Annotated in this window: 162 protein-coding genes, 5 pseudogenes and 1 riboswitch (1 of these 168 cut by a window edge); of the genes and pseudogenes, 63 read left to right on the forward strand and 104 right to left on the reverse strand. The window is 46.3% G+C overall.

What is annotated here, in order from left to right; all coding sequences use genetic code 11:
* Together J2Z66_RS14955 and J2Z66_RS14960 are read right to left on the reverse strand one after the other, a co-directional pair.
* Positions 1-19: the 5' end (the start) of a sigma-70 family RNA polymerase sigma factor gene (locus J2Z66_RS14955; protein ID WP_209972249.1), read on the reverse strand. 557 nt of this gene lie to the left of the window's left edge; only the first 19 of its 576 coding nucleotides appear in the window; the start codon lies at positions 17-19; its stop codon lies beyond the left edge, outside the window.
* Between the two features lie 43 nt (positions 20-62).
* Positions 63-632 carry a hypothetical protein gene (locus tag J2Z66_RS14960; RefSeq protein WP_209972250.1) on the reverse strand — a complete coding sequence of 190 codons (570 nt, stop codon included), beginning with the start codon at positions 630-632 and terminating at the stop codon, positions 63-65.
* Positions 633-785: 153 nt separating this feature from the next.
* Between J2Z66_RS14960 and J2Z66_RS14965 the strand changes: the two genes are divergently transcribed.
* Positions 786-1,766: a DUF4261 domain-containing protein gene (locus J2Z66_RS14965; protein WP_209972251.1), complete on the forward strand. Its 981-nt coding sequence runs from the start codon at positions 786-788 to the stop codon at positions 1,764-1,766.
* A 152-nt stretch (positions 1,767-1,918) separates the two neighbouring features.
* On the opposite strand, the gene J2Z66_RS14970 is transcribed toward J2Z66_RS14965, so the two are convergent.
* The 5 genes from J2Z66_RS14970 to J2Z66_RS14990 form a co-directional block, all read right to left on the reverse strand.
* On the reverse strand, positions 1,919-4,573 hold the full coding sequence (locus tag J2Z66_RS14970) for a GH39 family glycosyl hydrolase (protein WP_209972252.1): 2,655 nt from the start codon (positions 4,571-4,573) through the stop codon (positions 1,919-1,921).
* 172 nt (positions 4,574-4,745) lie between these two features.
* Positions 4,746-6,602: a hypothetical protein gene (locus J2Z66_RS14975; protein WP_209972253.1), complete on the reverse strand. Its 1,857-nt coding sequence runs from the start codon at positions 6,600-6,602 to the stop codon at positions 4,746-4,748.
* A 29-nt stretch (positions 6,603-6,631) separates the two neighbouring features.
* Complete coding sequence (locus J2Z66_RS14980) at positions 6,632-8,395, reverse strand: extracellular solute-binding protein (RefSeq protein WP_209972254.1); 1,764 nt, start codon at positions 8,393-8,395, stop codon at positions 6,632-6,634.
* Positions 8,396-8,462: 67 nt separating this feature from the next.
* Positions 8,463-9,350, reverse strand: coding sequence for a carbohydrate ABC transporter permease (locus J2Z66_RS14985; RefSeq protein ID WP_245375564.1), 888 nt, complete (start codon positions 9,348-9,350; stop codon positions 8,463-8,465).
* 31 nt (positions 9,351-9,381) lie between these two features.
* Positions 9,382-10,332 (reverse strand): ABC transporter permease subunit, encoded by a 951-nt coding sequence (locus J2Z66_RS14990; protein WP_245375582.1) that lies wholly within the window; start codon positions 10,330-10,332, stop codon positions 9,382-9,384.
* A 223-nt stretch (positions 10,333-10,555) separates the two neighbouring features.
* Here J2Z66_RS14990 and J2Z66_RS14995 point away from each other — a divergent pair, with 223 nt between their 5' ends.
* Entirely contained in the window at positions 10,556-12,445 is a 1,890-nt protein-coding gene (locus J2Z66_RS14995) for a sensor histidine kinase (protein WP_209972255.1), read from the forward strand.
* Complete coding sequence (locus J2Z66_RS15000; RefSeq protein ID WP_209972256.1) at positions 12,423-14,033, forward strand: response regulator transcription factor; 1,611 nt, start codon at positions 12,423-12,425, stop codon at positions 14,031-14,033. The genes J2Z66_RS14995 and J2Z66_RS15000 overlap by 23 nt, the downstream gene beginning before the upstream one ends.
* 63 nt (positions 14,034-14,096) lie before the next feature.
* Here J2Z66_RS15000 and J2Z66_RS15005 read toward each other — a convergent pair whose 3' ends face one another.
* Positions 14,097-14,825 carry a MerR family DNA-binding transcriptional regulator gene (locus J2Z66_RS15005; RefSeq protein ID WP_209972257.1) on the reverse strand — a complete coding sequence of 243 codons (729 nt, stop codon included), beginning with the start codon at positions 14,823-14,825 and terminating at the stop codon, positions 14,097-14,099.
* Positions 14,826-14,986: 161 nt separating this feature from the next.
* Between J2Z66_RS15005 and J2Z66_RS15010 the strand changes: the two genes are divergently transcribed.
* The 6 genes from J2Z66_RS15010 to J2Z66_RS15035 all read left to right on the forward strand — a co-directional run bounded on the left by J2Z66_RS15010 (position 14,987) and on the right by J2Z66_RS15035 (position 18,627).
* Positions 14,987-16,126, forward strand: coding sequence for an alpha/beta hydrolase family protein (locus tag J2Z66_RS15010; protein WP_209972258.1), 1,140 nt, complete (start codon positions 14,987-14,989; stop codon positions 16,124-16,126).
* Positions 16,127-16,250: 124 nt separating this feature from the next.
* Complete coding sequence (locus tag J2Z66_RS15015; protein WP_209972259.1) at positions 16,251-17,216, forward strand: arsenic resistance protein; 966 nt, start codon at positions 16,251-16,253, stop codon at positions 17,214-17,216.
* A 284-nt stretch (positions 17,217-17,500) separates the two neighbouring features.
* The gene (locus tag J2Z66_RS15020; RefSeq protein ID WP_209972260.1) at positions 17,501-17,845 is read left to right on the forward strand and encodes a hypothetical protein; all 345 of its coding nucleotides are present in this window, start codon (positions 17,501-17,503) and stop codon (positions 17,843-17,845) included.
* 38 nt (positions 17,846-17,883) lie between these two features.
* Positions 17,884-18,084, forward strand: a complete 201-nt coding sequence (locus J2Z66_RS15025; RefSeq protein WP_209972261.1) for a hypothetical protein — start codon at positions 17,884-17,886, stop codon at positions 18,082-18,084.
* Positions 18,085-18,328: 244 nt separating this feature from the next.
* Positions 18,329-18,487 (forward strand): hypothetical protein, encoded by a 159-nt coding sequence (locus J2Z66_RS42640; RefSeq protein ID WP_245375565.1) that lies wholly within the window; start codon positions 18,329-18,331, stop codon positions 18,485-18,487.
* Entirely contained in the window at positions 18,484-18,627 is a 144-nt protein-coding gene (locus J2Z66_RS15035; RefSeq protein ID WP_209972262.1) for a type II toxin-antitoxin system PemK/MazF family toxin, read from the forward strand. Before J2Z66_RS42640 ends, J2Z66_RS15035 begins: the two co-directional genes overlap by 4 nt.
* Before the next feature lie 257 nt (positions 18,628-18,884).
* On the opposite strand, the gene J2Z66_RS15040 is transcribed toward J2Z66_RS15035, so the two are convergent.
* From J2Z66_RS15040 to J2Z66_RS15075, 8 genes are all read right to left on the reverse strand, one after another.
* Complete coding sequence (locus J2Z66_RS15040) at positions 18,885-19,799, reverse strand: phosphotransferase (protein WP_209972263.1); 915 nt, start codon at positions 19,797-19,799, stop codon at positions 18,885-18,887.
* Positions 19,800-20,360: 561 nt separating this feature from the next.
* Entirely contained in the window at positions 20,361-20,900 is a 540-nt protein-coding gene (locus J2Z66_RS15045; protein WP_209972264.1) for a hypothetical protein, read from the reverse strand.
* A 224-nt stretch (positions 20,901-21,124) separates the two neighbouring features.
* Positions 21,125-21,415, reverse strand: coding sequence for a type II toxin-antitoxin system HicB family antitoxin (locus tag J2Z66_RS15050; protein WP_209972265.1), 291 nt, complete (start codon positions 21,413-21,415; stop codon positions 21,125-21,127).
* Between the two features lie 185 nt (positions 21,416-21,600).
* Positions 21,601-22,443: a tyrosine-type recombinase/integrase gene (locus J2Z66_RS15055; protein WP_209972266.1), complete on the reverse strand. Its 843-nt coding sequence runs from the start codon at positions 22,441-22,443 to the stop codon at positions 21,601-21,603.
* A gap of 121 nt (positions 22,444-22,564) precedes the next feature.
* Entirely contained in the window at positions 22,565-22,912 is a 348-nt protein-coding gene (locus J2Z66_RS15060; RefSeq protein ID WP_209972267.1) for a hypothetical protein, read from the reverse strand.
* Positions 22,913-23,123: 211 nt separating this feature from the next.
* On the reverse strand, positions 23,124-24,161 hold the full coding sequence (gene purM / locus J2Z66_RS15065) for a phosphoribosylformylglycinamidine cyclo-ligase (protein WP_209972268.1): 1,038 nt from the start codon (positions 24,159-24,161) through the stop codon (positions 23,124-23,126).
* 234 nt (positions 24,162-24,395) lie between these two features.
* Positions 24,396-25,076 (reverse strand): hypothetical protein, encoded by a 681-nt coding sequence (locus tag J2Z66_RS15070; protein WP_209972269.1) that lies wholly within the window; start codon positions 25,074-25,076, stop codon positions 24,396-24,398.
* A 241-nt stretch (positions 25,077-25,317) separates the two neighbouring features.
* Positions 25,318-26,175: an alpha/beta fold hydrolase gene (locus tag J2Z66_RS15075; protein ID WP_209972270.1), complete on the reverse strand. Its 858-nt coding sequence runs from the start codon at positions 26,173-26,175 to the stop codon at positions 25,318-25,320.
* A gap of 160 nt (positions 26,176-26,335) precedes the next feature.
* Between J2Z66_RS15075 and J2Z66_RS15080 the strand changes: the two genes are divergently transcribed.
* The gene (locus tag J2Z66_RS15080; RefSeq protein ID WP_209972271.1) at positions 26,336-26,617 is read left to right on the forward strand and encodes a hypothetical protein; all 282 of its coding nucleotides are present in this window, start codon (positions 26,336-26,338) and stop codon (positions 26,615-26,617) included.
* Positions 26,602-26,862 carry a hypothetical protein gene (locus J2Z66_RS15085; protein WP_209972272.1) on the forward strand — a complete coding sequence of 87 codons (261 nt, stop codon included), beginning with the start codon at positions 26,602-26,604 and terminating at the stop codon, positions 26,860-26,862. The genes J2Z66_RS15080 and J2Z66_RS15085 overlap by 16 nt, the downstream gene beginning before the upstream one ends.
* 410 nt (positions 26,863-27,272) lie before the next feature.
* On the opposite strand, the gene J2Z66_RS15090 is transcribed toward J2Z66_RS15085, so the two are convergent.
* The 8 genes from J2Z66_RS15090 to J2Z66_RS15125 all read right to left on the reverse strand — a co-directional run bounded on the left by J2Z66_RS15090 (position 27,273) and on the right by J2Z66_RS15125 (position 36,282).
* On the reverse strand, positions 27,273-27,572 hold the full coding sequence (locus tag J2Z66_RS15090) for a hypothetical protein (protein ID WP_209972273.1): 300 nt from the start codon (positions 27,570-27,572) through the stop codon (positions 27,273-27,275).
* 495 nt (positions 27,573-28,067) lie between these two features.
* Positions 28,068-28,307, reverse strand: coding sequence for an SGNH/GDSL hydrolase family protein (locus tag J2Z66_RS15095; RefSeq protein ID WP_209972274.1), 240 nt, complete (start codon positions 28,305-28,307; stop codon positions 28,068-28,070).
* 22 nt (positions 28,308-28,329) lie between these two features.
* On the reverse strand, positions 28,330-29,385 hold the full coding sequence (locus J2Z66_RS15100) for a Gfo/Idh/MocA family protein (protein ID WP_312894569.1): 1,056 nt from the start codon (positions 29,383-29,385) through the stop codon (positions 28,330-28,332).
* A gap of 29 nt (positions 29,386-29,414) precedes the next feature.
* Positions 29,415-30,728 carry a Gfo/Idh/MocA family protein gene (locus J2Z66_RS15105; protein ID WP_209972276.1) on the reverse strand — a complete coding sequence of 438 codons (1,314 nt, stop codon included), beginning with the start codon at positions 30,726-30,728 and terminating at the stop codon, positions 29,415-29,417.
* 43 nt (positions 30,729-30,771) lie between these two features.
* Positions 30,772-31,701, reverse strand: coding sequence for a carbohydrate ABC transporter permease (locus tag J2Z66_RS15110; protein WP_209972277.1), 930 nt, complete (start codon positions 31,699-31,701; stop codon positions 30,772-30,774).
* 3 nt (positions 31,702-31,704) lie between these two features.
* Positions 31,705-32,562: an ABC transporter permease gene (locus J2Z66_RS15115; protein WP_209972393.1), complete on the reverse strand. Its 858-nt coding sequence runs from the start codon at positions 32,560-32,562 to the stop codon at positions 31,705-31,707.
* Between the two features lie 144 nt (positions 32,563-32,706).
* The gene (locus J2Z66_RS15120; RefSeq protein WP_209972278.1) at positions 32,707-34,365 is read right to left on the reverse strand and encodes an extracellular solute-binding protein; all 1,659 of its coding nucleotides are present in this window, start codon (positions 34,363-34,365) and stop codon (positions 32,707-32,709) included.
* A gap of 36 nt (positions 34,366-34,401) precedes the next feature.
* A complete protein-coding gene (locus J2Z66_RS15125; RefSeq protein ID WP_209972279.1) occupies positions 34,402-36,282 on the reverse strand; it encodes a right-handed parallel beta-helix repeat-containing protein in 1,881 nt (626 codons plus the stop codon).
* Positions 36,283-36,584: 302 nt separating this feature from the next.
* Here J2Z66_RS15125 and J2Z66_RS15130 point away from each other — a divergent pair, with 302 nt between their 5' ends.
* Positions 36,585-38,837, forward strand: a complete 2,253-nt coding sequence (locus tag J2Z66_RS15130; protein WP_209972280.1) for a helix-turn-helix domain-containing protein — start codon at positions 36,585-36,587, stop codon at positions 38,835-38,837.
* Positions 38,838-40,144: 1,307 nt separating this feature from the next.
* Positions 40,145-40,660 carry a hypothetical protein gene (locus J2Z66_RS15135; RefSeq protein WP_209972281.1) on the forward strand — a complete coding sequence of 172 codons (516 nt, stop codon included), beginning with the start codon at positions 40,145-40,147 and terminating at the stop codon, positions 40,658-40,660.
* Between the two features lie 3 nt (positions 40,661-40,663).
* On the opposite strand, the gene J2Z66_RS15140 is transcribed toward J2Z66_RS15135, so the two are convergent.
* A complete protein-coding gene (locus tag J2Z66_RS15140) occupies positions 40,664-41,821 on the reverse strand; it encodes an ATP-binding protein (RefSeq protein ID WP_209972282.1) in 1,158 nt (385 codons plus the stop codon).
* Between the two features lie 938 nt (positions 41,822-42,759).
* Complete coding sequence (locus J2Z66_RS15145) at positions 42,760-43,839, reverse strand: hypothetical protein (RefSeq protein WP_209972394.1); 1,080 nt, start codon at positions 43,837-43,839, stop codon at positions 42,760-42,762.
* A gap of 223 nt (positions 43,840-44,062) precedes the next feature.
* On the opposite strand from J2Z66_RS15145, the gene J2Z66_RS15150 reads away from it, so the two are divergent.
* Positions 44,063-44,446, forward strand: a complete 384-nt coding sequence (locus J2Z66_RS15150; protein ID WP_209972283.1) for a hypothetical protein — start codon at positions 44,063-44,065, stop codon at positions 44,444-44,446.
* 86 nt (positions 44,447-44,532) lie between these two features.
* On the opposite strand, the gene J2Z66_RS15155 is transcribed toward J2Z66_RS15150, so the two are convergent.
* On the reverse strand, positions 44,533-45,240 hold the full coding sequence (locus tag J2Z66_RS15155; protein WP_209972284.1) for a DNA alkylation repair protein: 708 nt from the start codon (positions 45,238-45,240) through the stop codon (positions 44,533-44,535).
* A gap of 176 nt (positions 45,241-45,416) precedes the next feature.
* Between J2Z66_RS15155 and J2Z66_RS15160 the strand changes: the two genes are divergently transcribed.
* Positions 45,417-46,592: an oxalate decarboxylase family bicupin gene (locus J2Z66_RS15160; protein ID WP_209972285.1), complete on the forward strand. Its 1,176-nt coding sequence runs from the start codon at positions 45,417-45,419 to the stop codon at positions 46,590-46,592.
* 12 nt (positions 46,593-46,604) lie between these two features.
* Here J2Z66_RS15160 and J2Z66_RS15165 read toward each other — a convergent pair whose 3' ends face one another.
* The 5 genes from J2Z66_RS15165 to J2Z66_RS15185 all read right to left on the reverse strand — a co-directional run bounded on the left by J2Z66_RS15165 (position 46,605) and on the right by J2Z66_RS15185 (position 51,491).
* Positions 46,605-47,216: a flavin reductase family protein gene (locus J2Z66_RS15165; RefSeq protein ID WP_209972286.1), complete on the reverse strand. Its 612-nt coding sequence runs from the start codon at positions 47,214-47,216 to the stop codon at positions 46,605-46,607.
* The gene (locus tag J2Z66_RS15170; protein WP_209972287.1) at positions 47,213-48,169 is read right to left on the reverse strand and encodes a ring-cleaving dioxygenase; all 957 of its coding nucleotides are present in this window, start codon (positions 48,167-48,169) and stop codon (positions 47,213-47,215) included. The genes J2Z66_RS15165 and J2Z66_RS15170 overlap by 4 nt, the downstream gene beginning before the upstream one ends.
* Positions 48,170-48,306: 137 nt before the next feature.
* Positions 48,307-48,765, reverse strand: coding sequence for a MarR family winged helix-turn-helix transcriptional regulator (locus J2Z66_RS15175; RefSeq protein ID WP_281068836.1), 459 nt, complete (start codon positions 48,763-48,765; stop codon positions 48,307-48,309).
* Between the two features lie 220 nt (positions 48,766-48,985).
* Positions 48,986-49,570, reverse strand: a complete 585-nt coding sequence (locus J2Z66_RS15180; RefSeq protein WP_209972396.1) for a TMEM175 family protein — start codon at positions 49,568-49,570, stop codon at positions 48,986-48,988.
* Positions 49,571-49,676: 106 nt separating this feature from the next.
* A complete protein-coding gene (locus J2Z66_RS15185) occupies positions 49,677-51,491 on the reverse strand; it encodes an FAD-dependent oxidoreductase (RefSeq protein ID WP_209972288.1) in 1,815 nt (604 codons plus the stop codon).
* Between the two features lie 128 nt (positions 51,492-51,619).
* Here J2Z66_RS15185 and J2Z66_RS43810 point away from each other — a divergent pair, with 128 nt between their 5' ends.
* Positions 51,620-52,414, forward strand: a complete 795-nt coding sequence (locus J2Z66_RS43810) for a helix-turn-helix domain-containing protein (protein ID WP_209972289.1) — start codon at positions 51,620-51,622, stop codon at positions 52,412-52,414.
* A gap of 71 nt (positions 52,415-52,485) precedes the next feature.
* Here the strand turns inward: J2Z66_RS43810 and J2Z66_RS15195 are convergent, their stop codons facing one another.
* From J2Z66_RS15195 to J2Z66_RS15205, 3 genes are all read right to left on the reverse strand, one after another.
* The gene (locus J2Z66_RS15195) at positions 52,486-53,517 is read right to left on the reverse strand and encodes an S-layer homology domain-containing protein (protein WP_209972290.1); all 1,032 of its coding nucleotides are present in this window, start codon (positions 53,515-53,517) and stop codon (positions 52,486-52,488) included.
* Between the two features lie 154 nt (positions 53,518-53,671).
* Entirely contained in the window at positions 53,672-56,692 is a 3,021-nt protein-coding gene (locus tag J2Z66_RS15200; RefSeq protein ID WP_209972291.1) for a DUF4838 domain-containing protein, read from the reverse strand.
* 46 nt (positions 56,693-56,738) lie between these two features.
* Complete coding sequence (locus J2Z66_RS15205) at positions 56,739-58,931, reverse strand: putative phage tail protein (protein WP_209972292.1); 2,193 nt, start codon at positions 58,929-58,931, stop codon at positions 56,739-56,741.
* Positions 58,932-59,282: 351 nt separating this feature from the next.
* On the opposite strand from J2Z66_RS15205, the gene J2Z66_RS15210 reads away from it, so the two are divergent.
* The 3 genes from J2Z66_RS15210 to J2Z66_RS15220 all read left to right on the forward strand — a co-directional run bounded on the left by J2Z66_RS15210 (position 59,283) and on the right by J2Z66_RS15220 (position 61,758).
* Positions 59,283-60,101 carry a helix-turn-helix domain-containing protein gene (locus tag J2Z66_RS15210; protein ID WP_209972293.1) on the forward strand — a complete coding sequence of 273 codons (819 nt, stop codon included), beginning with the start codon at positions 59,283-59,285 and terminating at the stop codon, positions 60,099-60,101.
* 152 nt (positions 60,102-60,253) lie between these two features.
* On the forward strand, positions 60,254-60,892 hold the full coding sequence (locus J2Z66_RS15215; RefSeq protein ID WP_209972294.1) for a 3'-5' exonuclease: 639 nt from the start codon (positions 60,254-60,256) through the stop codon (positions 60,890-60,892).
* A 146-nt stretch (positions 60,893-61,038) separates the two neighbouring features.
* Positions 61,039-61,758: a 3-ketoacyl-ACP reductase gene (locus tag J2Z66_RS15220; protein WP_209972295.1), complete on the forward strand. Its 720-nt coding sequence runs from the start codon at positions 61,039-61,041 to the stop codon at positions 61,756-61,758.
* Between the two features lie 88 nt (positions 61,759-61,846).
* Here J2Z66_RS15220 and J2Z66_RS15225 read toward each other — a convergent pair whose 3' ends face one another.
* Both J2Z66_RS15225 and motA read right to left on the reverse strand, forming a co-directional pair.
* Complete coding sequence (locus tag J2Z66_RS15225; RefSeq protein ID WP_209972296.1) at positions 61,847-62,641, reverse strand: flagellar motor protein MotB; 795 nt, start codon at positions 62,639-62,641, stop codon at positions 61,847-61,849.
* A complete protein-coding gene (gene motA, locus J2Z66_RS15230; RefSeq protein ID WP_209972297.1) occupies positions 62,631-63,425 on the reverse strand; it encodes a flagellar motor stator protein MotA in 795 nt (264 codons plus the stop codon). The genes J2Z66_RS15225 and motA overlap by 11 nt, the downstream gene beginning before the upstream one ends.
* A gap of 242 nt (positions 63,426-63,667) precedes the next feature.
* Here motA and J2Z66_RS15235 point away from each other — a divergent pair, with 242 nt between their 5' ends.
* Together J2Z66_RS15235 and J2Z66_RS15240 are read left to right on the forward strand one after the other, a co-directional pair.
* The gene (locus J2Z66_RS15235; RefSeq protein WP_209972298.1) at positions 63,668-64,189 is read left to right on the forward strand and encodes a hypothetical protein; all 522 of its coding nucleotides are present in this window, start codon (positions 63,668-63,670) and stop codon (positions 64,187-64,189) included.
* Positions 64,190-64,333: 144 nt separating this feature from the next.
* The gene (locus tag J2Z66_RS15240; RefSeq protein WP_209972299.1) at positions 64,334-65,236 is read left to right on the forward strand and encodes a manganese catalase family protein; all 903 of its coding nucleotides are present in this window, start codon (positions 64,334-64,336) and stop codon (positions 65,234-65,236) included.
* 506 nt (positions 65,237-65,742) lie between these two features.
* On the opposite strand, the gene J2Z66_RS15245 is transcribed toward J2Z66_RS15240, so the two are convergent.
* The 10 genes from J2Z66_RS15245 to greA all read right to left on the reverse strand — a co-directional run bounded on the left by J2Z66_RS15245 (position 65,743) and on the right by greA (position 76,692).
* Positions 65,743-66,057, reverse strand: a complete 315-nt coding sequence (locus J2Z66_RS15245) for a DMT family transporter (RefSeq protein WP_209972300.1) — start codon at positions 66,055-66,057, stop codon at positions 65,743-65,745.
* Positions 66,054-66,452, reverse strand: coding sequence for a DMT family transporter (locus J2Z66_RS15250; RefSeq protein ID WP_281068837.1), 399 nt, complete (start codon positions 66,450-66,452; stop codon positions 66,054-66,056). Before J2Z66_RS15250 ends, J2Z66_RS15245 begins: the two co-directional genes overlap by 4 nt.
* Before the next feature lie 86 nt (positions 66,453-66,538).
* Positions 66,539-66,639, reverse strand: a riboswitch (guanidine-I (ykkC/yxkD leader).
* A 65-nt stretch (positions 66,640-66,704) separates the two neighbouring features.
* On the reverse strand, positions 66,705-67,307 hold the full coding sequence (locus J2Z66_RS15255) for a class I SAM-dependent methyltransferase (RefSeq protein ID WP_209972301.1): 603 nt from the start codon (positions 67,305-67,307) through the stop codon (positions 66,705-66,707).
* 87 nt (positions 67,308-67,394) lie between these two features.
* The gene (locus J2Z66_RS15260) at positions 67,395-68,960 is read right to left on the reverse strand and encodes a histidine kinase N-terminal 7TM domain-containing diguanylate cyclase (RefSeq protein ID WP_209972302.1); all 1,566 of its coding nucleotides are present in this window, start codon (positions 68,958-68,960) and stop codon (positions 67,395-67,397) included.
* A 150-nt stretch (positions 68,961-69,110) separates the two neighbouring features.
* The gene (locus J2Z66_RS15265) at positions 69,111-69,485 is read right to left on the reverse strand and encodes a PilZ domain-containing protein (RefSeq protein WP_209972303.1); all 375 of its coding nucleotides are present in this window, start codon (positions 69,483-69,485) and stop codon (positions 69,111-69,113) included.
* Positions 69,486-69,620: 135 nt separating this feature from the next.
* Positions 69,621-71,069, reverse strand: a complete 1,449-nt coding sequence (locus tag J2Z66_RS15270; RefSeq protein ID WP_209972304.1) for a DEAD/DEAH box helicase — start codon at positions 71,067-71,069, stop codon at positions 69,621-69,623.
* 724 nt (positions 71,070-71,793) lie between these two features.
* Positions 71,794-72,348: a hypothetical protein gene (locus J2Z66_RS42650; RefSeq protein WP_245375567.1), complete on the reverse strand. Its 555-nt coding sequence runs from the start codon at positions 72,346-72,348 to the stop codon at positions 71,794-71,796.
* Positions 72,349-72,388: 40 nt separating this feature from the next.
* Complete coding sequence (locus J2Z66_RS15280) at positions 72,389-73,591, reverse strand: ParM/StbA family protein (protein WP_209972305.1); 1,203 nt, start codon at positions 73,589-73,591, stop codon at positions 72,389-72,391.
* A gap of 1,038 nt (positions 73,592-74,629) precedes the next feature.
* Complete coding sequence (locus tag J2Z66_RS15285) at positions 74,630-75,847, reverse strand: multidrug effflux MFS transporter (RefSeq protein WP_209972306.1); 1,218 nt, start codon at positions 75,845-75,847, stop codon at positions 74,630-74,632.
* A gap of 365 nt (positions 75,848-76,212) precedes the next feature.
* Positions 76,213-76,692: a transcription elongation factor GreA gene (gene greA, locus J2Z66_RS15290; RefSeq protein ID WP_209972307.1), complete on the reverse strand. Its 480-nt coding sequence runs from the start codon at positions 76,690-76,692 to the stop codon at positions 76,213-76,215.
* 291 nt (positions 76,693-76,983) lie between these two features.
* Between greA and J2Z66_RS15295 the strand changes: the two genes are divergently transcribed.
* Entirely contained in the window at positions 76,984-78,081 is a 1,098-nt protein-coding gene (locus J2Z66_RS15295) for a PRK06851 family protein (RefSeq protein WP_209972398.1), read from the forward strand.
* Between the two features lie 379 nt (positions 78,082-78,460).
* Here J2Z66_RS15295 and J2Z66_RS15300 read toward each other — a convergent pair whose 3' ends face one another.
* Complete coding sequence (locus J2Z66_RS15300) at positions 78,461-78,880, reverse strand: winged helix-turn-helix transcriptional regulator (protein ID WP_209972308.1); 420 nt, start codon at positions 78,878-78,880, stop codon at positions 78,461-78,463.
* Positions 78,881-79,169: 289 nt separating this feature from the next.
* Between J2Z66_RS15300 and J2Z66_RS15305 the strand changes: the two are divergent.
* A pseudogene (locus tag J2Z66_RS15305) lies at positions 79,170-80,472 on the forward strand (MFS transporter).
* Positions 80,473-80,485: 13 nt separating this feature from the next.
* Positions 80,486-81,334, forward strand: coding sequence for an aldo/keto reductase (locus J2Z66_RS15310; RefSeq protein ID WP_209972309.1), 849 nt, complete (start codon positions 80,486-80,488; stop codon positions 81,332-81,334).
* A gap of 771 nt (positions 81,335-82,105) precedes the next feature.
* Here the strand turns inward: J2Z66_RS15310 and rlmN are convergent.
* Entirely contained in the window at positions 82,106-83,200 is a 1,095-nt protein-coding gene (gene rlmN, locus J2Z66_RS15315) for a dual-specificity RNA methyltransferase RlmN (RefSeq protein ID WP_209972310.1), read from the reverse strand.
* 161 nt (positions 83,201-83,361) lie between these two features.
* Here rlmN and J2Z66_RS15320 point away from each other — a divergent pair, with 161 nt between their 5' ends.
* Positions 83,362-86,517 (forward strand): ATP-binding protein, encoded by a 3,156-nt coding sequence (locus J2Z66_RS15320; RefSeq protein WP_245375568.1) that lies wholly within the window; start codon positions 83,362-83,364, stop codon positions 86,515-86,517.
* Here J2Z66_RS15320 and J2Z66_RS15325 read toward each other — a convergent pair.
* Positions 86,498-87,013 carry an RDD family protein gene (locus J2Z66_RS15325; RefSeq protein ID WP_312894587.1) on the reverse strand — a complete coding sequence of 172 codons (516 nt, stop codon included), beginning with the start codon at positions 87,011-87,013 and terminating at the stop codon, positions 86,498-86,500. The two genes, J2Z66_RS15320 and J2Z66_RS15325, sit on opposite strands and share 20 nt — an antisense overlap.
* 586 nt (positions 87,014-87,599) lie before the next feature.
* On the opposite strand from J2Z66_RS15325, the pseudogene J2Z66_RS44075 reads away from it, so the two are divergent.
* Positions 87,600-89,424, forward strand: a pseudogene (locus tag J2Z66_RS44075) (sulfatase family protein).
* Between the two features lie 127 nt (positions 89,425-89,551).
* Here the strand turns inward: J2Z66_RS44075 and J2Z66_RS15335 are convergent.
* The 7 genes from J2Z66_RS15335 to J2Z66_RS15365 form a co-directional block, all read right to left on the reverse strand.
* Positions 89,552-90,718 carry a M20 family metallopeptidase gene (locus J2Z66_RS15335; protein WP_209972311.1) on the reverse strand — a complete coding sequence of 389 codons (1,167 nt, stop codon included), beginning with the start codon at positions 90,716-90,718 and terminating at the stop codon, positions 89,552-89,554.
* Between the two features lie 57 nt (positions 90,719-90,775).
* Complete coding sequence (locus J2Z66_RS15340; RefSeq protein ID WP_209972312.1) at positions 90,776-91,891, reverse strand: alanine racemase; 1,116 nt, start codon at positions 91,889-91,891, stop codon at positions 90,776-90,778.
* A 29-nt stretch (positions 91,892-91,920) separates the two neighbouring features.
* Positions 91,921-93,552, reverse strand: a complete 1,632-nt coding sequence (locus J2Z66_RS15345) for a response regulator transcription factor (RefSeq protein WP_209972313.1) — start codon at positions 93,550-93,552, stop codon at positions 91,921-91,923.
* On the reverse strand, positions 93,527-95,281 hold the full coding sequence (locus tag J2Z66_RS15350) for a sensor histidine kinase (RefSeq protein ID WP_209972314.1): 1,755 nt from the start codon (positions 95,279-95,281) through the stop codon (positions 93,527-93,529). The genes J2Z66_RS15345 and J2Z66_RS15350 overlap by 26 nt, the downstream gene beginning before the upstream one ends.
* 65 nt (positions 95,282-95,346) lie before the next feature.
* Entirely contained in the window at positions 95,347-96,165 is an 819-nt protein-coding gene (locus tag J2Z66_RS15355) for a carbohydrate ABC transporter permease (RefSeq protein ID WP_209972315.1), read from the reverse strand.
* On the reverse strand, positions 96,162-97,043 hold the full coding sequence (locus J2Z66_RS15360) for a carbohydrate ABC transporter permease (RefSeq protein ID WP_209972401.1): 882 nt from the start codon (positions 97,041-97,043) through the stop codon (positions 96,162-96,164). Before J2Z66_RS15360 ends, J2Z66_RS15355 begins: the two co-directional genes overlap by 4 nt.
* Positions 97,044-97,124: 81 nt before the next feature.
* On the reverse strand, positions 97,125-98,462 hold the full coding sequence (locus tag J2Z66_RS15365; RefSeq protein WP_209972316.1) for an ABC transporter substrate-binding protein: 1,338 nt from the start codon (positions 98,460-98,462) through the stop codon (positions 97,125-97,127).
* Between the two features lie 260 nt (positions 98,463-98,722).
* Here J2Z66_RS15365 and J2Z66_RS15370 point away from each other — a divergent pair, with 260 nt between their 5' ends.
* The 10 genes and pseudogenes from J2Z66_RS15370 to J2Z66_RS44355 form a co-directional block, all read left to right on the forward strand.
* Positions 98,723-100,474, forward strand: a complete 1,752-nt coding sequence (locus J2Z66_RS15370) for a GTP-binding protein (protein WP_245375571.1) — start codon at positions 98,723-98,725, stop codon at positions 100,472-100,474.
* A gap of 14 nt (positions 100,475-100,488) precedes the next feature.
* Positions 100,489-100,737 carry a hypothetical protein gene (locus tag J2Z66_RS42655; protein ID WP_245375586.1) on the forward strand — a complete coding sequence of 83 codons (249 nt, stop codon included), beginning with the start codon at positions 100,489-100,491 and terminating at the stop codon, positions 100,735-100,737.
* Positions 100,738-100,835: 98 nt separating this feature from the next.
* Entirely contained in the window at positions 100,836-101,534 is a 699-nt protein-coding gene (locus J2Z66_RS15375) for a class I SAM-dependent methyltransferase (protein ID WP_209972317.1), read from the forward strand.
* A 36-nt stretch (positions 101,535-101,570) separates the two neighbouring features.
* A complete protein-coding gene (locus J2Z66_RS15380; protein WP_209972318.1) occupies positions 101,571-101,882 on the forward strand; it encodes a putative quinol monooxygenase in 312 nt (103 codons plus the stop codon).
* A gap of 202 nt (positions 101,883-102,084) precedes the next feature.
* The gene (locus J2Z66_RS15385; RefSeq protein WP_245375572.1) at positions 102,085-105,069 is read left to right on the forward strand and encodes a hybrid sensor histidine kinase/response regulator; all 2,985 of its coding nucleotides are present in this window, start codon (positions 102,085-102,087) and stop codon (positions 105,067-105,069) included.
* A gap of 210 nt (positions 105,070-105,279) precedes the next feature.
* Positions 105,280-108,318, forward strand: a complete 3,039-nt coding sequence (locus J2Z66_RS15390) for a hybrid sensor histidine kinase/response regulator (RefSeq protein ID WP_245375573.1) — start codon at positions 105,280-105,282, stop codon at positions 108,316-108,318.
* A gap of 97 nt (positions 108,319-108,415) precedes the next feature.
* A complete protein-coding gene (locus J2Z66_RS15395) occupies positions 108,416-109,552 on the forward strand; it encodes a LytTR family transcriptional regulator DNA-binding domain-containing protein (RefSeq protein ID WP_209972319.1) in 1,137 nt (378 codons plus the stop codon).
* A gap of 172 nt (positions 109,553-109,724) precedes the next feature.
* On the forward strand, positions 109,725-110,573 hold the full coding sequence (locus tag J2Z66_RS15400) for an ABC transporter ATP-binding protein (protein ID WP_209972320.1): 849 nt from the start codon (positions 109,725-109,727) through the stop codon (positions 110,571-110,573).
* Positions 110,570-111,280: an ABC transporter permease gene (locus tag J2Z66_RS15405; protein WP_209972321.1), complete on the forward strand. Its 711-nt coding sequence runs from the start codon at positions 110,570-110,572 to the stop codon at positions 111,278-111,280. The genes J2Z66_RS15400 and J2Z66_RS15405 overlap by 4 nt, the downstream gene beginning before the upstream one ends.
* A gap of 251 nt (positions 111,281-111,531) precedes the next feature.
* Positions 111,532-111,636 (forward strand): annotated as a pseudogene (locus J2Z66_RS44355) (hypothetical protein); the annotation flags it as partial.
* A gap of 939 nt (positions 111,637-112,575) precedes the next feature.
* On the opposite strand, the gene J2Z66_RS15410 reads toward J2Z66_RS44355, so the two are convergent.
* Complete coding sequence (locus tag J2Z66_RS15410) at positions 112,576-113,943, reverse strand: fibronectin type III domain-containing protein (protein WP_209972322.1); 1,368 nt, start codon at positions 113,941-113,943, stop codon at positions 112,576-112,578.
* Positions 113,944-114,503: 560 nt separating this feature from the next.
* On the opposite strand from J2Z66_RS15410, the gene J2Z66_RS15415 reads away from it, so the two are divergent.
* The 3 genes from J2Z66_RS15415 (at position 114,504) to J2Z66_RS15425 (ending at position 117,302) form a co-directional block, all read left to right on the forward strand.
* Positions 114,504-115,556: an LLM class flavin-dependent oxidoreductase gene (locus J2Z66_RS15415; protein ID WP_376774411.1), complete on the forward strand. Its 1,053-nt coding sequence runs from the start codon at positions 114,504-114,506 to the stop codon at positions 115,554-115,556.
* A gap of 76 nt (positions 115,557-115,632) precedes the next feature.
* Entirely contained in the window at positions 115,633-116,304 is a 672-nt protein-coding gene (locus J2Z66_RS15420) for a response regulator transcription factor (protein WP_209972324.1), read from the forward strand.
* On the forward strand, positions 116,301-117,302 hold the full coding sequence (locus J2Z66_RS15425) for a sensor histidine kinase (RefSeq protein WP_209972325.1): 1,002 nt from the start codon (positions 116,301-116,303) through the stop codon (positions 117,300-117,302). Before J2Z66_RS15420 ends, J2Z66_RS15425 begins: the two co-directional genes overlap by 4 nt.
* Positions 117,303-117,384: 82 nt before the next feature.
* Here J2Z66_RS15425 and J2Z66_RS15430 read toward each other — a convergent pair whose 3' ends face one another.
* The 3 genes from J2Z66_RS15430 to J2Z66_RS15440 form a co-directional block, all read right to left on the reverse strand.
* Positions 117,385-119,349, reverse strand: a complete 1,965-nt coding sequence (locus tag J2Z66_RS15430) for an ABC transporter permease (protein ID WP_209972326.1) — start codon at positions 119,347-119,349, stop codon at positions 117,385-117,387.
* Positions 119,346-120,092: an ABC transporter ATP-binding protein gene (locus J2Z66_RS15435; protein WP_209972327.1), complete on the reverse strand. Its 747-nt coding sequence runs from the start codon at positions 120,090-120,092 to the stop codon at positions 119,346-119,348. The genes J2Z66_RS15430 and J2Z66_RS15435 overlap by 4 nt, the downstream gene beginning before the upstream one ends.
* Positions 120,093-120,356: 264 nt before the next feature.
* Positions 120,357-121,355, reverse strand: a complete 999-nt coding sequence (locus J2Z66_RS15440; protein WP_209972328.1) for a hypothetical protein — start codon at positions 121,353-121,355, stop codon at positions 120,357-120,359.
* A 244-nt stretch (positions 121,356-121,599) separates the two neighbouring features.
* Between J2Z66_RS15440 and J2Z66_RS15445 the strand changes: the two genes are divergently transcribed.
* Together J2Z66_RS15445 and J2Z66_RS15450 are read left to right on the forward strand one after the other, a co-directional pair.
* Positions 121,600-121,938 carry a DUF4234 domain-containing protein gene (locus J2Z66_RS15445; protein WP_209972329.1) on the forward strand — a complete coding sequence of 113 codons (339 nt, stop codon included), beginning with the start codon at positions 121,600-121,602 and terminating at the stop codon, positions 121,936-121,938.
* Positions 121,919-122,332 (forward strand): DUF2752 domain-containing protein, encoded by a 414-nt coding sequence (locus J2Z66_RS15450; RefSeq protein WP_209972330.1) that lies wholly within the window; start codon positions 121,919-121,921, stop codon positions 122,330-122,332. The genes J2Z66_RS15445 and J2Z66_RS15450 overlap by 20 nt, the downstream gene beginning before the upstream one ends.
* 87 nt (positions 122,333-122,419) lie before the next feature.
* Here the strand turns inward: J2Z66_RS15450 and J2Z66_RS15455 are convergent, their stop codons facing one another.
* From J2Z66_RS15455 to J2Z66_RS15465, 3 genes are read right to left on the reverse strand one after another with little or no spacing between them, the layout of a single operon-like run.
* Positions 122,420-124,408 carry a carbohydrate-binding domain-containing protein gene (locus tag J2Z66_RS15455; RefSeq protein WP_209972331.1) on the reverse strand — a complete coding sequence of 663 codons (1,989 nt, stop codon included), beginning with the start codon at positions 124,406-124,408 and terminating at the stop codon, positions 122,420-122,422.
* Positions 124,409-124,437: 29 nt separating this feature from the next.
* Entirely contained in the window at positions 124,438-125,118 is a 681-nt protein-coding gene (locus J2Z66_RS15460; protein ID WP_209972332.1) for a DUF4956 domain-containing protein, read from the reverse strand.
* Positions 125,115-125,855 (reverse strand): polyphosphate polymerase domain-containing protein, encoded by a 741-nt coding sequence (locus tag J2Z66_RS15465; protein ID WP_209972333.1) that lies wholly within the window; start codon positions 125,853-125,855, stop codon positions 125,115-125,117. Before J2Z66_RS15465 ends, J2Z66_RS15460 begins: the two co-directional genes overlap by 4 nt.
* A gap of 806 nt (positions 125,856-126,661) precedes the next feature.
* On the opposite strand from J2Z66_RS15465, the gene J2Z66_RS15470 reads away from it, so the two are divergent.
* The 3 genes from J2Z66_RS15470 (at position 126,662) to J2Z66_RS15480 (ending at position 129,117) form a co-directional block, all read left to right on the forward strand.
* A complete protein-coding gene (locus J2Z66_RS15470; RefSeq protein ID WP_209972334.1) occupies positions 126,662-127,339 on the forward strand; it encodes a response regulator transcription factor in 678 nt (225 codons plus the stop codon).
* Complete coding sequence (locus J2Z66_RS15475) at positions 127,339-128,679, forward strand: sensor histidine kinase (protein ID WP_209972335.1); 1,341 nt, start codon at positions 127,339-127,341, stop codon at positions 128,677-128,679. The genes J2Z66_RS15470 and J2Z66_RS15475 overlap by 1 nt, the downstream gene beginning before the upstream one ends.
* Positions 128,680-128,748: 69 nt before the next feature.
* Entirely contained in the window at positions 128,749-129,117 is a 369-nt protein-coding gene (locus J2Z66_RS15480) for a VOC family protein (RefSeq protein ID WP_209972336.1), read from the forward strand.
* Positions 129,118-129,123: 6 nt separating this feature from the next.
* Here J2Z66_RS15480 and J2Z66_RS15485 read toward each other — a convergent pair whose 3' ends face one another.
* The 5 genes from J2Z66_RS15485 to J2Z66_RS15505 all read right to left on the reverse strand — a co-directional run bounded on the left by J2Z66_RS15485 (position 129,124) and on the right by J2Z66_RS15505 (position 134,215).
* Entirely contained in the window at positions 129,124-129,978 is an 855-nt protein-coding gene (locus J2Z66_RS15485; RefSeq protein ID WP_209972337.1) for an SDR family NAD(P)-dependent oxidoreductase, read from the reverse strand.
* On the reverse strand, positions 129,971-130,381 hold the full coding sequence (locus tag J2Z66_RS15490; protein WP_209972338.1) for a MerR family transcriptional regulator: 411 nt from the start codon (positions 130,379-130,381) through the stop codon (positions 129,971-129,973). The genes J2Z66_RS15485 and J2Z66_RS15490 overlap by 8 nt, the downstream gene beginning before the upstream one ends.
* 793 nt (positions 130,382-131,174) lie before the next feature.
* Positions 131,175-132,086, reverse strand: a complete 912-nt coding sequence (locus tag J2Z66_RS15495) for a hypothetical protein (protein ID WP_209972339.1) — start codon at positions 132,084-132,086, stop codon at positions 131,175-131,177.
* Positions 132,087-132,167: 81 nt separating this feature from the next.
* Positions 132,168-133,565 (reverse strand): sensor histidine kinase, encoded by a 1,398-nt coding sequence (locus J2Z66_RS15500; protein WP_209972340.1) that lies wholly within the window; start codon positions 133,563-133,565, stop codon positions 132,168-132,170.
* Positions 133,562-134,215, reverse strand: a complete 654-nt coding sequence (locus J2Z66_RS15505) for a response regulator transcription factor (protein ID WP_209972341.1) — start codon at positions 134,213-134,215, stop codon at positions 133,562-133,564. Before J2Z66_RS15505 ends, J2Z66_RS15500 begins: the two co-directional genes overlap by 4 nt.
* 210 nt (positions 134,216-134,425) lie before the next feature.
* Between J2Z66_RS15505 and J2Z66_RS15510 the strand changes: the two genes are divergently transcribed.
* Positions 134,426-135,889 carry a stalk domain-containing protein gene (locus J2Z66_RS15510; RefSeq protein WP_209972342.1) on the forward strand — a complete coding sequence of 488 codons (1,464 nt, stop codon included), beginning with the start codon at positions 134,426-134,428 and terminating at the stop codon, positions 135,887-135,889.
* A gap of 514 nt (positions 135,890-136,403) precedes the next feature.
* Here the strand turns inward: J2Z66_RS15510 and J2Z66_RS15515 are convergent.
* From J2Z66_RS15515 to J2Z66_RS43825, 5 genes are all read right to left on the reverse strand, one after another.
* Positions 136,404-137,927 (reverse strand): M56 family metallopeptidase, encoded by a 1,524-nt coding sequence (locus J2Z66_RS15515; protein WP_209972343.1) that lies wholly within the window; start codon positions 137,925-137,927, stop codon positions 136,404-136,406.
* Positions 137,924-138,307 carry a BlaI/MecI/CopY family transcriptional regulator gene (locus J2Z66_RS15520; protein WP_209972344.1) on the reverse strand — a complete coding sequence of 128 codons (384 nt, stop codon included), beginning with the start codon at positions 138,305-138,307 and terminating at the stop codon, positions 137,924-137,926. Before J2Z66_RS15520 ends, J2Z66_RS15515 begins: the two co-directional genes overlap by 4 nt.
* A 271-nt stretch (positions 138,308-138,578) precedes the next feature.
* On the reverse strand, positions 138,579-146,867 hold the full coding sequence (locus J2Z66_RS15525) for a cadherin-like beta sandwich domain-containing protein (protein ID WP_209972345.1): 8,289 nt from the start codon (positions 146,865-146,867) through the stop codon (positions 138,579-138,581).
* Between the two features lie 47 nt (positions 146,868-146,914).
* Complete coding sequence (locus J2Z66_RS15530; RefSeq protein ID WP_209972346.1) at positions 146,915-147,439, reverse strand: phage tail protein; 525 nt, start codon at positions 147,437-147,439, stop codon at positions 146,915-146,917.
* Between the two features lie 11 nt (positions 147,440-147,450).
* A complete protein-coding gene (locus J2Z66_RS43825) occupies positions 147,451-148,458 on the reverse strand; it encodes a phage tail protein (RefSeq protein ID WP_312894581.1) in 1,008 nt (335 codons plus the stop codon).
* Between the two features lie 206 nt (positions 148,459-148,664).
* On the opposite strand from J2Z66_RS43825, the gene J2Z66_RS15540 reads away from it, so the two are divergent.
* Positions 148,665-150,317 (forward strand): PhoX family protein, encoded by a 1,653-nt coding sequence (locus tag J2Z66_RS15540; RefSeq protein ID WP_209972347.1) that lies wholly within the window; start codon positions 148,665-148,667, stop codon positions 150,315-150,317.
* A gap of 707 nt (positions 150,318-151,024) precedes the next feature.
* Here the strand turns inward: J2Z66_RS15540 and J2Z66_RS15545 are convergent.
* The 4 genes from J2Z66_RS15545 to J2Z66_RS15560 all read right to left on the reverse strand — a co-directional run bounded on the left by J2Z66_RS15545 (position 151,025) and on the right by J2Z66_RS15560 (position 154,400).
* The gene (locus tag J2Z66_RS15545; RefSeq protein WP_209972348.1) at positions 151,025-151,471 is read right to left on the reverse strand and encodes an oxidoreductase; all 447 of its coding nucleotides are present in this window, start codon (positions 151,469-151,471) and stop codon (positions 151,025-151,027) included.
* Positions 151,472-151,555: 84 nt separating this feature from the next.
* On the reverse strand, positions 151,556-152,149 hold the full coding sequence (locus tag J2Z66_RS15550) for a histidine phosphatase family protein (protein WP_209972349.1): 594 nt from the start codon (positions 152,147-152,149) through the stop codon (positions 151,556-151,558).
* 19 nt (positions 152,150-152,168) lie between these two features.
* Positions 152,169-152,618 (reverse strand): NUDIX hydrolase, encoded by a 450-nt coding sequence (locus J2Z66_RS15555; protein ID WP_209972405.1) that lies wholly within the window; start codon positions 152,616-152,618, stop codon positions 152,169-152,171.
* Positions 152,619-152,900: 282 nt separating this feature from the next.
* Positions 152,901-154,400 carry a DHA2 family efflux MFS transporter permease subunit gene (locus J2Z66_RS15560; RefSeq protein WP_209972350.1) on the reverse strand — a complete coding sequence of 500 codons (1,500 nt, stop codon included), beginning with the start codon at positions 154,398-154,400 and terminating at the stop codon, positions 152,901-152,903.
* Positions 154,401-154,631: 231 nt separating this feature from the next.
* Between J2Z66_RS15560 and J2Z66_RS15565 the strand changes: the two genes are divergently transcribed.
* On the forward strand, positions 154,632-155,243 hold the full coding sequence (locus J2Z66_RS15565; protein ID WP_209972351.1) for a TetR/AcrR family transcriptional regulator: 612 nt from the start codon (positions 154,632-154,634) through the stop codon (positions 155,241-155,243).
* A gap of 176 nt (positions 155,244-155,419) precedes the next feature.
* Here the strand turns inward: J2Z66_RS15565 and J2Z66_RS15570 are convergent, their stop codons facing one another.
* The 4 genes from J2Z66_RS15570 to J2Z66_RS15585 all read right to left on the reverse strand — a co-directional run bounded on the left by J2Z66_RS15570 (position 155,420) and on the right by J2Z66_RS15585 (position 167,139).
* On the reverse strand, positions 155,420-156,535 hold the full coding sequence (locus J2Z66_RS15570; RefSeq protein ID WP_209972352.1) for a response regulator: 1,116 nt from the start codon (positions 156,533-156,535) through the stop codon (positions 155,420-155,422).
* 189 nt (positions 156,536-156,724) lie between these two features.
* Positions 156,725-160,888, reverse strand: a complete 4,164-nt coding sequence (locus J2Z66_RS15575) for an RCC1 domain-containing protein (RefSeq protein WP_209972353.1) — start codon at positions 160,886-160,888, stop codon at positions 156,725-156,727.
* 380 nt (positions 160,889-161,268) lie between these two features.
* Positions 161,269-165,075 (reverse strand): S-layer homology domain-containing protein, encoded by a 3,807-nt coding sequence (locus tag J2Z66_RS15580; protein WP_209972354.1) that lies wholly within the window; start codon positions 165,073-165,075, stop codon positions 161,269-161,271.
* A 1,200-nt stretch (positions 165,076-166,275) separates the two neighbouring features.
* Positions 166,276-167,139, reverse strand: a complete 864-nt coding sequence (locus J2Z66_RS15585) for an AraC family transcriptional regulator (protein ID WP_245375576.1) — start codon at positions 167,137-167,139, stop codon at positions 166,276-166,278.
* 193 nt (positions 167,140-167,332) lie between these two features.
* Here J2Z66_RS15585 and J2Z66_RS15590 point away from each other — a divergent pair, with 193 nt between their 5' ends.
* The 7 genes from J2Z66_RS15590 to J2Z66_RS15620 are packed head-to-tail and all read left to right on the forward strand — an operon-like array spanning position 167,333 to position 173,919.
* The gene (locus tag J2Z66_RS15590; RefSeq protein ID WP_209972355.1) at positions 167,333-168,502 is read left to right on the forward strand and encodes an acyl-CoA dehydrogenase family protein; all 1,170 of its coding nucleotides are present in this window, start codon (positions 167,333-167,335) and stop codon (positions 168,500-168,502) included.
* Positions 168,503-168,549: 47 nt separating this feature from the next.
* The gene (locus tag J2Z66_RS15595; RefSeq protein ID WP_245375577.1) at positions 168,550-169,515 is read left to right on the forward strand and encodes a methionine ABC transporter ATP-binding protein; all 966 of its coding nucleotides are present in this window, start codon (positions 168,550-168,552) and stop codon (positions 169,513-169,515) included.
* 1 nt (position 169,516) lies between these two features.
* A complete protein-coding gene (locus J2Z66_RS15600; protein WP_209972357.1) occupies positions 169,517-170,179 on the forward strand; it encodes a methionine ABC transporter permease in 663 nt (220 codons plus the stop codon).
* Between the two features lie 26 nt (positions 170,180-170,205).
* Positions 170,206-171,045, forward strand: coding sequence for a MetQ/NlpA family ABC transporter substrate-binding protein (locus tag J2Z66_RS15605; protein ID WP_209972358.1), 840 nt, complete (start codon positions 170,206-170,208; stop codon positions 171,043-171,045).
* 45 nt (positions 171,046-171,090) lie between these two features.
* On the forward strand, positions 171,091-171,450 hold the full coding sequence (locus J2Z66_RS15610; RefSeq protein ID WP_209972359.1) for a tautomerase family protein: 360 nt from the start codon (positions 171,091-171,093) through the stop codon (positions 171,448-171,450).
* Positions 171,451-171,502: 52 nt separating this feature from the next.
* Positions 171,503-172,492 (forward strand): aldo/keto reductase, encoded by a 990-nt coding sequence (locus J2Z66_RS15615; protein ID WP_209972360.1) that lies wholly within the window; start codon positions 171,503-171,505, stop codon positions 172,490-172,492.
* Entirely contained in the window at positions 172,489-173,919 is a 1,431-nt protein-coding gene (locus J2Z66_RS15620; protein ID WP_209972361.1) for a Sapep family Mn(2+)-dependent dipeptidase, read from the forward strand. Before J2Z66_RS15615 ends, J2Z66_RS15620 begins: the two co-directional genes overlap by 4 nt.
* Before the next feature lie 99 nt (positions 173,920-174,018).
* Here the strand turns inward: J2Z66_RS15620 and J2Z66_RS15625 are convergent, their stop codons facing one another.
* The 3 genes from J2Z66_RS15625 to J2Z66_RS15635 all read right to left on the reverse strand — a co-directional run bounded on the left by J2Z66_RS15625 (position 174,019) and on the right by J2Z66_RS15635 (position 177,654).
* On the reverse strand, positions 174,019-175,956 hold the full coding sequence (locus J2Z66_RS15625) for an AraC family transcriptional regulator (protein ID WP_209972362.1): 1,938 nt from the start codon (positions 175,954-175,956) through the stop codon (positions 174,019-174,021).
* A gap of 76 nt (positions 175,957-176,032) precedes the next feature.
* Positions 176,033-176,959, reverse strand: a complete 927-nt coding sequence (locus J2Z66_RS15630; RefSeq protein ID WP_209972363.1) for a methyl-accepting chemotaxis protein — start codon at positions 176,957-176,959, stop codon at positions 176,033-176,035.
* Between the two features lie 101 nt (positions 176,960-177,060).
* On the reverse strand, positions 177,061-177,654 hold the full coding sequence (locus tag J2Z66_RS15635) for a YdeI/OmpD-associated family protein (RefSeq protein ID WP_209972364.1): 594 nt from the start codon (positions 177,652-177,654) through the stop codon (positions 177,061-177,063).
* A 378-nt stretch (positions 177,655-178,032) separates the two neighbouring features.
* On the opposite strand from J2Z66_RS15635, the gene J2Z66_RS15640 reads away from it, so the two are divergent.
* Complete coding sequence (locus J2Z66_RS15640) at positions 178,033-178,950, forward strand: PadR family transcriptional regulator (protein ID WP_209972365.1); 918 nt, start codon at positions 178,033-178,035, stop codon at positions 178,948-178,950.
* Between the two features lie 18 nt (positions 178,951-178,968).
* A complete protein-coding gene (locus J2Z66_RS15645) occupies positions 178,969-179,829 on the forward strand; it encodes an alpha/beta fold hydrolase (protein ID WP_209972366.1) in 861 nt (286 codons plus the stop codon).
* 283 nt (positions 179,830-180,112) lie between these two features.
* Here the strand turns inward: J2Z66_RS15645 and J2Z66_RS15650 are convergent, their stop codons facing one another.
* From J2Z66_RS15650 to J2Z66_RS15660, 3 genes are all read right to left on the reverse strand, one after another.
* Positions 180,113-180,565 carry a DUF2269 family protein gene (locus tag J2Z66_RS15650; protein WP_209972367.1) on the reverse strand — a complete coding sequence of 151 codons (453 nt, stop codon included), beginning with the start codon at positions 180,563-180,565 and terminating at the stop codon, positions 180,113-180,115.
* A gap of 174 nt (positions 180,566-180,739) precedes the next feature.
* Complete coding sequence (locus tag J2Z66_RS15655; protein WP_209972368.1) at positions 180,740-182,794, reverse strand: LuxR C-terminal-related transcriptional regulator; 2,055 nt, start codon at positions 182,792-182,794, stop codon at positions 180,740-180,742.
* Positions 182,795-182,980: 186 nt separating this feature from the next.
* Positions 182,981-184,537 carry a tetratricopeptide repeat protein gene (locus J2Z66_RS15660; RefSeq protein ID WP_209972369.1) on the reverse strand — a complete coding sequence of 519 codons (1,557 nt, stop codon included), beginning with the start codon at positions 184,535-184,537 and terminating at the stop codon, positions 182,981-182,983.
* Between the two features lie 334 nt (positions 184,538-184,871).
* On the opposite strand from J2Z66_RS15660, the gene J2Z66_RS15665 reads away from it, so the two are divergent.
* On the forward strand, positions 184,872-186,797 hold the full coding sequence (locus J2Z66_RS15665; protein ID WP_209972370.1) for an AraC family transcriptional regulator: 1,926 nt from the start codon (positions 184,872-184,874) through the stop codon (positions 186,795-186,797).
* 76 nt (positions 186,798-186,873) lie between these two features.
* On the opposite strand, the gene J2Z66_RS15670 is transcribed toward J2Z66_RS15665, so the two are convergent.
* The gene (locus tag J2Z66_RS15670; RefSeq protein WP_209972371.1) at positions 186,874-187,968 is read right to left on the reverse strand and encodes an ABC transporter substrate-binding protein; all 1,095 of its coding nucleotides are present in this window, start codon (positions 187,966-187,968) and stop codon (positions 186,874-186,876) included.
* A gap of 87 nt (positions 187,969-188,055) precedes the next feature.
* Positions 188,056-189,714: a helix-turn-helix domain-containing protein gene (locus tag J2Z66_RS15675; RefSeq protein ID WP_209972372.1), complete on the reverse strand. Its 1,659-nt coding sequence runs from the start codon at positions 189,712-189,714 to the stop codon at positions 188,056-188,058.
* 233 nt (positions 189,715-189,947) lie between these two features.
* On the opposite strand from J2Z66_RS15675, the gene J2Z66_RS15680 reads away from it, so the two are divergent.
* Together J2Z66_RS15680 and J2Z66_RS15685 are read left to right on the forward strand one after the other, a co-directional pair.
* Positions 189,948-191,681: a DUF2207 domain-containing protein gene (locus J2Z66_RS15680; RefSeq protein WP_209972373.1), complete on the forward strand. Its 1,734-nt coding sequence runs from the start codon at positions 189,948-189,950 to the stop codon at positions 191,679-191,681.
* Between the two features lie 38 nt (positions 191,682-191,719).
* Complete coding sequence (locus J2Z66_RS15685; RefSeq protein ID WP_209972374.1) at positions 191,720-192,268, forward strand: LemA family protein; 549 nt, start codon at positions 191,720-191,722, stop codon at positions 192,266-192,268.
* A 132-nt stretch (positions 192,269-192,400) separates the two neighbouring features.
* On the opposite strand, the gene J2Z66_RS15690 is transcribed toward J2Z66_RS15685, so the two are convergent.
* The 6 genes from J2Z66_RS15690 to J2Z66_RS15715 all read right to left on the reverse strand — a co-directional run bounded on the left by J2Z66_RS15690 (position 192,401) and on the right by J2Z66_RS15715 (position 211,161).
* Entirely contained in the window at positions 192,401-194,023 is a 1,623-nt protein-coding gene (locus tag J2Z66_RS15690) for a PfaD family polyunsaturated fatty acid/polyketide biosynthesis protein (RefSeq protein ID WP_245375578.1), read from the reverse strand.
* Positions 194,020-202,989, reverse strand: coding sequence for a beta-ketoacyl synthase N-terminal-like domain-containing protein (locus J2Z66_RS15695; protein WP_209972375.1), 8,970 nt, complete (start codon positions 202,987-202,989; stop codon positions 194,020-194,022). Before J2Z66_RS15695 ends, J2Z66_RS15690 begins: the two co-directional genes overlap by 4 nt.
* A gap of 27 nt (positions 202,990-203,016) precedes the next feature.
* Positions 203,017-205,257, reverse strand: a complete 2,241-nt coding sequence (locus tag J2Z66_RS15700; RefSeq protein ID WP_209972376.1) for an SDR family oxidoreductase — start codon at positions 205,255-205,257, stop codon at positions 203,017-203,019.
* 80 nt (positions 205,258-205,337) lie between these two features.
* Positions 205,338-209,525 carry a type I polyketide synthase gene (locus J2Z66_RS15705; protein WP_209972377.1) on the reverse strand — a complete coding sequence of 1,396 codons (4,188 nt, stop codon included), beginning with the start codon at positions 209,523-209,525 and terminating at the stop codon, positions 205,338-205,340.
* A 40-nt stretch (positions 209,526-209,565) separates the two neighbouring features.
* Positions 209,566-210,267, reverse strand: coding sequence for a 4'-phosphopantetheinyl transferase family protein (locus J2Z66_RS15710; protein WP_209972378.1), 702 nt, complete (start codon positions 210,265-210,267; stop codon positions 209,566-209,568).
* Positions 210,268-210,306: 39 nt separating this feature from the next.
* Positions 210,307-211,161 (reverse strand): patatin-like phospholipase family protein, encoded by an 855-nt coding sequence (locus J2Z66_RS15715; protein WP_245375590.1) that lies wholly within the window; start codon positions 211,159-211,161, stop codon positions 210,307-210,309.
* A gap of 307 nt (positions 211,162-211,468) precedes the next feature.
* Here J2Z66_RS15715 and J2Z66_RS44290 point away from each other — a divergent pair.
* The 4 genes and pseudogenes from J2Z66_RS44290 to J2Z66_RS15725 form a co-directional block, all read left to right on the forward strand.
* Positions 211,469-211,696: pseudogene (locus J2Z66_RS44290) on the forward strand (response regulator); the annotation flags it as partial.
* Positions 211,673-211,778 (forward strand): annotated as a pseudogene (locus J2Z66_RS44295) (DNA-binding response regulator); the annotation flags it as partial. The pseudogenes J2Z66_RS44290 and J2Z66_RS44295, both read left to right, overlap by 24 nt.
* Positions 211,779-211,822: 44 nt before the next feature.
* Entirely contained in the window at positions 211,823-212,104 is a 282-nt protein-coding gene (locus J2Z66_RS44300) for a winged helix-turn-helix domain-containing protein (RefSeq protein WP_446686402.1), read from the forward strand.
* Positions 212,101-213,513 carry a sensor histidine kinase gene (locus J2Z66_RS15725; protein WP_209972381.1) on the forward strand — a complete coding sequence of 471 codons (1,413 nt, stop codon included), beginning with the start codon at positions 212,101-212,103 and terminating at the stop codon, positions 213,511-213,513. Before J2Z66_RS44300 ends, J2Z66_RS15725 begins: the two co-directional genes overlap by 4 nt.
* A gap of 159 nt (positions 213,514-213,672) precedes the next feature.
* Here the strand turns inward: J2Z66_RS15725 and J2Z66_RS15730 are convergent, their stop codons facing one another.
* From J2Z66_RS15730 to J2Z66_RS15765, 8 genes are all read right to left on the reverse strand, one after another.
* Positions 213,673-213,861 carry a hypothetical protein gene (locus tag J2Z66_RS15730; protein ID WP_209972382.1) on the reverse strand — a complete coding sequence of 63 codons (189 nt, stop codon included), beginning with the start codon at positions 213,859-213,861 and terminating at the stop codon, positions 213,673-213,675.
* A gap of 370 nt (positions 213,862-214,231) precedes the next feature.
* A complete protein-coding gene (locus tag J2Z66_RS15735; protein ID WP_209972383.1) occupies positions 214,232-214,696 on the reverse strand; it encodes a DUF8821 family protein in 465 nt (154 codons plus the stop codon).
* Between the two features lie 257 nt (positions 214,697-214,953).
* Entirely contained in the window at positions 214,954-215,652 is a 699-nt protein-coding gene (locus tag J2Z66_RS15740; protein WP_209972384.1) for a transglutaminase-like domain-containing protein, read from the reverse strand.
* Between the two features lie 29 nt (positions 215,653-215,681).
* Complete coding sequence (locus J2Z66_RS15745) at positions 215,682-216,449, reverse strand: helix-turn-helix domain-containing protein (RefSeq protein ID WP_209972385.1); 768 nt, start codon at positions 216,447-216,449, stop codon at positions 215,682-215,684.
* 193 nt (positions 216,450-216,642) lie between these two features.
* On the reverse strand, positions 216,643-217,248 hold the full coding sequence (locus tag J2Z66_RS15750; RefSeq protein WP_209972386.1) for a 2-phosphoglycerate kinase: 606 nt from the start codon (positions 217,246-217,248) through the stop codon (positions 216,643-216,645).
* Positions 217,249-217,449: 201 nt separating this feature from the next.
* Entirely contained in the window at positions 217,450-218,397 is a 948-nt protein-coding gene (locus J2Z66_RS15755; RefSeq protein WP_376774412.1) for a carbohydrate ABC transporter permease, read from the reverse strand.
* Between the two features lie 73 nt (positions 218,398-218,470).
* Positions 218,471-219,328: a carbohydrate ABC transporter permease gene (locus J2Z66_RS15760; protein WP_209972409.1), complete on the reverse strand. Its 858-nt coding sequence runs from the start codon at positions 219,326-219,328 to the stop codon at positions 218,471-218,473.
* Between the two features lie 14 nt (positions 219,329-219,342).
* On the reverse strand, positions 219,343-220,086 hold a 744-nt coding region (locus tag J2Z66_RS15765), incomplete at its 5' end, for a DUF5696 domain-containing protein (RefSeq protein ID WP_245375579.1).

The raw sequence follows: 220,086 nt of genomic DNA on the forward strand, positions 1-220,086 counted from the left end.
GAATATCCGAATCTTTCAATAAAGACTACCTCCCCCCGACCTATATCAGATCTATTTGTATATCAACCTGCCATCTTTCTAAAAACTTCTAATTGACTGACCATAATACTCATTATTACATCTTTTTCGAACAAAAACTCGATCATGGTGTCGCCCTTCTTATCTATATATCCTATCATTTGAGAATTGGCCTGCTTCCTGCTATAAAATGCTTGTCCATACTTCGCCTTGGCTTCTTGGATGGAATCCCCTACTTTTATGCCCTTGGAGGTCGACATTTTTGATTCTATGTTAAAGCCATAGGTGACGACTACATGATCCATTAACGTAAAAAAACTGGTGTCTGCATAAACCCAATTTATTAAATTATCGATGATGGTTACCTTTTCCATGGGTTCCCCCTTGCTGTCAACTAACAATTGCTCAGCCGCCCCCAGTGATAACCCCCTTGACTCTCGCTCTGGTTCTGACTCTAACCCTGCCCCTGATTCCGCCCCTGACCTTGCCATCTCGCCACTCAAATCGGTGCTGGCCACTTTGTCCACATAGTCCAGAGGCGACGATTCCTGCTTCTGAACCCCACATGAGCACAATAAGAACAATAAACAAATCAATAAAATGCCTTTCTTCATCTTAGGCCACCCCTTTTATCTAAATTGTATAGAGTATATTGGCTCTGAGTTTGAAAAAGGTTCGAAAAATACCAGATAAATTTGTCTGGAATGAAACAAACCACTATACTTAAACAAACCAAATTGATTTACATAAAGGAGGCCATTGTTGTAATGAGCGGATCTACAGAAGAACTTGAGGATGAATTTGAAGATGAGCTGGAAGGTTCATTAGAGGAAGAGCAGGATGAATCCGGATTTGCCAGAACTTATACGGTGGAGCTGTTGTACAAGGAGAAGCCTGTCCTGGACAAAGATGTTTTGTATGCGAAAATGCAGGCGTACACAGGAGATGTCCAGAGGCCCGATGAAGATGATAAAGAGCAGACAGGTTCAGGGGCTGAAATGCCTGTATGGGAGGCAAACGATTCGGGAGCTGATAGCCAGCTGACATATATGTTCTTCCATATGAATCATATGGTTGAATATGCGGATGGCTCTGTGCCGGCTCAAACCTGCGTTTTTGCTGCGAATGAAATATCGGGCTCCTACATGTATGAGACCGCGCTTCAGCAGTCCTGGCATTGGCCTGAGGTTAGAGAAACGGTCGATGAATGCCGGCATTCGCTGTTATTAACTGACTTCTGCGCAGCAGGCCTTGACTACAAGGAGCGGCTGCAGCTATTTCAGAATGCGCTGCGTGCCCTGCTCGAAACGGCACCCTGCGACGCTATATATTGGAAAACGAGCGAAAAGTTCATACAGCCCCAAGCCTATACAGAAGCAGTAGCTGGAGGACAGCTTTTACATGGAGCCCTCAACATCCGTTTCTACAGTGTGGAAGGCACAGGCTCGGGAAGGCAAGAAGCATTAATGGACACCTGTGGTTTAGCGGCGCTGGGGATACCGGACGTGCAGTGTCACTTCTATGATCTTAGCCCGAACGAAGTGGCGGATAGCCTCAACGATTTGGCCTATTATTTGTTCGACAAAGGCAATGTTATTCAAGACGGAGAAACGGTCGGCATGACCGGGGATCAGCGGTGGCGCTGCGAGCATCAATTCGCCTTGGCCGTTCCCCAGCGTTATGTGATCGACCTTGATCCGGGTGAACCTTATTATGCGGGTAAACAGCATCATGATGAAGCTGAGTAAACATTTTAAAGGGGAACGGTTAACCCAAGCGTAGCTGACACCACCCGCGAATGGATATAAATGTAAGAACCCTCCAAGTTTGGAGAGTTCTTTTTTATGCTGTAGGAGATTAACCGCTTTCTCGATGCTCGGTATATGGTTGGGTATCCTTGCTAATTCGAAGCATAGAAAGCATAGGTGCCACCGCTACTTGTTAGTCCAACTGGGGCTGTGGCAGGAAGCGACGCCGGATACGAATAACTAATGTATTGAACAGGCGGTTTATACGTCAAAACACTTCCCATTTGACTTAAAATAAACACTAGCCAGTAGGGTGTGTTCTCCGTTAACGTTGTGGACGGAATCATTCCTTTGTTCCATCCGTTAGTCAACGTGACTTCTGGCGATTCTGAAAGCATCGTTCCCGGATTTCCGTTATTGTCGCTGTAAAGAGCCATTCTAACCTTGCCTACCGCACCTGAGGCTACGTACAAGTTCAGGTTGGTCGCGGTTACATTTTGGCCTGCAATAGCTTTCGTGGCTACAAAATTATTGCCTGCCGCCGTTTCCGTGCTGGCACCGGGTGCATCTAGACCCACATGAATGGGAGTTGGTAAAGTTGGTGAAGCCGAATTGGCATAAAACCTCACATCATCAACCATGTACCATGAGTTGGCTGGCGAGTCGGAGTAGAATCCGATCGTCGCTTGCCCATTGGTGACATTGATATTTTCAATGCTGATCTGTTTCCAAACAGAAGTTTTCGGTATAGTATACTTCAGGCTTGTTCCACCGTAATCTTTCGCTTCCATGTAAGCAGTTCTTAAATTTCCAAGATCGCTTTTCACCCATGCCTTTAGTGTATACAATCCATTTGGTAATCCTGAAAACGTTTGATAAGTATATACTTTGTAATCTGTTCCCTTCCAATGGCCTAATTTATAGGATCCCGTATGAGGTGCGCCTGAACCCGATACTCCCTCCGTATAGTCTGCATCCGCATCCGCCCCTGAAGTACTCCAGCCGACAGGTGAGGATACCGCCGCTCCGTCATCTTCGAATCCGGGATTCGTTATTAAGTTCGGTCCTGTTGCTCTTTTGGCATTAGAAATTTCGTAGAAAACGACTCCATGGTGCGCTATTTCGGGGTTTAGTGTTAATGAGTTACCTGTGACTGCTACCTCGGAAGTAGTTGATGACAACGTTGCCAAAGCTTTATACGCATTCTCCCGCGAATACCAGTAAGTTAAGTCAGCAGGATCTTTCAAAGCCTTGGGTACTTCCAACGAATATTTGGACCAATTTGGCGAATAGGAACTGTCCGTTAATCCCCTGTTGGTCTGATCTGTCCACCACTGCGGCCAGAAATTTCCGTGCGTATCATCCACAACCCATTGTTTTACAGTGACTGTGCTGCCGCTAGCAGGGATTATATTCGAGATGCTTATTGCCGGGGTTTCAGAAGTCGATGCATTAAAATTGCTGTTATAATTATAAACCATGAAATGCATAGTATCGGTCGAACTGTTATACCCGGCTATGCCATTTATCTCATTCCCGGAATTCCCAGGGGATCCGGATACGATTCCCTCCACTCTCTTGTCTCCAGCCATTTTATAAGCTAGGTTGGCAATGTGGGTGCCTACGGATGGTACGCCTCCCCAGAATATTTCAGTACTTAATCCCCAGGTAGAAAACCAGTCAATATTTGAATCATGCATGACTTTGAACAACCTGGCATCTGAGGATGCTTGGAAACTATGGGCAACAATGCGTGAATACAGCGCTTTATTGTCGAACCCGGAAAATATACGCCCCTCATCAATGCCATACTTCAGATTTGTCAAACCATTCGCATTGGCCCGGTTTCTCAAAGAGTTGATCGTATCCGCCAATGTTTTTCCTCCATAAAACACGCCTGGGCGCGAATCATAATAGGACGCCGTCAGATAATCAATTTGAGTTCCGTTTAATCCCGTTTTATAGTTGACTCCGTAAGTGCCTACTCCTGCTACATGATCAATAAATTCCTCTTCGTTCCAGTACCCCGCAGCAAACGCCAAGCTGTGCGCACCCACGATTACATCGGATGCCGCTGCCCCCGCTTGAACGTATGCAGCCTCTAGTGCCGCAACCGTGTAATCGTATAACTTAAAATAAGATATTTTTGTCGTATTGGCACTGATCTTATCATCGAACCAATCTTTGTTTTCGAACTCCGTCCCCACTCCCCACGACCACGACTTGACTTCATTCATACCAAATTCCGTTATGAGTTCATCCGCCAATGCTTTTATATAATTGTAATAAACATCATAATCATCGGGGAATTTTGTATTGTTAGCCATTCCGCCTATTGTGGGATTCGTTGAATACTTTACAGGTACATTACCTGTTTTAATTACAGGTTTTAATCCCTGATTCACTACATGATGAAGGGCTGTAATAAGCTTCGAAAAGTCATAGTCGGCCGGGTTGGTAGTATCGCTGGGATCAATAAACAGATCTCTCGGGTAAAAGCTGCTGCAACCCGGAAAGCCGTCATAGCATCCCCCGGTAGCAGCCATAAGCTGAACTTTTTCTACGAATGGGTAGTTCGTGGAAAAATAATTTGCTGGTTGGCCTGTTGCTTTATCCAGCCATTCATCATTATAACCCCACACATTTACGTCGGAAAATTTGTTTGATAGGGTCTGTCCATCTGACGAAAGATCAAACGAAACCGTTACATTACCTGCTGCATAAGCTTTATTCAAAGTTTCAGATGTGACAAGAGAAAAAAAACAAACCAATACTGAACAGAACAGCAAAATTAATTTTTTCTTCATCCTACTTCCTCCTCACATATTAAACAGGCTCTCGGCATTCGCCGAGGCAGATGTAGCAAGGGTTTCCCGATGCGGATCGCGGCTAGCAATCCGCGAAGCCGCATCGGCCCGGATGGAAGCTGAGTCCACAAATCTGGTTGTGGCGGCAAATCTTCCATCCCCTTTTAACCCTTCACCCGGATGTCAGTCTGCTTCCAAGTTTAGTTGAGTCGTCATCGTTCATCAGGTTGTCAAGTGTCAGGTTGATGACGTCCTCACGCCCCAAAAAGAAATCCAGCGCTTTGTCTGCAGTCGCGTGGATCCACAAGTTCAATGAAGCGCCCGGCCGGTGCAGATTCAGTTCCGACTGTACCCGCTCATATACTGCAGTGAACTCTTTCTCCCATTCCTGGACTCTTGCATCAGTTTCGGCATTTGTCAGGTCTTGCTCCAGAACTGCCAGCTGTTCCAGACACAACTGCATCCGGCAACGCAGTTCCAGCAGCAGCCAGCGCCAGCCGTCACGCGCCCACGGCTTCAGCCGGTCGCGGATGGCGGCGACGGATTCATCCAACTGCTGGGCCGATTTGCCTTGTCCGCTTCCGGTGAGGATATCCTCCATGTCGAATACGAGCTGCGCCGCTTCCTTTTCCACCTCGGCGCCGAAATAGAAGCGGCAATATTCTTCGACGATCTGTTCGATCTTTGCTTCGGAATGCCACATCATCTGCGCCCAGAGCACCTTGTTCAAATCCTCGTACCGGCCTTCCGAATAAGGAAAGGCGCCCGCAAGCCCGGAGCTGAGCTCGGCGTACTCGGCGGCGAACCTGCGGGGTGCCGGATTGCCACCCTTTCCGCCCCATGGAACGCTGTCAAACATGCTGATCTCCGGGAACAGCACTACCGGATGCCGGGCCGGCAGCACTCTGCCACCAAGTTTCCAGCGCCTTGCTTCTATCGCTCCGGCCATTACATACTTGAACCATGAAGCCTCCTGCTTGTCGTCCTCCGCCAGGTAAGCGAAAAAAGCATCATCTTCGCCCTTGCGATGGCCTTCGAACCACCAAGCGCTTACATTGACGTCGATACCGGGCACGGCCTCTTGCAGCGAATTCGCCAGTTCGCGATTCAGTTCCATGAAGGTACGCGGCCAAGGCAAACATTCCGGACAGTTGCAACCTCCTTGATCGTAAGGCCACAGCCAGAACGATTGGACTTCAGCAAGCTCGGAGAAATACATCCGCTTGTTGTGGAGCACCATCGCACGCCCCTCCGGTTTAGAGGGGCAAATATCCGTGTCGTAACCGCCGAATACGCGGTCGCGCGACCTGAGCGGATGGTAGTCAAGCTCATCAAACGCGTTGGTGCGCAGCATTGCACGTCCCTGACCAACCTGCCCCAGAAAGCCTTCGTTGGATACGGCGGTGCGCCCTGTTCTCATCCCTACCTCACGGGCATAGGATTCGAACGTCTTCAGCCTCTCCAGCATCGGTCTGCCTTCCTCCAGAGAGCGGTAATGGGAAATATCGAACCAGACCAGTAGTTCGTTGACCCCCCATAACGCCAGATCCTCGAGGTAAGCTTGCACTTCTGCCAATTCCGCGTGGCAATACCAATTGCCGAAGTGGGTGGCAAAATAAATGCCGCGTACAGGTTTCTCCGGGCGGGAGACAAGGTCGAGTGCCGGAAACCGCCTGCCTTCCTCGCCGTCCGCGGTGAAATTGATCAGCCGCAGCAGCTTGCCCAGCCCGTACAACACGCCGCGTTCACTTAATGCAGCCACATATACGGGCAAATCGCTGTCGCCACTTTGGATCACGTAACCTTCTTCGCCCAAATCATCGGGAATAACAAGACTCCCTCGCGCGCAAGCTTCGCGAATCGTCTCCGAACTTAACGGGGTACCCGCTTCAATTAGCCGCGTGTGCCGCTGACCCTCTGGGTCAACGTCCGCACGACTGCCGCGGTCGCGGGCGCGATCCTGAAACAATCGCGCCGCTTTCGCTTCCAATTTTCCTGCCAGTCGACCTAGCGATACGTGCCAACTCACTTAATCTTCTCCTTTCCTTCACTTCATTATTATTTCAACAATTCGTATATCGGTGCCATTTTGATGGAAGATTCATCTGCTTTGGCTTTCCAGTACTGGAAAATCTCATCCGTCTTGAATTGATCCAACCCTTTAATAAATTGCTCCTGAAGCTTGTTAAATTCATCATCGTCTTTCGCAGAAATGAGCTTAAATTCATTTTTGTAAATATAGGCTTGGAGATTGGTATCATAAGTCTTCAGATCATCCGGCAGTTCACCCAGGTTGAATAGCGAGTTTGCCTTATAAGCTTTCACGTTGGAGGTATAAAGATCAAATAGAGTCTCTTTTCCATAATGCTCCAGCATGTCCTTATGAACAGGCTTTAGCTTATTCGCTATCGACTTATCTGACCATTCATACAGGTTAACTGCCGTATTGGTATTAGGGTCAATTGTAGCGCTGGCAAAGCCAACAAAGTGATGGAACACACCTGCACCGGTTTCCTTTTTGAATTCGTCATCGCCGCCCCGTTGAAGAAACTCATCCGTTGGCGTCGGTTTGCCGTTTTCCATGGTCCAGTTTACACCTTCAGGTCCATTCCATACGAGCCTTGAACCCTCGTAAGAGGAGAGGAAATCCAGCAGTTCCAAGGCTCTTTCCGGGTATTTACAGTTTTTGGAGATTGCATACACTCTCTCGCCACCAGGCAGCATATTTATTAATATATACTTATCCGTATGAAGTGCCGGGACCCCGACCATGCCTTTTTCCGGCATTCCTGCTTCCTCAAATCCTCTATTCACTTGATCGATGTCCCAACCTAAAGGCGTATATAGGTATCTTCCGGCTTTCAACTTATCTTCATAGGTGTCAGCTTTTTGTGAGAAAGAATCCGGATCCAGAATCCCCATCCGATTGGCTTTGTTGTAAAATCTCAGACTGCGCCAGAACATGCCATTCTTGTCGGTAAGTTCATTATTGGGAGACATCGTATTGCTTAGGATATCTGCTAACGCAAGCTTATCCCCGCCCGAAATGCCTACTTGTCCTTCAGCAAATGCAAGCGGACCTGCAAGCGCCCCATCCCCCCAACCTTGCACGTCGGCAAACCATCCACCCAAGGCGTAAACCTTCTTGCCGTCCTTTGTAGTAGGCTCAGCGTTCTGCATTTGCTGAAGTACATTCAAGAGATCCTCATCATAGTTTTCCAGTTTCGGATAACCCAGTTTCTTATAAAGATCCCAGCGGATAAAATGTCCCATAAGCTGCTGCGTGCCGGCATCCCAGGTTCCGCGATTCATGCCGATGGTATAGAGCTTACCATCCGTACTGTATTGCCTATTCAGTTCGACCATCGCTTTACCGGAATTATCGGACAAGATGTTCTTTCCATACTTTTCAATTAAGTCATCGAGCTCCTGGATTTGGCCGGCTTTCACCATTTGAGGAATTTGCTTCACCGGATCCGTAACAAGGAAGATGTCCGGCAAATCGTTGCTGGCAATTAACGCGTTCAGTTTTTGGGGCCAGTCATCACCGCCACCTACCGAAGTAATATCCATCGTGATGCCCAGCTTGTCTTGAATATACTTGGCGACTGGGTCCTGGGCAATCCCGTTTGGCACACTGTTCAAGGTAAATGCGGCGATTTTCAATTTGACGGGCGGTTTGTTCTCAGCTTCTCCTTTCGTGGACTCGTTTGCGCCAGGTTCCGTGGACGACTTTACTTCGTCCGTCTTACCACCCGAGCATCCGGCCAGGGCGACAATCAAAATGATGGATACGATAATGAATAGCACTTTGTTCTTCAAGGCAAATCCCCCAATTCCTGATTTTTTTATAAAAACAGTCTTCGCAGACCATTCTTATCGAAATGAACTATCCCTTAACCGCACCCAACATGATCCCTTTGACAAAATACTTCTGCATCAGTGGATAAACGACAAGAATGGGCAGCACAGTGATCACCGTCATAGCATGCTTGATGGAGGTAGCTGTCACATGTGCGGAACTAGACATAGACGCAGCAGTAGTGGAACTTGCTGACGACTGCAGCATATTCGCCATGTTCGATTGAAGATTCCTATATAATAGAAGTTGAAGCGTATCCAAACGGCTGTCGCTCACCAAGTAAAAGTTGTCGGCCCAAGAGTTCCATTGGTTTACGGCCGTAAATACGGCAATACAGGCGACAATCGGCATAGACAGCGGAAAAATGATTTTGGTAAAAATCGTGAGGGTGCCGGCGCCATCCACCTCTGCCGATTCCTCCAGGGAGGTTGGCAGCGATTCTATGTATGTTTTAATCAAAATAATAAAGAATGCAGAAATCATGCTTGGCAATACGTAAAGCAGAAAGTTATTTTTCAGATGGAGCTCTTTCATGATCATGTACCAAGGAATCAATCCTGAATTGAAGAACATGGTGAAAATAAAAAATCGATAGATCCATTTGCGACAGGGCATATGCTTCTTGGTAACCAAGTATCCAACAAAAGTACAACTCATAACCGTCAGGACGGTTCCAACAATCGTTCGCGCAACGGAAATGAACACGCTATGGTAGAGATTCGGTATGTGTGACAATTGTTGATAAGCCGCCCAAGTGATGTTCTTTGGAATGAAGTACACCCCATTCGCGATATCTGCGGGATTGCTCAAGGAATTGATTATGATATAGTAGAACGGGTATATACAGGAAAACGAAAAGAGCAGCAATAATCCTGAATTAATCATTTGAAATAACGAATTTTTAATTTTCTCCAATGTAGAAACACCTTCTTCGCTTTGTTCATGTTTAAATAATGGTCTCTTTCCTCACGACTTTGGATAAAAGGTTGGCAAGCAGCAGCAGGGCAATACTTATAACCGATTTGAAGATTCCCATAGCCGTTGAAAAGGAATATTCTGCGTTGGCGATACCCATCCGATAAATATAAGTATCAAAAACTTCTAGCTTGCTGATATTCATCGGATTCTGAAACACGTAATACTGCTCGAAACCATTGCTGAGTATGTTGGAAATGGAGAGCAGCAGCAGGACAAAAAAAGTGGGGATAATGCCAGGGATTGTAATGTGCCATATTTTCTGAAACCTCCCTGCGCCATCCACCTTGGCTGCGTTATACAGTTCCTGGTCGATGCCCACAATTGCGGCAATATAAATAATAGCTCCCCAGCCCGTTCCTTTCCATAACCCAATCAGCAGTTGAATGTACCATGCATAGGTATCGCTAATTAATGGTTCCAATGGTTTTTGAATCAAGTGTGTATCCAGCAATACTTTGTTGATCAGTCCGTCTCCTGAAGAGAACAAAGCGAAAAACACCGCATAAACCAAGATCCAAGATATAAAATTGGGGATAGAAGCGACGGTTTGAATGAACCTCGATAAAATTGGAATCCGCATCTCTGTAAGCGCAATCGCAAAGATAACCGGAATCGGTGCGGTGGCAAGGCCAAGAAAGCTTAACGCCAACGTATTTTGAATGACTTGAACAAAATCATTGCCACCAGAGAAAATGATTTCGAAATATTTCCAGCCAACAAACGTCTGCTTATACAAAGGCACCCCTGGGATATAGTCAACAAACGCAAAGGACCATCCGAAAAGAGGCAGGTAATAAAACACAAAGGTAATGATAAGGAACGGCAAAATCAAGAGGAACAACTTGACTTTTGTCTTTGTTTTGCCTGTTAATCCCACTCCCCTGTTTGGCTCGATGTTCTTCATTGATTCATTTATCATTGTCACTCAATACCTCCGATACGTTGTAAGCGATTTCCCTATCCCTATTCGTATTATATAGTCAAATGACTACATTCAACCATTACAATGATTTTGGCTTATTTACAAAAATTATGGATATCCCTGTTTTTCATTCGTAACTAGTTATCCAACGTGTTCAAAAGCGAAATCGAATATGTTATAGTATGTCTAAATAAATATAGTCTGTTGAAATGGTGATTTTATGATTCGAGTATGGATTGCCAAGTATATAAAAAGTCGTTTCTTAAACAAGCTGCTGCTCCTGAACTCACTCATTATCATAAGCACTGTAAGTATTTTGGTCTTCTTCATCTTTTATTATATTTCGAACACCCTCAAGGAGCAGGCGATTAGCTACAATAGCCAAATCCTTCAATCGGTGAGCTCCTATTTCCTTGATCAAAATAAAACTTTCAAGAAAACGATGAATTACATATATTATGGTGATTTGTTGGAGAATAGCGGAGGGTACTCGGTCATTCAGGCATTCCAGGATGTGAACCAATACAGGCAATCCGATCCATCTGACAAATCTGCTATTTCTTCAGAAATCGTAGAAAAAACCGCCTACATCTATCATTTTATGACATCAAGGGCGTTGCCTAGCGATACGCATATGTCAGACATGCTATTAGTTAATCCATCTTTTGATCTCCAATTATCTACTGGCCGGAACGGGAGACTTACCCGATATGTACCCACGATCCGCGATTTTATTGACAATTCCAGATCAGATGCTCATATCAACTCCCAAAGAATTCACTATATTCCTTCTTTCAGCAAAACAACTGGGCGGGACCCTAAATTCATGTACGCCATATACGATTATCTCAGGGATCCGAACGATCCTTCCCTGTATGTAGGGTATATGTTGTCAACTTACGATGCTGACTCGGTCAAATCTGCCTACGAAAGATTTAATTTAAATTTGACAGGCATCATTCTAATTTTAACTAACGATGGAGACATTATATTTGATTCTTCAGGCCAATTTTATGGCAAGCCATTTCCTTATAAAGAAATCATAACTTCCCCAAATCGTTCCACAATAATCAATAACTCCATTGTCGATATTTATAGAGATGAAGACTATGGATTTGCCGTCATTGGAATCATTCCCAAATCGGATCTGTACAAGGGTATACATAAGTTCACCCAAGTAATTTTATCTACCACTTTTGCCTGTTTGATTGTCATCTTATTATTATCCTTTTTTGGAACTTCAATCTTTTCCAAACGCCTAGCTAATGTTTTGCATACCATCAAAGAAATTCAAAGAGGGAATCTTTCCGCCCGAGTCAACTTTAAGGATAGGAACGACGAAGTAGGGCTAATCTCATACAACTTGAACATTATGAGCGAGAAACTGGAGGATTACATCGGGCGGGAATTAGCTTTGGAATTGCGGCGTAAGGAAGCAGAGTTAAAACAAAAGACGGCTGAGCTCTATGCGCTGCAGTCTCAGATTAACCCTCATTTTCTTTATAACACTTTGGAAACGATAAGAATGACGGCCATCATCACTCAAGATCAAACCGTTAGCCAAATGATTAAAATTCTCGCCAAATTGATTCGCAGCAGCATTAAGGATGAGATGATGATTTCGATCGATGATGAATTGCGTTATTGCCGCTCTTTTCTTGAACTATATAGTTTACGGTTTGGGGAACTATTGGAAGTGATCATTGACATCGAAGACGAAATATTGCCATACGGAATCCCCAAACATTTGTTGCAACCTATCATTGAGAATACAATCTTCCATGGCATTAATTTAAACAAAAACGACAATGTGATTACGGTTAAAGGAAGCAAAGTGAATGATTACATCGTGTTGTCAGTTTCGGACAATGGCCATGGAATGGATGCCACGCGTTTAGCTTCCATTACCAATAAGTTGAAAAACCTGCATATGTACAGTCAAGAGAGTATTGGCCTTATGAATGTCGAATCCAGAACGAGGCTTATCTACGGGGATAATTGCGGTTTGCAAATTAAAAGTAGCCATCACATGGGAACCGAAGTCATTCTAACGATTCTCGCATTAACGAAGGAGGAGCTGTTTGAACATGTACAAGGTTTTGATCGTTGATGACGAGATGTTGATCCTTAAAGGTTTGCAGTATGTAATTAACTGGGAGGAGCATGGCGCTGAGATTGTTGCCAGTGCCAAAGACGGTATTGAAGCTATGGAAATCGTCGAACAAACCATGATCCACATTATGATTACCGATATCAAAATGCCAAATATGGATGGTTTGGAGCTGATCAGGACAATCCGAAGAAAAGGTCTGAATATCAAGATTGTCATATTAAGCAGCTACGACGACTTTGAATTTGTTAAAGAAGCATCAAAATTAGGCATTGAAAATTATTTGTTAAAACCTGTAGAAGAAGAAGAACTGTCAGATACAATCCTCCACTCCATCAAAAAAATCGATCAGGAGCTGCAGTTGGATATTCAGAACAGGCAAAATTACAATATTGTCAAAGAAAATATACTCAACCGATGGGTCACTCATTCCATTCGGAATGACGAGCTTGTAGACCGTGCTGGTTTTCTTCAGATTAAGCTTAATTATAACATGTACATGGCATGCATCATTAGTCGTTTAAGTCATTCAAAATTATCGATTCATGATGTGAAGCAAGATCATTCATCATTTTCCACACTTAATATTTGTCAAGAAATTCTGGGGCCTAGCGGGAATCCAATTCTCTTCAATAGTTTGAGCGGTGACCTTATTATAATATTTGCTTGGAATCATGGCCAAATCGATGAAGATCAAATTCATATGCTGTTGGAACTATGCATACAAAAAATCAATCAATTTTTGAAAATGGATGTTTGTATTGCTCTTGGCTCCATCGAGAAAGGATACCAATTACTCCACAAAAGCTACCAGCATGCCTATACACTTAAAGATTATCGTTTACTGCCACCTAATTCAGTTACTAATTATGAACAATTAAAGAAAAATATGGTGAAATTTAATGATGATTTTACCATTGATTATGAATCGTTAAAGAGTTTTATAATTTCCAATAACAAAACAGAGGCGTTCCTATGCATCGATTCCATCTTTGAGAGGCTTAAGCACAGGGCGGACGTCACCCCTGAATATGTCCTAGGTCTTACGATGGAAATATTGATCCATATATTTGGCACGCTCCAATTCCCTGGTACTCATGTGGATGAAATCCATCGTCGCACAGGTCATGCTCTATTCGATATTTTGCGCACGCATCAAAAAACCGATCTATCTGAATGGCTGAAACTGTTTATTGGTAATTACATGGACCATTTGGAAATGACATATGAAAACATTCACCCCACAATCAAAACCATTCTGGCATACATCGATGATCATTACGCTCAAGAAATGTCGCTCAAAACCCTCTCAGATACGTTTAACGTCAATGCCGCTTATCTGGGCCAATTGTTTAAAAAAACAACTGGAGATATGTTCTCCAATTACCTAAACCGTATAAGGGTCGAAAAATCCAAGGAATTGCTCGCTCAGACTACTTTGAAATCAAATCAAATTTCTACTATGATTGGTTTCACTAATGTCACCTATTTTTCGAATATTTTTAAAAAGCACGTAGGTGTTTATCCGATTGAATACAGAAAAGCCTTATCCAGGGTCACGAAACCCACATCTCAAACGCAGCATTAACCACTGTGGCAAAGGCATCGCTCCTCTTCGAGATAGAAGGGATTGATGCCTTTTTGTATAGCGCTAGATTTGATTATCAAACTGATTGGCTTCTACCTGAGTACATAACCGATAAAACGCAGCTATACCGCTTATCTGGGCTCTATTTACTTTATCCAGATGCTGCTTGATGTCGTTTGTTATCGTTATGATTTTATTTTTGTCATTATAATCAAATTCTTTCAATTCCTCTTTAACCCTATCAACAGAATAATGAAGGCGATTGTAATAAACAGAAGCTTTCAGTGCATGTATGGTCAAAACTTGTCGTATATGTTCTTCCGTGAATATGCGATAGTTATTTTCCGTAGAACGACCGGCAGATATGAGGCCAACCTTATCCCAGTAACGAATCGTTGTGATTGGAACACCTGTCTCCCTACTCACATCATTTATCGTCAGCAGCGCAGGATTTGTGCTAATTTTTGAATGTTTTTTATGAAACAGTTGCAGCATTTTTTCAGTGATTATTTTTTCCTGATGCAGGTTTGCTTGTGATTCATTAGCCATCCATAACGCAGAAGTTATTTTTTTCGCCAAGACTTCTTTCAACATTTTTGATATTCGTGTCAGACTGAAACCAGCCAGCATTTCTCTAATACAAATAAAATAAGCAATATGTTCCTCAGCAAACATCCTATATCCAGATGCAGAACGTGGCACAGGGGGTATCAGGCCAAGCTCTTCGTAATTTCTTAATGTGGTCGTACTGACACCCAGTTTGCGGGCAATATCAATGGGTCGTGCAGCCATTTAACTTCCTCCATAAATCGATTACAAAACATTATATCATTGGTTTAAACTTTTTTATATTAAAAACCTAAACAATAAGGATAAGTGCCCCACAAAGTTTCCTAGTTGCTTCAATGTTATACAATGTAGATATACAACTTTAAATTCTGAAAGGAGAACTCATGAAAATCAAAGAAAAACACAAACTCAGAAAACCTAGCGGACCTTACTTAGTAGGGTGTAAGCCATTCTCTTATGCATACGATCCGGATGAAAAAGACGATAAAAACCGCATTATCCCCGGCATATGCTTTTATCCCGCAAAAGGTACCGGCGAAGGAAACCTGAAAAAATATGTCAGCCAGACTATCCTCCAGGGAACCAGCGGTATTGAAACGAATTCATATATCAACGCTCCCATAGGGGATGGCAAGCACCCGCTTCTCCTTTTCAGCCATGGATTCAGCCTCTTTTGTGAAGCTAACACAGTTCAATGCGAGGAACTTGCGTCCCATGGTTATATTGTAATCAGCATAGGCCATCAGGGCGGAGGCTCGTATGAGCTGCCCAATGGTGAGATGATGATGCTTGATATGGAAAAAATGATGAAGGATTTTCAAGCAGACGCAATCGGCATGGGGATGTTCACCAAATACAGCGCATGGCTCGCCGAAGATGGCAAAGATGCAAGCAGCCAGGAGCATAGCGACTACTATAAAAAAATGATTGACAACCAGCCCGGATTCACAGCTCATAGTGAAATTTGGATAAAAGACAGCCTTGTGGCCCTCGACATCTTTCTGAATGAAGCCGAACAGGAAAGTTCTGCGCTGCATAACCATGTCGATAGGGAGAATATCGGTGCTTTCGGAATGTCCTACGGAGGTTCTACCGCATTGAGCCTGACACATGTATCCGACCTGATTAAGGCCAGCGCCAATCTTGATGGCTTCTTCTACAGCACCATCTGGCAGAAGCCAATCCATAAACCAATCATGCTCATGCAAAATGATGTGGGGCTTTTTCTAACCTTTCCTTATCTGAACGCCGAGAATGATGCCTACATAGCAACGTTCAAAAAAAGCACACATGCAAACTTTTCTGATTACAACGAAATCATGGCTGAAAACTACATCGCAAAAGGCGTAATAGAAGGTAAGGAAGTCGAGCAGGCCATGCTCGGAGAAATAGATCCCAACAAAATGGAAGACATCATGAATGCCCTTCTCCTTGATTTTTTTAATAAGTACCTGAAGGGCAAGGATTCTCAAATCATAGACACGGATAAGGTGCCTGATGAAGTGATTTTGCTCAAAAAATAGCCAGAATAGATTGGAATCAAACGAACCGGTCCAGCTTATATGGAATTAAGACGAATTGCCCTTTAACCCGCATCTATACGTTATAATTGTTGATATCAACATTTTAAAGGGGAACGTTAAAGCTATGATGGCAAGAGATACACTTGAGCAAAGACAAATCCCGATTTATGCGGGTACTCTTATCGTTGCTGCCGTTGTAGGTATCGTATGGCCAACGTTTTCTACATCACTGGGGCATATAACTTCATTGGTTATTGCCATCTTGCTCTTTAGCATGTTCACCCAAATCCCCTTTTTCCGTTTAAAAGAGACGTTATCCAATCAAAGATTCATTTATGCTTTGCTTGTAACCAATTATGCAGCAGTTCCTTTGCTAGTCTGGCTCCTAACGAGATTTCTGCCGGATCAGCCGCCTTTATTACTTGGTGTGATGCTTGTACTTTTAGCTCCGTGCATTGACTATGTCATCGTCTTTACCCACCTTGGCCGCGGCAATGAGAAGCTCATACTGATCTCAACACCACTTCTTTTTATTACTCAAATGCTATTTCTGCCTTTGTATCTATGGCTCTTTATCGGCAAACAGGCAGTTGAATTGATCCGCTTTGGGCCATTTATCGAAGCTTTCATCGGACTTATCCTGGTTCCTCTTCTGCTCGCTTTAGGCACGCAGGTGTGGGCGGCAAAAAGTAAGATCGGAGAGCGGATGCTGAATGGGTCGGCATGGCTTCCTGTTCCCTTTATGGCATTGACACTCTTTGTAATCGTGGCCTCCCAAGCCAATAGAATATACGAATATCAAGGGGTAATCGTACAAGCCATTCCTGTTTATGTCGCATTTATGGTGCTCATGCCATTTATCGCAAGCTTGCTTGCAAAATGGTCTCGTCTAGATGTTCCAGCGGGACGTGCGCTCGTCTTTAGCGGTGGAACACGCAATTCACTAGTCGTGCTGCCTTTTGCTTTCGCCTTGCCTGAACCGCTTAGTGGATTGGTTGCAGCTGTGATCGTCACCCAGACGATTGTGGAATTAGTAGGCGAGCTCATATATATTCGTGTGGTTCCGGGGTATGTTATTCGTGATCATTGAGAAGAACGTCTTTCTTCGGTGTCCTTTGAGGATCGTGTTCGCAACTTGGGAGCGTTACGGGAGGGAATGGCTGTGGGCTCCAGCCGCTGTTAAAGATTTGTTCCCTTGAATCGATGTGGGGGTAGGAACAAATCTTTAAATGCGGGCGCTAACGCTCTTCCTCCCACAACCATTCCCTCTCCTCAGCTACAATCCGCACGAATCACACTAACACCAAGCTAAAACGGACAGCCAGCAAGGTGTTTTCTATTGGTCAGAGGAGATTTCCTGGCGGCCAAAGGCTCATGGGACGAAGAGCTGAGCGTATCTGCCAGGAGATCCTTACGCAGTACCAACGCGCTAAAAAAGCGGAGTATGAGGAAATCGCCCTGACCCGTCTGATCGATCAAATTGTACTAAGGCGGAAAATCGGGACGCCGGACCACTTTCAATTCAAGTTTGAAATCCACTTTCCGAATTGGCTTGTGGAAGCTAACAGGGAAGGCAATCTATTCGACATTTCGTTAATCATGATGAACGATCTGAAATCGTATCTGGCACAAGGGCTTTATTGGTTAATCGCCTCCTATTCGGAGGAACCAGCGGTGACACTGGAATTAACGAAGCTGGCCGCCATTTCCACTTTTTAGATGACGACCGCGAACCAATCATGGCGGTTTATAAAATCGTGGAGAGAATCAAACAGGCTTGCGAGGAATTGCAGACCGTTGGATTTATCGACCATTATGAGTTTTCCGGCAAAAAGCAAGGTTTGCTTGGACGCTTTCTGACCGTGACCAAAAACCCTGTCTTCCTCAATGTAGTGCCAGAAGCCCGGAACCGGGAGCTGCCGCAGCCAGTTCAGTTAGACCTTTTTATGAGTGATTAGGATACCGAACGATCAAACCATAAATTTTTCTGGAATTTTCGGGTTTAATAGCCTGTAGCCTTCTGAAGCTCACCCCGAACCGGCTTGGCCAGGTCGGGGGAAAAAAGTCGAACAATACTCACAAAGCCGCATTCCCTGTCTGTGGATAGCTGCGGTTTTTAATGCCACGGCAACGGTATCAAAATATCGGCACACGTATATCATAAGGATAGTACATGTTGAATGGGTGGAAATTGTAATTATTGTGACACCAGATAATGTTTTATTGCTTTATCCTTTGAAAAAAACGCAGGAATCCAATGAAGAAATACGTGCTCATTTGAAGATGCTGCTTTACAAAGTGAAATCAGATTCACGTCATGAACAGATCGGCTTCGGCATCGAAGGAGACGAGTTGATTTGATAATTTCTACACGCGGCGAGTTGATATGGCTTGACTCTGACCCGCAAGCATGTCATGAACAGGTGGGGCGACGACCAGCAGTCGTCTTGTCCGAAGCAGAGTTAAGAATTATCAGTTCCCAAGTGGCTTTTCAATTTTAAAAATCGACAGATCCCATAAAATAAGTATCCTCCAACAAAAAAGACAGCGGCAGCCTTAGACGAGAAAATATAGTCTTAGACAACCGCTTTTTATTAAACTAACGTGTCCCGTTAGCTTAATGACTTACTCTGTTGTTGAAATTCGTGTTCCTTAACATAAAGCGGCATCAGAGAAGGCGAATCGTACCTTATCACGGCTTTTAAACGACAAAATGGTGCCGATAGCCATAGCCCATAGCCGCAACGAAATAATGAGCCTAATCCGACAGTGCCCGCATGATGTTGGATTTCGCCTCTGCCGCAATCGCTTCATTCCCGTCATCGACCGCTTGCATTAAGATCAGTACGGGGATGTATACCGCGATCAGCCGCGCCAGCAGCTTCGTTTCCTCGTCCGCTCCTCCGTACGTTTCGAAAAACACGCCGCGAGCGTAAGGTGGTAAAAAGCTGTAAGCAACGCTCAAATCGCAAGCCGGATGGCCTACGCTCAGATCGCCCCAATCAATGATGCCGGAAACGATCCCTTTCTCATTCACAAGCATATTTTTGAAATGAAGATCGCCATGTAGCATTGCATTCACCGCCTCGACACGGTCCGTTTGTAACCTGCTAATATACGCTTCGATCACACCGGACTCCTCCGGCGACAAGTGTTCAACCACCTTCGATAGAAAGCCCGCCAATTTCACTTTGCGCGATGCTATGTCCGTCAAGCTTCGATGATCTTGCTGAACTCCGCACTTCAGCGCCGCCTGCACCGGAAACTCATGCAATCTCCGCAAAAATTTCGCCAGCGTCTCTGCCGATAAAGCCCGGCGTTCTTCCGTCAAACCGATTGGGAAATCTCCTGGCACGTAGGCATAGCCAAGAAATGGTGCCGGGTATTCGTCACTTGCTTCGCCATAAAACAACGGTTTCGGATAGGGGATGGTCATATATGCCTCCAGCATCGGAAGCATCTTCCCTTCCAGACCAATAGAATTGACCGCAATCGTTCTTCTTGGAAACCGGAACACGCACTCGTTACCGATAAGAAATACGGTATTGTCCCAGCCCCAGCCCAATCGCTTCACTTGCTTCAATGATAGTTGCGGGAATTGGCTGTCGATCAGCGTCCGCGCCTGCTCTTCGTTAACTTCCCACTCCGCATCCCATACATTCGTTCCTCCCATGAATCGTAAACCTCCTCCACCGGTTACAATAGCGAAACATTCGGTTTGGCCTTTCTTTCATTTATGTCCCATTTGATTTGTAATCCTAGGTGCGATCTTCGCGGTAACAGCCCCAATAATTGAATAAAAGTATCCGTTAGTAGTTTAATCAACTTAGGTCACTTTCGTTTAATTTGATCCTGAAATCTTGCTTAGAATCATTCCGATGATTTCTTCTGTTCCTATATGATCAGTTTCTATATGTTCTTGAAATTTTTTTTCTTTAAATGCAGCTAAGCCTGCTTTTGTATGTTGCTGATACCACGCTCCAAATTTTTGCTCATCCGTGACCTCTAGTTAAGTGCAAGCGTACCAATTGCTTTCAGTGTTTTTCAGTTCAATGAATGGTTTGAATTCGGCTCGCATTTGATCACATATGTTGAGCAATTTTTACTTGAGTGGATTAACCCCTTCAGGAAGATCAGTAAATCGTCTATATTTTCCATACAGCGAAGCAGCTGTGCGAATGAAAAACTACACTCTTACTTTTATCTCATTTTATAGTATATTTTTTCGCATCAACTAAATATTCCCTTCCCAGTGATCCCCTGAACCAACAAATTTCCATTCTCCATCTTCTTTTTGGAAGATAAACAATTGATATTCTTCGTACTCTATCCCCTTTGTTCCTTTGGGATTAAACAATACTTGAACATACTCTAAAACAACATACTTCGTATCGTTATTCCTTGCTTGAGGCACATTGTCAAAATCCACTTTTTTTATTTGTGTTATTACTGTCTTGGAAAAAGTCGGGATTGAATAATCTTCAGCATCTTTGTTCAAAACTGGTAAATCACTAAAATCCCCCTCATATCCGGCTTTAATATATTTATTTATGACTTTTACGATAGCTTGTTCATCGCCAGTGTAATCATCAATATCTAAGTATGTTGGTTTCACGTTGATAAAATCGATCTCGTCACTCTCCTCAGATGGAAAAAGATTGGGTGTTTCCTTATTGATTAAACCAATTCCAGAATTATGATCAGGCTTTTCATTAGATGATTGGCATGCTACTAATACAAATACAATAATCATAAGTAATAATAAATATCTCATCATTTACCTCCAAACTAATAATGTCGGCATAAGAACAAGACTGACCCCAATAATAGAAATAGTGGCAGCAGCCATGTACGAGAAAATAAAGTCCTAGGACTGCCGCTGTTTTATTGAACTATAGTGTCCCATTAGCCATCCATGCAGCTCAAAATCAGCGCTGCACCACAGAGGATGAAAATTTTGGTGAAGTGAATTTTCATAGTAGTTGAATAACGAAAAAATCATTCATCTGTTAATCCCCTAATTTGAATTCTCACACGGGATGGGCGGCGCATAATCATATCGCCAGGCTCGGGTATAAATTCCTTGTTTTTAAGCCGTGATTCGAAATAATTTTTTTTGACAACTTCTATTTCTTTCAACATTTTGACCATTGTTGTGCCAAAAGCATGACACCCAGGAAGTTCTTCTACGAGACCAAAATATAAACCCGAATGATTATTGCTCTCAGGTATATATTCGGAAATAAAGTTGTAGCTCCTTGTCATGTAATATGCAATATCTTTACTCACACATCCACAGCCTTTAAGAGTTATTCTGTAACTGATTAACAAACAAATGTACTCCGTTAAATAATTCGTTTAGGGAGTTTCAATATCCTTCCAGTTTAACAAAGTGAAACCCTAAACACCACGTTAACCTGCCCTTTAGTTGAATAGCGGCGGATTTCTAAAGGTGAATCCACCGCTGTTCTATGCTAAAAAAATTGCCGATAAAGTTCTCTCCGGCGCTCGCCGCGGAGCTGAGCATAGATTTGCGTGGTTGATGCTTTTTCATGCCCCAGCATACCTTGGATGAAATCCAGTGGTGCACCATTATCAAGTAGTTGGCACGCATAGGTATGTCTAAAGCGATGAGGATATACATTTGCTTCGATTTCTCCCCGATCTGCAAGCCGTTTCAAAGCCCATCTGATCGTAGGAATAGCCTTTCGTTTAGTGGGATGTGTATCGGTTACGAATAAGGCTTTACAGGAGTCAGCACGGCAATCCAGGTACTTCTTTAACCATACTTTGCACTCCGTCGTAAAGTAAACTTCTCTCTGCTTTGAGCCCTTGCCATTAACTATTGCAGAGCGATTTTCCCAGTTGAGATCCTCGATGTTTATCTTCTCTACTTCACCAACTCGGCAGCCGGTACAGTAGAGAAACTCAAGCAGCGCTCGTTCCCTTAGTGACTGACAAGAGATCTTTAAGTGAATAACATCTTCCTCGATCAAAAACTTAGGAATACGCTTATCCAATTTTGGTTCTCTTAATTTTAGAGAGGGATTTGAATTTAGATACGTCTCTTCATAAGCGTAGCGAAAAAGGGAACGAACAAAACGAATTCGATGCCCTAGGCTGCTAGGCTTTAACCGATCTGCTTGTTTGGCCAAATACTCTTTCAGCATTGTTAACGTTATCTCTGATATTTCGAGATCGCCAAGTTCCAACATCAACATTTTGTGCTGGAGGACGTAAGGTTTTAATGTTTTCGGACTAAATCCTTGAATACGCTTATCAGCCTCGTACACTCGCCACAACTCACTCAAGTTCATAACAAAACCTCCCTTTAGAAGCTATTAATCTAGTTTGCTTCTAAGTAGAGGTTTTAATCTGCTTGTCTTTAGAACTAGCGTGTCCCGTTAGCTTAACTGACTACGCTGATAATGTATAATTTCACCATAAAAAATAGTAGCCCGAATGTTTCTTATTATTTGCTAAAGCCATAGCCAAAGGAATGGCAGCTAATATAATATATATTCCTATGAAAACAGGTCCTTTAATGATATTTTCTCTTTCAACAAGACCCATAGTTATTAAAATTATTCCTAATAAAAAATATGGTAAAGCTAATCCTTTTTGGAATGAGATAAGCTCATTCTCACTTATGATTTTTTTTGCGTTTTTACCAATTACAAATTTTAAATTTAATAAGTTGCAAATCCCAATAATGATCATTGCGATACCTAAAAATATTTGTGCATACATTTTCTTACCCCTTTCTTCAACTATTTGACTTCTCAAGATATGTTATCCCAACTTCCTTTCATATTAACATAATCACGATATGGGAACTCGTGAATATATAGAATAGGCTCTTTCACTAAACTGCCCGTTTAATCCCCCATAGTTGGCTAATGAAAAAAACGATTTAAAAAGAAAAGACTGCCTATTTTGATATTCGGCAGCCTAGGTGATTTTTGTTAAGTGTTCTGGGCTAAAGTAAAGTATTACTTCATTTCAATTTTTGTTGGAAGATAACTTCTTTGTTTCCATCAACAATTTCCCCAATTGTGTAACTTTTCAACCCGAATGCAGATACATGTTGAATCACTGCATCGACTGTTTTCGGATCAACAACCATAACTAGGCCCACACCCATATTGAACGTGCGCAGCATTTCACTTTCAGCAATGTTCCCGACATTTTGAAGCACTTGGAATACTGGCAGAACATCCACTCTAGATAAATCGATGATAGCATTTAACTCATTTGGAAGAACCCGATTCAAGTTCCCTTCAATTCCGCCCCCAGTAATATGTGCCATTCCGTGAAGTCCATCCCCTCCAAACAAATCCTTCAAAGGTTTGTAATAACATAAGTGAGGCTTCATAATTGCGTCTAAAAAGTTCTCATCGCCTACCCTAATGTTTAGAATTTCTGGATGTTTGTCCATAATGGCTCGAACGAGAGTATACCCATTCGTGTGGACTCCGTTAGAAGCAACAGCCACTATGATATCTCCCTTACGAATAGTAGAACCATCAATGATTTTCGATTTATCTACAATGCCAACTATGCTAGACGTGAGTATATATGAGCCTTTCTCCAGCACCCCTGGCTGTATTGATGTCTCTCCTCCAGTTAAAGCACAATCCTGTTCTTTGCAGGCCGCCGAAACGGCATCAACAATCTCGCTGATAATTTCCTTATCAATTGCTCCACAAATGATTGCATCCTGGACTGCCAAAGGCTTTGCACCCATCACTATTATGTCATTTATCAAATGATTAATCATATCATAGCAAACTGAACGAACCCGTCCATATTGAAAAGCAAGTTTTTGTTTGGAGCCAGGCTCCTCCGTTTTCATTACCATTACAGGATGCTCATATTCTGGAAATCTGAAGTCGTATAGGGACGCGAACGCACCTAAAGAGTTTAGTACGCGACTATCATTCGTCTTCAAGCTGTTGGCCATACTTTGCTTTACAGCATCCGTATCATCGATATTAATACCTGCACCTGCATAGGTTAGTTTGTCTCTCTCCACTTATTTGACGCCTCCACGTATACGTTTTCCAAACATTGTAACACACCTATTTCGATAATAAAATTCAGTACATATCATATCTCCCAGAATGATAAAGGGAGACGAAATATAAATTCACCAGCCAATAAAATACATTGCGATAAACTGCCCGTTAGCTTAATAAAAACAAGGAGCAACTGGCGTGGCAAACTGCTCCTTGTACCGTTCAACTAACGTTCTCCGATAGCTCAACGTTCAATCCTCTCTAAAAATAACCCATTTACCATGCTCTTTTACCATTGCGTAATTTGGGTCAGCCGTCGACCCGCCCTTATATAAAAAAATCACTTCCAATAAGTCTACTTCAGATTCTGGACCGAAATCGTTTTTGAAAGCCTTTGCTCTACTTTCAGGGTCATGTCGTATCCATAATATTTTTTCAATATTATCTCGGTTTTCGTATCGACTACTCAAAATTCCCTTTACGTCAATTGCTTTGAACTTTTCGATGTCATCTCTCTGCATTGCATCATACAGATTCAGGATTACTGATAGCATATCAACCGGTATGGAACTTTCAACAATTGGCGCTCTTTCACTACCATCCAAGAGTGCTTTATGCATTACTGAACGCAACCTTGTTAGTTCATCACCAAGATTTGTACTCACTAATTTGAGCTCAGATAATTGTTCATTCAAACCCTTCTTTTCCAACTCAAAGTCAGCCTTTAGTTTTAAGGCATCATTCTCTTTGGTGGCTATTTCATTCTTATATTTGAAGGCTAACTGTTCTTTTTCCTTTAACGCATTATTAGTTTCAACTACCTGCTTCCCCAACGATTTTATCTCTCTCTGTTGTAAAACAATTACACATATCAGAATTAAAACAAGTAAAGCGAAAACAACAAGTCTCTTATTTTTAAGTATAGATTTCACCCTCCCTTACAATACGTAGAAAGCTGTCACTCAAACTAGAAGCAGGCTCAATGAATTAGAACAGCCGCTAGTCATGAGGACATAAGGAATATATAAAATATACCCATTTTTTTCGACGTAATTACGTACAGATTTGTTGCGTTAAACTGCCCGTTAGCACAACAAAGCTGCCGATCAGTGCCAGCAGCCTTATTCCAATATTTTGTTTCGATATCGTATCCGTTAACGGAATAATCCCCCTCTAAATTCCAGTAACTTTTCGGGCTACAAAGTCATGTATTAGTTTCCCAAGAGTAGTGGGGTTATCAAGCCAAGGGTAATGTCCAGATTGGGAGATTAATCTAAACTCGCTATTCTTTAAGTTACTCGCAAGTTCCTTCACGTATTTATATGGTCGAGGGTCTACTTCACCATGAACTAAAAGCACAGGAGCAGTAATTGAGGAAATGACTTCATTTCTAAACTCATCACTTTCTAGGTACTCATTGCAGTCAACCTTTTGATTGACTTCATTGTTTACAAATTGACCATCCACTCGTGGAAGCATAGAAAAATTATTTTTGTTAAATAAATCTGCCCTCAAACTGAGTTCACGTATTCGGTTTCGGGTGTGTTCTCTTTCTATACCGCTCATTTGGTTCACGATTGAACGCAATTGAGTATACTCTTCTCTTTCATCAAAGCTCATATTTTCAAGTCGATTAATACGATAATCGATATGCCATGCGGGGTTTATTCCAGTTCCCGATATATAAATTAATGCTTTAACCTGACAATTATATCTGACAGTATAAGCTAGACCCACTGATGCCCCCCAAGAATGTCCGCACACAACCCATTTGTCTATACCTAAATGAAGCCTTAAATGTTCTAAATCATCAATAAAGGTTTCAACATCATAGGGTCCTTTTTTCTCAGACCTCCAACTCCCTCGCTGCTCATACCGTATAACTTTGTAACGATTATCTAACATATCGGCGATTGGCTCTAAATAGTCATATGCCCCTGGTCCTCCGTGTAAGAGAACCATAGGAATACCCTGCCCTTGAGTTATATGCCAGAGTGATACACCATTTATTTTTGAAACTATTCCATCCATTTAATTCCTCCCGATTTACGGTTATTATTACATATATTTCTCTCAGGATATTCAAAATCCTTTGAGTTATTCTGCCCGTTAGCTTAATAAAAACAAGGAACTGCTGCTGCAAGCAAACTGCTCCTTGTATCGTTCAACTAACGTTCCCCGTTAGCCATCCATGCAGTGCAAATCGTTTTACCCGAATGTTGCGGGCGCGTTTCGCTCACTGATTACACTTGAGGGCACGATGGCGCAATTGAATCCTTTGTTCAGCTTAATGGACGAATCCCGCCGCTTCGCCCAGGAGCACACGGCGGAGTTCCTTCCTGTCAGTGACTACACCGATCTGCGGAAAACGGCGACGATTGAATTGCTGAGCTCCTCGTTATTCGCAGGCTGCCGCGGCGACTCGACCATCTCGGGTCGATGCTGGAGAAGGGCGAGATGTCCGTTAAGGTAGGCTTTTTCTCTGACAAGGCCAACACCACACTCGTGACGAAATGGATTTCACAGACTTTGCTGGCTTTCGTCGGAACGGCGTTCGGAGGCATCTCCATCGGACTGCTTAGCTTAAGCGGCCATGACACTCGGGATGAGTTTAATATCGTGGCCGTTTTCGGATACGCCAGCATATTGATCAGCGCGATCCTGCTCATTCGAGTCGCAATCCCTGCTGTGCGGAATTTGAAGCAAGTCAAGGAGTAGCGAATATGATCCATGGGGAAGGCAGAGTGAAACTTGATATCCTCTATCCGCCCCTTCGGGAAACGTTCGAAATGGGATCGTGCACATTCCCATTTCCCGTTCTTCTCCGCCTTCTCCTGATCTTCTTCCGAAGCTGCTGCCCAGCAGGAATATAACGAGGTCATTAATAAATTCCCCATTTAATTACATTCAGTTTGCCCTTGGTGATAGCTACGCTGGTATCACCCCAATCTAGGGGTCCCGCCAACATTTTAACGAAAATATACGGGTTCCTCTCTTTTATTTTGACGGATGTTCCCTGATGCCATAATTTCTGTATCCACCCGTGGCCCCGCCCCCGGCTGCCGGCACACATTTGCGCCATTTTCACCCGAATTTGCGCCACATATGCTTGTTTTCGATATACTTGTTTACACCCTTGCGCACCCCGCCCCGGCCGACTTCCGCGCACTTCGTCGTGGCCTGCCGCTTCCCGCCACTCTACCTGACTTCTTTTCGTCTGATCGTCTGACCCGCCCCAGCTTTTCTTGTGATTTCCTGCTACGTCCCGCTTCCTTATATACTTCCCGCTCACGGCCTGATATCCAGTCCCGCTTCCGCTGCCTGCCGCTGACCGCGCATCCCGCTCCGATCTGCCGCGGCCGGTTATCCCTTCTACTTGGTGCGTTTCCTGCTACTTTTGTGTTGACTTCGACTGCTGGGTATGGCATTTCCCCTTTCCGACCCGGTTTTCGCGCAGTGCGCGCGGCGGCCCCCCCCGACGGACGAAACCTGCAGCTTGGTCCGGATCAAGTGGCAGGGAGGAGGTCTGCTGCTAGGGAGGGAAAACCCAAAAGAATAAACCCGGATATAGGAGCAGAGCTGCAGTTCTGCAACTAGATACGAATCTAGGTACAGAAAGCGTAGAAAAGCGGTCACAATGGGTAGATCCGAAAAATGTGATATTCCAGAATTAATTAGAAAACGGAGCACGCAAACCCCGCGCTGCTCCGTTTTTGTTGTTTCAAAATTCGTTAGAAATATCTCTGCATAACAACACAATAGGTGGTTTGTTGCAGAATTCGTTAGAATAAATTTTAGGGCGATATTTAATGAATATTCATTTACTGCATAAATATACAGCGAATCAGTGTAATAAAAACTTGGGTTACATGTTCGGCATAAATCCCGCTGTACTGGTCGGCAAAAATCATTAGCCCAGCCCTTTACGGGATAATGACCGCTTCCATAACGTGATCGTTCATCCCGAACGCAACGATGCAAATATCCGCCTTTCGTTCCAGTACCGTTTGCAGTCGCGCCAAGCCTTGCGCGGAGGTGTTCCCGGCTACGCCTTCATTATGAATCGCACATTCGAACCGCTGCCCGAGTCTCTGCAAATACGATTCGTCCTCCCCAACCCGAACACCCGCTGTGATACTGTCGCCAAAACCGACAATGACCATATGTCCCCCATGTCCTTCCATTTCAGCTTATCGTCGCGACTTCGTCCAAACCCAAACCGCGCAGGTCTGCAACCGTATTGTTACGTTCCGCTTCGTATAACCGCCATATGACGCGCAAGCTTTGCAGGCTTACTGGTCCGTCCACCAGCGGCCTTTTCCCGGTGCGGATGCAATCGAGGAAATGCAGAATTTCATAATGCGTGCTTTTCCCGCCTTGCGGTGCTTCCAACAACAGCTTGGTCCGCGAAGCGGTATCCAAATTCGCCTTCTCCTCCCGGATATTCGTATGCGCGTATAGCTTCCATTCCTTTAAATTCGCTTCCAGCATGCCTTCCGTGCAATGAACGTGAATGCTGTAGCCGAGCCGGGTGCCTCGCGCGCCCCATGTACCGAAATGATAGCCGACCGCGCCGCTTTCGAATTCAATGACAACATCGCTTGTTCCTTCTTTCTCCATCCATGGCGTGCCGAAATTCGTCCCCATGTGCGTTCCCCGCACCGGGCGCCCCAGGAACCAAAGCATCAGATCGACGTAATGGCAGCCATGGCTGAAAAACTGCCCGCCCCCGAGAGTTGCGGCGGAATGGGCCCAATGGCCGTCGTGATATTTCGTAAACTGTTCCGTCCATATCGACATATGGAACACATCGCCGTATTGTTTCGAATCGATGAGCTCCTTCAGCTTCACGATAATCGGCCAGAATCGAACCGGGTAAGCTGTCATGAGGATTAACCCGCGTCGATCCGCCATACGAATCAAATCGAGGCATTGCTCCTCGGTATTGCACATCGGCTTCTCCATAAGCACGTGTTTCCCTGCTTTCAAGCACGCCATGCCCACCTCGTAATGCAAATGGTGCGGAAGCACGATCAACACTGCATCGACATGCTCCAGCAATTCACGATAATGGGTAACGGCTGTCGTGATGCCGAGCAGGCTCGCCGCCGACTGTGCGCGTTCCGGCTCGATGTCGCATACCGCCGTCACCTCCGTATGATCGCCAAGCTCCTTGTAGCCGCTAAAATGTGCTGCCGCCATACCGCCGCAGCCGATGATGCCCATGCGAATTTTGGTCATGGTTCTCTACCCCTCTTTGCGTGTTTTCTTTACAAATCGATCCATTTTCCTTCCTCCAGCGCCAGATCGGCCGCGAAACCGATCCTGTGCCCATAGATCGAGTCGGCCAGAACCGTCGTCGACAGGGACGGCGTTTCCCCCCGAAGCACTTGCAGGAAATCTTCCACCAGCCGGTAATCGCCCCCGCCGTGCATGTCGCCGGATACTTTCAATTCGACCCGCTCTTCCGAATAGCCGGAGCGCGAACGAAGGTCCGGATGCCGAACGACGAAGAAGCCGTCTTCAAGCACCCCTTCGATTTCGCCTCTTGTCCCGATGAGCCGGATTGAGCGGCATGGCCTCGATGTGTTGCCCGCCATATTGAACGTTGCCGTCGAGCCGTCCGCAAATTCGACGAGCACGGACTGATGATCGACGACCGTATTGTCGCAGCGCCAGACGCAGCGCCCGAACGGATTGTCCGTAAGAAGCGACTCCGTCTTCTGCCCGATTGTCGGGGTCAGGCTTAGCGACTCGATGCCGTGCCATACGTAAGGACCCCAAAGTCCATGCTCGAGGTAATGCTTTCGCGCGGAGTACAGGCACGACGCTTCAATCGGACAATCGACAAGACAGCGCCGGCCCGCGCCCTCCGGCGCATTCTCCTCGCGGAAAAACATGCGGCCGCCGAAGCTGGCGACCCGCACGGGCGCACTGCCGCTTTTCATCCAGGCGAGCAGGTCCAAATCGTGGGAGCATTTCTGCATCAGCATGGTCGACCCGCCATTGTCCTTGCGATTCCACTTGCCGCGGACAAATACGGAGGCGATTTGATGGTAGCTGACATGCTCGGCAAGCTGCAAATTGAGAATGTCGCCGATCTCGCCGTCGGCTACCCTGCGTCGAATTTCCGCATAGAAAGGGGCATACCGCAAAACGTGGCAGATCATCACAGTGGCGCGGTGCGTCGTCGAAGCCTCAAGCAGTTGCAACACTTCCGCTTCCGTCGTGCCGATCGGCTTCTCTAGCAGCACATGATACCCCGCCTGCAGCAGCGGAATGGTCGTCGCGACGTGCAGATGGTCCATCGTCCCGTTGATCGCCGCATGGGCAATCCGTTCCCCGCTGCCGACCAGCGCTTCCACCGTGGGGTAGCACCGCTCCGGCGGTATGCCGTAGCGTGCTGCAGCCTCCCTTAGCCGTACTTCATCGGGGTCAACGACGCCTACGATGCGCAGCGCATCGGGGGCGATGTTCGCATAGGAGGCGTAAAGCATGCTTCGGTGCCCGGCGCCGACGATGACGGCGGTAATGGGCGAAGACAAATGTTCGGAGCGCGTATTGGCTTGCAAATCGTGCAGCATGATAGGAACCTCCAACCGGTAGGATTTTTTGACAATCGAGTGGTCAGCCTTTTACGCTGCCAAGCACGATGCCTTTAATGAAAAAGCGTTGCAAAAACGGATAAACGAGAATGATCGGAAGAGCCGCAAGAAAAATTTGTGCCGCCTTGACTGTCGGTCCGGACAGCTTCCGCATCATTTCGATCTCGGCGTCCGATAGCGCGCCAAAATCGTTCTGAATGATAATGGTCTGCAAATAGCTTTGCAGCGGGTAATTCTTCGGATCGTTCATATAAATTAACCCGTCGAACCACGTATTCCAGTGGCCGACCATCGTAAACAGCAGGATGGTAGCCAGCACCGGCTTGGAAAGCGGGATATACACGCTCCACAGCGTCCGCAGATACCCGGCGCCATCTATATAAGCGGCATCCTCCAGCTCCTTCGGCAAGCCGCGGAAAAAGTTGAGCAGCAGAATCACGCTGAACACGGGAACCGCATTCGGCAAAACTAGCGCCCAAATCGTATCCATCAGCCCGGTCTTCTGAACGGTCAAGTAGGTCGGGATCAATCCGCCGCCGAACAAGGCCGTGACGAAGAAGTACCACACATACACCGTACGGAACCGGAAGGCGGACGCTTCCTTGGCCAGCGGAAACGCGATCAATACGGCAAGCGACATGTTGATCGACGTGCCCAAGATCAGACGCTTCACCGAAACGAGAAACGAGTCGAGAAACGCCCGCTTTTGCATGACGAAGTCATAGGCCTGGGTCGTAAACTCGACGGGCCACAGCGTTACCCTGCCCGCCCCCACAGCCGTGCTGGAGCTGAAGGAAACGGCCAGCACGTGAATCAGCGGAGCCAGACACAGAAAAGCGAGCAGCGCCATAAAGAAGTAATTGAACACGACAAACAAACGTCTGCCTAAGGTTGGCGTATCCACCACGCGAACATCTCTCCCTTGGTTCTTAAGACATGGTAGCGCAACCATGCGCTAAAAAATGCGATAATTGGCGAATCGATAAGCCAGCATATAAGAGACCGCGATCAAGATCAGCGATACGAGCGCCTTCATCAGGCCGATTGCCGTAGCGAAGCTGTATTGCGCGTTGATCAGACCCATCCGGTATACCATCGTGTCGATAATGTCGCCGCTTTCATACACGATCGGGCTGTATAAATTGAATACTTGCTCGAATCCGGCGTTTAATATTTGACCCAGGCTGAGCGTCATCAACAGCACGACGATCGGGCGGATGCCCGGCAGCGTCACATGCCATGTCCGGCGCCAGTGCCCTGCGCCATCTATGACCGCGGACTCGTAAAGCGAAGGATCGATGCTGGAGATAGCCGCCAAATAGACGATCGTGCTGAAGCCGAATTCTTTCCACTCGTTGGAAATGACCAAAGTAAACGGAAACCATCGGTTATCCCCGAGGAAAAAGATCGGTTCCAGTCCGATAAACTCCAATGCCTGATTAACCAGTCCGGATGAAGGAGACAGCACGTCGATCAGAATACCTGCCAAAATCGTCCATGACAAAAAATGCGGCAAATAAATCAGAGTCTGCACCGTTCGCTTGAACGCCGTTCTCCCGATCTCGTTCAGTAGCAGCGCGATGCCGATCGGGACGACGAGGCCGGCAACGATCTTCATCACGGCGATCGTCAAGGTGTTCGCTACCACCTTCAACGTATCGGGCAATTGCAGCACAAATATAAAATTATCGAGGCCTACCCACGAAGAACCGGTAATGCCCCGGATCGGAACAAATTTCTGAAAAGCGATCGCCACGCCTACCATCGGAATGTAGTGGTAAATAAAGATCAGCGCGGCTCCGGGCAAGATCATCAAATGGAGCGGCAACTCCCTGCCGAAACGTTTCGTTTTCACCCATGCTGTCCTCCTTGCAGCACGCGGAAGGAGGGGCAAAGCATCCGCATTTGCCTCGCCCCCGTCTCTCCGCGTTTAGTTTTGCTTCAAACGTGGCGCGTCTCACTTCTGCTTGGCGTACCAGTCGTTGACTTCTTTCGTAATTTGATCGCCGCCGAGCTTCTTCCAATCGTCGACGAACTTGTCAAACTCCGAGATCGGCGCGTTGCCGGTAATGATTTTCATGAACGTCTCGCTTTTGATTTTGTCCAAATTTGCGCCTTTATCGGCCATCGTCTGGGTAGGCGATCCATAGAACTGATTGACAACAAAGCGGTTTTCCTTGATCACCTTGTCGATGATCGCCGCCGAGCCGTCCGGCCCGTTCTGCGCGTATTCGCCCCACAGCTTTTTGTCGCCGTTCTTGTACTGCATGATACGGTCATACACATTGCGCCGGTCCGGCGCGAGCTGGTCGGCGGATTTTTCGCCCTTAAGCACGGCGTTCGCCTGCCGGTAGTTCTCGATGTTGTTGTCGGACAAGTAGATGCGGATTGGCGCCATCGACCAAGTCGCTGACTTGTCTTCCTTGCTCGGGTTGACGAACTTATAGAACACGTCCTCCGACGTATTGTAATAGAACGTATTCAGCCAAAATTCGAGCATCTTGAAGAGCGCTTCAGGATGCTTCGTTCCTTTCTTCACCACCCAGTAATATTTGTAAATATTGAGCGGCAGCGTGTGCGATGCAGGTTTGCCGTCCACGGTAGGAATCGGGTAGGCCTGCCACTCTTGATTCGGCGTCAGCGTCGCAAGCGGCGAATTGGCCGAGCCGCGGCCGCCGATCATCATCCCGATTTTGCCTGCGCCGACGCTCTCGTTTACTTTGCTCGCGGGCTTAACCGGAAACTCCGGATCGACCTGCCCCGCCTTGAACATGGTTTGCAAGGCGGCAAGCGCATTTTTCATCTCCGGCTGCACGCTGCTGTACACGAGCTTGCCGCTGCTATCCTTCATCCAGATGTCCCAGTAAGCATGATACCCGTTGGTGATGCCGGCGATGGCGCTAAGCTCCTTATCCATCGCCAGACCGAACGTATCCTTCTGGCCGTTGCCGTCCGGATCCTGATTCGTGAAGGCATCCGCGATGCGCAGCAAATCGTCCATGCTCTTCGGGGCGGGTAGCTTCAGCTTTTCCATCCAATCTTTGCGTATCCATAGAATCGGTGCCGCTTCCTTGGCCGTTCCCGTATAGGGGATGGCCATCAGCTTGCCGTCCATCATAGCCGACTTGGTCACCTCGGGACCGGCGTCGGCTACGACCTTCTTCACGACGTTCGGCGCCGTATTCGCGTACACCTGAGTCAGATCCTCAAGCATGCCCGCATCGTACAACTGCTTGAACTGCTGTGGCGTCGCCGGGAAGAAGTCGGGAAGATCTCCGGACGAGATCATCAGATTCGTCTTCTTATCGTATTCCGTTTCCGGCACGGCCCATAGCGTTTTTACCTTGATGCCGAATGTTTGTTCGATATATCGCGACCACGGATTATTGTTGATGTCGTCGCCGTTAAAATATTTGACTGACGGCAAGCTGAATTGGACGGTGCTGAGCTCGATCGGCGGATCGAACTTGGCCGGCAAACCTGCCACCGAAGGCTTTGCGGAAGCCGCCGCCGTTGCCTGCGCTCCCGGTGCGTCCGTACCGCTCCTGCTGCAGCCCGCCGCGATCAGCGCTGTCAGCAGTGTCAAGCTGACAGCGATTGCAAATGTTCGTTTCATGGTTGTCTCCCCCTTTTGTATCATCACGCCCTCGCGTTAAACGACGACGACAAGCTGTTTCCAACCGGTATTGCCTGTTCCGTTGACCTTGATATACTTGTTGCCGGTCGAAGCGTCCGTATACTCCGATCCCGGCGGCGCCGACAAATTGCCCTCAGGATTGCCGTCATGCCGGATGCGGTAAAACCCGCTGGTCGCCTCCACATTCACCCCTTGCACCGTCGTCAGCGCGTAATCCTGCACGTTGCCGAATACCTGGACGTCGAGGATGCGAATGTTGGCCGGTTTCAAGCTCTGACTGTCGGGGAAAATCTCGATGCCGTAATCTTGTGTCTTCGTCGTCTGATCGTCGAAGACGCGGCCCCCCTGAATGGTAACCCGCTCCGCCCCGCGAATCACGACACCGCCGATCGTCAGAGCGGTCGCATTGTTGTAGACGTTCGGATTGATCACATCGACCGTCGATACAAGCCTGGCCCCGTTGTCGACAAAGATGCCGCTGCTGCCGTTTCCTTTGGATGTATGATCGACGATGCTGATCCGGCGTCCGGCGGAAATGTTCACTCCATGCAGTTTATTGCCGCTCGTATCGGCGCCGATGATTTGTACGTCGCGCGGGTATTGGCCGGCTACGTTGGTGCCCATCCAGATGCCATGCCCGCCGTTATCGTAAAATTGCCCGCCGATCACCTGAACGTTCGTTGCCGGCGTTCCTCCCGGCGAAGGGTAGCCGTCTGTTGTAATTTGCAGCCCTGCGCCCTGATTATTGTGCGAGATGCAGTTGACGAACGTAATCCGGTCGCAGCCCGATACGCCCATGCCTGGCTGGTAGCCGAGATGACCGGACACGTTGCGGGCTTCGCAGCCTTCGACACGAATATCGCGCGAGCCGTTGGCCATATAATAGCCGGGCTTGCTGACGCCGTCCACAACGCAATTGCGAATCACACCGCTCGTCCCTTGCGAAGTGGCGATGCCGTTCGTGATCCGTTGCCTGCTCGTGAGCAAGGCCGAATTTCCGACGACCCGGAGATTGTCGACCAGCAGATCGATGCAGTGATTGAAGGCGACGATGCCTGCATTGTTCGGCCCGTAGCCGTTCGGAGCCGTGAACGTCAGATCCTTGACCGTTACGTTGTATACCGCTTCCGGCTTCGTGGAGGGCGGCGTCGTTTTATTGACCAACAGCGCGATATAATCGAACTGCAGCGAGATGACCGAACCGGTCGTCCCCAAGATGACGATGTTGTCGACTTCCGGGCGGATCGCCTGGTTGACGAGGTACGTACCTTTCGGAATGTATACCCGTGTCGTCGCCACCGCCGCCGTCTTCACATATTCGATCGCAGCTTGTATCGAGCACCAGTCGATCTCGTTTGTTAGCGCATTGGCATGTCGATATACCGCTTGCGCCGACTCGAGCGTCGCGAACTGTTCCGACAGCGGATGCGACGCGCCGTCGCCGATCGCCCCGAACCACTTCACATCGACCACTTCGCCGACAACCCGCTTAAACCGCTTGCCCGCGGATGACACAAGCACGGTCCCCACATTATCGGTTGATGTCGCGTCTGCCGGATCGTAGTAGAACAGCCCTTCCTTCCCGCGGTCGATCACATAATAGAGGAAATGCTCGTCAGGATCGGTCATCGCCCTTAAGTCCGCTACGGAAACCGCCCAGCAATTCGGGTCTTGCAGATTGAGCGCCTGCGCCTTGTCTTTGGCGAAGGCGGCGCCGCTTCCGAGCAGCCCGGCGGAAGCGATGCCGACGCCCGCGACGCCCATGGCCGCCAGCAGCTTGCGCCTGCTAATAAGGTGGTTGTCCGCTTCGCGACTTTCGCGAAGTACCGCTTCGTTTCGCCCGTTCGCGTTACCGTCACGGGGCAGATCCGGATGTCCGGCATTCGTCTCTGTCATTGTTCATTACCTCCCTTGCTTCATAACTTCATAACCTTCCTGATCGCCAATCGCAAACGTTTGCACGATTACTATACAACAGCATGCATGCGCCGCACCATCCGTATATTCGCACAAAATATGCACAATCGCAGTATTGTTGCAGCGCGGTTGCGATAGAGCCCTCCCTTCGGCGGGCGACGCCCCTATTTCATGCACATTTGCGCATTGTATGCGATATGGAATATTTCTTCACGCCGCGCCGATGATGTATACTTATAGGAATCTTCCAACCAAACCACAATGCGGGGAGCGTTTAAGCCATGATCTTCCGCTTCATGCTGTACAAAAACTCCTTGTTCGTTAAGCTGCTATTCGGCTTCGGCGCGATCATAATCGTCTCGTTCGTATTCAACGCCTTGTCGTTTCGCTTCTTTACGAGCAGCATCCGTGATCAAATCATCACCTACAACACGTCAAGCTTGAGCAACACCGTAGGCGGCTTCGAAAATCAGTTGCGGTTGCTGGACAATGTGCTCGGCAGCATCTACTTTCAAAGCGATGTAGGCCTCCTCCGAAAAGATGCGGGCAGCCACAATTACCCGCTGATCAACGAATTGTCCGGCGAATTCCAGACGATCGTCCGAAATTATAATCTCTTTGCCGAGAACGTGTTCGTTTATTTTGACGATCAAGGCGTCATCATCGATAAAAGCAGCTCGCACACAGAACAAGAAATGTTCGGGCGCTATTACGTCAGCGATCGGTATCCGGCAAATTTCTGGAAACAGCAGTTCGATCGCGATTTCCACCTCAAATTGTTCCCGGCCGCCGCGTTTCGGACGACAAACCCGGACAACAGCGTATCTGAGGCCGGAACCCTTTTTCCCATAGTCATCAAAAGCAAGCTGTTCGCGGGGCATTACATAGCCGCATTTCTCGACGCGAAGGCGATTTTCAATCATCTACATCTTTCGGACAACGATCATTTTTCGATTGTGGATGATTCGGGAGAACCGTATTTCCGCTCCGGAGCCGCCCCGGACCCCCGTCTCGTCGATTCGTTGTCTGGCGCGGACCGGTACGTGCAGTTAGACCAGAACTATTACTTTATACAAAAGGGTCCGCTAACCGGTCTGACCTATGTCAGCATGATCCCGAATCAGCAGATCGCCGCCCAAATCTCGCGCATGAACGCGATCCTGATCGGCTTGATCGCGCTGTCCGTCTTTTTGAGCATCGTCTTGTCGATCATGCTCAGCGTCAGATTCAAGCACCCGATCCAAAAAATCGCCGAATCGTTGCGCAAAATGAGCGTGGACATCCAGCATAACAGCAACATTCGTGAATTCCAGCAGATCAGCGACAGCGTCAAAGGAATGATCGACACGATGCGCCGCAAAGATTCGCTGCTGCAAAAATACGCGTATGTCGACAGGGTGAAAGGGATCTACATCAACAACGACGAGGTCGGGCAACTGCTCAATACGGATCGGCCGTTTTATTTTGTCATGTTTCAAATTCGCGTTACGGATCGCTTCCATCAAACACCGATCATGGAGCGAAAGAAGTCGACCTTCTTGCTCGACTTCATCAATCTCGCGATCACTGGTTCGTTTCCCGAAGCGGTGTCCTTGCAGGTGGAAGCGGATTCAATCGTGACGATCGTCTTTACGGAGCATGAACAGACCGACCTTCTCACGGAACGATTGCTCTATTTAAAACATGTGTTTGACCGGGATAAGTCGTATTATTATGTGACCATCGCCGCCAATCCGCGCTTGCGTTATGCGGTCGATTTTACGGATGCGTACGTGGAAGCGGTCGAGATGGTGCGGAAGCGGAAGCTGAACGACGAAGTGCAGATCATCGCCGAACCGGAGAAGCTGCCGGACGTCCATCCCCTTACGCCGGCGGAAGAGCAGCATTTCCTCGAGAGCCTGCTCGCCGGGAACGACCGGAATATGATCCACGACATTCGCCGTTCGCTGAACCGGCTGGATCAGAAGGGCGCGACGGCGCTGCAATATCGCCAGTTTGCGCATACGATTGTGTCGAAGCTGCTGCTGACGCTCATGGCAAACAAGATCGATACCGGGAACCTGCAGCTGGAGCGCCCGCCTTTCGAGACGATCGACCGGTTCGTGTCCAAAGAGGAGTATGTAGCGTTCTTCGAGGAATTGACCAAACAAGCGGCGGAGCGGATCGAAGCGAAAAAATCGGAACGGGACCCCATCGTCGATTTTGTGCTCTCGTATATAAACGCCCATTATGGCGACGAGTTGTCCCTGGACTTGATCGCCGACAAGCTGAACATGTCGGCCGGGTATTTGAGAAACTACTTCAAGGAGAAAACCGGGCGAAATATTAGCGATTGCGTCAACGAAGTGCGGGTGATGGCGGCCAAGAAGCTGCTCGAGGGCACCGATATGAAGATTCACGAAGTCGCCGCCAATGTCGGATACCCGAACGCCAATTCGTTCATCCGTATGTTTCGCAGCGCGACCCATGTCACACCGGGAGAATATCGGAGGTTGCGGACAACTGCACTTCAGGAACGGGAGTCGAGGCAATGAGGCCGAACAGGCGCCGTCTGCCATTTGCTGCATTCAGCCGCCCGATCACCTGTTGCGTTGATTTGCTGCCGCTAATCTATGTAAATATCCCACTTCGGATTCATCATGATAAATGAACGGACGCTTCAACAACGGCTTCACCATATCCACTCCCGGTTAAAAAATCGAGGAAATAACTTTAAACTTGCTAAGAGAATTATACCGCCGTTATTTCTAATAGTTCACGTAATGTCTAGGCCCATGAAGACAGCTTCTCCAATAGTGATTGCATAAAACAAGCCGGATTTCCTTAGCGTACGGGATTTCCGGCTTGTTTGAATTATCGTACGTTTTCCGAATTCATTGGTTGGATACAGCGTTTTTACTAACCACCAACTACTGTGGTCATCAGAGATTCGTGAGATCGTCAGGATTGCTTTAGCTTAGAGTAAGAAAAATCGCTAAGCCGGTCACCTCCGAAGGCCTACCTTAACGATGTTTTTCATCGCTAAAAGCACCAGGTCGCCTCCACAACCTTACTTTAACGATAAAAAACATCATTAAAATCCCTTTTTACCACCACGAGAGGCCATTCGCCCTCTTTTAACGATGAAAATCATCGTTAACGTGACGGTTTGACATGAAACACTTACTTTAACGATGAAAAAGAGGCTGTCGATTAACTGTGTACAACTCAAAACGTTTACTGAAATCGATCAAAACTTGCCACTTAAACCTGTTTAAATCGACTTTTCGGGGTGAAAAGCGACGTTTTTCTCACAAAAAATTGATTTTTAGAGGTTCGTATTTTTAATCCACAGTTAATCGACAGCCTCAAAAACATCGTTAAGTGGAAGCACCCACACGTTTTCGGGGAAGGCGGGCTGCTAATATCACTATTACTATCGCTGTTACTAGCGCTGCTTATATCACTGTTGCTATCGCTCTTCCTCCCACCTCCCTCTCCTCTCAGCTTCAAAGTGCCAAACATGCCAGACTTAAGCGGGCTGCCAGCAGACATTGCTTTCCTGAGGGAAAGGGATAGTGATTGCAGAGGACTTCCTTGCAACTTCCTTTATTCAAGCAGGCATTACTATGCCGCTTTATCGTTGCAAAGCGATAAACTTATTTAACATATTTAGAAAAAAGCCGAGCTCCTTGAATAGGAGTTCGGCTTGCGTTTCATCTATACCATCAATGATAAATGTAAAAAAAAGTTTTTATATCCATTAATTTAAAACTATATTCATTTGAATTACGTCTATTAAGTATGTGCTTCTTCTTAAGACTCGATGGTGCAATAATTTCAGCGAAGGGAATGACGAATTTTGAAATGGTTAGCATGTTTAATTTTAGTTACAACACTGATCTCAAGCTGTAGCAGAGCTGAATTATCAAAGGAACAAACCATTGCACCCGATCATACACCTGGCTTTGTCACTCCAACAGTTCTCCAGACGGAATCTCAAAAAGATGTAATTGTTTATTTGGATGAAGGCAAATATCAAGATGAAGAAAAAGAAATTGTACAAGTTCTGAATCGATACCTGAAAATTTTTAGCGAAAACGATGCACAAGGATATATGGATCTTTATCTGTACCCAGAGAAAATGAAAGGTACGTTTGATTTAGGTAAAATCGTATTAGAAATCACAGATTTAGATTTTGATGTAAAACCGAACCCAAACCTTAAAGATACTGATAAAGAAGTCATTGTAGAGAAGCTTCAAAAAGTACCGGCTAATTCGTCAGAGATAACGAAGGACCGACAACTCTTTTCTTTTACAAACACAGATAAAGGATGGAAGTTAATAGGGATAAGCGACAATTGGAATGATTTATAATAACTAAAGAAACCCATGAATGTAAACCTTTAATTTGGGATAATGGCTTTCAAGACTCTCGACCCTGCCCTCTATTTGTACGACATCAAATCCAGGAACAAAAATTTCAGGATCTGGCATAAACGTTACACGAGTTCCAGTCTCCTCGGCAACACCAATGGTCTTTAATCCAGTCTGCGGAATGCCCCGCCTGAATTCCTGACGTTTAATGAAACCATCCCGGCGTATTTCTACCGTAATTGTATAGGATAAAGCATTTACCACTGCTATGCTGATCCCCTTTTCAGCCCCTGGGGCAATGAAGTTTGGTTGAGTATGCAGCCACTCCAAATCCGTAAGCATAGAGCGATGCTCCGGCCTGTCTTGCTGAGGGAAAGCTTGCACGGGAATTCCGCGGCCATTATCTGAAACCGTAACACTCCCATCCTCATGCAGAAAAATTCTTACCTCATCACAGTAACCAGCAAGATGTTCCATAATCGAATTCTCCACAACAGCCCACAGCAGAACCTGCGCATCAAAACCTTCCTTGGACGCCTCTCCCAAATAAGTACTTGCCTGAGTTCTCGCATCCGTCATGTCTAAATAATTGCTCGTGTCTATTAAATCCGATAGTGCCGCTAAAAGCAAAAGCACGGGCAATGTCCGGTGGGTTGGAATTTCATACCGCCCTCCTCTTTCTTCCTGCACCAAAAGGTCCGCTCCTAATAATGCCTTGATATGATGATACAGTTGCCCAGTTGTACCCATATGCAGTTGATCCACCAGTTCCGGTCCAGTCAAAGGCTTATGAAGAGCAGCCCGCAAAATATCCAGGCGTTGCTTGTGCCCCAAAGCAGAAAGCACCTTAGCTATCTTCTCCCCATTCAAATCAAGCAAAGCACCCACTTGTCTCTCTTGCGGCTCCCAACGCAGACCATTTCTGTCATTGTGGTAACGGCCTGAGTAATAAATCACACCTTTTTCGAGATCAGCTTCACCGTTCTGATTTCGTTTGCTGTCCCCACCATCTTCGAAAATATGGCCAACAACCTGCTTTTCCCTATTTGTGTCCCTGTCCTTATCCTTATCCCTATCCTCAACAAGTTGCTGTACAAGCTGTCTAAGCTCGGATAACTGAACATGCATCAGATCCATTTCTTGACCTAAATCACGATTCATAGTAGCCCTCCTCGAATTTACGTAATTACGTTATATTCTTATTCTATACCAATCCGATCCATTTGTGAACATTTTTTATGTAATTACGTAATATTTATTTTTCATCTTTTCGTAAAACGTATTTCTTGGATTAATTTCGGACTCAATGAAACAAATACCTTGTTTTTAGGAAACTTCTTAGCTGGCGCAGGCACCTTGGATGAAGATATGAGAAGGATTTGCTACTTTAACGATGTTTTTCATCGCTAAAAGCACGGGAGCCTTCCCCAACCTTACTTTAACAATGAAAAACATCGTTAAAATCCCCTTTTACCACCTAGAGAGCCCATCCGCACCCATTTAGCGATGAAAAACATCATTAAAGTGACAATTGACCTGGAAGCACTTACTTTAACGATGAAAAACATCGTTAAGTGAAGCACTAGCTCCATTTTTGGAGGGCGCGGGTTGCTGCAACTGCTGATAAAGCTACTACTATCGTTCTTCCTCCCACATTCCTTTCCCTCTCAGCTCCAAAGTGCGAACATGCCACACTCAAACGGACTGCCAGCAAAGGTTCCTTTCCTGAGAGAAAGGAATAGCGGCCATATGAAAAAACTGCGCTTCCTTTCTGATACCCTCGGAGAGCATATCCCCAAAAATTAATACTAAAAAAAACCATAAAAAAACGCTACAGCCAAGAAAAATCCTTGAGCCATAGCGCTTCAAGCAATCCCATTAGCCTTGCTGATTTGCATCCTTGCATCCTTGCTTCCTTGCTTCCTTGCTGTCTTGCTGTCTTGCTGTCTCACTGTCTCGCTGACTCACTGCCTTGTTGCCTCGCTATCTCGCTGTCTCACTACCTTGCTACTTTGCTACCTTACAATCCGCAGCTGTCTTTACTGAAAGACTTGAGTCTTTACCGTCTCGCTTCAGATTTTGCAGCAGAACTTAAGCCTTTACGGTCTGATCTTAGCCTTAAAAGTCTGAATAGAAGCAAGCTGTTTAGCAGTGAGCTGGCTAGTGTAGGCGTCCTTGACGTTTCTCTTGATCGTTTTTACGCGCCCTACGCCTCTTGGCTGTGCTACTCTCGTACCAAACTTTTTCATAAACCACTGAATGGGATAGGAGATAGAAAGACGTCCATCTGATGAACCTGCGAAGTTGACCGCCGCGGCGTAATTGTCCTGCTGCCTCAACCACACGGATCCGGAATCCCCGGCAAGTGAAACGGGACTAGTCCCCTTGATTACCGTTTGATTCAAAAATTGAACAGAGCCCAGATTTTCATAATCGACTTGAATGTCGGTATGGACCGAATCAACAACGCCGGATACCTGGCCTGTTGTTCGTCCTACCTTCTTGAAGCGATCTCCGATCCGATAAGAGGTGACATGCCCGGGAATGACGCCAACCGTAGCGTAACGGGGGTTTAACAAGGGCCTGCTTAAAGGAATGGCTAGCGCGGCGTCCACAAGATTATTCTGATTCTGGCTTAGCTTGGCAAAACGGTACAATCGTCCAACACGGTCTTTTCCCGTTTGGCCTTTATCGGCACCTCCAGGCTGTAAGGTCTCCGTATAAGCGATGGAATTACTGGGATTCAGCACATGATTGTTGCTAAATATATAGCGCTGCCTGGGATTAGGATAATTGGTAACAATCAGCCCTATTGTGCCTGAGCCACTAGTTGTGCCGGTACTATAGCCCGCTGGTATAGGACGAATTCTACTTTTATAATCTGCGTGAGAACGGAATTTCTTGGTTTTAACAATACGGATCGGTACGGTCACGGTCTTCTCTTGTGTCTTCCCTTGTGCCTTTCCTTTTTTCTTTCCTTTTGTAGTAATCGAATATTTAGAGGGAATTCCGCGGGCAGTTGCGGATATGCTGTCAGAGTAAATGATGACGGCTCCGCCTTTTTTAGGATTTTTCGGGTCGTGGTAGCCTACTCCAATGCCATGGATTCCCGTTTTCTTCAACATTTTGCGCGCGATCTTCTTCTTCATTGCATGAGCGGCTGAGAAGGTAGCCAATATCCATCACCTTTTTCTAATCAGATAATCCTATTGTATGAAAAGAATCTGAGATGTTTATGGGCGCTGCAAAAGAAAGTGAAAAAATGATTGCCAGCGATATACCGGCCTGCATTCCTCTTAACCCATTCTGCTAGAATTAGTGAAGCTATCCGAATCCTTTGAACTCCCTCAAGCATAAATTGGTAGGGTAAGTAAATCTATTAAGAAAAAGGCGGTTTTTCACATGTCCAAAGTAACATTATCTACTGGAGTCTTAACGCGGGAGCCCCTGACTATATCAGCTGTAATCCAACTTGCTAATGTAGATCATAAGCATTCGCATAAGGTTACTGTTGAAGTGTGGGATTGGTCCTCCTATTCCGAGCCCGTACAAATTCCTGTTCTGATAGGAGACAACCTCCCGGTTAACTTTCCTTATCGTATTGAAAAAGAGAACCTGGCAGTTATGTATGCCGAGTTGGATGAAGCGATTGATCTTTACGAAATCCGAATTATTCATTCCAACAGTAAAAAAGTCGTCATAAACTGCTTTGGAAGAAGTATTCCTCCGTACACCAGTCAGGCAGGAAATACAGTACTTCAGCAACAGCTGGTGAAAATCGATTAACCGACGAATGGCTGTATCGCCATAGAATGACGTAAAGACCCGGGGCACTTTGAACTAGTGACTCGGGCCTTTTCTATTCTGAAGCCTTAACAAATGCAGGTCTTTTTCTTTAAACCGATCCTGCCCATTGTCTTCACTTTATTCACGTACTCCGCAGCTAGCGGAACTTTACAAGCGGTTTGGCCCATGTTGACATGTACCTTGCCAATGCTTTCTGCTATTTGCATGGCTTCCTCATGTAAGGCCACTACGAATGTGCCGACGCAGATAACAAAATTGTTCATGGCATAGCGAACAAAGTTTCTTTCCTCATGTATCGTTTGCTCTACCTGCCTAAGAAGCCTTCTTATTTCGTCCATATCTAATTGTTCATCCGCTGTAATGGATACATAATTAGCATACGTATTCCATCCGCTCAAGGCAATGCATTCCTCCTTGGAAGCCATCCACTCTCTCGCTAGTTCGAGGGCAAAATTACTTTCAGCGGCAGCCCTAGCTACTGTGTACTCCGAGACCGCATGCCATTTCGATTGATTGGCCCAATCCCTTAGTTTTTCTTTCGTCATCATTTTCGGATTTATGCTCATTCCAGCCAAATACATGGCATCGTAGTTTCCAGTATCGTACAGGGCCAGCACTAGATCTTGATCTTTTTTTACATACTTAACAAGTTTCTTCATATCCCCTATTTTAACTCCAAACAAGGGCTCAGGAGCACCATGGCGGATAAACGTTTTTTTGGTCTGCTCCGACCCCATGGCCTCGAGTTTCCCCAGAACTTCCTCTACTGTCATGTCCTCACCTGCTTTCTGGACGTTTTCATTTATTTTACCATAAAGCTGGCGGTTCAGGGCTCTTTATACAAATGGCAATGCTTTCAAGCCTTCTATCATATCTAGAGACCTTCATTCATAAGCTACTTTGATGAGATCTACTGCAATAAAGACTTTTCCAAAAGGAGCAGGTTTCTATGACAAATCAACCCCAACAGCCACCCGGATATGGTTATGTGCCTCAGCCTATAAGAAAAGACGGGGCAGGAGCTACGGATTGCGGGCCACGGGATGTTATGAGGGATCTTGAGAATCCCGATATGCTGGTTCCTCCTGTCACAGATAGCGGCACCGTTCCGAACCTGAAATTCTCTTTCTCCGACACGCATATGCAGCTAAACCACGGCGGTTGGTCACGTGAGGTCACAGTAAGGGAACTGCCAATCGCAACCACATTATCCGGGGTTAATATGCGTCTGACCCCTGGCGGTGTTAGAGAAATGCACTGGCATAAGCAAGCAGAATGGGCTTTCGTGCTATTAGGACGGGCTCGCATTACCGCGGTCGATCAGAATGGGCGGAACTTTATTGCCGACATTGGTGTTGGCGATCTGTGGTATTTTCCGCCAGGCATCCCCCATTCCATTCAGGGATTGGAGGAAGGCTGTGAATTTCTGCTTGTCTTTGATGATGGCAGCTTCTCTGATATTGACACCTTTTCGATCACGGACTGGTTTGCCCATACACCAAAGGATGTACTGGCAGCCAATTTCGGCGTGTCCATAAATGCCTTCTCACACATACCGAAGGAGCAGCGGTACATCTTCCAGGCTAATGTCCCCGGTTCCCTCGACAGTCAAGCGGTTCAGTCTCCTTATGGAGCCGTTCCACTCAACATGATCCACCATCTGCTTGCTCAGGAGCCCATTAGGACGCCAGGCGGTAAGGTTCGAATCGTTGATTCCAGCAACTTCCCTATCTCAACGCAGATTGCAGCAGCACTGGTGGAGATTGAGCCGGGAGGCATGCGAGAGCTGCATTGGCATCCGAATAATGATGAATGGCAGTATTATATCTCAGGAACGGGGCGTATGACCGCTTTTGCCGCTCAGGGAACAGCACGCACCTTCAACTACAGAGCTGGAGATGTAGGATATGTGCCGTTCGCCTACGGGCATTACATTCAGAATACCGGCAATCAGACCTTATGCTTTCTGGAAATGTTCAAAAGCAATCGTTTTGCTGACGTTTCACTCAATCAATGGATGGCCCTGACTCCCCATCAGATGGTCCAGGATACCTTGCATGCCAGTCCGGAATTAATGAACGCTTTGCGAAAAGAGAAGTGGCCAGTCGTCAAATATGATCGATAAGCTAAGGCGCAATCAGTCGGGACGATCCATAGCAAACATAGCGCCAAGCTTCGCATAATAGCTGCCGGCAAGCCGGCTGACAGGCTTAAGTCCTTGCGGATCAATATGTCCGTTCTCATAGAGAGACTCATTTATATGGAAGCAAACGACACGTCCGATAAGCAAATCGCAGGCCGGTGACTCTATCGTTCCTCCCAGCGGGATCGCATGCTCCAGCACGCATTCCATCCGAATGTTAGCTTCTGCAATACCAGGCACAGCTATCTTCGTGCTTTCAACAGGGGTCAGTCCCGCAAAGGAAACCTCGCTCTCCTCCGGTGGTAGACTGGCCGCTGCCTGATTGATTTGTTCGATATAGGATTCATCCGATATATGAACCACGAAAGCTCCTGTGTCTACTGCATTCCTGGAAGTATCCTTGGGAAGTCCATTCTTTCTTTGTACAGATATAGATACCATAGGCGGATTAGCAGACACTATATTAAAATAGCTATAGGGGGCTGCATTCAACACCCCTTTCTGCGAAAGTGTGGTTACAAAAGCAACCGGTCTTGGAATGATGCTCCCTACCAAAAGCTTATAGTTCTCCCGTTCACTTTGACCGGCAGGATCAATGGATATCATTTAAATCCCTCCTCAATATCTAGTACACGAACCTGAATAGGATCTAAATTCGCTTCGATTTCGGCACGATTCGGCTCGAACCATTCCGGAAGCATCAATTTCTCACCGAGCTCTTCCGGCTGCTCATCACGTGCAAAGCCTGGAGGATCTGTCGCGATTTCGAACAGGATTCCACCTTCCTCGCGGAAGTAAATGGCGTTAAAATATTGACGATCGATAATCGGCGTCGGATGATAGCCATTTTCTGCAATATGGCTTCTCCACAAGGCATGCTCCTCATCATCTTTGACCCGCCATGCGATATGATGCACCGTTCCGGCACCACCAGTGCCAAATTCCATTGCTGCTACGCGAACATCGATGATATTGCCAAGGTCTCCTGTCGCTTTATACCGCGCATAGTCCCCTTCCTGCCCCAATTCCTCAAGGCCCATCACCTGCACCAGCAGATTTGCCGTTTTATCCGGAGCTGTGCTGTAGAGGACGGCACCCCCAAAACCTTTGATAGCCTTGTCTGCCGGAACGCCTCCGAATGACCAATGACTTTGAGGCCCTTCCTCACGCGCCACGATCTCAAGCCTTAATCCGTCCTTGTCGGAAAATTGCAGATAAGATTCGGAGAATCTCTCTGTTTGTGTAACCGGGATCTGGAAGCTTCTCAAGCGTTCCTCCCAGAATGGGAGCGTACCTGCGGGAACCACATAAGTGGTAATTCCGACCTGCCCGCCTCCAATGCGACCCTTACGCGAACCCGCCCATGGGAAAAAGGTAAGAATGGTTCCCGGACTTCCAAGCTCGTTGCCGAAGTAAAGATGATACACTTCCGGTGCGTCGAAGTTAATCGTTTTTTTGACCAGCCTAAGTCCCAGTACCCCCGCATAAAAATCGACCGTTTCCTGAGCATTCCTCACGAAAGCTGTAATATGGTGAATCCCCGCTGTTTGTTTGAACATGTCATCCAACTCCTTTACCTTAGTTATAAGTATTTGTCGATTATTTCAACATTATTAAGAGTCTTAATTTAAAGATATTAGATAAAAGAAAGCCTCAGCTTTATTGCTGCTTGCAACTTGAAGGTACTAGCTAGCAGCTACTTAAAGCTTCCCTGAGCGGACTTACCGAGCTTTTTAAGCAGCTTCGCTGCGACTACCTTCTCTTCCGAAGAAAGCCCGCTAACGGCCTGTTCGATGATCTCAGCATGTTTGGGAAACACGTCTTCTATAAATTGTGTACCCTCTTTGGTTATCTCCGCAAAAATGAGCCGCCTATCCATAGTCGATGCCTTTCGCTGCACTAATTTCTTCTGCTCCAGCTTATCGACGACATACGTAATGTTGCCGCTGCTCATCAGCACTTTCCCGCCAATTTGTTGGATTGGCTGCGCCCCTTTGTGATACAACAGCTCCAGCACCCCGAATTCGGTCCGGTTCAAGCCATACTTCCGGATATCCCGGTCTGCGTGTGCGTTAACCCACTGACTGGCTCTGGATAGTGCTATATAAAGGTCCAAGGAACCATCTTTCGTCTTCTCATTTGAATTCTCCATCATGTCATCCCCTTCCCCTCGATAATATCTTCATTTCCTATATGTTTGATTATTCATCGTGTTTATTATCTTAATATTAAGATACTTTAATTGCGGTTAAATGTCAACAGCTTTTTTTTGTCCCAAGAACCCAAACTCTTGCCGAACCTCCCAAAAGAGTAAATAAGCCCGTAGAAAAAAGCTCTTCGAAACCCGCCTGCATGCGAGAATCGAAGAGCATTTCTTAGTGGCCTTGGCCTCGCAGTGCTTGCTCGATTCGCTTATCTGGCAAGAACCAGATCATGGCAACAAGTACGAAAAAGAAGCCGGATATCCAAGGACTTATATAGGCGGTCAAGGCTGCGGTCAAGTAGAGCAAGGGGGATAATTTCCCCTTCCAATCTTTGCCCATCGTCAGAACAAATGAGGAATCGCTGGAATGCTGGCTAAGAATCGCACGCTGAATCAGCCAGTACGAGAGTGCCGCGAGTAGTAAAATAAAACCGTACAGTGCCGTTGGTGTGGCTGCAAAATGGCTTTCCCCCATCCAAGCTGTCGTGAACGGCACAAGGGATAACCAGAAGAGAAGCAGCAAGTTGAGCCACATCAACCGCCCGTTCATCGTTCGAACCATGTGCAGCAGATGATGATGATTGTTCCAGTAGATGCCGATATATACGAAACTGAAAATGTAGCTAAGAATCTTTGGGCCCAGTTCGACCAGCGCATGCCAGTTATGGCCTTCTGGCACTTTAAATTCCAACACCATGATCGTAATGATGATCGCCAGCACACCATCACTGAACGCTTCCATCCGATTCGCTTTCAGAGTGTTTCACCTTTTCCTCGCTTCGCGCTTTTTAATCTATTTTACACCAATAACTATGCATATAACCTTTCATCTTGTCAAGAAAATACCTTCACGGCATGCGGCGTTACTCGCAAACAATTTCAACTACTCGCGCATGGTCCAAACCGTTGGTAGAGATTACCTCCAGACGGAGCGTCTTCAGATTTTTCAACGTTACAGGCAGATGTATGATGCGTTGAAAATTATTTTGTATATGTGCGATTTCCGTCCTCCCTCGTTCGTCATGCCCAATCAGCTTAAACTCCTTCAGCGTTTCTGCCTGCGATCGTCCCCACTGCATCTGCTTCTGAAGCGCGTCCAAATGGCAAAGCATCAATATACGGTGAAGCCCGGTATCCAGAACGATCGTAATCCGGGAAACCGTAACCGGCTCCTCCCATTGAAGCTCCAGCCAAGGACTGCTGTCCCCCGGCTCCGACATCCAGCGATGCGTGCCAGCCGTCGTCAAGCCGGGACGTACCCCCTTCTCCCCATGGACTGAGCGAGTATGCCCATCCACAACATACCCGCATTTTCCTTGATTTTGCTCGGAAGAAGCGGAAATTAGGGCAAGCTTCGCGAGATTTCCTTCCAGCATAATGCCAGGCAAAAAAGCCCCCTGCCGAAGCAATTGCTGCTGAGCCTCCTTCACGATACCGTTCTCGCGCCACGCTTGTTCCAGCTGAAGCTGGTGCTTCACCGCCGTTGCCGCGAACGTTCCAAGCCCTTCTCCCATTACCGCGCATGTCGCCATTACTCTGGTGCTGGAGAAGGCGATATGAGTAGCCGATAAATTGCGCCCGGCGAACATCAGATTCGAAATGTTCCTGCTAATCATCGAGCGCAGTGGAATGCCGTAAAGATAAGGCGTAAACGGCTGATTGCACGGCTCCTCGTCTTTCGCATCGATGCCTTCGGGCGGATGGGTATCCATCGACCAGCCGCCGTAAGCGATAACATCATCGAAGTCGACAGCCTGCTGAATATCATTTTGGGTCAACATATGCTGGCCGATAAATCTTCTCGACTCTCTTTTACCCGGAAGAAAGCCAAACCAGTCCAGCGCCCAATTTTCGGAATCGGGGTGATTGCCGCTATTCTTGATGTGATCCCACACCCCAAGCATGATCGCAAGCAGTTCGTCGCGGATATACTCATTATCTTTGATCGTGTCCAGCGTTCCGCCGAATTCCACCCACCAATAGCCGAAATCCCATGCGTCGTGATTTCTAAACTGCAAATCTTCCTCCGTAAACTTGCGGGCCCACTCCGGCGGAGTAAAAGGCATCGGGCGTCCCATGCATTTCGACGTGAACAAAAGAGAAGAGCCGAGACGATAAGCATCCCTGTTCTGGCTTGCGCCGGTTTCGTTATATTCCTCAACCGCTTCCCGGCCGGTCGTAAAGGCTGCTCCCGCTTCATATCCCAGCCTGCCGTCGCCTGTACAATCGACGAATATGTCAGCCCGGATCGTAAAGCTTTCTTCCGTGCTTTCTCTCACCGCATAAGCGGATCGAATACGGGAGCCCTCCACATTGGCTTCGACAACCGTCGTGTTCAGCAGCATCATCAAATTCGGTTCGGCGCGGCATTTTTCATATAAGATCAAGTCCAGCATACTCGCGCTCCTCTGCGGATTTCTGACCGAGCATTCAAGCACAATTTCTTCGATAATGCCGCTTTCTCTGCGCTCCACCTCCAATTCCTTCCCGATGGTGGATGCGCCGGATATATTCATGCGAATCTCCGACGACGCATTTCCGCCAAGAACGGAACGGTCCTGGCATATAATTACCCGGGCTCCGTTGCGGGCCGCAGCTATTGCAGCCGCCACCCCCGTCATCCCTCCTCCGGCGATCATAATGTCCGTATCCAAAATTTTAGCATCGGTTTTTCCCATCTTTTTTGACTCCTTTGCCTTATATGATATCTTTAATTACATATTACGATCTTTCCTTCACACATTTGAATTCATAGAATTTCTTTTGCATATCCAAAATTTCAAAATCTTGAGCGAGGTGAAGCAAAGTGTCCGCAGGCTTGCCCGAAATTGTATATCATATGTACTGGATCAAAAAAGATAAATTTCTACTAGAGACGGATACTTATGTAACATGGATCCTGTTTGCTGTAGAGGAGGGAAGATTCGAGTACCAGATAGGAGAGGTTTATGGAGTGGCCGAGTTCGGAGACGTGGTCGTGTGCCCGCCCCAGGTTGCTTTTTATCGAAACGTGCTGGAGCCTTTAAGCTTCCACACCATTACGTTCACCTTCTCTGACGGTGACTCGCAGCAGCTTCAGCTCCTTCTGACGCATCGGAAAATACGGCTGCCGCAAATCCTGCGCTTGTCCGAAAACTACAGCTGCTTAAAACAGGCGGACCAGCAGTTGCCCTTCAGCTTTGATAATCAAAAGCTGAAGCAGCACTATTTGGTGGACTTATGGCTGATGATCGCACAGCAGGCGCTGGAATCTCCCGATGCTGGTCTTTCTGGGAAAGATGACGAAGTCATTCGCGATGTCGCAATCTACTTCAATACTCACGCGCATGAAGCGATCGAAATCCGGGATGTCGCTCATAGGTTCGGAATGACGCCTGTACAACTGATCCGAAGATTCAAAACCGCCTATAGCGTCAACCCTCTGCAATACTTAACGTCGATTCGGGTTAAACAAGCAAGCAGGCTGCTGCTAATAACGGATTGGACGCTCGATGTCATAGCTGGAAAATGCGGCTACGAGAACGGCTTTTATCTCAGCCGGGTGTTCCGCAAGGCGATGGGTGTAAGCCCGTCCGAATTCCGCAAGCAAAATAGGTATTAGCCGGTTTTGCTGTTACACGATCCAAAGAGGAGCATAGCGCAAACCTCCGCGCTCCTCTTTTTTTAGGTCCGTCAATAAAGCAGACTTAAAGATAATAGTAATCTTTTAATGACTACAGCTGCTTCCGCTCGGGTTGCCTGATCCTTAGGAACAAATTGATTCTTCCCTTTGCCATTAATGATGCCTAAACGAACTGCTGTTTGAATGTCATCTCTAGCCCACTCACTCGTAGCCTCTGAATCTGCAAATGCCGGCAAATTGCTTTCATCGTTTTTCCCTGTTTCAGAGCCCGACGCATAGTTACTCGCTCTCACGATCATCACAGCCATTTCTTCCCTTGTGATATTTTTTGCCGGAGCAAAGCTGGTTTCCGTCATGCCTTGGATAACGCCTGCTGCAAAAGCGCTATTTACAACATCCTTATACCAGGAATCAGCCGAAACGTCAGTGAAAGGATTTTGCTTCGTGCTCGTTTGGAATTTTAACGTTCTCGATATCATCGCGGCAAACTGCGCTCTTGTTACATGGGCTTCCGGTACAAAATGATCTTCGTCCATTCCTTCTATAATGCCTTTCGAAGCGAGCAGCTCTATATCGGCTTTGGCCCAATGCCCCTCCAGATCTACAAATCCCTTTTTCGCAGTATTCACGGAAACACTCTCTTTTAAGGAATAGGTTTGACCGGTCAAATTGTGATTCACCGTTTCCAAAGATGTCCATTTTACAATGGATGTCCCGTATTTCTTGGTCTTAAATATCAGTGTACCGATGAGGATATCCCCACTTTCTCCAGTCACATTGCCAATTTTGGTATGAGCGAGAATGATCTCATTGTCCTTAATAATAGGCGAAACGGAAAACCCCTCCAGATTAGACTTGGCTTCCACTAGCTCGAGCATACTAGGATCGAATGTAAGCCTCGCCTCATAAGCGTATAAATCGGTAATATTCTTACCGCTCATGGTTATAGTCATTTCACCTTCAACCTGGTTATTTGAAGTTAGAAGAAAAGATGGGGCAGTCTGCGCATATACGCTTGTCGGAAGTAGCAACCGCAAACAAAGCAGAGGAATTATGATAGAAACGATTGTTTTGCGATTCATAAGAACATCCTTTCCCTATGCTGATATTCCAAGGATAAGCGGCTACCGCTGTCTACGCTAGTGTTAACCATAGGTCTAGAGCCGCTTACGCGATATACTCCCTGGCGTCCAAAAAACAGGAAGGAGGATACCCCTTCCCGCATTACCCATTTCGCTACTCCACGATCTTTTTGGCAACCGCCGCGAGATCAAGGATATCGATTTTACCATCGCCATTAATATCCGCTTTCTTCACTCGCTCCCAATTCGGACTGCTGCTGTCTTTTCCATAATGCGCAGCCACGAACGACAAATCACCTATACTCACTTTGCCGTCTTGATTGATGTCCGTATGATTTCCGCCCGCACTTCCTGCCGTTACCTCAACGGTGACGGACGATATTGCCGTTTGAGATTCGTTTCCTTGATCATCCCCCAAAGAGGCACTCGTAATCGAAATCACGCCTGAAGCCGTTTGCAAAATATCTTTCGCTCTGAAGGTAAGCTCAATCACTTGCGCATTACCGGTAACAGCGTATTCCGGTCCTTGACTGACAACAATCAAACGAAGCTTGCCGGCGGGTTCCTTGACGGTCTCGACAATAGCAATCCCTTCGATTAGTGACCTTGCAGACACAAATTCCATGACGTCAGGATCATAGTCAAAGTTGACGTCTTGCGCATAAACAGCTCGACTAACATCGCTAAGTCCATAGTTAACCTTAAATTCCGTACCTGCAGGAATCGAGGTTACGTTAGCCGTTAATGTGCTTTTATCAATGGAAGTGCCAGGTTCTTCGTCGGGTTCGGAAGCAGTCGTCCAGAGAAAGGCAGGGCCTACAATACCGCCAGTTCCCAATTCATCTAAGTACTGATTGTTTATAGAGACGACAATATCGTTATGTTGTCCAAACTTGATTGCACTCGTAACGTCATATTCCCACGGTATGACCATTGCAATGCCTTTGGACTTTGGCTGAATTTCCTTCCCGTTGACCCAAACCCGCGGTTTTTCGTCAATGTCTCCGAACCAGAGTCTAATCGGCTTATCTTTATATTTATCCGCAACGTTAATTGCAGTACGGTACCAAACCTCACCCTTGTAGTAACGTAATCCTTGATTGGACCACGTATCGGAATATGTCTTCAGCTTCATCCACGATTGCGTGCCGACTCCCGGCTTCCATAATCCCAGCTTCTCGCCGTTTCCTCCCGGAATAAACATGGCCAACCATTCATCAGGGAGCTCAGCAATAATTTTGTTCCCGTTTGTAACCCGTTCGTATGCCTGCTCAATTTGGTACTTCCAAAATAGATCCAAGTATCCGCCCGCAAAAGGATGAATGATAACGGGGGAGTGAAACGCTGCCGCCTTTAAGAGCGCTTTGGCCTCGTCGTAATATTGTTTTGCCTTCACAAAATCAAATTTGAGGTAAGCATTATGCATATTCGTAAACGCTTTCCCAAAATCGAACGCGACGCGTACCATCCTCATCCTTTCGGCGTATACGGAATTCGCCGGCACCTTGCTCTCCGCTTCGACCAGTGTGTTCTCCAGAGCTGCCATAACCTCTGCAGTCAGTATTTTCGAGAAATCGAATACAGCCCCGGTGTAGTAATCTGCATGGATAAACGTATCTTCCAGCTTTCGAAAATGATTCCACATGGGCTCCGCCGCTGGTCCATAATATTTGGAAAAATAATCCGTTAACATCTCCTGAACGTCAAGCTCCGGATTCCAGCTTAATTTGGACATTAAATATAAGGACGGCCCGTGATAGGCCCAAGACGGCAGTGCTTCGAAAACAAGCTGATCCATCCCCTCTTTGCGAAAATGCTTTATCTCCTCTATGGTTCGATTGATCATCGAAAAAGGCATCCCCGGGTCAGCCAAATTATACATATAGCTGTAGAAGGATACATCTACCCCTAATTTTTTCCAGTCGCTGATGAGCTCTTTCAAATAAGTCCGCTCCCAAGACATGCCATTCTCCATTGAATGAATGCGCTCGACCGAAATCGGGGCAATAACAGGCAGCAGCTTAGGGTTGGGAATTTCGCGAACCGGTGCCCTCATGTAGCGAACGTAAGCCAAATAAGCTATGCCGACATCAGGATACTGGGGCTCAATTTGCTCTAAAACCATATTGTAAAATTTTACATAACGATCGGTTATGGAGTTGGAGCCCATAAGCGGATCGTAATCTACGGCGTCCCAGTCAGATGTACCAAAATCGTCACCGTCATTCGGTCCCATGTTTATATACTTGGCATTCGGATTTTGTTCCAGGTACTTCAATGCTTCATTAACTACACATGCAAGCACCTCCGGTTTCGTTACATCGAATTGGCTTGTTGGCTTTCCATTCACTTGAACAAACAAGTCCGGCCGTTCCTTCGATGTAATTTTGCAGAGGAGCCCGTGTTGGCTAAGACGAATTGTATTATTGCCGCGGTTATGCTGCAGCCACGGGGTTCCCTCAAGCTTATCCACGAAATCCATCTTGGTCTGGGCGAACAGATATTCCATCCCTCCGACAACTCGGGTCGTCATACCCGGATGCTGGATTGTATTCTGCTCCTTGACGCGAATCGTTTGCATAGAAGGAATTTCTGTTCCGATCTCCCCGGGAGCGAACCAACGAATGCCGATCTGCTCAAGCAGCTCATAGGCTGCAAACAACACGCCTCTGTCGGAAAGACCGACCAATTGAATACTATCGCCGCTAACCGACAGACGAAAGGAATCAGAATCAGTCCCACCCTGACGAATTTGATCCAGATCAGGATCAGGCGCAGCACTTCCTACAAAAATTTTCGCACCAGTGACAGCGCTTGCATTTGTCACAATAGATAGCTCCGTCCCTGATATCCGTTTCAAATAGCTTTGCAGCTCTTGTGCCGCCTGCTTCTCCAGATCCGTCGCGGTCGTCGTTAATACGATAGTTGCACGACTTTCTCCTTCCATAACAAGCTCCAGCTTGCCAGCATTAGTATCTTCAGCCGGCTCTTCGTGTGGCTCAAGGTATTCTCCCATAACGTTTGAAATACCCGCTTCTGGAGCATCCCCTTCAGCATCGCTCAGAGTCCCAGCTACCTCGGCATAAGCAAGAGGGGGAACAACTGACACGAACAAGGATAACAAAAGCAGCAGACAAACAAGGAACGATGCTTTACGAGAAAAATTTTTTTTCATTTCGATCCTCCTATTTTCCTATTAAATCGGAATATTCAAATTTCCATCATCTCTTTTGCACACGTACCGTTAGCGTGGCATTAGGCAAATCAATCGTACTGGACATCGGATTAACTACTTCAACCGTTACGGCGTTCAACGCGGATACTCTAGGGTGCAGCTCGATTCCCTGCGTATCAATATTTAACGTAGCCTCGACAAAATCCCCTAAGGTTGCGCCATTAACGGTAACTATCGGCGGTGCCGGGTCGCGACTACCAGTGGATAAAGATGGAGCATCGTAAGTCGTACTTGCGACAAGCACGGAACTTGTATCATACCGGCTAAGAATCCAATTCTTAGAAGCGCGGAAATACTCGGCAAAAACAAGGCTAGAACCGGAAAGGATTAAAGTCTGGGTTGCCGCTGCCGGATTGCCGATCGTTGTTCCCGTCCCCGCCGTAACCGTGATCGTGCGCGTACCTGTGCGCGGAAATACAAGGATCCTGCTAGATATCCCGGAAGTCATGAAATCATCGCGGATAAAGCTCAGCGTTACGGAAGTACCGGTAACGATAGTAATGGGAACCTCCGGCCCATAGACTGACGGATCAACTACAGGTATGTGCAGTTTCTTGTAAGCTGTAGCTACAGAGGAGGACTGGTAATCCAAATCAGCAGCTTCGACCGCTCCTTTACTCACATCAAAATCTATAGCATAACGACCCACGCACTGGCTTATTCTCTGATCGCAAGTCATCGGATCAAGATTACCGATTACGTAGTGACCAACAACGTTGTTATTGGAAACGGCTATCCTTCCTGCCTCGGCATATACCGTATCTATTGAACCGCCAAGGTGACCGGTATTGGGTCCGGTGCCTAGCTTAACGGTAATAAGATTAGACTCGCCACTGCACTTGCCTACCGATCCTGGATAGAGTTGAGCTACATAATAACCGACGGAGCACCCCAAAGTAGTAATAACCCCGACAGAGAACGGACCGGTAGTGCTTTTGGCAACCTTAAATCCTGAGCCAATACACCACATAGGGCTTTTAACCGATGCAAAATCATCATTCGTCACCCACAACTGCACCTTTACCGTTCCCGACCCTCTGTCTATAGCGGTAATCGTATAATCGTTTTTACCGATTACGAGACTATCGCCGACCTCCGCCTCGTCAGGAATATTCGTAACACCAGTAAACTCCGTGTATTGCACATGGGTGCCATATGGCCCAGTAAGCGTGTGACCGGTGTAAGTAAACACGACTCCAATTACCGGGGTAATCCCAAATCCGCAATAATACGTTTGAATCGACTCAACCTTAACGTGATAAGCCAGATCCGGAACCTCAATTCCCTGAACCTTTAAGAATTTAGCCTCCATACGGCCAAAAACGCTTCCGGATACGTTTGTAATTTTTGCTCCCTTACGGTTCGTTCTTTGAGCCAAGACTGATGAGCCCTTACCTGTCACTATAAAGCTGCCTATATGCGTGTTTGGAAAATTATCGATCTCCAGCATCCAATCGGCAGAAGCGTAGTTCGATTGCAGATTGAGTGTTCCTTGAATGGAAGAAGGCCTGTCAACCGCACCTCCCGCAAACACAATCTTGTCGGATACAATCATATCAATGTCCCAACTGATAGAACCCTTAACGTTTGATGCTCGAGCAGCAAACGCTTGGAGCCCTGCGGTTCGGTCAACGCCGTTCAAGCAACCGAACATGTAGGGAGTAAGCGTGCATGCTTTCCGAATATAACAGCCATTTCCAGAAGGGTTCGTTTCACCTGCACCAATCAAAAAATCCGCAAGAGTAGACGCCTCCCCCGTCCACGGCACTGTGCTGCTGATGATGTCTCCGCCATTATGGCTAGACTTAGGTTCGTCAGCTTTATAAAAGAAATCGCCACCGCCTGCGTTTGCACTGTCATAATAGCTCTTAACAGCATAAGTCAAGTCATCGCTTGCAGACTGATTTAATAAGTCAGCGATCGAGCCAACCGATACGATCGTGCAGCAGCTTCCTGAAGCACCATAGTCCGGGTTCCCATACACCGCTCCGTGCACCGAGTTTTCCGCTTTCCCTAATGCCACTGACGGTCCGGATAATACGCTTTGTGTAGCGATCGCAGTACCTGCCATACCTAATAAGGCCAGCAGCTTCCTCCTGCTAATCCTATTTTCCGGTTCCGCTTGCGCCCCTTCTTCTTCACGAGCCCCGACATTGCCATTCTTATTTTCCTCAAGCATACCGACTCCTCCTTGTACCGCTTCATTTGTTCACCGTCATCGATAATAATGTAAGCGATGCCAATAATAAAGGAATACTTCCATCACCACTCCGTTCCCCGCTTATTTATTAGGGGATCTAATGCTTGTACAGTTTACTTTTTCATGACCACATCCATTCACTCCCTTTCCCGATGCTAGCTCTAGCTGAGAAACTCCCCGAACTCGTTTCGTTTTGCGTGCATCTGCTTACTTTAAGAAGCGATGAAGCTTACAAGTCAAATTATAGGAAATAGCTCCACCTTTTGATATACACCATGTTACTATAGGCTTAGCACTTTATTTCATTTCATCGTTAAAGGAGTGTTAGTATTGAATCCCTATTCTGCTGATAGCGTGCTCCCTCATTATCTTCAATCGATGTATTGGACAAACAAGGACAATTTCTTGTTAAGTGTTGATATTTATTCGAACTGGATATTATTCGCTGTGGAGGAAGGAATTTTTGAGTTTGAGATTGGTGAAGCGAAGGGAATCGGAAGAGCGGGGGATTTGGTGTTAAGTCCGCCGTATATCCCTTTCCGACGGAAGATCATTCAGAATCTTACTTTCTTCTCGATTAACTTCCAATGGAAAAGCATGGCGGAGCAAAAGACCGTCGCGGATCCCCGGCTGCTATCTCAGATTCCCATCGGCAAAATATCCTTGCGAAACAATGAACGACTGATTTCCAACTATGACTATCTGAGAAAATTGCAAAACAACCATGATCCGACAAGCATTCATCGAAAAAATCATTTACTAAACGATATTTGGCTGCTTTATTGCTTGGAAGCGGATAATTTGAAGCAGCCGAAGTGGAGTCCCAATCCCTTGATGAGCATCGCCTTGAAGCAGATTAATGAAAAATGCTTCGAATATAGCTTCTGCATAAAGAATCTATCGGATGATTTGGGTCTAACTCCCGTTCAATTCACCCGAAAATTTAAAACGGCATGGGGAATGACACCTTCGGAATATGCCATGGAGTTGAAAATTGACAGGGCCAAACATCTGCTTGCTGAAAGCACGTTACCTCTCCAAAAGATCGCGGATCTGTGCGGATTCGAGAACGGGAATTATCTTAGCCGCATTTTTTCCAAAAAATTGAATATACAAACTACGGATTACCGCCGTTTGCATCATCGTTAAGAGAGTGAGGTATTGTTCTTGACATCCGACAACAGGAAATGGTCAAATTTGAATTGAAGCTACCACAAGCAGCATAATTGCGCAAAACAGGATTTTCACGCACTTATGTCGAAGATATAAGAATGTTAATACAAGGAGTGGGGGCTGTTCGCATGCTGCTGATCTTTCATGATCTGGAGACGAAGAAGGTTAATAATCGTAAGGATGCCGAGCTTATTCAAATAGGAGCTTTAAAAGTAAGATTTGAGAACCATACGTTTACAACGCTGGATAGCTATATGTCATTTGTCCGTCCGGGGACACCCCTCAATTTGGAGACAACCAAGTTCACAGGCATTACGCAGGAGCAGGTCCAGAATGCGGCGCGGTTCCCAGAAGTACAGCGTGATTTCTTAGCCTGGATCGGGGAAGAAGTTTACTACCTGTGCTCATGGTCGCTGAGCGATCGGGATATTTTCATTGATGAATGCAGAAGGCACGGGCTGGACACAGACTGGCTGAAAAACTACAACGATATCCAATACATGTACGGGCAGAAATTCAATCATAAGCGGCGCATGGGCTTGGCCAAAACCTTGGAAGCTCTGAATATTGCGCAATCCGAACAACTGCATGATGCTCTTTCGGATACCCGCTATACCTTCGAAATTTTGAAGTCGATGTATGAGCAGGATAATGATATTTTCTCTTTTGCACAAAATCAGCATTACGATTCCTATAAAATTGAAGTGGTTCATGAGGATAAAGGATTTTCGAACAATCCCTTCGCTAACCTGAAAGGGTTATTCTAACAAATTATTTTAAATCCAATATGCTAAAACTATTTCCTGGGCAATCATTCCCACCTCAAAGCTGCAGGTGAAATTGTGGCATACTTATAAGGCGTGCCCAAACACATATACCAGACATATAACAGATATAAGATAGGAGACAGCTCATGCAACTGCAGAAGAAGACCGCGTTAATTACTGGGGCTGGAAAAGGCATCGGGAAAGCCATCGTCATAGCATTAGCTAAGGAAGGGGTCAACCTTGGACTAATCGCCAGAACTAAAGCTGATTTAGAAGCTCTTCAGGCCAGTTTAAAGATTGCCTATCCCATAGAAGTCCACATCGCAACGGCGGATGTTTCGAAAAAAGCGGAGGTTGATTCAGCCGTATCCATGCTCAAAGAACAGCTTGGCTCGTTCGACATCCTGATTAATAATGCCGGGATCGGCCAATTTGGGACCTTAATGGAAATGGACCCGGAGCAGTGGGAGCACATTATTCAAGTTAACCTTATGGGAACCTACCATGTAACACGTGCTGTACTGCCGTTCATGCTGGAGCAAAACAGTGGAAGTATCATTAACGTTGCTTCTACTGCCGGAGAACGGGGATTCGCTACTGGTTCTGCTTATTGCTCTTCCAAATTTGCGGTTCTAGGTTTCACAGAATCCCTTATGCAGGAAGTTCGTAAATTCAACATCCGGGTTACGGCTCTTACACCAAGTACAGTCAATACAGAATTGGCACTTAACAACGGATTACCCATTGGGGATGAAGACCGCATGATGCAGCCTGAGGATGTAGCTGAGCTGGCTTTAGCAACCTTGAAGCTTCCACCGCGAGTATTTGTCAAAGCCGCTGGAATATGGACAACCAATCCTCAATAAAGCAGTCGTTTTGTTTAAACGGCCTGGATATGAAAATAGCCGCTTGCTTTGACACAAAGTCGAAGCAGCGGCTATTTTTATTTGCTATTTAGGGAATGAACGATTTCTCACCCGTAGACTTCACCTGACGGATAATATTCACCTCAACGCGGCGGTTTTTCGAACGTCCCTCTACAGTATCGTTCGTATCAATTGGCTGGTATTCCCCGTAGCCGATGGAGCGGTAATGGGACGGATCTATTTTATCATTATTAATTAATATTTTCATGAAATTCAACGAGCGTTTGGCGCTTAAGTCCCAGTTGCTTTGGAACTCCCTATTATTAATCGGGCGGTTATCCGTAAATCCTGCGACTTCTACGTTGTACTCCTTGTAGCCACTCAGCATCCCTGCTATGCTCTGCGCCAGCTTTTGTGACTCCTTGTTGATATCCGCTGAGCCCGGTTGGAACAAGGCGTTATCGCGGATCGTGATTTTCAGCATATCCTCTGTTAATTTGGTCTCTAGCTGAGTGCTCAGCTTATTATCCTTGATATATCCTTCAAGCTTTTGCTGAAGCTCCTTAAGGTCCTCCATTTCAACCTGGTGCTTCTGCTGCTCTTCCAGTGCTTTCTGATCCTGCTTTTTTACTACGTCTGCTTTCTTCTGGTCAATTTCCTGTAAATTTTCAATAGGACTGCTGGACACCTCGAATATATTGGTGCCTCCGCTTAAGGCCGAATTTAAGCCGCGCATGATTTGATCGTACTTTTTGGAATCGATCTGGCTTGAAGCGAACAAGATGATAAACAAAGCCAGCAAAAGTGTAAGTAAATCTGCGTAAGGAATGAGCCAGGTTTCATCGATATGCTCCTCGTGATGCTCACGTCTTTTATTTTTCAACGGCTTCACTTCCTCCTTCGTCGAGTAAGTGGCGCTCCTTAGCCGGTATGTACACAGAAAGCTTCTGCTTCATCGCAATGGTAGAAATACCTGACTGAATCGACAGCAGGCCCTCGATCATAATCAGCTTGATCTCAATTTCCTTCTTTGAAATTTGCTTCAGCTTGTTAGCAATCGGGTGCCAAAGCACATAACCTGAGAAAATACCCAGCAGCGTCGCAACAAAGGCCGCAGAAATCAGGTGACCGAGCTTCTCTACTTCGTTCAGGTTACTGAGCGCCGCGATTAGGCCTACTACGGCTCCAAGCACGCCTAAGGTCGGCGCATAAGTCCCTGCTTGCGTAAACAGGAGGGCTCCGTTACGATGACGCTCCTCTGTGGACGCGATCTCCTCCAGCAGCACATCCTTGATAAATTCGCTATCATTGCCATCAATAATCATCCGCATGCCATTACGCAGAAAAGGATCATCAATTTGTTCGACATGCCCCTCCAGCGCCAACAAGCCTTCACGACGCGTAATGGATACCCAGTCCATGAAAGTGTGGATCAGATCCTTTTTATCCGTTAGCTTTTGATCAGTAAATAAAATTTTGATAAGCTTTGGAAACTTCTTTATTTCCGACATCTGAAAACCAATAAATAAAGTTGCTGCCGTTCCTACGAAAATGATAAGAAGTGCCGCCGGATTTAGCAGCGCTACAACGCTAGCACCCTTAAGCACCATCCCGACCCCTACCGCAATAACTGCCAGCACAAGTCCGATAATTGTTGATTTTTCCATACTTGTTTAGTCACCCCACGTTGTTGTCAATTTAGCTTTTCTATGTATAATCCTACCTATTACTCATGTATTCCACAAAGATAGGTAGGACTCCTTTAAAAACAAATCTATATTTCTGCAAAATCACCCATAATTCGCCTTTAAAATCACTTTTTCGACAATATGCAAAGAAAGCCTCGTTAGTTGAAATCAAATGAGTTAATATGAGTATTCCAGAAAAAATTTTCTAAGGAGGTCACAACATGATAAGAACTATTTTTATTATTCTTTTCATTGCTCTTCTGACTTCGGCATGTTCAAAGGAAGATAAGCATCAAAGTAATTATGAAGGCCGCGGGGAGTCGTGGGATGTATCCGTAGAAAATTCAATTTTTGAGAAAAATGACGGCCAATACTTCAATATTACTTATTCCTATAAGGGACCGAATGATGAATTACGAAAAATATCACACCTAACATTTGCACAGGGCACTCTTTTAAATACACAAATCGTTAATGTTTTTGACTATTCCCACAAAGAAAAATTGATAGCAGAAGGGAAATATCAAGAGGAAGAAGTAAATCGTTTCGGTACTATTTTTGCTGATTTGAAGAATAAAAAAGAAAATTATTTTAAAATTGAGTACAGGTTCAATGTTACAGACAAGGACTCTGACTTTTTCAAGGCAATAGATAGTGATCGATTAAATGTACAAATAGAATGGGAAAACAATCATGGTAAACATCATGAAACTATAGAAATAAAAGGAAATGACACACAATAAACTTTTCAATGAGTGCTCTAACCATCTTTATACAAAAATTCAGATGTTTGTTTTTCAGTGGCGCAGGGTATTATATGAAATCGGTATAAAAAGGTAGTACCCCGGTAGCCCTATCTAATCAAATACTCTGGAGGTTGGTCATTTATGTTTAAACGGATGGATGAAATTGCGATTGAAATCCCCGATGTTGAGAAGCCGGACGCTAACGCTGCTGCTGCTATACAAGAGCTGTTAGGCGGGAAGTTCGGAGAAATGTCGACGTTAAACAATTACCTGTATCAATCTTTCAATTTCCGGTCAAAAGAAAAACTTAAGCCTTTTTACGATTTGGTGATGAGCATCACGGCCGAAGAGCTTGGCCACGTCGAGCTGGTATCTCATGCAATCAACAAATGTCTGCGAGGCTCAACGGAGTATAAAGAGCCGGATGAAACCCCGCTCGGCTCCGCCAAAGATGCACGCTTGTCCTATCATTTCCTGGCTGGGGCTCAAGGCGCCATGCCGTTCGACTCCATGGGCAATCCATGGACTGGAGCCAATGTATTCAACAGTGGCAACCTGGTGGAGGATTTGCTTCATAATTTCTTCCTCGAATGTGGCGCCAGAACACATAAAATGAAAGTGTACGAAATGACGGATCACCCGGCTGCACGCGCCGTTATAGGATTCCTCCTTGTTCGGGGCGGGGTTCACGTTGTTGCCTATGCTAAGGCATTAGAAATCGCTACAGGCGTTAATGTAACTAAATTAGTACCGATCCCTTCTTTAAGCAACAAGTCCTTTAACGAGGCCAGGAAATATGAGGAAAAAGGCGTGCACACGAAGCTGTATACGTGGAGTGATAGCGACTTCACCTCGATCGATCAGATCTGGAAGGGGACGCATCCTGAAGACGGCCTACCACTGGAAGTCATCCAAGGCGCACCAAAAGGTGTACCGATTCCTGAAGCCCCTGCTGTCGAAGAGGAATTCGCACCGGGAATCTCCGCTGAAGACTTTAAAGCAATTGCAAAACGGCTTAAAATGGCCGGCAATATTGCAAAATAGGCTTGAAAAACACCTAAACAAAAAACAAAAGGACCTAGCCTTGAGGCTAAGTTCTTTTTGTTTGGACTGAATGTCTGCCCACTCAGCAACCCTTCTGCTAAAATTTCACTTTTACGGACATGAGGTACGCTATTTTACCATTTATCTCTTTTTCCACGATAGTTACGAACATACGTTCCGCTATTCGTTTAAAATTCATGATTTCGGAGCGGTTTCAGCATCAATAAAGGCTCTCATGTCCGTTAGCACCTCAAAAGCCTCTAAATTGTTAGAATAGCGGATCTGAGGTCCGTAAGGCTCATGCCTTTGCATTTGCGGCGTGCAGCAAGTCAAAAAGCCTGCTGGGATTTTCAGATCCTGATAATTCATCTTTGCTTGGCATGTACCTGTAGCTGTTTCTGTAGCTATGTCTATAGCTATGTCTGTATCTATATACCTGTATCTATATACCCGTATCTATATACCTGTATCTATACCTGTATCTATACCTGCCGCTAAAGAACTGTCTAGGGAACTAGCTTTAATCCAACAGCAGCGCCAAGAACCATCGCAATAAAAAGAATTCTTTTCATATTTTTCGGTTCACCATATAACCACATGCCCAGAATGGCTCCACCTGATGCTCCAATCCCCGTCCAGACCGCATAAGCGGTACCCATGGGTAAGGTTTTCATTGCAATGGCGAGAAATAGAAAGCTTGCTCCGAACCCTGTAATCAGCAAAGCAAACGCGAGCCAGCTCCGGTCTCTGTGTAATTTATTTATCATAGCTACACCAAACATCTCAAATACACCCGCTAGTATAAGGAAAACCCAGTTCATACCATACCAGCTCCTTTCTCATCCTTTTCATCCGCCTCATTCTTCCCATTCTTCTCATTTGTCTCGTGCGTCTCATCCGTCTCATGCGTTACCATTTTGAGCCCAATCACTCCAGCCAATAAAATAGCAATCAGCACCATCTTCATGATTTTAAACGGCTCGCCAAAAAAGATAATTTCTGAAAGCACAGTGCCTGCAGTTCCCATCCCGACAAAAACAGCATACACCGTTCCAACGGAAAGATGCCGGCCGGCCATAATCATATAGTAAAAACTAATACAAATAGCAAGGATCGTACCGCTCCATTCCAGCCAGCCGCTTGCATGCTTCAGACCAATCACCCAGCCCACTTCAAATAATGCCGCTATAAAGACCTTGACCCAATGCATGTTCATTCTTCATCACGCTCCTGTTCCTCATCTTGTGTAGTATGTGCGGAAAAAAAACAAAAAACCCAAGAGAAGGCTGCATAAAGCAGCTATTCTCCCAGGTTTTTATCCTTCCGTGGCACAGCGTAAAGCTGTGAGTTTTCTCTCGGACCAGACCAGCCAGTGCAGCCGCGGAACCCTAGAAAACATATTTATTAAGTTGATTCCAATTATACACAACCTAATCATCTAGTCAAGAGTAGTAGGTTGCCATAATTTCTACTTTCTAACACACCATGTGGTCATACAGCGCTGGCCAGCTACTTGAACCGTCTTAATAGGCTCAAATAAGCTCCCCTTCAGCTCTTCCGTAATTCTCACTATCATGTCCTCGTCAACGAGAAAGCGGGTGCTCCCGTCTGGAAGCTGAAAACGCTGTTCACCCACTGGCTTTATCTTGGTTTCAATACCAATTGAGGAGGCAAGACGCATAAAAAGGTATCCGCCAGGCTTTAACACCCGCCATAGTTCTTGGAGCATTTGCATAAAATGCGCCTCATTTCTAGCAAAATGAAGGACTGCGCTGCTTATAACAAAATCAAAGCTTTCTGCAGCAAAGCTCATGTTCTCCACCGCTTCAACACGGGCGCGCTCGTTCGACCAGCCAGGTGCTAGCTTGGCAGCAAGCCTCTGAACAGCTTGAATCGCTTCCTCAGACCGGTCCACTGCATACACCTCATACCCGCCGCGCAGCAAATATATAAGATTTCGTCCAGCACCGCATCCGGCGTCAAGAATCTGCATATTTTTCGTAATACGTCCTTTTAACAGCTGATCAAATAAATAAATATCTATATCGCCAAGCTGCTCAAGAAGATCCATCCTACACCTCCTCCCTTAAAAGAGCCCCAGTGCCACTAATATTATTTATAAAATTTACAAAATAACTAATATTTCCCAAATAATCATTCAAACTTCCACAGTTGAAGGTCTTTTACCCAAAGTAGTCTTGTTTTTTCCGGATTCCTTGGATATATAAAGCGCCTCATCCGCTTTATGGTATAATTCCTCGAACATAACGCCAGCCTTGTCTGCATAAACGGCCCCAATACTCGCCGTGATGTAAATTTGCTTCCCTATATGAAGATCGATTTGATGTGAGGCTATTGCAATCCGGAATTTTTCTGCTTCTTCCAGAAGCTCACTTTCACTGAACCCAGCAAGACATACCGCAAATTCCTCTCCGCCCACTCTACCCACGATACCCTTGCCATAAAACAAGCGCTGCATTAACGCAGAGAAAGCAATAAGAGCTTGATCACCTGCCAGATGCCCATAAGTATCATTTATAGATTTAAAATCATCAATATCAACCAACAGCAGAGAAATCCCTACGCTCTCCTTTTCCAGCTGATCCTTGACCTTGCGGAGGAAATGCTTGCGATTACATACACCGGTTAAATCATCGATAGTTGCCTGATGAATCAATTCCCGCTCATAGCGCTTTTTGTCACTACGATCATTGAGTATGAGCAGCATGCCTGTAGGCTGTGCGTCTTTGACGCCAATTGGAATTAGTGATATCCCATACCAAACATCCTTCGCCTCTCCAATAGCGATCTCCAGGTGACTCTCTTGTTTGGTGCTATATGCACCCAACAGCTCAGGCTGGCTTGTTAAAAAGAGGCTAATGGGCTGACCAATCCACACTTGAGGACGTTTGCCCCTCATAACTGACAGCATGTGTTCAGCAGACTGATTCAAGTCTACAATCGCATCATACCGATCCATCAGTACAATTCCGTCTTTCATGCTTTCAAAAATTTTATCCTTGGCGATAGGCCAAATAGATGACAACTGACTGCGAAAAAGAGCAAAATAAACAATGACACCAGCCGGAAGGAACGATAGCGCTGTAAATCCAATGACCTGGGTCTTCAGGAGAGGGAACAATAGCAGCAGTAGAACCGGACTCACCAGACCTGCCAACAGCAGGAGATGCTGCTTGAAAGCATGCTTGGGTGTACGGTGCAGATTAGCTGCGAGAATGAAGAGGCCGTAGAGATAAAGCAATTGGTTGTAGCCTATCAACGCCTTGTTTAGCAAGGTTGGCTGAATCTTAACTCCACTTAATCCCTCCACAGTTTCCAATCCTATATCGCCGCGCATCAGATGATGAAACTGGTCTGTGTAAATTAGCAGTACATAAGCTATAAGTGGAATCGATAATAGTATACATGTTTTTTTCATTTCATTCGTCGATTTCCCGACATAATCTTTAGCAAATAGATAGAGAAGCAGCCCACAAGAAAAAAGCGGAATTTGCTGCACATTCCTCCACCACAATTTGGCTGTGAATGAATCGGCCGTCAGCTCGAAAACCGTTGTCAGGATCATTAAACTGTTCAGCAGCGATACGATCCACACGTACCGCCTGCCCGGCAGCTTCCGATATTTATAAGCAATAGCGCTCATATAAGCGCCACAAAAGAAACCCATTACCAAGTAATATTGATATCCTTGCATCCACTGCATGTGATATTTCCCCTAGTAGTCAATACGTACTTGTTTATTATATCCTACATCTTCCTATAATTACTATGAGGAGATTTTTGGGGTTTACAAGGTTTTTTAGAGGAGTTTCCTTTGGTTTCCCTTGATTTCCCTGCATAAATTATGTTTAAATTATGCTTCGCTAGAGCCCTGCTTCTGCATTTTGGAGTAGGCTTTTAATTCTTCCGTTATTAATTTCTGATAGGCTGGCTCGATTCTGATTCCGTATCGATGGGCGTGAGGTCTGGTATCCTGCCAAATTATCGTTCCGCGTAATTCCACATTTTGTGTCAACTTCAGGGTTAAAATAATTTTGCATTCGTTGTATTTCACTTTGAAATTCAGCTGTGACTCCAGCTTGCAGCCATTGGAGCTCAAATCCAAAATATATGCCTTCCCTTGATTAGAATCCAGTTGACAGTTATTGATCTCATACAATTGTATCGAACAAGGCATTTCTGGGGAAAAAGAATAACGCAAAGGTTCATTTCGTCTTGAATGGTTCATCGCACCAGCTGCCTCCGATTAATCCAAACATATTATGCTAAATTCAGCTATACAGTTCATAAAACGTATTTTCTATAATATTAAACTATTGAGCCCTATTTGTTTAGTGACTTTTAGTCCTATCTTCTAGAGATTTCATTGGATAAACGCCTGATGAACCTTTAGCAGCTTCCCTTTAACCGTTGTATTCTTCATAGCCTTGATCACAAGCGGACCCTTGCCATTCAAAATATCAACATAGGATACGTTATCCTGTATAGTAATAATGCCTATATCCTCCGCCGTTATTCCCTCGATCCTGGAGATTGTACCCACGAAGTCCAAAGCTCTAATCTTCTTTTTCTTACCGCCATTGAAATACAGCTTCATAATATCTTGATTTAACTGTTCATTCTTATCCTTCTTGATGGCTGGTTGAAAGTTAATCTTCTCATCAAAAGCCTCTTGTCTGACTGCAATTTCCTCTTCTGAGGGCGCTTTCCGCCTTGGAATTTCAAAGCCTATGTAGCTTTCAATTTCAATTAAGAACTTCTCTTCAAAAGGTGTCATGAACGTAATGGCTTTGCCTGTTTTACCTGCGCGGCCCGTTCTTCCTGTACGATGCACATAGCTTTCTTTTTCTAAGGGCAGGTCATAGTTGATCACGTGCGTGATATTTTCAATATCAATACCTCGCGCCGCTACATCGGTTGCTACCAAGTAACGAAATTCCCCCCTTTTAAATTCATTCATTACTGCAAAACGGTCCCCCTGCTCCATGCCCCCATGAATTTTGGCACACGGATATTCCAAAGATGCTAACTGCTCGGCTACCTGATCCACATGCTCCTGCGTCCGGCAAAAAATAATACAGCTATCCGGATTCTCAACAATCGTTACAGCCTTAAGCAGGGCAAATTTATCGGCATCTTTCACCTCAAACAGAGAATGCTCAATAGTAGCTGTCGTTACCCCAGCCGCTTTGATCTCAATATGAACGGGATCTTGCATATATTTATGGCATAGCTTCTCCACATCTTCCGGTAAAGTAGCCGAAAATAACATAGTCACCCGATCTTTAGGCAGCTCCTGAATGATCGCTTCTACTTGCTCGATAAACCCCATATTTAGCATCTCATCGGCTTCATCTATAACCAGATACTCCAGTCGGTCCAAAGCAAGCGTCCCTTTTTCAATATGATCCAGCACACGTCCCGGAGTTCCTACAACCACGTGGCTTTTTTGCTTTAATTCCGCTTTTTGCTTAGCAAAAGGCTGCTTCCCATACACGGCCGTCGCCTTAATGCGTTTAAAGCGGCCAATATTTGTGATATCCTCTCTCACTTGGGCAGCAAGCTCCCGGGTTGGTGTCAGTATTAGCGCTTGCGGCTTATTTTCCTTCCAGTCTATCAGGTCACAAATCGGGATGCCAAAGGCTGCTGTCTTGCCGCTTCCCGTTTGCGACTTCACGACCAAATCCTTCTTCGCAAGAGCAACGGGAATAACTTCGCTTTGAACCTCTGTTGGCTTCTCATAATTCAAGCTTTCCAACGCACGTACTATTTCTTCAGTTAAATTATAATCTTTAAAAAGCTGCTCACTCATATACTAACCTCTTCTTTTGTATGATTCGTCTCATGTTATAGATTTCCAGGATTCCATTTATCGTATACATGTAAGGATGGATGTATGGCAAGATGTATGGCTGGATATGTAGTGGATATATGAAAATATGAACGTCACCCTGTCCACAAGACCCAGGAAGGCTTATACTGGCCTGTAACGATTAACATAGCGATGTTTTTCATCGTTAAGTCAAGCATATATCGTCAATTAAGCACGATAACGATGTTTTTCATCACTAAGTAAGCCATACATTCACTTTTCAGCTGACTTCTGGTCTTTTAATGATGTTTTTCATCGCTAAAGTGGGGCACTCACTTTACAATGGGCTCGATAGCGATGAAAAACATCGTTATCGAGATGGAGAAATATGGAGAAGCACGGGGAGGGCATGGAGAGACATGGGGATCCCCTTTCTACTATGAAGCATCCACTTATATCCAACTTCAACATTTCATATCCAATAATACACTTTCATAAAGAGCATTCATTAAGAGCTGACAAAAGCCGACAACATATTTCGGCGGCCTGCTAAACTAAATTGCCTCTTTTGAATGGGCTCAAAAACAAGTAACACCAAGTATTATTCAATAATACTTGGTGTTACCATCGAAAGAAAATATTCCAAATATTTCAGTGGGATACTTACCATCACTTAGTGATGCTAAGGGTGACTAAGTATTGTCCAGACATACTTCGAGTCCTTTTATGTCCAAGAATCAATATCTTCGTCATCAATTTCTTCTTCGACCTCTTCTACAGTCCTTTTTGCCGTCCCTTGAACCAAATCCTGCGCAGGCTCTTGGGTAGGTTGGACAGTTTGGGATGCTTGAGCTGCTTGGGCAGTTTGACCAGGTTCTTTTGCAGGTTCCACCATCGCTTTTTCAATGGCTTCTTCCCTTGCTTCTTTTGAAGGCTCTTCTTTTGAATCGAGCTCTTGAGCTTGGCCAACTGCTGAGTTTACTGAGTCAGCTGCATTTGCTACATTTGATGGATCTACCGGCACGGGCTCTGGCAGCACGGCGGCGGTTGCAGCTATTTCATTGTTGGCATACAATCCCAAGGCTCCCGAAATATTTCTATCTGATGGAATAAATTGCTGTAAATTTCTTATCCCATTTTGTTGAATCTCGTTTTCGATAAGAAAGCGAATGGAATCCATTAAATTAGTCTGGCTGTTTAACCAATCCAAAATCGCCGCGGATTCAGTTTTTTTCGTCTTCAAACTGATATTGTCACCGGGAATTTTCAGTTTTTTCATCGGTTATCACCCACCCTTTGGCTGCCATCTTTCTGATCCATTATACAACAGCTGTCTTTTTCGCTTTATTTTTAAGCGCCTCATAAATTTTGCCGCGGACAAAAGCATCCATACCCTGAGCATTCATGGTTACCGCGTACTGAGCCGGGATGTACAAAAGCTTGATCTCACGCTCATCACTAAGCTCTTTAAGCATTGGATACAGAACGGAACGCATCAAAATACTGCCTCCACCATACACACAAATAATATCAATTTCATTTCTTGATTTCGTCAGCTGCTTGCGGATATTTTGAATGATTTGTTTAGCCTGAGCTTCCAGCGGTCTCTTTAACGTCTTTATGGCTCTTGCATAATATTTATGATTTGGATTCTTGAGAACATCGCTGAAAAATTGTCGCGGACTTTCTGCCAAATGGATCAGCTTATTAAACTCATCCAACGCTTCCTCGATCGCATAACCGGCTCCATGATGACTGCCCTGTACGAACTGGCGCAAAAATTTATTGCCCTCAGTGATCGGATACTCAGTAGAACCGTCGCCGATATCGGTATGCAGAATTTTCTTGTCCTTAAAATAGCTGCCGTTAAAGCCTTCCTTCAACCCGTAGGTTTGCACAAACTCCTCGAAAATATCGCCTTCTCTCCACTCGCCGCTCAAATCCTTCTGCAGTGCGAAGATAACAGGCGTTGCCTCCGGAATGACTTTGGTGAAATCAAAAGCAATCTTTACCGCTACGCGATGCTTGCCCAGATGCACAGTTACATTATGAGTCGCATCCATGTACCTTTTCTCAAATTTGGATGAAGATTCATCCGTATGCTGCGTAATAGGCAGCGCTGATACCATATCAACCTTGATCTCAATATCGGTAGGTATTTTCTTTTTTTCTTCAAAAGCCTTCTGTACAGCCACCGCTGCAATTTGGGCCAAAGTATTAACGATCGGCAAATCCATATCGCTTTTCTGATCAATTCCTACCTGTAAATTGTCGATCAGTTCGCCGCTTTCCAGAGCAAACTTCCCAATATAGTACATACCTGGCCGTGCAGAAGGCGAGTCAATCGTTACGACTAATTGATCTTGAAGGTTTTTGATAAAGCTTTCCGGTGGTTGCTCTTCGCTCCAAGGGAGCAGATCCACACCACAATTTACATTCGGCTGCTGTATAAGTCTTCCATCAACAATAATATCATGCTCACTGTTCCCATTATCATTTCCAACAAAAAAATGGTACTGCATCTTACACACCTCCAAATGATCTCGTTTTACACGAGTAATACTTAACACTACCAAAAAATATACTATTTAGTAATACGAAGAAACACTAGGTAATACCAAATAATACTTAAAAACATAATATAATACCCGAGGTAATTATCGCTCTGCCAACCTAGCACATTTCATTTTTCTCTTACTCTTATATTCTATTTTAATTCCCGATTTCCTGCCAAACTAAGTAATTTAAATCTAATATACACCCAGAAAGACACTAAAATTTTGCTTAAAAAGGCCCCATTCTATTGTAATTTTCCATATTTCCCTAAAATAAAGGACTACAAAATACTACTTTATATTACCAAACATTACTTTGCGCCACCAAAAGACATCTTGCGACAAATTTCCTCCAAGGAATTAAGAAAATGCCTTGCGGCGCCCTTTGAGGTGCGTGTTCGTGACTTGGGTGCGTTGCGGAGGGAATGGCTGTGGGCTCCAGCCGCTGTTAAAGAAAACGCCTTGCTGGCGTCCTTTGATGTGCATGTTCGTGACTTGGGTGGTTGCGGAGGGAATGGCTGTGGGCTCCAGCCGCTGTTAAAGATTTGTTCCCTTGAATGGTATACATGAGGACGTAGGAACAAATCTTTAAAGGCGGACGCTACCGCTCTTCCTCCCACAGCCATTCCCTCTCTTTAGCTACAATCACAAGAATCACACGAACACCAAAGCTCAAACGGACAGCCTTCAAGGGTTTCTCTCTTGGTTAGAAGAGATTTCCTAGCAGGCGCAGGCGCTGGATATGACGAGAGCACCCAGCCGAGAAGGATCTGCTGCTTTAACGATGTTTTTCATCGTTAAATGCATCAGGCCCTCCCACATCCTTGCTTTAACGATGAAAAACATCGTTAAAATCCCTTTTCCCCACCCTGAGAGGTCATCAGTCCTCTTTTAACGATGAAAAACATCGTTAAGTGAAGCACACGCTCAATTCTATAAAGCACTTTACTTTATTATATGTAAAAAAAAAGGACCGCAACTAGGCAGCCCTTCCAACATCCCTGCTCAGTCTAAAGCTTTTGGCTCTGTTCCGTCCCCACCCTTTTTCACCAGCAGGAAGTAAGCTAATAGTGCCGCGGTACTCGTTGACAGGATAATCACTCCCAGCGGAACAGCTGTGTGTTCACCCGCTATTCCGACAAGCGGAGAAACGACCGCCCCAAGCAGGAACGGGATGAGGCCAAGTAAAGCAGCCGCGCTGCCCGCCATATGACCCTGGCTCTCCATCGCAAGTGAGAATGCAGCCGTCGACGTAATACCGATTGAGGCAACAAAGAAGAACAGCGGAATTACCAGCGCATACAGCGGTCCATGAACGGTGGCAACTATCAGAACGGTCACACTTGCAAGTCCAGCCAGCCACAGGCCGATCAGCAGGAAGGCGCGTTCCGATACACGGTGCGACATCCGCCCGACCAGCTGGGAGCCGATTATCAGACTGATGCCGTTCGAGCCGAACAAAATAGCAAATACAGCAGGTGAAACGCCGTAAATATTTTGATAAATAAAGGGCGTCCCAGAGACATATGCGAAGACCCCTGCGATCATAATGCCCTGGGTCAGCATGTAACCCGCGAACTGCCGCTGCCGCAAAAGCGATACGAAACTTTTCAACTGCTGCTTAAAATTGCTCGGCATACGCCGCTCGACTGGCAAGGTTTCCTGCAGTCTCCACTTCGTCATCATCAGAAGGTAGATACCCAGCAGTCCAAGCGTGATAAATACACCAATCCATGAGGAGAAGGAAAGCACGCCGCTGCCTGCCACCGGCGCCACGAGAGGCCCCAGATTACCAACAAGCATGAGCAGCGAGAAAAATTTCGTCAGTTCCTGACCGCTGAACAGGTCACGCGCGATTGCACGGGAGATAACGATCCCCGCCGAAGCGGCAAAGCCCTGCACGAAGCGGAATACGATCAGAAGCTCAATATGTGAAGAGAATGCGCAGGCAAATGAAGCAGCCACATAAAAGATCATGGAAATGATCAACGGCCTGCGTCTCCCGTGTACGTCACTAAGCGACCCCATAACGAGCTGGCCGACACCAAGTCCCAAGAGGCAGGCTGTGAGGCTTAGCTGCACCAGTGAAGCTGTCGTATCGAACTGTTTCACAATCTCGGGGAACGCCGGTAAATACATATCAATCGTAAAAGGTCCTAATGTTGAAAAAAGACCCAGTAGCAAAGCCAATCTAAACACATTCTGCTTGTTCTTGGTGTTCATAATAAGTTAGTTCTCCTCCAATTCTACTATCCGTCTCCATGAATATAATCTCTCTTTATTGCTTTCGGGCTTGTACGAAGCTTCCGCAAACTACCTGTACGACTCGAAGCAAAATATTCTGTTTCCCATCCTATCACATATGGGAGTAAACTGTAACAGAAAATGTTTACTAGTTATCACCCACAGTTCCAAGCAAGTTAAAAAGGCCCGCACCAGTCCTCAAAAACGGACTAATCGGACCTCTTATATTTAATTTTTGTTAACATGGCTTGAATTAGAGAATTAAATAGTTGGATTACATAATTTTGATTAAATGGCGTGGATTACATAACTTAATTACATAACCTACATAGCTTAATCTCATACTACATAGCTTTAATTTCAAGCAGCTCATATTTAATGATTCCCATTGGTGCGTTTACGCTAATAATACTTCCTACTTTTTTGCCTAAAAGCTCTTTGCCTAATGGGCTCTCGTAGGATATTTTATTATCCTGAACATCTGCCTCGGCAGCGCCAACAATTTTATATTGGATTTTTTCAGAAAACTCAATATCATTCAGAATGACAACGGAGCCAATATTAACGATGGAAAGATTCAAATTTTCCGAATCGACAACCCGGGCTTTAGTAATCATTTTTTCCAGAATCATGATTCTGGTTTCCATGAAAGATTGGTCATTTTTGGCAGAATGGTATTCACTGTTTTCCTTCAAATCCCCATAACTAATAGCCAATTTAAGACGTTCGGCTAATTCTTTGCGTTTTACGGTTTTAAGATCCTTAAGCTCAGACTCCAGCTTGGCTAGTCCCTCTTTGGTTACAATTACTTCATCATTTGACATTTTTACAACTCCTATTTTACTTTCTTTATTCAATTCTAACCTATATCGGGCAAACATGCGACAAGCGAACCTTGAATTGGTCTTAGTATTTACTCCAAAAAGCACATTTAACGACTAGCAAAACTGGAATAAAAGGGGGCCAGCTTTACTTGTACTTGTCGCCGCGGCGCTAAAGTCTAGACGGATGATTCTGCTATCTCTAACCAAAATCCGGAAATCGGCTGCACCTTTTCTCGGGAGAACTAATACGATGAAGCATGCATGATATTAGCCTAGAGAGGTGTGACCATGATGACTGGGGATATCAAAAATTTTTATGCAGGCGGCAATACCGCTCGCGGCTTCAGCAGTTTGTTCGATTCTTCCTTGCAAGGTCTGGAACGGCTTTTTATTCTAAAAGGGGGGCCGGGTACAGGAAAGTCGGGAATTATTCGGGCCATCGGGAACCGCGTGGCGAGTGATGGACATGACATCTGGTTTATTCATTGCGCTTCGGACAATAAGTCGCTGGACGGATTGATCATTCCGGATTTGAAGGTAGGCATCGTGGATGGAACGGCTCCGCATGTCATAGAGCCCAAGCTGCCGGGTGCCGTCGAGCAATATGTGAATTTGGGAGAAGCCTGGAATGCGACCCAACTGAGAGGGCAAAAACCGGAAATAGAGCGGCTCAATGGTGAAATTTCTCAAGCGTATGAGCAGGCATATTCCGGCTTTGCAGAAGCACTTCGCATACATGACGGCTGGGAAGCCCTCTACATTGCAAACATGGATTTCCAAGCTGCTGATGAGCTGACCGATGAATACATTCAAATTCTCTACGGTATTAGAAATCAGCAAAAACAGAGCCGGGTTGACCATCGGTTTCTTGGAGCTGCCACCCCGCAAGGTGCTGTCGATCATGTCCCCAATCTGACCGAGGGCTTAAAAAGATATCTGATCAAAGGCAGACCAGGTTCCGGTAAATCCACCATGCTGAAAAAGCTGGCATCCGTAGCGATAGAACGCGGCTTCGATGTAGAGATCTACCATTGTGGCTTCGACCCAAACAGCCTGGACATGATCATAGTCAGGGAGTTAGGATTCGCTATCTTTGACAGCACTGCACCGCACGAGTACTTCCCTGATAGCCCCTCTGACGAAATTATAGATATGTATACACGCTGTATAAAGCCTGGAACGGATGAGGCCCACGCAGAGGTAATTACTGACCTCAAGCAGCAATACTCTGCAAAAATGCAGGAATCGATCCAGTTCCTGGCGCAAGCCAAAGCTTTGCATGATGCACTGGAACAAATCTACGTGCAGTCTATGGATTTCCGCATCGTAGATCGAATCAGGAATCAAATCCAGGAAGAAATCATAAGTATTGCTGCTTTTGTTGAGTGAGTGAGTAATTTCTGCGGGAGAACACAAATAAAGGCCATGATTCCTTAGAACAGGGAATTATGGCCTTTAATTCATTCATATATAGTTCAAAGTCAACATAAGTACTCGACGAAATACAGCGAGCGGCACAGACTTACTCTGGCCAGAGCCCTATGATGAAGTTGGCTGATAACATTGGCTGAGGTAGGTTATGGGCAGCGTGAAAGAACCAGTAGTGGACATGAGAGCCCTTATTTACTCAGAATAGGGCTAAAACACAAGAAAAAAACATAAATAAGCGCTCCTGTGTCCGTAAGTAGTCCAAATCATGTGATTTTACCACAAATAGCGTCCCTGATGTCCGTAAGCATTTCGATCCTAAAGCATTTCGCTATGATAATCACAGAAGCACTTCATGATCCTTGTTTCCGTTGCCAACTGCCTGCGTGTCTTTTCCCTTATTATTCAATATATTATCCTCCAACACGGCGAATTTATCGCCATATTCTTTGATAATATGGATCTCGCCCCAAGCGCATAGGGAGTCTAAAATCGATTTCAAGCTCCACCCATATTCACTGAGCTCGTACTCCACTTTTGGAGGAACCTGATTGTAGCTGATGCGGTTCACAATGCCATCTTGTTCTAATTCTCTAAGCTGCTGGGTTAACATTTTTTGCGTAATTCCGGGCATAATACGTTTTAATTCACTTGTTCGTTTGGTTCCATATGTTAAATGGCATAGGATTACACATTTCCACTTTCCCCCGATAACTTCCAGGGTAGCTTCTACGGAGATGTTATATTTCTTTTTGACCACGATTTTTCCTCCTCCATACGAGTTTCTAAAACTTATAACGCTCTAACGAATATCCCACTTGAATCTTGTGACTTTTTAGCGACTTCTTAGCGTCTTGTGAGCATAAGTGGCAAGTTGGTTTGAGCCTTCATTTTTTAGATCGAGTCGCGAAATTTTATGGGTACTTTAAAGTACCTATAGTACTTTTCGGTATCTTTAGTACTTGAAAGTACGTACTGTTCATTTTGGACCGAATAATTCATAATAGCATTTACCGGCCGGAAACACCATACGCTAGGAGTGAATGCAAATGTCCTTAGATAAAAAGAGAAGTACGCTCGCGCTCCTTGCGTTAGCGATAAGCGCCTTTGCGATTGGAACAACAGAGTTTATCAGTGTGGGGCTGCTCCCCCTAATCGCTGAAGACCTCCATATATCTATCACAACATCCGCGTTAACAGTTACTTTATACGCTTTAGGGATCACTTTTGGAGCTCCCATTTTAACGTCTCTAACGTCGACTATCCCGCGCAAATCCTTATTGTTTTGGATTATGATTGTGTTTATTGCGGGTAATGCGCTTGCCGCCTTTTCGAATGGGATTGTCATACTGCTCATCGCACGCGTCATCTCATCGTTGGCACATGGTATATTTATGTCCATTGGTTCCACCATCGCGGCAGATCTGGTACCTGAGAACCGTCGGGCTAGTGCCATAGCGATTATGTTCTCTGGGCTCACAGTAGCTACCGTAACAGGAGTTCCTCTAGGCACCATGATTGGACAGCAGTTCGGGTGGCGGGCAGCTTTTATAGGTATAGTAGCTATCGGTATCCTGGCTCTCATTGCCAATATGATGCTAATTCCTTCTAATTTTCGCAAAGGTGTCCCAACACCGATTCACGAGCAGCTTAAACTGGTTACGAATCGACGATTGCTGCTTGCATTCTCGATCACTGCCATTGGGTACGGAGGTACATTTGTCGTATTTACTTATTTATCCCCGTTACTTCATGACATAACCGGTTTTCAGGAAAAAACGGTGGCGCTCATCCTTCTTTTATACGGAATAGCCATTGCCATCGGCAACGTTATCGGGGGAAAAGCGGCCAACCGCAAGCCCATTTCCGCCTTGTTCTATATGTTTGCTTTGCAATCCATTGTCCTCCTCATTTTGTTGTTCACAGCACCATTTAAAGCTGCAGGCCTAGTAACCATTTTCTTTATGGGATTATTAGCTTTTATGAATGTACCAGGACTGCAGGTGTATGTGGTTATGCTGGCTGAACGATATGCCCCTAAATCAGTTGATGTAGCTTCTGCTGTCAATATTGCCGCTTTTTAATGCAGGCATTGCGATTGGAGCGTTTCTGGGGGGAATTGTTACTGCGAAAATGGGGCTGATTCATACAACGTGGGTTGGCGCATTAATGGTGCTTGGAGCTGTGATTTTGACAGGCTGGGCACGTAAATTGGAAAGAAAAGATGAGGCAGCCCTCAAGAAAGAATCATTAACAGCATCATTAAAAAAATCTTTTAAAACATCTACAGAAGCACCTGTGGAAGAACCTTTAAAAGAACCCGTGAATGCTAATACAAAACAATATATTTAGGAGGCAATTCAATATGGTGACAAATCTAAATCTACAGGATACAACAACACTGCACAACGGTATACAAATGCCCTGGTTTGGCATCGGGGTATTTAAAGTAGAAGAAGGCTCAGAATTGGTACAGGCTATAAAATCAGCCGTCAAGCATGGTTACCGCAGCATCGATACTGCCGCTATATATGAGAATGAAACCAGTGTCGGTCAGGGAATCCGCGAAGCCTTGCTTGAGAGCCAAATCCCCAGAGAGGAGCTCTTCGTAACATCAAAAGTTTGGAATGCCGACCTTGGCTACGAATCAACACTCGCGGCATATGAAACAAGCTTAAACAAGCTCGGTCTGGAGTATCTCGATCTGTATCTCATTCATTGGCCGGTTAAAGGTAAGTATAAAGAGGCGTGGAGAGCTTTGGAGACCTTATACAAGGAAGGCCGGGTAAAAGCAATCGGGGTAAGCAATTTCCAAATTCATCATCTCGAAGATGTAATGAAGGATGCCGAAGTTAGACCTATGGTCAACCAAGTAGAATACCACCCTCTTTTAAGTCAAAAAGAACTGCTGCGCTTCTCCAAAGAACAGGGCATTCAGCTGGAAGCCTGGTCTCCGTTAATGCAAGGCCAGCTCTTGGATCACCCGGTCTTAAAGGAAATCGCAAGCAAGCATGGCAAATCGGTTGCCCAAGTCATTCTGCGCTGGGATTTACAGCATGGCGTTGTAACGATTCCTAAATCCACCAAAGAGCATCGCATTATCGAAAACGCGTCTGTATTTGATTTTGAGCTAACAGCTGCAGATATCGCCCAAATCGATGGGTTGAACCAGGATCAACGCGTTGGTCCGGACCCGGACAACTTTGATTTTTAAGTAAGAAAAACGCTTTGCGGGACTGTTGACAAATTACCTTTTTGACGAAATTGACGTTTGAGAACCCGCATAAACACTGGGAATCTAAAAGTCTTTTTTCGAAAAATTGGCTTTTGTCAACAGTCCCTTGCAGCGTCCTTTGATGAGCCTGTTCGTGACTTGGGTGCGTTGCTTGAGGGAATGACTGTGGGATCCAGCCGCTGTTAAAAATTTGTTCACTTGAATGGTATGCATGATGAGGTAGGAACAAATCTTTAAAGGCGGACGCTACTGCTCTTCCTCCCACAGCCATTCCCCCTCTTTAGCTACAATCCCACGAATCACACGAACACCAAGCTCAAACGGACAGCCAGCAAGGGTTTTCTCTTGTTTGTAGGAGATTTACCGGGGCAAAGGCGCTGGGGATGAGGAACAGCCCCGCCGGCACGCACAAAAGAGAAGACCTGCTACTTTAACGATGAAAATCATCGTTAAAAGCAGCAGGTCCTCTCTACATCCTTGATTTAACGATGTTTTTCATCGTTAAATCCCTCTTATTCACCCTGAGGCGGCCATCCGACCTCTTTTAACGATGAAAAACATCGTTAACGTTTTAATTGGCCTGGAAACACTTACTTTAACGATGAAAAACATCGTTAAAAGCAGCAGAAACTGCAGTTACTGCAGACGCTCCATGTTTCCTGAACCATTGGGACAGTGCTCATAACTAAATATATATAGTAGGATCTTGTTAGCGGCTGCAATTCCACACCCTATTACCTTATGACCCTGTTACGTTACAGTACTTTGCTGGCCTGGGTTGTTCTCCACGGCTTCTTTCTTGACTTGTTTGCTTCTCAATTGTCCGCACGCAGCATCAATATCCGTTCCATGTTCTAGGCGAATACTGCAGCTAATATTTTGCTTTTTCAATATATCGTAGAACGCTAGCACGGACGCCTTCTCGCTCCTCTGATACTGGCTATGCTCGTCTACTGGATTATAGGGGATTAAATTCACATTGGCGAGTTGCCGTTTATCGCTGATCAGCTCAGCGAGCTCCAGGGCATGCTCCTTGCGATCATTGACATCCTTAAGCAGGATATATTCCAGCGTAATCCTTCTTTTCGTTTTTTCCAAATAGTAATCAATGGCTTGCATTAATTTTTCCATCGGGATCGCACGGTTTATTTTCATGATCTGCGTTCGAAGCTCGTTATTAGGCGCATGTAAAGAGATCGCCAGGTTAACCTTCAGATTCATATCTGCGAATTCATAGATTTTATTGGCAAGGCCGCTTGTCGAGACCGTGATATGTCTGGCTGCAATGTCCAGCCCCTTCTGATCTTTAATCACAAGTATAAAGTCTACAAGGTTCTTGAAATTATCAAAGGGTTCACCTATGCCCATGACCACAACGTGGCTCACATGCTCATCCAGTCCCGCCTTGTCCAGATGCTGCTGAACCTTCATGATCTGCTCTACAATTTCGCCGCTGGATAAGTCGCGCTTCTTGGGCAACAGCCCGCTCGCACAAAAGCTGCACCCGATGTTACAGCCTACCTGGGTCGTGACACAAACTGACAAGCCGTATTTATGCCTCATTAATACCGTTTCAATCAAATCGCCATCCCTGAGCTTGAACAGAAACTTAATCGTTCCATCCTGTGATTCTTGCTTCAGATGCTCGTTTAAGGTTTGAATGACGAAATGCTCTGCCAATAATTGCACACACTCTTTATTAGCATCCATTTCTGAAAAGTCAGTAACCCTTTTTCTGTATAGCGAGTCCCAGACTTGGGAGGCCCGGGATTTTTTATGCCCATATTCCGCCAGCCAAGCTGTCAATTGATCAAATGTTAATCCATAAATGGAGTGTTTATTCATTGCCCATCCTCTTTTCAAAACTTTAAAATGCCAGCCGTTTCTATATAAAACAGTCGAGTCTAATCCTCTGTGTATCATTGTCCCAAAAATTTTTTATTAAAGCAAGGAAATTAGATATTCCTTTCTTTTTTATGTATGCAAAGAACCAAAGGTGGAAGATATTGCTGAGTAACGGCGCAGGAAGGGATCTAACTTTTTTTGTCGAAATTTATACCATTATGATGATTAAAAGAAAAATTTTTTTTACTATAGGTGTATTCTTTCTTCTACTGACTAGTGTACGCTTACTCTGGATTATGCTTCCAGCCCTGCCTGATCACCCTCAAGCGGTTCAAGGTCAGCTGGATTTGCGCAATTGGGATTTTACCAAGGAGAGTGCGATTCCGCTGAACGGTCAGTGGGAATTTTATCCTCATCTCTTTCTTATGCCAAACAGTGGCCATCCTGCTCCCATTCCTGACGAACGAGAGCTTATTCAGGTTCCCGGAAAATGGAACAACAGCTTGTCACCAGAGAAGAACTCTACCTTCGGCTACGGCTCCTACCGCATCCGCATGCTGATTCAACCCGAAGCGAAGCAAATCTACAGCATCCGTGTTCCAAGTGTACCCTCCTCCTCCGAGTTGTACGTAAATGGTCAATTACTAGCCAAATCCGGGCAGCCCGCTTCGAGTGCTAATCTGTACACACCGCGGAATGTCCCATATACCGTTTCCTTCACAACGGACCGCAATGAAATTGAGATCATTCTTCATGTCGCTAACTACGACGACCGCATTATGGGCGGTATTGTATGGCCCATCAAGTTCGGAAGCGAACGTGCAATCAGCAAGACAGTGTCGTTCTCCACTGGGTCGCAAATGGCCGTGTTCCTTATTCTTCTGATGCACTCTTTATATGCTTTTTTCTTATATTTCCTGGGATCACGCCAGAAGGCGCTGCTCTATTTCTCCCTGCTGATTAATTGTGCAATTATCACTCTTCTTATTGACGACGATCGGCTTTTGCTCACTTGGCTGCCGATTAGCTTTGAATGGTGCCTGAAGCTATATTATCTGTCCTTTCTTGGTGTCGCCCTATTCATATTTAAATATACCTGTCTGCTATTGCCTCAATATGCAAACCTCAAGGGCTTGCGCGCGTACACCGCATTGGCTGCCGTTTATTCAATCATCGTACTGTTCACGCCTGTCAAATATGTAATGCTTACAGATGCTATTCATACCCTGTTCGTCCTCATTCCGTTCTTCATCGTTCCCGTGTTATCCTTCCGTGCAGTTTTGAAGGGCAATGAGGACGCCATCTATTTACTGTTAGGTATGACCGGCATTACAACCAACGTAGTCTGGGGTGCGATCAAAAATACGGGTTGGATGGAAATGGGTTTCTATCCCCTTGATATCATTGCCTGTTTCGTAGCTCTCGCATTATTCTGGTTTAAACGCTATCTTCGCAGTTCTGCGCAGACGGCCGAGCTAGCCGGACAATTGCTGGAAGCAGATAAGCGAAAAGATGACTTTCTGCTCAACACCTCGCATGAATTAAGAAATCCGCTGCACGGTATGATGAGCATCGCCCAAACCATAATCAGCAGCGACAACCGCTATGACGAGGACACCAACAGGAAGAACATGGAGCTGCTTATTTCTGTTGGCAGAAGAATGTCCTACATGCTGAATGACCTGGTTGATTTAACCCGCCTTAAGGAGAGCCGCATTCAGCTTCATGTCGCTCCACTTCGGCTGCAAACTGTTGCTTCGGGCGTGATCGATATGATCCGTTTCATGACTGGAGACAAGTCTGTCCGCTTGATCAATAGCGTCCCTGCTGCCTTTCCTCCTGTTATGGCCGATGAAAACCGCCTGATTCAAATCCTTTTTAATTTGCTCCACAATGCGGTAAAATTCACACACGAAGGAACGATTACCATTGAGGCTCAAATAAAAGATGGTATCGCAGTTATACTTATAACGGATACGGGAACCGGTATAGATGAGAAGACGAAACTAAGAATATTCGAGCCCTATGATCAGGGCAATTTGGACAGAACACTTAGCGCAAGCGGGCTGGGGCTTGGCTTAAGCATCAGCAAGCAGCTTGTGGAGCTGCATCAAGGAACGATTACGGTCACCTCTACGCCAGGCCAGGGATCCGTATTTGCCTTTACCTTGCCGGTTTCCGATGCCCCACTACAGCAAGAAGCCGCCGTTCCTGCCCTGCTCTCTCAGACCTATTCAGAAATGGCTGTATCCCTTGCATCCATGTCATCTCTTACCCCGACAAGTTCTAAGCCGTCCTCTATACTTGCTGCTGACAATCCCAGCATCTTGATCGTCGATGACGACCCACTTAACTTGAGTATCTTAGTCAATGTCCTTTCTTTGGAGCGTTACGACATCGTCAAGGCTAATAGTGGGCGGGAGGCCCTCTCACTTCTGGATAGCAGAGCATGGGACTTAATCATTACGGATGTGATGATGCCTCAAATGTCTGGCTATGAGTTAACTCGTGCCATACGTGAACGCTTCCCGGTTACCGAGCTTCCTATCCTGCTCCTAACCGCACGGAATCGTCCGGAAGACATCGATACAGGGTTTGTGGCAGGCGCTAATGATTATGTGATCAAACCGGTTGATGCGGTAGAGTTGAAATCCCGTGTACGCGCATTAACTGGAATTAAGAAATCCATTCGCGAAAGGCTTCGGATGGAAGCCGCATGGCTTCAGGCGCAAATTCAGCCGCATTTTCTATACAATACGTTGAATTCGATAGCCGCACTCAGCGAGATCGATACGACAAGAATGCGTGCTTTGCTTGACGCCTTTGCAGAATATTTGCGCTCAAGCTTTGACTTCCTGAATTCAGATCAGGTTGTACCGCTTGAGCATGAGCTGAATCTTGTTCGTTCTTATCTGTATATTGAGAAGGAGCGTTTCGAAGAAAGGCTTCAGGTAACCTGGGAAGTGAATGAAAGCCTGCTGCTGCAGCTGCGCCTTCTCCCCCTTTCCATTCAGCCCCTTGTAGAGAACGCGGTAAGGCATGGCATCCTGATGCGTATCCAAGGTGGAACGATTCACATCCGGATTACAGATTTCGAAGATTATGCGGAGATATCCGTTAAGGATGACGGAGTGGGGATGGATGAGCTTACGATACGTCATTTACTCGACAGCCGCCGCTCTAACCGCAAATCAGGAATCGGCCTGCGCAATACGGATCAACGGTTAAAACAGCTGTACGGCAAAGGCCTGCAAATCGAGAGCTCTCCTGATAAAGGGACGACGGTTACTTTTATGGTCAAGAAATTAGAACCCTAGTGCGGACGATCCTATCATACAAAGCCTGCTTCTTTTTTGAAAAAATAGCTGTAAGGATGTAAGCAAACATGGCTCCATACACGAGCCCGCCAATCACATAATAGCTAAAGGGGACTGGCTGTTCACCGAGGACAACAAAACGATGAGCAAGGAAGTGGGACAACTCCCAAGGTATAAACTTAATTGCAGTCCTGGCAACGGAATGGGCAATAGACAGCGGCTTTCCTGAGTAATCGGTCACGCGGATGGCAGCCTTCCTTTTTCCGAAGGACTGACCTGCCAGCTTCGAGTCACAAATCACAAAATACGCGGAAACCGGCAGCGTCACGATCAAAAAGCCATAAAATTGAGACCAAGCCGGAGAATAAGTAAACAATTGCTGAACTTGCGGAAAAATAAACACGCTGATCACAAACACTAGCCCTAAATAAAACAGAATGATCAGATAGTCCCACATAAAGGCTTTGAGGCGTTGAAAAAAAGTCGCAGGAATGATGAATCCCCTCCTTCACTTAGTGATTCTATCCTTATTATGCCACAATTCATATGAGGTTTGACATCTAATTCAACAGTACTGAACATAACTTTCCAAGGAAATTCGGTACAGCCACTCCGCCAAAACCAAAAAAACCAGAACACCCTCTATAAAAAGGTCTCCTGATTTTTGAAATGGATTTCTGTGCAGCAATCGTCACCGTTCCATTGTTCGCTTGGATTGTGAGGCCGTCCGCCCTTGCCACCTGGTCTATCATTCACGCAGACGCCTTCTTTTCCTGTTCCAGTACTTGATCCATACACCACCAGCATCATCCCGAAACAGTCGGATTCCAACAAATTTAAGAGGCGTCCAGATTTCACTAAAATAGTATTGAGGCATACAAATCCATCCTTTATTAAGATCGGTCAAAGCTGCTAAATAAAGCTTGAAACACAATCCTAATATACAGCTTTAATTCGCAAAAGAAACCTAACTAAAGTTAGAAACGGGCAAAAAAGCCGGCGTTTTCTTAGAATTATCTTCTTTTTTAAAGCATTGCAACATAGTCTAGGGTAAAAAAACGCTAACCTAGGATGTGCATGCCATGAAGGATCAACCTCTCTCACAGAAGCCTGAAAAACCTAATTTTCTCGTAATCCTTGTAGATGAGGAACGGTATCCCCCCGTTTATGAAAACGCGGAAATAAAGGAATGGCGTAAACAAAATCTCCCTGCACAGGAATTTTTAAAATCTAATAGTATGGAATTCCACAGGCATTATATTGGAAGCGCAGCCTGCTGCCCTAGCCGGGCTACCTTATTGACCGGTCACTACCCCTCTCTCCATGGTGTCAGCCAAACAGATGGAATCGCCAAGCAGGCCTTTGATTCCGATATGTTTTGGCTCGGTAGAAACACGGTGCCTACAGTTGGAAATTATTTTCGCGAGGCTGGATACCAAACCTATTACAAAGGGAAGTGGCATATCTCCAACGAAAATATCGTGATCCCCGGTACGCACAAAGCCGTCCCTAGCTATCACCCCATCACTGGTGTGCCTGACAAGCAGCAAGAAGAATTGTACCTGCGGGCCAACCATTTGGACAGCTTCGGGTTTTCCAGCTGGATCGGCCCAGAACCCCATGGTACAAATCCGCGCAACTCCGGCTCATCCGCTGCTTTCGGCGTTAGCGGCAGAGACATTGTCTATGCTTCAGAAGTAGTTGATCTCATCAAGTCCCTCGACCGCGAGAAAGAAACCGACAACGAAGCGAAGCCGTGGCTCGTAGTAGCTTCATTTGTGAATCCTCACGATATTGTCTTGTACGGTGCGATCACTGCACAGCTTCCTACATTTAACTTTAATGTGGAGCCCATGCCCATGGTCCATCCACCTCCTACCATAAACGAACCCTTAAATACCAAGCCACGCTGTCAATCCAGCTATCAATATGTATATCCTAGAGTGTTACAGCCCATCATCGACCAGTCGGGAGTACCGCAAGCTTTACTATCAGCTGCAAAAAAATGCGGATCAGCAAATGCAAAAGGTTATTGATGCCCTTACCCACTCTTCCTTCTATGAAAATACGATCGTAATTTTTACATCTGATCATGGGGAATTACTGGGCGCTCACGGCCATCTTCATCAAAAATGGTACTGTGCTTACGAAGAAATGCTGCATGTCCCTTTTCTCATTCATAACAAAAATCTTTTTCCGCAGCATTCCCGTTGGGATACGCTTACAAGTCATGTTGATCTGCTGCCTACCCTGCTGGGTCTGGCTCATGCAGATGTTCAAGATATCCAAAGCCGCTTGCGCAGAAGCTTCAGCGAAGTTCACCCTCTTGTAGGGCGAGACCTTTCTCCGATTCTTTTGGAACATATAGAACATTTAGAGCATCCGGGGCGTCTGGAGTACTTGAGGCAGAACAAGTCTGTTCACGTCGAAGAACCTGTCTATTTTATGAGTGACGACGATGTTACACGTGGCCAGCACCAGATCAATCCTCTGGGAGTCCCTTATCCTTCCGTTGTACAACCTAATCATATCGAAACCGTCATCTCCAGCCTGCACAGAAACAATACGAAAGAATTGTGGAAGTACTCCCGTTACTTTGATAATGATCAATTCTGGAGCCACCCAGGCCGCAAAGATGTTACCTCCCAGCCCATGACAGATCCCGCTACAGGAATGCCGTCAACGCAGAATACTTACTATGTTACATCCGTCAAAACCCGGCCGGCCCCTGACGAGTATGAGCTGTACAACTTAACCGCAGACCCGCTTGAAACATGCAACCTTGCACATCCTGCTTTTGCTACGCTGCAAACCAAAAGTATTCAAGCATTTATGGCCTCTCTGTTAGAGGAACAGCGCAAGCAAAAACGATTAGAACCGACCAATTATAAGACTTATGGCTCCTGATCGAAAGGGATAGTGAATACAATGAAAATATGGACGTCCCTACAGATTCAGTTATTCAACTATTTTGACGCATACCTCTTTATCGCTGTGAAGCTGCACCGCAAAATTCAAAGCGACAGCCATAGCGTTATTTCCCAAATGCCAGCATAGTTTCTACGATGATTTCCGCGGCTAGCACGACTTGCTTTAATTCCACCCATTCATCCTTCGTATGGGCCTGATCGATCGACCCTGGGCCGAATACGACCGATGGTATCCCTACGTGCGTCAGCTTGCTAGCATCTGTACCGTATGGAACGCCATGCGTCCGAACCTCGCCGATCTTCTCCCCAGCCTTCGCCGTAACCAAGCGGACAATCTCGCTATCAGGACTCGTATCCATCGCGTAATCGAGCACAAAGGGCGGGTGAACGATAAGATTCAGCTGCTCATCCGTCGCCGCAAATAACGCCATCTCCGCCTGGATATCGCGCCACACCTGGTCGCTGTCTTCTCCTGGGATCGTGCGCCGGTCGATTTTGATCCGGCACCGCTCCGGAATCGTATTAGGTGCCACGCCTCCCGTGATTTCCGTCACATTAAGTGTCGCTTGGCCTACGAGCGGGTGCGTAACATCGCGCAAACGATCATTCATCGTCCGATCGATATGGTGTACGACCTTCATCATGCCGCTAATGGCGTTTACGCCTTCTTCAGGCTTAGAAGAATGGGCGGAGACGCCAATGGTCTCGATTTCGCAGCGGACGACGCCTTTATGCGCGACGACTGCCTGCAGCTCGGTCGGCTCGCCAACGATAGCAGCGGCAAAACGATGCCCCGCTTCCAGTACATCCAGCACGCCGAGAAAGTTAACTTCCTCATCAACAGTTGCTGCCATAAACACAGGCACATGAGGCTTGATGTCATTCGTGACAAACCACTCCATCGCAACCAGCATCGCCGCAATCGATGCCTTCGTGTCACAGGCGCCGCGGCCGTAAAGCTTGCCGTCACGAAGCTCCGCGCTGAACGGATCGATCGTCATGTTGGTGATCTGAACCGTATCCATATGCGCTTCCAGCAGCAAGCCAGGCACGTCATTCAACACCCCAGGCAATATGCCGATCACATTCGGCCGGTCTGGCCGTACTTCTCTCCGCTCGGAAGCAAGCCCGAGACGGGCGAAGAAAGCTTCCACATAATCAGCTATTTTCCGTTCAGGTACGCCGCCATCCAAATTCGGATTAACACTTGGGATCCGCACCAGATCCTGCAAGATTTGAAGCACACGCTGTTCCTCGATCTTTATGCTCATCACTCAGTTCTCCTCTGGTCGGTTAGGTCTAATGTTTCTTGGTCTAATATTCCTTATCTAATAGTTGCATCCTCGTGCATCAATCTGGATGCGTTCTAAGACGACACCCCTACGTACGCCATAAATAGCATCGTTCAAATTCGGGATGACGCACGAATGATTCGGAATAATTTCGATTCGATCACCAATCGATAGGGATACCTTGTCCGGGTCAAACCGCAGCATGCCGTGCTCTTCGTTCAATACAGCAATCGTAATGTCAGGTTGTCCGACGATGATTCCGAAGCCGTCGCTATGATGTGCCCGGTCGCTCGTCAGCGCTTTCGTGCCGGCATCGATCGTCGCCATACCGGGCAGCGGCATACTGACGACGGTAGCCGCAACACGCAGCGCGCAATCCGCTTCTTGCGCCATGCCCATCTGCACGGCGGAAACGTCGTTGAAAATATAGTTGCCTGCACGCACTTCTGTAATGCCCTTCGCGTGCTCACACAGCTTTGCGGTAGGCGTTGAGCCTGAGCTGATAATTTCGATAGCAAAGCCTGCTTGGCGCAAATCCGCTACCACTTGGCCGATCGTCTCCGACTCGGCTTGCACAGCAGCAGCGATTGCAGCCGGATCCCCGTTGCGATACACAAGCCCGAAGTAGGCCATGATGCCTTCGATTTGAATGCCCGGCAGCTCGCGCAGCCGTATAGCGAAATCGACAATATCCTTGCCCGGCTGCCGGCCGCCGCGATGAAGACCGCCATCCAGCTCAATCAGGACGCGCACCGGCTTGCTCGCCCGAACGCCAACAGCCGACAATCCTTGCGCCGCCTCCCAGCTATCTACGGTTACGGCGACTGTAATTCGCCGGTGCAGCCGCTCCAGTCTTTCGAGGTTCTGCTCTCCAACAATCGCAAAAGCGATAAGTATGTCGTTGATGCCTCCATCCGCGAAAGCTTCCGCCTCCGACAGCTTGGCGACTGTAATGCCAATCGCGCCAGCGGCAAGCTGCATATTCACAAGCCGCAGCGACTTATGGGTTTTAATGTGGGGACGGTGTTTGATTGTATATGAAGCCAGTTTATCGGCCATCCGTGCGATATTAAGCTCTACAGCGTCTAGATCGACGAATGCGTATGGTGTCGGCGGTGTATCTTCCGATGTTTCGTTTGGTGTCCATGTCATGGCTTATGCGTCACCTCGTATAGGTTAGATTATTGGAGAGCGTACATGTCTCTATATTCCTGCGGCGTGAGTCCCGTATGCTTTTTGAATACATGGATGAACGAATGCGCCCGCTGATAGCCAATACTGGCCGCTATTTCATAAATTTTGCTCGGCGTGTGCAAAAGCATCTGCACCGCCTTTTCCATCCGAAGCCGGTATACATAATCGCTCACGTTCTCGCCGGTTTCCAGCTTATAGATTTTGGAGATGTAAACAGGATGCATATAAACATGAACTGCAATGGCCGTCAAGGAAACGTCATCGGCCAGATGCTGTTCGACGAATTGCTGGACGCTGGCAATCAGCTTTGTGCGCGAATCTTTTGTTTCGCTTTCGGTTTCGCTGCGGAGACTGCTCATGACCGCAGTCGTCCAATCTTCGAGCTGCTCGACGGACCGGTATGGCACTCCTTGCAGCAGCTTATCGTAGCCGGCCCCGATCAGTCCGGAGAGCGGGCGGCCGTTCTTATGGGCGTAATAAGCAGCGGCTGAGGCAATAGCGAAATACGCCTCGAGCAGAAGCTCCTCGACCTCGCTGCGCTTGCTCCGAAGCTCTTCAAATATCCGCTCTAGCCGCTGATCGGCAACTGCCCATTGGCCCGCCTCAAGAAGCTGCGCAAGTGTCGGCAGCTCATACAGGGAAGCGATGGACCGTACCTCCGTCCTCTCCTGCTCAGCGTTCGACACGGTCAAAATCAAGTCCTGTTCTGCACCAACCCTTCTGCGCAGAGTCCACAATGTTCCATCATATTGAGCGGACAAATCCTGTGGAAACGTTCCTGTGCCGCTGATCAATACTGTAGCCTCACCTTTTAAATACGTATGAATGGCATCCTGCAGTTGCGCAGCCGTGCGTTCGAGCGTGAGCTGCTGCTGCTCAGCCTCACAGCTCTCACTTGATTCCGTTGTCATAACAAAAACGAGATAATCATGCGTATCCTTGCCATACCAGAGCTTGTAATTGGGGGCGAACAGCTCCTCCGCCATGTTGCCTACCGCGTATTCCACAAGCGCCAGGCTGCGCTGCTCGTATCCATAGAAGGGCTTTTCAAGACGGACAAGCAGAAGTGAGAACGATTTTCCAAAAAAATCGGGCACACCCAGCATCGCCATTTTATCCTGCAGATCGCTCTCCGAATAACGTTTCCCTAGGAGAAGCTCGCTAAGCAGAGTACTTCTTAACTGCGGCAAATTTTCACGAAGCGTCCGTGCGATCCGCTCCTGCGAAATAATCGCGTTCCATTCCTCACGAAGCGTCTGCAGGACACGGGAGACGGTAGCGAGCAGTTCCTCGTCGGATACCGGTTTGAGTAAATAGCTTGCCGTACCGTGAAGGATGGCTTCTTTGGCGTATTCGAACTCGGCATGTCCCGACAGCAAAATACACTTCGTTTTTTTACACTTGTTTCGAATATGCTCGGACAGCTCCAGACCTGACATGCCCGGCATCCGAATATCCGTAATGACGATATCGATAGCCTGCAGGCTCAGCAGCTCGAGTGCTTCATAAGCAGAGTATGCCTTATGCACGGATGCTATGCCGATCTGCTCCCAAGGGACAAGCTCGGCAAGTCGTTCCACAACGTGGGCTTCGTCATCCACGATCAATAGCTGTGCCATGCGCCGAATCCCTCCTCCATGTTAAGGTGACGCGCAATCCGCCGAGCGGACTGTGGGATAAACGAAGACCCGCTCCTTCCCCGAACACGTAATGCAAGCGCTGATTCACGTTCCAAACGCCGAATCCGGATGACGCCTCCCTCTGAAGGACAAGCTGCCGTTCCATTTGGGCAAAGGTTTCATCGGCCATCCCGACTCCATTGTCCTCCACAACGATTTCGCAGGATTCATCATATATGACTCCGGTAATGCGGATGATGCCTTCTCCCGGCTTGTTTTCGATGCCGTGGACGATTGCGTTCTCTACGATCGGCTGCAGCAGCAGACGCGGGAGCTGTAGATCAAGCATCGCTTCCGGAACCCCGATTTCGTAATGGAGCCTCTGCAGCCGCAGGTTGTGGATCGTCAAATAATTGTCGACGAGCTTTAACTCCTCGCGGAGCGGAGCTGTCCGGTCTTCCATGCGCGTCGTATACCGATAATATTCTGCCAAATTCTGCGCCATCGCCACGACGGATTTCGTATCCTGAAGCAGCGCCGTATTGACGATGAAGAACAGGCTATTATAAAGAAAATGCGGATTGATCTGGGCCTGAAGCTGCTTCAGCGTCGCTTCGTGCAGGCGGATTTTCTCGGCGTAAACCCGCTGAACCAGATCTTGAATCTGTTCAGCCATCTCGTTGAAGCGTTCGAATAAGAAATCGAACTCGTTATGTGGGCGGTAGCTGATTCGGGCGGACAAATCGCCCTTCTTAAGCAACTGCACACCACGCACCAGCTTGCCAATCGGTTTCTGGACGTTCCGGTAAAGCAAGTAGGCGGCCAGCAGGCTCATGGCCAGCAGCATCCCGAGCGTAGTATAAAAGAAAGCATTCGTTTCGCGGATCGGAGCCAAAATGCTGGCGACGGGCACATAATCAACCAGATACCAGCCGAGCTGCTTGGATTTCACATAGTATATCTTAACCTCCCTGCCAGCAAGCGTCGTCACGAGGCGCCCGCTATCTTGCATGACTTGACCGTCAAGCAGGCTGTTTAAATCTTTCACGAAGCTGTCATTCATCGTCTTGCTGCCGATAGGCGGGAAGCCATTGCGGTAAAGAAACGGATCGCCTTTGCCACCAGTCTTCACTTGGTCCAGCATGGAAGAAACGTTAGTAACCGGGAAGCTTACTTGAATCATCGCGTTGATTTCGGATGCCTGAGTTGCATGTACGGGATCGACAATTTGCCGGACAAAACGGGCCCCGGGTGTCCTTGCATCCCCCCGAACGGTAGCGTCATAGCTCCAATTCGTGAGCGGTGCGAATTTGTTGACATCTTCCGAACTGTAGTCTTTAAATATATTGGAGGAAATCACCATGCGGTCTCCGGGCAAATATAACGTCAAGTCGTTCGTCCAAGCACTGGAAACACTCTGCAGACTGAGCTTCTGCATTAGACGCGTTTGCTCCTTCAGCCTATCGTAAGGCTTATCCGATCTGTGATCGACAAACTCACTTAAGTAAGGGTCCGAGCTTAGAATGCCGGGAAACATCGCAAGCTGCTCGACTGTAGTATCCAGCTGCTGCAGGAAAAAGGATAGCTGGCTGATACTCGATGATTCAATTTGGTCTCTTACTACATCCATGCTGACCTTGTTCGTGTAAATGTACAAAATGAGCACAGGCGTTAGCAGCAGCACAATCAGTACGATCACCTTGCTGAATATCGTCGGCTTTCCCGTCATCGGCAGACCGCCCCTTACCGGATTGTATTTTCGGATTGTATTTTCGGTTTGTATTCCTCCGCGATTTACCCCTTCACCGCACCTGCTGCAAGACCGCTGACAATATAGCGCTGTGCCAACAGTGCAATCACGAGGACCGGCAGCGTAATGATACAGGCTGCAGCCATCAAGGCACCCCAGTTAATTTCCGAATAGGACATGAAATTGAATACGGCGACGGGCAGCGTCTTCGTCTTGTCGCCGGCCAAAATGATCGAGAACATGAAGTTGTTCCACGAGAAAATAAATGATAACAGAGATGATGTGATAATGCCAGGACCCGATATGGGAAGCACGATACGCAGGAATACTTGTGAATGTGTGCAGCCGTCGATCAGGCCGGCCTCCTCGATTTCTTGTGGAAGACCTTCAAAGAATGAAATCATAATCCAAATAATAAATGGCAGCCCAACGAGCATATGGCTCAGAATAAGCGACGTAAAGCTGTCAACCAACCCCAGCTTGGAGAAAATAATGAACCATGGAATCAGGAAGGTGATTCCTGGAATAATCCGTGCTACGAGAATAATAAGACCGAGTCCCTGCAAACGGTAACGGGCGATGGCATAAGCGGCGGGCAGCCCCAGCAGGAGCGAGCCGAGCGTCGAGCCGAGTGCAACAATGAAGCTGTTGACGATATATTTCAGAAAATCGTATTGCTGAAAGACGCTTTCATAGTTTTTACCCGTAGGCTTGAACACGAAAAATTGATCGGTCGACATAATTTGCGACTGCGTCTTAAAGGAAGCTAACAGCATCCAGATAAACGGAAACGAGAAAGCAAGAACGACGGCTAGCGTCAAGCTGGATAAGATGACCTTTGTCATCCGTTGCTTATTCTTCATGAAGACACCTCCAGACGTTTGCGCAGCCAAATCATAATAAGGGTGAATCCCATGACCAGCGCGAAAAAGACTACCAGCAGCGATGATGCCGTCCCGAGCTTGAAGTACTGGAAGCCGAGCGTATAGCCATAAATATTAAGCGTCTCGGATTTCAAATTCGGCCCCCCCTGCGTTGTTGCATAGATAATATCGAACGTTTTCAAAACGTCGATCAATCTCAGCATAACGGCAACGATAATCGTTGGGCGCAGCATCGGCAGCGTGAGATGCATGAACTTCTGCCAGCCTGTTGCTCCGTCCACGTTGGCCGCCTCATAAGGCTCCGAAGGCAGCGTCGCTAACCCGGCCATGATGATCAGGGCGATCATCGGCGTCCATTCCCATACATCGATGATGATCAAGGATGGGATAACCTGGCTCGGCGATGCGATCCACAACTGGGGGTCCATACCAAGCCATTTGAGCAGCATGTTGGCGACTCCGATCGATGGCTCATAAATGAGCAGCCACACGAGGCCCATCGCGACGGGAGTGGCTACCATCGGCAGTAAAAACAGCGTTTTGACTATATTTTTGCCGAGAAAATCGCGATACAGCAGCATAGCGATCGCTATGCCAAGCACCGTTTCGAGGATCAGAGCGCCTGCCGAGAAAACGAACGTATTTTGGACAGATTCCCAAAACCGCGGGTCTGAGAGCAGGGATACATAATTGTCGAGCCCTACCCATATCGGTTTCGTGGTTGACGACATGCTCCATTCATAGAAGCTGATTCTAAATGTATACAGAATAGGGAATACCATCATCAGAAGAACAAACAAAACCGCTGGCATGGTGTAAATCCATTTGAGGTTGCGGTCAAACCAGTTTGTCGGCACTAGTATCATCCTTTCCATTTCGGTCTCCGGGTAAGCAAAAGGATGCACCGCAAAAAGGTGCACCCCCCGTTTCCGCTCGCGTTATTTTCCTTTTTCCTTGTCAATCAGCACCTGAAATTCTTTATTAGCCTGCTCGGCGGCGGCTTTGATGTCTTCTCCGCTGATCGACTTCTGGACGATCGCACCGATGATGTCACGTGCTTCACTAACCTTGTCGACAGGCGGCAGGGAATGATCTACGCCGCCTTTTTGCGTTTCCTTCGTTACCTCTGCGAGCTCTTTAGGGAACGCGGTTATGCCTTCCGGGTTATCCCATACTGACATGCGGGCACCCGGGTTTCCTTTTTGCTGAGTGAGCAGCACAATCTCTTTACTGGAAGCCCATTGAATGAATGCCCATGCTGCGTCTTTATTTTCGGCTTTGGCGTTCATAGCCAGACCCCAAGACGTAATGTTAAACGGCTGTGACCCTTCCTTGCCTGCAGGGAACACGGCGAACCCGACCTGATCGGCAATTTTCGATTTCTCCGGATCCGTTGCATTCTTGAATAACGAGTTGGCGTCGGCGAAAAAGGCAGCTTTTCCTTGCGCGAAAACACCAATTGCTTGCGGCCAAGACATGTTCAAGACGCCCGGAGGGCCGTAGTCTCTGAGCAATGTGGCATAGGTCGTCATGCCTTTGATCGCTTCCGGCGTATTGATTGTCGCCTTGTCGTCCTTCATGAAATCGCCGCCCTCGGAATAAATGAACGAGGAGATTTGCGACACGAGTGGAGAACGCTGGCCGCGTGCGGCGAAGCCGTATATTTCTTTCTTGGGATCGTGCAGCTTTTGCGCTGCCGCCAATAGCTCGTCCATCGTTTTGGGAACGGCAATGCCGGCTTGCTGCAGCAGATCCTTACGGTAATACAAGATATGCTGTTCCGTTATGATCGGGATGCCATAGAGCTTTCCGTCTATCATGTTGGAGCCGACGGAAGCTTTGGAGAAGTCGTCGAAGTCGTAGGCGGCTTCTTTTTTGGCGTAATCGTCAAGCGGGTAGATCCAGCCGTTCTTGACGAACAGCTTTGCTTGCTGGAGAGGGCTGTACATGAATACATCTGGCGTTACGGAACCGGCGGTCATTTGCACAGTCAGCTTTTGGGCCAATTGGTCTTCAAAAAAGCTTTGCACGTCTACCTTCATCCCCGTGCTCGCTTCGAATTCCGGCAGCATTTCTTTAATGGCGTCGCCCCATGGGTGGTTGGCAGTCACGATCGACAGCTTCTTTCCGGCGAACGGCTTGTCTGGATTGTCTGTCGTCTGTCCCGAATTGTTGTCGGTTGTATTCGTTCCACCACCGCCGCAAGCAGCAAGCAGCACTGCGAACATGGTGAAAATTAAGCCTGCAGTCAACAAGCGCTTCATAGATTGTTTCATAACATGACCTCCCAAAGTGTGTATGTGGCTGCGGAAACTTATTTGGCAATCGCTTTCATTGACGCCTGCTTCCGCTGTATTTAAAGATTAAATGATTTAAGAATACGTGTATATAACGCAGATTCAACATCCATAACGCAAACTCAATGAGATGCAAGAAGTACCCGATAGCCATAATTCCCGCCAACATGATGAAGCCACACCTTTAACTGCCATGTTATAATGAACCAAAGTTCGTGAAAAACAAAGGGGTTACGGTAATGGAGAAAGACAATCGAACCGTACGGAGAAATGTGGGCATTTTTGCTCACGTCGATGCCGGCAAGACCACAACGACCGAGCATCTCTTATATGAAAGCGGACGTATCCGCACGCTTGGCAACGTGGACCGGGGCACCGCCCAGACGGACTGGCTGGAGGTCGAACGCGAACGGGGCATATCGGTGCGCGCGGCGGTGACCCTGTTCCAATGGAAGGACGTCTTCGTCAATTTGGTAGACACGCCAGGTCACTTCGACTTTCTATCCGAAGTAGAACGCACGCTGCGGGTAATGGACAGCGCCGTGCTAATTGTATCAGCCGTGGAGGGCGTGCAGGCACAAACAGAAGCCATATGGCACGCTCTCCGTAAGCTTTCCATACCGACCATCATTTATGTGAACAAGATGGACCGGATCGGGGCAGAGGAAGACCGTGTATTGGACGACATACGAAAGCACCTGTCTCCTGCAGCGATGCCGGTTCACTTTGTGAAGGGTAAAGCCGAAACGTTCCAAGGCACCTTCGATCTTTGGTCGGCCTTCCCTGCTTCACAAGATCCGAATGACGGGCCTGCTTTTCTTACTGCCCAGACGGAATTGGTGGAAACGTTGGCTCAGACGGATGAAACGCTGCTCGAGCGCTACCTGAATGAAGGCATGCCTGATCCATCACTGGATCTCAAGGAATGGAAGTCGGAATTTAAGTCCCTGACACATAGATGCGCCTTATTTCCGGTTCTTTATGGTTCATCAAGCAAGGGGATCGGCATTAAAGAGCTGCTGGATGCCATCATCACATACCTGCCTGCACCGAGTGGGGTATCAGCAGGACCTGTATCGGGGCTTGTCTTCAAGATCGAAAGAGATAAATCAATGGGACGTATTGCATTTATTCGATTGTATCAAGGAACGATCCGCAACCGCGATATCGTGCACAATCTGACTCAGGGGCTCGATGAGAAAATCACACAAATCCGTAAAATCGATGGTCCAAAATCCGAAGATATCGGCTTGCTTGAAGCCGGTGATATCGCGGCTGTTTGCGGTATGCAGCATGTCCAGGTTGGCGACGTAATCGGCAGTGGTGAGCTTATTCCGGAGGAAGCCAAGCTGGCGGTCCCCCTCTTGACCGTGCAGGTACACTGGGCCAATGAGCAAGAGTATCCCCGTGTCATTGCCGCTTTCCAAGAACTTGCGGATGAGGACCCTGTCCTCGCTCTACAGTGGCTGCAGGAGGAACGGGAATTGCATCTGAAGGTGATGGGACCCATCCAGCTTGAGGTATTAGACGGATTACTTGAAAGCCGATTTGGCCTTAGGGTTACATTCGGTCAGCCATCCGTCATATACAAGGAAACGTTGTGCGGTGCCGGGGAAGGCTTCATTGCCTATACGATGCCCAAACCCTGCTGGGCAATCTTGCGATTTAAGATGGAACCGCTGCCACGCCGTACCGGCCTGGAGTATAGCGGCCAGGTCCGGACAGAAGACTTGCTGCCGCAATATCAGAACGAGGTGGCTCGTCGTGTGCCGGAGGCCTTGCAGCAAGGCATGTTCGGCTGGGAGGTTGTCGACTTGCGTGTGACCCTGGTAGAAGGGCAGCATCATGTCTGGCATACCCATCCGCTGGATTTCGTAGTCGCCACTCCAATGGCTATCATGGACGGATTAAACCGCATAGGTACGAAGCTTCTGGAGCCTATTCTGCAATTCCGTCTAACCGTACCTGAAGAGTACGGAGCAAAGTCATGAATGATCTTGTCCTCATGAGGGCTACATTCGAGACGCCTTTGCTGCATGGCGACCGAATGACCATCCATGGCCGGATCCCCGTCGCGACTTCGCTGGACTACTCCGTTAAGCTAGGTTCGCTTACGAAAGGCCGTGCATCGTTGTCCACCCTCTTCGATGGTTACGAGGAATGTCCCCCAGACGTGAAGGCAGAGCGCAAACGGCGGGGCGTCAACCCTCTCGATACGGCTAAATATATCCTCAGCATCCGTAATGCATTGTAGGCTTTTTTAATCAATAATTTCCATAATAAGTATATACATTTCCGTAAAAAACCTTATTATTTATAAGGAACACATTTTTCATGGAGGTGTTAGACAGGATGAAAGACAAGTCTTTACAAAAAATAATTAACCGAGCATATGAATTTAATGAAGAGCAGCAGAATGCTTTAGATCAAGGGATAATTACAGAAGAAGAGTGGTATGAAATTAACAAGCAGCATTTCTCAAGTCATTATATAGCAAGTGATAATCCAAGAGGTCAATCCGGGCATAGTGGAAATGAGCATCATTACTTTCAGTCCCATTTCATGATACTTGAAGCGATCCACAAAAATGGTTCCTTCATTGATGTTGGCTGTGCTAATGGTTACTTGCTGGAGTCATTGGATAGGTGGACGAAAAGCCTGGGGTATTACTCCGTTGAATTTTATGGGCTAGACATTTCAGAAGGCCTTATCGATTTAGCGGTACAAAGACTTCCCGATTGGAAAGATAGGCTGTTTATTGGTAATGCCATGTATTGGAAACCTGAAGCGGAGAAGTATGATTTTGTTTGTGTAAAAGAACTCAGCTACGTACCCGTAAATAAGCAAAGAAGTTTTCTTGAGCGTTTATTAAACCACTATGTTGCACCTGGGGGCAGACTGATTTTAGGTCCTAATGGGGAAGAACGGGAAACAAGGCACTTGGAAAATCAACTGTCCAAATGGGGCTACAAGCCGACAGGATATATGGAGAAATCTCATCACAATAACCAGCTGCTCGCAAGAAGGATGGTATGGTTTGACAAAGAATAGGACAAGTAATTACCTAAGTTAAGGAAGGTGTTCAAAATGAGCAAATTCGGAATGTATGTTAAATTCTCGGCTAAACCTGGTCAGCGGGACGCTTTGGTACAAATTCTGCTGGACGGCGCCGCGGCCGCTCAGTCTGTTAAGGAATGCGAAATATATATCGTCAATGTCTCGGATACGGAGCCTGATACTGTATGGGTAACAGAAGTTTGGAGTCATGAAGAAGCACATGCAGCTTCCCTTGCACAAGAAGAAACAAAAGCATCTATCCAGCTTGCCATGCCACTAATAGCCGGTGTCGAAGCAACCCAGATAAGGCCTGTTGGCGGAAAAGGTTATAGTATAGCTTAAAAACATTAAACAAATAATTTCTAAAGGAATATTAGCTAATTATGTCGAATTTCTGGGTATGATGCGAATATTAAATAAAACCACACCTAGATATATAACTATTATTATATTGTTTCTTTGCACCCTCCTTTGTCTGCGATGGGCTTGGTCCGAAATGTTCCCTCCATCGGCACACTCTCGTGTTGTCAGTGGTGTACTCGACATGCGCGGGGTAGATTTGGAGAAAGCCTCCTCCTTCAATTTGGATGGTCAATGGCAATTCTACCCTGGAAAATTAATTTCACGTCAAGATCTGCAGTCGGAGGAAATCAAGTTCCACGATATTCAGGTTCCAGGAGACTGGGGCAATGTGCTGAATAAGGATTCTGGCTCCTCGTATGGATACGGAACGTATCGGTTGCGGATTTTAATCGATCCGCTAAAGCAACCTGTTGTATTCTGGCTTCAAGGCATTCAAGCTTCATCGCAAGTAGAAATAAATGGCGTAGCCTCAGGCGGTAGTGGGAGCCCCGCTTCGAACGCGTATGAATACACGCCCAAGAATGTCTCCTACACCGCTTCCTACTCTATCGAAGGCACAACGGAGATTGAATTGCTTATTGGCGTTGCCAACTTCGACAACCCCAATGGTGGCGGGATCAATCGCTCCATTCGCTTCGGCTCTCAGGCAGCGATTGACCACGTGCGTGGGTACTCCATTGGATTTCAAATCGTTACTTTTATTATTTTGCTGCTTCATGGCTTATATGCTTGTATTCTCTACTTATTCAATCCTCGAGAACGTACCTTGTTGATTATGGGTCTGTTAACGCTGGTGGTTGGCATATTAATTGTAAGCACTAATGATCATGTGCTCTTGCAATGGCTTCCCATTAATTATACATGGGCAGTTAAAATCAGGGTGATCTCGCTTCTGTGGCAAAACTTTTTTGTGCTTCTTGTTTTTAGAAGATTCTCTGATGCTCCTATACGAAATGTATGGCTGCAAATATACACAGCAGCACTGGTTACCATTACAGGAATACTATTGATCGTACCCGCTTCATTTGTACATAAAGCAATTGATTCAAAATTAATTATTGCCTTCACTTTTATTCCGCTTATTTGGTTTATTTACATAGTAGGAACAATGATTTTCAAGAAACAGGCCGACAAAGACATCATCTTCTTGCTGTTAGCCTCTGTAAGCATCATATCCAACCTGACGTGGAGATCAGTGGGACCCGTTATAACCGTCTATTATCCAATCGATATCATCGCGGCCTTTATCGGATTTTCCACCTATTGGTTCAAGAAATACTTCAGGAATTCCCGAGAGAACGCGATACTAAATGAGCAGTTAAAAAAAGTAAACAAAATGAAAGACCAATTTCTCGCCAATACGTCGCACGAACTGAGATCGCCGCTGCACGGTATTATGAATATCGCAGAAACCGTTGTAACCAAAGAGAAAGACAAGATGAATGCGGATAGCCTGAAGGATATGGAGCTGCTTATAACGATAAGCCGCCGCATGACGAATATGCTGGGGGATCTTCTCGATGTAGCACGGCTTCAAGAGCACCGGATAATCCTGCAGCAGGAGCCCTTAAGGATTCAATCGGTCATTCCCGGAGTAATCGCCATGCTAAAATTTATGACAGAAGGAAAGTCCATTCAAATTCATATGGATATCGCGGAATCGATGCCGCCGGTAATGGCTGATGAAAAAAGAATCGTTCAAATTTTGTATAATCTGCTGCATAACGCTCTCAAATATACGGAAGAAGGAACGATCACCGTTTCCGCCGAGACTCGGGACGGATATGCCGTCATCCATGTCTCCGATACCGGGGTCGGCATGAATTCAGAAACGCAGGAGCGGGTGTTTCTTTCCTATGAGCAAGGGTCTTATGGGGTAAGCAATGGGCAAGGCATCGGACTTGGTTTAAGCATTTGCAAACAGTTGGTAGAATTGCACAGCGGTACCTTGAAGGTTCACTCGGAACCGGGTAAGGGCTCCGTATTCAGCTTTGATCTGCCGTTAGCGAACGCGCCAGATCTCCCATTGCCGCACCAACCTCTTCTCCTCCAACAGATCATGGATGGAAGTGAAGTTGAAGCTTCCAGATTGCTAATACCCGACAAGGCCGTCGACGAAGCTGCAGCCTCTTCAAATCTTCCCCCTCTAATGAGCGTGGTGAGGGCAAATATTCTTGCAGTGGATGACGATCCCGTCAACCTGAAAGTGCTGGTTGGAATCCTTTCGACGGAACCGTATAACATCACAACAGCCCATTCAGCCCTCGAAGTGTTGGAGCTGCTAGGCACACAGAAGTGGGATCTGCTTATTGCTGATGTCATGATGCCACACATGTCCGGCTACGAGCTGACGAAGAGAGTACGAGAGCATTATTCCGTATCAGAGCTTCCGGTCTTGCTGCTTACTGCACGTGCTCAGCATGCTGACATCTATACCGGGTTCTCTTCGGGAGCCAACGATTATGTGACCAAACCCGTTGACGCTCTGGAACTAAAATATAGAATCAGGGCATTAACTACACTAAAGCAATCTGTAAATGAACGGTTACGCATGGAAGCCGCCTATCTGCAAGCCCAAATTCATCCTCATTTTCTATTCAACACGCTTAACTCCATTATGGCTCTTAGCGAGATAGACACGGAAAAGATGCGAGATTTGGGAGATGCTTTTGCCTCTTATTTGCGGATCAGTTTTGATTTCCTCAACACAGGGGAACTGGTCTCATTTTCCCATGAATTGAAGCTTGCAGAAGCTTATTTGTATATCGAAAAAGAACGGTTTGAGGGCAGACTGTCTATTGTTTGGGAAGTTGAACCTGGCATCAACTTCCTTCTCCCGCCGCTCTCGATCCAGCCGCTGATTGAAAATGCCGTCAATCACGGCCTTCTTAGTCGGAAGAACGGTGGCAGGGTCCATATTCGGATTACACGCCATAATCATTCCACGCTAATTGAAGTAAGTGATAATGGCAAGGGAATGGACCAAGAAAAGGTTAATCAGCTATTAACCTCAACAATGAAGGGAACGGGTGGAATTGGACTGGCCAATACGAATAGAAGATTGATCCAATTGTACGGCCAAGGCTTGTCTATATTCAGTAAGCCCAATGAGGGAACAACCGTGTCATTTATTATTCCGGACAACCAGAATAAGCAAATGATTTGACTTGTCAGGTGCCCCCTTATTTGTGAGATACTCTCACCGCGATGCCCTTCGGGAAGATGAACGCAGACCCATTTAAATAGAGGAATATTCGCTAATTATGTCGAATTTCTGGGTATGATGCGAATATTAAATCAAACCACCCCTAAGTATATAGCTATCATTATATTGTTTCTTTGCACCCTCCTCTGTCTGCGATGGGCTTGGTCCGAAATGTTCCCTACATCGGATCACTTCCGTGCTGTCAGTGGTGTAATCGACATGCGCGGGGTGGATTTGGAGAAATCCTCCCCCTTCTATCTAGACGGTCAATGGCAGTTCTATCCTGGAAAATTTATTTCACGTCAAGATTTACAGTCGGAGGAAATCCAGTTCCACAATATTCAGGTTCCAGGAGACTGGGGAGATGTGCTGAATAAGGATTCTGGCTCCTCATACGGGTACGGAACGTATCGGCTGAGCATTCTAATAGATCCCTTGAAGCAGCCTGTCGCCTTCTGGCTTCAAGGAATTCAAGCTTCATCAGAAGTAGAAATCAACGGGATTGCTTCGGCCATTATCGGTAAACCTGCCACGAACGAAAATGAATATACACCCAAAAATGTCTCTTATACAGCTTCCTACTCTGTGGAAGGGACAACTGAGATAGAGCTGCTCATTCGGGCAGCTAATTTCGACGAGCCTTTTAACGGCGGAATGCTGCGCTCCATTCGCTTCGGCTCTCAGGCTTCTATTGACCACGTGCGCTGGTACTCTATCGGATTTCAACTGGTTACGTTTATTATCATGCTGCTTCACGGTTTGTATGCTTGTATCCTCTACATATTTAACCCTCAAGAACGGGCTTTGCTCATTACGAGTCTGTTAACGTTGACGGTCGGAATAGCGATTTTAATCGGGCATGATAACGTGCTTTTGTTATGGCTGCCGTTTAACTATACATGGGCGATCAAGATCAGAATCATTTCCCTCCTGTGGCAAAACTACTTTATTCTTCTTGTTTTCAGAAGATTCGCTTCGTCTCCTTCACCAAACGTATGGCTGCGTGCCTACACCGCAGCAATCGTTTCTCTGTCAGGAATCCTGCTGGCAGCACCCGCTTCATGGGTATATGGAACGTTCGATTTAAGGATATTTATCACCTTCTATTTAATTCCATTTGTTTGGTTTATTTATACAGTAGGAACCATGATCTTCAAGAAGCAGACCGACAAAGACGTCGTCTTCTTGCTGCTAACCGCAGTAAGCATAATATCCAACTTGTTATGGAGCATCGTGGAGTCTGACAAAGAAATTACTACAGTTTACTATCCAATCGATCTCATTATTGCCATTATTGGATTTTCCACTTACTGGTTCAAGAAATATTTTCGCAATTCCAGGGAAAACGCCAAGCTAAACGAACAGCTCAAAAAAGCCGACAAGCTAAAAGACCAATTTCTCGCCAATACTTCACACGAATTGAGAACGCCGCTGCATGGTATTATGAATATCGCTCAGACCGTTGTAACTCAAGAAAGAGAGAAGATGAATGCGCGGAGCGTTAAGGACATGGAGCTGCTTATAACCATAAGCCGCCGTATGACTCATATGCTTGGTGATCTTCTCGATGTCGCACGGCTTCAGGAACACCGCATTGTACTGCAGCAGGAGCCTTTACAGATTCAATCGGTCGTTCCAGGCGTAATCGCAATGCTCAAATTCATGATAGAAGGCAAGCCAATTCAGCTAACTATGGATATCACGGAATCAATGCCGCTCGTCATGGCCGATGAGAAAAGACTCGTGCAAATTTTGTATAACTTATTGCATAATGCCCTCAAATACACGGAAGAAGGCACCATCTCTGTATCCGCTGAGATTCTGGACGGATTTGCCGTAATCCATGTCTCCGACACCGGGGCCGGCATGGGTAAGGATATACAGGCGCGGGCGTTTCTCCCTTACGAGCAAGGGTCTTACGGGATAGACGACGGGAGAGGCATCGGACTTGGGTTAAGCATATGCAAGCAGCTGGTAGAATTGCACGGCGGTGAAATAACGGTTAGCTCCGAACTCGGCAAGGGCTCCGTCTTCAGTTTTGGTCTTCCGTTAGCTAGCGTGTCGAATCTCCCATTGTCGCAGCAGTCTCCTGATCTTCATCAAATATCCGACAGATCTGAGAATGGTCCGGCTGGGTTGATTTTTCAGAACATCGTAATCGGAGAGTTGGCAACCTCCTTGCTTCTCCCGCCGCTTTTGAATGAGGAGAAGGTGAATATACTTGCAGTTGATGACGATCCCGTCAACCTCAATGTGCTCGTTGGCATCCTTTCGTCGGAGCCGTATGACATCACAACAGCCCACTCAGCCCGCGAGGTGTTGGAATTACTGGGCACGGGGCAGTGGGACCTGCTGATTGCCGATGTCATGATGCCACATATGTCCGGCTATGAGTTGACGCAGCGAGTAAGGGAGCGTTACTCCGTATCGGAGCTTCCGGTTTTACTGCTGACCGCACGAAGTCAGCCTGCTGACATCTACACCGGTTTCGCGTCGGGAGCCAATGATTATGTGACCAAGCCTGTAGACGCTCTGGAACTCAAATACCGAATCAGAGCGTTGACGACGCTGAAGCAATCCATTAATGAGCGTTTACGCATGGAGGCCGCCTATCTGCAGGCACAAATTCATCCTCATTTTCTATTCAACACGCTTAATTCCATTATGGCACTGAGCGATATAGATACGGATAAAATGCTTAAGCTGGGCGATGCTTTTGCTTCCTTTTTACGGATTAGCTTCGATTTCCTGAACACGGGCCACCTGGTAGAACTAGCCCATGAACTGGCGCTTGCAGAAGCCTATTTGTACATCGAAAAAGAGCGGTTTGAGGACAGGCTGTCTATAGAATGGGAAGTTGAACCCAACCTCACCTTGCTTCTCCCTCCGCTTACGATCCAGCCCCTTATTGAAAATGCTGTCAAGCACGGCCTCCTTAGCCAGATTCAAGGCGGCACGGTTCATATTCGGGTTATTCGCCAGGACAGCTCTACGCTTATTGAAGTCAAAGATAATGGCAAGGGCATGGAGCAAGACAAGGTGGTTCAACTGTTGAGTCCAACAATGAAGGGAAAAGTCGGAATTGGACTTTCCAATACGAATCGGCGGTTGACACAGTTGTATGGTCAAGGCTTGTCTATAGTCAGTAAACCCACTGAAGGAACAACCGTATCATTTGTCATTCCGGACATCGGAAACCGCATGATTTGAAAGGCTTGGTGTTTCAGCACTATGCCTCCGTATTGTATAATGAACAAGTTCAATGGATAAACTCTTCATTGGAACTATAGGTAGGTTAGGTGATAAAGTGGTTGTTCTGCAGATCAGGGAGCTAGAGAGGTATACGGAAAATGTGCTTGTTTTCCCTCCTTTTCATATAGAAGTGGCGCGACATGAAGTAATTGCGCTGTATTCAAGCATGAACGTACGCAATACTTTATTAGCCATGCTGACTGGAAGATTACCGCTCTCTAGCGGAGAGATTTGGTTAAATGGAGAAGCATACAGCGGAAATAAGAAGGCTTACTTGTCACAGCTCGGGTTACTGCTCTTGGAAGAGGGACTTTACGAGCGGCTAACGGTAAAAGAGAGTTTTATTTTCTACAAAAATCTGTATGGCTCTGATACAGCACTTGATAGCATTATCCGTACGGTTAAGCTCGAATCAAAAGTGAATATACGCTTATCCAATCTGAGCCTGTCAGAGAAAAGAAGGGTACAGTACGCCCGCTTATTGTTCCAGGATCCTGCCCTTTTCGTATTTGAGGAGCCGGATCAGAACGTGGACAATGAGACAAAGCTGGTTTTCCAGAAAATAGTCCGTACGCTGGGTGATAGCGGCAAAAGCGTGCTGGTGCTGACTGGTAATATGGAAACTGCGCTTAGCGTGACAAGTCAGGTGTATCGTCTGGATGAGAGGGGGCTGAAAGCCTTCGATGTTCAAGACACACATGATAGTCACAAACAAGCAAATCAGTCTGGCCTACTCGTAGATAAGGAAGTTAGACAAGTAGTTGGAGAAGTAGTTGGAGAAGTAGTTGAAGAAGTAGTTGAAGAAGTAGTTGAAGAAGCAGCCGCGGAAGAAGAACCCGTCGTCCAGTTGGTCCGCTTCGAGAAAATCCCGACCCGGATGAATGACAAGATCATTCTCTTTAATCCACCGGAGATTGATTATATCGAGAGCAGTGAGGGGCAATCTATTCTGTATATCAAGGGTGAGATGTATCCGACGACTTTCAAAATCAACGAGCTGGAGGAAAGATTGCAGACCTATGGCTTTTTCCGTTGTCATCGTTCTTATATCGTTAATCTTCAAAAGGTAAGAGAAGTCGTCACATACACTCGCAATAGCTACAGCCTGATACTCGATGATCAGTTAAAGTCAGCGGTCCCTTTGTCGAAAACTAAAATGGCCGAATTAAAGGAAATGATGGGGCTCAAATAAGCGCCATTCACTGAATCACCTGCTCCAAACAACCCCGGTATGACTCCGTTCACCTCTAAATAGGCACCATTCGCCTGTCTGTATGCTCCTTTGGATGGGATTATAATGCGCTTCAGTCGGATCCGGCCTACTATTAGGGTATACCAGATCACAACACGGAGGTTGAGAGCGCATGGAAAATATGATTGAAGTGACTTCATTAGAGAAATCATTTTCAAATTATAGGGCATTAAAGGACGTTTCCTTTGAGATAAGGAAGGGAGAAATTTTTGGATTTTTGGGGCCCAGCGGATCGGGTAAAACGACAACGATCAAAATATTAACAGCTCAATTAAAGCCCACCTCGGGTAGTGCCTATGTATTCGGAGTGCCCACCCATAAATTACAGGAAGAAAGATACCGCAAAAAAATTGGCGTCGTCTCAGACGATACCTCTCTGTATGGCCGTTTGTCCGTCTATGACAATTTGAAGCTCTATTGTGATTTGTACCAGGTGCCTTTGAAACGGATCGAAGTGGTGTTACAAATGGTGAACTTGGCGCATGAAAGCAAGCGTATCGTTTCCAAGTTATCCAAGGGGATGCTTCAGAGGGTCACTTTGGCCAGAGCCTTCCTGCATGAACCGGAGCTGCTGTTCCTTGATGAGCCAACATCCGCCCTCGATCCTGTGAACACCAAGCATATCTATGAAGGATTAGAGCGTCTCAAAGAAAAAGGCACTACCATTTTCCTGACGACACATGATATGAATGAAGCTGAAACGCTGTGTGATCGGGTTGCTTTCCTCAATAACGGAGAAATCCAGCTGATCGGTGCTCCCAAGAAGCTATGTGAGCAGCATGGAGATCCAACATTGACGGTAGAGTTGATAGATGGCTCTGAGGTTATCGTTCCGAAGGGGCCTGACGGAGCACAGCAGTTATTTGAATACATGAGCAAAGATCAGGTAGCTTCAGTTCAATCGAATTATCCTACATTAGGCGACATTTTTGTAGAAGTCACAGGGAGGAAATTGTCATGACATTTTCAATGAGGCGTGTATTCGCCATTTTTCATAAGGATTATAAAGACGTGTCCAGGAATATGTACGTAACCACAACGGTGGTCCTTCCTTTAATAATGGCTGTGTTTTTTGGCCGCTTAGGTATAGAGAACGTGGAGTCCCACTATATAGTCATCAACATGGCGTTCATACTGGTGGCGACTTACGTTCAATCCTCGCTGATTGCAGAAGAGAAAGAAAAGAAAACGCTGCGCGGGCTCATGCTGTCTCCTGCCAGTACAATAGAGATTTTTTGCGGCAAAAGCTTGCTCAGCTTTATCTCGACCCTTGCTATTATCTTTCTCTCCGTATTACTAACGGGTTATAATCCTAATAATGCTTTAATCGTCGTGATCGCACTATTCTTGTCAGCAATTTTCTACCTGGGAGTAGGCACATTGATCGGTTTGCTTACGAAGTCAGTCATGGAAGCCTCAGTTGCTATCATACCGGCTATTGGGATCTTTACGCTCGGCTCCTTCGTAACTCCTTTCATCGAGAAATATCCGATTCTGGCGATCGCCGAGTATTTACCGAACCTGCAGCTTATCGATTTGGCGAAACAAGTGGAGACTGGCGCCGGGCTGGCGGAGCTGTGGCCTAACCTGGGGATCATCCTCCTGTGGTCCGTCGCTATTTACTCTTTATGTGTGTACTTGTATAAGAAAAGTATGGTTGATGAATAACTAAATGAAACCCTCTTTCCTAGACCGCTGGAAGGGTGACTGAGCCTATCTCCGATGAGAAGATGCGTTCGGTGTACTAATCAACTTATGAGTGCCACGTTGGGTGAACAGCTTGTGCAGTCAAGTCCTGTTAAACGCCTACATTCAGAAGAATTGGAATACAAAAGTGAACAAGGTTCGCTCGTAGTGGTGGCGAAACGGATATTATTATGATATTCGATGTGGTGAAGGATTTCTAACTCGAGGATGGATGGGTCTCATGTAGAATTGAACTAGATGCTAAGGGTTTATACATTATTTGTAGTGATTCGTCTATTTGCTTGAGGAAGAAGTCCGTTTATTGGGTCTGTTTCTAATACGGGAAGCAGCGTCAGAGGCTACAAACTAACCCGCCACCAGGCAATGTGGGTGAATGTTTATCCACAGTCACGTCAGTGCGATAATCGAACTTTTATTTAAAATCAAGTAAAAAACATTAAAGTAAAATAAAAGAATATTGGAATAAGGAAGCTTATACATGCAGATACCCAATTATAATCTTCTCGCTTATGAGAAAGCCATTGATCTATTAGAAAAAAGAGTAAAGCTGCAAGAAGACTGATATAAGAAAGAACACTACCAAATATAAGATGAAAAATACCTAAAAAGAACATTTTTAATATTTTAGATTCTCTCAGGTTAGTAAATTTAAAAATGTTATAAACAATATACTCACTAATCAATGATGTAATTGTCCCATAGATTATGATAACAGGAAATGCATACAATAAATAAGTAGGAATGGCATGTATAATGGCGTATATAAATCCATCAAGGGTTTTAAATTGGAACGGCGTGCCCATATTATATGGTACAAAAAATGAGTAAATAAGCGCAAAAACACAAGATGAAATTGAGGCACTAATTAACTTTCTTGAGATTAAATTAATCAAATCAATCTACCTCTCTCCTCGTGAGAATTTTAAATAAAGGCTGAGGTCAGCGTACTTTTTGCTGTAGATTCTCAAGGAATCATCATCTACTTCAGAGTCGTCGATACGAGGCAAACTTTCTAGCCTGGATGAGACTTGAGCTGCCTGTTTTCTGTATAAAACTTGCTGCCATACCTTTAACGATCTGACAAACATGCCGATTCATTGTACGAGATGCTCGAAAAATGAGCGAGCTATTTGGGCGGTGTGCTAAGAAACGCGGGATTTGAGCTGAACCAGTCAGTGTCCGCGTCGCCTGGAACTCAGCCTAAAATAAAAGATAGTGCCTCATTAAAACCATATGGTTTTAATGAGGTCTAATCTTTACCCGCTTATATCAAAATACGTGTCGTCCCAACTTGGAAGTAGAGCATTAAATTCAGCTTCACCATTTGGTTTTCGTAAGACAGAATGTTGGAAAATCGTTGTGTAACTACTAGAAGAACGATCATAAATATAAAACTCGTGTGAAGGAGCTTTATCATGAGATCCTTTAACTCTCCAATCCCCGTCCCGTTCTATCCAAGCGTCATAATAATGATCGATATCAGGAGTAAAATTATCAAAGAAAGGTATCCCACAACTTGCTCCTGCACCAAATTGTTTTAAGTCAGTCCCATAACTATTTGGTGCCAAAAGATAAAGCTTATATTTTCCATTACTAGGTGTACAGACAACTGTATCTGCGTCTTGATAAACCCAACCTTCATCAACGATCACAGTTTCACCAACACCCGTTCGCTGGTTGTAAGTGCTATACGACGGTTCATCAAAAGTGACATCAATATTTTGTTGGGTCTTATAACTCTCTGAAAGTACATTAAACCCGCGGTTGTTGCCGAGAAAATAGTATCCTAATCCACCTATAAATGGAATTGGAACCCGCGCATCAGGAATAAATGTCATGTATCTAAATGAAAAGTAAGGCGAACTTGAATTGATGTTTATGAGGTTGGATTCCATAAGACGGCTTTCTTCAAGATTGGCTTCCAAATTACTATCAATTGTTTTTACAAATTTAATCGCCTCGAATGTATTTTCCCTTTTATGCAATTCTTCATCCGATACAACATTTGCACTATTGTCGTCCAATTCCTTTTTGATGTTTTTAATTTCGTCCTCACTAAGCTTTTTCTTCCCAATTACACTATACCGATATGTGGTACTATGAGTTACATTTTCATCGTTAAACTGCCTACCAGAAACACTCGCGAGTAGCGAACCATCCCTATATACTTCGTAAACGTTGTCATCGTCAGGTATTTCGGGCCAATTTAAGGTGACAAAATCTGATCCAGCTATACTTTCTATTGTCATGTCTGGAACATTAATCTGGTTTACTTTTTTTAACGAACTGTTATCCAAAGACGATTTTGCTTTTGTAGAAATCCTAACGGTATCAATGAGTTGGTCTCCATCGTAAACAACAATATGATACTTATAAAGTTCGTCCGGTTTAACTGTAGTGTCAACAAACGTATTTTCCCGTGTTTCTCCTATTAGTTTACCATCTTTGTATACCTTGTAATCGGTTCCAATCTTGTCCCAATTCAGGGTCACAGATGATGCAGAAATTTCTGTCTTGGCCTTAATATTGTCCTTGGCTTGGTCGGCAAATGCAACCGGTGATTGACTAAACAATAATACTGCGAGTAGTGGCATTGTAAACAGAGAAAGTGGTTTTAAGTTCATTCGATTGATTCTCCTCCTACTTATTATACTTATTATTTATTACCGAAACAATCAACATTGGATTTCATCAATCTCTATTAATAGATTTGATGTGTCGATGATCGATTACCACATATTAGGCGATTTACCCCCTCGAAAATATACTAACATATATAATTTTTCTATATATAGGTATTTTTAACTATAACAACCTTTTATTGAATGTGAATTCAATAATACAAAAATATACATATAACAACAAAAATAGCATGATTATTAATTAGAACTGTAAATATCAATCGATAAGTTGACCACCTAAGCAATAAATATGGGCACTCAAAGGGTATCGATTAAGAAAGGTGTCCCCATGCTCTATTGAACAATTCTGCCCGTTAGCGCAAAATAAAGCCGACCCATGGCAACGATTCGGTCTACAACCAAATGCAAGACTCGAAAAAAACAAGGGATACAAGAGCAGCCAAAGCCCCCCGCGCTTACTAAATTTGAGAAACCATAAAAAAATAAGTATACTATAGGAAATGACAAGGAGGCGAATCAAAATGGCCGATCCGGCAATCAACATGGAAATAGGAATCAGCACATTCTTGGAGACGACAGCGGACCCGGTGACTGGAGAGGTCATCAGCCATGCCGAGCGGCTGCGCCATGCGGTCGAAGAGATCGTACTTGCCGACCAGGTAGGCCTCGATGTGTATGGCATCGGCGAGCATCATCGCCCCGATTACGCAGGCGCCTCGCCTGTAGTTGCACTTGCGGCTGCGGCCGCCATGACGAAGCGTATACGGCTGACGAGTGCCGTTACCGTGTTGTCCTCAGACGACCCGGTTCGCGTGTATCAAGACTTCGCTACCCTCGATGGCATCTCTAATGGGCGAGCCGAAATAATGGCGGGCCGGGGTTCGTTCATTGAATCCTTCCCGCTGTTTGGTTACAGCCTGGATGATTATGACGAACTGTTCGAAGAAAAGCTGGAGCTGCTGCTTGCCATCCGATCCTCGGAGAAGGTGACTTGGCGCGGCGGTCACCGTCCCGCTATCCATGACCTGGGTGTGTATCCCCGGTCCGTTCAGAACCCGCTGCCGGTATGGATCGCAAGCGGCGGGAATCCACAGTCTGCTGTTCGGGCAGGCATGCTTGGGCTTCCAATCGCATTCGCTATCATTGGAGGAATGCCGGAGAAGTTTGCTCCGCTAGTCGCTCTCTACAAAGAGGCCGCGACCCGCGCCGGTCATGATCCCAACAAGCTGGCGATTGCGACGCATTCGCACGGATTCGTCGGAGAAACCACCGAGCAGGCTGCCGGTTTATTCTTCCCTTCCACACAGGCCCAAATGAACGTCATCGGGCGTGAGCGGGGCTGGGGGCAGCATTACAGCCGCGCAACTTATGATGAAGCACGCAGCCTCCGGGGTGCCCTCTATGTCGGCGATCCCGAGTATGTCGCAGAAAAAATTGTGCTGCTGCGCAAAAACCTGGGGATCACCCGCTTCTTCCTGCATGTGAATGTCGGCACGATGCCGCACCTTGAAGTCATGCGGGCCATCGAGCTGCTCGGCACCAAGGTCGCACCCATCGTCCGTAAAGAGCTTGCCCGGATTGAGGCGAAGGAATAAGCAATAAATGTTATAATTAGGCTATAATCAAGCTATAACCAGGCTATCATTAGTCCCCTGAGTTGGAGGGATCCCTTTGTTTCGAATCATGATTGTAGAAGATGACGAGAAGATTAGAAAGATCGTAGCCGACACGCTGCGAAAATGGCAGTACGAGGTTATGGAGGTGTCCGCCTTCGAGCACGTATTGGACGAATTCGTAACAGGCAAGCCGCACTTGGTGCTGCTGGACGTGAATTTGCCTATGTATGACGGATTTTACTGGTGTCAGCAAATTCGTTCCGTCTCCAAGGTGCCGATTATTTTCCTGTCTTCACGGAATCAAAATATGGATGTCATCATGGCGATCAATATGGGTGCGGACGATTTCGTGCAGAAGCCTTTCGATTTGGGCGTCCTCGTAGCGAAAGTGAGCGCTCTATTACGGCGCAATTACACCTACCAGGATGAAAACCTGCAAATAACTCACCGTCAGCTTATTTTTCACCTGTCCAACTCATCCATTCAGTATGGAGATCAGACTATGGAGCTGTCGCGGAACGAGTTCATTATTTTGCAAACCATGATGCGAAACATCGGAAAAATCGTTTCAAGGGATGATTTGATGCAGGTGCTTTGGAATGATGAGCAATTTATTGACGACAATACACTGACCGTTAATGTGAATCGCCTGCGGCGTAAAATCGCTTTGCTGGGGCTGGATGATTTCATCGTCACGCGCAAAGGAATGGGGTATATCATCGAATGAGATTTTGGCGATTCCTCAAGTATGAGAGGCCTTACCTCTACTTATACGCCGTAGGCTTCCTGCTAACGATTGCGGTGTTTGCCACAGACCCGCAAATATCCTGGCGATGGCAAACGTTCTTCTATGCATGGATGCTGATTCTGCTGTGGCTGGCAGGCTTCCTGCTGCACCGTTATGTGAAGAATGTACAAGCCATCCGCCGCATACAGGACGAAGAAGCCGAGCCGCTTTCCCTGGAAGCCGAGGCTTGCCGTGAGGCCCTGGATCAGCTGGAAATTAAGCATATTCGCGCCTTGAATGAAGTTCAAGCCAAGCAAAAGGAGTACTATGATTTTATCGTATCCTGGTTTCACGAGGTCAAGACGCCTATTGCCGTCCTGCGATTGCTGCAGCAAACGGAAGTCGATCCCAAAAGCCTGGATGAAGAGATCTCACGAATCGAGCATTATGTGGACCAGGCTTTGTATTACGCTAAACTCGACAGCTTTAGTCAGGACTACGAAATTGTGAACTGCAGCTTGGAGCTGCTGGTCAAAGAAGTCGTCAAAAATCATTCGAAAACGTTCATCTCCAAAAAAATAAGGATTCAACTGGACATACAGTCCACCATTGTGCAGAGCGATTCGAAATGGCTGTTATTTATCGTCAACCAGCTTGTCACGAATAGTTTAAAATATACGGATGACCACGGGGAAATATCGATCGCGACACGTGTTACACAGCAAGAGAAGCTGCTCGTCATCCACGATAATGGAATCGGCATTGACTCGAAGGATCTGCCGCGGGTTTTCAATCGGGGATTTACGGGCACCAATGGGCGCACACATATGAAATCGACAGGCATGGGGTTATATCTGGCTCAGGAGCTATCTAAGAAGCTGGGTCACTACATTTCATGTGAATCTGTCGTTGGAAGCTTTACAGAATTCATTATCCATTTTCCTAAGAACCATGATCCTTATCTGGACATGCTGCACAGTAACAGCCAAACGCAATAACCAATGTTGGTCCTTTTGGTTCACTTCGGTTCCTTTTGGTCCATATTGGTCCAATTGGTCATTGCGTTTTTTTGTCGTGCCTCTAGTGATTCTCATTTACGATTTTATAATATATATTCGTGGAAGAGACGTAGAACAACAAGTAAATCAGGAAGTAGACGCCCATGATGCCCCAAACCATGCCTGTAAGCTCAGGGAAATCCTTCACGGAATCGAGAATGTAATACTTGATAATAAACCAGCTATGCAGCACTCCCAGCACAAGCGGCGGCAGAAAGACAAATAACAGCTGCTTGCGGATGACGCTTTTCATTTCCCGGTTTTCGACGCCAATCTTCCGCAAAATCGCATATTGCAGCCGTTCATCTGTAGCTTCACGCAATTGCTTGAAGTAAATGACACTGGCAAGCGCAAAGATAGCGATCAGCGCGAGAAAACCGCTAGCAAACAGCATCAGCGATGAGCTTTCTATCTGCTTGGAATACACGTCTGCAAACGAGGAATAATAGGCGCCCGGCGTCTGGGTAACGATCGCATGCACTTGCTTGGACAGCTCCTCTGCATTTTTTGCATCCTGAAGTCCATAGATCTCGAACGATTTTTTGTTGGCATGCTCCTGTAAGCTTTGATACGCCTCATTTGAAATCACAAACACCGCAGGTTTAATGAGCATCGAGGCTACCGGATCCGATGCCCAGCCCAGATAGGCATAGTCCTTTTTCTCGACCAGCTTAAAAGTTGTTTCCGTATCTGTCTTGACAGTAAATCCCGGCTGTTCGCCCGGTGCAAACGGCATCGGAAAATCTGAACCTTGCGAGAGGATTACCCCTTCATTCCCTTGCAGCTTCACGCTTTGATCATGTCCCCGCAGCGCGATAAGCTCGTTGTAGGTCTGCTCAGATACAAGCTGAATGTCAGGCGTAAAATACTCAGGATTATCAAAGGCAACATTCATATCCGTCAAAGGGGAAGCAATCAGAACCTCCTGCTTGAGATGGTAACGGACCCCATGGTCGGAGCTCTTGATCAAGTCATCAATTTCGCCATTTGTTGCATTGTCTAGCGAATGAAATGCCATATCGTTAGGCAAATTCCGCCCAACGGCCTCGAACTGTACCTTATAGTTAATCGTCACGAAGCAAAGCAGCATCATAATGGCGGCACTGAACAACGAAATAAACGTCAAATTCAAGGTGTTGCCGCGGATTTGGAAACGCAGCGAGGAGGTCCATAGCACTGTATTGCCTTCGTGATACGTTTTGCGGCGGCTTATCCTTTGAAGCAGCCAGCCGGCAAACTGGCGGAAAAACAAGTAAGTGCCAGCGATAATACCGATAGCGACTGCAATCATGCTTGAAGTCGCATATTCCTGCCAGAATACGGAGCCTTTGCCGCTGCTGATCAAGCCGAAGGCCATTCCGAGCAATAGCAGGGCAATGATAGCCATGACGGCGGAAGTGCGGATGGGCTTCTCCATCTTTTGCTTGGCATGAAACAATTCTGTAAGCTGCACCCGGTTCACCATCATATAGCTTTGGACACTAATAATTATGGCGAGCAAGAAGAACACGCCCGCGGTGGAAGCAATCGACTGAATGGGAAAGTTCAATGAGATGGCTTGATCGTACTGCATGAGATTCATGAGCAGCATGCCGAAGAACTTGGACAGCAATCCTCCCAGCAGCACCCCTGCAACCAGAGAAATCGCACTTATAAACAGCGTTTCATAGAATACCATCCGCGTGATTTGCTTTTCGTCCAAGCCATATAGTAAATACATGCCGAACTCTTTTTTACGCTGCCTCATAAAGAACGAATTGGCGTAAAGAATAAAAAAAATGATAAACAAAAAGACGACAACCGAAGCGATAGCCACGCCGGTTTGAAAATTATCGCGATTTTGCAGCGCGTCCATGATATCTTTGTTATACATAAGGGACGAGAACGTAAATTGAATGATGACACCCGTTATCATGGAAAATAAATAGATGGAATATAGACGGAAATTACGCTTTACGTTCCGGATCGTTAAGTCGAGCAGGCTCATCGCAGCTTGCCCCCCATCAAGCTTTGGGTTTCCAGGATACGGTCGTAGAACGCCTTCTGGGTTTGATCACCCGCGTAGATTTCGTTCACAATCCCCCCATCGCGCAGGAAGATAACCCTCTTGCAATAGCTCGCTGCATAAGTATCATGAGTAACCATCATTATCGTCGTTCCGAATGCTTCGTTCAAACCGACCAGCTGCTCCAATAATTGTGTGGCAGACCTTGAATCAAGCGCTCCCGTCGGCTCATCGGCAAACACGATCGCTGGCTTCGTAATGATCGCCCGTGCTGATGCCGCCCGCTGCTTTTGCCCGCCTGATATTTCATTCGGATATTTATGAAGGATGCCCTCAATATTTAGCGCCTGGAGAATGGGCAGCAGCCGCTCTTCCATCTCCTCCACCTTGAATTTGCGCAGTGACAGCGGCAGCAGAATATTCTCTTTCACCGTTAACGTATCCAGCAGGTTATAGTCTTGGAAAATAAATCCCATCCGTTCCTGCCGAAACTTCCTCAGCGAATTCTTCTTCATATCGAGCAGAGACTTCCCCTCCAACCACACCTCGCCGCCAGAAAATTGGTCAATCGTCGACAATACATTCATCAGCGTAGATTTCCCTGAGCCCGATGGCCCCATTATCGCTGTAAGTTCACCGGATTCGATCGATAAATCGATATTTATGAGTACTGCAGCTGGGCCGTAGCTTTTGGATAAATTTTTAGTTTGAATGACAGTTTGCATCGTATACTCCCTCCCTTTCCTATTCTTTACTATAGACAAGATTGGGAAATGCAACCATAGAAGTAACATGAATCAAAGTGACGTTTTTGTCACTAACAGAGTTATATGGAATGATCCTCGCACCAGTCCCGCAGAAACTTCAGGTTCGTGTTAAAATAATTATCGTCCTGCCACCCGCCCCAAATATGCGAATTTCCAGTATGAAGCCCCATCAACCATATTTGACAATGGGGGTTTGATTAGTTATTTAGCATAGACATACTATTACCCATTTCTCTCCATCCAGGACGCAACTCTTGAGAGCAGCTCAGCACGAAGCATAACCAATTCATCATATTGATAGAAAAATAGGACCTTCTGATCCGCAACCTTCGTTCCCTTCGGTTTATCCGACAGCACAAAGCACATCCATGACTCTGCAATATCCTCCACGAAATTAGTAGCCGCATATTCACTTACGAACATATCCTCATCATAGTCATACTCCGAATCCGGCCAAAAATCTGTCTGAAAAGCATATATATAGGAGTCCTCATTGCCGCAACCATCCTCCCAATAATAGGTTGGGCATTCACTTTCCTCAACGTACGGATTAACCTGGTCTGCATTCAGCATAAGCAAATGTCCAAACTCATGGATAAGAGTACCCACCGTCTCATTCGGTGATGTTGTTGGTTCAACATTGATTCCAAGCGACCATGTTTCCAGGTCATTCTCATCCTGTTGGACGTAAGCCAGCGTATCCACATGCGAAAATACAGAGAATGCTGTAAGCATCTGCCGCTCCTGAGCCGGAATCATCCAAGCAAAGTCCTTCCATAATTGCTCATGGAAAGCTTGGTCACGATTCGTGCCATCCGAAATTAGCCAATTGTTGTTAATCCCATATTCGGCGACGATGTCCTCCTCTTTTTCTGCATTCGCCTCTTCATCCTCATTCATCTCAACAGCTTCTAAATCTACGAAAGAGCCGTATTGCGCTCCCAGCTTTCTGACCATGTCCTCTCCCCAGACCGCACAATCGGAAGGATTGTCGCAAGCGATTGGAGCTGTACAGATACCTTCTCCTGAGATATATTCCTCATCTGGATAACAACCATTAGCACTTAACTCATCAGAGCTGCCATCATGTTCGGCTTGGACGATCTCATTGTCATGCAGCGGCAGATCTCCATTCTCTTCAAGCATGCCACTGCATCCAGTCAAAATCACACAAAATCCGAGCCAAAATACAAGGAACATTTTACGAAAAATTGTTGGCACTTCTGTCCTCTCCAGTTCTCTTAGGTGATATACCTACATGACTTACTACATATGCATCGGCAGAAACCATCTAATCTATGATCTATTTTTAAAATATTATTAATTGGGCAAAAACATCCATGTAAAGCAGAAATCCTATTAAAAATTTATCTTGTATAAATATACCTTTTTTAATAAGATGATATTGTCGAATTTCTTCATTTCTTGTCAGAAAATTACTAGGAAATCAATAGGACGGTGGGTAATGATTGAGCAGAGAAGTATCGCAGTGGCAATTATTTTGTCATTAATCACATGTGGTATCTATGGTATTTATTGGTTTATTGTTTTAACCAATGATGTCAGCAAGCTAAGTGGAGACTACTCATTTACAGGAGGCAAGCATTTCCTTCTAACATTAGTTACATGTGGAATATGGAGTTTCATCTGGGCCTATCAAATAGGAAAGCATGTAGCAGAAGCACAAAGACAACGTGGTCACATGGAATCAGATAATTCAGCTCTTTACGTTGTCCTTACCATCTTTGGATTAGGTCTCGTAACGTTTGCTTTGGTTCAATCGGATGTCAATAGACTCGCTTAAGTTTGGGAATCACCCAAAGAGGCACCCCAAACTATTTTGGGGTGCCTTGCTTGGCGTCGGCGGGTTCTTATACTTGAAAGTATGGCTGCCGGTGACGAATATCGCTATTCCTTGTGTGTTTCATGAGGTAACTGGACTGTATTGTCCAGGATGCGGTATTACGAGGGCTGCCCTTTCCTTGTTAAGATTAGATTTTGTTCAAGCATTCAGATATAACCCCTTGGTGTTTATCTTACTTCCTTTATATGTTATATACTTCATTGCCAAAAAGAAGCAAATGCGCCTTGTGAGCAACGGGATTATGACGATCATGTTGATCTTGACCCTTGCATTTGGACTACTGAGGAATATTCCGATGTTTGACTGGTTGGCTCCTACGGAAATTCGTTCATAAATTCCTTCATAAATCTAAGCAGTCAGCCCTCTATGATCACAGCACAAAGAGCCCCTAAATCTTAACCTTGGGGCTCTTTTTTACCTTTTATTGTGGCCGTTCGCCATCAGGTGGCATGCGATCTCCACCCTGTCCGCCAAAGCCTCCGCCACCATTTCCTCCCGGATTGCCGCCGCGTCCTCCTGGACCACCACCGCCCCCACCCGGACCAGCGCTTCTGCCTTCGGTAACTCCCGACTCGTTCAACCAGGTTACAGTAGTTGCAAGCTCGAACTCCACAACCTTTGTCCCGCCCTTATACTCGCCATCGGTGTACAAGCCATTCGCTTCGCTGCCAGTCGAGGTTCCTCCCGAGTAGAGGGTGTAGGCAGCGTCTTTTTGCAAATCTGGCGAGCTGACGAATACGGCCTGATAATTTTTCGATGGCGCGAAGGTGATGATGGTATTTCCTGCGTTATCCTCCAGATGCACCATCGTTCCTGCCGCCTGATTCTGCGAATAAGTCATCAGAATACCGGATTGCGCCGATTGCTCGGACGTTGCCTGGGCCATACCCGAGCTGCCGGCAGCTACCAGGAAACCGCCGCTCATTTCGAATGTGCCATCGTAATCCAAAGCACCATTGCCGTTGGCAGTTGGACCATTCACAACTACGGTACCACCGGTCATCACGATGGAGCCATTCGCATCCAAACCGTCTCCAGCCGCATCGACAGTTACATATCCGCCGCTAATTGTGAGCTTATTGCTTGCAGAGGCGCTGAACTGATCCTGTCCGGAACGCCCATTGCCCAAAGATTCGTCATTGCCACTGGCAGCATTGATGCCATCGTCACTGGCGACAACATGTATTTCACCAGCCGAAATCGTAATGGCCGAACTTTCAATTCCTTCATAGCTTTTGGCAATATCGATGGTTCCTCCTGCAATCGAGATCGAAGCATCCGCATGAATCCCATCGTCACCGGAAGCAATCGTGAAATCTCCGCCTGCTATGTTAATATGGCCATTGCTGTGTAAGGAGTCGTCGGCAGAATTCAGGTTGAACGTACCGTTCTTAATCCAAATGTCAGCCGCCGCTTTCACTGCTTTGGTGCTTTGCGATTCTGATTCTGATTCTGTTTCATCTGATTGGCTGCCTGAATCACTGCCCCCGCCAGATACTATCGTGTAGGAACCTCCATCCATCAGCACGGAGGACGCTGCTTGAATGCCATCGCTACCTGATTCAATATTGAACGTGCCTCCCGCAATGACAACCCAGCCTTTGGCAGTATCGGTATCATTCGATGATTTGACGCCGTCTCCACCTGCTGTAATCGTCATATTTCCTTCCTGAACAGCAACCAGGTCGCGTCCCATCAGCCCGTCGTCAACGGCATGGATGTCGAGCGTACCCCCCGTTATTTTCAGCTTATCCTTGCTTGTAATCCCGTTATTATAGTTTCCTTGAACGACAAGCTTGCCGGTGCCATTGATCGTCAGATCATCTTTGCTGAAAATGGCCGCATTCGGTTCGTCCGTAGATGCATCCGGATACAGGTAAGTTTGTGCATCTGATACAAGATTATCTGTTCCTTCTTGCAAAGAAATAATCGTTTTTCCCGCTTCTATGACGTTAATTGCAGCGCTGCTGCTATTATGAATCTCAGCTCCGTTTAAAACCAAGCGAACGGTTCCTTTGTCCTGTACATCGATCACGATTTGCCCGTCATCCAGCTTCCCGCTCACCACATAAGTTCCTGCCGATGCAATCGTAACGTTATTATCCTTCACCGCGGCCCCTGAACCATTGATGCTTGCGCCGGTACCATTTAACTTGATTTCAGTCAAATTGTCTGAGTTCCAATCCGTATAATAATCATCGTCGTCATATTCAACCTTCTCAGTCAGATCGACGCTGGCTAATTGTCCAGTCGTACCAGTTCCGCCAGATGTACTAACATTCGATTGAACCGTTGCAGCTGGAGATGCGCCGACATTGGAAGTTGTTGCCGCTTTATCGCTGCATGCTGTCAAAAGAGCGGCACTCAAAAGAACGATGCCTAATTGTTTAAAATTCCATAGATCTTTCATGATTCATCTTCCTCTCTTTATTTCTTCATTTAGTATTCGGACATGGAGGGGTTCATCGTCAACGTGATATCCAGATTCCCATTCCTGCACCTGACAGCGTCGAGAAATTCTTTCTGGTTTGTAAGATGGTCGATAGTAACCGAATATACCAGCTCATACAGACTGCCCAGTTCAGTTGTTCTGACCTTCCTCAGCTCATAATCAATCTTGAATGCTTTAAATATCTCATCAAAAGCTTCCTCATACCCCAGATTTTCCGGGATTGTTACTTTAAGCATTTTTTGCGCCGCTTTTTTTTCTCCAAATTTAATGGCTTTCAGGAAAAACATCAACGCACAAAGACATAAGGTGAACAGTACAGCATAACCGAATGATCCGACACCGCAAGCAAGTCCGGCGGCCATCGTGAACAAGACGAATGCGATATCCTTCGGATCTCCCGGGGCGCTTCTGAACCGGATAATGGAAAAGGCTCCTGCAAGGCTGAAAGCCCGAGCGATGTTGCTTCCGATCAGAAGAATAATGATGGCCACAATCATGGGGAGAACGATCATCGTCAAAGTAAAGCTTTGAGCGTAATTGGTTTGCGTTCGCATATAGGTCCAGCTGATGATCGCGCCTAACGCGATAGATATGAAAATGGTTAACAGTGCGTAACTCAACGTTAATTCCGAGCTTGTCTGGGTCGAAGCGAAAATCGATTCGATCATAATGGAAGGCCCTCCCCCGCTAATTTTTCGTTCATTCGCATTTTTTTGTATTCGTTGCCGTACTTGGAGAAGCTCGTCCGGAACATCCGCTGCTCCGACAGCATTCTGGATAGCCAGATGGGTACTGTTTTCTCCGCCTTCACTTCCATCAACCATTGCCCGCGGCCCAGCAAATCTTCCCCAAAATCGCCGCTTTCAAGCTTAAGATCGTATCGTCTCGATCTAATATTCGTGTCGAATGTAATTCGCAGATCCCGGTTATTCTTGCAGAACAGCGCTATCCGGTCATAAGCCAGATAAACCTTGGGCTGCAAGTCATATCTCTGCAGGAAGTAATGGATCTCCTGAATCACTTGCTTGTTCATACCCGCCCTGAACTCCGGCTCCACGCCCGTTCTAACGAAATCGTAGGCCTCGTTCAGCTTCAGTGCTGTCCTTCTCTTGTTGACCAGGCCAAACACCTTTTTCTTCAATTCCAAGTACACTTTGGCATCGTTTTCGGGAATACCGTATGCTCGTATCCGGAGTTTTTCTCTGTACTTGGGTTTCGACAAGCTATTCCTGATCAAGGAATCATGCTCGGTATCGAAATAAATATTGCTTATGGAATAGAACTTATCATGCTTGTTGTATTCATCCAGCTCCATATATTCAAGCAAGCGGTTATATATAAGGTAGAACGCTTTGCTATCCATCAGAAACTTGCTTTCATATCGGTTGAACACCTCAATAGCCATAGGTTGTGCTCCTTTCTTGTGGACGAATGCTTCGCCGCTTCATGTCTATATCTTAGAGACGGAACCTTTAATGAATCTTAAATGAAGATAAACGCTTTGCGGCGTCTTTTGAGGAGCGTGTTCATGGCGTTGGTGCATGACGGAGGGAATGGCTGTGGGCTCCAGCCGCTGTTAAAGATTTGTTCACTTGAATGGTATCGATGAAGAGGTAGGAACAAATCTTTAAAGGCGGACGCTACCGCTCTTCCTCCCACAGCCATTCCCTCTCTTTAGCTACAATCGCACGAATCACACGAACACCAAGCTCAAACGAACAGCCAGCAAGGGTTTTTATCTTGATTGGAGGAGATTTCCTAGCGGGCGCAACGCCAGGAATGAAGAGCACGCAGCTGAGAAGGATCTGCTACTTTAACCACCTTGAGAGGCCATCTGCCCTCTCTTAACGATGAAAAACATCGCCCAAGTGCATCGCACGCTCAAAGGACTGCCCATAGAGGCTGCTTCCTGAGGGAAGGGGATAGTGGGAATAGTGGCGATAGGTAGGGAAATCTGTGTTTCCTTTCTGATTCCCTTGCTGAATGAACAGTCACACCGAGCATTTCATCACTGTAAAGCTGCACCAAACGACTACTTCCTTTCACTCCAGGCATCCTAAAACTTATACTTTCTAATAATTTCAGAACAAAGTCATCTGAACTTTTTTCTTTGCGTGCAAACTCATGCTAAAATTAAGATTGATTAAAGGTTCCCTTCATATAATGAACTTGCAATGCGGCATACCATGATGAAGCAAAGGGGAAGCAGCCATGAGAATATTAATCGTAGAAGACGAGGTTCATCTTGCGGAGGCGTTAACCCAAATCTTAAAGAAGCATCATTACTCCATCGATACCGTTCATGACGGCCAATCAGGGCTGGATTACGCTTTAAGCGGCATCTATGATCTGCTGCTGCTCGATATTATGCTGCCTGAAATGGACGGTATCACCATATTGAAGACAATTCGCAGCAAGGGGTTTTCAACACCTGTTATCCTGCTTACCGCCAAGGGAGAGATATCCGACAAGATCTCTGGACTGGATTATGGTGCTGACGACTATGTAGCCAAACCATTTTCGACTGAGGAGCTTTTGGCAAGAATCAGAGCAGCTTTAAGGCGCAAGGGCGAGGTCATGCCCGAGGATGCTTTAAAATTCGGAGATATTGAATTGAATATGACCAATCTCAAGCTGACATGCATGGGAAAGGAACTCAAGCTGATCCTAAAAGAGAGCGAGCTGCTGGAGCTGCTGATGTCGAGGAAAAGTGCGGTAACTTCCAAGGAGCAGATTATCGAAAAGCTCTGGGGCTTCGATTCAGAGGTTGAACATAACAATGTGGAGGTATATATCTCTTTCCTTAGGAAAAAAATCGCCTTCCTAAACTCCTCAGTCCGAATAAATACCATTAGAGGCGTAGGCTACGTATTAGAGGTGACTCCCTAATGTTCAATAAACTCCGGAATCGGTTTCTTATCGTTAACCTGGTCATCATAACCTTCATGATGCTCCTGGCCTTCGCTTCGATCTACACGATTACCTATCAAAATGTGCAGCGGGATATCGAAATGGAATTGCACAGAGTTTCTGAATTTTACAGCAAACCAAATGGAAACATAGGGGGGCCTTGGCAGAGCGGGGGCGGAGGTGGAATTGGTGGCGGTAATGGTGGGAGTGGTGGTGGCAGCAGTGGTAGTGGTAGTGGGAAATTCCCGCAGGAATCCATGGGCAATGCGAACCCGCCGCCGGAGCGTTCGGTCTCCTTCTCGCTGCACATCGATAAACAATGGAGTATCACAACCATTAACTCCAGATTCGATATGGACAGCGATTTCTATGAGCTTGCGAAACAAGCAGCTGTCTCCAGCAATTCGGATAACGGCCAATTTAATCTCGATGGAAATAGATGGGCCTATACGCTGAAAAAAAATGACGCAGGTTATTTCATCGTATACCTTGACGTTACTGCCCAGCAGAAAATCGTGACGAACCTCGTGTATACGTTCCTAGTCGTTGGACTGTTTATGCTCATCGTGATTTTTTTGACGAGCCGATATTTTGCCAACCGCTCCATCGCCCCTGTCAAGGAAGCATTCAATAAACAGAAGCAATTTATCGGTGATGCTTCCCATGAACTGAAAACTCCGTTAGCCGTCATTAACACCAATGCGGACGTCCTCTTGTCCAATAGTGAAGACACGATTCACAATCAATCGAAGTGGCTGCACTATATTAAGTCGGAAACGGCAAGAATGACGAAGCTGACCAACGATCTCTTATATTTAACCGAAATGGATGATTCCAGAGCTGGCATGATCTATACTACATTTAACGTAAGCGAAGCTGTGGAAAGCGTCATTTTAACGATGGAAGCCGTCATGTTCGAGAAGCATATTTCACTTAGCTATGAGATTGAGCCTGAGCTGCGTGCACGCGGCAACAGTGAGCAAATGAAGCAGGTGGTCATGATCCTTCTGGATAACTGCGTTAAATACACAAACCCCAAGGGATCCATAAATATAACGCTGAAAAAACGGCATAACGACGTTCTGCTATCGGTGGCCAATACCGGTGAAGGCATTCCGCCAGAGCATCTGGAAAGAATCTTCGACCGGTTCTACCGTGCAGATTCATCCAGGTCACGCAAGCAAGGCGGGTATGGCCTCGGTCTGGCGATAGCCAAATCTATCGTTGAGCAGCACAAAGGGAAAATTTACGCCAAAAGCGTCATTCATGAAAGCACAACTTTTTATGTGCAGCTTCCTGAGAAGGGCCGAACTGACTGAGCTTAAGCTCAGTCATGCAAGCTCAGGCATGCAAGCAAGCAATATTTAGGGGAAAGGAAGTTGAACGAAATGAAGTTTCTTAGATTGTCTCCTATGCTTCGCACAACAAAACTAAAAGAAACGATAGCTTTCTATACAGATATTTTGGGATTTGCATGCGAAAGCTACAGCGAAGACTGGGGATGGGCTTCTTTACGACACGATCAAGTTGTCATTATGGTCTCATTACCCAATGAGCACATTCCTTTTGACAGGCCTGATTTTACAGGTTCCTTATACATCGAAATGGATGATGTGGACAGATTTTGGGAGCAAATAAAAGGAAAAGCAAGCATCTGCTACCCCATTGAAAACTTTGAATATGGCAAGAGAGAATTCGCGATTTATGATAATAACGGATACTTGCTTCAATTCGGACAAAACACGCACTCAGACTAACAGCCTCTATGCTAGAGATTCCCGGATGAAAACCTGCCGGTAGATGGCATCAATCTGGGCCAACAGCGCTGGTCCATGCTGCGCAAACGGCGGCTGGACCGGCTTGCCCTTTACGAGAAATGCTCCGCTGCTTCTGTTGTATCGCGGTTCGAACGCGGCTTCATACAATCTGGAAGCACCTTTGATTGGCTTTTGAAACAATAGGTGAACAAATGGCCGCATAAAGGCTGGCATACCGTCGCTCATGGTCATCGGCGTCTTGTTCGGCCCCGGGCAGACACTGATCATCCGAATGCTCTCCTCCGCAAATCGGAGGGCAGCCTGCTCTGTCCATAATGACAGGGCCAGCTTACTGGAGGCATACGGCCCTAACAGCTTGCGGAACTTCTGCACCTGCCCCCATGTTTCGGAGTCAAACTGCTTCACCATCAAAGAAGCATTGGACGAGGTATTAATGATCGTTTTCATCGCCCCCTGCATAAGCAAAGACTTCAATTCCATCACAATAATATAAGGCACAACACTGTTAACCTCATAGTGTATCTCGCGTCCCTGCTTGGATACCTCCGGACCTGACAGGCTGATTCCAGCATTGTTGAACAGCACGTCAATCGCATTCACTTCCGACTTCACACGACCCAGAACCGCTTTAAGCTGGATGAAGTCGCTCAGATCGGCTCTGTACAGTGTCAACTGCCCCTGATGAATGGCCTCCTTGATACCCTGTTCATTTTCTGGAAATAAAGAACGATTTAAAGCAATAATACGCCAGTTCTCTGCCAGCAGTCTCTTGGTCAACTCGAGTCCAATCCCTGAGTTTGCTCCTGTAATACAGGCTGTCTTGTTCCAGCTGTTATTCATCGCTGCATGCTCCCTCCGTGTTTGATGCCGGTCTGGTTAAGCCGAGCTTTTCGCCGCTATAAAGCTTTACGGAAATGACATCCAATATTTTTTGCAATTCACGCATTTGCCCCTCGACTTTGTTTTTGTAATTCAGCAGCATCTCTTGGATGAATGGGGCATTCTGCATCTCCTCATCGATAGCCAGCTGCATGAACGGCTTAATTTCCTCAAGTGACATTCCTGCCTTCTTCAGACACAGCAGCACCATCACCCTTTCTTCATCCTCCGCAGTATAATAGCGGTGGCCATTGCTGTTGCGCCCAGCCGGGGGCAGCACCCCAGTCTTCTCATAATAGCGCAGCGTGTCTTCACTCACGCCAGTGAGCGCGGCGAATTGCCTGATCCTATAAGTCTGCTTCATGGGGAATCACCTGCCTTTCTTTCCAATTCTATGCTTAACCTTCCAGCTGCTTATTGTGGAAGAAACCGCTACAGACATCTTACAACCTGGAGTTAACTCCAGGTCAAGCCCCGATTTTTTCCTGCTGTGAACAGCTAAGAAAAACGCCATGCTCCCTCCTTTGAGATGCGTACCCGTGACTTGAGGAAATTTCCTAGCGGACTGAGGCGTCTGGGGATGAAGAGCTGAAAGGAGCTGCTACTTTACCGATGTTTTTCATCGCTAAAAGCACCAGAAGAGCTAGTAAGAGCTCGGCTCCACATCTTTACTTTAACAATGAAAAACATCGTCAAAATCCCTTTTAACCACTCCGAGAGGCCGTCCGACCACTTTTAACGATGAAAATCATCATTAAAGTGACTGATTTACTGGAAATACTTGCATTATCGATTAAAAACATCGTTAAGTGAAGCACAAGCTCAATTCTTCAAGGGAGGCGGGCTGCTACTGCTGCTACTAGCTACTACTATCGCTCTCCCTCCCACAACCCTTCCCTCACGGCTACAAAATACCGAACATGCCACGCTTAAACGGACTGCCAGCAGAGGTTGAGCAAGGATTGAGCAAAGGTTGAGCCGAGGTTGCTTTCCTGAGCGAAAGGGATAGTGGAGATATGGAAAGACTGCGCTTCTTTTATGACTCCATGCTTTCACCAAAAACTGCATACTTTCCAGCAGCTGCATCAAAAAGCCACCAACATATAGTGGCGGCTTATGGGCTGAACACTTGCTTTAATCATTTAAGAAAGGTCTCCTTACAAATCCAAAACCCTCAGAAAGGGTACATCGTTCTCATTGGCAGGAGGAGCAGACTTTTCAAGCTCTTTGGCCTTTTCCTGCACTCGCTCCATGAGCTTTTCATTGAATTCCTTACTCGGCTTGTACGACCCATTATAACTGATACCGAGCAGCACCTTGTCGTATCGGGAGAAAGACATCAATGCAATTTCCCCGTTTTCACCCGTGATATCTACCGAAATCGTGGGATCATTGCTGCTGTAACCCTGACCATTGTATTCTACTGACTTGACTGCGCCGTGAACAACGTTATATGTCTCCGCCAATTTTTTTGCCAGCGCCACATATTCCTGCGGGTTTTTATCCAGAACCGCATCAAAAGCTACCGAAACCTTTTTATCCAGCGTTCTTCCATGGACTATGCTAAATAATTCTCCCGTTACCGAGTCCACAGAGAAGCAATAACTGCGCTCGCCGTCGATCAGCACATCAGCGTACCAGCTCGAGCGGGGAAGACTGTCGGTTGCCTGCTGGTATCCCATTTCAATCACTTGACCCTCCAAGCTCAGACCAAATACCTGCCAAAGAGCCTGTGCACCGATTTCCGCTGCGGCTTTTTGGGACATGTCCTTGTTCGTTGGCGTTTGGTTGTTGTAATATTCAAGGTCAATTGCTCCGATCGTATAGTTTGCTTTCTTGTAGCCTTTCGGTAGACTTTGACTTTGCTGTGCCGCTTGGGATGAATCCGTTGCAACTTTCGCATAGCTTGTAGGGATCGTTTTTATTTTTTTTACTTCCACCGATGTCGCTGCCTGTGTGAATCCCTGGAACAGCAGCGTGCAGGCTCCAATGACCACGGCTGCCGCCAATATGTTCTTTCTAAAGCCATTATTTTTAAAACCGTCCCTGTCCAATCTGTTCTCCTTCATTTGAATCTCTCCTTCATGGTTTTGTTTGTGATCACAATACGCAGTATAAAGCGGCAGAATTATAGAATCATCATCAAGTCATTATGGAGTTGTAAAACTTATTTTTGCTGTAGTCCCCTCGCCGGGATGGCTCATAAACTCTAGCTCCGCACCGTGACACAAAACAATCTGTTTACAGATGGCAAGACCTAAGCCCGCGCCACCGTCCCTGCGGTTTCGTGATTTCTCTGCCCGATAAAAGGGCTCTGTTATAAGCCCCAGTACTTCGGAGGTCATACCTTTTCCGTTATCCTGGATGTTAACCGTTTTCTTCTCGTCCTCTATGGCGGCCCGCACCCGGATATGTCCACCCGTACCGCACGCTTTTATCGCATTGTCTATCAGATTAACAAACAGACTTTGCAGCAGGCAGGCATCTCCCCAAATAACATCCACCTCACAAAGAAACTCCAGTTGAATTTCTTTTTCCTGAACCTTACTATGCAAGGTCTGTTTGACGGCTTGAAAAAGGTCGGATACGTTGTGAGCTTCCAAGGTGATCTGATCATGATTAAGGTTTGCCAGCTCCAGTAATTGATAGGCCATTGTCTGCATACGCAGGCTTTCCGACATGATATAGCCGATTGCGGACAATCTGTCATCCTCAGTCAAGGCAGCCTTCTGCATATATTCCGCGTATCCATAGATTGCGGTCAGAGGCGTACGGAGCTCATGGGCAAAATTATCAATAAACTGCTGCTTTTTCTCCGCCGCGGTGATAAGCTCCGTCATTTGACGCTGGACTTCCTCCGTCATATGATTGAAGCTTTGTGCCATTTCGGAAAGCTCATCATGCCCGGATACCGGAAGCCTAGTTTCATAGGCACCCGCCGCGATATTGCGGGATATTTGAGAAATCTGCAGCAGGGGCTTGAATATTCGATTCAGCAATACTAGAAGACCTAAAGCAAGTAACCCGGAAAGAATACATCCCGCGACAAACAGCATATTCTTCATATGTTTCCATTCGGTGATTTCATCTGTTGTATCATAAAGATAGAGCATTGTATACAAATCGTAGGGCGTGGGGAGCTTACCCGAAACAATTACATAAGTACGCGCATCTGCATGTTGTATTGAAACCAGCCGATTTCTGTCCACAAGAGGTTCCAAAAAACGGCTCTGTATAGCGATTTCCAACCGATTGGAATAAACCAGCTGATCACCCTTGTAAAGCGCAAGTTTAACCTTTTTATCCCCGGACAAATAACTGTAGGGCTGAAGCAGCGCATCTAAAGAGCCCTCAATTTCCGTGCCACGGCTTTCCACAGCATGAAAATCCTTTATCAGCGCAGATGTTATAAAATAATGCTCGCCCAAGCTTCTTTCTTCAGCTCGTTTAATCGTATCTTTGAATGTAGCGACAGAAATAAAGAATATCCCAAGATTGAAGGAGAACAAAAAAAGCGCAAGCGTTGTTAGAAAGGTCCTGTATTTCATATACTTATCTCCAAACGGTAACCCAGCTTGTAGACCGTTTTGATCACATTGTCCCAGCCTAGTTTTTTCCGCAGCTTTTGTATATGAACATCAATCGTTCGGGTATCGCCTTCATAATCATAGCCCCACACAAGCTCCAGAAGCCGTTCTCTGGACAATGCAATATTACGGTTGTTCACCAACACCTCTAACAATTCATATTCTTTTGGGGTGCATTCCACAAGCTGTCCCTCATAGAAGACTTGACGGCTATCAAAATCAATCCTCACTGCTTCCGCTTCAAAGCAGCTTCTATTTTTTTGAGTTCGCCGCAATACGGCTTCCACGCGGGCAAGCAGCTCCAACATTTCAAAGGGCTTTGTTAAATAATCGTCAGCCCCCATAGAGAATCCCATGATGCGATCGGATAAGCTGCTGCGTGCCGTTAAGAAAATCGTCGGAATTTCATGTGCTTGTTTAAACACTTCAAACCCGTCCAATTCAGGCAGCATGATATCTAAAATAATGAGATCGTAGGTCTGCGCGTGCATTTCCGAAATGGCCGTTAGACCATCAAAAACAGAAGTGCAGCGATGCCCCACAAGCTGCAGATTCCTTTTCACCAGCTCATTGATGGACGGTTCATCCTCAACAATTAAAATTGCTGCCAAAGCATTCACCTCTTTTTATAAATGATATTATTATTTTGTTATAGAGTTGTAAAAATCTAGCGTTCCTATGATGTTCAAAGGGAGTTTTTAGGTTATAATATTCAAGTCATAGTCATATTTTTCTATTTTTCCTATTTTTGCTTGGACCTTTCAAATTTTTTTGAGAGTTTTAAGATACACTTACTATGTTTAAAGGAAGGTTTTGCGAGAATGAACAAGTTTTTTCAACGTTTTATCATTATGACGATGTCGCTTACTTTGATGTTCGCGTCGTCATTCCCGGTCTTCGCGGATGAGCCAGCCCCCGCCACAGGAATCAATATGGATATCGGGATTTTAATTAACGGCAGTATGCTCGTTCCTCTGCGCGATATTACGGATGCGTTACATGCAGAGCTGATATGGGACGGGAAGCAGAAGTCCATCACCCTGAATAAGGAAGGGTCTTCCGTGTTTATGAAAATCGGCGATCCCGCCGTTACAGTCAACGGGCAAAGCACAATGCTTGAGGTCGCGCCGCGAATAGAAGATGACCGGACTTTCGTGCCCTTGCGGTTAATCAGCGAGGCCTTCGGCGCTAAGGTGGAATGGGATGGGAAGAAACAGATGGCAACCGTTAAGAGCGACGACCTGACTCTATATGTAATGGGCTATCCTTATTTTGAGTGGAAGGGCCATCATTTTGTTTATTCAGGCGAGCTGAAGAATGGGCTGCCACACGGAAAGGGGAGGGCGGTAGAAGGCACCACCATTTACGATAAAGTCTGGTATGAGGGTCCTTGGGATCAAGGAAGACCTGTGCAGATGACCAAAGACAATTACAAAATCTATGTGAATGGCGATTATCTCAAGTCCGAATATCCCCCTATTGTGCGCAATAATGTTGTCTACGTACCGCTATGGGCGCTCCTGGGCAAAGTGAAACTGTCGGCTGAACAGGTCGATGGCTTCTTGAAAATCAATCATCCGAAACAGGTTATATTGGTTGGCTCTAATAGTAATTTGTCCGCAACAGTCAGCCAGAACCAAGATTGGCATTACAATCGCATGGAATATCCGATTATCTCGGAGAATTATGTGATGTATGCGCCAGTGTCATTTCTGATCAAGGAACTGGACATCAAGGCAGCTTGGGGAAGTGATCGCCGGATCGACCTCACTGCCGGAGACTTGAGTAAGGATATTGACTGGAGCACTAACATCCAGGTCCAAGTACAAATAACAAAGCTTACGACTGATATTGCAGCAGAGAACATATGGAAGAAATACGCCAAATCGCTATGGAGCAGTCGTGACTTGCCATATCCCGGCAATGAACGGTTTTATCAATACGAGAAACTAACTCTGATCGACTATAACGGACTCAACGCAACATTAAGCAACGGCTCTACAACGATTAAATTCACATTTTATTCCTTGGACTCCCTTACCTCTTCCTTTTATACAAAAGATCTATTAGCCGACTTCAACTGGTCCAAGGATATCAAAGACAGCATCCGGCGGGAGAAGGTACGTATCGGAATGACTAAGGAGCAGGTCTACTATTCCTGGGGAGAACCTGATAATCTCAATGCATACGATAGCATGGAACAATGGGTTTATCGGTATGGCACTAGCTTCGACGCCCAATATTTATACTTTACCAATGGCGTGCTGGATACTATCCAAAAATAATCCACCTGTGTAAGATAAACGCCTTGCGCGTCCTTTGAGGTGCATGTTCGTGACTTGGGTGCGTTGCAGAGGGAATGGCTGTGGGCTCCAGCCGCTGTTAAAGATTTGTTCCCTGAATGGTATCGATGAAGAGGTAGGAACAAATCTTTAAAGGCGGACGCTTCCGCTCTTCCGCCCACAGCCATTTCCTCTCTTTAGCTACATTCACACGAATCACACGAACACCAAGTTCAAACGAACAGCCAACAAGGGTTCTACTCTTGATTGGAGGAGATTTCCTAGCGGGCGCAGCGCTAGGAATGAAGTGCACGCAGCGGAGACGGATCTGCTACTTTAACGATGTTTTTCATCGTTAAAAGCACTGGGTCCTCTCCTTATTCTTCATTTAACGATGAAAAACATCGTTAAAATCCCTTTTAACTACCCTGAGAGGCCATCAGCACTCTTTTAACGATGAAAAACATCGTTAAGTGAAGCATACGAAGAACACGCTCAAAAGGACTGCCCATAGAGACTACTCTTTAGTTAATGTTAATGTGTACGCCGCTCGGCCTGACATATCAGAACTCCCCGATGTAAAATTGGTATAATAGTCTCCTGCCTTCAAAGTCTTTAGGGTAGAGATAGTCCATGTGGTATGAGCAGGAATTCTCACAATACTTCCAGGAACCACAGTTCCAGTAGGCGAGTCCTTTGTTATTGTAAATATGATATGTCCGCTGCCCGCATTTCTGATCCATATCGTACAGTATTCATCCATTTCACTATCCTTAATGAGATGCGTAAGCTGATTACCGGCTAAATTGCCAGCGGAGTGTTCAGAAAATAAACGACTATCGCTCTCCATTCTTTCGAAAATCAAGTCGCCTTTACGAATCGTCGTACCCACCTCACCTTCGAGAATAGTATCCTCATCAGGCACGTAGGTTCCTGCTTTACTAGCAGAGGCTTGTGGTTTACCACCCATCTGAGCTGATTCATTGTGACTTCCGATGTAGGCAAAAGCCGTGCTCATGCATGCAAAAGAAAGTAATATAGCGGCAGCAAAGACACGAACTGATTTTCCTGATTTTTTACTCTTATGGCCCTCACTTCTCCAAATCATACTAATCCTCCTCTCCAGATATTTTCGCTTACCGCTGAAGGCGGAAACCAATTCTTCTTTTTGATTAGCCGCATTCCATAGGACGTTAAGTAATAATTCACAATATCTTTTTCTCTCATCCTCGTTCATAAATCGAACAATCTTCTCGTCACAGGACAGTTCGCAATAGCGATCTATATCCCGTCTAGCCAAATAAGCGAATGGATTAAACCAGTGAAGTGCATGGATAAATAGCAGGAGGCATTTAAGTAAAATGTCATGACGCTTATAGTGAGTCAACTCGTGCATCATGATCTGATGATATTCTTCTGACGAAAACTCCATAGCCGCAGCTAAAACGATTCGCGGTTTAAATATCCCATACAGAAACGGTGTACTGACATAGGGTGATAAATAGACCGGAATTTCTTTGGTTATACCCATTTTTTGTTTGCATGCCGCAAGCTCATTCAGAATGAGCGGGTCTTCAGCCAGCTCGCATATTTGTGACATTCGACGATGAAATTTAATACTACGAAGCACTATAACCGCGATAAAAATAAAGGTCCCCGCCGCCAACATATAAGGCAACAGCCCAACTAATAACGAGGCAGCAAAGCTTGATTCATGGATTGCAGCATAGATTGCAGAATAGCTTCCCTCCTGGATATTCAAAGGAAACGTAAAAGAACCTTGAACAAGGGTACTAAGCGGCTTCACGACAGGGCTTATCTCTAAACTACGATTCGCGGTTTGCATGAAGTCAATATCCAAATAGGCAAACAGCTTGTAAAACGGAATGAGAAAAAAGATACTGAGCAGAACATGTAAATAATAGATCCAGGTAGCCGTAAAATGCTTCTGTGTCCACTTGATGCAAACCCTGAGCACTATGTATAGGATCGCAGCAACAGTGGACATGAGAAGTACAGAGTAGTAAAACTCGACCATCATCTTTCTTCTGCCTGCGCTTTCAACTTTTGCATCAATTGTTCAATATCTGCCTTCGTTAAATCCCCACTGTCGCAAAGCGCACTTATTAATCCAGATGCCGAACCCCGATGAACTTCTTTAATAAACTGCTTTGTTTCAAGATTCTGATATCCCTGCTCGGTGATACGAGGCTCATAATGATTCGCTTTTCCTATGCGGGTAGCTGTAATCATATCTTTATCCATCAAACGGGCTAAAAATGTGATAACTGTATTCTGCTTCCATGCCTTGCCCTCCGGCAGTCTATGAATAATCTCTGAAGTTGTAACAGGCCGTCCTGTCGCCCATATGATGTCCATGATCTGTTTCTCAGCTTCCGACATCCGTTGCCATTTTGTCATAATGCTCTTCCTTCCTCTACATGATGTAGTTATATATAAATCTACACCATGTAGGTACAAGTAGTCAACTAATTATCAATCTGGTTGGTAGGAATTTCCTATCGGGTAAACATCGTTAAGTGAAGCTCTTAAAATTTCTTATACCAAAAAAATAGGGTACCTTTCCTCGAAGAATCTTGAGGTAAGGTACCCTGTTATACAATTGGGACTCTTTCAATGGCCTCGCTTCATGCCCAGCGGGATTTTTCTATACATGGTGACACTTATTTGATTACGGAATAATCACGGCATGCTCACTACCATCTTCATAACGCGTGAGGTTGAAGGAAATGGAGGCCGATTGAACTTCCAACCAGAACCAATCCTTGTTGCTAACATCTGTCCAAACGCCCTTTTCGAGCTCTGGTGTAGGACGATTTAGCAGGGTATTCATTACTTTTACCGCTTCAGCTCTTGTTAATTTTTGATCTGGACGGAATGAACCATCTTCATAGCCATCTACCAATCCCGCAGCTTTAGCCGCTTGAATGTAGCCAGCTGCCCAGTGGCCAGGTGTGTCAGTGAAAGATTGATCACTCTCAATCACTTCAAGCTTCTTGAGCCTTACGATGATAGCAGCGAGCTCAGCTCTTGTAATTGGTGCGTCCGGTTTGAAAGATCCGTCCGGATAGCCACCAAGCCAACCTGCGTCCTGCACTTGAGCAATGACATCTGCCGCCCAATGATTTTCTGCTACATCCTTGAACTTGATCCTTTGCGAACTGTTCGACGGTTGGGGCTTAGCGATAGCTTTTGCAAGAATACTTGCTATCTCTGCCCGCGTGATGGACTGGGTTGGTTTAAATGTCCCGTCCGGATAACCCTCTATCCATCTCATGTGTTTACCCGTATCTACTACTACCTTCTGAACCTCAAGCATACTGAACGTACTGAACTTGGTAATAACGATCTCAATGCCTATGGGATTGTTTAGCTCGTCGTATTTAATAATGCCCTTCTGCAGTTCCTTCTCTCCGTCACTATGCTCGATATATACACCAAGCGAAGACAAGAATTCACTTCTTTCTATTGGATCTGCAGGAATCTTAATGCCTTTTAACGAGAAGTTCAGTCTCGCCTCCTGGTTCTTCAAGTTCATCTCGATAATCATCGGCGAACCATGAATGACTACTTTCCCATTTCCGGCAGCTTCAGTTACAATCTGCGCATTCAGAACCCGCTTCTGGGCTTCCTGCTTCTCTGAATCTTTGCGGATCGGAACAAAACGGATCTCTAAATCTTCTTTGGATTGCACCGCCTTGGCGACTGTATGAGAAGGAAGAGAGATTTGGACCTTGTCTTTTTCAATACTAAGTGCCAATCCGCTCCCCTCCAAAACGTGCAAGGCATTAGCAGGAATAATAACATTGACCTGGTCGTTATCCTCCGGTAATTGTGAGAGCATCAGTCTGATGACTCCCTGCTTCTTTTCTATTGCTTCTTTCATTAATAGGATCATAGCATCCGGTGTTATAACGATCTTATCAATAACTTTACCTGCTGGTGTACGCTCCCTCTGAACCTGAAGCTCTATGCTTCTTCCGCTATCCCCTATACTCAGTGTGACTTTGGCTGGAGTAATTACTCCTGTGCCACCACCACCACCTGGATTAGAAGGAGGCTGCTGACGCGTTACCAAAAGATGATAAGTCTTAGCTGTACCCGCTTGGGATGTTATAACTATCGTAATTTCATTAGTACCATAGACCAAGGGAATTAAACTGGACTCGCCTTGTTGATCCACAGCAAGACCGTTTACTTGAACTCCTGCTCCAGGATCTGCCGGTTGTGGTGTGACGATCAAGTCAAGATTGGAATTGCTCACTGTGGCGTAATACTTTCCATCAGCTCCCAATGTGACTGCAATCGGCGATCCGTTTCCGTTATTTACAATCAGTCCGGACAAGCCTGTATCATCTGATTCAGCTCGCGTAATGGTAATCGTATAATACTGCGGCAAGCCAAATGTTGGAGTAACCACAACTGGAATGATGTTCTCACCAACAGCTAATTGTATTAGCTCGCTCGGGCTGCCTGCGCTTACCTCCAAGCCCAGTATAGTAACCTTGGCATTGGGATCATATACGGAAGCTGTTACTGTTGTCGAGCTGAGTGTATAAGGGACATCTGCTCTATAGTTCAGCAAACTTAGGTTAAACGGTGGCGTTAAATCCACACCACTCGCAGTAAGTCCAGTAAGCTCCGCATTGCCATAACGCGTAATAAGGAGCATATAATCCTCAGTTGATAAATCTTCAGCTGTAACCTTTATGAGAACGGTATTTAACCCTTCCTCTAGTGGGATCGTTATGTTCTGTCCGCTCGCTACATTAATGCCGTTTATTTCAAGCTGCGTTGTAGAGTCATATACACTCCCTGTAACTGTCGCACTGTAAACCGCACTCGTTACATTTATAGAGGCTGAATTCGTACCCGTATCCCATTGGATATCACTCGAAGTTCCATCTACGTTAAGAGTAAAATTAAAGCTTTTATCACTGCTTTTGGCTCTGACTACCTTTACAGTGTACGTTTGTACTGTCGTTCCATCCTCTGCCTTCACTGTAACCGTCACTGCATTTTCACCTACGGCTAAGCTGCTGCCGCCCGTCACAGTTACACTTGCCGTCGCATCCGCCGCTGTTCCCGTTACCACGACTGCTGTCGTTGCATTTGGAACATTCACCGTATACTCGAACGTGCCCGGTGCAAAGTCTGTCACACTCGCTCCGTCCACCTTCAAGTCATTCAAGCTCGCATTGCTGCTTGCCGCTCTGACTACTTTTACAATGTACGTCTGGATCGTTGTTCCATCTTCGGCCTTCACTGTGACCGTCACTGTATTTTCGCCTACGACTAGACTACTGCCACCTGCCACGACTACACTCGCTGTCGCATCCGCCGCTGTTCCTGTCACAACGACTGCTGTCTTCGCGTTCGCAACATTCACCGTGTACAATAGCGTGCCAGGTAAAAATCCAGTGACACTCGTCCCGTCTACCTTCAAGTCGCTCAAGCTCGCATTGCTGCTTGCCGCTCTGACTACTTTTACAGTGTACGTCTGGATCGTCGTTCCATTTTCAGCTGTCACCGTAACCGTCACGGTGTTTTCGCCTACGGTTAAGCTGCTGCCGCCTGCCACGCTTACACTGGCTGTTGCATCTGCCGCTGTTCCCGTCACTGCGACTGCTGTCTTCGCGTTCGCAACATTCACTGTATACGTCAGCGTGTCAGAATCAAATCCTGTTACGCTCGTTCCGTCTACCTTCAAGTCACTCAAGCTCGCATTACTGCTTGCTGCTCTGACTACTTTTACAGTGTACGTCTGGATCGTCGTTCCATTTTCAGCTGTCACCGTAACCGTCACGGTGTTTTCGCCTACGACTAAACTACTGCCGCCTGCCACGCTTACACTCGCTGTTGCATCTGCCGCTGTTCCCGTCACTGCGACTGCTGTCTTCGCGTTCGCAACATTCACTGTGTACTCGAATGTACCTGGTGCAAAGTCTGTAACGCTCGTTCCGTCTACCTTCAAATCATTCAAGCTCGCATTGCTGCTTGCTGCTCTAAATACTTTCACAGTGTACGTCTGGATCGTCGTTCCATTTTCAGCCGTCACTGTAACCGTCACGGTGTTTTCGCCTACAGTTAAGTTGCTGCCGCCTGCCACGCTTACACTCGCTGTTGCATCCGCGGCCACTCCCGATACCACTACCGCTGTCTTCGCGTTCGCAACATTCACTGTATACGTCAGCGTGCCAGAGTCAAATCCAGTGACACTCGTTCCGTCTACCTTCAAGTCGCTCAAGCTTGCATTACTGCTTGCTGCTCTAAATACTTTCACAGTGTACGTCTGGATCGTCGTTCCATTTTCAGCCGTCACCGTAACCGTCACTGTATTTTCGCCTACGACTAGACTACTGCCACCTGCCACGACTACACTCGCTGTCGCATCCGCCGCTGTTCCTGTCACAACGACTGCTGTCTTCGCGTTCGCAACATTCACCGTGTACAATAGCGTGCCAGGTAAAAATCCAGTGACACTCGTCCCGTCTACCTTCAAGTCGCTCAAGCTCGCATTGCTGCTTGCCGCTCTGACTACTTTTACAGTGTACGTCTGGATCGTCGTTCCATTTTCAGCCGTCACCGTAACCGTCACTGTATTTTCGCCTACGACTAGACTACTGCCACCTGCCACGACTACACTCGCTGTCGCATCCGCCGCTGTTCCCGTCACAACGACTGCTGTCTTCGCGTTCGCAACATTCACTGTATACGTCAGCGTACCAGAATCAAATCCAGTTACGCTCGTTCCGTCCACTTTCAAGTCACTCAAGCTCGCATTGCTGCTTGCTGCTCTAACTACTTTTACAGTGTACGTCTGGATCGTCGTTCCATTTTCAGCTGTCACCGTAACCGTCACTGTATTTTCGCCTACGACTAAGCTATTGCCGCCTGTCACGCTTATACTTGCTGTCGCATCCGCGGCCACTCCCGATACCACTACCGCTGTCTTTGCATTCGCAACATTCAATGTATACTCGAATGTACCTGGTGCAAAGCCTGTAACGCTCGTTCCGTCCACCTTCAAATCACTCAAGCTCGCATTACTGCTTGCTGCTCTGACTACTTTCACAGTGTACGTCTGGATCGTCGTTCCATTTTCAGCCGTCACTGTAACCGTCACGGTGTTTTCGCCTACAACTAAGCTACTGCCACCTGCCACGCTTACACTTGCCGTTGCATCCGCGGCCACTCCCGATACCACTACCGCTGTCTTCGCGCTCGCAACATTCACTGTATACTCGAACGTACCTGGTGCAAAGTCTGTAACGCTCGTTCCGTCCACCGTCAAGTCGCTCAAGCTCGCATTACTGCTTGCTGCTCTAAATACTTTCACAGTGTACGTCTGGATCGTCGTTCCATTTTCAGCTGTCACCGTAACCGTCACGGTGTTTTCACCTACGACTAAGCTACTGCCGCCTGCCACGCTTACACTCGCTGTTGCATCCGCGGCCACTCCCGATACCACTACCGCTGTCTTCGTGTTCGCAACATTCACTGTATACGTCAGCGTGCCAGAATCAAATCCAGTGACACTCGTTCCATCCACCTTCAAGTCGCTCAAGCTCGCATTGCTGCTGGCCGCTCTCACTACTTTTACAGTGTACGTCTGGATCGTCGTTCCATTTTCAGCTGTCACCGTAACCGTCACGGTGTTTTCGCCTACGACTAGGCTACTGCCGCCTGCCACGCTTACACTCGCTGTTGCATCCGCCGCTGTTCCCGTCACTGCGACTGCTGTCTTCGCGTTCGCAACATTCACTGTATACGTCAGCGTACCAGAATCAAATCCAGTTACGCTCGTTCCGTCCACTTTTAAGTCACTCAAGCTCGCATTGCTGCTTGCTGCTCTAACTACTTTCAAAGTGTACGTTTGTATCGTCGTTCCATCTTCGGCCGTCACCGTTACCGTCACGGTGTTTTCGCCTACGACTAAACTATTGCCGCCTGCCACGCTTACACTCGCTGTTGCATCCGCGGCCACTCCCGATACCACTACCACTGTCTTCGCATTCGCAACATTCAATGTATACTCGAACTTACCTGGTGCAAAGCCTGTAACGCTCGTTCCGTCCACCTTCAGGTCACTCAAGCTCGCATTGCTGCTGGCCGCTCTCACTACCTTCACGGTATATGTCAGCACCGTCGTTCCATTTTCAGCTGTCACCGTAACCGTCACGGTGTTTTCGCCTACGACTAAGCTACTGCCGCCTGCCACGTTTATACTTGCCGTCGCATCCGCGGCCACTCCCGATACCACTACCGCTGTCTTCGCGTTCGCAACATTCAATGTATACTCGAACTTACCTGGTGCAAAGTCTGTAACGCTCGTTCCGTCGACCGTCAAGTCGCTCAAGCTCGCATTGCTGCTGGCCGCTCTCACTACTTTTACAGTGTACGTCTGGATCGTCGTTCCATTTTCGGCCGTCACCGTAACCGTCACTGTGTTGTTGCCTACGGCTAAGCTGCTGCCACCCGCCACGCTTACACTAGCTGTTGCATCCGCAACCACTCCCGATACCACTACCGCTGTCTTCGCGTTTGGAACATTCACCGTGTACAATAGCGTGCCAGGTAAAAATCCAGTGACACTCGTTCCGTCTACCTTCAAGTCGCTCAAGTTCGCATTACTGCTTGCCGCTCTCACTACCTTCACGGTATACGTCAGCACCGTCGTTTCATCTTCGGCCGTCACCGTAACCGTCACGGTGTTTTCGCCTACGATTAAACTACTGCCACCTACAACCATGACACTCGCTGTCGCATCCGCCTTTGTTCCTGACACCACGACTGCTGTCTTCGCGTTCGCAACATTCAATGTATACTCGAACGTACCTGATGCAAAACCTGTAACGCTCGTTCCGTCTACCTTCAAGTCACTCAAGCTAGCATTACTGCTTGGTGCCCGGACTACCTTCACAGTATACGTCTGCACGGTCGTTCCATCTTCGGCCGTCACCTTGACCGTAACTGTATTTTCGCCTACGACTAAAGTGCTGCCGCCTGTAACCTCTACTTTTGCCGTCTCATCCTCTGCAATTCCCGTCACCACGACAGCTGTCGTCACGTTGGGCACATCCCATTCATACGTCAACGTGCCTGAAGCAAAATCAGCTACACTCGTCCCGTCCACCTTCAGATCACTTAAATTGGCATTATCTGATTGTGGAGCACGGCTCACCGTTATTTGATATATCTTCTCTGTAATGCCGTCTTCCGCAGTTACCTTGACCGTGATCAAGTTACTATCACTTACCAGTAGTCCCAGTAAACCACTAGGCTGTCCACTACTCACCGTAACGTTGTTCACTTTTATTGTTGCATGTGACTCATTGGCAATTGGTGTAACTCTTAACGAGTTGACTGCGTACAGAACATCCGCCGTATAGACAAGTGTTTCAGAAGCAAATGTTTCGTTTAACACTCCTTTTGATAAGAAAAGTCCCTGAAGACTCGCATCGCTGCTCAACACCGTTGTAAGGTGAGAGCCTGCATTGTTACTTACATCGAGTTCGTCACCACCTGATACCTGGACGGTACTTGTCACCGTACGCGGTGCGTTGGCAGCAACATCAACAGTCACATCAATGACAGAGTAGCTGCTCTTGCCATTCAGAACGTTGGAAGTTGTACAAGTCAATGTTTCAAGTGTACACGCCCATCCGGTTCCTGCTAAACCCGTAGCCGTTAGTCCACTTGGGAGTGTAACTGTTGCTGTCACCGGGCCATTTGTTTTTACATTACCCGTATTTTGTACGGTGACCGAATAGTGTGCGCCTGTCTTTCCTTGCGAGAATACGCCGTTCGGCGCAATCGCAATCCGCATGTCCGTTCCTTCCGTGTTAACAGCAACGTTTCCTCCCGTATTACCAGTAATAGAAGTACGCGTTAAGCTTGGAGCTTTATTCGCATTGATGAACATCCCGCCGCCACTTACAGCGGAGTTGCCTGTTACCTCTACATCCGTTAATGACACAGAGCCGGTAAAAAAGTTGAGAAACAATCCGCCTCCGTCCCCGCCAGAGGTATTGTTAGTTATTGTCGTATTCGTAATCGCTGCTGGAGTCCCCAGGTAAAGTCCGCCGGCGTTTCCTTCGGTACCACCGATTTTACTATTAGCTTTATTACTAGTAATGGTACTGGAGCTTATAGTAACTGTACGCGATGCCTGAGAGGCTGATAGGATAGCCATACCCCCGCCCATTCCATAGGAGGTGTTGTTCTTTACCTGTATGTTAGACATTTCAAGGGTCATATCCCCTTCCAGATAAAGTCCGCCTCCCCGGGAGCCGTAGCTAGCCGAGCCTGATTCTCCAGCCGTGTTTTGATCAAAAACAACATCCGTCAGCTGTACCTTCCCCGCGCCTGACCCCGACATATACATACCGCCGCCAAACCCTTTTCCCGAAGCGATATTTTTCTCAATAACGGAATTGCTGATCACTAGTGTCTTGTCCCCTACGTCACCACCAATACCGCCGCCACCATAACCGTTATCATCCGGCGCCTTGCCATGACGAATGGTTAATCCCTGTATCGTCACATCATATCCAGCTGCATTCAAATCAGGATTAATTTCTAATACCCGATGCGTTGCTGCTGCCGCGCTGTTAGCAGCTTGGATGTAGGTATTCGCTGGATTACCCGAGGTCCCGACAAGTTTAACGTGATCCTTTATCTCCAACTGCCCCAAAGTCAGGGTATACGTGCCAGCCGGAATGTTTATCACATCTGCACCCGCAAGTTCATTGGCCTCCATCAAGGCCGCCCGGACCGAGCATTGGCCGTTACTGTCTGCACAGATCCCATCGCCTGGATTTATATCTGCTGAATCTACTGTTGTAGTCGTCACTGAAAAAGTAGCTGCATGTGCCGAACTAACAAATCCTAGACACGCGCCAACAATGAGTAAAAGTCCTAACAGGGTAAATCTTACGTACCCCCACCGATATATCACTTCCGCAGACTCCTCTCCGTCTCAACCAAATTCCACTTTACCTAACTTTATTGGCGCGGTGGAAATACTCCCTGTAAAGCAATACAAAAATTCAATGTCAAATACGGCTGCATATTATTGTGAGGTAGATTGCCACCCGCTGGTAATATCGCTTGTGCACCCATGGTCACGGTATTCGCAGGGCTTGTATAAGCTAAGCCTCCCCGGCGTCCTCCTGTGTCTTTCCAGATCTGGTTTGATGGCGACTCTTGCGAGCCTCCGGAAGTTCCATACAATTCAGAGTGTGAATGGGCGGGCATCTCCGATTGCAGCAGCGTGACATGCTCAGAGCCCCCTTCCTGGCCGAGATCGTAAAGCGACAATCCAGGGCCTTGTCCAGCATGAAGCGGCACATGACCTTGTAGATCGGGCAGGGCAAACGTGCTTTTCCCATCTCCTCCATAATTAGTTCCCAATAATGAAAACAAAGCTGTGTTTTGCGAAATGGGGAGAAGCTGTCCGTCGCAAAAGGCCCACCCTTTAGGTGGGAAATTAAATGGAAATATGCGAATTTCCCCGACAAATGGATCCATGATATCTCTCCTTAATTTTGACTCGGGAATATACCCTGCAAAGCTATAATAGCGGTCAAAGTCAGATATGGCTGCATGTTGTTGTGTGCTTGACTTCCGCCTATTGTATCGGTCACTATATGCGACTGGCTATCGGGAATAAACGCATAAGAGCTTGTCGAAGTCACGCCAAACGCATTGCCCTGGGCGTTCTTAGTTGCTGCTGGATTCCCGCTCGCATTAAGGGCATGTATATGCTCAGGCATTTCACTTACGCTTAGTGTATGCGCCTGCTCCCCGCCCCTTTCTCCCAAAGTATGTCCACTTCCCATATGTATCGGTGCTCTCCCCCGCAGGTCCGGCAGGGCAAAATTAACTCGACCATCTCCACCATATGTCGTGCCTAACAATGAAAACAAACCTTGATTTGTGTTAATCGGAAGCAGCTGACCGTTGCATAGAGCATAGCCCCCAGGAGGAAAGTTAAAGGCAACCCAAGAAATATCACTTAAGAAAGGTTCAGTTCCACCACCGCTGCTTGGACTCGGAAAAATTCCATATAAACTAATAATATAATGAATGGTCAAATAAGGCTGTATATTGCTATGAGGCTGACTTCCACCGGAATATCCTATCGCAGAGCCATTTACCCTCATCGTATCTTTCGTCCCTGAAGTATCCGTAAATTGACTTAAGGTCGATCTCGCCACCAACGTACCGTCAGGGCTATTCGTACTGCCGAATTTGGAGGATACACCAGACGTATGAGCATGAGCAGGAATTTGTTGAACAGTTAATGTTACTTCTTCCGTTCCAGCCATTTCCCCTACCTGAAAACCAAGGCCTTGATGAATAGGAATCCGACTCTGTAAATTTGGTAAAGCGAACGTTTCCTGACCATCTCCACCATAAGTCGTACCTATTAAATTAAACAGAGTTTCGTTTTCACTAATCGGTAACACCTGGCCACTACAGAACTCCCAACCAGCGGGGGCAAAATTACCTGCGAACATACGAATCTCACCAACAAAGGGCGCCATGCATCTTCCTCCTCAACTCTCTCAACTGCTTTTTAAACACACCAACTAGCGACGATTTTCCGATATATGTAAATCTCCTATCAGCGTCATGATTACCGTTGTTTTTAGTCCCTATTCTAGCAAATTATTGTGAGAAAAGCATTTAAATTTATTCAATATGTGTTATCTTTATTACAAGATGTCTACAATTCGGAGGAAACAACTAAATGGAACTGAAAAAACCACTATCTCGCCGCCATTTCTTGAAATATTTAGGAGCAGGTGCTGCTTCATTGGCTGCTGCCTATTCGGGACTAAGCTCTCTAAGTCAAAGGGCAAGCGCCTCCACCCCTGCTATGAATGTGTATGAACAATTACCTGAAACGTTCAACCCCTCCTTACATACAGCCGCGGATGCGGATCAGTTGCTGCTAGCTAGCGGATTTTCTTATAACGTTCTGGCTGCATACGGCGATACGATTAACAAGTCCGGCGATACGCTGGGTTTTAACAATAGTTATACGTCCTTTTTTCCGATTCCAGGCTCCAGCTCTGAAGCCTTATTATGGGTCAATCACGAATCTGCTCAATATGCATGGATGCTGGACCGGTCGAAAGCTGTCGTATGGGAACAGCAGAAGCAGCTGCTTTACGACCAAGGTGCCTCTATCCTGCATCTGAAAAAAGACCTTGCCGGCCAATGGAAACTCGTACCCGATTCTACCTTGGCTCACCGCATTTCCGGATTAACACCCATCGAGCTGACGGGTCCTGTCCGGGGTTCCAAATCCGTTAACGGAGCCACACTTGTTCAAGGTACGTTCGCCAATCGTGGTGGCGGGAAGACATTATGGAGCACCCAGCTTACCTGCGAAAATCGTTTCGAATCTACCTGCCGCGATGCAGGACTGGCCCTTTCCCATTATGGATGGATCGTCGAGGTGGATCCCTTCGATAAGAAAAACAAGCCCGTCAAACATACCGCCCTCGGACGTTTCCATCACGGCAGCGCGGCCATGAGCTTAAGTGCAGACAAGCGAATTGTCGTATACATGGGTGAAGACTCACCGTCAGGCTTTGTTTATAAGTTTGTGAGCGCGGGCAAATGGACCGAGGGCAATGGCCGGGCAAATGCTCAGCTTTTAAGCGAGGGCACCCTGTATGCTGCCGACTTCATTCAAGGCCGTTGGATCGAATTGTCCGTGGATAACGTCCGCAAGCAATTAAATCTCTTAACCTACCAAGTTCCCGAAAATATGTATAAATCCAAGGAAGCACTGCTCAAGCAGTTTCAATCCCAGAGCGATGTCCTGACATCCGCCAGCGAGGCCGCTCTAATTGTTGGAGCCACACCTTGCGACCGTCCGGCCGAGCTCACCGTCCATCCGGCGAACCAAAACGTGTTCATCGCTTGCACACAGAACGATAGCCGGGGTAACCTGCACGGGCAAATCATCCGATTGAAGGAAAGCGGCGGAGAAACTTTTGCCGTCGAGACATTTATTACAGGCGGACGCCAAAGCGGCTTCAGCTCACCAGGCAGTATAGCCCTCGACAAGAACGGCAGCCTCTGGGTCGCTTCAGATATTTCTGCTGATCGACTGAACACGGGAGCATGGTCTGAATTCAAAAATAACGGGCTTTATCTCATCCATCCTACAGGTACCGCCCAAAAAACCAAGCAGTACGCATCGGCTCCCAAGGAAGCTGCATTAAGCGGCCTCTCCTTCACCGAGAATCAGTCTACTGTATTCTTAGCCGTCAACCACCCAGGAGCCTTGGGCGCTGGAACCAATAAACCAACCAGCCAATGGCCGCATCGCGCCGGGGACAAGACAGCGCGTTCCGCCGTGGTTGCCATTACAGGATCTATCTGGTAGCTGCCTCAACAGTAAGCGCCTTGCGGCGCCCTTTGAAGTGCCTTTGAGGTGCGTGTTTGTAATGTTGGTGGTTCGGGGAGGGAATGGCTGTGGGCTCCAGCCGCTGTTAAAGATTTGTTCCTTTGAATGGTAGCGATGAGGAGGTAGGAAGAAATCTTTAAAGGCGGACGCTACCGCTCTTCCTCCCACAGCCATTCCCTCATTCAGCTACAATCACACGAACATCAAGCTCAAACAAGTTCAAAACAAGCTCAAACAAATCATAAACAAAGCTCAGACGGACTGCCAGCAAGGTTTTTCATTGATTGGAGAGATTTCCTGGCGAGCAAAGGTTCTGGGGATGAAGAGTTGAGGGGATCGGCTGCTTTAACGATGTTTTTCATCGTTAAGTGATGCACACGTCTCAATTCGGGAGAAGCGGACTGCTACTAGCGCTCTACTTTCCACCTCCCATCCTTCTCAGCTTCAAAGTACCGAGCATGTCACGCTCAAACGGATTGCCAGCAGAAGTTGCTTGCCTGAGCGAAAGGGATAGTGACGATATGGAAAACTCGCGCTTCCTTTCCAATTCCCTTTTGGATAATAAATGGTAATAACGAACACTTTATCGCTGCAAAGCTGCACTTAATTGAAGATTGTTCAGTAAAAAAAGAACCTCCAATTCCATTCATATGGTTTTGGAGGTTTTTCAATTGGGACGGTGGAGTTTACTGAATTCCCGCTATGCGATAAGTACTCCAAATCGCCTGTTCATAATTATCCCAATGAAAATAATAAGGACCTATTTGGATCTTTTTACTTTCATGCTCTAGATTAAAATCTTTCCAGATAATAATATCTGACTCTCTATCTATCTTTACTGATATAAAGCCACATTCTTCATCACCACACCAAGGACAAACTAATATTGGATATCTGTAGTACAGATATTCGTGCGGTTGCACAAGTAAAAAGTAATCAATCATAAGTCTTTGATATTCTTCACTTCCCCAGCCTAACGCGGGTACCAAATCATACTTCTTTAGTTTTTGGTACAAGGACGTTCCATCAATAATAATATCAGCAAATAAAGTATTCTTATTATTTTCTTTATTTGGATCAAATTCATTAAATCGACTTGAAAGCTTTGTTTCTAGATAATTAATTTTTCTCATAATTCCTCCAAATTTCCCTCCGTAGGTATTTCACCATTATGTTCCTTGACCCTCACCGACTTATATCCACGTAGTGATCAGGAGTTAAATCAAACCTTCTAAATGTACAGTACTGTTAAGGAAATGCACAATCCGTTCACTTTGTTCTATTTCAACAAGGTGAATAGCAGTATCTCCATTTTTAAACAAGAACTCTTTATTTACGGGCATTTTATAGAAAGATCGAAGCAAGTTGTTAATTACTCCTCCATGTGCAACGATCGCAATTCTTTCATTTCCTGATAATGATAAAATTCTCGAAAAAATACTTTCTATTCTCATCCGAAATTCAATAGCAGATTCCCCTTTTTCTATTTGGTCATGCATTGTTTTTGGCCTGTCGTATTTTTTCCCCTCCTCAAACGATAGACCTGCCAGTACACCATTATTGTATTCCATTAGCTCATCTTCGTATTTGACAGGACAACCAACCATCTCAGCTAATATAGAAGCAGTCTCTTTTGCTCGTTTTAATGTACTAGCCCAAATGAAATCAGGAGGAAAGTTTTCCTTTACCCTTGCAGCCATGGCTTTTACTTGCCTCCTGCCCAATTCCGTTAATTCAAAATCTGCTCTCCCCTCATGTACATTTAAAATATCTGCTTCCGATTGCCCATGACGAATGAATAGAATCTGCATGTTTATATACTCTCCTTTTTTACAAACCAATATTTCTCTTGTGACCTTGGTAACTTCCCGCATCTTGGAAACCGCTTTCAACAATTTTTATAAAGGTTTCTGAAAAGCCATAGTCAATTAAATCCTGGATTGGCACCATCTTCACATCATATATTTGAGTGGTTTCATACTCATTGGTAGGCATCCTTATTTCGCCAGATACTTTCTCTAACAAAAAAGTAATATGAACAAGGGAGGGCGTTGCTTCAGGCAAATCGCAAACGTAAAGAAGCTTTTTGATCTTTATTTCTAGTCCTGTCTCTTCACTCATTTCTCTAAGTAATGCGTTTTCTAATGATTCTCCAACCTCCACTTTACCACCCGGAAGAGACCAATTCCGATCTGAAGATACTTTTTGTTTAACCAACAAAATTGAGCCATCCTCAATTAGCACTCCAGTTACTCTTACGCGAAGAAGATTGTTATTAATAGGTGTTCACCTCACAATGAAATCATTAACAAGAATGTATTGTATCATTAATTTCTAGTATCTGGAATTATTTTTTATTTCGCAATTCAATTCTCCACCTTACCACTATTTTTGAATTTGTGATACCGTTCACCGCATCATCTCTAAGCCAAAACAAAAAAGCTTCTCCAGCTTTAGAAGCGGAGAAGCTCTTTTTCACATTAACGTAACAGAACCTGAACATCCATATGCCAAGTACTTGTCTTTCCTTGTCTCTTCCTCGGCTTTCACCCTGCCCTCTTCCTATGTTTCACTAACTGTTTTGGGCTTCAGGGTTACTCTCGCTTCCTCTGCTTCCTCAGCCTGCCCCGCACGTTTAATGAAGAATGAAAGCAGCAAACCAACAATACCAATTCCAATAATGACCAGATACGCATCATTAATACCTTGAATAGACGCCTCCATGACGAGATGCTCCTTCGACAAATCTCCTGAGCCGCCTGCAGCGGTCATATCCTGAAGATGGGTCTTGGTACGGTTCGCCATGACCGTGACAAGCAGCGATGTACCTATCGCACCTGCCACCTGCTTGATGGTGTTGGAGATGGCTGTACCATGCGCATTCAGTCTTGCGGGCAGTTGGTTTAGACCCGCCGTAGTGATTGGCATCAGGAACATGGCCATCCCGAAGCGTCGTCCTGTAGACATTAGAACTAAATACGTATAACTGGTAGAATCCGTCAGATTAACAAAGCCGATTGTTGTCACGATCGTAATAGCCATGCCAATGATGGACAGCCACTTCGCTCCAAACCGGTCAAACAGCTTTCCTGTCACCGGCATCATTAATCCCATCAGAAGTGCGCCAGGAAGCATCAATAATCCGGATTCCAGTGCTGTGTATCCACGTGCATTCTGCAAATATAGTGGAAGCAGCATCATATCTGCATACATGACCATTGTTACAGCAATATTAATAACGGTCGTCAAGGAGAACATACTATATTTGAACGCCCTGAGATCAAGAAGCGGGCTCTTGGAGACCAGTTGTCTCCATGTAAACAAAATCAAGGAGACCACACCTGCAACGATAGTTATAATCACTTCCGCGCTAGACCAACCTTTGCTTCCAGCACTGCTGAAGCCGTAAAGGACGGCGCCGAATCCGATTGTTGAGAGAATGACACCCAACATGTCAATTTTAGGATAAGTTCGTTCAGCCACATTTTTCAGATAAACAAAAGCAATCACAATAACGATGACGACAAACGGAATGATTCCATAAAACATCGTACGCCAGGAAAAATGCTCTATGACATAGCCGGCGATTGTAGGCCCGATTGCAGGGGCAAAAATAATAGCGAAACCAACCATACCCATAGCGGCTCCTCGCTTATTAGGAGGGAATACGGTCAGAATCACATTCATTAGCAGCGGCATAATAATACCAGCGCCAGCAGCTTGAATCAGGCGGCCAACCAGCAAAATCTCGAAGTTAGACGCTACTGCCGAAACAATCGTTCCTCCGAGAAAAATAACCATGGAAGTCTGAAAAAGTTCACGGGTCGTAAACCGCTGCATTAGAAATGCTGTAATCGGAATCAAAACCCCATTAACCAACATATAGCCGGTTGTCAGCCATTGAGCCGTGGACGCCGTGATGTTAAAGTCAACCATAAGTTCTGGCAGCGCGACGCTCATAATAGTCTGATTCAAAACGGCGATAAACGCCCCCAGAATCATAACAAACAACAGGGGACCCTTCTTAATGGAACTGCTGTCAAAAGCTAAATCTTTACTCATATCCTTCTCAATCCCTTCAAATTCATCGTGAATCTAATAAACAATTTGTAGTATAATAGACTCAATGTAAAAGATTATAATCCTCTCTTTTATATTTCACAAACAACAGATTTTTAAAAAATGTTTATTAGTTTACAGTCAATCTCGATCTGTAGTTTATGCGGAAAATAAACTACAAAACCGGATGCAATTGTAATATAGAGCATTTATAGAGAAAGGAATTGAGAGCTCATGTCAACAACATCACCACGTACGGATCCGCGTGTACTTCGCACGCGCCAATTAATTCGAGATGCGTTTATCGATTTGCTTCAGGAGATGGAACTTGAGAAAATAACCGTGAATCGTCTTGCGGCACGCGCTACCATTAATCGTGTTACCTTCTATCTTCATTACAGGGATATTCCGGAAATGATTGAGAAGATCGCGGAAGACATGATTAATGAAATTCATGTTATCCTGAATGATGTTCGGAGCCAGTCTCGTTCCGTAGATATGGATGGGTCCATATTAGTCAAAATTCTTGAGCATATCGCAGAAAATCAAAAATTTTACAAGGTGATGCTCGCTTCACAACGCGTACCGGTCTTCACCGATCGGCTTATGGATCTGATAGTTGATATTATCACTAGAAGAAGAGAGAACCGGGACGATTCCTCATCTTCTTCAGCTGTGATCGTTCCGAAAGATATAGCAATCTGGTATGGTTCCTCCGCCTTCATAGGGACCATCGTCTGCTGGCTTCGTAATGATATGCCCTACACGCCACTTTTTCTCGCCAAGCAGCTTTCCCTGCTGTTCCGTTTACATCAAAATACAAACAAGCTCATAGACCTGGAATGATTTCATTTGAAATTGAATAGTCCTCCCGCCCTCCGGGGTGACTTTCTGGGCCTAACTGGTTATGCTAAAAATTCCGCCCTATCGTGGTACGGTTCATCATCGCAATATCTAGCTGTAGAAGTCATTTTGTCGATTTTACTCATAAAAAAATACCTCCTCGATTTACGAGGAGGCAATCATTGATATTGTTCATAGAGCTGGCGAGATTTCTCTGAAGGCTGCAGGCCAAGTTCTTGAAGCAGCAATTGCGTATAATGCTCATAATAGTTATGTAGAGACTGTCGATCTCCCATAGCTCCGAATATTTTCAACAGCAGTAGAGTTGACTCTTCTTCATACTCATTGCGGGATACAATTCTTCTCGCGATGTGCGCTGCTTCTCTAAATCGCTTCCGATCTAGCAACCAGTAAGCGAGACGCTTGGCATAGGAATCGTACACAATTGACAATCGTTCACGTTCCACAGTTGCCCACTCAAAGGATTTATCCTCAAATAGCTCGCCAGCAAATTGTTTCTCCAAATCTATTGCCATCGCTTCATTTGCTGGATTAATTTCGGATAATTCTACCACGGCCTGCTCGAATCGAATAAAATCGACATCTGCTTGATCCAATTCTACACGATACTGTTCTTGCGCTGATATGACCATCTCCTTGAACCCATGCAGCGACAACGCCTTCCTAAGCTGATACACTGCCGTGTTAAGATACCCTTCCGCATTCTTCAGAGGCATCTCCGGGAAAATATCATCAAGGATTCGGTCTTTGGTTACACTTCGACCCCGATTAACAACCAAATAGGCGAATAGCTCCTTGCTCTTCTTGGAAATCCATTTCACTGCACCCGCTTGCTTGCTGCTGGCCTCGAAGCAACCCAGTCCCCGAACCATCAGCTGATTCGATGAGAGGTCGTGAGTATCATCAGAAGAAGCACTGTGTATGCTAGCTGCTCTAGTGATCGTCTGGGACAGGCGCTTTCTGGAAATCGGCTTAACCATATAGTCCAATGGATAAACATCGTAGGCGTGAATCGCATATTCTGCATGTGAAGTTGTAAACACGATATCAAGATCAGCGCGAAGCAAACGCAAGCTGCGGGCCAGCTCTAATCCATCGTCCGCGGCGATCTGGATATCCAGGAATGCAAGATCTACCTCCCATTCCCGTACAAATTCTAACGCCTCTGACGCATTCTGGAAGCACCCAACAAGCTCCACCCCTTCCATATTCGACAGCAGCCGCTTCATAGCGAGCAGCATAGCAGGCTCATCATCAACGATGATAACTTTCATCACACTGTTCCGCCTCTCATAGTGAAGTGAAATAGTATATTTGTTTGTATACTTGTTTTGTTTCTCTCCATAATAGTATACGAAACCATGGGGTGCAAGGCAGGATATCTCATATTTCGACAAAAAAAGACTGACCCTTGATGTCATTAGAATGACATATGGGCCAGCCTGAACCTAAACTCTTATGGGTTAATCAAGTATTTTCCAAAGCCGCAGAAGAACCACGGCCGCTTCCGCTCTTGTTGTTAAGCCATCCGGCACAAATTGATTGCCTGCTCGTCCTTCTATAATCCCGTATCCACGGGCAGCTTCGACATAAGCCTTAGCCCAGGCAGGGATGCGTGCATCATCAGCAAAAGATGTGCTTGCCATGTTGCCAGCCTTCCCTTCCATTGCCTTGGAGACCATTGCAGCCATTTCTGACCGATTTACCGTTTGCAATGGTTTCAAGGTGCCATCGGAATATCCATCTAGAATTCCTTCAGCTACTGCTGTCTGGATCGCCAGGCGAGCCCACTCCGGGATAATATCCTTGTCGCTAAAAGGAATCGTGCTCGTTTCTTTATTGATCTCGATTTGAAGGGTCCGCAGCAGCATGACTGCGAATTCCGTTCGTGTGACGTGGCCATCTGGCACAAAGGAGTGGGCACTTACTCCCTCAACGATTCCCAGCTCCGCCGCTTCGCAAATATCTGGTTTTGCCCAGTGATGCTCGATATCCGTAAATGGACATACAGGAGCTGAAGGCTCAGAAGGTTCAGAAGGTTCTGTATGTTCATTATTGGCACTACGATTAATCGTTAGCGTATACGTCTTGACGCTTCCATCCTCAGCTTGGATCGTAATCTCCAGCACATTGGCTCCCACCGCCAAAGGAACGGTCGTTGCCTCATTTATGCGTTCTCCCGCCAGCTTAACAATCGCATTGGGATGAGAAGCAGACAGCTGCAGCTGGACCTGCTTCGCATCAGTCTGTGCGGTATACTCAGTAGTTCCGGGTGTGAACACAGGTGATAGTCCCAGTTCCTTGCCGGATGTATTTACGTTTAATTTAGCTAATTCAGCGTTGCTAGAGAGAGTTACTGCTGGCTGCGGCGCGGCGCTCACAGTAACCGTAGAATTTTGGCCTGCAACCTCCACTCCGTTTAGATAAATACTTAACATATAGTTTTTAGTGGTTTGGGCCGAATTGTACGGAAGAGAAACAATTGCTGTCGCGCTCGTGTCATTGCTGACTGCTGCTATCGCGGCTTCGACTCCGTCAATATAGACCTTCACCGTCTGCCCTGTCAGATTGGTGCCTGTTATTTCAACTGTTGTACTGCCTCCAGCGCTTGGCAAGCTGGTTGGGCTGGCAGAAATACTCGAAACCAGGGGCACAGCTACGATAAAGCTTCCATTTACCCCTTCAAGCGTATTGCCATATACATTTTCCACCACGTTCCCAGCAACGTTAACCTCGTAAACACCATCTTCCAGCGTGTCGTTAAAGCTTACGGTAAAAGTTCGGGAAGGCTCGTCATAGCTTGGCGCATAGGCAGAAAAGTCTTGTCCATCCTTTTTCATGCTGATCAGCGGAAGCGCATTGGCCGAATTAAGCTCGGCTCCACCTGCAATCCAATATACAGCTTCGCTGACAGTAACGGAGAATTCGGCAGGCGGCGTAGCGAATTGCTGATGATCCGTGAAGCCGCCAAAGGTAACTACTGGCTTCGTCGTATCGTACAGCAAGCTCAATGTATTGGATGCTGTATTGTTATTTCCTACTGCATCCACAGCTGCGCCGGCACCAACCGATACGGTCACAGCCTGCCCGCTCGTCGCAGGTGTAATCGTCGCCGTGTATGTTGCTGTGCTCACGGAAACTAAATTTGACACTGTGCCGTTTACGACCTCAAAGTCATCCTCGGTAAAACCACTTACGCTCTCGCTGAAGGTAATGGTCACCGGAAATGCGGCATTTACTGCATGACTCGCTGAGCTGGATACTGTTGCTGTCGGTGCAGTGTTATCCAGCACAAAGAGGTTCGAAACGACATCGGAAACATTTCCTACTTTGTCTGCTGCTCGAATGTGCAAGTACCAGTTGCCATCGCCGCTAGTCTGACTTAGCGTATCCTCGTCGCTGAAGGTCAGCCAACCGCTTGTTGGAACGGCTGTGCTTTGTGTCCACACATATTGTAATGAAGCAGCATCCATACCACTTTCCGTATCGATGACTGTTACCTTGCTTGCTGCAGTTGTTGCCACCGATAAACTCCCGTTCGTGTCAAACTGAACTTCCGGGAGCGTTGAATCGATCGCTAGCGTAATTGTATACGTCTGGCCAGTTCGCAGATAAGGCTCTACACGAACAGGAATGACGGTATTCGCCATTGCTCCCGCTAGGTTGATCGTCGCCGTGCTACCGCTTGTTAACAGCTCATTGTTCACGTACAACGCCGAATGATTCGTGTTTGACAGAGTCGGCGTTACATGTACACTGGACAGCGAATGTCCGTCATAATAATACGTATAGGACGTGACTGAAGATTGAAAGGATTCCGTGAAATCCCCTTCTTGTAAAACTAAACCGCTCAGATTGGCATTGCCCGGTATGTTCCCCTGGCCATTGAAGTTCTCTCCCCAGGCGACGATGGTTCCGTCTGATTTCAGTGCGAGCGAATGGAAACCTCCCGCGGCGATCGATACTACTCCACTTAGGCCCGCCGGCACGGTTGTTTGACCAACGTTATTGAATCCCCAGGCGACGACGGTGCCGTCCGATTTTAACGCGAGCGAATGGTGCCTTCCTCCAGAAATCGCTACTACTCCGCTCAGGCCCGCCGGCACGGTTGTTTGACCAACACTATTGCTTCCCCATGCGACGACGGTGCCGTCCGATTTTAACGCCAGCGAATGATTATCTCCCGCGGTGATCGACACCACTCCGCTCAGGCCCGCCGGCACGGTTGTTTGACCCTGTCCAGAATCTCCCCATGCGACGACGGTGCCGTCCGATTTCAGCGCGAGTGAATGATTATCTCCCGCGGCGATCGACATTACACCGTTCAGGCCACCCGGTACGGTTCTTTGACCACTATTATTGCTTCCCCAGGCGACGACAGTGCCATCCGATTTCAGCGCGAGCGAATGAACTTCTCCGGCGGCGACCATCACTACACCGTTCAATCCCCCGGGAATAGTTATTTGATTCTGACTATTTAATCCCCAGCCGGTGACGGTTCCGTCTGATTTCAGCGCAAGTGAATGGAAGTATCCTGCGGCAATCGACAACACTCCGCTCAGACTACCCGGCACGGTCGATTGATTATAATTATTTAATCCCCATGCTGCCACGGTTCCGTTTGATCTCAGCGCGAGCGAATTACTCACTCCTGCGGCAATCTTGCTCCCTTTGACAGGCAAAGCAAGACCCGCCGGCACGTTCGTTTGACCATAAGTATTATCTCCCCATCCGACGACGGTGCCATCGGATTTTAACGCGAGCGAGTGGTGAAATCCCGCCGCGGTCGACACCACATCGGTCAGGTCCGCCGGAACGGCCGATTGACCATAGGTATCCTCTCCCCAGGCGACGATTTTCCCATTCGATTGTAATGCGATCGAATGGTGTGATCCTGCGGTGATCGCCAACACTCCGCTCAAACCAATCGGCACGTTTATCTGATTCTCATTATTAACTCCCCATGCGACCACGGTACCGTCCGCTTTTAACGCTAGCGAATGGTAGGTTCCTGCTGCAACCGATACCACTGAGCTAAGGCCCCCTGGCAAAGTCATTTGACCAAAGGCGTTTTCTCCCCATGCGACGACAGTTCCGTCCGATTTCAACGCGATCGAATGATTCCATCCCGCGGCAATCGCTACAACACCGTTCAGGCCCGCGGGTACGCTTGCTTGATCTTTATCATTGTTTCCCCATGCAACAACGGTGCCGTCTGATTTCAACGCCAGCGAGTGCGCCCGTCCTGCAGCAATCGACACCACTCCGCTTAGGCCCGACGGCACAGTCGTTTGACCACTATCATCATTGTTTCCCCAGGCGACAACCGTCCCATCCGCTTTCAACGCCAGCGAATGATTCCATCCTGCAGCAATCGAAATCACACCGCTCAGGCCCACAGGCACAGTCGCTTGACCATTAATATTCCCTCCCCATGCGACGACGGTGCCGTCCGCTTTTAATGCGAGCGAATGCTGCTCTCCCGCAGCGATTCGTACAAACTCCCGACTTCCAAATTCCTTGTGCGCTGCGTATGCTGAGCGAAATCCGAATGGAACGGTCAAGCTGAATAGCAATACGAACAACAAAACAAGATTTATCGTTTTTCGTAATCTAAGTGATAACAATATGTACGCCTCTCCTTCATCTCAACTATTAGGTAACTGCGCTTTGGTCACTTGCATTCGGTTTGATTTCCTACAATAAACTCAGCTAATCCAACCTTGGTTATAGCGTGAGGTTCTAAGCTGCTGCGGTTCTTTTTTCATTTCCCTCCAAACCTATCATTCTAGGATTATCTTGGTGAAGTTGCCTCAATTGGCATTTTAACAAAACGCAATGAAAGAATTATGAAAGAATTCCTATCAGCCCATGTTCGCATCGTACCGGGGACAAGACTCCACGCTCCGCTGTCGTTGTTATCACAGGGTATATCTGGTAGTTGCTCAATCAAAGAAAACCTCCGCTACCATTAATATGGTTTCGGAGGTTTTCTATTATGGATCCATCAGTTGACAGTAATGACTAATGGGTCACTAGCTTCTTTCTGGCCTTCTCTCGCAATGATTTTAACCTTTTGACCAGCTGTTAGAACATCGGATGATACATGTATGGAGAAGGAGCCATCACTTTTAACAATGTCCATTCCCATCACTTGATTATCCTCATTTACAAGAAAAATGGCTGTAACCATATTGTTAATTATTCTTGTGCCCTCGTAAGTCCCTTGAATTTGAGAGGATTGTGCACTAACTGTGCTTGTTACTATGGGTACAAGTGATTTAGGAGCAGCGTGTATCGTTATATAAACGGGATCACTTGGCAGTTTTCCTGCCTCATCAGCAATAATATAGATCCGCTCTCCACCTCGTAGAATCGTATACCATAAACCAATTGTCCATTTTCCCGTGTTCATGTCTGAATAGACACCTGTAGCAATTTGACTGCCATCTTCAGCAAATAATTTTATTAATGTACTTTTAGCGGCCGTACCCTTTAATTCATTCGTGTATCCGTAGATCTGATCATTGACCACCGGAGAACTGGTTTTTTCTAAGGGAGTTGTTGCTGTGAGCATAAGAGCTTCACTTATCAATTTACCTTTTGCATCGGCTCGAATCATTATTGTTTCACCAGGCAACACAGCAGGGTAAGATGGCATTTGAAAGGAGAACTCTCCCAGTTGATTGGCTTCAATACTATAATTAAACGTACTATCTTCATAATAAATATGAACCATTGCAAAAGGCTCTGCTATTCCAACTAACCTGTAGTTCGCATCCGCGTAAACCGGTACAGTAATTGTGGGTATAGATGTTAGAATCGTTGGAGCAATCGCTGTGAATATGAACGGTGCACTTTCTTTCATCTCAGGAGCCACTGCAGTCAATTGGTATTGAGCATCCGGTGTTAGTTCCAGGTCCCAAAAAGTAATTGTCCCATCAAAAGCCAGGTAGCTTTCTGCAATGACCGTACCATCCACGTCTTTCAAATACAGAATTAACTGTGGATTAGTGATGTTAGTTACATGAATATAAGTAAAGTCACTATACACCTCTCCATATATTTCGGGAGTAGAAGTAATAGCTCTACTCTGCACAACTTTGGCGAGTGATTCACTAATTATCTTCTCATAGCCTTTAGCCGAAATATATAGGGTCTCTCCGGCGATGGTAGGTGCTAGTAATTGAATGCTAAAATCACCTCCATATTGCTGAGAGTTAGCTTTCCCTTCACCGATTACTGTTCCATCAGCCCGTTTAACGACAATAATGGAATCGCCCTCTGCTTTTCCTGAAAGATAATAGGAAGTTTCATAGAGGATTGCGTCTATTGTAGGAGGTGATGTAACAACAGTAGGAGCCACAACTTCAACCTTGGCAGGATCACTAATGCTCTTTCCATCAGCCTGAGCGTAAACTAATATTTGTTCCCCAGAAGTTAACGGGTAGCTCTCAAATAGATAAACTCCAAAACCGTTGCCGAGATTGTTATAGTATCGACCAATTAAGGTTCCGTCCATTTTCGTTATTGTGATTTCGTTTGCCCAATCCTCAACCGTACCCCTGACATATCTGGTATCGTCGTAAACGACGCTAGTTACGTTAGGTGACTTGGTTTTGGGCCTTTCAACAACGTTAACCTCAAACCGTTCACTTATCCATCCGTCTTTAGCAAATAAAGTAACGAACAGTTTGTCGTTCTTGTTCAGTACCAAATCAGGATTATAATCATACAAATTAAAGCTGAAAAAAGTATCGAATTGACCTGGCAGGGAATTAAGTACCGTCCCATCCTCCAATTCCACTTTAACGGAAAAAGGCTTTGATAAATCAAAGACACTTCCGCTAATATAACCAATATCTGCGAATACTACTTTCTCAACGGTTGGCAATGGAGCGTTCTCTTCAATAATAATATCCGGCAGTGTCAGCCTCTGTCCCGCTTCTACTGTAAACTCATCGGTATAATATCTTACCAGCCCCAAATAGATATTGACAATATAAGTACCAGGGGGGACCATGTTGAATGTGAAGCTTCCACTTTTATTTGTTTCGGTAATATACGTGCCCGACGTCTCATTAACACCTTCCAACCGAATACCATACATCATAATAGGCCTCGGTGTTATCTCGTCATATTTTAAATAAAATAACGAACCTGTCACGGTAGTTTTAGCTTGAGTCACCGTAAATGCTTGAGAAAGCAAAGCTTTTGCATTTTTGTAAGAGACAGAATATATGATTACTTGATCTTCGTCAGTATTAACGGTCGGTGCGACAGTTAATTTTACTGTTGTCTTATCAGCCTTTAAGCTGACCAGACTAACATCTGTTTTCTGAAAAACACCATTATTGGTCTTCTTTAACACAGTGAAGTCCGAAGCTTCTGGGGAACCTGTTAAGATCTTATTAAACAGGACTTCAACTGTTCCGTTAGCCGCATTGATGCTAGTAACAGCTAAAGCCGGACTTTCTGGCATTGGGATACCGCCGCCCCCACCACCTCCTCCTCCAAAAAATGGAGTAGTTGGCGATTTTTCTTTTGGCAAAACGGAATCTTTCGCATCATCTGACAGCATGATTTCATTGATTCGACCATCACCTGAAATGGTAGACTTACTATTTAAATCAAGCTTCTGGACAATTACATCCTTATTAAGGAAAACACTTAGTATAACTAGCTTTTCTTTAATTAGCAAGCTCTTTATATTTCCAGAATTAATAGTAAACTTATGGATATTTCCATTTAAACTAATATTGTTAAAATCACCAGCTATCGTTATATGCCTCGCTTTTGTTTCTTTTGTTTCAGGGAGTACAGTTAAATCAATAAAGCCCTCTCCAGACATATTCATTTCTTCTATATTTGCGCTGGATAAAATTTGAGTGTTCTGGATTCTCGTTGTCCCCTCCGCAACAACCCTGACAGCATTTTCTGATTTATTTACAATCACCGTGCCTAACTGACTATTTCTTATATGAATACTATTGACGCCACCGCCTTCAATTCGAGTAATGCCGTCTACTTCTACCTGATCCATATAAAAATTTCCATCGCCAATTTCCTTAGATATTATCAGATCCCCTAAAATATGCATGTTCTGGAGAGTCACATCCGAAGATTGGATGATAACATCACTATGTACCGTATTTAAAGAAGTTTCACTAAAGGTGCCTGCTTTATCATAAATGATTGTGCTTGCAGCAAGAGTTTTCTTAATTGCCACAACAGATTCTGCACGAGTCATTTGGCGTAGAGGTTGAAAAGTTCCATCCTGGTATTTATCCATAATACCTTTACTTACAATGTTGTTTATTGCCATTTTGCTCCAAGAAGGGATGACGTTCGAATCCGTTAAAGTAATTGGCGTAGTACTTCCTGGGGCGTTCAACTTCAATATATTCGACAGGATCATTGCCGTTTCTTGTCTATTTATTTGTTGATTAGATCGGAAAGTGTTGTCGTCAAATCCATTAATGTAGCCTTGTGCAATTGCCTTTTGTACCTCTTGGTACACCCAATCTGTTTGTTTTATATCTTTAAAGCTAATCGGGCTCATATCTGAATACCTGAATGCCCTGTTCACAAGAGCTACGAATTCCCCTCTGGATATTACGTTGTTCGGCCTAAATGTTTGATCCGGATATCCAGTTATTATTCCTTTATCAAGCCATTCTTGTATGTCCTCTTCGGCCCAATGTCCCTCAATATCTTTGAATGGATCAGCTTCACCGTAAATATTTCCAAAAGGAATAAGAAAAAATAAGATCAACATCAACCAAGTGTTCTTAAAGTACTGGTTTTTTAACAATGGATTTGGCCACTCCCTAATAGATTTGGTAGTTTCAATATAGTAAATTCCCCGTTAAATAGTAGCATATGAAACGCTAGTCCTTCTGGACTATGACTCTTTGATCTACTACGACTTCAGCAAATTCTAGGATCTTCTCCTTCTTTAATTAATTCGCCCTAAATATTTCCAATTCTCTCTACTTTCATTTCACATTTTTTATTTAATTTTCCAAATAGTCTTTGTATTTGAATTATAATTGCTGTGACTGAATATATCAATGGTTGTTCTTCTCGTAATCAAATACAAGCCATTAAAATAAACGCCTTGCCGCGTCCTTTGATGTGCGTGTTTGTGACTTGGGTGCGTTGCGGAGGGAATGCCTGTGGGCTCCAGCCGCTGTTAAAGATTTGTTCCCTTAAGTGGAATGGATGAGGAGGTAGGAACAAATCTTTAAAGGCGGACGCTAACGCTCTTCCACCCACAGCCCTTCCCTCTCTTTAGCTACAATCGCACGAATCACACGAACACCAAGCTCAAACGAAGGCGCAGCGCTAGGAATGAAGAGCACGCAGGTGAGAAGGATCTGCTACTTTAACGATGTTTTTCATCGTTAAAAGCACTGGGTCCTCTCCTTATTCTTCATTTAACGATGAAAACATCGCCCAAGTGCATCGCGCGCTCAAAAGGACTGCCCACAGAGGCTGCTTCCTGAGGGAAGGGGATAGTGGCGATAGGGAAATCTGTGTTTCCTTTCTGATTCCCATGGTGAATGAACAGTCACACCGATTACTTCATCACTATAAAGCTGCACCATACGACTACTTCTTTTTCAACTGATTCTATAGACCTATTTTTAATATGATGATAACACAATGGAAAATATAGGGATGGTGGGTTGTATGACAAAAAATAAAATTCTATTATTATTTTCTTACTGTTGATGTTCGTACCAACAAATGTATCTACGGAGGACCCAATTAAGCTTAACTATACTGCCCGCTCGCAGAAAAGGCTGCCAACACATTGCTGTCGGCAGCCTTTTCATAATGAGCATTGATCTATAGTTTCCCATTAGTTATTCATGCCCCTTTCGGGGAATCACAGATCAATGAGAATTTTTACTCTGCCTTTTATACTTAGCTTAACGCACTGCAAAAAGCCGATTTATTGTGGGCAGACTGATGGGGCCCGAGTAATGGTGAATCCGGCATAAAAATATCACTTAACAGAGCTGCGATATTCATTAGGGGAAATTCCAGCTCCTTTCTTAAAAGCCTTGGAAAAAGAGAACATATCGACATAACCGATAGAGTGGGCAATGGCAGAAAGGTTAAGCTCAGTCGTCTTGAGCAATCTTTTGGCAGCCGAAATTCGTATTTCCTGTAAATATTTCACTGGCGTAACATGGTAAGACTGCTTGAATTTTCTTGAGAAATAGGAGCGCTCAATGCCTACATAGTGGGCAACGGTTTCGATATTAATATCCTCAGAATAGTGAAGCTCCATATGTTCCTTGGCACGCTCGAGCCATTCATCCGAGCAGACCTGTTCACGGTCCTTTTCTGACGTTTTGGTAGAGAGCGCTTTGAAGATCTCATGGAACGTAATTAACCGCGAAAAGTCCTGATCCCGTTCGCAGTCGTTTTCCGCCAAAGCAATTAACGTATGGAGAAAGCCAAGCGCTGTGGGGTTCGTGGCGTTGAAATGGTATGGCGTGCAATGCTTTATGCCGATACGCTCGAGCAGAAGACCAGAGTGGGGCCCTTCAAACGCAAGCCACAGATAGTGCATGGGGTTAGTGTCGCTGCTGAAATATTCATGAGACACCTGCGGAAAGCAACAAAATATATCATTGCGCCGCAAATGATAGGTTTTACTTTTTTGGATAAATGTTCCTTCCCCGTTTAGAATGAAAATCAAGTTGTAATAAGGCACGATACGAGGACCTGTATGGAAGTTACGAGTAGTCTCATACATCCCGATTCGGACCGGCCAAGCAGCACTTGACTTTTCAAACTCAGTAGGTACAAACAAATATTTCCTGGAGTTACCGATGTTTATTGAAATATTCTCCTTCGACAAAGTGCTCCCTCCTAAAATGAAGTCAAAGCCATCGCTGAATAGTGAGCCTTGAAAGTATTATAATATGTTTGAGATTAAATACAAGTAAAATTATTGGAATAGTCGTAATTGGATAAGAAGAGAAATCACATTTGGACATTCAGTTCACGATTTTGACCTGCTATATTTTTAGAAGAGAGGGGGAATGTGCGAAATGCCTTCTGCACAGAACAAATTTGTAACTACGCAGCATAAGTGGCTGACTCGTTTGGATGAGGTTCTGGAACGAAATGCTGCCGAGACTATACAAGCAGATGAAACCAATGGCTTTAACTACAGCCTGATTTCCGATTTGAAAGCAATTGGGTATCCTCAGCTGGCGGTTCCGAATGATCTCGGGGGAGAAGGTCTCTCTTTAACTGATTTCCTGCTGTATCAGGAACGGATTGCCAAGACGGATGCTCCTGTTGCACTTGCGATTGGCTGGCATATAAATACGGTGCTGCAATTAAGCAAGACACGCCATTGGAAGGAAAGTGGTTTTTCCGACCTGTGCAAGGCAGTTCTGGAACGGGGCGCGCTGGTAAACCGGGCGGATTCAGAAGCAGCAACCGGAAGTCCTTCACGAGGCGGAAAGCCGCAGACTACAGCCATAAAGACGGAGAATGGCTATCGATTGACAGGAAGGAAGTCTTTCACTTCACTGGCTCCCGTTCTCGATTATTTTATTGTATCGGTATTCGATCAAGATGGAGATTGCATTTCAGATTTCTTGGTTCCGCGTGAGACGGAAGGATTATCTATTGAGCCTACCTGGAACATGGTTGGGATGAGAGGGACGGGAAGCCACGATTTGGTTTTACAGGAGGCCTACGTTCCCGCTGCTGCCAAGGTAAATAGACAACATAAATCTGGGCAGGAGAACGCGAATCAGAGCTATCCGCATAACCTGTGCATACCGGCTGTCTACTTGGGTATCGCCCTTGCCGCAAGAGAGGAGGCAATACGCTTTGCCAATAGCTATCAGCCGAACAGCTTGACTCATCCGATCGCTCAGGTGCCCCATATTCAGCAGTCAATCGGCAGAATGGAGCTTGAGCTGTCGACCGCAAGACATTTTATGTATTCCGTTACCGGAAGGTATGAAAATCAGCTGGAGGCAACCGATGAGGATTTCATAGCTGTGAAGGTATATGCGATTCAAACCGCCTTGTCCGTCGTTGATACAGCCATGCGAATTGTAGGTGCGCACAGCCTTGCGATGTCCCATCCCCTTCAGCGTATGTATCGTGATGTTCGATTTGGACTGCATAACCCGCCAATGGAGGATTATGCGCTTCGCCAGCTTGCAATAAGCGCTATTGAAGACATTCAGGGGAAATAAACATAAGTGAAAATAACTGAAAATAAGTGAAAAGTAAGGTAAACCATATGATAGAAATAAGAAACCTTAGTAAAACATTTGATGGGAAACAGGTTCTTCAAGGAATCGATCTAGTGATTGAAAAGGGAGATATCTATGGCCTTGTTGGCGTCAGCGGCGCGGGGAAATCTACACTGCTGCGCTGTATTAACGGATTGGAGTCATTTGACTCCGGCGACCTGATCGTGGACAGCGTTCAGATTAACCGCCTGAGCAATAAGGAGCTCCGTTATTTCAGAAGCGGCATAGGCATGATTTTTCAGCAGTTTAGCTTGCTGGAGCGCAAAACCGTCTATGAAAACATTTTGTTCCCTCTAAAATGCTTTAAATCCAAAATGAACAATGTTGATCAGAGAATACGCGAGGTACTGGAGCTTGTTGAGCTTTCGGATAAAATCAATATGCTGCCCAGGCAGCTGAGTGGCGGACAGAAGCAAAGAGTAGCCATTGCACGCGCGCTAATCATGAACCCCAAAATTCTATTATGCGACGAGGCAACCTCGGCACTCGATCCGAACATTACACAGTCTATTCTAGAGCTCTTAAAAAAGATCAACCGAGAGCTGGGCATTACGATCGTCGTCGTTACCCACCAGATGTCTGTCGTAAAGGGAATTTGCAACAAAATGGGAGTATTAAGCTCAGGCAAGCTGAAGGCCGCTGGCAATGCGCAGGAAATTTTCCTGAATACGCCTGAGATTCTGGATGATTTCATGGGCGAGGAGAACTATCGAGACGGTACATCGGATCAGAAAAAAATCAAGCTTGAAATTATTCAGCGAAGCGGAGAAAACGATGATATCCTCTCCAGGCTGGCAATTGAGACAGGCGTTAAATTCGAGCTTGTATGGGGAGGATTAAGCAAGTATAGCGACTCCATTGCCGGGGCTCTTATGATTCGTGTCCACGAAGAGGAGTACAGCCGAATCGAGGACTACCTGGACAAGCATCGTGTGGAATGGAGGAAGCTGTAGTATGTATCAATACGATCTTGAAACGATGCTGACAAAAATAATATTGCCTGGTCTGCGCGATACGTTCCTCATGCTCGGCGGCTCCATTGTAACCTGCACCATCTGCGGCTTTATATTGGCGATCATTTTAATCACGACCGACTCCAGAGGGCTTCGCCCGAATCGAATCATCTATGAGACGATCAGCGCCATTATTAATGTGCTGCGCTCCGTTCCTTTCATCATCGTCATTATTGTCATTATTCCAATAACCCGGTTTGTATGTGGAACCAGCATCGGGGTTGGACCTGCTATTTTCTCTATTACTATCGCGGGCTCCCCGTTAATTGCCAGATTGCTGGAGGGCTGCTTCAAGGAAATCGATGTTCGCTTGATTGAAGCCGCGAAATCGTTCGGGGCATCAGATTGGCAAATTACATGGCATGTCATCGTGAATGAATCGATTCCGTCCATTACATCTAGTATGACATTAGGTATTGTGTCGCTGTTAGGCTATACAGCCATAGCAGGAACTGTTGGTGCTGGCGGGCTCGGAGCAGTTGCTTTGACCTATGGCTATCAAAATTTTGACGATAAAATTATGTACAGTACTGTCCTCATTCTTATTGTCATTGTTGAATGCATTCAAATTTTTGGAAATGCCCTATACAAAAAGCTGAAATAACTACAGAAGAGAAAGGAATACATCACATGAACACAAAACTGACATCCATTTTACTTGTATCCCTATTACTTATGAGCACAATATTAGCTGCTTGCTCGTCAGAGAAGAAGTCAGACACTCCTGCAAAGACGGGCAAAAAAATAGTTGTCGGGGTACTAGCCCGCGAGCAGCCCGATCTTGAATACGTAGCGGAAAAGCTGAAGCAGGATGGCTTCGAGATTGAAGCGCGCGTCTTTAACGATAATATAGCCATTAATACAGCAACAGAGGATGGCAGCATTGACGCCAATTATTTTCAAAATGAGCGTTATCTAAACAGCTTTAATAGCAGCAAAAATACACATCTTATTACGTATGGTCCATCTATTTTTACAACACCGGTGTTATTAGTTTCAAAGAAATTCAAATCTGTCGAAGAGCTGCCTAAAGGAGCCAAAATTGGAATTGCCAATGATGCGGCTAACCGTGCAAGAGAACTGCAGCTGCTCGTGGATAACGGAGTTATTAAGCTGAAGGAGGGCGCAGAGCTTCCTACCTTGCTTGATATAACAGAAAACCCCAAAGACCTTGAATTTGTGGAGACAGACCCTCGTAACAGAGTCGGTATCTTCCCTGATTTGGATGCGATGACTGCGCCGTCTATTACGGTGTATCAGATGAAGGATCCTGAAGTAACGGTTGATACGGCTCTGCTGGCGGAGAAACCTGAGGTATACAAAACGTATGGCGGTACCTTGTTTGTTGTCCATGAAAGCAAAAAGGATTTGGAATGGCTCGACAAGGCCATTGAAATTATGACTTCTAAAGAATATTCAGAATGGCTGTTAAAAACGTACAGCGGCGTTAAAAAACCACTGACAGATTAGAAATCAGAACCATCAACTAAAAAAATTTCAGGAGGAATAACGAATATGGCAACAGTAATCGGAATTTCAAACACAACATTAGCTGGTGAGCAGTTGGAAAGCTTCATTGACAGTATTGGAACGGCGGTAACAACTGGGCTTAAGCTTCCGCCCGAACTAAGAAGTGTATCCCTATTCCAGCTTCCGAAAGAAACCAGCACGAAAAAAAGCGGAGAAGAAATTACGTTTTTCGTCTACACGGCACCGAACAAGCCTGTGGAAGCCAAGCGTGATCTTGTGAAAAACATACAGGTGACAGTGGACGAGTTCTTCCAAGCACCTGGTCAAGTTAAAACAATCGTTATTATTAAAGAGCATTCGGATGAAAACGTAGGCGTAGCTGGAGTACTTAGGCTGGATCACTAATCTGCGTACGAATTTAACATCAGACAATTGCAGTATAAGGAGGTTTTCTCAAATGGAACAAATGGAAATCGGACGTTCCGGCATACAAGCGTCAGTCATCACCTTCGGAGCGATGGGCATTGGAGGAGGCTTCCGCTATCCCAATACGGATGATCAGGAGTCCATCCGCACCATTCATGCCGCGCTTGATGCAGGCATCAATATTATCGATACCGCACCAGTGTATGGCTTCGGGCATAGTGAGGAAATAATCGGACAGGCCTTGAAGGGCAGACGGAACAGCGTTGTCCTGTCCACCAAATGCGGACTTTGGTGGGGAGATGATGAGGGTACTTACCGATTCACTTGGGATGGTCATGAGGTGAAGCGCAACCTGAGCAGCCGGACGATTAGAATCGAGGTTGAAGAGAGCCTGAGACGCCTCAATACGGATTATATTGATATTTACTATACCCATAATCCGGCTATGCCTCCCTTCAATACGCCTATTGAGGAGACAATCGGCACATTAATGGATTTGAAGAAGGAAGGCAAAATTTTAACGATAGGGGCTTCCAACTGCGATCCGCATCATATTAAAAGCTATCTGGAGCTTGGAGAGGTATCGATTGTACAGCGGCGCTATAATATGCTGGTGCAGGATGTAGAGGACGAGATTTTACCGCTTTGTCAGGACAATGGCATCAGCTTTCACGCCTATTCTCCTCTGGCCAATGGACTGCTGACAGGGAAGTTCGGCCGCGATTATCAGATGCCAAAGGGTGAATCCAGGGAGGGTGATCCTTGGTGGGAGCCGCCGCTCTACCAATCCGCAGTGGATTTCGTTGAGAGCTTGCAGAATATTTGCCAGCAGCATAGCTGCAGCCATTCCGCTCTAGCAATTGCTTATCTGCGAGCCAAAGGGGAGCATATCAATGTAATCTGCGGTATTCGCACAGAGAAGCATCTGCAGGAAAACGTTCTTGGCGCTCAGCTGAAGCTGTCACAGGATGTTGTGGCGGAGATTGACCGTCTTCGAGCGCAGTGGATCGTTCAGCCATGACAGGGCGCAGCGCTCTAGTATCTGACGAGACTATAGATGCATGGATTGCATCCAAGAAGCCAGAGATCATTGAGGCAATCAAGCAGCTGGTGCGTGTGCGGAGCGTGTATGAAGGCTTCGACGCAAGTGCTGAGCATCCGTTCGGCAGTGGCTGCGCCCAAGCAGTAGATGAGGCGCAGGACATTATTGTCAGGGCTGGACTGCAGGCGGTCAATCATGACTATTATGGTATTTCTGCTATCTATCCAGGCAAAAGTGAGCGGAAAATCAGCTTCTTCTCCCATCTGGACGTCGTTCCTGAGGGGGAGGGCTGGACATTTGATCCCTATGAGCCATTTGAACAGGACGGCTTTCTATTCGGCCGCGGAGCCAGAGACAATAAAGCTGCGGCAGCTGGTGTTATATATACGCTGCAATTTTTCAAGGAGCATCATATTCCGCTCAAGCATACAGTCTCTGCTTTTCTAGGCTGTAATGAGGAAGCGGGGATGCAGGATGTCGCCTATTACTTGAAAGAGGAAGATCCCGCTTTTTCCATCGTTTCGGATGCCTTCTTTCCAGTAGGCAACGGGGAAAAGGGCATATTAACGGCAGACTTTATTGCCGATATTGCAGGCACCAACCTGCTGGACTTCTATGGCGGCGAATTGTCCAACGTAATACCTGGTACGGCCAGAGCGATCCTGAGCGGCATTACTCCTGAGCAGGTTCAAGCGGCGCTCGGTGAGCAGTTCACAGTTACCCCTCATCCTCAAGGGGTTGTCATCGAAGCTTCCGGCTTGGGCGGACATGCCGCGTTCCCTGAAGGAACGATAAATCCGATCCAGAAGCTGGCCGGGGCATTGCTGCGGTATGAGCTGGTGACAGGGAGCGCCGCGCGCGCCCTTGCCTTTATTGACGAAGCTTTTGCCGACTATTATGGTCATGGGCTACGTATTGCATACGAGGATGAGGTGTCAGGCCAAACCACGCATACTACTGGAATGGTCAGGCTGTCTAACGATAAGCTAACAGTGAACACGAATATCCGTTACGCTATTTCGGCGAAATCGGGTGAAATTGTCGAGAAAATACGAGCTAGAGGAGCAGAATACGGTTTTGTTCTGGAGCATGCAGACGATAACCCGCCATATCATGTTTCTGAGAACGAACCTATTGTACAGCAGCTGGCGGCACTGGCAAATTCAGTGCTGCAAACCGACCAGAAGCCTTATGTGATGGGAGGAGCCACACATGCCCGCAAGCTGCCACGCGCGGTAGCCTTTGGTCCTAGCCGTTCTGATCTTAGCAAGCCATTCCCCCTTGGCAGGGGAGGACCGCATCAGCCAGATGAGGCTGTAAGGCTGCAAACGATCTGGGATGCCATGAAGGTGTATATTCACGCACTGCTGCTTCTCGATGAGCTTGTTGATAATCCCACCCTTTAACATCTATAGAGCAAAAATTGAAAGGCACCCATCTTGGGGTGCCTTTCAGTCGTTTGGACCATGTGATTTTGAAATTGCCTATCACGTATTGGGCAGGCTTTAGCGGCTGGTCAGCCACGCAGCCAATTCTTCTGTTTGACTCAGAATAGCTATCGGGTCCCAGTAGCCGGAGCGATCGCTTGTCCATAAAAACACGTGATCATTTTTGACTGCTGGCAGCGAGCCCCAGATCGGGTCAGCTTTGAGCTCATCCAGTGATTTCGAATCGGAGGTCAGAATCATATAGTCTCCCGCATACTTGGGCAGTGTTTCGGCAGAAAATGAAGCCCAACCAGGATCGGCCATTTCAGCCGCGATATCAGCAGGAGGTTTGAAGCCGAACCCATTGTATACCGGCTGTCCACCTTTGCCGAAGCTGGTTCCGACAGCCATAATACTTTTGTCGTCACTCAATTCAAGAACTGAAAATGTGCTGTCCGCAGGTATAACCTTCAACACGCTTTCCTTGGCACTTGCAATACGGCTGTCATAGTCAGCGAGCCAGGCTTTCCCTTCTTCTTCTTTGCCCAGCAGCTCACCGAAATAAGCAACTTCCTCGTGTACCGTTTTTAAAGAAGCGTACGGAATGACGATAGTAGGCGCAATTTTCGACATCTGCTCATTCAGCTCAGGATAGAAGTCGTCCATAATAATTAAATCCGGTTCAAGCGATAAGATTTTCTCTACGTTTCCATTACCGTCCCCTATACGCTCAACGTCTTTCAAATACTCCTGGAAATAAGGATTTTTAATATGGTGGTCGGATGTTCCGACAGGCGTAACGCCAAGCGCAATCAGACTGCCCAGATACTCGCCCGCGACAATTCGTGTGGGATGGAGGGGTACCTCGACATCACCGTTAACCGTTTTAATAACTTTGGTCTGCGGCAGCTCCGTAGCAGCAGGCGTAACGCTTGGACTTGGCTGTGAAGAAGCCGTCTCCGAGGCATTGTTCGCGCCGCATGCTCCAAGCACCAGCATAAAGCTTAGCAGCAATACCGATGCCAACGTAGGCCCAGAATGTTTAAACATGAATAGATCTCCCTCTCCGTTACCTTTATACTGATAATCATTATCAATGATACTAGTATAGTTAAGTGATTTCGAAGGAACAATGGAGGATTCCATGGTTTTAGAGGGACAATCTTCTAATTGCTTCTTTGCGGTGTGCTCTTCTCTATAGCGCATTGGGGAAACTCCCTTGTACTTTTTGAACAGTCTGCCCAAATAATACGGGTCTTGATAGCCGACGCCAACCGCAATTTCCTTAAGCGTAGCATCCGTTTCAAGCAGCAGTGACGCTGCCTTATCGATGCGAACTTTGATTAAGAAGTCAATTGGGCTAAGTCCCGTACGGATTTTGAAGTAGGAGGATAAATGGGGAACGCTATAGTTCAGGCTTTCCGATAGTGATTCCAGCGTAATGGATTCTGCATAACGTTCATGAATGATGGCGGCGACCTGGGCAGCCAGATCGTGCTTAACCGAATGTACGCCTTGCTCCTGCATTTGATAAAGCAGCTCATGCACGAACTGATAAAGCAAAGTCCGAACGCGCAACCGCACAAACGGCTGTTGTTTACCCCACTCCCTGAACATATCGCTCAATACCCGGTGCAACGCAACCGGATTGGCCGGAGTTAAGCTGAATGAATGATCTAGGGAGTCCGCCTTCTTCTCCAGAAGCATGGCAAGCTCTGGGACTACTGGAGGCTGAAAAGCCATTTTATAATAAACGCTGTAGTAATCCACGCCTTCGCTGTCCGCAGCAATATCGAGCACAGTGCCTTTGCCTGCATGAAGCACTGTAAAACGCTGCATCTGATGGTATGCCCCTCCCAGATTGGCTGTAGCATTGCCGCGGATCGACATGAGAAACAGGCTGGAGGGCACATAATAAGAGCGTATGGATTGGCCAGCAGCGATCGTAATACGACGAATATCTATGACTTTGCAATGCGCGTGATTCCATAGAACAATGAGATCATTTATATCCATGCTGCATGTAACCACCTTTTCAGTATCTCCTTAAAGTGTACCATTGCTCACATTCGAATTCACGCATGCTGTGTTCTTACAGCAAATCCCCTAATACCTTCGCTTGGTTATCTAATTGAAGCGCAGCCTGACCGATACTCATAAATTCATCAACGGCCTGCCCAGTACGAAGTTGGCTGTCTGATATGACTGTTTGCACACGCTTGATACCTTTTGTAACCTCTACCACTTGAGCGGCAATACCCTCTAAATTAGAATTTACTTCTTTAGCGGCCAATTCTGTTTGCTTAGCCAGTTTACGAACTTCACTTGCTACCACATTAAAGCCCAGCCCATACTCTCCTGCATGCGCAGCCTCTATGGCTGCATTTAAAGCTAGTAAATTTGTCTGTGAAGCAATTTCACGGATTGCCTTCGTTGTTTTTCGAACGGTGTCCGCTTTATGCTCTAATATTTGAAGGCCCTGCATATTATCGTCAGATTCCTTTACTACCTTATCGATCGCCGATGCAATTTGATAACTACTAGAGACCCCATCCTCTGCACGTTTCAAGAGGTGCTCGGCCATTAGCTGCAATTCGTTTGTAACCTTAATAGTAGCGTTCTCTCGCTCTGTAATATCCGTTGCTATCTTAAGCACAGCTTGTACCTGACCTTCTTTATTAAAAACAGGCGTATATGTCGCCTCAAACGAGCGGAGACGGCTATTCTTAGTGACACGCAATATTTTTTCCTGGAAGGGGCGCCCGCTCTTCAAATCATTCCAAAGTGTCAGATATTCAGGACTGTTTACAAACTCCTTCGTGCAAAATTGGTGGTGCATAAGACCTGCCATTTCAGTTGCTTCATATTCCATAACTTTTGCAAAATTGTCATTCGCCCATAATACCTTGCCTTCGGTATCAAACTCAATCATAGCTAATGACTGCTCTATGGCGGCAAGTATTGCATCCCCTTCTAACACCTGAGTGCTAGAAAACCTGCCAGTTGTTATATTCATCATACTACCGCCTTTTAGTTGATGTTATGTATAACTTTTGTATAGATTTATAATGAAAATGCCGCCCCTAGATGGCTCTAAGCAAGCTCATATTCATTGACGCCCTAATCATTTAATCCCTTTCCATTGAGAATTTGCTGCATACATTTTTCAACCCTCGACTCTCGAGTTTTGGATTGTTTGGGGGCAGAAAAATAAAGAATGTATGCTCTTTGCCGTCCTGGCGTCAACGCTTCAAAAGCAGTTTTCAAGGCAGGGATTTCATTCAATTTATTTTGAAATTCTTCAGGAATACTGTATGCTGTATGCTCTTTAAAACTCACTTCCAAACCGGCTTTTTCAACTTCAATGGCTTCATTAATATAGGCTTTCAAGATAGGTTCCATTTCAACTATTTCCCGAACATTGGTGAACCGAATTTGACGCGCTGCCTGTACATTCTCCGTTTGTTGGATTAGGATACCATGGGCATCTTTTAACAAGGCACCTTTATGAAACAGAAGCGCACAGTACTCTTTAAATCCATGTATTAAAACTATGTTTTTATTCTGAAACGTGTAACAAGGATGCATCCACTTAAATTCTTCGGTCAGCTCACAGTCAAGAACGATATTTCTCAACTTCTCATATTCGTCCTTCCACTTCTTAGCCTTTCTTAAAAATCCATCAACCTTAGGATTCATTCTACTCATTGTCATCAAGGAACACTCCTCTTCATTATCATAGCAATGTATTTGTTTACTGGAATCGTTCACGGTAAAAAGGGCTCAATGACATTCCACACCGTCAGAAATCACAGCGTTTTCCGCATAAATTCCATTATATATTTTTCCTTAAAGTTAAGGCTGTCATACAGTTTTTTTGCATCATTCCCGACGACACACGACAGGGTGACGGTGTCACTCCCACGCTGTTTAACACGCTAGTAATTATTGCATAGATTAATGGAGATTTAAACCATAATACACTATATTTCAATCATAAACTTGCCTTATGTAAATTAAAGTAAATTAGATTTACAACCACAATAACATATGTTACTATTAACCTATGTTATTTATAACGGAGGCGTAATGATGTCAATCCAATTAGCAATATTAGGCATACTGAGTTGGAAGTCCTCAACAGGATATGAACTAAAGAAGATTTTTGAAGATTCCTCCTTCATGTATTGGTCCGGTAATAATAATCAAATTTACAAAGCTCTATTGAATATGGAAAATGAAAATTTTGTTACCAGTGAAGTGGTCCATCAGGATAACTCTCCTTCAAAAAAAATATATACCCTAACAGAAGAAGGACTTAAAGAACTTAAAAAATGGCTTGTGTCATCACCCGAAGCTCCTGAGATAAAAAAAACATTTTTGGTGCAGCTTGCGTGGTCAGATATGTTAAGTAATCAAGAATTAAGTGAGCTTCTCTCAAAATATGAAAATGAAATCAAACTGCAATTGATTATGCAGAATGAGAAATACAGACGTGCTCTTCATACACCTAATAGAAGCGATAGGGAAAGTTTAATATGGGAGATGATTTCAGAAAACATTATTTCAACCTATAATAATGAACTTAATTGGGTCCGTGAAATCCGTCAGAAGTTGTTTGAAAATGAAGTTATGGAGGAAAAAGACAAAATGAACTATCAAATAAGAGAAATAGACAGTAAAAAATATATTGAACTCATTTCTACTACCGAACCTTTAAGTACAGAGAATGACGCACTTGATCTAGTGGCTTTATGCTGGGAACATGAGACATATGCGCTTATGATACACTATACAGCCTTATCAGAAGACTTTTTCAAACTTAAAACCAAATTGGCCGGCAATATGATTCAGAAATTTATAAACTATGGTATAAAAGCTGCTGTTATTATTCCTCAGGAGACCATTCAAACAGCCAGATTTAAAGAAATGGCCATGGAAACGAACAAAGGCAATCATTTTAGATTGTATGAAAGTAAAGAAGAAGCTGAAAAATGGCTTCTGACATAGAAAGAAAGGCGAGACATAATGGAAAATATATATAAGTCAGAATTAGGCAAACGAGAAGTTCTGGGACAGTACCGAACAATACTCGCTAGCTGGCCAGTGGAAAACCACCAATACGAAGTTGAGACAAGTCTTGGACCGACTTTTGTCATAGAATCTGGATCAAAGGACACCCCCCCACTGATCCTACTGCATGGAAGCGTATCGAACTCTTACACCTGGTACGGCGATGTAGTTTCTCTTTCTAAAACCTACAATGTCTATGCAATCGACATTATTGGAGAAGCCGGATTATCAGCGGCAAGCCGACCAAGCTACAAAAGTGGTGCATATGCTCTATGGTTGAATGAAACATTACATGCACTTAGATTAAGCACCTGTTCAATTGTAGCTATGTCATTAGGCGGCTGGATGGCATTGAGTTTCGCCACCACCTATCCGGATAAGGTTGATAAATTGGTTTTGCTTTGTCCCGGAGGGCTTGCACATGAAAAAGCCAGTTTCCTATGGAAAGCAATTTTTTTCTCACTACTTGGAAAATGGGGTCAGCTGCAAACACTCAAATTAGTGGGTGGTAATATGTCTTCATCATCGTTATCCGAATTGGGAGAAGGTCTTACATTCGCATCACTTACGTTCAAATATTTCAAACCACGAACGGCAAAAATGCCGCTAATTAGTGATCAGTCCCTTTATCAATTAACTATGCCGATTTTAATGCTTTTTGGCGATTCTGATCAATTAATACCTGCAAGTAAGAGTATTAATCGACTTAAACAATTTGCACAACAAGCCAGGATCGAGCTGCTGCCTGATACGGGACACCTAATTGTCAACCAAGCAGATAGGATACTTAAATTCTTGAACCTTCAGGGCAGTTGATATGTTACCGCAAACAATAAAACAAAGGGTTTGCCGACATTAGCACCTCCGGCCTAACAGCCGAGAGAAAAACTCAATGTCTGGAAACCCTTTGTTTATAGGCATTTTCAGCCCTGCTATCAGCCCTCGGCAACTTACCCGGTAACTTAATAGGCTTACCCCGCTTATTGCTGATTAATGTATGCTCTGCTGCTCTTCGTCGGTAATAAAGTAGGCGTGGACTGCATCGGCCAAATCGCGGATCCAGGCTGTAGGTTCATTCCGCTCCAATTCTCTCGATTAATTAAGGTTTAATAATCATAAATACGAATAATACCAGGCCCATTGCCGAAGCTGCATAAAGCATCACATTTGCTCTTGAGAGGTTGGCCCTCTGCTCCTGAGGAAGCTCGCTTTTGCTTAAGTTCTTGGCATCGAATACCCATTGTGCGACCCGTTTCTGCGCTGGAGCTACGAAGCCGATCACGACGATTTGGATCAGGATATAGAGTATAAGCGATCCCAATAACCACAACTGCGTGTAAGAACCGTAGTTGTTCAGCGTGACGAGCAGAATACCTGAGAGCACCGCAATGGATCCCCCGATTTTCGGAAAAAAGTCCAGCATACGACCCAGCTTCATGGAGTGTCTCAATTGTTCCAACGTTTGGTTGTTCCTAACCAACACGTGTCCAAAAAATGTTGGACCAACACCAATAATTGCCGATAATACATGAATCAACACTAACCACTTCACTACACAGTTTCCTCCTCTCTAGATACTTGATTTGATAACATTAAGAGTACCACCTTGCTTTCATGCATTCTATTATCCGAACGTAGCAAAATTGTCCATTACGGGTATACCTTCTCTCCTCACAGACAAAAAAAGAAGACAAGCTCTCCCTTAAGAAAGCTTGTCTCCTTGCGATCATTCTGTTTTTTTCAAGTAACTGTTAACCAGTTGCGTTCGATTCCTGACATTCAACTTCCGAAATACTGCTGTCAAATGCTTCTTGACCGTTACTTCTGTAATATACAAGTCCGCCGCGATTTCTTGATTTGTATAACCTTTTACCAGCAGAACCACCACTTCTTTTTCCCGTTCGGACAGCATCGGCATATCATTATTTTGCTGCTTGGAATGATCTACAAGGCCGAAGGACGCTATCATTTTGTTCAAATAACCCTGCAGCTTGCCGCCCCTCGTATCGAGAACGTAATATGGCGCAGGAGCGTTACTGTCATAATCGTAATGTGCAACGTTTTTCGCCTGCTCGCACCCCAAGCTAAGGTGGAAATCCTTTAAGAAGGAGAGATCCGGAGGAGCAGCCACGACATAATCGGAAGAAATAAGCAGTGAGATGAACGTTAGCCCTGCAGTTGTACGCATCGCCACATCCTCAAAATCCGACACATCGATCGTTTTCACAAAGTAACCCGCAATATGTTCAATCGGCACCCGGAGTTCCTTTAGCCTATGGTCCGGCAGACTTTGGAAATAAGTAGATGAGAGCGGGTGAGTTAGCAAGTAGTCAAGCGTTCCTGTATGGATCGGAATGATTGCCGTCAGACCGCATATGGTCCCCTGCTGATCTCTCATTAGCTTAACAATGCCAGGATCGAGCTCGTAAAGCTCTTGAAGATGAATATGCTTAACTGAGTATAAACTTTCTTCTTTAGAAATCATATACTCGAACATCTCGCCCGTCTCCGGGTTCTGGAGAGGAAGGCAAATTTCCTTGGGATTGCTGCGACGATTGTCCAAATACTGCTCTGCCTCCGCCCAATTGGATGGACTGAGCGGCTCCATGAGATATGGAGTCAATTTCTGATAACAGAAATTGCGGACAACATGATCGCCGATATAATAGTACCATTCGACGCCTTCCCAAGCGATCGTCTTTCTCTTGGACTGGTTGGTCATCCTGCTGTAGTAATACATAATGCAGCGCTTCCATAACCAGTCATAATGTTCCGGCTGGCGCAAACGCAGCTCATAGCCGATGGCATCCCGCATCAAATCATGAAGGATCCAACCCCGATCCACTCTCCGAATGAAGGAAAGTCCGATCAGCCATTGGAATAAATCCGTCTTTACCTCCTGATCCAATACATAGGAGAGCAGCTCCTGGTTAAAATGCCGAAGAACAGCTACGGTCTCTACGAGCTCCCTAAGATTGTCATCCGGAACCTCTTTTAGCCAAATGCTCACGATATGTTCGAACACTTCGGTTCCATCCACCAATTCCAAGCCCTGAATGTTCTGAACCATCGTCGTCGAGACGATCAAGGACAACGTGAGCGGATGTCCTCTCGTTTTCATCCAAATCTGTTTGATCATCGGCTCCTGAGAAATACCCGAGCGCTCCAGATATTCCTTAACGGAAAAGTAATCCAGATCCCCAACGGGCATCCGGTGTATCCAATAGCGCCATGCCGGAGAACTGAGCCATATGCCTTGCAAGGGGAATCTTCCCGCAATGAGAATCAGGATTTCCGGGTACAATTGAGGGAGAAATGCCTCTCTCAGCCAGAGCTCCATATCACCCATGTCCTCGAATGTGTCTAATGCGAGGACATGCTTCTGATTCACCGCCTTTTCCCTCAGGATGTCAAGACATAGCTCTAGAAGCGCCTGCGGATCGGTAATCTGCTGCAGCTTCTCCATCGGATAGCCGAGCATACGCAACAATTGCGTGCAAAAGTCCTGCGGTGTATGAGAGAACCCGCGGCTGTCCATCAACAAAAAGGCGGCATTCACATTCACCGCCAGCCGGCGGAACTCATCGATTAAATAGCTTTTTCCTACGCCGCCGGTACCATAGAGATTCAAGATCCGACCCTGTTGTCCCCCGACTGTCAGTTGCTGTATGAAATACTGAATTTCGATATCCCGTCCTACCAAATAATGCCGTTCCAGCTGGTCAATCCGGGCAGCTATGCGTTCCTCGGAACCGCCCGCCTTCACCTTGTCATCATGCATAGGATATTACCTACCTTCGAATTACATCATCATAAAAAATTCGGGACGAGTACGTTACAGCAAAGTAGGTGCTTTAGCCTTTAGGTAAATTATATATTACACTCTATTGTGCAAGCCAGTACTTCTTTTCTGATCTCGTTTACTGATGTAATCTTTGTATGCTCTGTGAAATCCAATTTTTCTCGATTAACTAAACTCAAATTTGTTTAACAATTCCAACGCCTCTTCATGATCAGGCTCAAGCTCTAATAATTTTCTTAAGTAACTGCATGCCTCTTCGTCTAATTCTAATTCGAAACAACAAATGGCTAGACAATAAAATACGGTTACTACGATCTCATCTTGGTCTTCATGTACCGATATTTCCAAAAAACGTTTGGAATCTTCGTACAGTCCCATCTCAAACAGTATCAATCCACAATCAAGCGCTAGATCATACCGCTGCTCCATTACGTAGTAAGATGACCACATTAGCTGTATGCCTCTCAGAATATCCTGCTTTTCTTCGTCGTTTGCATCTGATAACAAACTAGAGATTTGCGTCGTACTCTGAATGAAAAATTCCGCATCATATCCACCCAAACGCCAAAAACTTAATATTTGCTGTAATCCCATGCTTGTTATATGGCGATCTACCCATTCCTTCATACTAAAAAATTCGTCCGGACCAAAGCGTTCAAAACATCGGCGATAAGCTAATCTTGTATTCGCATAGTCCATAGGATTATCCATATTAAGCATGCAGCCAACATTTATATTTGTATAATGATGCGGCGGATATAACGCCGCGGCTCCTCTTTGTTCGAAAACATGCTGGATCGCATGGTAATTTGCGGTTAAAGAAAAGCTTCCATGCAGGATCAACTCTGGTGGTTGTGCAAATTTCCAGCTATCCAGCAAGTGATCTCCTTTGTCTGCAGTTATTAAGAGGAATCCCGCCTGAGACAACTGGTTTAAACGCTCTAAACAAGCTATTCCAGCGGCCGGAAATAAAATATGTGAATCTTCTAATTGTTCCTGATAAACGGCAATGACGTCCCGGTAAGGATAGTCTGCTTGTTCATATTCAGGCGCCCGTCGATATTCATAGTGTAAAGATATTTGATCTAACCATTCTGATGGTTTAAGTGAATCATGATGTTCCGGATATTCGACAAAAACATCTGCTTCATAAATTTGCCCATCACCAACATAAATCAACTCTTGTGGAATGCTATCAAAAATGTAGTTGGCAACAATGATTACCGGTTGTTTTAAATCTCCTTCTCTAATCGTTGTGCCTGATACAACGAGGTTCAGAACCGTATCCTGAACAGCATCAAATCGCGCAAAATCCAGCAATCCCTCTGCAATAAAAGATTGCAGCGCGGGATGTTCCTTCCAGGCCAAAACATTGTCCATCGCCAAATCCGTCATGATATAGCGCAGCGAAGGCAGTGAAATCCCCGCATAGTCTCTCAACTGGCAAAGCTCATGTAACACATGATAAGCAAACCGTCCCGCTCCTGCTCCAAGCTCCACAATGATAACAGGCTCTGAACAATGTTCCTTATTCGCCCGATCTTGAAGAAACCCAAATATCATTTCTGCATATGAAGCAGCGATCATCGGATTACTCGTTATGTATTGAGGAACTTGGTCATTGTTCCATGCCTTCATTCCTTTTTCTTCATAATACTTCCGCTGAATATTCCATATAGGTGCTTCACTAAAACGGTAACGTTGTTTTCTTTGAATTGTCATTTATCCTTATCCTACCCTCTGAACTTTATACGATACCTATTATCTTACATCAATAGCAACCTTTTTACGATCAATGCCTATCGAATTTTCCGTAATTGAGGGGATAATAAATTCTAAACGGCATGTAATTATGGTATATTTGAGACATCTTATCGGAATGGCTTCGAGTATTAAAGGCGCTGTACATACCATTCCACACTCTCACCGGCTGTCATTAACTCAAAGGTGATCGAGTAGATTCCAAGTCGTTATTCCGGCAATTATTTGGAAAGGGGGGACTAACCTGGACTGGGAGAGTCAGACCATACTATGGAATTATACGTTCATCCGGACGATGGATATACGGTATTTAACATTACGGGGAGAAGAAGAGCTTCGGGAATATCGTCTGCCGGTCAGTGGGTTCATTTATGTAGTAAGTGGTCATGCCACGATAAATCTCGACCTAACAGCCTATAGGGTCAAGCCGCAGCAATTATTGCACGGGGGCAAGGGCATGCACTTGGCTATCGTACCCAATGATGAGCTTTTCGCTTATTATTTGATTCTATATAAGGCTTCGTTGAGCTCTCCTCACAATCGTTATATGCGGCGCTTGTATGAAGCAACCGCCCCGTTTGAAACCCAGTACAGTTGCTCCTTATCATCCGCTCCGCTGCTACAAGGTTATCTCACGGACATGATCCATCACTGGCAGCAAGCAATGCCGCTGGACAAGCTGCGTGTCAAGGCGCTGTTCTATCAATTTATTTATGAACTGATGAGGATGGTGACAGAGCAAGAAGTTTCAGGTAATCACCCTGATCTGGTTGGTCAGACCGTACGCTATTTGCAGGAGCATTACCGGGATTCCGTGACCATGGACGATTTGGTTGCGATGCTGAATTGCAGCCCCACACATTTGTCCCGCTTGTTCAAACAACGGATGGGAACCAGTCCGATCCATTACCACATTCGAATACGCATGGAGCATGCCAAGAAGCTGTTGTTGGACAGTGAAGCAAGCTTAAAGGACATAGCAGCAAGTGTAGGCTATTCCGATGTGTTTTATTTTAGCCGGATGTTCAAAAAGCATACCGATTTTTCGCCCTTGCACTTTCGCAACCAGTTTGCCGGAACGGAGCTTGTACCGTATTCTCCATTAAATAAGGTAGCATCTGCTATGGATAGCGAAAAACTCTCTTGCTATATTGATAATAATAATTATTATCAATACAAAAAGGGAGAGAAACAAGCAATGAAGATGTATGCAAAACCGTCATTCCTGACGATGTCTATTCTGCTGAGCCTGGCACTTGTGTTGAGCGCTTGCCAGCCGGCCGCGACAAATACAACGATGAGCAGCGGAAACACTGCAAAATCAGCAACCGTACAACCCACACAGACGCCAGTGGAAGCTTCCGCCTCTGAGAGCACAACAAAAGTTACACCGGCAACCCGAATGTACAAGCATATCGATGGTGAAACAGAAATTCCGACGAATCCGAAGCGGATATTCACGGACCTAAAGGTAGGACAATTAATGGCATTAGGCGTGAAGCCAGTTGGCAGCGCAACCTGGCCGCTGCGGGCAGGCTTTATAGATACAACAGGTATAGAGGACCTGGGGGCATTTCCACTCAACCTGGAGAAGCTTACTTCCCTCGAGCCTGATTTAATTATTCTGACGGAGGCTTGGCGTGATGGCGGAGGATACGAGGCTTTTAGCAAAATTGCTCCGACCATCGTCATTCCCAACTACGGCGAAGATATGTCTAGTGAATTGCTGATGTTTGGAGAGATGTTGGGCAGGGAGAAGGAAGCGAAGCAATGGTTATCTGAATTCGAGGCCAAAGCAGCGAAATCCAGGGAGAAGGTCAACGCTGTTATTAGGGAAGGAGAAACTTTCTCCATACTGAATGTTCGGGCAGACAATTTCTATATATATGGAAATGATAATATGGGCGGCGGTATTATTTATTCGATTCTGGGCTTAAAGCCGCAAGATAAAGTCAAGCAGGATGTCATCCAAGGAGAGGTATGGGAGGTATCGGCCGAGGTCATCCCCGAATATATTGGCGATCATTTATTTATCGCATCCAATAAAAGTGCGGAGGAAGCACTGAAAAATAACCAGAAGATTTGGGCGAATACCCGCGCTGTGCAGAACAATAACGTATACGCGATAGACTTTGATCAATTTTTGCCCTCTGACCCTATCAGCACCTCCCATCAATTGGACATCATTACGGACCTGTTGGTAAAGAAACATGCAAAGTAATAAATAACGCCGACGCCAGGCGTACTCACAAGAAGAGCCAACGCTCAAGCGTTGGCTCTTCTTGCTTGAAATCGAATTATTTACTAACGGTCAACAATTGTACGATATCATCCATTTTCATGCCTTCTGCGATTGGGCCGCTCAGCATCCAGTGTCGTGCTGATAATTTATATACTTGATTCTGCTTTACAGCAGGAATCGTTTTCCAAATATTCATTTGCTCCACAGATGTCACAGTGTCCATCGCTTTTTGAAAATCTGTTTCTAGTTGCAGTGAACCTCCAGCCGTGACGAACAAATAATCCGCATTCAACTCTGGAAGCTTCTCCAATGACAAACTAATGCCCCATTCATCCTTTGTTGTTTTCTGCAAATCCTGGATGCTTGCTGCCGGCGACAAACCCAGATCGTCGTATAAGACACTTACGTATTCAAAACCCGGAAAAAACAATTGGACTTCCTTCTCCGAAGGCCGGATGACGCCAACCGTTTTGTTATTGCCAATTTTCTGAATTATCGTTTCACGCGCTTGTTTCAGTTTGTCATCATATGCTTGTATAACTGAATTTACCTTCTCTTCCCGGTCTAACGCTTTGCCAATCTCGGTGATCGATGCTTTCCAATCATCACGGTTATAGGCTAAGGTTGGGGCAATTTGTGAAAGCTTTTCAAACACCGCCTGATCAGCATAACCGTTAGATGTTAGAATTAAATCAGGCTGTGCGGCAAGAATGGCTTCGTAATTAATACCGCCTGCTGAATACAGCATAGGAATTTTCTGTTCCTGCAGCCTCTTGTACAGATAATGCCCTTCCATACCGTCAGCAAGCACCAATGGAACTTCAAGCGACAGCAGCATGTCCTCTAACCCTATACTGACAATGCGTTTAGGTTGGGCAGCAATTGTCGTCTCCCCATACACATGTTTTATTAGCTTGGTTGCACTTGCTTCAGGAGTGGCAGTTGCTGTTGCGATTTCCGTTTGTACAGGCTCGCTTGTCTGCGCTTGGGCCACTTCCTGGGTTGCGGAAGGCTGCACATTTTGATTCTCCTTGCTGCCACATGCTGCTAACACAATGGCAAGAAATAGCAGAACCAAGCCTAATGCAGCCTTCCCCATTTGATTGCTTTTACCTCTTTCATTACTGTTGGCTCTGTCTTTTGATTGCATGCTTAACCCTCCGTTTGATATTGATAATCAATATCAACAAAGTATAAGACATCCCCTCTGTTTTGTGAATACACACATGTGCTTATTTTAGTGCGCATAGCCGCACAACTGTGCATCTGCTAATTGATCCAGCATCCGCTCATGACTGAAGGCAGAATATTCTCCCCAAGGGAATTCGAACCAAGGGAAGTCAGGCAGCAGCGAAAACTTTCCATTACTTACAGCGGGAACACGTAACCAGCGCTCTGATTGCTTCAAAGCCTGCCAGGTATTCTGTGATTCAGCCTCTTCACCCACACTTAGCAGAATATGGCCCACTCTCTTCAAATCATCTATTTCCCACATAAGCTCTTGCCTCCACTCATCCGCTTGATCAGAATCCTCTGGAAGCTTCAATTCCAGGTCATCATACAATACTGTAGCGGCCCGGCTCCCGACCCTGAATAGCTTGCCGCGAGATATCTTAAGCATGAGAACGGGATCTTCTCCGAATTTCATTTTCATATGAGGTCTGAGCTTTTGTGCTTTGGCATCGTAGTTATCCAACCAAATCTCCGCTTCCTTCAATTTGTTCACAAATTCCGCAACAAGTCTTAAGTGCTGGCGCCAATTTAAAGTATTGTAAGGGATTAACAACAAAGGCGCAATTTCTTTCAGCTTTTCGGCTTCCTCTTCAGGAATCATATAATCCAATGCGATGATTAAATCGGGGCTGGAAGCACGCAGCGTTTCTTCATTAAACCTATAGTCATGACTCAAAGGAATCGTTATATCCATATGATATTTTTTCCGGTAGTAATCGTCCCAATACTGATCGATCGGCGCAGCGAAGGGAATGATTTGCAAGGGGAGCAGCTGACCGATATTTGCCCAACTGTATGCCGCAACCTTAAGCACCTGATTCCGCAAATAGACAACAGGTGCAATTCCCACCTGCTTCTTGAACATTCGGCTGAAATAAGTCGGGTTTTGATAGCCTGCCTGATAGGCAATATCCTGCAGCGGCAGATTCGGCTCTTCCAGCATTAACCGCTTAGCTTCCTGGATTCGCAAATCTGTTATGTAATCACCAACACTTTTCCCATACTTCTCTTTAAATAAACGCATAAAATGATACCGGCTCATGCCAGTTAATTGAGCCAGATGCTGTATTGTAATTTCTTCCTTATAATGCTGCTCAAGCTCCTGTTTGGCCCGCTCCAATATGCCTAATGATTCATGGATAGCCGTCTGAAACGCAATGCCCAACAGTTCATGCAGTCCTGCCTCGCAATAAAAGCGATCTGCCGCATTTCCTTTGCCCCACAGCCTAAAAAGCATTTTACACTTTTCGATAGCTGGTGACGCCGGAGAAAGCCTTAACATACTCTGCAGTGGGAATATCCCTCTATTTAGGTGTTTCCCCCCTTCCTCCGCTTCCGGCTGCACAGAAGAAGAATGCCAAGCCACCTCAAAACGAATCATATAGACTTCAGGCTCATCTGTTTGATGTGAAACAATCTCCACAAGCTGATGGGGGGTACAAAGTATTAGTGCACTATGCTTTAACGAATAATAGCAGCCATCGATAATCACATGACCAGAGTGACCTCCTGCCACGATAAGCAGATTATAGGGCACTTGTCTGTCCTCCGGCTTTAAACGCCAATGATATTTATCAACACATTCCACGCCTCTCAGCTTCAGCCATAGGCTTTCGAGTGACATATCGGCCAAACCTTCCAGAGCAGATTGCATTTCATCCATCCTTTCTCTCACGCACTTTTGTGAATTCCCAATATAGACTATTTTAACTGATAATTATTCTCACATCGAGCTTTTTTATGCTAGGAAAAGACAGTATTATCTAAAAAGTAAGTAGCTTTCTGCCGATATAGGTTTATGTACCTATAGTTCTTTCGACATATTGGCGCGATTTGCAAGGAGACCCATATGACAACGAGAACATCTATACTCGTTTCAGAAAGGAACTATCCTATATGTCCTTAATGCCTAAATGTATAGCACTTATAGTCTCACTCTTCTTACTGTTGTCTTCCCCGATCGCATATGCGGAGGATCGTTCCTTTGAAATTCGTGAGGTTGACATTCATGCCCGCATCGACAGCGATGGCAGCATGCACGTTACAGAGCGGGATACATATCATTTTAATGGCTCATTTCAAGGGATACTTGTGGATCTCCAAACTACCGGATCGGACGGAATCGAACATTTTCAAGCTTTCGAGATGAGTGGAGAGCAACAAATTCCACTACACTTCGAAAAAATAGGAGATGGAGAGACACTACAATACAAAATTTATACTCCATCCGCGGACGAAACCAAGGTATTCCAAATCATGTACTCTCTTAAGAATGTTGTGCAAGTCTATGCAGATACCGCAGAATTGTATTGGAAGTTCTTTGACTCTACTAACCAGAGCAATCTAGAAAAAGTTGGCATTGATATTGAATTACCCAATGATATACGTCAGGAATCGATTGTCGCCTTCGGACATGGTCCCTTGCATGGTACGCACAATATCAACAACAACGGTATTGTACGGTATCAGATTAGTCCGCTGCCAGCTAATGAAATGCTAGAAGTTCGGATTCTTTTCCCCAACGGATCTGTACCCGGCAGTACCAAGGTGAGCGACGCGATGATGTACGATCAGATTATCGAAGAGGAAGAAAACTGGTCCTACTATATGGGTATGGCGAGTGTTTACGGTGCCCTGGCTTTGCTTATCGCAAATGTTGTTGCAGGGATCATTCTGCAATACAAATTTGGAAATAGATCCCGATCCAAGTGGAAAGGTAAATATTATCGCGAGATTCCTAACGACGTAACACCTGCTGTCGTAAGTTATCTGATGCGCGAACGAACGAAGCCCAGGGACCTCATGGCTACCATGGTGGACCTCGCAAGAAAACAATATGTATCAATGAAAGAAATTAAGAACGGAAGTAAGCCTAAGGAGAGCCATTACTCGTTTCAACTGATAAAAAGCTCTACGTCTGATTTACAGCCACATGAGAAGAAGCTACTCGACTGGTTCTTCCATCAACTGGGTAACAATGAGAGTGTGTCGATGGCCCAAATTCAAAAACATATTGAAGTTCAATCAAATGCCGCTGAATTTTTGAAGAATTGGTCGGAGTTTAAGGAGGAAGTCGCCGAAGCTGCCGTTCGGCTAGGCTATATCCAGCATCAGAAGTGGGTTCCCCGCGCGGTCATACTTATTTTCATCGTTCAATTTTTCGGTTTCTGGTTTGTAGCACACACAGACTGGACATGGTTGATGTTCTGCGCTCCCTTCCTGCTCTTCTTCAAACCGGGAAAGAGACGGAGAACCCCATTAGGACAGACCGAATATGTGAAGTGGAAGGCATTCAAACGCTTTTTGCGCGATTACAGCCGAATGTCAACTCGTGAGCCGTTGGAAGTGCACCTGTGGCAGCACTACTTCGTATACGCCATCCCGCTGAATGAAGCGAAGCGGATGAAAGAGATTGGTCATTTGAAAATGCCTGTTACGAGGAGCAATGAATCTATCTTTTTCGATAGTTCCTTTGCTCATAGCTACAACTCTTGGGATGATAAGTTTGAACATACAATCTCACAGGCATACAAATGCGCCAATCCCTCAGATTCGAGTTCGGATTCGGGAGGCTCATTCTCTTCTGGCGGGGGTGGTGGCGGCGGCGGGGGTGGCCGGGGTGCCTTCTAGTCAGCAAGGACATACACATATTTAGGGAGGTAATACGAATGGAATTGTACATTATTCTTATTGTAGTAGCTATTCCGTTGTTGTGGCTTGTATTCAAGTATAATCGACTTGTTTTGCTTCGCAATCGGGTACGCAACAATTGGTCGCAAGTGGAGGTTGTGTTGAAAAATCGATTCGATCTCATTCCAAATCTAGTTGAAACCGTATCCGGGTACGCTGCACATGAGCGAAATACGCTTTCCCAGCTTACCGAACTGAGAACGAAATACGCATCTGCGGAGTCCGTACACCAAAAGGCGGAGGCTAGCGATAAAGTGTCAGGATTGCTCAGCCGGTTGATGGTCGTGGCCGAAAATTATCCCGACTTACACGCAAGCGAAAACTATCTTTACCTCAAGCAGCAGTTGACCGAAACCGAAGATAAAATTCGCTATGCGAGACAATTTTACAACGACACGGTAGAGGCATTCAATACAGCAATCATGAGCTTTCCGGCCAATCTGATTGCGGGCAAGTTTGGATTTCGGGAAGAATCGTTTTTCTATATAAATGAGTCGGAAAAGGCGGTACCGAAAATTAAATTATAAGGAACCTGAAAAGCAGTTTTCAGCATAGCCCCTAGTGCAGTTTTCAGCACGGTTTGTTGAAGACAAAAAATCAGGGTACCCCTATATGGGATGCCCTGACGTTCTTAGAATACTCACATTCATTCTTATATCTTAACCAAGCGGTCGTGGAATGAATGCAAATGCTTCCTGTGGGACATTGAGTCCGTGACTTCTTACTTGCTGCGCTCTTGTAATAACGGCCGCACCTTCAAGTAAATTGAGTGCAATTTGCACAACCGTTCGACTGTCGGGCTGCTCCAAGAAGGTCCCTTTGACCCAGGCGTTGAATGCCCCCATAGCCGGACCGCACCAAATCTGATAATCGAGTCTGCGATGCTCTGTCCCCTCGGTCGCCCAGCGGCTGGCCTTGCCAAGATACCAGCGAAAAATAAGTGCCATCTTATGCTTGGGATCCACCATAGCCTTGGCAATTTGTCCGGGGTCACGATTTTGGAAAAACTGCTGTGTATCCTGCCAAATATGCTCCAGCTTCTCTTGGAACACATCCTTTTCCAACTTCAGGATTTCTTCACGCGGTATGTCTTCAAGCGAGCGGTAAGCTCGGTACAATTCCAGCAATTTGAAGCCTCTGGAACTAAATAACGTTCCCCGCTTAAGAACCTGTACCTTTACTCCTTGCTCGAACATATCCCCTGCGGGAGCCATGATGACATCGGCCAAATCCGCTGCCGCCAGCATCTTCTTTCCTTCCGCTGACAATCCGGATTCGATCGCCGATTGATTGACAGAACCCGTCATAATGTACGCAGCTCCAAGGGCAAAGGCAGCTGCTGCTGCAGTAGGTGTTCCGATACCTCCGGAAGCACCGACTCGGATTGGCTTCGTGTATGCAAAGTTGCGCATCAATTCATTACGAAGCCCCAAGATCGTCGGAAACAAGGCCGCCAATGGACGATTATCGGTATGCCCGCCGGAATCGGACTCGACCGTAATGTCCTCCGCAAGTGGCAGATGGGCAGCTAGCCTGACTTCTTCCTCGCTGAGCAGCCCTTTGGCCAGCAGCGCCTCCAGCATGCGGGCAGGCGGTGGTGACATGAAATGCTTCGCTACTTCCGGGCGGGAAACTTTGGCAAACAAATGATGTTTGCGGAGAATGGTTCCGGCGGCATCCAGGTGCAGCCCGCTGCAGGCGTATCGCACGACAGCAGGCGTTAAACCCATAAAAGCGGAAGCCGACACTCTGACAACGCCCCGCCGGAGAAATAGATCCACGGTCTTCTCTTCCATCAGCGGTTCGTTCGGACTGTGGATCAGATTGATCCCCCAAGACAGCCCTTCCGGATCTAGGGCAGCTTGGATTTCGATTATTGCTTGTTCTATGCGTGCAGGGGAAAGCCCACCCGCCCCGAAGAAACCTAGCATTCCGTTTCTGGCCATAGCAATGACCATTTGAGTTGTCGCGATTCCATTCGCCATCTCCCCGGCGATGTATGCAAACCGAACGCGATGAACGTTTAAAAAGGAGCGATCACCCAACCACTCGGGATACATTGCCGGAAGTACAGCTACCGCTGGATATCCGCTTACGCCAGCCGAAGCGGACGATGCATCCAGGCTACCTCCGACGCCAAGCCCTAGAGCTCCATCCTCGCCTCGCCTCATGATACAGACAGGCTCACGAACCTGTGAAAGCATCCCAAGTAAATCTTGTGAATGGAAAGCCGGATGAAGCTGCCCTGGAACCCACTGGCCTATATATGGTGATTTCATCATCGTTTGGCTTCCCCCTGTTCAATTGCACGCTCTGGATCAGAATGCTCGTACAAGCTGTTCGCCATGGAAGTGAGCCAGTCCCCATGTACACCATGCCTCCCCGCTTGCACTTGCTCAATCCCTGCTAATATAAGCTCCGTTTCTTCCGATCTGCCCGGAAGCTCGCTTAGTGCTTGCATTAGTACGGCATGCTCGTTAGAAATTTGCTTCTTCTGGCTCCACTCCCTGGCAGCATCTTGAAACGATACATTGCCCGCATGTGGAACTTCCTGCTCAGCTGGCACTCCAGTCACATTTATCGCTGCCAGAATATAGTTTTTGCGATCGACCAAAGACAGATGCTGAAGCTGCTCAGGGAGCACTGGCGTGCCGAGAACATAATCTTGACTCCCCATGCCCAGCGGGAATTCCAGCCGCTGTGCAGCAGGCTCTGATGAGAGCCCCCCAGATAAGCGGACAGGAATGATCGGCAGATTTCCTTTCATCGCCAAGTCAATCCACAGAGAACTCATGGTGCTTACAGGCACACCGGACTGAAGTGAACGCGTTCCTTCAATATGGACGAGCAGCGACACCGGATCACCCTTCATTGAGGATAGCAATTCTTCAGCGATAGTGAGCATGGATTGTTGATCATCGCGGTCAAAAAATACCATCGGACTATCAAACCGGATGTTCGGGTAAGCCGCAGCATGAGCTAATAAACTTCCAATCCAGGAATTTCGATGCTCTTTTTTGGCTATGGCCCGAATAGGTGTATTCAAACAGGCTGCCGCCAAGTAGGCAAAAAGTAATGATTCTACAGCGGTCTGATGATTTGCCAGGAGCAAAACGGGTCTACCTTTCAGATCTTTCAGCTTCTCCGGTGCTTCTATTACAAAATGACGCACGAACTTTCGAATTAGTCCCTCATAAAGGTCTTCCATAAACCAGGAACCGACCTGCGTCCGACTTCTCCAAAACTGCTTTGCCCTCGTAAGATCCATGGCGACTTCCCCGCCTGTTATGACCCGAACTTCTTCATCGGCCCGATTAACCTGCACCGTGTATCGCTCATAAGGTCGGGTTTGGGAATAAGCACTTAGGGCATCTGAACCTATCGTGATCAACGAAGGATGAACTTTCGCTAATTGGGCGACATGATCCTTAATAGCAACATCTGCTGCAGTGGATTGTGCTCCATTTTCCAATCCGTATACAGACGCCACCGTACCCGGAAACCAATCCGATTGTTTCATCTCTGCATCGCTTACGGATGTTGCTGTACCGTCCATTCGCGATAATCCAAATCCTGATACAAAGGTTTTATCCTGCAGAAATGCTTTCCGGTCCAATGGATTTCCTGCACCAAGCCGCCCTTTGGGCAGCAGCACTTCTACGAGCGTGAGGTCAACCCAAAGCTGGGAGCCGGAAAACAGTTGAATGTGAAAAGCGGGAAACCGGAGCGATCCTTCGAACCCCGCAAAGCGAACTTCGCACCTTACTTCCCCAGTCTGAGGTGAGGCACTATAGAATCTTGCCTCTTTTATCCGGTAAGGATATCCCACATCCGCGTCTGAAATATCAGCTGACCATTGTGATAACGCATCATGCGGAATGACATGGGTCATCCCGTCTAGCAGCAGCGGATGCAAACGGCCTGTAGGAATAATCGGGCTATCTGCGGATAATATGCCTGTTCCTCCGTTAATGCCGTGGATCAGCTTCTTGACTATATGAAATGATGGACCGTGAAACAGGTCACCTGCCGCGTACGGATCCGTTCTCTCAGCCGGTTCCTGCAGCTCATCCAATCTATCCGGCACATGATCATCATATTGTTCTCTTAGCAAAAAGCGCCCGCTTGCCGCTTCTTCGAACCTGGCCAGCCCGGATAGACTTGCTTCCCTCCAAAATTGCAATACGACATCATAAGAATTCGATATTCCCTCTGACTCCCGAATTTCTATCTTTAGCTCTTGGGCAGTACGGCAGACGATCCAGCGCATAAACCGGACGTTCATAATCGCACTAATGACCAAGCCAGGACTACGCTCTAAAACCGCTGAAGCCATATACTCAATCATAAAAGTAGCCGGCAGCGCAGGATCCGTATAGGTTGGACAGTGATCTTGAAGCCATGCATGCTGTGCCGTTGGCTCTAGCACCATTTCCTTCACTTGAACTGCAGAACGCTCCTGCAGCTTGTGATTCTTTCCATCAGAGACGATGCGCATCCCTATAAGGGGCGCGTGATATATCGTCAATCCGTCTACAATGAGCCAAGCTTCCGCGATGACGTACGGTCCATCCTCACCTGCTCCGACTTCCAATATTTCCACTTCCGTCGTAACGACTTTATTTAAAGGTGTCACTTGACCCCGGTATTTCCAGGTTACCTGATCACCAAGCATGATAGGCTCAAACCGCGGATGCTGCAGACCCTCACCCATTTCGCTATGCAGCATATAGAATTGCACAAGCTGCAGCATGGATTCAACACCCAAAGATCCGGGCTGCACGGGATCTGTACAAAAGTGTGCTTTGAAAAACCACTCCCCTGGCAGCACTTGCTTCTCCGCACGTAACCTTCCAAGCCCCTTCTTCCCCCCTTGCGGCCAATATCCACTCACTTGGTCTAAGAGAAGCAGTTTGCCTCGGGGTAGCCGGAGCCCGCCTCCATAATATCGAGATGGCTCCTCCTTCAGCATAACGATGAAGTCTGATGGCTGAACAAGCTGTTCAAGCTCATCCACCGTGCGGGCAATCCCGACTTGTTTGCCCAAATCCTCTTGTGTAAAATGACCGAAAACCGTGTCCAATGTATATACGGCTTGATCCGAATTCGCAAGGAAGCACTCCACTTTAAATCCTTCTATATAGGTATATCCCATGCGGGATACCTTCGTCATTATAACCTTCGTACGCAGCGTCCCCGAGTCAGGCCCGATCTCTCTGTGCATCGTCCCGCATCCATCCAGATTGCGGAAATACATGTCCTTTTCTCTCGATTCAGGAATGCCTAAATAAGAAACCAACCAGCCGCAGGGCTGAAGCGCAACCTCCATCAGCACACTGTAAGGCATTGTTTTGTTTCCGTTTTCTGCGAAATACCATGCGTCCTGAGGAATATCGTATTCTGCCTCTACAGTAGAGCCGACAGCAGGAACACCAATCTCCCCCTCAATAGATACAACTCGCGTCATGAAGTGATAAGGCGGACCAGGCAAACGAAGACTGTGCTTGCCACCATCATACGATTCATAGAATTTCCCGAAACCATCGGACGGCTTTCCTAATGCACATGAAAGCAGTGAAGCATGATTAAACTCGAAGCCATCCTTGGTACGAACAGCTACTCCAGCTTGGCTGGCCGCCGCTAATAGTTCCGGCATCGCGCTCAGCGGGTAATCAGGGGTAAGCTGAACACCCAAGCGTCTGCAGTGAAAAGCCTTCAGCCCGTCGACGGTAACCAGCACATCTGCAAACATCATCGGAACAGGTCCTGCTGTGATTTCTTCCACAAACACCTCGTAAATGAGCTTGCGTGAAGCAGGTGTAACTTGCCCGCGGCACTCCATTTTATAAGGGACATCCTGTACGGGCTCGAATTGCCAACCGTCCTTTTTTAACGTATATCCCATAGCTGTCAAGTAGAAGGACATCGCTTGAACGCTACCTTCGAACATCAACGTTCCCGGCATGACGGGGTCTTCATGAAAGTGACATGGGAAAAACCATTCATCCCCCGCAATCGCTGTTTCCGCCCGTAAATAACCGCGCCCCCACGGTCCACCGGCCGGGTCTAAGGCTATTACTTCATCCAATAAGAGCATCTGCCCGCTTTGAATTGTGGGGGTGCTCGTATGCGTCTCCGTCCACTCGTAGCCAGCCCCGAAGCATTCAACGACCCTGCCTTCCGAGAATGCCTTAACCTGTTCGGTGGAAAAGCTGGATCTCATCCTGTCCACCGCCGGCGGATCGAGCGGCCCTCCCAGGGAAGGCTCTACCGATGCGGCATCCCATATAACGCCGCCTGAATGCGCTAACTCCTCATCCGAGAAAAAACCGGCATGTCCCTTGCGCATCGTTATCCGATGCTCTGTTCCTATGAAACAATCATAGTGAAAGAAGAATAGTCGAATATCCCCGGACTTGGCATGAGAATCAACTTGGATCTGGTAAGTTAACGTATCTCCATGCTGGGGGAGCCGTCCGTGAAGCGTAAGTTCACATCCGAGCAATCTGTACACTTTTTCCCCGCGGTTGAATTGGTCAATGCCCAGCCACGAAATAAGCAGCAAATCTGCCTGACCGGACTCAATCATAATCCCAATTGGCATTCGTCCCTTATGCATATACCATAAATCCCGGTGCACATCCGTCTCGCTCCACAACGTCCCCAGACCCATCGAGTAGGGTTCGCCTTCGATTCCCGTAATTCGATCCGCCAGCAATAGCGGTGGTTCCGGCATGCGAACTTGACGGTTGAATGGATCTTGACCTGCAAACAGCAGCCCGAATACAGCGGATATTTGCCCTGAGGCGAGCTCCTCCAGCTGCGCCCGTGTAAATGACGGCCCGCTCGGGGTACGCAGTAGCACACTTGCACTCGCTATACCGGATGCGTCTGATGAATCGATTGCTCCATTCGTGGCATTCGCTAAAATCGATACGTTCGTGTCATTCGTTGCATTTGTTGCATTCGTTACATTCGTGGCAGTCGTGGTATTCATGCCAATCGTAATATCCGTGACTTTTGTAGCAGTCTCCGCAGCTGCAGCTATCGGGTTGTGCCTTGTTGTCTGAACAGCAGTGGTCAGCGGCGGAATCTCAGCGGCCAAAGTTGCGATTGGAGCCGAAGGCTCCCGGATATCCGCCACCAGGGATGGTTGAGCAGAAGCTGCATGTTCCATCATGGTAAGCTTGGTTTGCTCCAACATGTTCATAACATATTTTTGAAATTCATATTGGTTATGCAGATATTGTTTATGTACACGTGCGATATCCGTATAATGTGAACTGATGGCGCTTCGGATCAAGTCCGCATTCGAATTGTTCAATGGATTCTCCTTTGCTATTGCATCTCTTGGATGCAATGTTGTCATTGGAACGACACTCGGTTCAGGCTGCACGGGAGCAGGGAGCAGTGTTTCAATCTTAGTTCCCGCTCGCATGTGGTGAATAGGCGGCAGCCGGACTGCTGCCATATGTGCGGGAACGATGCATCGATGCAGATTAGCCGCTGTGCCGGACTGCTTCATCTTTGTTCCGGCACTCCGCTCATCAAGCCGACTAAGCAGCTTGCTGTCATCCAGCACGGCACCAGCGACAGCCAATTGGGCTGCTGCGGTGACTGCCTGCTTCAACGAACTTTCTCCTGGCTGATCCAAGGCAATGCATACATGCTCCTGATCGCCGAGTATACGTCTGATCCATTGTGAACATAGATCCCGGGGGCCGTGCTCCACAAATATACGGGCACCGTCATTCCAGGCGTTCTGAATCAGCTTCGGAAAATCGATCATGCCGCCAGCCATGCCGAGAAGTGCTTCCGCGGCCTTGTCCGTATCTGGATAATAATAAGAATGCGTCGAGCTCGTATAAAAGCGTATGCCAGGCAATTCCCCGGTAGGCCTACGGTGGATTTCCCGCCATTCAGCGGATATGATGTTCATTTCCGGGCAATGGATGACCATGTCATAGCCTAATGGATACACCTTAGCCGTACCTAATTTGCGCATGACCCGTTGACATGCATCGGGATCTCCACCGATGACGCAATCGTCAAGCGTATGAATGACGGTGAGATAAACTTTATCCTCAGACAGTATGGCATCCCGCACCACATTCACTGGCATCATAATCCGCCAATTGCTCCATTGCGGACTGTCTACTTTCCATGCCTGTTTAAGGACCTCAAATGTGCCTGCCAGCTTATGGTCGTATATTCCCTTGTCATGAAGTTCTTCGAATAGGCCATTCAAATTAGGCCACGCACCCATCGCGGCTAAAGCATTCGTTTCACCTGATGATAGTCCGAGGACAGATTGAGGCTTCAAACCGAGCCAATGTCTTGAGAATTCTGCATGCAGCTGGCAAATAAAGGAGGACGCTCCCAACAATTGAAGCGGCCCAGTGGCATCGGCCGTCTGTTCACCATAGAGCCATGCTGCTGCTTGTTCTGCCTCCTTGAAGCGCGTAAGCACTGCTGCGGACAATTCGGGTAAGATCGCTTGCAGTTCACCGCCCATTCCCTGATAGGCCGTTGCGGCACCTGCAAATACAAATGCAAGCTCTCCTGCGATCGGCTGATCCCGGTAGTAAATATCCTTGCCATTGTACACGGTCGGGTTAGGGATATTCGTTGACTGCATCCATTCGATAGCCGCCGACTTCCGCTCCTTCCAATCATCCTTGCCGGTATATACAATGGCGAGACGAGACGGCCCCCCGCTTCCTTCTTTTCCTTCCAATAAGGCCTCAAGCACTTCAGCCCGGCTAGTACCGGAGAAAACCCTGTAGCGGGGTACTTCTGCGATAATCGCCGGCTTGGATTTTTGCTCATCCCTGTATTCCACTAAATCTACTGCTGCAGAAACATCTCCCAAGGCCTTTACAGAAATCCGGGCAGTTTTGACTGCCTCAGTCACCCATGGTCTTGGCCGATGATCTTTTAATGCGGGGAGCATCTTATGGTGAATAGCTAAGGCTCCCGCCGCCACGTGAAGCAGTCCGTCCGCAGCGTGGGCTTTGCCGAAGCGCTTGTCCAGCCGGATACTGCCCGCATTCGAACCGAGCTGCAGCAGCGGCTCCTTCGAAGCTTCGGCTTCTCCAGGAAGGATAGCATAGATCGTATTACCATCCTTCTCGGCGTCTTCCAGACGTTTCAGAACCATGACAACCGCTGCATCTCCTTGCGGAGCTAATTCGCCTAACGCTGATGTTGCTGTCTCGTGAATCAGCTCACAGCTCATATCAACAGCACCTACGATGGCAGCATCCAATTCATTGGATCTGAGCGCGCGTGATGCAATAGCAAGCGCGGTAATTCCCGAGAGTTCTTCGCTGGAAACCGTGTAGCCAGGGCCGCTAACTTTAAACTGTTTATTCAAACGATTGGCCGGAATATTAGGTAATAACCCGACGACTGTAGCGGGATCCAAAGACGGGAACCATTGCTCCCGAGCCGTGCGCAGCCAGTCGGCATTTACTAATGGATCGCTTGCAGCTTCGGACCAAACCTTATACCAATCCTCTATCCGCAAACGTCCTCCATGGCGGGACAGCACACCGTCACATTGCATACCCACAAAGATGCCAGTGCGCTCTGAAGGGATGGGGCCAGCTTCCGCAACAGCCTCCTTAGCAGCCTTCAAAATTTGCAGTTGTTGAGGCAGTGTCTTTACCAAATCGCTTGGTGGAGTTGACGTGTCGCCAATGGACAAGGAAACTTGCTCTGTTTTCCCAATGACACTTTCTTGTCCCCGACGTATCTTCGTACGATCCAAGCCGAATAGGGATGCGCTGAAATCACGGGTATCATTACCGTTGGCAACAACTGCTCCAATCCCGACAATGGCCAGTTCACCTCGAACTGCCTTAACGTCAAGACGTTTCGGTCGCTGTTTGCGCCGCTGCGCGGCTTTCGTATTTGCTGTTGCCGTATATTGCTCAACAATCAAATGCGCATTGTTCCCTCCGAAGCCAAAACCGCTGATCGCTGCCAGGCGTGGTCCTTCGCATGACCACGGTTCCTCCTTCGTCAACAGACGGAATGGAGATCCTGCCAATGCTTTGATCAGTGGTCCTGCGACCAAAGTTGGTGGACGTACTTGATGCTGCATCGCTCCCAGCACTTTAAATAACCCGGCGATCCCGGCTGCTGTAGTCAGGTGTCCCATATTGCTCTTCAAAGAGCCGATAGGAAGGTCTTGCATTCCGGTATATACCTCTTGCATACTATGTATTTCTGTTGTATCTCCAAGCTGAGTGCCTGTTGCATGGCATTCAATTAAAGAGATGTCCTGCGGTGACAGCCCTGATCGCTCAAAAGCTTGCCGCATAGCCATAACTTGACCCGCGACGGATGGGGAGAGCAGGCCGCTGTTCCTGCCGTCATTAGATAAGCCGATCCCTTTTATGACGCCTAATATGTTATCCCCGGCCCGCTCTGCATCAGACAATCTTTTCAATACAACAAAACCGCATCCTTCAGCCGGCACGAGCCCACTGGCTTCCGCTTGGAAAGGGAGGCTTTTCCCCGTCTGACTAAGCGCCTTGAGCGTTCTAAATCCAGTGTGGTAAAATAACGGGTCTGGTCCGCTTACTGCTCCTGCCAGCATCAGATCCGAGCTGCCGTCTTGAAGACGGTCACAGGCCAGCTTGATTGCATACAAAGATGAAGCACAGGCAGCATCGATAGAGTAAGCTCCCGCACCCAGCTTCAATGCCTTGGCCATAATATGGGCTGGGTATCCAGACATAAAGCGATTCATGGCATCTGGAGGTACTCCCACAACACGGGCAATATCCGCCGCTGAAACGACATCGCCACTTTGCTGGTTTAACCATGCCCATTCCCCGTATTTCGCAAATGACACTGTAGGGAGAGATAAATTTCCGACAACAGCGCCGCACCCTTCCAGCGCTTCTAAGCTGCCATAACCGGCTGACCGTAACGCTTCCTTGGCAGCATAGAGCATCCAATGTACGATCCGGTCGAGTTTAAGCAATTCGTCCTTGCCAACCGCATACCCTTCGGGATCGAATACGGCTTCAAAGCCTTTCACATATCCGCCTCTTAATGACCATAAGGAACCATCAGCATCTACTTCCGCCAATGGGCGAGAAATCCTCCAGGCCTCCTTATCCGGCTCAGAAAGAAAATCACACCGGTCTATAATTCCGGTCCATAGCTCCTCTGGAGTTAATGCACCAGGCAATACACAGCCCTGTCCAATAATCGCTATCGGCTCCAACATCATGACCTGCTCTTCCTCTCCATTCTAAGTTCAATGTAACCTGCTGTGAAACTCCACGCCGTGGAATTCTGCGATCGTCTCCCAATCTTCTGACAAGAACAACATGCTGCCCGTTATCTTATAAGCTCCATTCCGCTCCCCACGAATGTAGACATATACGGGTTCCTTCCCAACACAACCAGGTACATAGGTCCCTATTTTTGTCGGCAGCGTTCTTTTCCCGAGAATCCTATGTCCCCATATTAAAAATAGCTGCATCCCACCATCTATCATGATAGGATCCGTGATCCAAGGGCCGCCTGCCCTGCGTGTTTCCTGAGGTCGCTGAAGCTTAGCCCCTATTCCTTGATCGCTAATGCCCAATATCTCTAACAAGACTTGAAATTGCGGTCCATGGAATAACAGGTCGCCGTAACATTGTTGAATGTCCCCATCCCAATCCTGCAAGGCAAGTGCATCCGGGCTAAAGCCGGACATGCCCCGATTTTCGTGGTCGGCAAGTACGGTTGTTTGTGCTGTCATAGCGATCTCACCGGTATAGCAGACCCTGCCTGATTCATCCATCAGTTCAAACTGAATAAGGGCCGAAGCTAAGCTTTCACTGCTCTCCAGAGCATGAATCCGATACACTTCTCTCCCCAGTTCATCCAGCATAATGCCCTTCTTCACCGATAACTCACTGAATCGCCCAATTCGCAGTTCAGGGCGAATACCGCTTGCCGCCTGAGCGAACCATTCCATAACAAGCACGGCAGGTATGACGTACTTGTCGTAAATCCGGTGGTCGGCCAAGTAAGGGGCTGAATCCAAATGCAGATGAATATCCATCTGCCAGTTTCTCGTATAAGCACCTTCTATTAGCGTGCTGTGCTCGGCTAATCCCCCGCCGATTACAACTTCCCTGTCCGACCCGATCGGACTATGAAGTTCTTTTACGAAGGCATCGGTTCCTTCTTTCAATGGAATTAACGAAACCCCCATCTGTTCGAAGTGCTTTTTCAGTCCAGGGTGAACCATTCCACCGTCCCAAGGCCCCCAATTGATCGATTTGACCAGACAGGATTCGCCTCTCAGACGGGCAGCCCGATGCGCTGCCTTATTCAATATTTCATTTGCCATAGCATAATCAGACTGCCCCACATTGCCGCTTCTTGCCGCAACTGAGGAAAATAAACAAATGAGTTTCAGCGGATCCTCCTGCGTGACCTCAAGCAAAGCCTTCATGCCATTTACTTTGGTGCTGAACACCGTATTAAATTGCTCCATAGACTTGTCTGCGATGACCTTATCTGCCAGTACCCCTGCGCCATGTACGATGCCGGTAATTGCGCCCCATTTTTCCCGAATCGGCTGTAACGCCACCTCAAGCGCATCCTTTTGCTGTACATCAACCGCAACATAGACCACTTCAGAGCCCGCTTGCCGCGATGCTTCCAAGTTAGCTTGAAGTTCCCGGTTCGCGACGATGTGCTGAACTTGTTTCCCCAGCTCGGCCGCTGTGAGGCTCCGCCCTTCCGACTTGGCCTGCTCCAGAAGCTTCCGTTTCATTAACGCATCATTTTGGATTCCGATACATACATCCGGCTCCGACTCAATTGGCGTTCTACCCAAGATGATCAACCGTGGCTGGCATTCGCGTGCAAGAGCAAGAATAGCGGCAGCGGTTACTCCTCTTCCGCCTCCAGACACGAGTAAACAGTCGGATTTCCCAATCGCCAGTTCTCCTTCAGGAGCTGCGGCCGCCTCTAACACGAGGGTTATGCGCTGGCCGGCCCGGGATAACCCTACTTCCTGTTCGGGTCCGCCTTGAAGCAGTTCAGTTACAATACATTCGGCGATGTCATTAGCACTATTGTCGCCGCAATCCAGATCGATGGCCTTAACGGTCGCCTTCGGCCATTCCTTGCCTGCAGTCTTCACCAATCCAGGCAGCCCCGATGTCCAAACATTGTGCTCAGCCCCTGCACCTGACAGACCAAAGTCCCCTCCAGTCTGCTGCACGGTGACAAACACCCCTCCACTTCGTTCAAACTTCGCAGCTACGGTCTTTGCTGCCTGAAAGGCTTCCCGGTTCACACTCATCGCTTGCTCATCATCAACCAAGTGCCCGAGACCTCCGAGATAAATAACGGCGTCGGCTTCCGGCGTTGCTTCAGTCACAAGCTTTACCTGTGCCCCATGATCTGCTAGTCTCAGCGCCAGGCACTTTGCTATTTCGGCATCGCCACCCACAATTTCGACCCTTGACTTTCCATCACAAAGTCCCGGCATCGCCATTCCCCTAGGGGGCGCCAACTGTGCTTTCACCACATATCTCACAATGCCGCTTTGAATAATGGCATTAGGCGAAATTAGTTCTTTTTTTTTTGCCCGTTTCCCAATAATCCGTTTAAATAATCTACAATTTCTCCAAGTGTATGCAGGACAGCCAATTCCCCTGGCTGCACCTCAGGCAGATCCGGCACTCTGTCTTGTGTGGCTGACAGAATCTCCACCCGCTTGATCGAATCTATCCCGAAGCCTGATTCAAGCTCTGTGGTGAAATCAAGCATTTCCACCGGGTAGCCGGTTTTCTCCGCCACGATTTCCAACATAACTTGCTTCAGCTGCTCCAATGTATGTACGGGTTCCGCTGTAACCGTTGAAGCTGTCTCGACCCCGACCGCCACCATTTCTGCTGATCCCAATTGCGCTGCCCCTATTGCTTCTACTGCGGCGGCCGGCCGTTCCCCATGTCCATTCATGAGCTTGCCTATGTAACGGGAAATTTCACCTAATGTATTCAATGCCGCCATCTCACCAGGCTGTACTTCTGGCATTTGTGGGATTCGTTCTTGCAGGGCGGACAAGATCTCCACCCGCTTGATCGAATCGATTCCGAGGCCTGATTCGAGCTCTGTATCCATATTTAGCATCTCTGCCGGGTAGCCGGTTTTCTCCGCCACGACCTCTAGCATAATCTCATTGGTATCCATCTTATGCTGTATCGCGAATGCTGTAACGACCTGCGGTGCAATGGTCAGTGGTGCACTAACCGGCGGTGCAGCCATCCTTGCGTGTGTCGACATTTCCACTGGTATTGAAGCTGGTATCGGAGCTGCAGCCATAACTTGTACCGCAGGAACATGCCCAATCGACTGCAATGTTGCTGTCACTTGTGGAGCTGCCTGTGGAACTGCCTGTGGAGCTACCTGTGAAACTGGAGCTGGCGCAGCTGGCATTATGCTCGGTGTTGGCATCGGAGTTAATGTCGGCATCGGCGTCAAACTTGGCTGTAATACACTTCGCTGCGGGGACACATCGCTTGCAAGAGAACGTTGCAAGGGCGCGTTCCCATTGACTAGCGAGCCTAATCCGGCAAGCGTCGTTTCCGCCGTCCTCAGAAATGCGATATGGCTGTCGGCCATCACGCTTTGGTAAGCCATATGGGCTTCAACGGTCTGCTTTTGCAACTCGGCAATTATCGTTAATAAGTCTAAGTTAGCAGTATGATTGTTGTTGTTCATGAATTCCTCCTGGTCTTGAATGTAATCTGCAGGTATGAATGTTATTTCATCTTTATGTGTTGTTTGCGATGTAGTGCTATTAGGGACAGGCAACTCGGTAGGTAAAAGCAAAGGCAATGGTGATGGCAATGGCTCGGCTTTAACCGGGGGCACAGGTTCCGGATTCGGCTTGGGTAAACCGGCCGCTCCTGCTTCAGGCGGGTATATCTTGCCATAATTCACTCCGTTGACAGGCAGTACAAATCCGCGTTTAGCGGGTTCTTTCTTCTCTGCCACAGGCGCGTAAGCGGTCCAAAAAGCGGACAAATCCATCGCCACACCGGATACGATTAGCTGCGCCAGAGCATGCCACAGGCTTGTAAGCCCATGCCGGCCTTTCCTGTCCATGGCAACGGCTAAGTGCGGCCGGCCTTCCAGGCACTGACCGACTAGTCCGGTCAAGGCCGATGCCGGTCCTGCCTCGATAAAGGTGCGCACACCTTGCTCGTACATCGCCTCCACTTGCTCTTTAAACAATATCGGCTGGGCAATTTGCTGCGCCAGCTGCTCGCGCATCGCATCTGCTGCAGCTGGATATGCACCCGCATCTTTATTCGCTAATACCGTAATGCTTCCTTGTTGAAATGTGCATGCCTCTAAATATTGCCGAAACGGCTTTACCGAGTTCTCCACTAGAGGAGAATGGAACGCCGTCGCAACAGGGAGCCGCTGATAGCGTAAACCCTTCTCAGACAACACGTTCTCAAGCGCGGCAATCGCAGTGATTTCCCCCGAGATGACCGTCTGTACCGGACTGTTACGGTTTGCAATGGAGACTCCCCCGCGAGCGGCTTCGGCAGTGAGCCATTCGGCAAGCTCTCTGTCGTGAAATACCGCACTCATGGCCCCTTCGGCCACGGCCACTTCAGCCATTAGTTCCCCGCGTGTCCGGGCGATACGCAGCATCGTCTGCTCATTGATCGACTGCGCGGCACATAAAGCTGTAATTTCCCCATAACTGTGTCCGGCCAGCATATCCGCTTCAATACCTGCCATCTGCAGCACACGCCATGCGGACATGCTCATGGCGCCTATCGCCGGCTGTGCCCACTGCGTCGCCCTTAATGCCAACTCTTGAGCCCTCAGTTCCTCATCCGTAAACACCGGCTTCGGAAATACGATGTCATGCAGCTTTCTTTGAACGGGAAAAGCCTGTGCAGAAGCTGCAAGATCCCATACCGCCCTCGCCTCGTCGAAATGGATCGCTAAATCCTTCCCCATGCCGACATATTGGCTTCCTTGACCAGGAAATACCATGCCGATCTTCCCTGGGGAAGCACCAAAAGCATAATAAATACCCTTGCGCGATAATGCGGCCAGATCAATTTGTTCCTTGAACATAGGCGCAACGAATTGCAGCTGATCTCCTAACTCCTGTAGGTCAGCGGCCACAATACACAGTCTGGCTTGCTTCGCTGCTGCCAAGCTTTCCTGACTGATTCTGGCGTAATCGGCAAGTGTTCGTTCACTTTGAACTAATTCTGAAATCATTTGCAAACATATTTCCATTAACTGCTCCGGCGTATCGGCGCAGAGCACGATCAATTCTGCCGGTGAGCTGCGAACCTTCCATGCCTTGTTTCCTGCTCCGGTATATTCTTCTAAAGTCACATGGAAGTTACTCCCTCCAAAACCGAAAGCACTTACAGATGCACGCCGGGGATGCTCTAATCCGCGGATCCAAGGCCGTGTCTTCGTATTCAGATAGAATGGACTGCTCTCGATATTCAGCTTTGGATTAGGCCGATCCACCTTAATCGTCGGAGGATATACTTTATGATGCAATGCCATCACCGCTTTGAATAACCCGGCAGCTCCTGCCGCACCTTTCGTATGACCCACCTGTGATTTCACCGAACCTAGAGCACACCATTGTCTGTCCGCCCGCTTGCCGTCATCGAAGACAGATGTGAGACCGTCGAATTCGGCGGCATCACCTGCTTTTGTGCCTGTACCGTGAGCCTCTACCAGTTCAACCGTATGCGGACCGTATCCGGCCATATGATAAGCTCTGCGGAGCGCTTTGGCTTGCCCCTTAGCTACCGGCGCATAGACACTTTTGGACTTACCGTCAGAAGAGGAACCATAACCTTGCAATACAGCGTAGATACGATCTCCATCTTTCTCCGCATCCTCAAGCCGCCGCAGTGCCAGCATGCATAATCCTTCGCCTAGCATCGTTCCATCTGCCTGATCGGAGAAAGGCCGACAATCGCCTGTCGGTGACAAGGCAGGAGTTTTGCTGAAGCTCATGTACGTCATAATATTGTTGAGTGTGTCTATGCCACCTGTAATCACCAAGTCAGAGTGGCCCGCCTGCAGTTCCATGATGCCCATAGTCACCGCTGAAAGTGAGCTGGCACATGCGGCATCGACGACACAGTTCGTACCACCGATATTATAATGATTGGCTATTCTACCCGCTATCACATTGCCGAGTAAGCCCGGAAACGTGCTTTCGTTCCATGCAGGGTAATGAGCGGCGATCCGATCGCAAATTTCCTGCACTTGCTGCTCTGGCAAGCCGCTCTCTCTTAACGACTTTACCCAGACAGGCCGCTGAATTCGGCTGCCCATTTCAACCGTAAGCCCCGTGGAGCCTGCCGCACCGAGAATGACGCTGATCCGTTCCTTGTCCATTTTGCTAAACTGTCCTTGAGCTGCATCCTCAAATACTTGCTTGGCCACCATTAAAGCCAACAACTGGCTGCTGTCTGTCGAGGGCATATTATTCGGCGGAATCGAATACTCCATAGAATCAAATTCGACCTTGGAGAGAAATGCCCCCCGCTTCGCATACGTCTTGTCGGGGGCAGTTGGATCCGAATCGTAATAATCTTCAATTAACCAATGCGAGGCAGGGACATCACTGAATAGATCTTTTCCTGCCATAATATCATTCCAAAACCCGGAACTATCCGTTGAACCTGGAAAAAGCGCTCCGACGCCTACTATAGCGATCGCTCCAAAGTCGTTCTTAGACGGCACTAACATGCTTGGATCCTCCCAATATTGTAATTAACCAAATTCATTACTATAAGTTGGATAAGTATGCAGCCGCAACCGCCTCGCCCGAAACCACTACAGGCTTCTCCGGGAATGCATCCGTCTTCGCACACACACATAACTTATATTGATCGTCTATATCATAGTGCCTTAACCGCCAATCATAGGCAGCCGATTTCGAACGCAATTTCATGAATTGACCCTGCTGTCGGATCGAAAAGTGATTAAGCCCCATGGCCATTCCCCTGCCGTCAGCCTTGATCAAGCTTTCTTTACCCGTCCATAACATGTAGAAATAATCCAGTTGCTCATCCTCCGGTTTTACCTTTAAATCTTCATATTCCTCCGGCGAAAAGTACTTCGCAGCTATCCCCAGATCCACCGGCAGGATTTGCTGAACATCAATCCCAACAGCAGAGGTATGCAGCACACAGACGATCCATTGTCCGGAATGCGACAAATTATAACAGGGAGCCTGCTTGCCCCATAGATGCGGCTTGCCGAAAGGGTCCATATAGAAGTCAATTTTCCGGGGATCCAGTCCCCATCTTTGAACGGCCAAGCTTCGAATAAGCAGTTCCGCCAGCAATGTTCTTTGTGCATCGTCTTTTTTACGAAATTTATGTATTCGGTCTAGCTTATGCTTCGGCAAACTGATCAAGCAATCGTTATAAACAGCTGAGGACAACGGCTGCTCCAAATAGGCTGCATGAACTTCCAGCTTTGTCATAGTAAGCACTCTCTTCCCAACTGTTCTGTCAGGCATTTACTACCTGGACATCCAACGCTCCAATGCATCATAGGATTGCTCGGCATCGCTATAGCCCATTTTATACATCTGCTCCAGTTCCACCGGGTTACGGCCCATACGATCAAGCCCAATCATTACCGAAGGACGCAAAATGAACAAGCGGCCTTCTGCTTCCAGCCGCTCCATCTCATCTATGATCTTGTTGTAGCGTACATAGCGCTGCATAATAGACTCAACAAACAAAGGGTACTTCGAATAGACCCACCTGGCAGGCAGATCCAACCTTGAACGCTTCTTGCGATATCCCTTCTCCTTGACCAGCAATACAACCAGTTTGCCATATCCATCATCGATCGCTTTTTGCAATGGAAGGGGCTCAGCCACCCCGCCATCGAACAAAGTCTTGCCTAGCCATTGAGCCGGTTTTGCGACATAGGGCAAGCTGATAGCGGCCGTAAGCTGCTGTTTCAAGGTTTCCTGATCGGGTGTGTCTTCCTTCGTGTAATAGACTGCTTTTCCAGTATGAGGATCCGTTAGCACAAAAGTTAATTGCTCCTCTGATTGAAAATACTTCGTATAATCGAAGGGATACAGCTCATTTGGCACTTTATCGAAGAGAAATTCGAATCCAAAAACACTGCCCTTCAAAATCCAGTTCCGATAACTGATGGCACGATGATCTTTGGCTAAATCGATCGTTATCGATTTAGCCCTCCCCGGCTGGCGAGATATATAGTTCGTAGCGTGCCATGCACCGGAAGAAACCCCAATCATATATGGAAAGTGCAGCTCGCGTTTCATCCAGTAATCTAGGACTCCTGCCGTGTAAATGCCTCGCATCCCCCCGCCTTCCAGCAAGAGACCTATGTCCATCCCCAATCCCAATACCCCCTGATATGATTGCACGTTTTTCAAAATGTTCAACGTTATCCACTAGACTTATGATTCATTATAATAGATAAAACAGTCACACATTCTTAATGAAATCTTAAGGCTTTTGTCGATTACTTTTCTTAATAGATTCTTAATGAATAGCATTAAATATGTATTTCTCTATTTATTATTGTTATGATCTGAGTGTGATCAAGATTGGCCCCATGTCCTAGAGAGGGAGGAATGATTCACCATCAATCAAATTTTAATTGTAGATGATGAACCCGAAATTCGTCAGTTAATCCGGATGCATTTAGAACAAGCAGAACTTCAAGTCATAGAAGCCAGTTCAGGACGACAAGCCATTCAATACTTACAGGAATATCCCATAGAATTATTGATACTGGACCTCATGATGGAGGATGGCAACGGCTTTGAGGTGCTGCAATATTTGCGAGATGCCAATGCTGCCTCGTTAGTCATTGCGCTCAGTGCGAGACGTGAAGTGCAAGACAAAATCTTGACGCTCGGATTAGGTGCAGATGATTATGTCACCAAGCCTTTTAGCCCAGTGGAATTGGTTGCTCGTGTGCAAGCACAGCTAAGGAGACATCGCCCTCATTCTTCGTATCCTGCCAAGATTCTACGTTTAAATAAATTAGTGCTGGATATTGATAATTATCTTTTGCGAAATGATGGAATTTTAATTTCTGTAACCCCGGTTGAGTGCCGGCTTTTAGAAATGTTCATGCAAAATCCAGACCGCGTTTTAACCAAAAGAGAAATTTACAAGCAGGTCTGGAATCATGAAAATTTTGATGATAACAATTTAAGTGTTTTTATTAGCAGACTGCGAAACATTCTTGAACCCACGGAGGGCTCGCCTCATTACTTTCACACCATACGTGGAATTGGATACAGATTCTCAGGAGATGGACAATGAAAAGTCGAACCAAGCTTTGGCTGCTTATGCTCATTAGTGCAATCATCAGTTTTCTTTTGTTTACTTCACTTAGTCTCTATATAGGTAAAGGAACTAGAGGTTACGGTCTGAATAGCCTGGACGCCCTCTCGAAAGAAGTCCTTGATACGATTGCAACGCGTCAAGCTTTTCATGTCGAAGACATAACGCCAATACTGGATAATGTTCATAGCAACCATCCTGATATTCGTTTTGAATGGATTTCAGCAGATGGATCGACGATTTATGATACCTTCGGAGAGAAGAAAACCTATGACTTTGGGCAGCTTGCAAATCGAATGCTTTATATGCCCCAGAACCTATGGGGGGTCGACGAGCTAGTTACGCTTATTTATTCCATTAGCCAAGAGGATCAACCCTATTATTTGCTCATAAGCTTATCCAATAACGATATGAAAAACGGGCAAATTTATATTTTCCTGCGTGGTTATAAAGTCATATTTAATCTTATGCTGCCCTTAGTTGTTGCTTTATTAATTCCCTATCTGCTATCTCTATGGTTTTTCTCTTCCATGAACAAACGCATCAATAAGCTCAACCATGCTATAGGGCAGCTTAACCTCCAAAGTGAAATTACTGTACTAGAGGACACGAAAAAGGATGAAATTAGCCAGCTCACTGCGCATTATAACGCCATGGCTCGCCGTATTCAAAAGCAGGGCGAACAAATCAAGCAATTTGACAACAGGCGAAATCTGCTGCTGTCTAACCTTTCCCATGATCTTCGCACCCCACTAACGATGATCTTGGGCTACGCAGAAACGATTCGCGCTGGATTGTATAAGGATGAGAAGGAACTGCAAGCGAGTGCCAAAGTTTTGCTGCACCGCTCTCGTTATATCGATAAGCTATTAGATCAATTGTTAGATATTACCCGGCAGGATGAGGGGAATTTAGAGCTTCATGTTGAAGTGCATAATTTATCTGAAATGATGCGCAAAATTGCGGTAGACTACCTGATGTTTCTTGAGGGGCAAACCTTCACGGTTGAAGTAAATATCCCTGATGAGGATATCCAAGCCTGGTTTGATGCTTCATTAATCGAACGTGCGCTGCGAAACCTGTTGGACAACGCGATCCGTTACGGATCAGAAGGCCATTATCTTGAGATCGGACTTACGGAAAAGGATGATGCCCTATTCATGGCTGTTATCGATAAAGGACGCGGCATTCCCTTACAGGATCAAGAGCATGTTTTTGAACGGTTCTACCGTGTTGATGGCAGCAGAAAAGGCGAAGGACTCGGCATTGGACTCTCCATTGTCAAAGAAATCATTGCCCTCCATGACGGATCCATTACCTTGACAAGTGTCCCTTTTGAAAAGACAGCGTTCGTGATCCAGCTGCCAAATCATCAGCGTAAACAGTAACGTTGGTGGTTCGGGGAGGGAATGGCTGTGGGCTCCAGCCGCTGTTAAAGATTTGTTCCCTTGAATGGAATGGATGTGGGGGTTGGAACAAATCTTTAAAGGCGGGCGCTAACGCTCTTCCGCCCACAGCCATTCCCTTCTCAGCTACAATCGCACGAATCACACGAACACCAAGCTCAAACGGACTGCCAACAAGGGTTTCTCTCTTGATTGGAGAGGACTTCTCCGCAGGCCAAGCTGCTGGGGCAGTGGGACTAAAGAAAGGAGGGGCTCTGCTACTTTAACGATGTTTTTCATCGTTAAAAGCTCCAGATCCCCTCCACAACTTGCTTTAACGATGAAAAACATCGTTAAAACCCCTTTTAATCCGCCGGAGAGGTCATCCGCCCTCTTTTAGCGATGAAAAACATCGTTAACGTGACTGGTTGACCTGGTAGACTGACTTTAACGATGAAAAACATCGTTAAATGGAGCACACCGCACACGGTCATTTCGGCGGAGGTTCGGCTGCTGCTAGATTACTAAAACTTAACCTTTCTAATCAGTTTAGAACAAAACAAGGGTTACTCCTAAGCAGTTTATTACAACCGCCTCAGAGTAACCCTCCGTTTATTATGACCTACCTTCTCATTTGCCCTAGCATTCTTAGCCATACCATTGCCCCTCTAGCTCTGAGGCAAAAAGTGGATGGATTCCTCCAATTGCACTTCTGCTTACTTTAATATTCTTTTTTAATTACAAAAAACGAACCCCGAATGGTTCCAGCTAGTTTAGACTTCTGCCTAGCAAACTTAAACTTCTCTTCCAACTCCTTTGGTATCTCCATCCCCTCCGAAAGCTTAAAACCAACGGCCCGCTTCTTAGGATCATCAACCGTATACATGACGTTGACCTCAAGACCATCCTCATAAAAGACATAGGCAAATTTGATATTTTCCACCTGAAACTGTGACGTTTCTAATGGTTTGGCCGCAAACTCAATATCACGTTCTTCTTTCAAAATTCGGCTCACATAATCAAGGGTCTCCTGGCCTTCGCTAGCTTGTACAACCGTAAATTCATGCTTGTATTTGTTCATAAAGTAACGGGCTTCATTAGCACGTAAACCAGCAAGCGCTTCTACTACAGGTGAAGACTCTAAACCAAGCGTAGACACATTATTAAAATCAACGATGTAAGACATTTCCATCTCTCCTTTTATCTCATTATTTCCAAAAAAGCTTGCCGTTATTTATGATACGGTGAGCTACAGATTCCAACAATTTACGTGCCTATTCGCCTATTAAGCAGTGTAGACAAAATGTCTACGAAAACGCAACCTTCGTTATGAATCTTCCTTCATTGAGCAGTACTGTCACATCTCATTTCGTACTATCAATATTAGGCACTCCACATGTGTTGAATACCCATTTTGTCCAGCAGACTCACTTAGTACGCAGATTACCCCTGCCTTATGCGATCGACATTCCGGTTCATCAGATGCCGAACAACCCAGCTATAGATCGTTTTCCTAAACGGACTGAGCCCTTGCTGATGAACGGAGAAGAATGCATCGGGACTGTCGTAAATCCCAAAATCCTGAACGATTCCTTCTTTTTGCACGTAGGTATCATCTTCGTTCCAATAAATTTCCGGGTTTTGAAAATTATCTGTTGCAACGCCATAACCGCAAAATGAACCCGTACACTGTTCGAATTTTTGCTGAAGCTTGGTCAAATAGGGAATATCCAGTATAAACCCTTCGATATTCAACCACTTACCTTCATAAAGCACTTCAACCCAGCTGTGAACGATCTCCCGGGGCGACAGCTGGTAATACCACCCTTTCATCGCTCCCTTTTGCAGCTTCTTATCAATGGTAAATCCATGCATACGGCAAGGCACTCCCACGGCCCTTAGCAACGCCATAAAAAGCACACCCTTTGTATTACACTGACCATAGCCATTCTGCAATACTTCCGATGCCGGAATATCATCCGCCCTGTTATAGCCGAACAGGATTTCGTCACGGACGTAGTTATAAATGCCAAGAATTTGTTCCTTCCTAGACATATGATCCCACTGGCGACTGTGAATGACTGGCCGGATCAATGGATGAGAATAGTTCAGCAATTCCGTTTCCTTCAAGTATGCACTCATTGGAAACACCTCCTGCACCAATTGTAAGGTTAATGCGGGCAAGAAACTTTTAAAAAGACGCTATCTTTGCGAATATCCTTCGCCGTCATTCCCAGCAACCGCTTGCTGGTGGCGGCTAAATGTGACGGACTGTCAAATCCTGCTGCCATAGCCGCATCCGTAATGCTGAGCCCTTCAAAAATAAAATAAGTTGCCTTCTGTAGCTTGTGCAGCAGCATGTACCCGCTAAGCGATATGCCTGTATTTTCTTTAAAGAGATGCGACAATCTGCTGTTGGATAAACCTATTTGCCGGGCGTATTGACTTACGGAATGTTCGGAGTCGGTGCAATCTTTTATCAGTTGTATCAAATCTCTTATTCTCGGATCAACAATAGCTGTATTTACATATTTTACGCCCAATAGCATCATGAGTTGTCCCAGAAAAGAAAGATAGCTGCCCGTATCCTTAACGCCAGCATACTCGTTTTGCACAAATTCGCGAATGATCTTCATCATCCCTTGCGGAAATACATGATACTGCCGACCCTCTATATATCGCTTAAAGCTTGCTGCCATCTCAGAGGTGCTGTCCATCAGAAGAAGCATCAAAGGGTGTTCCGCTCCTTTTAGCCGATGAACGACGTTGGAATTGATAATGATGCCTGGACAACTCAAGCTTTGTCCCTCTACATCAATTTCAAATTCGTCCGTTAACGAAAGGGTCACCTGTAAAAATGAGTGTCGATGCTCTTCCGCATCAATGGAATTTGATACCACCATCAAGTGATGCTCCGCTCCATACAAATTCATCATCATCTAATCACTCCATGCTCATCTCTTTATGGACTCAGCATTCCTGCACATCTGACATCACGGCTCAATGGTCAAGATTTAGCACAGCAGCATCAACGTTCAATTCGAATTTCTGCTTTACCACTAACGATGATACGGTTCAGCTTAACAGGTCTATCGGCGAAAAACGCGCCGCGGCGCGATACTTGAACAGCTGTTATAGGATGTCATCGCCCTCTTTGAGTTTACTTTCAATTTTTTGTTTTTGACTATCTATATAGGTATACACTTTAATCATTTCTTCCTGATAATTCTTATCGATTTCAAAAAACTTCTCCCCAGTTTCCACACATCTTCTCCTAAACTCATCATTTTCTTCCATATATGTTTTAATCGCAAATTCTGAAGTATCCTCTTCTTCTAGCCTCCCTCTACCTTCTATAACGCTTCTATATTTTATTATTTTCGATTCAAAGTTCTGTTCAATATATCTAGTAGAATATCCCAGGAAGATGGATATGATTTTGTCAGCATAAGGTTTCTCAAAATCATTCAAATAGTGTGGTAGTATATAACACCCTTCAATAATGATACTTTGATTGTTTTCAATATTAGTCATAATGATTCCTTTAATAATTGGCCATAATTTATCTCCAATTACTTCAGTACTATCCAGAGGCGTGAAACCACAATTGCTATTACTCCTATAAATCCCCATTTTTAGGTGATCGATAGAAAGATATGGCACCTTATATTTTTCTAATAATTTCTGTGCCATAAATGTTTTCCCCATATAACCATTTCCGCTTATTAAAATAATCATTATATATCCTCCACCACATTGATATAAAAGTTTTAGTAATACCTATCATACCAAACCATGGAAAATAGTCGACGATTTTTCTGTTTAATCTGATTGAGTTGCAATTTAGAAAATAGCTAACAAGCGCCCCAATACCCGGTTGGTTCTGTCGAGTATTAGGGCGCTTGTTCAGCATATTATGTCTAACAAAACAATATTGAATTACTCCACCAAACCCGTACGCTCGATGCCTTCAACGAACCAACGCTGCGTAAACGTATACAGGACAAGAGGCGGAAGGACGATCAGAAAAGAAGTTGCCATCTTGAGAGGTTCGTCGAAAATCGACGGTCCCAATTCCGCCTCCCGCTGCGCAAGCGCTGCGGAAATTTGCGATATGCCCATCGAAAGAGGCACGTCCTGTACTCCCTGCAAATACATGCTTGGCAAATAGTAATCATTCCACGTCCAGACGAACGAGAACAGAAATACGACGAGAATCGCCGGTTTAGCTAGTGGCAGCATAACCTTATAGAAAATGCGGAAAACGCTGGCACCGTCGATCTTCGCCGCTTCCTCCAGTTCCTTCGGCTGAGTAGAGAAAAACTGGCGGTAAATGATGACAAACAATGCACCCTTCAACCCGTGTCCGAACAATGCGGGCAGCACGATCGGAATGTACGTCCCGATAAGACCAAATTGGCTGGCCGTGATCAGATTCGGCAAAATTGTAACTTGAATCGGGACGATAAATGTAAAGATCAGGAGTATGAAACATGTTCGTTTGAAAGGAAACTCGAGCCTGGCGAACGCATATCCCGCCACTGCGCACGATACAGTCTGCAAAACCGCAATCGTAAGCGAGAGAACCGTACTTATCGTAAAGGCGCTCGGATACCTCAGCCTGCTCCAAGCTTCCTGCAGGACACCGGTATAAATCCTCCTCGGCACCCAGGTAACAGCGGGATCAATCAAGTCGGCCGAGTTTTTGACCATAGTCGTAATCATGGATAAAATCGGGTTTAAGTAAATGTAGGCCACGTCAATCAGTATGAGATAAATAAAGACGCGGAATATGAGTCCTTTATCCACTTCTTTGCCAACAATCACGTTTCGTATCTTGGCAAGTCTCGCCCTCGAATCAAGACCGTTTGTATAAATCGTTCGGATCGTCGTTATTAACCGGGTCACAACTCATCCTCCTTGCAAGCTGAATTACAGAGCAAATGTTTATTTCCCGCCATCAATCGGCCGCCCCCATACCCGAAGCCTTTTGCACTTTCTGAAACACCCACAGGGCCATTCCGAGGAATACGAGTATGATCACGAAGTATATCCAGGCCAGAGCGCTTGACTGACCGTAATTGCTGCTGGTCACCTGCGATAAAATCGGGTTTGTCGGAAATGTAAATAAATCGACCGTCGTGTAAATAAGATTGAGCAGAATGAACGGAGTCATGCCGGGCAGTGTAATTTTCCAGAATACTTCCCAGGGTGTCGCGCCGTCGATTCTCGCAGCTTCGTAAACCGAGGCGCCGATCGTTTGCCTTCCGGCCAAGAAGATCAGGATCTGTACGCCGGAATACCACAGGATCAGGACGAAAGATCCCATTACGGCAACTATCGGGCCAGCCCAGGCCCCCGACATGTTCTCCGACACGAGCGAAGCGATGTTATACCTTTGGAGAAAACCAAGGTCCCCTTTGCCTTGCGTCATGAATTCCTGCACGACCTCCCCGGTTGTGAAAATAACGGGCAGAAAAAAGATGGAGCGGAACAAGGCACGTCCCGGAAACTTCTGATTGAGCATGATCGCGACAAGCAGCGAAAAAATCAGTATGATCGGAAGCATGAGGAGCGACTGGCGCAAAAAAGGGAACAGCGAATTGTACAAAATCTCTCCGTTCTCCAGCAAAATGTACTTGTAATGCTTGAGCCCAGCCGGGTGAACCTCGATGCCCGTACTTATAATCGTTACCTGATGGAAGCTCATATAAAGCGAGTATCCGAGCGGGAACGCCATGAATGCCAAAAAACCGATGACCCACGGGGCTATGAACAATGAGCCCTCCAGCTTGCGGATCGCTTGGCCGGAAAGCATCCTTCTCTTGGCTGTCAAGGTGCCTCACTCCCTTCCACGATCAAGTAATCGAGCGGTTTCACAGCTATTTCACCGCTAGTGTAAGTCGCGCTGCCATAGTTAACGATGATGCGTTTACCGCCGGCGTATGTGGTTTCTTTCACATCGGCTGCAAGCGTACGATGGCCAACAATGAATTGGTCCTGCACATCGCCAAGCGCTTCGTTCATTTTCCGGTACTCTTGAACCGCATCCGTTTCCCAATTTCGGAAGTCCGGACTGTATAAGTGAAGCTTGTAAGCATCCTTGAAGTTTTCGGCGTTCTCATAAATAAAAATGAAAGAAGGAGCGGAACCGTATTCCAGATCGCGTAAAAATTGTTTACGGTATTCCTGACGATCGTTTGCGTAGGAAGACGTATACTGGACAAGCCCATGAAGCGCGATCTGAATAAATGGGACGGCCGTTCCCGAAAAAGAATCGTACGAGTAATCATCGATCAAATGGTCGATTGTGCCGACATAAGGAAAAGCGTAGCTTCCCGAACCGTAACCGCGAAGGTCTAGTGAAGCGTCTTTGAATTTTTGCATAAGCGCTTGCTGCTTCATCCTGCTTTCCACTCGACTAAGTGGGTAGTTCGTATTGAAATCGCTGAATACCGATCGGCCCAGGCCCATCGACATATTGCCGTCAACGTCAACGCCGAGCGTAACGCCGTCGGCGCCAAGCATTTTAAAATATTCGATATCATGGTCCAGCACTTTATCCAGATAGCCCAA

The sequence above is a fragment of the Paenibacillus eucommiae genome (genome assembly GCF_017874215.1).
Taxonomy (GTDB): Bacteria; Bacillota; Bacilli; order Paenibacillales; family NBRC-103111; genus Paenibacillus_AI; species Paenibacillus_AI eucommiae.

What these genes read in the sequence shown, in the direction of transcription:
- J2Z66_RS15100 (WP_312894569.1), bottom strand. Translation starts at nt 29,385, where the DNA reads ATGACCAAAATTCGCATGGGCATCATCGGCTGCGGCGGTATGGCGGCA.
- J2Z66_RS15335 (WP_209972311.1), bottom strand. Translation starts at nt 90,718, where the DNA reads ATGAGCATAAAGATCGAGGAACAGCGTGTGCTTCAAATCTTGCAGGAT.
- J2Z66_RS15425 (WP_209972325.1), top strand. Translation starts at nt 116,301, where the DNA reads ATGAGATTTTGGCGATTCCTCAAGTATGAGAGGCCTTACCTCTACTTA.
- J2Z66_RS15610 (WP_209972359.1), top strand. Translation starts at nt 171,091, where the DNA reads ATGGCAACAGTAATCGGAATTTCAAACACAACATTAGCTGGTGAGCAG.
- J2Z66_RS15115 (WP_209972393.1), bottom strand. Translation starts at nt 32,562, where the DNA reads ATGATCTTGCCCGGAGCCGCGCTGATCTTTATTTACCACTACATTCCG.
- J2Z66_RS15375 (WP_209972317.1), top strand. Translation starts at nt 100,836, where the DNA reads ATGAAAGACAAGTCTTTACAAAAAATAATTAACCGAGCATATGAATTT.
- J2Z66_RS15040 (WP_209972263.1), bottom strand. Translation starts at nt 19,799, where the DNA reads ATGGGAGGAACGAATGTATGGGATGCGGAGTGGGAAGTTAACGAAGAG.
- J2Z66_RS15620 (WP_209972361.1), top strand. Translation starts at nt 172,489, where the DNA reads ATGACAGGGCGCAGCGCTCTAGTATCTGACGAGACTATAGATGCATGG.
- J2Z66_RS15295 (WP_209972398.1), top strand. Translation starts at nt 76,984, where the DNA reads ATGACTGGGGATATCAAAAATTTTTATGCAGGCGGCAATACCGCTCGC.
- J2Z66_RS15625 (WP_209972362.1), bottom strand. Translation starts at nt 175,956, where the DNA reads ATGGATATAAATGATCTCATTGTTCTATGGAATCACGCGCATTGCAAA.
- J2Z66_RS15380 (WP_209972318.1), top strand. Translation starts at nt 101,571, where the DNA reads ATGAGCAAATTCGGAATGTATGTTAAATTCTCGGCTAAACCTGGTCAG.
- J2Z66_RS15200 (WP_209972291.1), bottom strand. Translation starts at nt 56,692, where the DNA reads ATGAAAAAAAATTTTTCTCGTAAAGCATCGTTCCTTGTTTGTCTGCTG.
- J2Z66_RS15760 (WP_209972409.1), bottom strand. Translation starts at nt 219,328, where the DNA reads ATGCTTTCCGGCCAAGCGATCCGCAAGCTGGAGGGCTCATTGTTCATA.
- J2Z66_RS15695 (WP_209972375.1), bottom strand. Translation starts at nt 202,989, where the DNA reads ATGATGTTGGAGCCGATAGCGATTATTGGACAGGGCTGTGTATTGCCT.
- J2Z66_RS15605 (WP_209972358.1), top strand. Translation starts at nt 170,206, where the DNA reads ATGAACACAAAACTGACATCCATTTTACTTGTATCCCTATTACTTATG.
- J2Z66_RS14960 (WP_209972250.1), bottom strand. Translation starts at nt 632, where the DNA reads ATGAAGAAAGGCATTTTATTGATTTGTTTATTGTTCTTATTGTGCTCA.
- J2Z66_RS15660 (WP_209972369.1), bottom strand. Translation starts at nt 184,537, where the DNA reads ATGACAATTCAAAGAAAACAACGTTACCGTTTTAGTGAAGCACCTATA.
- J2Z66_RS15075 (WP_209972270.1), bottom strand. Translation starts at nt 26,175, where the DNA reads ATGGATGGAATAGTTTCAAAAATAAATGGTGTATCACTCTGGCATATA.
- J2Z66_RS15250 (WP_281068837.1), bottom strand. Translation starts at nt 66,452, where the DNA reads ATGAACATGCATTGGGTCAAGGTCTTTATAGCGGCATTATTTGAAGTG.
- J2Z66_RS15195 (WP_209972290.1), bottom strand. Translation starts at nt 53,517, where the DNA reads ATGAATCGCAAAACAATCGTTTCTATCATAATTCCTCTGCTTTGTTTG.
- J2Z66_RS15445 (WP_209972329.1), top strand. Translation starts at nt 121,600, where the DNA reads ATGATTGAGCAGAGAAGTATCGCAGTGGCAATTATTTTGTCATTAATC.
- J2Z66_RS15130 (WP_209972280.1), top strand. Translation starts at nt 36,585, where the DNA reads ATGATCTTCCGCTTCATGCTGTACAAAAACTCCTTGTTCGTTAAGCTG.
- J2Z66_RS15670 (WP_209972371.1), bottom strand. Translation starts at nt 187,968, where the DNA reads ATGCAATCAAAAGACAGAGCCAACAGTAATGAAAGAGGTAAAAGCAAT.
- J2Z66_RS15675 (WP_209972372.1), bottom strand. Translation starts at nt 189,714, where the DNA reads ATGGATGAAATGCAATCTGCTCTGGAAGGTTTGGCCGATATGTCACTC.
- J2Z66_RS15355 (WP_209972315.1), bottom strand. Translation starts at nt 96,165, where the DNA reads ATGAAGAATAAGCAACGGATGACAAAGGTCATCTTATCCAGCTTGACG.
- J2Z66_RS15690 (WP_245375578.1), bottom strand. Translation starts at nt 194,023, where the DNA reads ATGATGAAATCACCATATATAGGCCAGTGGGTTCCAGGGCAGCTTCAT.
- J2Z66_RS15540 (WP_209972347.1), top strand. Translation starts at nt 148,665, where the DNA reads ATGGAACTGAAAAAACCACTATCTCGCCGCCATTTCTTGAAATATTTA.
- J2Z66_RS15710 (WP_209972378.1), bottom strand. Translation starts at nt 210,267, where the DNA reads ATGACAAAGCTGGAAGTTCATGCAGCCTATTTGGAGCAGCCGTTGTCC.
- J2Z66_RS15020 (WP_209972260.1), top strand. Translation starts at nt 17,501, where the DNA reads ATGGGACGAAGAGCTGAGCGTATCTGCCAGGAGATCCTTACGCAGTAC.
- J2Z66_RS15485 (WP_209972337.1), bottom strand. Translation starts at nt 129,978, where the DNA reads ATGAATAACAGCTGGAACAAGACAGCCTGTATTACAGGAGCAAACTCA.
- J2Z66_RS15665 (WP_209972370.1), top strand. Translation starts at nt 184,872, where the DNA reads ATGGATATACGGTATTTAACATTACGGGGAGAAGAAGAGCTTCGGGAA.
- J2Z66_RS15565 (WP_209972351.1), top strand. Translation starts at nt 154,632, where the DNA reads ATGTCAACAACATCACCACGTACGGATCCGCGTGTACTTCGCACGCGC.
- J2Z66_RS15140 (WP_209972282.1), bottom strand. Translation starts at nt 41,821, where the DNA reads ATGAATCGTGATTTAGGTCAAGAAATGGATCTGATGCATGTTCAGTTA.
- J2Z66_RS15220 (WP_209972295.1), top strand. Translation starts at nt 61,039, where the DNA reads ATGCAACTGCAGAAGAAGACCGCGTTAATTACTGGGGCTGGAAAAGGC.
- J2Z66_RS15530 (WP_209972346.1), bottom strand. Translation starts at nt 147,439, where the DNA reads ATGGATCCATTTGTCGGGGAAATTCGCATATTTCCATTTAATTTCCCA.
- J2Z66_RS15215 (WP_209972294.1), top strand. Translation starts at nt 60,254, where the DNA reads ATGCTGCTGATCTTTCATGATCTGGAGACGAAGAAGGTTAATAATCGT.
- J2Z66_RS15490 (WP_209972338.1), bottom strand. Translation starts at nt 130,381, where the DNA reads ATGAAGCAGACTTATAGGATCAGGCAATTCGCCGCGCTCACTGGCGTG.
- J2Z66_RS15705 (WP_209972377.1), bottom strand. Translation starts at nt 209,525, where the DNA reads ATGTTAGTGCCGTCTAAGAACGACTTTGGAGCGATCGCTATAGTAGGC.
- J2Z66_RS15495 (WP_209972339.1), bottom strand. Translation starts at nt 132,086, where the DNA reads ATGAAGGAGAACAGATTGGACAGGGACGGTTTTAAAAATAATGGCTTT.
- J2Z66_RS15150 (WP_209972283.1), top strand. Translation starts at nt 44,063, where the DNA reads ATGTCCAAAGTAACATTATCTACTGGAGTCTTAACGCGGGAGCCCCTG.
- J2Z66_RS15370 (WP_245375571.1), top strand. Translation starts at nt 98,723, where the DNA reads ATGGAGAAAGACAATCGAACCGTACGGAGAAATGTGGGCATTTTTGCT.
- J2Z66_RS15280 (WP_209972305.1), bottom strand. Translation starts at nt 73,591, where the DNA reads ATGCAGTACCATTTTTTTGTTGGAAATGATAATGGGAACAGTGAGCAT.
- J2Z66_RS15715 (WP_245375590.1), bottom strand. Translation starts at nt 211,161, where the DNA reads ATGGACATAGGTCTCTTGCTGGAAGGCGGGGGGATGCGAGGCATTTAC.
- J2Z66_RS15560 (WP_209972350.1), bottom strand. Translation starts at nt 154,400, where the DNA reads ATGAGTAAAGATTTAGCTTTTGACAGCAGTTCCATTAAGAAGGGTCCC.
- J2Z66_RS15350 (WP_209972314.1), bottom strand. Translation starts at nt 95,281, where the DNA reads ATGACGGGAAAGCCGACGATATTCAGCAAGGTGATCGTACTGATTGTG.
- J2Z66_RS15345 (WP_209972313.1), bottom strand. Translation starts at nt 93,552, where the DNA reads ATGGCACAGCTATTGATCGTGGATGACGAAGCCCACGTTGTGGAACGA.
- J2Z66_RS15000 (WP_209972256.1), top strand. Translation starts at nt 12,423, where the DNA reads ATGTACAAGGTTTTGATCGTTGATGACGAGATGTTGATCCTTAAAGGT.
- J2Z66_RS15235 (WP_209972298.1), top strand. Translation starts at nt 63,668, where the DNA reads ATGATAAGAACTATTTTTATTATTCTTTTCATTGCTCTTCTGACTTCG.
- J2Z66_RS15685 (WP_209972374.1), top strand. Translation starts at nt 191,720, where the DNA reads ATGGAATTGTACATTATTCTTATTGTAGTAGCTATTCCGTTGTTGTGG.
- J2Z66_RS15005 (WP_209972257.1), bottom strand. Translation starts at nt 14,825, where the DNA reads ATGGCTGCACGACCCATTGATATTGCCCGCAAACTGGGTGTCAGTACG.
- J2Z66_RS15630 (WP_209972363.1), bottom strand. Translation starts at nt 176,959, where the DNA reads ATGATGAATATAACAACTGGCAGGTTTTCTAGCACTCAGGTGTTAGAA.
- J2Z66_RS15405 (WP_209972321.1), top strand. Translation starts at nt 110,570, where the DNA reads ATGACATTTTCAATGAGGCGTGTATTCGCCATTTTTCATAAGGATTAT.
- J2Z66_RS15260 (WP_209972302.1), bottom strand. Translation starts at nt 68,960, where the DNA reads ATGCAGTGGATGCAAGGATATCAATATTACTTGGTAATGGGTTTCTTT.
- J2Z66_RS15600 (WP_209972357.1), top strand. Translation starts at nt 169,517, where the DNA reads ATGTATCAATACGATCTTGAAACGATGCTGACAAAAATAATATTGCCT.
- J2Z66_RS15125 (WP_209972279.1), bottom strand. Translation starts at nt 36,282, where the DNA reads ATGACAGAGACGAATGCCGGACATCCGGATCTGCCCCGTGACGGTAAC.
- J2Z66_RS15120 (WP_209972278.1), bottom strand. Translation starts at nt 34,365, where the DNA reads ATGAAACGAACATTTGCAATCGCTGTCAGCTTGACACTGCTGACAGCG.
- J2Z66_RS15080 (WP_209972271.1), top strand. Translation starts at nt 26,336, where the DNA reads ATGCAGTGCAAATCGTTTTACCCGAATGTTGCGGGCGCGTTTCGCTCA.
- J2Z66_RS15570 (WP_209972352.1), bottom strand. Translation starts at nt 156,535, where the DNA reads ATGAAAGTTATCATCGTTGATGATGAGCCTGCTATGCTGCTCGCTATG.
- J2Z66_RS15400 (WP_209972320.1), top strand. Translation starts at nt 109,725, where the DNA reads ATGGAAAATATGATTGAAGTGACTTCATTAGAGAAATCATTTTCAAAT.
- J2Z66_RS15270 (WP_209972304.1), bottom strand. Translation starts at nt 71,069, where the DNA reads ATGAGTGAGCAGCTTTTTAAAGATTATAATTTAACTGAAGAAATAGTA.
- J2Z66_RS15110 (WP_209972277.1), bottom strand. Translation starts at nt 31,701, where the DNA reads ATGGTTGCGCTACCATGTCTTAAGAACCAAGGGAGAGATGTTCGCGTG.
- J2Z66_RS15680 (WP_209972373.1), top strand. Translation starts at nt 189,948, where the DNA reads ATGTCCTTAATGCCTAAATGTATAGCACTTATAGTCTCACTCTTCTTA.
- J2Z66_RS15170 (WP_209972287.1), bottom strand. Translation starts at nt 48,169, where the DNA reads ATGTTCAAACAAACAGCGGGGATTCACCATATTACAGCTTTCGTGAGG.
- J2Z66_RS15240 (WP_209972299.1), top strand. Translation starts at nt 64,334, where the DNA reads ATGTTTAAACGGATGGATGAAATTGCGATTGAAATCCCCGATGTTGAG.
- J2Z66_RS15010 (WP_209972258.1), top strand. Translation starts at nt 14,987, where the DNA reads ATGAAAATCAAAGAAAAACACAAACTCAGAAAACCTAGCGGACCTTAC.
- J2Z66_RS15655 (WP_209972368.1), bottom strand. Translation starts at nt 182,794, where the DNA reads ATGCATGATGACAAGGTGAAGGCGGGCGGTTCCGAGGAACGCATAGCT.
- J2Z66_RS15415 (WP_376774411.1), top strand. Translation starts at nt 114,504, where the DNA reads ATGGAAATAGGAATCAGCACATTCTTGGAGACGACAGCGGACCCGGTG.
- J2Z66_RS15175 (WP_281068836.1), bottom strand. Translation starts at nt 48,765, where the DNA reads ATGATGGAGAATTCAAATGAGAAGACGAAAGATGGTTCCTTGGACCTT.
- J2Z66_RS15160 (WP_209972285.1), top strand. Translation starts at nt 45,417, where the DNA reads ATGACAAATCAACCCCAACAGCCACCCGGATATGGTTATGTGCCTCAG.
- J2Z66_RS15245 (WP_209972300.1), bottom strand. Translation starts at nt 66,057, where the DNA reads ATGAACTGGGTTTTCCTTATACTAGCGGGTGTATTTGAGATGTTTGGT.
- J2Z66_RS15700 (WP_209972376.1), bottom strand. Translation starts at nt 205,257, where the DNA reads ATGCCGGGACTTTGTGATGGAAAGTCAAGGGTCGAAATTGTGGGTGGC.
- J2Z66_RS15455 (WP_209972331.1), bottom strand. Translation starts at nt 124,408, where the DNA reads ATGAAAGATCTATGGAATTTTAAACAATTAGGCATCGTTCTTTTGAGT.
- J2Z66_RS15205 (WP_209972292.1), bottom strand. Translation starts at nt 58,931, where the DNA reads ATGCTTGAGGAAAATAAGAATGGCAATGTCGGGGCTCGTGAAGAAGAA.
- J2Z66_RS15465 (WP_209972333.1), bottom strand. Translation starts at nt 125,855, where the DNA reads ATGGCTATTGAGGTGTTCAACCGATATGAAAGCAAGTTTCTGATGGAT.
- J2Z66_RS15480 (WP_209972336.1), top strand. Translation starts at nt 128,749, where the DNA reads ATGAAGTTTCTTAGATTGTCTCCTATGCTTCGCACAACAAAACTAAAA.
- J2Z66_RS15635 (WP_209972364.1), bottom strand. Translation starts at nt 177,654, where the DNA reads ATGACAATGAGTAGAATGAATCCTAAGGTTGATGGATTTTTAAGAAAG.
- J2Z66_RS15545 (WP_209972348.1), bottom strand. Translation starts at nt 151,471, where the DNA reads ATGAGAAAAATTAATTATCTAGAAACAAAGCTTTCAAGTCGATTTAAT.
- J2Z66_RS15590 (WP_209972355.1), top strand. Translation starts at nt 167,333, where the DNA reads ATGCCTTCTGCACAGAACAAATTTGTAACTACGCAGCATAAGTGGCTG.
- J2Z66_RS15185 (WP_209972288.1), bottom strand. Translation starts at nt 51,491, where the DNA reads ATGGGAAAAACCGATGCTAAAATTTTGGATACGGACATTATGATCGCC.
- J2Z66_RS15550 (WP_209972349.1), bottom strand. Translation starts at nt 152,149, where the DNA reads ATGCAGATTCTATTCATTCGTCATGGGCAATCGGAAGCAGATATTTTA.
- J2Z66_RS15460 (WP_209972332.1), bottom strand. Translation starts at nt 125,118, where the DNA reads ATGATCGAATCGATTTTCGCTTCGACCCAGACAAGCTCGGAATTAACG.
- J2Z66_RS14990 (WP_245375582.1), bottom strand. Translation starts at nt 10,332, where the DNA reads ATGATAAATGAATCAATGAAGAACATCGAGCCAAACAGGGGAGTGGGA.
- motA (WP_209972297.1), bottom strand. Translation starts at nt 63,425, where the DNA reads ATGGAAAAATCAACAATTATCGGACTTGTGCTGGCAGTTATTGCGGTA.
- J2Z66_RS15310 (WP_209972309.1), top strand. Translation starts at nt 80,486, where the DNA reads ATGGTGACAAATCTAAATCTACAGGATACAACAACACTGCACAACGGT.
- J2Z66_RS15725 (WP_209972381.1), top strand. Translation starts at nt 212,101, where the DNA reads ATGAAAAGTCGAACCAAGCTTTGGCTGCTTATGCTCATTAGTGCAATC.
- J2Z66_RS15095 (WP_209972274.1), bottom strand. Translation starts at nt 28,307, where the DNA reads ATGGTCATTGTCGGTTTTGGCGACAGTATCACAGCGGGTGTTCGGGTT.
- J2Z66_RS15015 (WP_209972259.1), top strand. Translation starts at nt 16,251, where the DNA reads ATGATGGCAAGAGATACACTTGAGCAAAGACAAATCCCGATTTATGCG.
- J2Z66_RS15385 (WP_245375572.1), top strand. Translation starts at nt 102,085, where the DNA reads ATGCGCGGGGTAGATTTGGAGAAAGCCTCCTCCTTCAATTTGGATGGT.
- J2Z66_RS15255 (WP_209972301.1), bottom strand. Translation starts at nt 67,307, where the DNA reads ATGGATCTTCTTGAGCAGCTTGGCGATATAGATATTTATTTATTTGAT.
- J2Z66_RS14965 (WP_209972251.1), top strand. Translation starts at nt 786, where the DNA reads ATGAGCGGATCTACAGAAGAACTTGAGGATGAATTTGAAGATGAGCTG.
- J2Z66_RS15500 (WP_209972340.1), bottom strand. Translation starts at nt 133,565, where the DNA reads ATGAAATACAGGACCTTTCTAACAACGCTTGCGCTTTTTTTGTTCTCC.
- J2Z66_RS15430 (WP_209972326.1), bottom strand. Translation starts at nt 119,349, where the DNA reads ATGAGCCTGCTCGACTTAACGATCCGGAACGTAAAGCGTAATTTCCGT.
- J2Z66_RS15390 (WP_245375573.1), top strand. Translation starts at nt 105,280, where the DNA reads ATGTTCCCTACATCGGATCACTTCCGTGCTGTCAGTGGTGTAATCGAC.
- J2Z66_RS15340 (WP_209972312.1), bottom strand. Translation starts at nt 91,891, where the DNA reads ATGACATGGACACCAAACGAAACATCGGAAGATACACCGCCGACACCA.
- J2Z66_RS15470 (WP_209972334.1), top strand. Translation starts at nt 126,662, where the DNA reads ATGAGAATATTAATCGTAGAAGACGAGGTTCATCTTGCGGAGGCGTTA.
- J2Z66_RS15105 (WP_209972276.1), bottom strand. Translation starts at nt 30,728, where the DNA reads ATGCTGCACGATTTGCAAGCCAATACGCGCTCCGAACATTTGTCTTCG.
- J2Z66_RS15450 (WP_209972330.1), top strand. Translation starts at nt 121,919, where the DNA reads ATGTCAATAGACTCGCTTAAGTTTGGGAATCACCCAAAGAGGCACCCC.
- J2Z66_RS15640 (WP_209972365.1), top strand. Translation starts at nt 178,033, where the DNA reads ATGTCAATCCAATTAGCAATATTAGGCATACTGAGTTGGAAGTCCTCA.
- J2Z66_RS15435 (WP_209972327.1), bottom strand. Translation starts at nt 120,092, where the DNA reads ATGCAAACTGTCATTCAAACTAAAAATTTATCCAAAAGCTACGGCCCA.
- J2Z66_RS15090 (WP_209972273.1), bottom strand. Translation starts at nt 27,572, where the DNA reads ATGCCATACCCAGCAGTCGAAGTCAACACAAAAGTAGCAGGAAACGCA.
- J2Z66_RS15285 (WP_209972306.1), bottom strand. Translation starts at nt 75,847, where the DNA reads ATGAACACCAAGAACAAGCAGAATGTGTTTAGATTGGCTTTGCTACTG.
- J2Z66_RS15615 (WP_209972360.1), top strand. Translation starts at nt 171,503, where the DNA reads ATGGAACAAATGGAAATCGGACGTTCCGGCATACAAGCGTCAGTCATC.
- J2Z66_RS15750 (WP_209972386.1), bottom strand. Translation starts at nt 217,248, where the DNA reads ATGATTATTTTAATAAGCGGAAATGGTTATATGGGGAAAACATTTATG.
- J2Z66_RS15520 (WP_209972344.1), bottom strand. Translation starts at nt 138,307, where the DNA reads ATGACAAAATGGCAACGGATGTCGGAAGCTGAGAAACAGATCATGGAC.
- J2Z66_RS14995 (WP_209972255.1), top strand. Translation starts at nt 10,556, where the DNA reads ATGATTCGAGTATGGATTGCCAAGTATATAAAAAGTCGTTTCTTAAAC.
- J2Z66_RS15055 (WP_209972266.1), bottom strand. Translation starts at nt 22,443, where the DNA reads ATGAACTTGAGTGAGTTGTGGCGAGTGTACGAGGCTGATAAGCGTATT.
- J2Z66_RS15515 (WP_209972343.1), bottom strand. Translation starts at nt 137,927, where the DNA reads ATGATGGTCGAGTTTTACTACTCTGTACTTCTCATGTCCACTGTTGCT.
- J2Z66_RS42650 (WP_245375567.1), bottom strand. Translation starts at nt 72,348, where the DNA reads ATGAAAAAACTGAAAATTCCCGGTGACAATATCAGTTTGAAGACGAAA.
- J2Z66_RS15730 (WP_209972382.1), bottom strand. Translation starts at nt 213,861, where the DNA reads ATGTTTTTCATCGTTAAAGCAAGTTGTGGAGGGGATCTGGAGCTTTTA.
- J2Z66_RS43825 (WP_312894581.1), bottom strand. Translation starts at nt 148,458, where the DNA reads ATGGCGCCCTTTGTTGGTGAGATTCGTATGTTCGCAGGTAATTTTGCC.
- J2Z66_RS15410 (WP_209972322.1), bottom strand. Translation starts at nt 113,943, where the DNA reads ATGAACTTAAAACCACTTTCTCTGTTTACAATGCCACTACTCGCAGTA.
- J2Z66_RS15155 (WP_209972284.1), bottom strand. Translation starts at nt 45,240, where the DNA reads ATGACAGTAGAGGAAGTTCTGGGGAAACTCGAGGCCATGGGGTCGGAG.
- J2Z66_RS15365 (WP_209972316.1), bottom strand. Translation starts at nt 98,462, where the DNA reads ATGAAACAATCTATGAAGCGCTTGTTGACTGCAGGCTTAATTTTCACC.
- greA (WP_209972307.1), bottom strand. Translation starts at nt 76,692, where the DNA reads ATGTCAAATGATGAAGTAATTGTAACCAAAGAGGGACTAGCCAAGCTG.
- J2Z66_RS15595 (WP_245375577.1), top strand. Translation starts at nt 168,550, where the DNA reads ATGATAGAAATAAGAAACCTTAGTAAAACATTTGATGGGAAACAGGTT.
- J2Z66_RS15165 (WP_209972286.1), bottom strand. Translation starts at nt 47,216, where the DNA reads ATGATATCCATTGATCCTGCCGGTCAAAGTGAACGGGAGAACTATAAG.
- J2Z66_RS15045 (WP_209972264.1), bottom strand. Translation starts at nt 20,900, where the DNA reads ATGAGATATTTATTATTACTTATGATTATTGTATTTGTATTAGTAGCA.
- J2Z66_RS15645 (WP_209972366.1), top strand. Translation starts at nt 178,969, where the DNA reads ATGGAAAATATATATAAGTCAGAATTAGGCAAACGAGAAGTTCTGGGA.
- J2Z66_RS15265 (WP_209972303.1), bottom strand. Translation starts at nt 69,485, where the DNA reads ATGAACCATTCAAGACGAAATGAACCTTTGCGTTATTCTTTTTCCCCA.
- rlmN (WP_209972310.1), bottom strand. Translation starts at nt 83,200, where the DNA reads ATGAATAAACACTCCATTTATGGATTAACATTTGATCAATTGACAGCT.
- J2Z66_RS15735 (WP_209972383.1), bottom strand. Translation starts at nt 214,696, where the DNA reads ATGTCTTACATCGTTGATTTTAATAATGTGTCTACGCTTGGTTTAGAG.
- J2Z66_RS15510 (WP_209972342.1), top strand. Translation starts at nt 134,426, where the DNA reads ATGAACAAGTTTTTTCAACGTTTTATCATTATGACGATGTCGCTTACT.
- J2Z66_RS15475 (WP_209972335.1), top strand. Translation starts at nt 127,339, where the DNA reads ATGTTCAATAAACTCCGGAATCGGTTTCTTATCGTTAACCTGGTCATC.
- J2Z66_RS14970 (WP_209972252.1), bottom strand. Translation starts at nt 4,573, where the DNA reads ATGAAGAAAAAATTAATTTTGCTGTTCTGTTCAGTATTGGTTTGTTTT.
- J2Z66_RS15745 (WP_209972385.1), bottom strand. Translation starts at nt 216,449, where the DNA reads ATGATGATGAATTTGTATGGAGCGGAGCATCACTTGATGGTGGTATCA.
- J2Z66_RS42655 (WP_245375586.1), top strand. Translation starts at nt 100,489, where the DNA reads ATGAGGGCTACATTCGAGACGCCTTTGCTGCATGGCGACCGAATGACC.
- J2Z66_RS15740 (WP_209972384.1), bottom strand. Translation starts at nt 215,652, where the DNA reads ATGAGTGCATACTTGAAGGAAACGGAATTGCTGAACTATTCTCATCCA.
- J2Z66_RS15085 (WP_209972272.1), top strand. Translation starts at nt 26,602, where the DNA reads ATGTCCGTTAAGGTAGGCTTTTTCTCTGACAAGGCCAACACCACACTC.